The following is a 227,174-nucleotide window of genomic DNA, read 5'->3' as shown; positions in this document are numbered from 1 at the left end:
TGTGGTTGTTGGTGATGATGAAGTACGAAACCGACAGGCCAAGCCCTGTGCCCTGGCCGATCTCCTTGGTGGTGAAGAATGGTTCGAAGGTGCGTTTGCGCACCGACTCCGGCATCCCGACGCCGTTGTCTTCGACCTGGATTTCCGCCCAAGGCGGGTTGAGCCGGGTACGCAGGACGATACGCCCAGGTTCGGCTGGTTGTGGCCGTTGATGGATGGCCTGGGCTGCATTCTTGAGCAGGTTCAGCAGCACTTGCTCCAGCTCGTTGGCGGTGCAGGGCACCGGCCCCAATGCGGGGTCGAACTGGCGCACGATGTTTTGCCCTTTGAAGTCGAAACCGACCGTCAGGTCGAAGTCGTTGCCCGCGATTTCCACCGCCTGGTCGATCAGGGCCGGCAAGTCGCAGGGCACCAGTTGTCGGTTGCTGCGGCGGCTGAAGCTGAGCATGTGGGTAACGATTTTCGCCGCCCGTGCACCGGCCTGCTGGATGCCGTCGAGCAACTGCGGTACGTCGCGGCTTTCGAGGTAGCGGTTGACGGTCGCCAGGTCGATGTCCAGCTCCGCGGCCTGCTCCTGGTTGCGTGGCAGTTCAGGCGATAGCCGTCGGCGAATGTTCTGTACGTTGTGCAGGATGGCCCCGAGCGGGTTGTTGATCTCATGGGCCATGCCGGCGGCCAGCCCCCCCACCGACAGCATTTTTTCCGATTGCACCATCATCTCTTCGAGCGACAGACGCTGGGTGATGTCGTCGATTCGAATCACCACCCCCCGGCCTCCGCCGCCGGTCAAGGGGTAGAAGGTCAGGGCATAGTGGCGCAGGTCCTCGCCCTTGGGCCAGGTGACCCGTTCGATTTTCGCCACCCGGTGTTTCTCGACGCTTTCCTTGAGCTGCGGGAGGAACGGCTTGAGCGGTTCGAAGGCAATGAAGATCGGCTGGTTCAACGCCTCATCCAGGGGCGTGCCCGAGAGCACGGTCGCTTCGTGGTTCCATTGGGTCACGTAGAGCTGCTCGTCCAGGGCGATCAGGGCCGAGGGCATGGAGTCGATGATGCTGTTGAGGTAGTTCTGGAAGCCTGTGAGTTTTTTCTCGATCTTGCTGCGCACCTGGACTTCCAGCTCCAGCTTGCGGTTGGTATGGCGGGTTTCCTCGGCCAACCCCTGGGCTTGGTCATAGGCCATCTGGAACTCGTCACGCGTGCGCTTGAGCTGCTGCTCGCGCGCCTCGATGCGCGAAAGCATGGTATTGAACGCCTCGGCCAGGCTGCCGATCTCGTCGTCGTTGCCACGCTGGGCGCGCAAGGCGTAGCTCTCCTCGCGGGTGACCTGACGGCTGAGCTCCTCCAGCTGGTTGATCGGTTGGGTGATGAGGCGCTTGATTTGCCGGGCAATGACCATCCACAGCAGGATGCTGAACACCAGGATCGCCAGGCTGGCGGTCAGAGTGCCGGTGTAGAAGGCCACGGGCAATTCGCTGCTGGCCACCAGCAGCAGGTGCGCTGGCGGGCCGCCGTCGCGAGGCAGGCGGATCAGCTGGGTGCTGCGAAACTCCATCAGGCGCCAGCCATCGATGTTGCGAAAGCGTTTGGGCAGCGCCAGCGGCTCGCCGTGTTGCAGTTGGGCCAGCATGCGTCCGTCACTGCCGTACAAGGCCGCCGCACGCAACGGGGTGTAGCTGTCGAGCTCCTTGAGCAGTGCCGTGGCCGTTTGCGGTGAGTCGCCGGCGCGGGCCGACAACTGCGGGTTGGACACCAGCCGGCCGATAGTCTGCAGGGCTTGGGGCGCCATGCTTTCCTGGGTGATCCAGTAGGCGGCGCTGATGAACGTGAGGTTGGCCACCAGCAGGATGGTGACCAGCAATACCAGCAGGGCCGCCAGCAGTTTCTGCCCGACCGGGAGATTTTCCAGGCGTTGGCGCAAGGTCATGGGCGAGGGTGCGTCCTCTGTGCGGTTGAAGGGCCAGCGTCAGTCGCTGGGCAGGCCACGGGCCTTCAAGTTATCGACCAGGCGCTGGTGCAACTGTTCCAGGTGCGGCAGCTCCAGGCCATGGCGGGCAGCGGCCCGGCAGGCGTGGCCAAGCAGGTAGTGCACTTCGGTGCGACGGCCATGGCGAACATCCTGGTACATGGAAGAATAGTTGGCCGCGGTGGCCAGAATCACCCGTTGCACCTGTTCATCCAGGCCCTCGGCGGCTTCTGGCTGGCCGCAACGACGCAGCAGATCGGCCAGTTCGACGCACAGGGTGGAGACTTGCTCCAGGTGTGCCAGCAGACCACCGTTGTGGCAGTCGTGAAGTACAGTCAGCGGGTTGATTGCGCAATTGAGCGCCAGTTTGCGCCACAGGCGGGTGAGGATATCCACCGTCCATTCGGCGGGGATGGCGGCATCGTGCAGATCGTCGAACCATTGCGGCACGGACGGGTTCACGGGATCGCCCAGCCAGTTGAAGCCTTGCCCGGCAAAGCGTACGCGCCAGTCGTCCTCGCGGAAGGCGCCTTCGGTACTGGAGGCGAAGATGCACCGGGCGTGAGGCACCTGATCGGCCACTTCATCCTGGCTGCCCAGGCCGTTTTGCAGCAGCACCAATTCGGCGCCCGCGGCCAGGCGAGGCGCCAGACGGGCGATGGCAGGCGCGGCGTCATACGCCTTGCAGGCCACCAGTAGGCGGTGGATAGGCGCGTGGGCCTGGTCGGTTTCGGCGGGAATCGCGTAGTGGCTGGTCAGGTCCTGCTCCAGCAAGGTCAGGCCGCCGGCGGCCTGGTACGCGGCCAGGCGCTGCTCGTCACGCAGGATCAGGCGGACCGCCTTGCCCGCGCGGGCCAGGCGACAGGCCCAGAGGCTGCCGAGGCTACCGGCGCCGAGAATATGCCAGGTGCTGCTCATCTGCGTTTCGCAACCCGTTATAATGAGCCCGCATTTTAACCGTCAAACCTGGCGCGCTCCATCCGACCGAGCGCGCTTTTATTTTTGGAGAACAACCATGCCTTCGTTCGACGTGGTATCGGAACTGGACAAGCACGAAGTCACCAACGCCGTGGACAACGCGGTGAAGGAACTGGACCGTCGCTACGACCTCAAGGGCAAGGGCAGCTTCGAGTTCAAGGACAAGGAGCAGACCGTGCTTCTGACCGCCGAGGCGGAATTCCAGCTCGAGGCGATGATCGAGATCCTTCGCCTGGCACTGGTCAAGCGCAAGATCGACGTCAAGTGCCTGGAAGTCAAGGACGCCTACCCTTCGGGTAAGGAAATGAAGCAGGAAGCCAAGTTCCGCGAGGGCATCGACAAGGATCTGGCCAAGAAGATCGTTGCCACCATCAAGGACGGCAAGCTGAAGGTCCAGGCCGCCATCCAGGGCGAGCAAGTGCGCGTCACCGGGAAAAAGCGTGACGACCTGCAGGAAGCCATCGCCCTGCTGCGCACCAAGGAGTTCGACATGCCGCTGCAGTTCAACAACTTCCGCGACTGATCAGGTATCGCAGGAACCTTGATGGCGTATTGATGTCCATGAGGCCCTGAGGCCGCGGAATTTCCGCGGCCTGTTTTTTCGTGTATGTGTCATCCGGCATCAGGAGATGAATATGGATTTGAACGCTGAAGTCGATCAGCTGGTCCGCCAATCGCAGACCTGGATCCCTTTGATCATGGAATACGGCAGCCGTGTGGCGCTCGCGCTGGTGACCCTGGCCATTGGTTGGTGGGTCACCAACAAGCTCAGCGCTCGCTTGGGCAAGCTGGTTGGGATGCGCAACCCTGATCCGGCGCTGCAAAGCTTCATCAGTACCATCGCCAATATCGTGCTGAAGATTCTGCTGGCGATCAGTGTGGCTTCGATGATCGGCATCGAGACCACCTCGTTCGTGGCGGCCATCGGTGGTTCTGCCCTGGCCATCGGCCTGGCCCTGCAGGGTAGTCTGGCGAACTTCGCGGGCGGCGTGCTGATCTTGCTGTTCCGCCCGTTCCGTATCGGCGACTGGATCGAAGCCCAGGGCGTCAGCGGCACCGTCGACAGTATCCAGATCTTCCACACCGTGCTGCGCACCGGTGACAACAAGACCGTGATCATGCCCAACGGCAGCTTGTCCAACGGTATCGTCACCAACTTCAACCGCCAGCCCACCCGCAAGGTCGTGTTCGATGTGGGCGTCGATTATGACGCCGACCTGCAGAAAGCCCGCAATGTCCTGCTGGACCTGGCCAAGGATCCACGGGTCCTGCAGGATCCCGCCCCGCAGGCGGTGATCTCCACCTTGGGCGACAGTGCGATCACCGTGTCCCTGCGTGTGTGGGTCAAGACCGCCGATTACTGGGACGTGATGTTCATGCTCAACGAGCATGCTCGCGATCGCCTCAAGGCCGAAGGTATCGACATTCCCTTCCCGCAGCGGGTCATCCGCGTGGTGCAGGAGCCGGCTGTGCAGTAAGCTGCACCGCACGACGTACTGTCGCGGGGCAAGCCCGCTCCTACCGATGCAGCGCAAGTGGTCAGCGCGCATACGATCGGTGGAGTGGGGCTTGCCCCGCGATGCGTTTTCTCTCCATTACACTTGTTCACAGCCTGATCCTGTCATTTCTGGCATATAGGCTGATCCCTCCTGTTTCCAGCTGTTTTTCATCATGAAGCCATTGCTGCATATCACGCCCCTGCGAGCCTTGCTGTTCGCACTTACCCTGGCCCTGTTCGAATTGCTGACGTATCTCGCCAGCGATGCGGTCATGCCCGCCATGCCCGTGGTGGTCGACGACCTCAAGGCCAGCCCCGAGTACATTCCCCACGCCCTGAACCTGTACCTGCTCGGCGGTGTACTGTTGCAATGGCTGATCGGTCCGCTGGCCGATCGCTACGGTCGTCGCCCGCTGTTGCTGGCTGGTTGCGCGTTCTTTGGCGTGGCTTGCCTGGCCACGTACTGGGTACACGACATTGGCCTGTTCAATCTGCTGCGCTTGTTGCAGGGCGTAGGTCTGGGCTTCGTCGTCACGGTCAGCTACCCGGCGCTGAACGAGGCCTTCAGCGAAGCCGATGCGGTACGCATGATGGCCTTGTTGGCCAACATCGCCCTGCTATCGCCGCTATTGGGCCCATTGGTGGGCACCTTGCTGTTGCAATGGCTGGACTGGCGCTGGTTGTTCCTGGCGTTCGCCGCTGGCGCGGTGCTGACCTGGCTGCTGCTGTACCGGTTGATGCCGGAGACTCTGGGCGTAGAGCGGCGCGATGGCTCGCGGTTGCCCTTCACGCCGATTCACCTGTTGCCGCTGCTGGCGGGTTATGGCCAGTTGCTGGCCAACCGCCGCTTCGTCGCGGGCAGCGCGGCGCTGGGTTTGGTGGGCTTGCCACTGATCGGTTGGATCGGCCTGTCGCCTGTGCTGTTGATCAGTGACGAGGGCCTGAGCACGATGGAGTATGCGCTGTGGCAATTGCCAGTGTTTGGCGGGCTGATTCTGGGCAACTTGATCATCAACCGCATCGCCGACCGCTATCCGTTGCCCAGCCTGGTACGCGGTGCGCTGTGGCCCTACCTGGCGGGGCTGTGCCTGATGGTCGTGGCCACCTGGACCTGGCCGACGGTGACCAGCCTGGTCGCGGGGATGTCCCTGTATGCCTTGGGCCTGGGGGTGGCCAATGCGGTCCTGTACCGCATGACCCTGTTCTCCAGCGAGCAGAGCAAGGGGCTGGTATCGGCCATGCTGGGCATGATCACCATTGCCCTGTTGGGGCTCGGTGGCGCGTTGCTGGCGATGTTGGGGGCGGGGGCGAGCCTGCTGCACTTCGCGTTGGCGGCAGGTATTGCCGGGGCGCTGGCGCTGTGGCCGTTGTGGTACGTGGTGGGTGGGCGCCGGGACGAAGGAGCCGTGGCCTAGGCGCTGTACGAAATATTTCCGTACTCACTCACTGGAAAGCAAACCCTGGGTTTGGGGGGCCGCAAGGCGGCCCCTGTTCCTCAAGGGCGCTCGGCCGCGGAGTCTTCCACCGGCGCCTGTTTGCCTCGACCGGCTTCCTGATGCCAGTGCAAGGCGATCAGGATCAGGGTCGGCACGCCGAGCAGGGCGGTGATCAGGAAGAAGTCATGGTAGCCGAACTTCTCTACCAGCACGCCCGAATAGCCACCGATCAAACGTGGCAGCAAGAGCATGATCGAGCTCAGCAGGGCGTACTGGGTCGCCGAGAACTTCAGGTTGGTCAGGCTCGACAGATAGGCGACGAAGGCCGAGGTGGCAAGGCCCGAGCTGAAGTTGTCCAGCGAGATGGTGACCACCAGCATCTCCAGGTTCGGACCCATATCGGCCAGCATCAGGAACAGGATGTTGGTCGCCGCCGATGCCGCACCGCCGATGAACAGGATCGGCAGGATGCCGAAGCGTACGATCAACAGGCCGCCGATACCCGCGCCGACCAAGGTCATGATCAAGCCGAAGATCTTGCTGACGCTGGCGATCTGGTCCTTGGTAAAGCCTTGGTCGATGTAGAACACGTTGGCCATCACACCCATCACGGTATCCGACATGCGATAGGTGGCGATCAGGCCCAGCAGCAGCAGCGCCTGCCAGCGATAGCGCAGGATGAAGTCGTTGACCGGTGTCAGCACAGGCGCCAGGCCCCGCCGGCCCAGGGACGACAGGCAGGCCCAGGTCAGCAGCACATAGAGAATCAGGCGCAGGAAGGCACGGTCCTCGATCAGCAGGTCCAGAACCGTCGCGTCGCCGGAAATCACGCTCGACCATCCGGTATTGAACATCTGGGTGAAACTCGCCGGTACCGATACCAGCAGGATGATCAGCACGAACACCGACGCCAGCTGGTGTACCAGACCATAGCGCGCCGCCGACAGCTGGGTGCGCATGGGCACCGGCGGTTCGCGCATCACCAGCGTGGTGAACACAGCTGGCAGCATCAGCACGCCGAACAGTACGTAGGTGCCGGTCCAGGCCTGATGCAGGTAGCTAAAGCCGGTGGAACCGAACCATTCGGCGAAGAACAGGGCGCCGGCGGTGGCGAGCAGGGCGGCGACCCGGTAACCGGCCATGTAACTGGCGGCGAGGGCGGCCTGGCGCTGGTCATCGGCGATTTCCAGGCGGTAGGCGTCGACGGCGATGTCTTGGGTGGCCGAGGCAAACGCCACCAGCACGGCCAGGGCAATCAGCCAGGAAAGGTGCTTTTGCGGGTCGCACAGCCCCATGCCGACCAGGCCGATCATCACCAGCATCTGTGAAAGCAGCAGCCAAGAGCGGCGACGGCCCAGAGCGCCGAGCACTGGCAGGCGCCATTGGTCGAGCAACGGTGACCAGACCCACTTGAAGGCGTAGGCCAGGCCAATCAGGCTGGCATAGCCGATGGTTTCGCGGGCAACGCCGGCTTCCCGGAGCCAGACCGACAATGTCGAAAACACCAGCATGTAGGGCAGGCCGGCGGCGAAGCCGAGCAACAAAAGCACCAAGGTCGACGGGCTGGCATAGGCAGCGAGCGCAGCGCGCCAGGTTTTACGGGGCATGGGCCAACATCTGCCTCAAGTTTGCGAAAACAAAACGCGCACTCTAACCGCTGTGCTCCATTGGACGCCAGCCGTGACGCGACATATCCACGCGATTGTTCCTGACTGTCACGCCTTCTGCACGCAATCGTGCGCGCTGTTCGTCTCCTGACGGGGTGCCCAACGCCAGGCTCAGGCGACCGCCGGCTCCGAGCACCCGATGCCAGGGCAAGCGGGTGTCTGCAGGCAGTTGTCCGAGAGTGCGACCCACCCAACGCGCCGCGCGGCCGAGCCCTGCGAGCTCGGCCAGCTCACCGTAGCTGACCACCTTGCCGGGTGGAATCTCGCCGAGCACCGAGTACAGCGCCATTCGTCGGGCCTGGGCCTCGTCGGTGGAGGCGTGTGATGAACCGGACATCAAAGGCCCCCAGGCCTGCAGATGAAAGCGGACCAACGGTCGGGATAAATGAGAGTGGAACTCAACGGCATGGTCTGGGTCTGTCCTTGCTCTGGTCGTGGCGATCTGGATAATGCCCGGCTTTTTTCGTCAAATCGAACCTGTAGTCAGCTTATGTATTCTAGAACCCTGCTTTTCATTCTCGCTGTCTTGTCCTGCGTGCCGGCGTTTGCCGACACGGTATGGATGAAAAACGGCGACAGGCTCAGTGGCACGATCAAGGTCTTCGATGGTGGCAAGCTGTTGTTGCAAACCACTTACGGCGGTGCCATCGCCTTGGACTGGAAGCAAGTGCAGACCCTGGAAAGCGACCAGGAACTGCTGGTCAAGCAGGACGCCTATAGCGGTGAAAAGGCCAAGTCGCTCAAGGCCGCCGAGCCCGGCAAGGTCACTCTGGCCAATGGCGATGTCCCCAAGACCGTGGACCTTGCCAGCATCGAGCAGATCATGAAGCCTCAGCCGCTGGTCGAAGACTTCCTGTGGAAAGGCAATGTGGACCTGGCCATGGACTACAAGCGCGCCGAGAACGATACCGACGACTACGACATCAGCTTCAAGACCACCGCCCGCCATGGCCGCTGGCGGCACAACGCCGAAGGCGAGTACAACCGCGAGACCAAGGACGACGTCACCACCACCAATAACTGGAGCGCCGAATACGCACTGGACCGCTTCATCACCGACAAGTGGTTCTGGCAGGGGCGTATGGAATACAAGCGTGACCATGTCGAGGACCTGGCTCGCCAGCGCACCGTGGGTACTGGCCCGGGCTACCAGTTCTGGGACGACGAGTTGGGGGCTTTCTCCCTTGGCTCGCTGATCAACCGCACGGATTTCGAATACCGCGATGGCGGCAAGGACAATTTCTATTCCGCTGCCGTGAAGTGGGACTACAACCGCTATCTGATCGGCAAGAGTGTCGAGCTGTTCACCCGCGGCGAGGTGGGTAAACCGCTGGGCGGTGTGGCGAACTATGCGCTGGATGCCGAGGCAGGCCTGCGCTACAAAGTCACCGAATGGGCCTCGCTCAACCTCAAGGCAGAGAAAGACATCATCAGCGGCACGCGTGACAGCGACCTGGACAAAACCCGCTACACCGCAGGCTTTGGCGTGACCTGGTAAGCGCCTGGGCTGCCACGCAGCCCTTCGCTAAGAGAGCGCCAGGGAGCAAGGCAGTGCGCCCTGGCGCGTGGGGAATCTATGGCACCCGACAGGGATAATGCTTATCTTGTCAGCCAACCAGTCCGCCACCAGGAGCGCCTTTCGTGAGTGACAACGCCCTGCGCCCCGCCCGAGAACTCCTGCTCAAGGAATACCGCGGCGTGCTTTCGACCCATTCCAAATCCATGCCCGGCTATCCGTTCGGCTCCGTGGTGCCGTACTGCCTTGACGCCGAGGGGCACCCGCTGATCCTCATCAGCCGCATCGCCCAGCACACGCATAACCTGCAGAAAGATGCCAAGTGCTCTCTGCTGGTGGGCGAGCGCGATGCCGAGGATGTCCAGGCGGTAGGGCGCCTGACGGTGATGGCCGAGGCGCACAAGCTCACCGACGAGGCCGCCATCGAAGCGGCGGCCGAGCGTTATTATCGTTACTTTCCCGAAGCGGCCAACTACCACAAGGCCCATGATTTCGATTTCTGGGTCCTGCAGCCAGTGCGCCACCGCTACATCGGTGGTTTCGGCGCAATCCATTGGCTCGACCAGGTCACCTTGGCCAACCCCTTCGCCGGCAAGGTCGAGGCGAGCATGATCGAGCACATGAATAGTGATCACGCCAATGCCATTGCGCATTACGTAGCGCTGACCGACCTGCCGCGCACCGCACCTGCCGAGCTGGTCGGCATCGACAGCGAGGGCATGCACCTTCGCATCGGCCAGGGTATCCACTGGTTGGCTTTCCCTCAGATTTGCAATACGCCGATACAGGTTCGCGAAGCCTTGGTCTTGCTAGCCCGCGCCGACCAATGGCCGGTTACGGCGAAAGTCGAGGGTTGAAATGCCGAGTCCACGCATCCATCTGGTGGTCGTAATGGAAGGTTTTCTTCCGCCGAGGATCCTTTGATGCGTGCTTTTCTATTGCTGTTTCTGATTTTTCCGGTGCTGGAGCTGTTCGTCTTCGTCAAGGTCAGTGCCGCCATCGGTTTCTTCCCGGCGCTGCTGCTGATCATCGCCGGTTCCGCTTTGGGTGTGCTGGTCATGCGGGTGGCCGGGCTGGCCACCGCCCTGCGCGCCCGTGAGAGTCTGCAGCGCGGCGAACTGCCCGCCGAGGACATGTTCCAAGGCATGATGCTGGCGCTGGGCGGTGGCCTGCTGTTGCTGCCGGGCTTCATCAGCGACGTGTTGGGCCTGCTGTGCCTGTTGCCTTTCACCCGTCATCTCGCCGCACGCAAGATGCGTCAGCGCGCCGAAGCCCAGGCCATGCGCCAGCGGGCCTTCCAGGATGACCCGTTCCAGCCTCGTCCCAACGATGCCGGCCATCGCCCCAATGTGATCGAGGGTGAGTACGAGCGGCACGACAAGTAACGTTCCAGGGGCCGCATCGCCTTCGATCGCAGGTAAAGCTGCGATGGAAGGCGATGCGGCCCTCGCTTTTTTCAAGTCGATGAAAAATTTTCCGAGCCAAGCCTTGTAATTGATTTTGCCGACCACATGTATGGGTCACCGCAAGGTTTCTGGTGGCGACACCAGACATATATACGGGGCTCGTCCCGTGCGAGCCCTGACCGGCAACGCCGGACCGTATCAACCCGCCGGTATCGACACCGGCCGATGAAAACCACAATTTGGGAGAGATCGACAATGAAGCTTCGTCCTCTGCATGACCGCGTCGTCATCCGTCGCAGCGAAGAAGAATCGAAAACCGCTGGCGGTATCGTCCTGCCGGGTTCGGCCGCTGAAAAACCAAACCGCGGCGAAGTCGTCGCCGTCGGCACCGGTCGCATCCTGGACAACGGCGAAGTTCGTGCCCTGGCCGTCAAAGTGGGCGACAAAGTGGTCTTCGGCCCTTATTCGGGCAGCAACACCGTCAAAGTCGACGGCGAAGACCTGCTGGTGATGAGCGAGAACGAAATCCTCGCTGTCGTCGAAGGCTGATTCCCCTCCCGGTTTCCAGAAGCATTCTAGAATTCAAGGATTAAACGATCATGGCTGCTAAAGACGTAAAATTCGGCGATTCCGCCCGTAAAAAAATGCTGGTTGGCGTTAACGTTCTGGCTGACGCAGTAAAAGCGACCTTGGGCCCGAAAGGCCGTAACGTTGTCCTGGCCAAGAGCTTCGGCGCTCCGACCATCACCAAGGACGGCGTTTCCGTTGCCAAGGAAATCGAGCTGAAAGACGCCTTCGAGAACATGGGCGCCCAGCTGGTCAAGGAAGTCGCTTCCAAGGCCAACGACGCTGCCGGTGACGGCACCACCACCGCTACCGTTCTGGCTCAGGCCATCGTCAACGAAGGCCTCAAGGCCGTTGCCGCCGGCATGAACCCGATGGACCTCAAGCGCGGCATCGACAAGGCCACTGCTGCCATCGTCGCCGAGCTGAAGAACCTGTCCAAGCCTTGCGCCGACTCCAAGGCCATCGCCCAGGTAGGTACCATCTCCGCCAACTCCGACAGCTCCATCGGTGAAATCATCGCCGAAGCCATGGAAAAAGTCGGTAAAGAAGGCGTCATCACCGTCGAAGAAGGCTCGGGCCTGGAAAACGAACTGTCCGTCGTAGAAGGCATGCAGTTCGACCGCGGCTACCTGTCGCCTTACTTCGTCAACAAGCCGGACACCATGGTTGCCGAGCTGGAAGGCCCGCTGCTGCTGCTGGTCGACAAGAAGATCTCCAACATCCGCGAACTGCTGCCAGTGCTGGAAGCCGTTGCCAAGGCCGGCCGTCCGCTGCTGATCGTTGCTGAAGACGTCGAAGGCGAAGCCCTGGCTACCCTGGTCGTCAACAACATGCGCGGCATCGTCAAGGTCGCGGCTGTCAAGGCACCTGGCTTCGGCGACCGCCGCAAGGCCATGCTGCAGGACATCGCCACCCTGACTGGTGGCCAGGTCATCTCCGAAGAAATCGGCCTGACCCTGGAAACCACCACCCTGGAGCACCTGGGTAACGCCAAGCGCGTCATCCTGTCCAAGGAAAACACCACCATCATCGACGGCGCAGGTTCCGACGCTGACATCGAAGCACGCGTCAAGCAGATCCGTGCCCAGATCGAAGAAACCTCTTCGGACTACGACCGTGAGAAGCTGCAAGAGCGTCTGGCCAAGCTGGCTGGCGGTGTTGCCGTGATCAAGGTCGGTGCTGGCACCGAAGTCGAGATGAAAGAGAAGAAAGCCCGCGTTGAAGACGCCCTGCACGCTACCCGCGCAGCCGTCGAAGAAGGCGTGGTGCCTGGCGGTGGTGTTGCCCTGGTTCGCGCTCTGCAGGCCGTTGCCGAACTCAAAGGCGACAACGAAGACCAGAACGTCGGTATCGCTCTGCTGCGTCGCTCGGTCGAAGCACCGCTGCGCCAGATCACTGCCAACGCCGGCGACGAGCCAAGCGTTGTCGCTGACAAGGTCAAGCAAGGTTCGGGCAACTACGGCTACAACGCTGCTACCGGCGAATACGGCGACATGATCGAGATGGGTATCCTGGACCCAGCCAAGGTCACCCGTTCGGCTCTGCAAGCCGCAGCTTCGATCGGTGGTCTGATGATCACCACCGAAGCCATGGTTGCCGACCTGCCGGAAGACAAGCCAGCTGCAGGCGGCATGCCTGACATGGGCGGCATGGGTGGCATGGGCGGCATGATGTAAGCCAGCCTCACCCGCTGCATGAAAAAGCCCCGCCTAGTGCGGGGCTTTTTCTTGGGCGTGTGTTTTGCTCAGGTGGCGCAGCTTCTCGCGGGTAAACCCGCTCCCACAGATCGATGTGGCAGCTGGCGACAGCTTGCGATGGGGCGCACAGTGCTCCTTCAGGCCACGCTGCGTTGAGGCACTGCCTCCAGCGCAATGCCTCGGCGATACAAGACCAGGTAATAGCAGCCCAGCCCGATCAACCAGCAGAAAACCGCCGTCCATACGTTGTGCGACAGGAAGTGTGCCCCTTGCAGCATACGGCCGATGGACAGCACGGTACCGGTCACGAACGCTACGGTGAAGGCTGCACGGGCCAGACGTGGTCTGCGATCGCGCAGCATGAAGAACAGCGCAAACAGGCTGAAACCCGTTGCCGCGTGGCCGCCTGGCCAGCAGCGGCCAGGCTTGTCGGTTTGCGGACGATGCTCCATCAATTTGCTATAGGTTTCCTTGCCGCCGAACTGGCTCAGGCTCCAGGGGCACTGGACTTCGGTCACCGCCTTGAGTGGGGTGACGAAGGAGGTGGAGAGCGCCAGCGCCAGTACCAGGCAACCCAGTTCGCGACGCCAGCCGAACAGGCGCGACCAGAAGAAGCTGGCGATGAAGGCGACAATGGACAGCAAACCCATGACGATCACGATCTGCTTGACCCGGTCATGCAGGATGTTTTCCAGAAAATAGCTATGACGGCCGATGAATGCCCCAGCCACTGGGTCGAAGGCCAGATTGGCCACGTCCATGTCCAAAGAGGTCCACTCACTCAGGAGCAGGGCCACCACGGTGGCCAGCGGAATACCCAGGTACAACCAGAGGTTGATCGGGCGGGGGCGGGTGGTTTCTTGCATGACGACTCCAGGGACGATAAATGCCGGGCATTGTCGGCCTGCGGCTATCCTGGGTTCGTGAAGGATCAGTGAAAAATACGTCAGCAACGGCCAAATGCCCTAAGGCTGGCGCGGCGCGGGCGATGGCCTTAAGCTGCGCCTGCCGCGCAGAGCGAAAGCGTCGTACAGGAGAAACCGATGCGCATTCTACTGGTTGAAGACAACCGCGATATCCTCGCCAACCTGGCCGATTACCTTGGGATGAAAGGCTATACCGTCGACTGCGCTCAGGATGGCCTGTCAGGGCTGCATCTTGCCGCGACCGAACACTACGACCTGATCGTGCTCGATATCATGCTGCCTGGGATCGACGGTTACACCCTGTGCAAACGCCTGCGCGAAGATGCCCGCCGTGATACCCCGGTGATCATGCTCACCGCCCGCGATCAGCTCGATGATCGCCTGCAGGGCTTCCGTTCCGGTGCCGACGATTATCTGCTCAAGCCTTTTGCCCTGTCGGAGCTGGCAGCGCGTATCGAGGCAGTGCTGCGACGCTCTCAGGGGGGCGGCCGACGCACGTTGCAGGTCGCTGATCTGAGCTATGACCTCGACACCCTGGAGGTCACTCGCCAGGGCCGCCTGCTCAAGCTCAACCCGGTCGGCCTCAAGCTGCTGGCCGTGCTGATGCAGAAGAGTCCGCACGTGCTGCGCCGCGAGGTGCTGGAAGAAGCCCTCTGGGGGGACGACTGCCCCGACAGCGACAGCTTGCGCAGCCATGTACACCAGTTGCGTCAGGTCATCGACAAACCCTTCGAGAAACCGTTGCTGCATACCGTCCATGGCGTCGGCTATCGCCTCGCCGAGGGCCGTGATGGAGTTTAAGCAAAGTCTTGCCCAGCGCATCATCATCGCCTTTGCGTTGATGAGCGCCCTGGTGGCCGGAGCCTTCGCTTTCGGCATCGTCGCCACGGTCCACCTGGTCGAGGAGCGTTTGATCTCCGCCGTGCTCGGTGGCGATCTGCAGCGCTTGTTGCGCATGGACAGCATCAGCGACTGGAGCCATCGGCCCCGTCCTGACCAGCTGTTCTACTTCAGTGGCGGGCGTGACGATTTCGAACTGCCCAAGGACTTGCGGCACCTGACGCCGGGCTTTCATGAGGTGTTCCGCGACCAGCTTTCCTATCACGCGATGGTCGAGATCGTCGATGGCCGGCGCTACGTGCTGCTGCAGGACCAGAGCGATTTCGAAGAGCGCGAGCGGGTGCTGTTCGCGGTCGTGGTGGTGGGCTTCGTGCTCAGCCTGGTATTGGCGGTGACCCTGGGCTGGCTGTTGGCAAGGCGAGTGATGGCCCCGGTGATCCGCCTGGCCCGGCAGGTCCGCCACCGGGATCAGTTGCTGGGCCTGGCACCCCCGCTGGCCCCGGACTATGCCGCGGACGAGGTCGGGCAGTTGGCCGTGGCCTTCGACGATACGCTCGGCCGCTTGCGCGATGCACTGACCCGCGAGCGGTTGTTCACCAGCGATGTCAGCCATGAGCTGCGCACGCCGCTGATGGTGCTCGCCACCTCCTGCGAACTGCTGATGGAGAATCCCAACCTGGACAGCCGTTCACGCAGCCAGGTGGAGCGCATCGCGCGGGCGACCGAGGAGATGCGTGAGCTGGTCAAGACCTTCCTGATGCTGGCCCGTGCCCAGCGCGATGAAGGCGCCGTCGCTTCGCAGGCGACCTTGAGCGAAGTGGCCGACGACCTGGTAGGGGTTTGGCGCGATACCATCGAACAGAAGGGCCTGACCCTTTATTACGACGGCCGGGTCAGTGCGAGCCCGGTGTTGTACAACGCGACGTTCCTGCAATCGGTGATGGGCAATCTCCTGCGCAATGCCGCCCACTACACCGACAGTGGCTACATTCGTCTGAGCCTGGAACCGAACGGTTTCAGCGTCGAGGACAGCGGTGTGGGCATCCCTGAGGAGCAGCGCGAAGCGATGTTCCGCCCCTTCGTGCGCGGTGACGAACGCCGTGGCGAGGGCCTGGGTCTGGGCTTGTCGCTGGTGCAGCGGATCTGCGACGACCAGGGCTGGCGCGTCACCCTGACGGCGACGTTGCCTCATGGCTGTCGCTTCCAGGTGGACCTGAGCAGGGGCAAGGCGATTACAGCGGACAGCGAGGCCGGCGACCAAGCCCCACTGTTGGGGTGATACCTGAAATATGCTGTTGCAGGCATGACGGATTTTTCACATGGGCATAACCTGATTCCAACGCTTCGCTCCGTAGAGTGGGTGGAATTGAATCAGGAGATGCCCAATGCGGAGCCCGATCAAACTCCCATTTTCCGAGAAGTATGACCGTCAGCATGCCCAGGAGTACTTCCTCAAGCATCAAGATGGTCTGGCACGCCGCCTTTCCCATTACCGTGACGAACAACTGGCCCGCCGCGCCCTGGCGCTTGCAGGGGAGCCTGGCCTGGTACTCGACCTGCCGTGTGGTGCAGGGCGTTTCTGGCCGCTATTGGCGGAAAAGCCCAATCGGGTGATCATCGGCGCCGACAATTCCGCCGACATGATCGAGACCGCCTGTACTTCCCAGCCGCCAGAGGTGGTTGCCCGGGTGCGACCCTTGCAGACTTCCGCATTCGCTATCGATTTGCCGGACAACGCGGTTGACAGCATTTTCTGCATGCGCCTGTTCCACCACATCGGCGATGCCGACCACCGCAAGACGATCCTCTCGGAGTTTCATCGGGTCAGCCGCGACAGCGTGATCCTGTCGCTGTGGGTCGATGGCAACTTCAAGGCCTGGCGACGCAAGAAGCTCGAGCATCGGCGCAGTGCGAAGGCCGCGCAGGGCAGTTATCAAAATCGCTTTGTGTTGCCGGTCGATACCATCGAAAATGAGTTTGTTACAGCCGGTTTCAGAATTCAGGACCGTCTGGATTTCCTGCCGTTGTATGCGATGTGGCGGGTATACGTATTACGCAAGGGGTAGGTGTTCATGGCAGTGGCCGGCAATGCGATGTCCGATTTCGAGTACTACTGGCAGCAACAGGGTGAATGGGTGGAGGAGCCCAACCAGCGGCGCGGTGGGGAGAGTGGTGTGCAGCGTCTGAGCGACGCGAAGGGCAAGGTCCTGTATGCCAAGCGTCAGGTCGGTCACATCTATCGCAGCCTGCGCCATCCGTTCGGCCGCCCGACGGTACTGCGTGAGCTGGATGCCCTGAACAGTTTCGAGCAGCTTGGCGTGCGTGTGCCGCGGTTGGTGTTCGCTGGCGCCGAGCGCGGCGCCGATCACCAATGGCGAGCCCTGCTGGTGAGCGAGGCGCTCGACGGGTTCGTCGACCTGGACACCTGGCATGCCGAAGGCGCCCGCGAGCGTTACCCGCAAGTGCTGCACGAACGCATGCTCAAGGAGCTGGCCGACAATCTGGCGCGCATGCACTTGGGCCATTGGCAGCACGGCTGCCTGTATGGCAAGCATGTGTTCGTCAAGGTCATCGGCGAGGGCGAGAAGGCCCGGGCCGAAGTCGCGCTGCTGGACCTGGAAAAGTGCCGCCGGCGCATCAGTTGCCAGCGCGCAGCCGCCAAGGACCTGCGCCAATTGCGGCGCCATTCGTCACTCAACGATGCACAGTGGCAGAGCCTGCTCTATTTTTACCAGATGGCGTTTGGCAGCGCTGTCAAAGGGTTAGAGCAATGAAACTAGAAATCGCTCGAGCTTTGTTCCTGGTCGCGGCACTGGCAGTGACCACCGCTGCTGTGGCGGCGTGGGAAGAGCCTAGACCGGCGGTGTTCAGCAAGGCCGAAATCGGTGGCCTGTGCGCGGTGCCCCGCGAAGTGAAGCAGCAGAATACGGCCCAGCCGGATCATGACCTGTTGCTGTTCCTGTTCGGTATGCGCCAAGGGCTGCGACCGTTCGGTTGATCGAGCGCGTGATGGTGAAGCGCCAGGGGCCCAATGAAGGGTCCCTGGCGTTTTTTATTGCCCGCCAATTTTGTTTGTGTCGACCGCATCGCGGGTAAAACCCGTTCCCACAGGGATCAGGGCGGACCTGGTGGCACCGGGGTTACCCGTGAAGACGTCGCCACGGTCCGGTGCGCCAAAAGCGTGTAGATGCTGGGCAACACGAACAGGGTAAACAGCGTGCCGATCGACATGCCGGTGGCGATGACCATGCCGATGTCGAAGCGGCTGACCGCACCGGCCCCGGTCGCCAGGATCAACGGCACCATGCCGAATACCATAGCTGCGGTGGTCATCAGCACCGGCCGCAGGCGTATGGCTGCGGCGACTTCTATGGCCTCGCGGGCATCCACGCCCATCCGCTCGCGCAACTGGTTGGCGAACTCGACGATCAGAATGCCGTGCTTGCTGATCAGGCCGATCAGCGTCACCAGCCCCACCTGGGTGTAGATGTTCATGCTCGAAACGCCGAGGAACAGCGGCAACAGGGCGCCGCAGATGGAGAGCGGCACCGTGACCAGAATCACCAGCGGATCCCTGAAACTTTCGAACTGCGCCGCCAGCACCAGGAAGATGATCGCCAGCGCCAGACCAAAGGTGACCCACAAGGCGCTGCCTTCCTGGACGAACTGCCGTGCGGTGCCAGCGTAATCGAACGAGAACCCTTCCGGAGCCTCCTCTTTGGCGATCGCCTGCACGGTCTGCAGCGCCTCGCCGACACTGACCAGTGGAAAGCCCTGGATGATCGCCGAGTTCAGTTGCTGGAACTGGTTGAGCTGGCGGGGCCTTGCGCGGTCGCTGACGGTGATCAGGGTCGACAAGGGCAGTAACTGGTCCTGATCGTTCTTCACGTAGTAGTTGTTCAGCCAGCCGGCGTTGTCCCGGTAGGGCCGTTCGACCTGGGCGATGACTTTGTAGCTACGCCCCTCAAGGGTGAAACGGTTGATTTCGCCCTCGCCCAGCAACGTTGCCAGGGTGCCGCCCAGATCATCCATGGACACGCCCATCTGCGCTGCCTTGTCCCGGTCGATGTCCACTACTACCTCGGGCTTGTCGAAGGCCAGGTCGATGTCGAGGAAGGCGAACTTGCCTGATGCCTGGGCGCGGGCCTTGATCCGTTCGGCCACCTCCAGCAGGGCAGGGTAGTCGCCTGCGGTATTGATCACGAACTGGAACGGCAGGCCTTCGCCTGTGCCCGGGAGCGACGGCAAGTTGAAGCCGAAGATCTGCAGTCCGCCGATTTCTTCCAGTTTGGCTTGCACCAGCGGCAACAACTCCATCTGGGTGCGCTCGCGTTCGTTCCAAGGCTTGAGCAGAAAGCCCCCGATACCGCTCTGCACCCCATTGAAGCCGTTGATCTGGAACGATGAGTAGTACTCGGGGAAGGTCTTGAACACCGGTGTGAACTGATCGGTGTAGGCGTTGAGGTAGTCCAGGTTGGCCGTTTGCGGGGCATTGCTCATCATGAAGATCACCCCCTGGTCCTCGTCCGGCGCCAGTTCGTTATGGGTGAACATCAAGAGCACCGGGATCAGGCACAACACGATCACGGCGAACACCAGCACCACCGGCCGGCTGTTCAGGGTGCCGTGCAGCAGGCGTTGGTAGCGGACCTTGAGGCCGTCGAACAGCACGTCCAGGCGATGGGCAAGACCGCTGGGGTTCTGTTCGTGGCGCAGCAGCAGGGCGCACATCATCGGCGACAGGGTCAGGGCGACGATGCCGGAGATGACCACCGCCCCGGCCAACGTCAGCGCGAACTCCTTGAACAGCGCGCCGGTCAGGCCTGTGAGAAAGCCGATGGGGGCATAGACCGCCGCCAGGGTGATGGTCATCGACACCACCGGCATGGCGATCTCCCGAGCGCCTTCCAGGGCGGCCTCGAAGGGCGTCTTGCCTTCTTCCATGTGCCGGTGGATGTTCTCCACCACGACAATGGCGTCATCCACCACCAGGCCGATGGCCAGCACCATGGCCAGCAAGGTCAAAAGGTTCAGCGAGTAACCCATCATCTGCATGAAGAACAATACGCCGATCATCGACAGCGGAATGGTCACCACCGGGATGAGCACCGAGCGCAGGGCACCCAGGAACAGGAACACCACGACAATGACGATCAGCACGGCCTCGCCGAGGGTCTTGATCACCTCATCGATGGAAGCCTGGATGAACAAGGTCGCGTCGTAGGCGATGGAGACCTTGAGATTCGACGGCAACTGCGCTTCCAGCGTCGGCATGATCCGCCGGACTTCCTTGATCACCTCCAGCGGGTTGGCGGCGGGGGTGGCCTTGATGCCGATGTACACCGAAGGCGTACCGTCGAAGGAGCTGACCGTGTCGTAGTTCTCCGCGCCCATTTCCACCCGCGCTACATCGCCCAGCAGCACACGCCTGTCGCCGACGGTCTTGACCGGCAGCTTGGCAAAGGCCTCGGCGGATTTGAGCTCGGTGGTGGCATTGATGCTGGTGACCACGTACTCGCCTTTGACTTCGCCGGCAGCGGAGAGAAAGTTGTAGCGGCGGACCGCGTTGGTCACGTCGGTGGCCGCCAGGCCAAAGCCTGCCAGCTTCACAGGGTCCAGCCAGATGCGCATGGCGAACACCTGGTTGCCGAGGATTTCCGCCTCGGCCATGCCAGGCAGTGTGGCCAGCTTGGGCTGGATCACACGCGAAAGGTAATCGGTGATCTGTGGGTTGCTCATCTGCTGGCTGTAGAAGCTGATGTACATCAGGGCCGAGGCGTCGGCGGCCTCTTTGCTCAGCACCGGGTCTTCGGAGTCCTGGGGCAGCTTGTTACGTACCTCGTTGGCCTTGGCCAGCAGTTGCGTGAACAGGCGGTCAGTGTCAGCGCCGATGCGTGCATAGACCGAGATCACCGAGAAGTTCTGGCGGCTCACCGAGGTCATGTAGTCGATGCCGTCGGCGCTGGCCAGGCTCTGTTGCAAAGGTTGGGTGATATAGCCCTGAATGGTCTCGGCATTGGCCCCGGGATAGGCGGTGGTCACCGTGATCAGGGCGTTTTCCATCTGCGGGTACTGGCGGATCTGCAGCTTGCTCCAGGCCTGGAAGCCCAGCAGCAGGATCAACAGGCTGACCACGCTGGCCAGGACCGGGCGGCGGATGAACGGGTCGGTGAACGCCATGCCAGCCTCCTGATCAGTTGGCGCCGGAGGCGCGCTGGCCATCCAGCTGGAGGGCTTCGTCGTGGCTGATGCGGATGGCCGTGCCAGGCGTGAGCTTCAGCTGGCCGGCGGTCACCACCTGTTCACCCGCCTTGAGGCCTTCGCCCACCACCACTAGACCATCACGACGTTCTCCGGTCTTGACGGTGCGCTGTTCGGCGACCAGTTGCGGCTGGCCGTCGGCGGCCTTTTCCACCTGGCCGTTCTTGTCCTTCTTCTGGGCGACCACGTACACCGAGTTGCCATAGAGCGTGTAGGTAATGGCGCTTTCCGGTACCACCACTTGAGGACGCGGGTCGGGCAACAGCACCAGCAAACTGGCGAACATGCCAGGCAGCAGCTTGCCGTCGGGGTTGGCCAGGGTGGCGCGCAGCAACAGGTTGCGGGTGCTTTCCTCGACCTTGGGGTTGATGGCGCTCAGGCTGGCAGGGAAGGTCTGGCCCGGGTAGGCCGCCACTTGCACCAGCACCTGCTGGCCGAGGCTCAGTTGGGGCAGGGTTTGCTCGGGCACGTTGAAGTCGACATACAGGCTGGAGAGATCCTGCAGGGTGGCGATCACTGTGCCGCTGGCGAGGTAGTCGCCCACGTCCACCTGGCGAATACCGATGGTGCCGCTGAAGGGCGCGCTGATGCTTTTCTTGGCCAGGGAGGCCTTGAGCTGGTCGACGACGGCCTGGTTGCGTCGGTACTGGGCGGTGAGGCGGTCGAACTCGCCGCGGGAAATCGCCGAATCGCCAACCAACTGGCTGCCCCGGCCGAAGTCCACCTTGGCCAGGCCCAGGTCTGCCTGGGCTGTGCCGAGCAGTGCGGTCTCCTGGTCGTGGTCCAGTTGCAACAGAAGCTGGCCGGCCTTGACCTTCTGGCCCGACTCGAAATGCAGCGATTTGACTGTGCCGGCCACTTCCAGGCTCAACTCGACGCCCTGGAACGCCTTGAGACTGCCGATCGCAGGCAGACGCTCCTGCCACTGGCGCTCTTCGGCCACTGCCGCAGCGACGCTGACCGGCGGTTTCGGTGCGGAGAACATCTGGATCTGCTTGTAGATCGAGAACGCCTTGATGCCACCTAAGGTCAATACGATCAGCAGGACCACGGCCAACATGATCAGCATGCGGCGGCGCAGCATAGTCCGGTTCCTTGGATAGTTGTTGTTCGTCTGGCACGACAACGGGCGATCCTGCCCACGTGCGGATGGGAGAAGTATTGCCTGTTTTTCAGGGATGGGGGAAGGCGGGGATGGACAGGTGGTCGCCGATGGGCGAACACGCAGGTTTGCAGCCCTTTCGCGGGGTGGCCGCGAAAGGGCCGTGCGGTCCCCTAGGCCAGGTGCAGGTGGTTGTCCCAGAACCCAGACGGCAGGTTCAGCGGCTGGGCGACCAGCTCTGCTTTGCGGCAGTCATAGAACCGGCAGCGCCCTTGGCCTGAGGTGACCACGAAACCGTCCTTCACCGCGCCCACGCCCGCACAGTCGGGCATCGGCGCGTCGAGCTTGACCGCACCGCTGTCCAGGTCCCAGATGAACAAGCGGTTGGCCCGTGGTGCGGTCAACGCCACCAGGCGCAGGTCGCTGTGGATGGCGACGCTGGCGGTGTACTGGGCCATCGACTGCAACTGTCGCTCGGGCACCGGGAAGGCCTTGAACGGTTCGCCTGGACGCTTGATCGCGAGCAATTCGGCGGTCTCGTGGGCATCGCCCATGAACTGCTGGCAGGCGGCGATGGTGCCGTCGCTGCCGACGGCCAGATGGCGCACGCTGTTCATCTGCTGGGCGAGGGTTTCCTTGCTCAGCAGGGTACCGTCGCGCCGCATCAGCACCAGGCTGGGCTCCATGGCGTCGAGGTTCATTTCCACCCGGCTTTCGGCCTCGGTGCGGATACCGCCGTTGGCCACCACCAGGGTTTCGCCGTCCGGCAGCCAGGATACCTGGTGCGGGCCGATGCCGTGAGTAGGGATCTCACCGCTGTGGACCAGGCGATCACCTTCGAAGCGGTAGATGCCCAGCACGCCACGCCCCGGATCGGTGGTGTCGTTCTCGGTGGCGTACAGCCACTCACCGCTTTTATGAATCACCGCGTGGCCGTAGAAGTGCCGGTCCGGTTGCGAGGTGACGGTCTGCAGCAGGCGCCCGTCGCGCAGGTCGATCAGGTAGCTTTCGGTGCCTGGTCGACGTGCCACGAACAGGGCGATCGGCCGCTCGGGGTGGTTGATGATGTCATGGCAACGCTGGGCCACCTGGGTGGCGAACACCTGGGTGCCGTCCAGACGGTAACCGACGGCATAGTGCCTGCCGTCGCCATCGTCGCGCGCCGAGAGCAGCAGGGGTTCGCTGGCGCTGTTGCGAAACAGGCTCCAGCCGCCCAGGGTGAGGGCGCTGAGCACGACGCTACCGAGTTTGAGGGCCTGGCGTCGCAGCATGATCAGTCACCGTCGTTGGCATTGAAGCCCAGCTGGATGTTGAGTGCCTTGGCCAGGTCACCTTCGTGCAGGCGGTGGACGGCGTTGAGGCTGTCGTAGATCTGGTCGAGGGTCTGTTTGCCAGCGTCGTCGGCCAACAGTTCGCCCAACGGCTTGTCGTTGGCCTCCAGCAGCTTGAGCGAGGCGGCGTAGGCGTCGTCGATCTTCTGCGCCAGGGCAGCCTGGTCCTTGCCCAGCAAGGCGCGCAGGCCCTGGTTGTCGACGCCGACCCAAACCGCCTGGGCGGCCTTGAGGCTGGCTTCCAGGCTCTTGAGCGAGGACTGGCTGCGCCAGGCTTCGGCCTGCAGCGGCTGGGCGATGCCCTTGCTCTGGCGGCCCATCGGAGCGCCAAGCTTCTTCTTCAGGGTGTCCAGGGCGGTGACCTGGGCACGCAGCAGGTCGGCGATCGCCTCGTGGGAATCGGCGTAGCGCTGGTTGGGGAACTTGGTCATCTGCGAGAGCATGCCATCGGTGCTGTTCCAGCCTTTGAGGATCTCCTCGGCCAGGGCCTTCTGGTGCTCGCCGATGGCCACCAGCAATGGGCAATAGCGGGCCTTCTGCTCAGGCGTGGCGACGTCCGGCTTGCTGTCGAACAGGATGTATTCGTAGGCGGACAGGCCGCGCACCACGACGCTGGACTTGCCCAGTGTCTCGGCGTCGATCGGCTTGTCGCCGGCGACCAGTTGCTCGACCTGACGGCCGACCAGGTTTTTCTTGTCGGGCCAGAACTGCACTTGCCAGGCGCGGTTACCTTCGGCCAGCGGGCCGACCAGCAGCGGTTGCAGCTCGGCCCAGGCCTTTTGGGCGTTGAGGAAATCGGCGCGCGCGGTCTCGAGCGACTCCTTGCCTTCGCAATAAGCCAGGGCGCTGGCGGCCAGCTGGCGGTCGGCTTCGACCCAACGGCTGTAGGTCGGCAGGATCACCTGCTTGGCGATGGCGGCGGAGGTCACAGCCTGCGGGTCCTGGGGCGAGCAGGCACCGAGGGCGAGTGCGGCGAGGCTGGTGAACAACAGTTTGGGTCGGAACATTGCCCGGCTCCTTGCGCGTTAAAGTGAGTTCAAAAAGGCCAGCAGCGCAGCGCGTTGCTCGGCATTGAAGGTCAGTACATGGTTGCGCGCCGCTTCGGCTTCGCCGCCGTGCCAGAGCACGGCCTCCAGCAGATTGCGGGCGCGGCCGTCATGCAGGAACTGGGTGTGGCCGCTGACCGTTTCGGTCAGGCCGATACCCCACAGTGGAGGGGTACGCCAATCCTGCCCGGAGGCTTTGAATTCGCTGCGGTTGTCGGCCAGGCCTGGCCCCATGTCGTGCAGCAGCAGGTCGCTGTACGGCCGGATCACCTGGTTGGCCAGTTCGGGTTCGTGGGTGTCGGGGCCGGTGGTGAACTGCGGGGTATGACAGCCTTGGCAGCCGGCCTGGAAGAACAGGTTCTTGCCGGCCAATACCTGGGGCGCGCCGACGTCGCGGCGCGCCGGCACGCCTAGATTACGGGTGTAGAAGGTGACCAGGCGCAGGATATTGTCGCTGACTTCTTTCTCGCCGCCTGTGCCGTCGCCGTTGGGGGCGGCCAGGCAATCGACCTGGGCAGGCGTGCAGTCATCGACCGGCTGCAAGGTGCTGGTCAGGCCCATGTCGCCGGCAAAGGCATGGACGTTCTGCTGGTTCACGTTGGGCTGCCCGGCTTTCCAGCCGAAGCGGCCGAGCACGGTCTTGTTCGTCGTCTGGTCCCAGACCTGGTTGGGGCGTCCACGGATGCCATCGCCGTTGCGATCGTCCGGATCGGCATTGGCAAGGATTGCGGCCTCCGGGATCGCCTCCAGCAGGCCCAGGCCGATCATCGGCGGGGCCACACGGGCGGAGAAACGGGTATCGGGGTGCATCGGTCCGTAGCCGAGCTGGGTGATCTGCAGCGCCGGACGACGCAGCTCCACCACATGGCCGTCCTCGAAGGTGACGGTCTCGCTGGTGTAATCCACCCGCACCTTGCCCTCCGGTGCCACGCCGGGGACGGCCATGTCTTGCAGTTGCGTGCCATACACCGGCTCCGGCACCACGCCCAGGCGTTCGATTTCCTTGGCGTATTGCGCCTGATCGGGAATCGACAGGCGCACCAGCATCGAGACCGCGTTGCTGGCGTTGGGCTCAGGTGGATGGCCACGCCCATCGCGCACATGGCAGTTCTGGCAAGCGTTGGTATTGAACAGCGGGCCTAAGCCATCACGGGCGGTGGTGGTGGAGGGGGCGATCACCCAGGGGTTGCGAAAGAAACTGTTGCCGACACTGAAGTCCAGGCGCCGCTCTGGCGAGAGATTGGCCGAGGGCAGGGAAAAGGCGTTGCGGTCGCTGCGCTGCACGGTGGCCTTGCCGGCGGAAAGGGCTTCGCCGGGCTCGGCCTGGGTGAAACGCGGGGCGTCATCACAGGCGGCCAGGGCGGCGACCAGCAGCAAGGGAGAGAGTCGGAGCAGCGACGCGGGCATCGAGGATCCTGGGTGAGTGCTAAAAAACCGGCGTGCAAGCTTAGCAGGGTGACGGAATTTGAATAAGAGCAATTTGCAATTGCCTTGATGAAATCGATGTCAGGTTGTCGTTGGCTCGCGTCTGCGGCAGTAGATTTTCCGGCCATGAAAAAGGCGGCCCGAAGGCCGCCCCTGTCGAACCACTGGATCCGGATCAGAATTCGTGATCGGCGGTGTCCGGGTTCAGGTTGGCGATGCCCAGCTTGCCGGCGGCTTGCTCGATCGAGCCGGTCTGTTTGACCAGGGATGCGATGGCGTCACGCACGATCTGGTTGCCAGCAGCGTTGTCAGCCGCGATCAGCTGGTCGTAGTGTTCGCCTTTGAGGGCGTGGTCGACCATGACCTGGATCTTCGCCTCGGTGGCTTCCAAGTCCGCCTTGAGGGTGGCGTCGGTGGCCGGATCGACCTTGGCGACCAACTCCGACAAGCTCGGGCCGCTCAGCTTGGAGCCGTCGGCGCGGGTGTACTCGCCCAGGTAGACGTTGCGGATACCCTTGGCGTCGTAGAAGTGCGAGTAGTGGGTGTTGTCGCTGAAGCAGTCCTGCTCGTCTTCTGGCGAGTTGGCCTCCAGGGAGACCTTCATGCGCTCACCGGCCAGTTCGCCCAGCGACAGGCTGCCCATACCGAACAGCATTTTGCGCAGACCATCGGCCACAGGCTCGGCCTCCAGCTTGGCGCGGTAGTTGTCGCTGACGTTCGGCGCCCAGTTGGCGACCATTTCTTCCAGATCCTGGACCAGCAGTTGGGTCACGGCCTTCAGGTAGGCGCGACGGCGCTCGTTGTGACCGCCAGTGGCGCCTTGGCCTTCCAGGTAGTCCGAAGCCGGGCGGTTGCCGGCGCCTGGGCCGGTGCCGTTGAGGTCCTGGCCCCACAGCAGGAATTCGATGGCGTGATAGCCGGTGGCGACGTTGGCCTCGGAACCGCCCAGCTCGTTCAGGCTGGCCAGTTTCTCAGGGGTGATGTCCTTGACGTCGACCTTTTCTTCGCCGACCTGGACTTCGGTGTTGGCAATGATGTTGGCGCTGGCCGCCGGGTTGCCCAGGGCGTGCTCGTAGCTCTTGTCGACGTAATCGATCAGGCCTTCGTCCAGAGGCCATGCGTTCACCTGGCCTTCCCAGTCGTCGATGATGGTATTGCCGAAGCGGAACACTTCGCTCTGCAGGTACGGCACACGAGCCGCTGCCCAGGCTTGCTTGGCAGCCATCAGGGTCTGGTCGTTGGGCTTGGCCAGGAAGGCGTCGATGGCGGTCTGCAGGGTCTTGGCGGTGCTCAGCGAGTCGCTGTAGACGGCGTGGACCATCTCGGCATAGTGCTTGACCACGGCCTTGCCGGCCGCTTCGTCGACAGCCCCGGGCGCTGCGGTGGCGCTTGCGGCAGCCGGTGCCTGGGCTTGCGGCGCGGCAGCCTTGTCATCCTTGCTCTCACCGCAACCGGCGAGGGCGATGGCGATGGCCAGCAGACTGGCGGAGGCCAGAGGCATTCGAATCATTGTAGGTATCCTGCGTCGTGAGGTTGGACAGTGTGGCCTGCGAAACCGCAACATAATGCGAAAGATTTGCATTTTGTGTAAAGGGGCAGGTGCGCAATTCATGCGCAAGGGTCGCTTTCGCGATCAAGCGGTCGCTGGGGTCAGAACGCGGTGACTTGGTTGCGCTGCGCGTGCTTGAGGAAGGCCGTCAGTTCGCGAGCCGACAGCGGCTTGCTGTAGTGGTAGCCCTGACCCTCATGGCAGCCCTGGGCGATGATGTAGGCTTCCTGCTCGGCGGTTTCCACGCCTTCGGCGATCACCTGCATGCCCAGGCTCTTGCCCAGCTGGATGACAGCCCGGACGATGGTGGCGTCGTCATCGTCATCCAGCAGGTCCTGGACGAAGCTCTTGTCGATCTTGATCTTGTCCAGCGGCAACGACTTCAGGTAGCTGAGCGAGGAGTAACCGGTCCCGAAGTCATCGATGGCGATCAGCGCCCCGGAGCGGCGCAGGCTCAGCAAGTGCTGGGCGGCGGTGCTGATGTCCTCCATCAGGCCGGTCTCGGTCACCTCCAGCTCCAGGCTGCGCGGGGGCAGGCGGTAGATCTGCAACAGGTTGTTCACCACCCGGGGCAGCTCGCTGTGGTGCAGCTGCACGGTGGACAGGTTGACGGCCATGCGCAGGTCGCTGAAGCCCAGGTCGTGCCATTCACGCAACTGTCGGCAGGCCTGGTCGAGCACCCACTCGCCGATGCCGATGATGCTGCCGTTCTGTTCGGCCAGAGGGATGAACTGGTCGGGCGGAACCATGCCCAGCTCTGGGTGCTGCCAGCGCAACAGGGCTTCGACGCCGACCACACGGTGATCGCGGTAGCTGATCTGGGGTTGGTACACCAGGTACAACTGGTTGCGCGGCAGGGCTTCGCGCAGGTCTTTTTCCAGCTCGCGGCGCCGACGCATCTCGCTGTCGACGCTGGCGATATAGAACTGGTAGCGGTTACGGGATCGGGCCTTGGCCAAGGTCATGGTCTGCTCGGCTTTTTGCAGCAGTTTCTCGGTGCTGTCGCCATCTTCGGGGAACAAGGTGATGCCGATGGTAGCGCGCAGCCGGATGTTCTGGTGATCCAGGGGGAAGGGCATTTCCAGGTCGTCGAGGATGCTCTGGGCGAGCTCGGCGGCCTCGTACGGTTGTTCGATGTCGGCCTGGACCAGGGCGAACTGGTCCCCACCGAGCCGCGCCAGGGCGCCGAGGCGGCCGCTGTGGGCACGCAGGCGGTCGGCCAAGGCCAGCAACAATTGATCGCCGACTTGATAGCTGAATTGCTCGTTGATGCCCTTGAAATCGTCCAGCCCCACGCACAACACCGCGACCCGGCGCTGCAGGCGGCCACCATCGACGAGAATCTTGTCCAACTGCTGCTGGAACTGCTGGCGGTTTGGCAGCCCGGTGAGGAAGTCGTACTGGGCCATGCGTTGTAGGCTGTTCTCGGCTTCGTGGCGCAGGTGGGTGTTGCGTTCGATGGAGGCCAGCAACTGGTTGGCGGTGTTGACCCACAGCCCCAGCTCGTTCTTTTCGTGGCCCTTGAGCAGCGGGATCTCATGCTGGCTGGGGCGGTCGGGATTGATCTGGGTGAGGTGCTCGATGAGCTTGGACAATGGCTTGGTCAGCAGCCAGTGATAGACCAGATACAGCACCAGGCCCATGGCGAGCGCGCGCAGCACCCCGGAAATGAAGATGATCACTGCATTGATCAGAAAGCCTTCGCCATAGGTGGCGGTGTCCAGGGTGATGCTCAGGTCGCCGTAATACTCGCTGTACGGCCCACGGCCGACCAGTTGGGTGGTGAAGGTCCTTTGCTGACCGAGGATCAGGTCGGTCAGCCAGCGTGCGGGCGTGTCCTGAAGCGGACGGGATTTTTCCGCGAGCATGGTTTCGTTGGGGTGGCCGATGGAGGCCGCGCGCACTGAAGCGTCCTGGAACAGGCCTTCCATGACCTGCATGCCCATCTCCCGGTCAAGGCTGTAGACCGCTTGGGTAGACGGGTCGCGGAACATGTCGAGGATGCGTTGGGCATCGTTGTTGACGGACTGGCGGGTCTTGTAGGCGTCATAGACGATCTGCGCGCAGCTGAGGACAACGCCGACAGCCAGCGCCGAGAGCAGCACGACCCTGAGCAACTTGACCGACAAGCTGTCCCGAAATTCCAGCTTCAATGGGGTTTCCTTAATCCATGCGCATGCCATTATTTTGCCATTACCCTTGGCAATACACTATCGACCGATTGTCGCGACAGGTGACGGCCGTCGTTCATCCTCTCATGGGCAATATATCGGTTGTGGGGACTGGCGACTTGAGTGCGCTGTATCAACTTTCCAGAAGATTCATGTTAGCGCGCTATCGGGTGTGGGCAAGCGCTGGCGAAGCGTGTGCGTGTGCGAGGGCCTCATTGGCGAAACCTGCACAAAAAAAATCCGACGCATGAGCGTCGGATTTCTTGGATCGAAGGTTACCCCAGGCATCAGGCCTTGAAGGTTTTGCCTTCGAACTGCTCGGCCACGAAGGCCCAGTTGACCAGGTTCCAGAACGCCTCGACGTACTTAGGACGCAGGTTGCGGTAGTCGATGTAGTAGGCGTGTTCCCAGACGTCGCAGGTCAGCAGCGGGGTGTCGCCGCTGGTCAGCGGGTTGCCGGCGCCGATGGTGCTGGCCAGGGCCAGGGAACCGTCGGCCTTCTTCACCAGCCAGCCCCAGCCGGAACCGAAGGTGCCGACGGAAGTCTTGGTGAACTCTTCCTTGAACTTGTCGAAGGAACCGAAAGCCTTGGTGATGGCATCGGCCAGGGCGCCGGTTGGCTGGCCGCCGCCGTTTGGCGACAGGCAGTTCCAGTAGAAGGTGTGGTTCCAGACTTGAGCGGCGTTGTTGAAGATGCCACCCGAGGAGGTCTTGACGATGTCTTCCAGGGACTTGCCCTCGAATTCGGTGCCTGGGACCAGGTTGTTCAGGTTCACGACATAGGTGTTGTGGTGCTTGTCGTGGTGATACTCCAGGGTTTCCTTGGAGATGTGCGGCTGCAGGGCATCGTGGGCGTACGGCAGCGGCGGCAATTCAAAAGCCATGGTGGATCTCCTGATTCAGGTCTGTTCGCGGTTTGCGCAAGGCCGATCACGGGCGGCCCGAGGTGCGTCAGCGCGTTTGACACGCTTTGCGACGCAAGGGCTGGATCATAGCACCGGCCCTTGCGCATAACCACGCAACAAACATAGGGAATAGTGGGCGCTGCGAGCTTCACGCAAGCGTCAAGCTTCAAGCTTCAAGCTGGAAGAGGGCGCCGTGTCTGCCTTTGGCTTGCAGCTTGCAGCTTAGAACTCACCCTTCAAGAAAAGATCAATTGCGCGGCGACGGCGAACATCATCACAGCCACCATCAGGTCCAGCAGGCGCCAGGTGGCTGGACGGGCGAGCCATGGCGCAAGCCAGGCCGCGCCCAGCGCAAGGGTCGAGAACCACACCAGCGAGGCACTGGCGGCGCCGGCCACATAGGCCCCAGGTACGGTCTGTTGGGCGCCCAGCGAGCCGATCAGCAGCACGGTGTCGAGGTAGACATGAGGGTTGAGCAGGGTCACTGCCAGGGCGCTGAGCAACACCGCGCGACGCGAGCGCATGCCTTGGCCTTGCTGGTGTTGCAGGCTCTGCTTGGAGCACGCGCTACGCAGTGCCTTGGCCCCGTACCAAATGAGGAACACCGCACCGCCCCAGCGTGCGACCGCCAGCAAGGTCGGGTTGTGAGCCAGGACCGTGGCCAGGCCGAACACCCCGGCGGCCACCAGGATGGCATCGCAGATGATGCACAGCGCGGCCACCGGCAAGTGATGCTCGCGGCGCAGGCTCTGGGCCAGGACGAAGGCGTTCTGTGCGCCGATGGCCATGATCAGGCCGAATGCCACCAGCATGCCGTTCAGATAGCTTTGCCACATAACAGGAACACTCCACTGACGCCGAACAAGCGCCGGCGTTGATTACCCAAGAAGATGCTGGCCATTGTGAGGAAATGCCCTGTATAAGAAAAACAAATAAAGCTGATCTGGCATTAGAGAAATAGATGTTCGACTACAAGCTGCTTGCCGCCCTCGCTGCCGTCATCGAACAAGGCGGTTTCGAACGTGCTGCTCAAGTTCTGGGCCTGTCGCAATCGGCCATTTCCCAGCGCATCAAGCTGCTCGAGGCGCGGGTCGGCCAGCCGGTGCTGGTGCGGGCCACGCCACCGAGCCCCACCGAGGTGGGGCGACAGTTGCTCAACCATGTGCAGCAGGTGCGTCTGCTTGAGCGTGACCTGCAGCGCCAGGTCCCGGCGCTGGACGAGGAAGGCCTGCCCGAGCGCCTGCGTATCGCCCTCAACGCCGACAGCCTGGCGACCTGGTGGGCGGGTGCGGTGGGGGATTTCTGCGCGGGGCAGCAGGTGTTGCTCGATCTGGTAGTCGAAGACCAGGAGGTCGGCCTCAAGCGCATGCGTGCCGGCGAAGTGGCGGCGTGCCTGTGTGGCAGCGAGCGGCCGGTGGCCGGCGCGCGCAGCGTGTTGCTGGGGGCCATGCGTTACCGGGCATTGGCCAGCCCCGCGTTCATGGCCCGGCACTTTGCCCAGGGGTTCGAGGCCCGGCGCCTGGCGCGGATCCCGGCAGTGGTGTACGGCCCGGATGATTTCCTGCAACACCGCTACCTGGCTTCGTTGGGCATCGAGGGCAGTTTCCTGTATCACCTGTGCCCTTCGTCCGAAGGGTTTCTGCGCATGACCGAGGCCGGTGTGGGGTGGGGGTTGGTGCCGGAATTGCAGGCCCGCGAACAACTGGCCAGCGGCCAATTGGTGGAAATCTGCACCGATACCCCCATCGACGTGCCGTTGTACTGGCATCATTGGCGCAATGGCGGGCAGTTGCTCGCTCAGCTGACCGAGCACCTGCGCCATACGGCGTCGAGCTGGCTGGTGCCCTTGTAGGCGCGGACGGCGTCAGCTGCATCTGTAATTTGGCAAGGCGGAGTGTTACATGCGAATTCTGGTCACCGGTGCGAGCGGCTTCATCGGCGGGCGCTTTGCGCGCTTTGCCTTGGAGCAGGGCCTGGAGGTGCGGGTCAATGGCCGGCGCGCCGAGGGCGTTGAGCATCTGGTCAAGCGCGGCGCCCAGTTCATTTCTGGCGACCTAGGCGATGCCGAGCTGGCCCGGCGGCTCTGTCAGGGTGTCGACGCGGTGGTCCATTGCGCTGGCGCCACCGGCCACTGGGGTCGCTATCAGGATTTTCACCAGGGTAACGTGGTGGTCACCGAGAACGTGGTGGAAGGCTGCTTGAAGGAGCACGTGCGGCGCCTGGTGTACCTGTCGTCGCCGTCGCTGTACTTCAATGGCTCCTCGCGTCTTGATATCCGCGAGGAGCCATTACCTCGGCGATTTCATGACCTTCAGGCGTCGACCAAGCGCCTGGCCGAACAGAAGGTCTTCGGCGCCCAGGAGTTCGGCCTGGAAGTGCTGGCCCTGCGACCGCAACGGGTCACCGGCGCGGGCGATGCCGGTTTCTTCCCAAGGCTCATGCAGCTGCAGCGCAAGCGCCGCCTGGCCATCATCGGCAATGGCCTTAACAAGGCCGATTTCACCAGTGTGCACAACCTTAACGAAGCCCTGCTCAGCGCTCTGTTCGCCGATGAGCAGGCGCTTGGCCAGGCCTACAACATCAGCAACGGCCAACCGTTGCCGCTGTGGGATGTGATCAATTACGTGATGCGCCAGATGCAGCTGCCCCAGGTTACCCGCTACCGTGGCTATGGCCTGGCCTACAGCCTGGGCGCGTTGAACGAGGCCGCCTGCCTGCTGTGGCCAGGCCGTCCACAACCGACCCTGTCGCGCCTCGGGGCGCAGATGATGAGCAGGGATTTCACTTTGGATATCAGCCGCGCGCGGCAACATCTGGACTACCGGCCCAAGGTCAGCCTGTGGACCGCGCTGGATGAATTCTGCGCCTGGTGGAAGAACGTGCCCGGCCAACAATGAACCCCGGCCGAGGATAATGGTCATCAGTGCGCCGCTCTGGCGGTTTATACTCATGCCTCTTTGCTATTACTGTGGTTGAAAGCCTCCATGCGTAACGACCCCCTCGACGATTTCGACGATGTGCCGACCCTGCGTGCCGGTACTCCGGATGATGATGAACTGCTCCCGGCGCACGTGGCACGGAGCCGGCGCAAGGCCGCGCGTCCGGCCAGCACGGGCCCGCTGTGGGCGCTGCTGGGGGCCTCGGTCATCGCCCTGGCGGGCCTGGGATGGTGGAGCTTCCAACAGATCTCGCTGATGGAGCAGCAGTTGGTAGCGACCCAGGAGAGCTTCGCCCGGATCAGCGAAGAAGCCGCGGGGCGACTTCAGGCGATCAGCGGCAAAGTCGAGGCCAGCGAGTCCAGTGTCAACACCGGTAGCGAGGCCTTGAAGCTGCAGATCCGCCAGTTGAAGGCGAGCTTGGCCGAGCAGAGCAAGCAGCAGCAGGGTGTGGCGGGCCAGGCGGGGGATCTGGGCAAGCGTCTGGAGCAGGTCTTGGCCGATACCCGTGCACAGCAAAAAGCGGTGACAGAATTGCAGAGCCAGTTGCAGGCGCAGCTCAAGGCGGTCAATGGTGAGTTGGCCGCGCTCAAGTCCGGCCAGCTCGATGGCGGCAAGCTCGACGGCCAGATCAAGAGCCTGAGCAGCGAAGTGGCGAGCCTGAAGAAACAGGGTAATCCCAGTGCGGCGATCGAGAGCCTGGAGCAGGATGTGCTGGTGCTCAAGAGTCAGATCGACAACCGCCCGGCACCTAGCGCTGGTGGGGCTTCGGTGCAGGAGTTCGATGCCTTCCGCAGCCAGGTGACCCGCAACCTCAATACCTTGCAGAGCCAGATCCAGAACCTGCAACAGCAGATCAACGCCCGGCCTTGAATCTACTGAGCTGTGTTCGCGGGTGAACCCGCTCCCACAAGGCTTGTAGGAGCGGATTTACGATCACATCCGCGGATAGTCGATGTAGCCCACCGGCCCTTTGGCGTAGAAGGTCTCCGGGCGCGGCTCGTTCAGCGGCGCATCGGCGGCCAGACGGGCGGGCAGGTCGGGGTTGGCGATGAATGGGATGCCAAAGGCCACCGCGTCGGCTTTGCCGCTGGCCAGCGCCGCGTTGGCACTGGCTTTGTCGAAGCGCTCATTGACGATGTACGGGCCACCGAAGGCTTCCTTGATCAGCGGGCCGATGCTGTCGTCGGCTTCTTTCTCCCGCGAGCAGATGAATGCGATGCCGCGCTTGCCCAGCTCCCGAGCGACATAGCTGAAGGTCTCGGCACGGTCGGCATCGCCCATGTCATGGGCGTCGGCCCGTGGTGCCAAGTGCACGCCTACACGATTGGCGCCCCACACCTCGATCGCCGCGTCGGTCACCTCCAGCAGCAGACGAGCACGGTTTTCCAGGGAGCCGCCGTAACGGTCGGTGCGCTGGTTGGTGCTGCTTTGCAGGAATTGATCGAGCAGGTAGCCGTTGGCCCCGTGGATCTCTACGCCATCGAAGCCGGCCGCCTTGGCATTTTCGGCACCGGTGCGGTAGGCCTCGACGATGTCGGCGATTTCTTCGGTCTCAAGGGCTCGTGGCGTCGGGTACTCGGTGATCGGACGGATCAAGCTGACGTGGCCCTTGGGCTGGATCGCGCTCGGGGCCACCGGCAGTTCGCCGTTGAGGTACTGGGTGTGGGAGATGCGCCCGACGTGCCACAGCTGCAGGAAGATGCGCCCACCAGCCCCGTGCACGGCCTTGGTGACGTTGGTCCAGCCGCGCACCTGTTCGTCCGACCAGATGCCGGGAGTGTCAGGGTAGCCAACGCCCATGGGGGTCACCGAGGTGGCCTCGCTGAGGATCAGTCCGGCGCTGGCGCGTTGCACGTAGTACTCGGCCATCAATGCGTTGGGCACTCGGCCTTCGTCGGCGCGGCAACGGGTCAATGGGGCCATGATGATGCGGTTGGGCAGTTGCAGGTCGCCCAGTGTGATCGGATCGAAGAGCGTGGTCATTGGCGTAGCCTCGCGAGGGTCAGTTGGAAGCGGTGGCCAGTTCGGCGTTGCCGCCGCGCTGGTGGAAGGTAATCAAGGTGACGATCAGCGCCAGGATCGCCAGGGCAGCCGCGGCCAAGGGCACGCGGGTCAGGCCGAAGCCGTGGGCGATGACACTGCCGCCGACCCAGGCGCCCAGGGCATTGCCCAGGTTGAAGGCACCGATGTTCAGGGTCGACACCAGGTTGGGTGCGGCCTTGCCGTAAGTCACCACGTTGACCTGCAGGGCAGGCACGGCGGCAAAGGCGGCGGTGGCCCAGAGGAACAAAGTGATCTCGGCAGGTACCAGGGCCGTGCTGGTCCAGCTCAACGCCGTGGACACCACTGCCATGGCGGCGAACACACCCACCAGAGTCGCCCCCAGGCGGCGGTCGGCGAGCTTGCCGCCGAGGATGTTGCCCACGGTCAGGCCCAGGCCGATCAACAGCAAGGTCCAGGTGACGCCACGTGGCGATACGCCGGTGACGTCGCCGAGCAGGGGGGCGACGTAGGTGAACAGGGCGAACATCGAGGCCGAGAACAGCACGGTCATGCTTAGCGACAGCCAGATGCCGGCCCCCTTGAGGGCGCCCAGTTCGGCGCGCATGTCGACTTTCTCTTCCTGGCGCTGCAGCGGCAGGTAGCGCACCAGGCCGATCAGTGCGATCACGCCGATGGCGGTCACCGCCCAGAAGGTCGAGCGCCAGCCAGCGGCCTGGCCCAGCGCAGTCCCCAAGGGCACGCCGAGCACGTTGGCCAGGGTCAAGCCGGTGAACATCAGGGCCACGGCCGAGGCGCGGCGGTTGGCCGGTACCAGGCTTGCCGCCACCACCGAGCCGATGCCGAAGAAGGCGCCATGGCACAGGGCGGTCACCACGCGGGCGAACATCAAAAGGTCATAGTCCGCGGCCACCGCGCAGAGCAGGTTGCCGACGATGAACACGCCCATCAGCGTCACCAGCGCGGCCTTGCGCGGCAGACGCGCAGTGGCCAGGGCCATGAACGGTGCGCCGATGGCCACCCCCAGGGCGTAGCCGGTCACCAGCCAGCCGGCACCGGGGATGGTCACCCCCAGGTCCTGCGCCACATCGGGCAGCAGGCCCATGATGACGAATTCGGTGGTGCCGATGGCGAAGGCGCTGAGCGCCAGGATCATCAGGGAAAGAGGCATTGCAAGGTCCTTGTCAGAGCTCTTGGCTCATCTGCTGGAGGAACGCCTGGATGGTGTCCTCGTTGCGTTTGAAGAAGTGCCACTGGCCGATCTTCTGGCTGCTGATGAGGCCCGCGCGCTGCAAGGTGGCCAGGTGGGCGGAGACGGTCGACTGCGACAGGCCGCAGCGTTGGTCGATTTGCCCGGCACAGACGCCGTATTCGGTGCTGTGCTGCTGGTCGGGGAACTGCGCAGCCGGGTCCTTGAGCCAGGTGAGGATTTCTCGCCTTACCGGGTGGGAGAGGGCTTTTATTATTTCGTCGAGATCAAGAGGCATGGTGGGACTCATGGTGTGTAGCGTTATATCGCGATGAGGCGAAATATAAATCGGTATTTCGCGATATACAAATATGAAGAGGTTCTTAGCTGAGCGCGAATCGCTATATCGCGTTATAACGATATGGTTCCCGTGAGTGCTAGACTGGGCGCCATGAACTACCTCGCACACCTGCATCTGGGCGGCCGAGAGCCGCAACAACTGCTCGGCAGCCTGTATGGCGATTTCGTCAAAGGTTCGCTGCAAGGGCGCTTCCCGCCGGCCCTCGAGGCTTCGATTCGTCTGCACCGCCATATCGACAGCTACACCGACAGCCACCCGCTGGTACTGGCGGCGCTGGCGCGCTTTCCCCGTGAGCGGCGGCGTTTTGCCGGGATCGTCCTGGATGTGTTTTTCGACCACTGCCTGGCGCGGCACTGGGACGATTACGCCGCACAGCCGCTGAGCGCCTTCACCGGAGACTTCTACCGCGTACTGCTCGCCGAGCCGGCACTGCCCGGGCGGCTGGCGCATATCGCCCCGTTCATGGCCGCAGACGACTGGCTGGGCGCCTATGGCGATTTCGACACGCTGGAGCAGGTGTTTCGCGGTATCGCCCGGCGGTTGTCACGGCCGGAAGGCATGGACGGGGTGATGGGGGAGTTGGAGGTGTTGTACGAGCCGTTGTTGGCGGATTTTCGCGAGTTCTATCCGCAGTTGCAGGCTTTTGCGCTGGCGAGTCGATGAACCTTCATACGACCGTACGGGCCTTTTCGCGGGTAAACCCGCTCCCACAAGGCACCGCCACCCTTATCGGAGCGGGTTTACCCGCGAAAGGGCCGATTGGACCGCCACACGACTCAGGCCGCCTTCGCTTGCCGTCGCGGCACCGCTTCCCACCCGTCGGCGCCATACAAGGCCAGCTGCACCGCCTGCTGCGCCTGGAACGCCAGCACCGCCCGCTCCTTGCCTAGGCTGGGGATCGGCTCCAGCAGCTGGATGATCACTTCCCCGTGCGGCTGGCGGAACAAACGCATCAGGTGAGACACCAGGTCGTCATCGCCAATAAACGGCGCGATCGGGTCCGCTTGACCGTTGCGCAGGTACTGGATCGCCACCGGCTGCACCGGGGTGCCTTGGTCGATGGCGCCGGCCAGCAGCCGGCCATGGAAGGTACGCAGGGCGCGGCCGTTGGTGGTGGTGCCTTCCGGAAAGATCAGCAGCGGCCGTTGCTGGGCCAACTGCTCACCGATCTGCTGAGACAGGCGCTGGCCGTCACCACCGCCACGGCGGATGAACAGGGTGCCGGCTTTTTCCGCCAGCCAACCGGCCAGCGGCCAGTGGCGCACTTCGGCCTTGGACAGGAACGACAGCGGCGTGAGCATGCCAAGCAGGGGGATGTCGGTCCAGGACACATGGTTGCTGACCCACAGCATCGGCTGTAACGGTAAAGGGCCAATCACTCGGACCTCGAAGGGCAGGGCGGCGACCAGATACCGCATGAACAGGCATGTCCAGCGCTGGCGCCGTTGGCAGGAAGGCTTCAGGCCCAGGCGTTCTCCCAGGGTGATCGCGCTGGCCATGACGATGCCCAGTGCCAGCACCAGCAGCAGACGCGACAGGCGGGCGAATGCCCGCAATCCAGGCATCACACCGCCGCCTTGAAGTGGCGGGCGTAGCGCGGGCAGAGGTCGTCGCGCTTGAGCAGGATGAACACATCGGCGACCTGGAAATCCTCGTCCCAGCACGGTTCGCCGCAGATCTTCGCGCCCAGGCGCATGTAAGCCTTGAGCAAGGGCGGCATTTCGGCGATGACGTTGTTCGGCAGGGCCAGGGTCGGCAGTGGTTTTTTCGGCTCGGCCCGCAGGTGCTCGGTGCACAGGTAGCGTTCGCGCAGGCGCTGCATGATGGCGTGGGCCTGCACGCCGCCGTCCTGCATGGGAATGCTGGCGCACCCCATCAAGTAGTTGTAGCGGCCTTCGTTGAGCACTTCGGCGAGCTCGCCCCAGAGCACGGCAATGGTGCCGCCATTGCGATAGGCCGGGTCGACGCAGGTACGGCCCAGCTCCAGGATCGGCCCCTGCAGTTCCAGCAGGCCGTGCAGGCTGAACTCTTCTTCGCTGTAGAAGCGTCCCAGGCTGCTGGCGGCCTGGTGGTCGAGCAGACGGGTAGTGGCGACCAGTTGGCCGGTGGCCAGGTCACGCACGCCGATGTGGCGACAATGGATGTCGTAGTCGTCCATGTCCAGGCCCAGTTCCGCGCCCTTGAGCTTGGCCTGGAATTCGGCGCTGAACACTTTGAAGCGCAGGGCCTGTGCTTCCTGAAGCGCCGTGGCGCCGACCAGGCGTTCGGCTTGCAGACGGCGTTCAGTGCTGGTGTCGCCAGAGCGTGCGGTCCGAGTCATTGCGAGTCTCCATGAGCCAGCCAAGGGTTGCGGCCGGTCGACTTTGTTGTGCAAAGTCAGCCTAGGTACGCGCGGTGTCACCCCCGTGAAGCTTTGGTGATGCTTGCGTGACAACCCCTGACGAGGAGCCTGAGATGCCCTGGTTGCAACGAGTCAACGACCCCTACCGCCAGCCCGAGGCCCAAAGCCTGGGTGAAGGCTACGCCGCCCTGCTCGAGCGTCTCGGGCCAGTCTCGCCCTTCGAGCTGGCGGTGCTCGGTGGGCGGGCGATGGCGACGCCGGGGCTGGCTTTTCTAGTCGGTTACCAAGCGGCCCTGCGTGTGCTCTGGCCCAGTGCCCCAGCCAGCCTGGGTGCCTTGTGTGCCACCGAGCGGCGCAGCGTGCGGCCGGCGGACATGCAGACCCGCCTGGAGAACCTGCGCCTGACCGGCAGCAAGGATTTCGTCACCGCCGGGCTGGACGCCGAATGGCTGCTGGTGGCGGCGCGCAGCGAGGCTGATGGCGAGAAGCCTCGACTGCAACTGGCGGTGGTCTACCCGGGTGAGGCAGGGGTGACGCTGGAGGCCTTGCCCACCTTGCCGTTGATGCCCGAAGTCGGCCATGCGCGCCTGCAGTTGCACCAGGCCGCCTGCGAACGGCTCGCCGGTGATGGTTGGGATGCCTACGTCAAACCCTTCCGCTCGTTGGAAGACCTCTACGTGCTCGCCGCGCTGGTGGCCTGGCTGTATGGCGTCGGTCAGGAAAGTGCCTGGCCCCAGGACCTGCGGCTGCGTTTACTGGGCCTGCTGGGTGGATGCGCCGAGGGCAGCCGACAGTGCGCCGACAGCGCCGCCTGCCACTTGCTGCTGGGCGGTCTGTTCGCCCAGTTCCATGCGCTGCGCGAGACGATCGACAAAGCCCTGGCGGGCGGGCCGCCTCACTGGATGCAGTTGTGGCAGCGCGATCAGGGCGTGCTGGCGCTGGCCACGGCGGCGCGGGAGAAGCGCCTGCACAAGGCCTGGGCCGCTGTCGGATTGTCATGAAACCCTGGCAGGCTCGCCCGTTCAGCCACGTGAGGGGCGGCCATGGGCAGGTTGGGGAAATTGCTGGGCATTCTGGCAGGGGTGAGCGTTTCGGCGTGGGCCGAGTCGTGGCCGGATCCGCAGTGGCAGCGCGAACCTGCGGCCATCGACTGGCAGGCGGTCGAGGCCTATGCCTTTCCCGACCGCGACGAGACCGGGCGCACGGGTGTGCGCAGCGATGCGCTGCTGGTCATCCGTGACGGGCGTATCCTGTATGAGCGCTACGTCGCGCCCACCCGTGCCGACACCACGCACCTGACCTGGTCGATCAGCAAGAGTGTGCTGGCCACTGTGCTGGGGGTGGCTTACGGCGAAGGGCGCTTTACCCTCGATGCGCCGGCATGGCACTACTATCCGCCGCTCAAGGTGCATTCGGAACTGCGCATCGTCGACCTGCTGCATTGGGCCAGCGGCCTGGCCTGGCAGGAGGACTACGAATACGCACCGCTCAAGTCCTCGGTGGTGGCCATGCTGTATACCCGTGGCCGTAAGGACATGGCTGCCTTCACCGCAGCGCAGCCGGCCGAGGTGGCACCGGGCGAGCGCTTTCGCTACTCCAGTGGCGACAGCAACCTGCTGGCGGCGGCCTTGCGCGGCATGCTGCCCCCCGACAGCCGTGATGCCTACCCATGGCAGGCGTTGTTCGAGCCCTTGGGTATTCGCCGCGCAGTCTGGGAGCGCGATAGCGCCGGCACCTACGTGGGCTCCTCCTATCTTTATTTGAGTGCGCGAGACCTGGCCCGCATCGGCCTGCTGATGCTGCGTGATGGGCGTTGGCAAGGGCGGCAACTGTTGCCCAGGGACTGGGTGGCGTTCAATCGGCAGCTGTTCGAGCGGGCCGAGGCGATCCCGGACGAGGCCAATCCTGGCGGGCACTGGTGGCTCAACCAGCCGTTGCCGGGCCAGCCGGCGCCATGGCCGGACGCTGCCCAAGACGTCTATGCCGCACTGGGTCATTGGGGCCAGGCACTTTATGTGGTGCCTTCGCAGAAATTGGTGATCGTGCGTTACGCCGATGACCGCGATGGCACCTACCAGCACAACGAACTGCTCAAGCGGGTGTTGGCGGCCGTTGCGGGGGAGGGCAGATGAAGCGCGTCCTGCTGTTGTTGATGGTGGCGTTGCTGGTGTGGGCGTGGCACGAGCGCCAGGCGTTGGCGGATTTTCCGAGCATCCTGTCGGCCTACTCGGCCAAGGAGTACTGCTCGTGCCGCTTCGTCATGGGCTTCGATGAGGTCTACTGCCGGGGTTATGTACAGCAGTACCTGCCCTTGGGCAGGTTGGAAGAGGACCACGCGCGACGTCGGGTGCTCGCTGAAGGCTTGGGACGGCGCAATCAGGCAGCCTGGGTGAACGCGCGGGAGGGCTGCCGCTTGCTGCCGTGAAGGCGGGCGGGTAAGGTTGACGGCCTTGTTACACGAGATTTCAAATGTTCAAACTGCCCCGTCTACTGCCTGCTCTGCTCATGGCCTTGTGCCTGCCTGCCCATGCCAGCTGGCACCTGGATGGCGAGTCCTCACGTTTGTCTTTTGTCACCAGCAAGAATGGTGACACCTCCGAGGTGCATCGCTTCCTGGTGTTCCATGGCAAGGTCGACGGCAAAGGCAATGCCCAGGTCAGCATCGAAATGGATTCGGTCAGCGGTGGCATACCGCTACGTGACGAGCGCATGCGCAACGAGCTGTTCCAGGTCGCCAAGTTTCCCGAGGCCCTTGTGCAGACGAAGATCGACCTGCGCCCCATCAACGACCTGGCCAATGGCGCCCAGGTCGAACTGCGTCTACCGGTGACTGTGACCCTGCACGGGCAATCGCACCGCTACGATACCTTGCTGCTGGCCACCCGTCTGGATGAACGTCGTTTCCAGGTGGTAACCCTGGAGCCGTTGATCCTGCGTGCCGAGGAGTTCGATCTGTTGCCGGGGCTGGCGTCCCTGCGCAAGCTTTCCGGTGTTGCGTCCATCAGCCCATCGGTGCCGGTGAGTGCGGTGCTGATCTTCTCCGCCCGCTGACATGCCGGGGCCGGTCTTCCCCTGGCGGGATGGCAACGAGTTCGAACTGCTGATCGACGGCCCCGAATTCTTTCCGCGCATGCTCCTGGCGATCGTGCGCGCCGAATTCCAGGTCGATCTGGAGCTCTATCTGGTCGAAGCCGGTCGCTGTGCAGATGCGGTGGTCGAGGCCTTGGAGCAGGCCGCCAGCCGTGGCGTGCGGGTTCGCTGCCTGTTCGACGACTATGGCTCGCTGGCCTTCCCCTCAGCGTTGCGCCAACGCCTGGAGGCGGCGGGCGTACAGGTGCGCTACTACAACCGCCTGCGTTGGCGGCGTGGGGTTCGCAACCTGTACCGGGACCACCGCAAGCTGCTGCTGGTCGATGAATGCTGGGCAGTGGTGGGCGGGACGGGCGTTACCGATGAATTCTGGACCCCAGGCGTCGACACCAGCGAATGGCATGAAGTGATGGTGCGAATGGAAGGCCCCATCGTCACCGACTGGCAACTGTTGTTCGATCGCCAGTGGCACGCCAACAATCGGCGCACCGCCTGGCGGCCAGCCGAGGGCTTTGGCCTGCCCCGCCTGCCGCGGGTGCCCGCCCAAGGCCAGGGCATGGGCCGGGTGGCCTACGCCGACGCCCGTCAGCATCAGGACATCTTGCACTCGCTGGTGCGTGCCCTCAACAGCGGCCAACGGCGCATCTGGCTGGCCACACCGTACTTCCTCCCGACCTTCAGTGTGCGTCGCTCCCTGCGACGAGCGGCGCAGAAGGGCATCGACGTGCGCCTACTGCTCACCGGCCCGCGCACCGACCACCCGGCGGTCCGTTACGCCGGGCACCGCTATTACCCCCGTCTACTGCGCGCCGGCGTTCGGATCTTCGAGTATCAGCCGTGCTTCCTGCACCTGAAGATGGTGCTGGTGGACGAGTGGGTCAGTGTGGGGTCCTGCAACTTCGATCATTGGAACCTGCACTTCAACCTCGAGGCCAATGTAGAAGCCCTCGACCCGCCCCTGACGGCGGCGGTGGCCGCCAGCTTCGAGCGAGACTTCGCCCTCAGCCAGGAAGTCGACCTGGCACGCTGGCATGCCCGGCCCTTCTGGCGTCGGCTGCAGCAGCGGCTGTGGGGGTGGCTCGACCGGCTGGTGGTCAATCTGCTCAATCGTCGCGACTAGACCTGTGGTGAGTACCCGTACACGCTGAAGCGGACTATCGTGCAGGGATTGTTCCCATGCAACGGAAGGGGTGGATGCGATGACGGCCAAGAAAATTCTCATGCTGGTGGGTGACTTCGTCGAGGACTACGAAGTGATGGTGCCGTTCCAGGCACTGAAGATGGTCGGGCATACGGTGCATGCGGTGTGTCCGGAGAAGTTGGCCGGGCAGACGGTGCGCACGGCGATCCATGACTTCGAGGGCGACCAGACCTACAGCGAGAAGCCTGGGCACAACTTTGCCTTGAACTTCGATTTCGTGCAGGTTCGGGCCGAGGGGTACGACGCGTTGTTGATCCCCGGTGGCCGGGCGCCTGAGTACCTGCGCCTGGATGAGCGGGTGCTGGCGCTGGTCAAGGCCTTCGACCAGGCGGGCAAGCCGATCGCGGCGGTGTGTCACGGGGCGCAGTTGCTGGCGGCGGCAGGTGTGCTGGAGGGGCGTGAGTGCAGTGCGTATCCTGCGTGTGCACCTGAGGTACGGTTGGCGGGGGGGCGGTTTGTGGATATCGCTCTGGACCAGGCGCATGTGGATGGGAATCTGGTGACGGCGCCTGCCTGGCCGGCGCATCCTGCCTGGTTGGCGGCGTTTCTGCGGGTGCTTGGGTAGTTTCTTGGGCTAGGTCGGTGTCGGTGTCGGTGGGTTCATTCATTTGAGTTGTCGACGCTGACTCACCGTTTCGCCCTTACGGCGGGTCACTTTTGCCCAAGAGCAAAAGTAGGTCGCCGTAAGGGCGAGAAGCGCCATCAGCGCCCCCACCAACATTGGATATTCACACGCTCCTCAAAAAGCTCAACCTACCTGCTCAACCCAATCATTCAAGTTGTAGTAATTGGTCACCCGAGCAATCTTCCCACAATGGATATAGAAGAACGCCCCCGCCGGCAGCACATACGTCTGTCCGTTGGCCGGTGGCAGCCCTTCGTCGTCGGCCAGGTACTCCCCATGTACGGTGAACTCCGCCGCCGCACGGCTCCCATCGGCATTCTGCATCACCACGATGTCCGCCAGACGCTCCCGGTAGCAGCGGTTCATCTTGTCCATGAACGCTGCAAACGCCGCTTTGCCCATCTGCCGCTCACCCTGGTTGATGTCGTGAATCACATCTTCGCTGAGCAATCCGAGGAAGGCGGGCATGTTGCCAGCATTGAAGGCTGCGTAATAAGCGTTCACAAGTTCGGTAGCGGTCATGGCAATGTTCCTGTCGTGTACGGGAAAGGGGATGGCTTGGGCCGGATGATAGGGTTTCCCCTCAAGCCCGGCTTAGCCGAGCGCGTCATCCACATCGACAAAACGACCGCTAAGCATGGAAATCCGCCTGTTGCACGGCGCCGCGATTGCGCCTTACATCGATGACCTCGCTCGCCTGCGCCTTTCGGTGTTTCGCGAGTTTCCCTACCTTTACGACGGTACGCCGCAGTACGAGGCCGACTACTTGTCCACCTACGCCCGCTCCGGGCGCAGCCTGGCGGTGCTGGCCATCGACCAAGGGCAGGTGGTGGGGGCCTCCACGGGCCTGCCTCTGGTCGACGAGACGCCTGAATTCCAACAGCCGTTCCTGGCCCAAGGGCGCGATCCTGCGAGCGTCTACTACTTCGGCGAGTCGGTGCTATTGCCGGCTTACCGGGGCCAGGGCTTGGGTGTGCGCTTTTTCATCGAGCGCGAGTCTTACGCTCACAAGCTCGCCGAATTCGACTACTGCGCGTTCTGCTCGGTCGAGCGGCCGGCCGGGCATCCCCGGCGTCCTGCCGACTACAAGCCCTTGCACGGCTTCTGGCGCAATCGGGGCTTCCTGCATGAGCCGTCGCTGCGCACGACCTATGCCTGGCGCGACCTCGACGAGGAGCAGGCATCGGCGAAGATCATGTCCTTCTGGCTCAAGGAACTACCCTTGTGATCCGTCTGGCCGCTTGCCAGTACGCCATCGAGCTGCACACGACCTGGGCGGCCTATGCCGAGCACCTCCAGAGCTTGTGCGCCGAGGCTGTCGAGGGCGGCGCGCAGTTGTTGCTGCTGCCTGAGTATGCGGGGTTGGTCCTAAGTGGCCAGTTGCCCTCTGAGCAACGGAGCGACCTGAAGGGATCGATCGCTGGGATCCAGCCGCTGATCGAGCCCTGGCTTGCCTTGTGCGAGGGAATCGCTCGGCGCTGGGGAATCTATCTGCAGCCAGGCAGCCTGCCGGTGCTCGAGACGGACGGGCGCTACCGCAACCGTGCCTGGTTGTTCGGACCGGACGGCGTGCTGGGTTATCAGGACAAACTGATCATGACCCGCTTCGAGCGTGAGCAATGGAACATCGCTGCTGGTGAAGGGCTCAAGGTGTTCGATACGGCGCTGGGACAATTGGGCATCCTGATCTGTTACGACAACGAATTCCCCCTGCTCGCCCGATACTTGGCCGAACGAGGCGCCGACTTGATCCTGGCCCCAAGCTGTACTGACACCGAGGCTGGTTATCACCGGGTGCGCATCGGTGCCCAGGCCCGAGCACTGGAGAATCAGATCGCGGTGCTGCAAAGCCCGACGGTGGGTATGGCGCCTTGGTCGCCGGCGCTTGACGAGAATATCGGACGGGCAGGGCTGTTCGTGCCGCCGGATTACGGCATGCCGAGTAATGGGGTGATTGCCGAGAGCGCCGAGCTTTGCCCTGATGGCAGTCGCTGGCTGCTGGGTAAAGTCGATCTGGAGGAAGTACGTCGGGTTCGACGCGAAGGACAGGTGTTCATCCGGCGGGACTGGCCGGAGCAGTTCGACAGAATTGGATAGGACAGTTGCGGCCCCTTCGCGGGTGAACCGGCTCCTACGAACGCTCCACTGTTTTGGAGTTCAGTGGATGCCCTGTGGGAGCGGGTCCATCCGCGAAGAAGGCGCCGCTGCTACATCAGGCTTACTTCACTTCAACCGCAAGGCTCTGCGCGATCTTGCTCTGCCACAGGGCGGGACCGGTGATGTGCACCGACTCACCGTTGCTGTCCACCGCGACGGTGACCGGCATGTCCTTGACCTCGAACTCGTAGATCGCTTCCATGCCCAGCTCGGCGAAGGCCAGGACCTGGGACTTGCGGATTGCCTGGGCCACCAGGTAGGCGGCGCCGCCAACGGCCATCAGGTACACCGCTTTGTTGTCCTTGATCGCCTCGATGGCGGTCGGGCCACGCTCGGACTTGCCGATCATGCCCAGCAGGCCGGTCTGCTCGAGGATCTGGCGGGTGAACTTGTCCATGCGGGTGGCGGTGGTCGGGCCGGCAGGGCCTACCACTTCGTCACCGACCGGATCGACTGGGCCGACGTAATAGATGAAGCGGCCTTTGAGGTCGACCGGCAGCTCTTCGCCGCGGTTGAGCATCTCGACCATGCGCTTGTGCGCGGCGTCACGACCGGTGAGCATCTTGCCGTTGAGCAGCAGGGTCTCGCCCGGCTTCCAGCTGGCGACTTCTTCCGGGGTGATCGCGTCGAGGTTGACGCGGCGGGCACTCGGGCCGGCTTCCCAGACGATTTCCGGGTAGGCGTCCAGCGACGGCGCTTCCAGCTCGGCCGGGCCGGAGCCGTCCAGCACGAAATGGGCGTGGCGGGTGGCGGCGCAGTTCGGGATCATGCAGACCGGCAGCGAGGCGGCGTGGGTCGGGTAGTCCATGATCTTGACGTCGAGCACGGTGGTCAGACCGCCCAGGCCCTGGGCACCGATACCCAGCTGGTTGACCTTCTCGAACAGCTCCAGGCGCAGTTCTTCGATGCGGTTCTGCGGGCCACGGGCCTTGAGCTCATGGATGTCGATGGACTCCATCAACACTTCCTTGGCCATGACCGCAGCTTTCTCTGCAGTGCCGCCGATGCCGATACCCAGCATGCCAGGCGGGCACCAGCCGGCGCCCATGGTCGGGACAGTCTTCAGGACCCAGTCGACGATCGAGTCGGATGGGTTGAGCATGGCCATCTTCGACTTGTTCTCCGAGCCACCGCCCTTGGCTGCGACGTCGACCTCGACCTTGTCGCCGGGCACGATGGAGTAGTGGATGACGGCCGGGGTGTTGTCCTTGGTGTTCTTGCGGGCACCGGCGGGGTCAGCCAGGATCGAGGCGCGCAGGACGTTTTCAGGCAGGTTGTAGGCGCGACGCACACCCTCGTTGATCATGTCGTCGACGCTCATGGTGGCGCCATCCCAGCGCACGTCCATGCCCACGCGCACGAACACGGTGACGATACCGGTGTCCTGGCAAATCGGGCGGTGGCCGGTGGCGCACATGCGCGAGTTGATCAGGATCTGGGCGATGGAGTCGCGCGCAGCGGGCGACTCTTCACGCAGATAAGCCTCGTGCATCGCCTGGATGAAATCGACGGGGTGGTAGTACGAGATGAATTGCAGGGCGTCGGCAACGCTCTGAATCAGGTCGTCTTGCTTGATCACGGTCATGCAGCGCGCTCCTCTTAAAGACGGGAACATTCAAAAAGGCTCTTCCGACACAGCCGACCAGCGCGTCGAAACACCTTGCAAGGCGCGCCGGCAGGCAGTGGCCGACGCAAAAGGGCGCGGCAGTATAGCGCGCATCGATGCCCGGCACACCTGCGCGTGGTCTGGACCAAGGTCGGCATGCTGTGGGCATCCTTTTTGCTCAATTGCCGGGCAAGCCCTAGAGTGGGCGCAGTGATGTGTGGAGATGTTTCGATCATGCCCGAACTTCGCGTCGGCGAGCACCGCTGGAGCGTGCCGGCCGCCAGCAACCTGCTCGACGCCCTCAACGAGGCCGGCTATGCCGTGCCCTACAGCTGCCGCGCCGGCAATTGCCACGCCTGCCTGGTGCATTGCCTGGAAGGCCAGCCCGAGGATGCCATGCCCGAGGCCTTGAGCAGTGAGCAGCGCGAGCAGGGCTGGCGCCTGGCCTGCCAGTGCCGGGTGAACGGCGATCTGCAGGTCGCCGTCTTCGACCCGCTGACCGACGGCTTGCCTGCGCGGGTCTGCGAGCTGGACTGGTTCGGTGACGTATTGCGTTTGCGTCTGCAACCCGAGCGGCCTCTGCGCTATCAGGCAGGCCAACATCTAGTGCTGTGGCAGCAGGGCGTTGCACGGCCTTATTCGCTGGCCAGCCTGCCAGGCGAGGACAGGTTTCTGGAGTTTCATCTGGACTGCCGCCTGCCGGGTGCCTTTTGCGATAAAGCCAGGCATTTGGTCGTCGGCGACGGACTGCGCCTGGGTGAGCTCAGGGGCGGTGCCCTGCACTACGACGCCGGGTGGCAGGATCGGCCGCTATGGCTGCTGGCGGCAGGGACAGGGCTTGGGCCGTTGTGGGGGATTCTGCGCGAGGCGCTGCGACAGGGGCATCAGGGGGAGATCAAGGTGATGCACGTGGCGCGGGATCGCCAGGGACATTATCTGGCTGGCCCCTTGAATGAGCTGGCGAGCCGTTATCCACAGGTGAATGTGTGCTGCGTGACCGCAGAGGCGTTGGAGGAAGCGTTGGCGGGGCTGTGCCCTTCGTCGCGACAGACGGTGGCGCTTGCGTGCGGAGCGCCGGGCAGTGTGGAGCAGTTCGCGCGGCGGCTGTTCATTGCCGGTGTGCCGAGGAACCAGGTGTTTGCCGATGTGTTCACCGAACATGCCTGAGTGAACAGAGGAGGGCGTTGCCCTCCTTTCGCGATGCAAGGCCGCCCCCACAGGTAAAGCGGTGGGCGCTGGCCAAGCCTGCGATGGGCCGCGAAGCGGCCCCAGGGTCCGACAACATCAGACCAGCGGATCACCCACGTGCAGGATCTTCATGCCGTTGGTGCCACCGATGGTGTGGTAGCTGTCGCCTTTGGTCAGGATCACCCAGTCACCCTGTTGCACCAAGCCGCGCTTGAGCAGTTCGTCGACGGCCGCCTGGCTGACCTTTTCGGCTGGCAGCGAGGCTGGGTCGAAGGCGATCGGGTAGACGCCGCGGAACAGCGATGCACGCGCCTGGGTGGCACGGTGCGGCGACATGGCGTAGATCGGCACGTGCGAACGCAGGCGCGACATGATCAGCGGGGTGTAGCCGCTCTCGGTGAGGGCGATGATCGCCTTGACGCCCGGGAAGTGGTTGGCGGTGTACATCGCGGCCAGGGCGATGCTTTCGTCGCAACGTTCGAACGTCGTGTGCAGGCGGTGGCTGGATTTCTGGCTGGTCGGGTGCTTCTCGGCACCTTGGCAGACGCGGGCCATGGCCTTGACCGCTTCGATCGGGTAGGCACCGGCGGCGCTTTCGGCGGAGAGCATGACCGCGTCGGTGTTGTCCAGCACGGCGTTGGCCACGTCGGACACTTCGGCGCGGGTCGGCATCGGGTTCTGGATCATCGACTCCATCATCTGGGTCGCGACGATCACCGCTTTGTTGTTGCGGCGGGCATGCTGGATGATCTTCTTCTGGATGGCGATCAGCTCGGCGTCGCCGATTTCCACGCCCAGGTCACCACGGGCGACCATTACCGCGTCGGAGGCTGCGATCAGGTTGTCCAGAGTCTCGTCGTCGGCGACGGCCTCGGCGCGTTCGATCTTGGCCACCAGCCAGGCGGTGCCACCGGCTTCGTCGCGCAGCTTGCGGGCATATTCCATGTCGCTGGCGTCACGCGGGAAGGAAACGGCCAGGTAGTCCAGGTCCATCTCTGCAGCCAGCTTGATGTCGGCCTTGTCCTTCTCGGTCAAGGCCGGCGCGGTCAGGCCGCCACCTTTGCGGTTGATGCCTTTATGGTCGGACAGCGGACCGCCGATGATCACCACGCAGTGCAGGGCGTCGGCGGTCGCGGTTTCGACGCGCATGACCACGCGGCCGTCGTCGAGCAGCAGCTCGTCGCCGACACCGCAGTCCTTGACCAGATCGGGATAGTCGATACCGACGATTTCCTGGTTGCCTTCGGTCAGCGGATGGGCGGTGGAGAAGGTGAATTTGTCACCGATCTTCAATTCGATGCGCTTGTTGCTGAATTTGGCGATGCGGATCTTCGGACCCTGCAGATCGCCCAGCAGCGCGACGTGGCGGCCATTCTTGGCGGCGATGTCGCGGATCAGGCGGGCGCGGGCCTTGTGCTCGTCTGGAGTGCCGTGGGAGAAGTTCAGGCGCGCCACGTCCAGGCCGGCGAGGATCAGTTGTTCGATCACTTCCGGTGAATTGCTGGCGGGGCCCAGGGTGGCGACGATTTTGGTACGGCGGATGGTCATGCACAGATTCCTATAGTGAAGCGCAGCGAAAGGCTACTCCTGAATATCGCTGTAGTCATTGTTCCGTTGCACTACCTCACCAGTTGGCAGGGTGGCGTTTGAACGGGCGGGGTATGCTTGCAGATGCATGTGAAGATTTGCCGCGCCAGGCCGATACACTGTCCATCAAAGGAGATCCCCCATGCGAGCCCTGATCGTTTTAGCCGTCGCGGCCAGTGTCGTCGGCTGCACCCGCTGGTCGATGGACCATCACCTGAACAATGCCTACCGAGCCTATGACCGGGGCGACTGCCAGCGTGTGATGCTGGAGCTCTCGCAGGTGGACCGCACCAGCCGGGCACGGCCGTTCATCCATCCGGAAGTTTCGATGCTGCGTGGCCAGTGCCTTGAGCGTCAGAAGCTCTACATGGACGCGGCCCAGACCTATCAGTACCTGATGCAGCGTTATCCACAGAACGAGTATGCCTACCGCGCCAAGGCGCGCCTGCAGACCCTCGAACAGCTCGGGCACCTGCGTGGCGAGTCGGCGGTGGCGACGCCTGCGACCGGTACACCTTGGCGTTAACACCAAGGTGTTCTTGATTTCATGGAAATGCCGAGTCGCGCTGAGCTAATCTGTTAACCAGATGTAACGCTCACCGCCAGTACCTTGTCTTCCTGGCATCAGGTACGGATCGCGCCACGCCATGTTTATTCAACGCCATATAGAACGCCACCAGTTGCCTTGTGTCCTCAAGGTCTACAACCGGTTCACCGACCAGCAGATCGGCTACTTGGGCAATGCTTCGGAAGACGGCCTGATGTTGATCAGCCATCTGCCGGTACTGGTGGGGCCGGATTTCGAGTTGCAACTGCGCCTGCCGGTGGTTGGTGGCGGGGTGCAATGCATCAATCTTACCGCCAGTTGCCTGTGGTGCCGTGAGGATCAGACCCCCGGCCACTACGACGCCGGTTTCATGCTGTTGCAGCCCCCGCGCGAATACGACGACTTCGTCCGGGCTCTGCGCAACTACTTCAGCTTCCGCCCCATCAACGCCTCCGCCTGAGTCTTCGGCAACGCGCTGCAGCGAATTCGTGGGTGCGGACCGGCCTGTCAGGTCGCTAGACTCTGGTCGACCTTGTTACAGGAAGACCCCGTGAGCTCCAGCATCTTCTGGCACGACTACGAAACCACCGGCATCAATCCACGCTGCGACCGTCCGCTGCAGGTCGCAGGCGTGCGAACGGACTTTGAACTCAACGAGATCGAAGCGCCTATCAGCCTCTATTGTCGTCCCAGCGACGATATCCTGCCGCACCCGGCCGCCTGCCTGGTCACCGGCATCACGCCCGCGCAACTGGCCCGTGAGGGGCTATGCGAAGCCGAATTCATGACCCGGGTCCATGCGCAACTGGCCCGCCCCGGCACTTGTGGCGCGGGCTACAACACCCTGCGTTTCGATGACGAGGTCACCCGCTACAGCCTCTACCGAAACTTCTTCGACCCCTACGCCCGAGAATGGCAGGGCGGCAACAGCCGCTGGGACTTGATCGACGTGGTGCGCACCGCCTATGCCTTGCGCCCGGAAGGCATCGTCTGGCCGCAGCAGGACGGTCGCACCAGTCTGCGCCTTGAACTGCTGAGCAAGGCCAACGGCATCGACCATGGCCACGCCCACGAAGCGCTTTCCGACGTACGGGCAACGATCGCCTTGGCTCGCCTGATTCGCCAGAAGCAACCCAAGTTATATGACTGGTTGTTCCAATTGCGCAGCAAGCACAAGGTGATGGAGCAGATCCGTCTTTTGCAGCCGCTGGTACATGTATCTGGCCGCTTCTCTGCAGAGCGTAATTATCTGGGGGTGGTATTGCCATTGGCCTGGCATCCACGTAATCGGAATGCACTGATTGTGTGCGACCTGCACCTGGATACCTTGCCGTTATTGCAAGAGACCACAGAAACATTACGACAATGTTTGTATACCCGGCGTGACGAATTGCCTGATGGACAATTACCCGTTCCGCTGAAGTTGGTGCACATCAATCGTTGCCCGGTCGTGGCCCCGTTGACGGTATTGCGCCCTGTCGATCAGCAGCGGCTGGGTCTGGATATGTCGCAGTTGCAACGTCGTGGGGAACAATTGGCCGAGCAACAGCATATTTGGCAGGACAAGCTCGAAGGCATTTACAGCGGCGATGAGTTCGCGGCTAGCGAGGACCCTGAGCAACAGTTGTATGATGGTTTTCTGGGAGACCGAGATCGTCGCCTCTGTGATCAAGTGCGCGCCCTTGACCCTGTGCAATTGGGACAGGGGCACTGGATGTTCGATGACTCGAGGATGTCAGAGCTGTTATTCCGTTATCGGGCAAGAAACTTCCCCGATACCTTGAGTGCCGAGGAGCGGCAGCGTTGGTTCTCGTTCTGTCAGCAGCGTTTGAGCGACCCGCGACTGGGCGCGCCGAACACGCTGGGTGACTTCGAGCAGGCTTGCCAGAGCGCCCTGGCAACGGCAGATGCTGCCGGAAGGGGAGTATTGGAGGCGTGGCAGGCACATGTTCAGCAGTTGAAGGCGCAATATCAACGCTAAGGTGCACGCCCAATAAAAACGCCGGCAATTGCCGGCGTTTTTATTGGGCGTGTGAGAGGCAGCCAGCTGTCAGTCCAGCAGTGTTGCCCAGCCTTCAACCACATCGCCACCCCATTTGGCTTTCCATTCTTTCAGGGTCTTGTGGTTGCCGCCTTTGGTTTCGATCACTTCGCCATTGTGCGGGTTTTTGTACTGCTTGACCTTGCGAGCACGCTTGGTGCCAGTGGTCTTGACCGCACCGCGCGGAGCTTTGCTCAGTTTGGATTCTGGATCCAGCAGGGCAATCACGTCACGCAGGGACTTGGAATATTCGCCCATCAGTGCGCGCAGTTTGCCTTCGAACTCGAGTTCTTTCTTCAGTTTGTCATCTTGCGACAGGTTGGCCAGACGGGCCTGAAGTTCCTTGATGGCTTCTTCGGTAGCGCGGTATTCGTTGATCAGGGACATGGAGTGGTCCTTAGTGCAATGTTCAAAGAGAAACAGTTCGGGCCAATAATAGACAGGCGATACTCTCAAGTAAACAATTAAAAAGGCAATAAACTGTTAATTGTCGTGGGGCAATGCAGGCATTTGGTTAAGAAAATTTTACATATCGCCCGACAAATTCATCATTTCCTACGTGGTCGGCTCAATTGGCAGCTTTGCCCCTCGCGGGCCGAGCGTGTGTGCTGTAGCGGGCAATCATTACTGCGTTTTTTCTGGCGGGCCGCTAGAATGTGCGCCTTTGCGAAGTTTCCGGAGTCTCCTTCATGCGCACCTATCGACTGGTGATTGCCTGCCCCGACCGTGTCGGCATCGTGGCAAAAGTCAGTAATTTCCTGGCCCTGTACAACGGCTGGATCAACGAAGCCAGCCACCACTCCGATGAGCAGAGCGGTTGGTTCTTCATGCGCCATGAGATCCGCGCCGAATCCCTGCCATTTGGCATCGAAGCGTTTCGCGAGGCGTTCGCGCCGATCGCCGAAGAGTTCTCCATGACCTGGCGGATCACCGACTCGGCCCAAAAGAAACGCGTGGTGCTGATGGCCAGCCGCGAATCCCACTGCCTGGCCGATCTGCTGCATCGCTGGCACACCGACGAGCTCGATTGCGAAATTCCCTGCGTGATCTCCAACCACAACGACCTGCGCAGCATGGTCGAGTGGCACGGCATCCCGTTCTTCCATGTCCCGGTCGATCCCAAGGACAAGCAACCGGCGTTCGCCGAGGTCTCGCGTCTGGTCCAGGAGCATGGGGCCGATGTCGTGGTGCTGGCGCGCTACATGCAGATCCTGCCGCCGCAGCTGTGCCAGGAATACGCCGAAAAAGTCATCAACATCCACCACAGCTTCCTGCCATCGTTCGTCGGCGCCAAGCCGTACCACCAGGCGGCGCTGCGTGGCGTGAAACTGATCGGTGCGACCTGCCACTACGTCACCGAAGAGCTGGACGCCGGTCCGATCATCGAGCAGGACGTGGTGCGTGTCACCCACGCCGACAGCATTGAAGACATGGTGCGTTTCGGTCGTGACGTGGAGAAGATGGTGCTGGCCCGCGGCCTGCGCTACCACCTGGAAGACCGTGTCTTGGTGCATGGCAACAAAACCGTGGTGTTCGACTAAGCGCCGATGGCCGATCCCCGCGACAAGGCTGCGGCGGCGTCGCCGCCCACTCTGGGCGAGGGGTGCCTCGCTCGCTTCGATCTCGAGCGCTTGAGCGAAGAGGCTGGCACCCACTTCCCGGATGCCGCCGCGCTCTGGCGCCAGCTCAACTCGCCTGACGACGCCAGCGCTCCAGCAACGGACGCGCCAACAGGCAAACGAATACCGGGCCCCCGGCGATCAGATAGAAGTAATAAGTGACCGCGCGCCAGATCAGGATCGCCGCCGCCGCCGTAGAGCTGCCCACCAAGGGCGTCAGCAGGCTCGCCGAGGTCAATTCGGCGGCTCCGGCTCCGCCTGGCAGCAGGCTGAACTGCCCGGCGCTGAGTGACAGGATCTGCACCAGAAAGCTTGGAATCCACGAAAGCTCCACACCCAGCCCTCGCAGAACCAGGTACAGCACGCTGTAGCGCAGGCTCCAGTGCACACAAGTCAAACTGAAAACCAGAATCAGGATGCGCTTGGGCAGGCGCCAGGTGTCCGTCAGTGCATGGACGAAACGCAACAGCTTGCGCGCCCATTGCCGTCTGCGCCGCGCCGACATGCCCAAGCGGCGTAGTAACCGGCCGTTCAGGCGCATCACCGTGCGCCGGTAGCGCAGCAACGCGAGAATCCCAAGCAGCGCCGAACACAGCAACAGGGCGCTGCCCAACAGCATGCTCTGCTGGGTATGTCCCAGGCTGTGGAACAGGGCATAGCCTGCAATCGCCAGCATCGCGCAGAAGAAGAACACCAGATCGTTCAACTGATCCATGGCGAACACCGCACCGCTGCGCGCCGGGCCGATACGCTCGCGCGCCAGCAGGGCCATGAGGGTCAATGGTCCGCCGCTGCCGCCAGGGGTGGTACAGATGGCGAATTCGGTGGCCATGACCACACCCAGGCTGCGTACCCGGCCGAGGCGTGCCCCTTGTTGGCCGAGCAGCAGCCGCAGGCGCACGGCATTGATCACCCAGCACAGCAGGATCATGCCCAGTAGCACAGCCATCAGGCTCGGGGCAAAGGCGCGTAGGCGCGCCAGCAAATCGCTGCCACCGAGCAAGGTGGGTACCAGCAACGCCAGCAGCAGTGCCAGGCCCAGCCAGCCCAGGCGGTTCATGCCTGGACCTGACGCGCCAGCCAGGCGGATTTGGTCAGGGGTTGACGTCCCTGCGCTAGCAACGTTTGCAATGTCTGCAACCAGTAGTCGCGAGAGGCCGGATGACGCATATCCACGGGATGCAGGCCGAGGCGCAGCGTGGCTGCATTGCGCCAGCGTCGCCCTTGCCAGTCGCAGATCATCCGCGAAAGCCCCCGTCGCCAAGCACTGCGGGCGCTCCACACCAAGCCGGGGGCCTGGATGGCGGTGAACTCCGGGAGGCGATAGAGGTGCTGGGGCGTGCTGGTGTAGCGCAGCGGCAACCGACGTAGGGCCTGGCGTGTGCCTTCGCTCATCAACCAGGCCGGGGCGACGAAACCGGCCACCGGCCAGCCGTGGCGGTCGAACACTTCCAAGCCGGCTTCCAGGCGCAGCAGGGCCTCGGCCTCATCTAGCCCATAGAATTCGCCTTCATGGGTGTAGATTCGGCGCATGAAGAACTCGCGGGCGCTGCGCGGCGGGGGCCCATCATCAGCATGGAAATAGCCGTGCAGGGCCAGCTCGTCGCCCTGTGCCAAGCGTCGTTCGAGCAAGCGGCAGAAGGTCGGCGAGCGGGACAGGGGATTGCGATGATGGAAGTCCGGCACCACCAGCCATGTCATGGGCACGTTGCCCAGGCGTTCCACGGCCTGGACGAACGGCTGGTAGTCCGGCCAGGTTTCGGGCGCGACATCGTGCAGCACCAGCATCAGGCTACGCGGCGCGGCGTCTGTCTCAACCATGGGCGCGTACCTGCGGCTGGTGACCGAGCACGGCCTGGTAGTGCTCCAGCAGGCCATCGACCACATGGTCCCAGGCGTAGTGCAGTTCGACATGACGACGGGCCTGGGCTCCCAGCCGACGGACACCGGCCTCGAAGGTTTCGCGCACAGCGTTAGCCATGGCCTGGGCGTCATTGGGGGTGCACAGGCGTCCGCAGCGTTCATCGACGATTTCACTGAAGGCGCCGGCACGTACCGCGACCACGGGCAGGGCACTGGCCATGGCCTCGAGGATAACCAGGCCGAAGGTTTCCTGATCGCCTGCATGTACCAGCAGGTCCGCACTGGCGAACAGCCGGGCGACCTCTTGAGGTGGGCAGAAATGGTCGATGACACTGACATTGTCCGGCACATTGGCGGGCATGTTCGAGCCGACCAACAATAAATGATAGTGGCGGCCCAATCGCCTCATGCAGTCGAGCAGCACCGGCAGGTTCTTCTCCCGCGAGCCACGCCCGGCGAACACCAGCAGGCGCGTGGTGTCGGGGATTCCCAGTTCGGCCCGAAGGCCCGGATCGCGGTGTTCGGGGTTGAAGGTGCACAGGTCGACGCCCAGGTGTTGCACATGCACGTCCTTGACGCCTAGCCGACACAGCTTGTCAGCCATCACTTGGCTGGGCGCCAGCACGCGGTCGAAGTTGCCGTACAGTTTGCTGACATAGGCCTCGACGTTGGGGGTGAACCAGTTGCCCATGCGGTTGCTCACCAGCAGCGGCAAGTCGGAGTGGTAGAAGCCGATTACCGGTACGTCGAGCTTGCGCCGCGCTTCCAGGGCGGCCCAGGCCGTGAGGTAGGGGTCACCGACTTCGATCAGGTCAGGCTGCAGGCGCCGCAACACGTTGCACCAAGGGGCCAGGCGGACGGGAAAGCGGTAGCCGTTGCCAAAGGGCAGGGGCGGCGCCGGCACCTGGTAGATGCCATCGGCATCGGTGGCGCTGGCGCCAGGAATCAAAAGGCTGTGACGCACGCCGGGCCTGGCGTCGAGTCGGCGATGTTTGGCATCAAGATAGGTACGTACGCCGCCACTGGCCGGGGCGTAGAACATGGTGATGTCAGCGATGTGCACGATCAGCATCCCTCCGGGATCGTCTTCGGGTCTGTCATCGGGCTGCGATGAGCAGGCGATGACGCGCCTAAAGGTTGACCTTACTGAAGGATAGTTTGTTCGATCGGAGGGAGGCAGCGGTCAGCGTCAAGCTGCAGGGTGCGAGCTGCACGCTTCAAGCTGCAAGAGCCAGCGGCGCCCTGCCTGCTGTTCTTGCGGCTTGAAGCTCGAAGCTTGCGGCTTGAAGCTCTTAGATCCGGAAACTGCCGACCAGATGCTTGAGGCGGGTGGCTTGCTGTTCCAGGTCCGTGCAGGCGCGCAGGGTAGCCTGCAGGTTCTCGACGCCCTCCTGGTTGAGCATGTTGATTTCGTTGATGTCCATGTTGATCGAGTCGACCACGGCGGTTTGCTCCTCGGTGGCCGTAGCCACCGACTGGTTCATGCCGTCGATTTCGCCGATACGCACGGTCACGCTGTCCAGGCGCTCGCCGGCCTGGTTGGCGATCTCCACGCTGTCCTGGCTGTGGCGCTGGCTCTGACCCATGGTTTCGACCGACTCACGGGCACCGACCTGCAGCTCCTCGATCATGTTCTGCACTTGCTGTGCCGATTCCTGGGTGCGGTGGGCGAGGTTGCGTACTTCGTCGGCGACCACGGCGAAACCGCGGCCAGCCTCGCCTGCACGGGCGGCCTCGATCGCCGCGTTGAGCGCCAGCAGGTTCGTCTGTTGGGAAATGCTGGTGATCACCTCGAGAATCTGGCCGATGTTGACGGTCTTGTTGTTGAGCGTCTCGATGTGGGCGCTGGAGGTGACGATCAGGTCGGACAGGCGATTCATCGCCTCGATGTTGCGCTCCACCACCTGCTGGCCTTCTTCGGCCAGCAGGCGCGCCGAGGTGGCGTGCTGAGAGGCCTGGGCCGCGTTGCCGGCGATCTCCTGGGCAGCGGCGCCGAGCTCGTTGATGGCGGCGGCGACGCTGTTGGTGCGGTTGGCCTGCTCGTCGGAGTTTGCCATCGACGAGTTGGAGGCACTGATCACCCGCAAGGCCACTTCGTTGACTTGTTCGGTGGCCGAGGACACTTCGCGGATCGAGGCGTGGATACGCTCGACGAAGCGGTTGAACGCCGTGCCGAGGATGCCGAACTCATCGTGTTGATGGATCTGCAGGCGCTTGGTCAGGTCGCCTTCACCCTCGGCGATGTCTTCCATGGCACGGGTCATGGTGTGCAAGGGCTGCATCAGCACGCGGATCAGTAAACCCAGCAGGGCAATGATGATGACCACCGCCACGATCGTCGCGATCACCGCCGAGGTGCGGAAGGTGCTGAGCATGGCGAAGGCTTTGTCTTTATCTACCGACAGGCCGATGTACCAGTTGGCCGAAGGCAGCCCCTTGATCGGGGTGAAGGTCAGCAAGCGAGCCTGGCCGTCGGACTCGACTTCGGTCAGCTCGCCGGACAGCTTGGGTGTTTGCTGTGGGAACAGGTCCGACAGCGACTTCATCACCAAGTCTTTGTTCGGATGTACCAGGATCTTGCCTTGGTCGTTGACCAGGAAGGCGTAGCCCATGCCGCCGAAGTCCAGCGAATTGATGATGTCCACAAGGCCGTCGAGGGCCAGGTCCCCACCGACCACACCGACAGTGCTCGAGACCTTGCTGAGGATACCGATGACCATCTTGTTGGTGGTCAAGTCGATGTAGGGTTCGGTCAGCATGGCGCCACTGGCGTTCATGCCGTCCTTGTACCAGGGGCGCACGCGAGGGTCGTAGCCGTCGGGCATCTTGGAATCGGGACGCACGCTGAAGCCGCCGTCCACCTTGCCCAGGTAGACGGTGAGAAAGCTCGACAGTAGGGCTTGCTGACTCATGAAGGTTTCGGCATTGGCCGGATTCTGTGCGATGTTCTGCGACAGGTTTTCCACTAACTTGATTCGGCCATCGAACAGGTTGCGAATGTTGGTCGAGGTGGATTCGCCCATTTCAGCCAGATAACTCTCCAGGTCGGCGCGAATGGCATTACGCTGGAGATAATCGTTGTAGAGGGTGAACAGGCTGAAGGCGAGTATCACGATCAAAGACGCCGCCAAGAGAATCTTGTGGCTGAAACGTAGGCTTTTGTTCATGGCGTGGTCCGCTAAGGTTTTTATCGGGTCGTTCGCACGAAGGCAGCTTGAAAACAGTGCAACAATCACCGGAGGTCCTTTTCGGGATGTTCCTGTCTTTCAGAATGAGTAGCACCACGGGGTATCGGCCGTTATGCGGCAAAGCTTGAATAGAGGATGAAAGAAGATGTCGGATACTTCGCAAATAGTTGTGGGGGCGGGGCCTGACGGCCAGCCAGTGAGCCAAGCCATGCGCCTGGCCAACCGTCATGGGCTGGTTGCCGGTGCCACAGGGACGGGCAAGACCGTGACCCTGCAACGCCTGGCCGAGGTCTTCAGCGATGCGGGAGTTGCGGTGTTCGCCGCCGACGTGAAGGGCGACCTGTGCGGCCTGGGGGCAGCCGGAGCCCCGCAGGGCAAAGTGGCCGAGCGTATCGCCGCAATGCCGTGGTTGGGCCACCGCCCTCAGGCCTATCCCGTGACCTTGTGGGATATTGCAGGGGAGTCGGGTCATCCCTTGCGAACGACACTCAGTGAAATGGGGCCTCTGTTGTTGGGCAACTTGCTGGAACTGACCGACAGCCAGCAGGCAGCACTATACGCAGCCTTCAAGGTGGCTGACCGCGAAGGGCTATTGCTCCTGGACCTCAAGGACCTCAAGGCGCTGCTCGGGCACTTGAAGGACAACCCGCAATTGCTGGGTGAGGACAGCGCATTGATGACCACGGGCTCCACCCAGGCCCTGCTACGTCGCCTGGCGACTCTGGAGCAACAGGGGGCCGAGGCCCTGTTCGGAGAGCCGGCCCTGCAACTGGAGGATCTACTGCGCCCGGACCGCGATGGGCGAGGGCGCATCCACTTGCTCGATGCCAGCCGGTTGGTGCATGAGGCGCCGAAGGTCTACGCCACCTTCCTTTTATGGTTGTTGGCCGAGCTGTTCGAACAGTTGCCCGAGCGTGGTGATGCCGACAAACCGGTGTTGGCGTTGTTCTTCGACGAGGCGCATCTGCTGTTCAACGGCACCCCCAAGGCCCTGCAGGATCGCCTCGAGCAAGTGGTTCGACTGATCCGCTCCAAAGGCGTAGGGGTTTATTTCGTGACCCAGTCGCCAGGGGACTTGCCCGATGCCGTGCTGGCGCAGTTGGGGCTGCGTATCCAGCATGGGCTTCGTGCGTTCACCGCCAAGGAGCAGAAGTCGCTCAGGGCCGTGGCCGACGGATTCCGTCCTAACCCGGCATTCGATGCACTCGCCGTGTTGACCGAACTGGGTATCGGTGAGGCATTGGTAGGGACCCTGCAGGAGAAAGGCACGCCGGAAATGGTCCAGCGGGTACTGGTAGCGCCACCGCAGTCGCGTATCGGGCCGTTGACCGAGACCGAGCGCAAAGCGCTGGTTGCAGCCTCGCCACTGGCGGGACGTTATGACAAACCAGTCGACCGTGAATCGGCTTATGAGATGCTGACCGCTCGCAAGGGCGAGCCGGTGGAGCCCGTGCCGCAGCCCAAGGCCGATGAGGAGAGCTTCGCCGACAAGGCTGGAGAGTTTTTGCAGAGTGCTGCGGGGCAGGCGATCAAGTCGGCAGTGCGCCAGGCGGCCAATCAGTTGGGGCGCCAATTGGTGCGTGGCCTGATGGGCTCGCTGCTGGGCGGCAAACGGCGGTAGTGGCCAGTGGCGCCAGCACTCACAGGTGCTAGGCATCGTGAACCCATGAAAAAGGCGCCCGAAGGCGCCTTTTTCATGACAGCGGTATCGATCAGCCGATCGCCTTGGAGGCCAGCCAGAACAGGCCGGCGGCCAGGCCCATCGAAGCCGGCAGGGTCAGGACCCAGGCCAGCAGGATGGTCTTCACGGTGCCGCCTTGCAGGCCGCTCTTGTTGGCGACCATGGTGCCGGCGACACCCGACGACAATACGTGGGTGGTCGAGACCGGCAGGCTGAAAACGTTGGCCAAGCCGATGGCGCAGGCTGCGGTGATCTGCGCCGACATGCCCTGGGCGTAGGTCATGCCTTGCTTGCCGATCTTCTCGCCGACGGTCAGCACCACGCGCTTCCAGCCGACCATGGTGCCCAGGCCCAGGGCCAGGGCGACAGCCACGATCACCCAGAACGGTGCGTATTCGGTGGTGGCGGTCAGGTCTTTGCGCAGCTTCTCGAGGTCGGCCTTTTCACGGCTTTCCAGTCCTGGGAGCTTGCCGACCTTCTTGGCGGTGTCATCCAGGCAGAGCAGATAGCGACGGACTTCGACGCGCTTCTCCGCGCTCAGGTCGCGGTAGTCGGTGACACCGTGCAGCGACGATTGCAGGGCGGCGATGGTCGGTTCGGTCTGCTGCGGATTGCAGCTGAACTGCTCCGGCAGGTCGGTCGACTTGGCCTTGCCCAGTGCCAGGAACTCGCCCAGGGTGGCGGCGTTGCGCTGGTAGAACTGGCTCATGTGCAGGGTGGCGTCGCGGGTACGCTCGATCTGGTAGGTGGTGCTATTCAGGTCGAGGACGAACTTGGCAGGAACGATACCGATCAGGACCAGCATGATCAGGCCGATGCCTTTCTGGCCGTCGTTGGAGCCGTGCACGAAGCTGACGCCCATCGCGGAAATCACCAGCACCAGGCGATTCCAGAATGGCGGATGCTTCTTGTCGTCCAGCTTGCGGCGTTGTTCCGGTGTCTTGTGCATCTTCGACAGCGGGCGCCACCATTTGAGGCCGATCAATACCAGGGCCGCGACGGCGAAGCCGGCCATGGGCGAGATCACCAGCGACATGGCGATGTCGATCGCTTTCTGCCAGTTGACGCCATCGCCGAGGGGGATGTCGTTGAGCAGGGCATTGGCCAGGCCCACGCCCAGGATCGAGCCGATCAGGGTATGAGAGCTGGATGCGGGGATGCCGAAGTACCAGGTGCCGAGGTTCCAGGTGATGGCCGCGGCCAGCAACGAGAAGACCATGGCCAGCCCGTGTCCGGTGTTCACATTGATCAGCAGTTCGACTGGCAGCAGGTGGACGATGGCATAGGCCACCCCGACGCCGCCGAGCAGAACCCCGAGGAAGTTGAACACACCGGAGAAGAACACGGCCAGGTGCGGTGGCATGGCTTTGGTATAGATGACGGTGGCTACCGCGTTGGCGGTGTCATGAAAGCCATTGATGAACTCGAATGCGAGCACGAAGGTCAGAGCGAGCAGCAAGCTCACCAGCACCCACGCATCCAGTCCGCTGAATAAATCGATCATGAAGGTTGTCTGGCGGTCATAGGGGGGCGCGATTATGCCAGAAAACCTTGGCAATCGATGCCCCTGCAACCGATCGACGAGATGGGAAGCATCCCAGGGAAGCGGCGATTCGATGCAAGATGGGTGGGGTTTTTCACGACTAAAATCGCTAAAAAACCACAAAAAAGCAGGTAAAACCCGCAATCATGAATATGGTGGTTATTTCAAACGATCGTATGAAATTTGTGTAATTCCATTTCATCATGGCGCATCGATAAAAGGACCGCTGCGCACCACCGCGTTGAAGGCGGTGGTGCGCCGCTTCGCAAGGCACACCGGGTCAGGTGTTCTCGCTGCGCAGTTCCTTTTCCATTTTTTCCAGCTCTTGGGCGAAGACCTGGTCCTGGACAGTGGCGCGCTTGCGCCAAGGTTTGCGCTCTGGTTCCAATTGCGCGGCGTAAGTGGTCACTTCACCACCGTATACTTCCTTGTAACGTTCAGCCTGGCGCTCGAGTTCCGCGCGCAGTTCTTCTTTCGTCACAGTCATACCCGAATAGGTTGAAATTTTGCCTTGGCCTTCATCATGCAAAGTTATGCAGACGGCTACGTCGCCAAGGCGAACATGCTGTCGCAGCGACAGGATCCATGAGGTACATGGCACTTGGATTAACGGGGTAGGCCCTGAGCCCTGCACCTGACTGGCGGCGTCTCCGTGGGAACGTCGACGAATATCGTTCTGAATGAACGATCCGGCCAGCGCATTCGATTATAGCAATCGATAAGTCAATGGCCATCATTCTTTAGCGGCACGTGCCAAACATTCAAAGTTATGTAGTGGGCACAATGGCGATAATCAGACTGGCCGTGAAAGTTTGAGGTGTGCTCGTCCATGAAAGTTCGGGCGAACAACAAGAAAAACAAAAACGGCCTCGTGGGAAACGAGGCCGTTGCCTGGGACTTCTACGGTGGGTACCTGACCAGTCTCTCCAAAGAAGCCACATGTGGCAGGAGAAAGGTATAAGTAAAAGTGTCAGCGGTCAATTGCGATTATCGGCCGTTGGTTCGATAATCGCACAAGCGACCGTTTTTTTTGAGGTTCACCATGAGCGAAGAAACCCAGGACAAGGCTTCCGCCAATCCGGAGCCGGGACGTACCGCAGCGCCTGCACTGGCCCCGCCGATCGTGGCCTCGCCCGCCAAACGTATCCAGGCCTTTACCGGCGACCCGGATTTCATGACTTCGCTGGCCCGTGGGCTGGCGGTCATCCAGGCCTTCCAGGAGCGCAAGCGCCACCTGACCATCGCACAGATCAGCCATCGCACCGAGATTCCCCGGGCGGCGGTGCGCCGCTGTCTGCATACCCTGATCAAACTGGGTTACGCGACCACCGATGGGCGCACCTATTCGTTGTTGCCCAAGGTCCTGACCCTGGGGCATGCGTATCTGTCCTCGACACCTCTTGCGGTCTCCGCGCAGCCTTACCTGGATCGGATCAGCGATCAGTTGCACGAAGCGGCCAACATGGCGACGCTCGAAGGTGACGACATTTTGTATATCGCCCGTTCGGCAACGGTGGAGCGGTTGATCTCGGTCGACCTTTCGGTGGGCGGCCGCTTGCCGGCCTACTGCACCTCGATGGGGCGTATCCTGCTGGCAGCACTGGACGATGCCAGTCTCTGGGAATACCTCGAACGCGCCGACCTCAAAGCCCGCACCAGTCGAACCCTGCACGATCCGGACTCACTGTTCGCCTGCATACAGCAGGTGCGCGCCCAAGGCTGGTGCGTGGTGGACCAGGAGCTGGAACAGGGCCTGCGCTCGATCGCGGTGCCGATCTACGACGCCTCGGGGCAGGTACTGGCCGCGCTCAACGTCAGTACTCACGTGGGTCGGGTGACGCGCAGCGAGTTGGAGCAGCGCTTCCTGCCGATCCTGCTGGCGGCCAGCCGCGACCTCTGCCACCAGCTATTTGGATAGCAATGCCCAGGGCCGCTTCGCGGCCCATTCACGGTCTGCATTTATCCACAGGCCGAACGGCGCCACGCGTTTCTTGTTCGATTAACGCACAGTCTCGTTTTCCATGAATTGCGCACCTGGGATGCGCTGATTAATGTCTTGCGCAACGGTCGGTTTGCCGACCGGACAATAACAACATTCGAGACGCACCCCATGAGCATTGTCCTTTCGCTGTCGCGGCCGCACCCGCCTGCAGCGTCGCCGCTTTCCGGCTGATCCACCGACGCATTCGCTTATCCTGCTCCCTGCACATCCTCCGTGTGCAGTGGCCTGTCTGCGCCTCATTTTCCGGACAACAACAATGAATAAACCGCAAACCGCTGTCGGAAACTGCCTCGACGTCCAGTCCTTCATCAACGACCAGCCACTGTCCCGCTGTCAGTGGCGGGTGGTGATCCTGTGTTTTCTGATCGTCTTCCTCGATGGCCTGGATACCGCGGCCATGGGTTTCATCGCGCCGGCCCTGTCCCAGGAGTGGGGCATCGATCGCGCAAGCCTTGGCCCGGTGATGAGCGCTGCGCTGATTGGCATGGTGTTCGGTGCCCTGGGGTCGGGGCCTTTGGCTGACCGCTTCGGGCGCAAGGGCGTGCTGGTCGGGGCGGTGCTGGTGTTCGGCGGCTTCAGCCTGGCCTCGGCCTATGCCACCGACGTCGATCAACTGCTGGTGCTGCGTTTTCTCACTGGCCTGGGGCTGGGCGCTGGTATGCCCAATGCCACCACGCTGCTCTCCGAGTACACCCCCGAGCGGCTCAAGTCATTGCTGGTCACCAGCATGTTCTGTGGCTTCAATCTGGGCATGGCAGGCGGTGGTTTCATTTCCGCCAAGCTGATCCCCGCCTACGGCTGGCATAGCCTGCTGGTGCTCGGTGGCGTGCTGCCGCTGCTGTTGGCGGTGGTGCTGCTGGTGTGGTTGCCGGAGTCCGCGCGGTTTCTGGTGGTGCGCAATCGCGGGATCGACAAGGTTCGCAAGGCCTTGGCTCCGATCGCTCCTGCCAAGGTAGCTGAGGCGGCGAGCTTCAGTGTGCCGGAACAGAAGGCGGTGGCCGCCGGCAACGTGTTCACGGTGATCTTCTCCGGCACCTATGGTCTGGGCACCGTTTTGCTCTGGCTGACCTACTTCATGGGGCTGGTCATCGTCTACCTGCTGACCAGCTGGCTGCCGACCCTGATGCGTGACAGTGGTGCCAGCATGGAGCAGGCCGCGTTCATTGGCGCCTTGTTCCAGTTCGGTGGCGTACTCAGCGCGGTTGGCGTGGGCTGGGCGATGGACCGCTTCAACCCGCACAAGGTCATTGGTCTGTTCTATCTATTGGCGGGTGTGTTCGCCTACGCAGTCGGGCAGAGCCTGGGCAACATGACTCTGCTGGCCACCCTGGTGCTGGTGGCGGGCATGTGCATTAACGGCGCGCAATCGGCCATGCCCTCGTTGGCAGCGCGGTTCTACCCCACTCAAGGGCGTGCCACCGGGGTGTCTTGGATGCTCGGCATCGGCCGGTTCGGCGCAATCCTCGGGGCCTGGAGCGGCGCGACGTTGCTGGGACTTGGCTGGAACTTCGAACAGGTGCTGACCGCGCTGCTGGTGCCAGCGGCGCTGGCCACCGTGGGTGTGGTGGTCAAAGGGCTGGTGAGCCACGCCGACGCGACCTGATCGCTCAGGGTGGAGGAGCGATTTACCCGCAGATGGGAGGGTGCACCTCACCGATGTTTCGCGGTTAAACCCGGCTCCACGCAGGTGTGCCCTGGGTCTGGGACGAATGGATAGCAGAACAACAAATGGTTCGATAATCGCACAAAAGTGCGATTATCGGATTGTAAGCACCCCGGCGTCCTCCTTAATCTGAGCCCATCGCAGCGATGCATCGGCCCGCTGCTCCCTGACCCGACTCGTCCTGACCAGGAGTCTCCAATGGCAGCAATCCTCTCGCTTCATGATGCCGTGAAGCAATTCATCCAGGATGGCGACACCGTCGCCCTCGAAGGTTTCACCCACCTGATCCCGACCGCCGCCGGCCATGAGATCATCCGTCAGAACAAGCGGGACCTGACCTTGGTGCGCATGACCCCGGACCTGATCTACGACCAATTGATCGGTGCCGGTTGCGCGCGCAAGTTGATCTTCTCCTGGGGCGGGAACCCCGGTGTGGGCTCGCTGCACCGCCTGCGCGATGCGGTGGAAAAACACTGGCCTCACGCCATCGAAATCGAAGAGCACAGCCACGCCGACCTGGCCAATGCCTACGTCGCCGGTGCTTCGGGCTTGCCCTTTGCCGTGCTGCGCGCCTACGCAGGTTCCGACCTGCCGAAGGTCAACCCGCTGATCAAGAGCGTGACCTGCCCGTTCACCGGCGAAGTACTCGCCGCCGTGCCTTCGGTGCGCCCGGATGTCACCGTGATCCACGCACAAAAAGCCGACCGCAAGGGCAACGTACTGCTCTGGGGCATCCTGGGCGTGCAGAAGGAAGCGGCCCTGGCGGCCAAGCGCTGCATCGTCACGGTCGAGGAAATCGTCGATGACCTGCAGGCCCCGATGAACGCCTGTGTACTGCCGACCTGGGCGCTCAGCGCCGTATGTCTGGTGCCCGGCGGCGCCCATCCGTCCTACGCCCATGGTTACTACGAGCGCGACAACCGCTTCTACCAAGCCTGGGACCCGATTGCGCGCAACCGTGAGTCGTTCACTGCCTGGATCGACACCTACATCCGTGGCACCGCTGACTTCAATGAATTCAAGGCCAAGCTGGCCAGCACCGCGGAGGCTGCGCAATGAACTATTCCACTTCCGAGATGATGACTGTCGCCGCAGCCCGTCGCCTGCGTAACGGCGCGGTCTGCTTCGTGGGGATCGGCCTGCCGTCCAAGGCCGCCAACCTGGCACGCCTGACGTCCTCCCCGGACGTGGTGCTGATCTACGAATCCGGCCCGATCGGTGCCAAGCCCAGCGTGTTGCCGCTGTCGATCGGCGACGGCGAGCTGGCTGAAACCGCCGATACCGTAGTGCCAACCGCCGAGATCTTCCGCTATTGGCTGCAAGGCGGGCGCATTGACGTGGGCTTCCTTGGCGCTGCCCAGGTCGACCGCTTCGGCAACATCAACACCACCGTTGTCGGTGACTACCACGCGCCCAAGACGCGCCTGCCGGGTGCTGGCGGCGCACCGGAGATCGCCGGTTCCGCCAAGCAGGTGCTGATCATCCTCAAGCAGTCGCCTCGTGCGTTCGTCGAGAAACTGGACTTCATCACGTCGGTCGGTCACGGCGAGGGCGGCGATTCGCGCAAACGCCTGGGCCTGCCGGGCGAGGGCCCGGTCGGGATCATCACCGACCTGTGCATCATGGAACCGGAAGCCGGCACCCATGAGTTCGTGGTCACCTCGATTCATCCAGGCGTGACCCGCGAGCAGATCATTGCCGCCACCGGTTGGCCGATCCGCTTTGCCGACAGCGTGCAGACCACCGATGCCCCCACCGAGGTCGAGCTGGGCGCGCTGCGCGACCTTGAGGCCCGTACCGCCGCCGCCCATGGCCAGACGGCAGGAGAAGCCTGATGCGTGACGTATTCATCTGCGACGCCATCCGCACCCCCATCGGCCGCTTCGGCGGCGCCTTGGCCGGCGTGCGTGCCGATGACCTGGCGGCGGTGCCGCTCAAGGCATTGATCGAGCGCAACCCGCAGGTCGACTGGACGCAGCTCGACGAAGTGTTCCTGGGCTGTGCCAACCAGGCCGGCGAGGATAACCGTAACGTGGCGCGCATGGCGCTGCTGCTGGCCGGCCTGCCACAAAGCGTTCCGGGCGTGACCCTCAACCGCCTGTGTGCCTCGGGAATGGATGCTGTCGGCACCGCGTTCCGCGCCATCGCCAGCGGCGAGATGGAGCTGGCCATCGCTGGCGGGGTGGAGTCCATGTCCCGTGCTCCTTTCGTCATGGGCAAGGCCGAGAGCGGCTACTCGCGCAACATGAAGCTTGAGGACACCACCATCGGCTGGCGCTTCATTAACCCGCTGATGAAGGCCCAGTACGGCGTGGATGCCATGCCCGAGACGGCCGACAACGTGGCGGACGACTATCAGGTTTCGCGCGCCGACCAGGACGCTTTCGCCCTGCGCAGCCAGCAGAAGGCTGCGGCAGCCCAGGCGGCTGGGTTCTTCGCCGAAGAGATCGTACCGGTGCGTATCGTTCACAAGAAGGGCGAGACCCTGGTCGAGCAGGACGAGCACCTGCGCCCGGAGACCACTCTGGAGGCTCTGGCCAAGCTCAAACCGGTCAATGGCCCGGACAAGACGGTCACTGCCGGCAACGCTTCGGGCGTCAACGACGGTGCGGCCGCGTTGATCCTGGCGTCGGCTGAAGCGGTGAAAAAGCACGGCCTCACCCCGCGTGCACGGGTGCTGGGCATGGCCAGCGCCGGTGTGGCGCCTCGGGTGATGGGAATCGGTCCGGTGCCTGCGGTGCGCAAGTTGACGGAGCGGCTGGGCATTGCGGTGACAGATTTCGATGTCATCGAGCTGAACGAAGCCTTCGCCAGCCAGGGCCTGGCCGTACTGCGCGAGCTGGGTGTCGCCGATGACGCCCCTCAGGTCAACCCCAACGGCGGGGCCATTGCCTTGGGCCATCCGCTGGGCATGAGCGGGGCCCGCCTGGTGCTGACCGCACTGCATCAGTTGGAGAAGCGCGGCGGGCGCAAAGGCCTGGCGACCATGTGCGTGGGCGTTGGGCAGGGGCTGGCATTGGCGATCGAGCGCGTTTGATCGGGTGTTTGGACCCATCGCGGGGAAATCGGAGCGGCGGTTTAGCGCTCCGATTTACCCGCGAATAGGGACTGCCGGAACCTCGCTCCACGTAAGGTGCAGGCCGGGCTGCGGAACGAGACTGTTACTGGGTGTGTCTAGACTTAGCAATGGCCTTCCAGGAGTAAGCACGTCATGACCTCTAGCTATTACACAGGCGAAGAACGCAGTAAGCGCATCTTCGCGATCGTCGGTGCCTCCTCGGGCAACCTGGTGGAATGGTTCGACTTCTACGTCTATGCCTTCTGCGCGATCTACTTCGCCCCGGCGTTCTTCCCTTCGGACGATCCCACCGTGCAGTTGCTCAATACTGCTGGGGTGTTCGCCGCAGGCTTCCTGATGCGTCCGATCGGAGGTTGGATCTTCGGCCGTCTGGCTGACCGCCATGGGCGCAAGAATTCCCTGATGATCTCGGTGCTGATGATGTGCGGCGGCTCGCTGATCATCGCTTGTCTGCCTACCTATGCGAGCATCGGCACCTGGGCGCCGGCCCTCCTGTTGCTGGCGCGGCTGATCCAGGGCCTGTCGGTGGGCGGTGAATACGGCACTACCGCGACCTACATGAGTGAAGTGGCACTGCGCGGGCAGCGCGGCTTCTTTGCCTCTTTCCAGTACGTCACGCTGATCGGTGGGCAGTTGCTGGCGGTGCTGGTGGTGGTGATCCTGCAGCAGTTGCTGACCGAGGATGAGCTGCGTGCCTATGGCTGGCGTATCCCGTTCGTGGTGGGCGCCATCGCCGCGCTGATCTCGCTGATGCTGCGCCGTTCGCTGAAAGAGACCAGCAGCGCCGAAACCCGCCAGGACAAAGAGGCCGGCACCATCAGCGGGCTGTTCCGTAACCACGCCGCGGCGTTCATCACCGTGCTGGGCTATACCGCCGGCGGTTCGCTGATCTTCTACACCTTCACCACGTACATGCAGAAGTTCCTGGTCAACACCGCCGGGATGAACGCCAAGAGCGCCAGCTTCGTGATGACCGGGGCGCTGTTCCTATTCATGATCCTGCAGCCGCTGTTCGGCATGTTGTCCGACCGCATTGGCCGGCGTAACTCGATGATGTTGTTCGGCGCCTTGGGGACGCTGTTCACCGTGCCACTGCTGATGGCGCTCAAGACCGTGACCAGCCCATTGCTGGCCTTCGTCCTGGTGACGCTGGCGCTGTGCATCGTCAGTTTCTACACCTCGATCAGCGGCCTGGTGAAAGCCGAGATGTTCCCCACGCAAGTGCGTGCCTTGGGCGTCGGCCTGGCTTATGCGGTGGCCAACGCGGTATTCGGCGGTTCAGCCGAATACGTGGCCCTGGGCTTGAAAACCCTGGGAATGGAGAACACCTTCTACTGGTACGTGACCGCCATGATGGCGGTGGCCTTCCTGTTCAGTCTGCGCCTGCCGAAGCAGGCTGCGTACCTGCACCATGATCATTAAGGACGTTGCATGACCCACCAGCTCTTCGACGTTTACTTCACAGCGCCCGCCATGCGCGAGATCTTCTGCGATCGCGGTCGCCTGCAGGGCATGCTCGATTTCGAGGCTGCCCTGGCGCGCGCCGAAGCGGCCGTCGGGCTGGTACCGCACAGTGCCGTGGCGGCCATCGAGACCGCCTGCCATGCCGAGCGCTATGACATCCGCGCCCTAGCCGAGGCCATCGCCACGGCGGGCAACTCGGCGATTCCCTTGGTGAAGGCCTTGGGCAAAGTGATCGCCAGCGGCGTACCGGAGGCCGAGCGTTACGTTCACCTGGGCGCGACCAGCCAGGACGCGATGGATACCGGTCTGGTGCTGCAACTGCGCGATGCCCTGGCGCTGATCGAGGCCGATCTTGCCAAGCTGGCCGAGACCCTGGCGCGCCAGGCCCTGCTACATGCCGATACCCCTTTGGTAGGGCGCACTTGGTTGCAACACGCCACGCCCGTCACCCTGGGCATGAAGCTGGCCGGTGTGCTGGGCGCGTTGACCCGCCATCGTCAGCGTCTTGCAGAACTGCGTCCACGGCTGCTGTGCCTGCAGTTCGGCGGTGCTTCCGGCAGTCTTGCGGCCTTGGGCAGCAAGGCTCTGCCGGTCGCTGAAGGGCTTGCTGCGGACCTGGGCCTGAGCCTGCCCGAGCAACCTTGGCATACCCAGCGCGATAGGCTGGTGGAGTTCGCCTCGGTACTGGGGCTGGTGGCCGGCACGTTGGGCAAATTCGGGCGCGATGTGAGCTTGCTGATGCAGACCGAGGCGGGGGAGGTGTTCGAGCCCTCCGCGCCGGGCAAGGGCGGCTCTTCGACCATGCCGCACAAACGCAACCCGGTAGGCGCCGCGGTGCTGATCGGCGCCGCCACGCGAGTGCCGGGCTTGGTATCGACGATGTACGCCGCCATGCCTCAGGAACACGAGCGTAGCCTGGGCCTGTGGCACGCCGAATGGGAAACCCTGCCGGAAATCTGCTGCCTGGTGTCCGGCGCCCTGCGCCAGGCCCAGGTGATCGCCGAGGGCATGGAGGTCAATGCTACGCGCATGCGCCGCAATCTGGATTTGACCCAAGGCCTGGTGCTGGCCGAGGCGGTGAGCATCGTCCTGGCCCAGCGCCTGGGGCGTGATCGCGCCCACCATCTGCTAGAGGACTGTTGCCAACGTGCGGTGGCCGAGCAGCGCCATCTGCGCGCGGTGCTGGGCGAGGACGCGCAAGTCAGCGCCGAGCTGAGCGCCGAAGAACTCGACCGTCTGCTCGACCCTGCCCACTACCTGGGCCAGGCCCGCGTCTGGGTGGCGCGGGCCGTGGCCGAACATCAACGTTTCACTGCCTGAAGGAGACCGCTGTGGCGCAACTGCAACTGGCCGATGGCGTTTTGAACTACCAACTCGACGGCCCAGAGCACGCCCCGGTGCTGGTGTTGTCCAACTCGCTGGGTACCGACCTGCACATGTGGGACACCCAGATTCCGGCGTGGTCCGAGCATTTTCGCGTGTTGCGCTACGACACTCGTGGTCATGGCGGCTCGCAGGTCACCGAAGGCCCTTACCGCATCGAACAGCTAGGCCGCGATGTGCTGGCGCTGCTCGATGCGCTGGATATCCCGCAGGCCCACTTCGTCGGCCTGTCCATGGGCGGCCTGATCGGCCAGTGGCTGGGCATCAATGCCGGCCACCGCCTACTCAGCCTGACCCTGTGCAACACTGCGGCCAAGATCGCCAACGACGAAGTGTGGAACACCCGTATCGACACGGTGCTCAAGGGCGGTCAGCAGGCGATGGTCGATTTGCGTGATGCCTCTATCGCGCGCTGGTTCACCCCAGGATTTGCCCAGGCCCAACCCGATCAGGCTCAACGTATCTGCCAGATGCTCGCGCAGACTTCCCCTCAGGGGTACGCGGCCAATTGCGCCGCGGTGCGTGATGCGGATTTTCGTGAGCAACTGGTCAGCGTCAAGGTGCCGACCCTGATCGTCGCGGGGACCGAGGATGTGGTGACCACCCCGGAACACGGTCGCTTCATGCAGGCGCAGATCCAGGGGGCAGCCTATGTGGAGTTTGCTGCGGCGCACCTGTCCAATGTCGAGATCGGCGCACCGTTCACCCGCCGGGTGCTCGATTTTCTGCTGACCTGCTGAGGAATTGGCGATGGATGAGAAACAACGCTACGAGGCAGGCATGCAGGTGCGCCGCGCCGTACTTGGCGATGCCCATGTGGACCGCAGCCTGGAAAAGCTCAACGACTTCAATGGCGAGTTCCAGGAGATGATCACCCGGCATGCCTGGGGCGATATCTGGACGCGCCCGGGTTTGCCCCGGCATACCCGCAGCCTGATCACCATCGCGATGCTGATCGGCATGAACCGCAACGAGGAGCTCAAGCTGCACCTGCGTGCGGCCGCCAATAACGGCGTGACGCGAGAGCAGATCAAGGAAGTGATCATGCAGAGTGCGATCTATTGCGGGATCCCGGCGGCCAATGCCACCTTCCACCTGGCTGAGTCGGTGTGGGATGAGCTTGGGGTCGAGTCGCGGCAGTGAAACCTGGCGGGGTCGCATTGCGGCCCCTCGCAGGTGTGTGACGTCAGGCTGTCGCTTTCTTCTGGCGCACCGCCACCGGACCTGCCTTGGTTTCCACGGCGCGCTTGAGCGCCGGACACAGCCCCAGCATGAACGCCAGCTCCGCCACCACGAACAGCGGCCCGATGATCAGCCCGCTGATATCGTCCACGAACGCCGGCTTGCGGCCTTCGTAATAATGGCCGACGAACTGGATGATCCAGCCCACCACGAAGGCGCCGAGCCCGGCGCTCAGCCACAGCCCGGTGGCCTGCACCGCAAGTGTCTGGCCAACCCACAGGCACCCGCCCAGTAACGCGCCCATCACCAGCCCGAAGCGCACATCCAGACGCAGGTAGAACCACACCGAGGCGGCGGCGACCAGCAGCGCCGGGGAAAGCCACACCCCCAGCATTGAGCCGCCGGGGCGTGACAGCAGGATGGTCACCGCCAGCACGATCAGCGGAATACCGACGAAATGGGTGGCGATATTGCGTGGGTCACGGTGGTAGCTGGCGTACTGGCTCAGGTGGTCGACGAGGGTTTTCATTGTTGTTTCTCCCTGGGGGCCTGATTGGCTGATGCCTGTCCCGGCGTTTTCGCAGGTTTACCTGCGAAAGGGCTTGTCTGAGCATAGCGCCCGGACATCATGGCCGGAACCTGGTGCAGGTGATGGCCTGTTATCACCGCAGCGAATGGCGTTACCCCAGGCTGCGGGCGGAGGGCTGTGCGGGCGTGTCGAGTCTCACCAGGGTCTCGATCATGGCCCGCGCCGCAGGCGACAGCCGGTAGCCACTGCGGCTGATCACCCCACATCGCAGGCTCAGCACCTCCAGCCCTGGCGGCAGGTTGCGCCAGTGCAGCCGAACCAGGCGGCCGGCTGCCAGGTCCTCGGCGATCGCCTCTTCGCTGGCGTTGCCGATGGCGTCGCTGGCCAGCACGACACTGCGCAGCACGGCCAAGTGTTCGGTTTGCAGGTGAGGCGTGAAGTCGCTGCGCCCGCTCAAGTTGGCCAGTCGTTTGCGCACACCGGAAACGAGCAGGGCGCTGGCCAGTGGATAGGCGAACAGGTCGTTGGTCGACAGGCTGTCCTTGGCCAGCAAGGGGTGCCCGGGGCGGCAGAAGAACAGGCCAGGGCGTGGCGTCAGCGGTTCGGTATGAAAGTACGGGTCGGCCTCGAAGGGGCGGATGTCATCGACGAAGAACTCTATTTGCTCACGGCGAAGTGCCTGGCCCAGCTGCTCTGCATTGTTCACTTGCAAGCGGGTGAGGATCCCTGGGTGGGTCTGGATGAAATGGCTCAGAGCCTCGGGCACCAGACGCGCAGCCAGGGCCGGCCCGCTGCCGAAATGCAGCTCGCCGGCGTCGAGCTTGGTCATCTGGAGCACATCGTTGCTCAACTGCGCGGCACCCTGGACCAGTCGCCTGGCATGTTGCAGTACCACCTGCCCTTCAGGGGTGGGCTGCAGCGCCTTGCTGGCGCGGTCGACAAGCGGGCAACCCAAGGTCTGCTCCAGGCCCTGGATGGCGCGGCTGAAGGCCGGCTGGGTAATGCCCATGGCTTCGGCGGCGCGAACGAAACTGCGATATTCGGTCAGGGCAATGAAGTAGCGCAGTTGGCGAAGGTCCATGTTCGGGCTCTGGTGCGGGGATCAGGGCTCGGTTTTAGCGGGTCGTTACATATAGCGTCAAAGAATTTTATTTGATTTGGTTATTCTTTTTGGTTATTTGCCGGTGATCAGACGATGCGCGGTGTGAACCCGCTCCCACAAAGTCGACGGTGATCTTTGTTGGAGCGGGTTTACCCGCGAAGTGTCCTGGCTAGAGCAGGTTCAGCGGGTAGCTGATGATCAGTCGATTCTCGTCGAACGCGTTGGTGCTGAAATCCCGGCGCATGGTGGAGTTGCGCCATTTAAGCGACAGGTCCTTGAAGGAACCGGCCTGGATCACGTAGGCAAGCTCGGTTTCCCGCGCCCACTCCTTGCCGTCGGTGACGCCGCCGGCCTGCACATTGTCGCCTTTGATGTAGCGGTTCATCAGGGTCAGCCCGGGCACGCCGAGGGCGACGAAGTTGAAGTCGTGTCGCACCTGCCAGGAGCGCTCTTTGGCGTTGTCGAAGCTTGAGTTGTAGCTGTCGTTGGCCAGGGTGCCGCCGCTGGTCCCGTTGACCCGCATCCAGGCGTCGTCACCGCTGACCTTCTGCAGGCCCAGGTAGAACGTATGACCCTGGTAGCGTGCCGAGAGCATGGCCGAGGCGGTGCGGTTGTCCAATTTGCCAGCGCGCTCGGCACCGTCCTCGCCGCCGACGAAATAACCGAGGTTGGCGCCCAGGGTCCAGTCGCCCAGAGGCTGGCTGTGCACCAGGTTGACGTACTGTTGGCGGTAGATGTCCTTGAGCTGGGCATTCCACAGGCCAACCAGCGTGCGCTTGTCGTTGAAGGTGTATTCGCCGCCGGCGAAGTTGAACCGGTCGGAGGTGAAGGCGGCGCGGCCATTGAGCGACATGTCTTCCATGCTGGCGTCGTTGCGCGGGCTGTTGCCACGGAACTGGCCGGCATACAGGGTCAGCCCGGCGATCTCCTGGGAGGTGAGCTGGCCGCCGCGGAAGGTCTGTGGCAGTGAGCGGCCATCGTCCGAGCGCAGGATCGGTAGCACAGGCATCCATTCACCGACCTTCAGTTCGGTCTGCGACGCCTTGGCTTTGAGCGCGATGCCAAGGCGGCCGAAATCATCGGCGGGGCGGCCGTCGTCGTGCACGGGCAGCAGGTGAGTGCCGGCTGTGCCTTTGCCGCCATCGAGCTTGATCGAATACAGCCCGAGCACGTCCACGCCGAAACCGACGGTGCCTTGGGTGAAGCCGGAGCGGGCATCGAGGATGAAGCTCTGGGTCCATTCCTCGGCTTTGCTCTGGCGATTGACCGGGTCGACGAAGTTGCGGTTGATGTAGAAGTTGCGCAGGTTGAGGGTGGCCTTGGCGCCTTCCACGAAACCGCTTTCAGCGGCCAGGGAGGGCAGGGCGCAGAACAGGGCCAACAGGCCGGGCAGCAGTTGGCGTGCGGGTTGCAAAGTGCTCATCGGTTGCGGATCTCTTGTTTTTATTCGGGCGAGCCGGTGCGCTGCGGGTGCGGGCCGCAGGGTGTGGCGTCTTTTGTGAGAGCGTGTGCAACGTTGCGTGGGCGATGGTGCGGTGCAAGGTGAGGGCGAGGCAATTCGCCCAGTGCGGAACGGGGCGATTATCGAACGGAATGTCGACGTGGTTAATTCGGGGGCGCGGTGGGGCTGTCCCATAAAAAAAGCCCACCGCGAGGGTGGGCTTGATGCTGCTAGCGGGTCGCTCAGCCTTTCGGTGTTTCCACCGAAGCCTGCTGGTTGGCCTGCCCGGTCTGCTCGTACCAGCCGCCACCGAGGGCCTTGTACAGGTTGACCTCGCTGACCAGCTGCGAGAGCCGGTCGTTGATCAGCGACTGCTGCGAACTGAACAGGTTGCGCTGGGCATCGAGGAAGGTCAGGTTGCTGTCGATCCCGATGCGGTAGCGGCGCTCGGCCAGGCGGTAGTAGTCCTGGTTGGCGGCCACCAGGTCGCGCTGGGCCTGCAGCTGCTCCTCGAAGGTCTTGCGTGCGGCCAGGCCATCGGAGACTTCCTGGAAGGCGGTCTGGATGGTCTTTTCGTACTTGGCGACGTTGATGTCCTTCTGGATCTTCGAGTAGTCCAGGCTCGCTTTCAGGCTGCCGGCGTTGAAGATCGGCAGGTTGATCTGCGGCTGGAACAGCCAAGTGCCCGACCCGCCCTTGAACAGCCCGCCCATGTCCGGGCTCAGGGTGCCGGCGTTGGCGGTCAGGCTGATGCTCGGGAAGAACGCAGCGCGGGCCGCGCCGATATTGGCGTTGGCGGCTTTGAGCAGGTGCTCGGCTTCCTGGATGTCCGGACGCCGTTGCAGCAGATCCGATGGCAGGCCGGCCGGGACCTCGGCCAGTTGATCGGCGTCGAGCTGAAGCGGTGCCGGCAGGTCAGCCGGCACGCCAGTGCCCAGCAGCACGGTCAGGCTGTTCAGGTCCTGGGCGACCAGGCGCTGGTACTGCGCGAGTTTGACCCGCGCGCCTTCAACGGCGGTGCGGGCCTGGCTCACATCGAGCGCTGAGGCAACACCCACCTCATTGCTACGGCGGGTGAGGTTGTAGCTTTCGACGTAGGTCTTGAGGGTCTCTTCGGTCAGCTTGAGCTGCGCTTGGTCGGCCTGCCAGGTGTAGTAGGCATTGGCCACGCTGGCGACCAGGCTGATTTGCGTGGAGCGGCGGGCCTGCTCGCTGGAGAGGTAGGTCTCCAAGGCCTGCTCGGTGAGGCTGCGCACACGGCCGAACAAGTCCAGCTCATAGGCGCTGACACCCAGGGTGGCCGAGTACTGGCTGGTGATGCCCGCTTCGCCGGTCTGCGACATGTTCGCCGGTACCCGCTGGCGGCTGCCACTGCCATTGGCCGATACCGCCGGGAACAGGTCGGCCCGCTGGATGCGGTACTGGGCCCGGTAGGCATCGATGTTCAGGGCGGCGACGCGCAGGTCGCGGTTGTTGACCAGCGCGGTCTGGATCAGTTGCTGCAGCGCAGGATCATGGAAGAACTGACGCCAGCCCTGCTCGGCCGCGGCTACGTCGGCCGACTGGGTCGGCGAGTACGCAGGGCCTTGCGGCCACTGCGCCGCCACTGGCGATTCAGGGGTCTGGTAGTCAGGGATCAGCGAGCAGCCGCCAAGGATGAAAGCGGTTGCCGCCAGGGATAACAAAGACTTGGTCATTGCCCAGCCTCATAACGAGTAGTTTCAGGGGTGGCGTCGGATTCAGGCTTCTTGCTGCCGAACAGCGACGACACTGCAACGAAGAACAGCGGTACCCAGAAGATGGCCAGCACGGTCGCACTGATCATACCGCCGATCACCCCGGTGCCGATGGCGTGCTGGCTGCCCGAGCCTGCGCCGCTGGCGATGGTCAACGGTACCACGCCGAGGATGAACGCCAGCGAGGTCATGATGATTGGGCGCAGACGCATGCGGCAGGCCTCGATGGCTGCGTCATACAGGCTGCGGCCCTGCTCGTGCAGTTCCTTGGCGAATTCGACGATCAGGATCGCGTTCTTCGCCGCCAGGCCGATAGTGGTCAGCAGGCCGACCAGGAAGTACACGTCGTTGGACAACCCGCGCAGGCTGGCGGCGATCAGCGCACCGATGATACCCAGCGGTACGACAAGCACGACGGCGATCGGAATCGACCAGCTTTCGTACAGCGCTGCCAGGCACAGGAACACGAACAGGACCGAGAGGGCGAACAGCGCCGGCATCTGCGAGCCGGAGAGTTTCTCCTCGTAGGACATGCCGGTCCAGGAATAGCCGATGCCAGCTGGCAGTTCGCCCGCGATGCGCTCGACCTCGGCCATGGCTTCGCCGGTACTGTAGCCCGGTGCCGGGGCACCGAGGATTTCGACCGCTTCCACACCGTTGTAGCGCGAGAGCTTCGGCGAGCCATAGCTCCATTCGCCCTTGGCGAAGGAGGAGAACGGCACCATCTCGCCCGCGCCATTGCGCACGTACCACTTCTGCAGGTCTTCCGGGCTCATCCGGGCGCTTGGTTCGCCCTGGATGTACACCTTCTTGACCCGACCGCGGTCGATGAAGTCGTTGACGTAGTTGCCGCCCAAGGCGATCGACAGGGTGGCGTTGATGTCGGCGATGGTCACGCCCAAGGCGCTGGCACGTTCGTCATCGATGATCAGCTGGTACTGCGGCTCGTCGTTCAGGCCGTTCGGACGCACCGCGGTGAGCACCTTGCTCTGGGCGGCCTTGGCCAGGAACTGGTTGCGTGCTTCCATCAGTTTTGCGTGGCCGACACCGGCGCGGTCCTGGAGGAACACGTCGAAGCCGGTGGCGTTACCCAGTTCGAGTACCGCAGGTGGCGCGAAGGCGAACACCATGGCGTCACGGAAGCTGAAGAAGTGCTGCTGGGCGCGGGCCGCGAGGTTGAACACGCTGTTTTCCGCCGAGCGTTCGTCCCATGGCTTGAGCATGATGAAGGCCATGCCCGAGCTCTGGCCGCGGCCAGCGAAGTTGAAGCCGTTCACGGTGAAGACCGAGGAGACGGTGTCAGCTTCGTCCTTGAGCAGGTACTCGCGCATCTGGTCGACGACCACCTGGGTACGTTGGGCACTGGAGCCGGCCGGGGTCTGAACCTGGGCAAACAACACGCCTTGGTCTTCCTCGGGCAGGAACGCTGTGGGAATGCGCATGAACAGCCAGACCATGCCGACCACGATCAGGGCGTAGGCCAACAGGAACGGGAACTTGTTGCGCAGGATGCCGCCGACGCTGCGCTCATAGCCTTGCACGCTGCGGTCGAAGTTGCGGTTGAACCAGCCGAAGAAGCCGCGCTTGGCCACATGATGCTCGCCCTTTTTCAGGGGTTTGAGCATGGTGGCGCACAGTGCCGGGGTGAAGATCAGCGCCACCAGCACCGACAGGCCCATGGCCGAAACGATGGTGATGGAGAACTGACGGTAGATCACACCGGTGGAGCCGCCGAAGAAAGCCATCGGCAGCAGTACCGCCGACAGCACCAGGGCGATACCCACCAGGGCACCCTGGATCTGTTCCATGGAGCGCTTGGTGGCCTCCTTGGGCGGCAAGCCCTCTTCGGACATGACCCGCTCGACGTTCTCCACCACGACGATGGCGTCGTCCACCAGCAAGCCGATGGCCAGGACCATGGCGAACATGGTCAGGGTGTTGATGCTAAAGCCCGCGGCGGCAAGGATGCCGAAGGTACCCAGCAACACCACCGGTACGGTCATGGTGGTGATGATGGTGGCGCGGAAGTTCTGCAGGAACAGGTACATCACCAGGAACACCAGGACCACCGCCTCGATCAGCGTGTGGATCACGCCGCTGATGGATTCAGTGACCACCGGAGTGGTGTCGTAAGGGAACACGGCCTTCACGCCCGGCGGGAAGAACGGCTCCAGGTCGCTGATGGTCTTGCGCAGCGCCTTGGCGGTATCCAGGGCGTTGGCCCCGGTGGCCAGCTTGATCGCCAGGCCCGAGGCCGGGAAACCGTTGTACTGGGCGCTGATGGCGTAGTTCTCACCGCCCAGGCCGACCTTGGCGACATCGCTCAGACGCACCTGGGAGCCGTCGCTGTTGACCTTGAGCAGGATCTTTTCGAACTGCTCGGCGGTCTGCAGGCGGGTCTTGCCGATGATGGTGGCGTTGAGCTGGGTACCGGGCATGGCAGGTAGACCGCCGAGCTGACCGGAGGATACCTGCACGTTCTGCGCGCTGACCGCGTTGCGCACGTCGACCGGAGTCAGCTGGAACTTGTTCAGCTTGGCCGGATCGAGCCAGATACGCATGGCGTACTGGGCACCGAACACCTGGAAGTCACCCACGCCGGCAGTCCGCGAGATCGGATCCTGCATGTTGGAGACGATGTAGTTGGACAGGTCGTCCTTGGTCATGCTGCCGTCTTCGGACACCAGGCCGATCACCAACAGGAAGTTCTTCACTGCCTTGGTGACGCGGATACCTTGCTGCTGCACTTCCTGCGGCAGCAGCGGGGTAGCCAGGTTCAGCTTGTTTTGCACCTGGACCTGCGCGGTATCAGGGTTGGTGCCCTGCTCGAAGGTGGCGGTGATGGTCATGCTGCCATCGGAGTTGCTCTCCGAGGAGACATAACGCAGGTTGTCGATACCGTTGAGCTGCTGCTCGATGACCTGTACCACGGTGTCCTGCACCGTTTGCGCCGAGGCGCCCGGATAGGTCACGGCGATCGCGATGGCCGGCGGTGCGATGCTCGGATACTGGTTGATCGGCAGCTTCAGGATGGAGAGCGCGCCGACCAGCATGATGACCAAGGCGATCACCCAGGCGAAGATCGGGCGATCGATAAAGAACTTCGACATGGTTTACTCCGCTTTGGCGTCTACTTTCGCAGTGCTGGCCTGGTCTGGGCTGCCTGGCTTCTTGACGTTGGTGGCTTCGCTGACCTTGACCTCGACACCAGGGCGCACGAACTGCAGCCCTTCGGTGATGAGGCGGTCGCCTGGGTTCAGGCCTTCCTCGATCAGCCAGTCGCTGCCCAGGGTACGACTGGCCTTGAGCTGGCGCAGTTCGACCTTGTTTTCCTGGTTGACCACCAGCGCGGTGGGGGTGCCCTTCAGGTCACGGGTCACGCCCTGTTGTGGTGCCAGGATGGCGTTGGCATTGACCCCGGCCTTCAGGCGGGCGTGAACGAACATGCCCGGCAGCAGGGTGTGGTCAGGGTTGGGGAAGATGGCGCGCAAGGTCACGGAACCGGTGGTTTCGTCGACCGCGACTTCGGAGAACTCCAGCCGACCTTGCTGTTTGAACAGGCTGCCATCCTCAAGTACCAGCTGGACGGAGGCGGCGTTCTCGCCGGCCTTCTGCAACTGGCCGCTTTCCAGGTCGCGTCGCAGCTTGAGCAGCTCGGCGGTGGACTGGGTGACATCGACGTAGATCGGGTCGAGCTGCTGGATGGTGGCCAACGCGTTGGCTTGGCCATTGCTCACCAGGGCACCTTCGGTGACGGACGAGCGCCCGACACGACCGCTGATCGGCGCCAGAACCTTGGTGTAGCGCAGATCGATCTGGGCGCTTTTGAGCGAAGCCTCGGCCTGCAATCGTTTGGCATTGGCGTCGTCGTATTCCTGCTTGGAGACAGCCTGCTCGTCGATCAGTTGCTTGTAGCGCTCGGCCAGCGAACGGGTAGCTTGCAGGTTGGCCTGGGCATTGGCCAGGTTGGCTTCGTAGACGGCCGGGTCGATCTGATACAGCTGCTGACCTTCCTTGACGTCACTGCCTTCCTTGAACAGGCGCTTGAGAATGATGCCATTGACCTGTGGGCGGACCTCGGCGACGCGGAAGGCGGTGGTACGCCCCGGTAGCTCGGACGTCAGGGTATAGGCCTGAGGCTGGAGAGTGACAACGCCGACCAGAGGAGCCTGCGCCGCAGGCGCTGCTTCTTCTTTCTTACAGCCACTTAGCAGGGTTGCCAGGGCGACGGCGGAAACCAGGGCGGTGACGGCTGGCTTGAATTGCATAGGATCCTCGGGTCGCTAGAGCAGGGAGACGCTCAAGAATAATTGAAGTGTTTTCAGAAAAGGTGCTATCCGGTGGATAAATAGCTTACTAACGAATATACTTACATTCATGCTTGTTTGTAAATACCGCAGTCAGCCTTGAACGGGCGCTGCGGATCCGTCGAATACTCCCCGGGAGACGCCCTTAAAGAGGCGACCCCGGCCTGAACCCCGCGCGCCGGTCGAGCCTGCGGGTCGTGATGAGGTTGAGCTGCCATGGTCCGTCGAACCAAAGAGGAAGCCCAGGAAACCCGTGCCCAGATCATCGAGGCAGCGGAAAAGGCCTTCTACAAGCGCGGGGTTGCGCGAACCACCCTGGCCGACATCGCTGAACTGGCGGGTGTGACCCGTGGGGCGATCTATTGGCATTTCAACAACAAGGCCGAGCTGGTGCAGGCGCTGCTGGACAGCCTGCATGAAACCCATGACCACCTGGCCCGCGCCAGCGAGAGCGAGGACGAACTCGACCCGCTTGGCTGCATTCGCACCCTGTTGCTGCAGGTGCTCAATGACCTGGTGCTCGATGCCAGGACCCGACGCATCAATGAAATCCTGCACCACAAATGTGAATTCACCGACGACATGTGCGAGATCCGCCAGCAGCGCCAAGGCGCTGTGCTGGACTGCCACGAAGGCATCGCCTTGGCCATGGCCAATGCCGTGCGCCGTGGGCAGTTGCCCGAGGATCTGGATGTGCAACGTGCCGCTGTTGCGTTGTTCGCCTATGTCGATGGCCTGATCGGGCGCTGGCTGTTGCTGCCGGACAGCTTCGACCTGCTGCGCGATGTGGAGCGTTGGGTCGACACAGGGTTGGATATGCTGCGCTTGAGCCCTTCCTTGCGCAAATGACACTTTGTGAATGATTGTGATGAAGTGTTTCCCCCTTTCATTAAGGGGGAGTTAATGGTTATGCGCAGCCCAATGCAGTGTGGCAGATGACATCAACGTCCTCGTAGTTGCCGGTCGGGCATGACCAGCGCGGCGGCTAGGCCCAGAAGCGACAGGGCGGCACTGGTCATCAGCAAGTGACGGAAGGTTCGCAACAGCCGCGCTTGGGTCAATGGGTCCGGTTCGCCTGCCTGCAGGCTACCCAGCAGCGGATTGCCCAACGCCTCGAAACCGTCCTGATGCAGCAGCGCCAACAGCAAACTGGACATGCAGGCCACCCCCATGGCGCCGCCCAGGGCGCGGAACAGGTTGGTGGTACTGGTGGCAACGCCGATGTCCTTGTGCTCCACCGCGCTCTGGGTCCCCACCAAGGAGGTCGGGAACTGCAAGCCGCAGGCAATACCGGTCAACAGCATGAACACCGCGCCGAGCAGCGCCGATTGCGGTGGCGTGAGGGCCATGCCGAGGATAGCCAAGGGCATCAGTACGAAACCGATAACGATTTGCGGGCGATAGCGACCTGTGCGACTGGTCAGGCGTCCACCGGTGAAGGCGCCCAGGGGCAGCCCCATCGCCAGCGGCAACAGATAAAGCGCGGCGCTGTCGGCGCCTGCGCCGGTGATGCTCTGGTAGCGCAGAGGCATCAGCATGGTCAGCGAGATCGATTGGAAGCTGGCGAAGAAGATCGCGCACCAGCACAGCATTGCAGTGCGGTTGCCGAACAACTTGAGCGGCAACAGCGGCTCTGGGCAGCGCCGCTCATGGCCGATGAACACCACAAGGCCCAGCAGGGCACCGCCCAGCAGTGCCAGCACCGGCGGCGATAGCCAGGCGTGGCCCTGACCGACCAAGGTGATACCCAGCAGTAGGCTGCCCAGGCCCAGGATCAGCAGCAGCGCACCGAGGTAATCCACCTGGGCCTCTCGGCGCTGTACCGGCATGCCGGCCAGGGCACGGCGGATCGCCCACAGGGCGAACAGACCCAGGGGCAGGTTGATCCAGAACACCCAGCGCCAGGACAGGTATTCGGTCAACCAGCCACCGAGCACCGGTCCGGCGACGCTGGCCAGGGCGTACATGCTGCTGAAATAGCCTTGGTAGCGGCCGCGCTCGCGAGGCGGCACGAAATCGCCAATGATCGCCTGGCTCACCGAAACCATGCCCCCTGCGCCAATCCCCTGGACCACCCGCGCCAGTACCAACTGCTGCATGTCCTGGGCCAGGGCGCAGGCCACCGAAGCCAGGGTGAACAAGGCCGTGCCCGTGAGGATCATGCGCCGCCGGCCATACAGGTCGCCGAGCTTGCCGTAGATCGGCACGGCGATGGTCATGGCTACCATGTAACCGGAGATGACCCAGGCCAGCAGACCGACATCGTTGAACTGTGCGGAAATCGCTGGCATGGACACGGCGACAATGGTCTGGTCCAACGCACCGAGAAAAATCGCCAGCATCAGGGCGGTGAGGACTGTGCGCAGGACAGTAGGGGGCAGGGCGGCAGTCACGGAAAATACCTTGTCGTGGTCGCTGTCTGGGGAGGTTGGCCGCGCCTCAGCCAAGCGCGGAGCAAGGCCGCATTGTAGCTGAGTTACGTAGCTTCCTATGTACTATGCGCATCCCCTATGCAAGATCGGCATTGGCGCATCCATCCAGTAGCGCATGGCTGCGTGATATCGTGATCTGACCGCAACGGCTGAAATCCGGGCTTTGCACCAGCATGGTGCAGCCATTTACGTGCGGATTTCATGCTGTTGTACCCCACACCTTCTATTCCTCTGCCTGCATGTCGAGCATGACCGCCCTGATGGCGACGGTTGGAACAGGTCAGGTAGACCCGATTCAAGGGTCAGTAGTCAGCCCGTTCAAATTTCCTGTTATTGCGGAGTGATCATGCCCAAGGCTTCCCACCACGATCTGCGTTTTGCCTTCCGTGAACTGCTTGCGTCCGGTTCGTGCTATCACACCGCATCGGTGTTCGACCCCATGTCGGCCCGCATCGCCGCTGACCTGGGTTTTGAGGTCGGTATCCTCGGTGGTTCGGTTGCCTCGCTGCAGGTACTGGCCGCGCCGGACTTTGCCTTGATCACCCTGAGCGAGTTCGTCGAGCAGGCCACCCGCATTGGCCGTGTCGCACAGTTGCCGGTGATCGCCGACGCCGACCATGGCTATGGCAATGCGCTCAATGTCATGCGCACGGTGATCGAGCTGGAGCGCGCCGGTGTCGCCGCGCTGACCATTGAGGACACCCTGCTGCCGGCCCAGTTCGGTCGCAAATCCACGGACCTGATCTCAGTGGAGGAGGGTGTCGGCAAGATCCGTGCGGCCATCGAGGCGCGGGTCGACTCGGCGCTGTCGATCATCGCCCGGACCAACGCCGGTGTGCTGTCGACCGAGCAAATCATCCATCGCACCCAGAGCTACCAGAAGGCTGGTGCCGACGGTATCTGCATGGTAGGCGTCAAGGATTTCGATCAACTGGAGCAGATCGCCGAGCACCTGACGGTGCCCCTGATGCTGGTGAGCTACGGCAACCCCAACCTGCGTGACGATGCGCGGCTGGCGAGCCTGGGGGTGCGGATCGTGGTCGATGGCCATGCCGCCTATTTCGCCGCCATCAAAGCCACCTATGACTGTCTGCGCCTTCAGCGTGGGCAGCAGAACAAATCCGACAACCTCAACGCGACCGAGCTTTCCCACACCTATACCCAACCTGAGGATTACATCCGTTGGGCCAAGGAGTACATGAGCGTCGAGGAGTGACCGGCGACTGACTCGGCGCAGCCGCTTGCAGGTCAGAGGTCTTCATCCCACTGCGGCTCATCGGTGAACCGCTGCGCGAGAAAATCCAGCATGCTGCGCAGGGTTGCCGGCATGTGCTTACGTGAGGTGTACACGGCATTCAGGTTCAGCTCGCGCGGGCGCGCCTCGGGCAGCAGACGGACCAGTTCTCCACTGCGTAGCGCTCCTGCCGCCTGGTAGGTCGGCAGCATGGCGATGCCGGCACCGGCCAGCGCGGCCTTCTGCAAGGTCATGGCCTCGTTGGCGCTGATGTTGCCTTGCACCGGCACGGCCACATGCCGCCCCCCGACTTCGAACTGCCACAGGCTATGCCCGAAGTAGGCGTGGGTCAGGCAATTGTGCTGGCTCAGTTCTTCGACCTGCTGCGGCATGCCATGTTCGGCCAGGTACTTCGGCGCGGCGCATACCACTGAGCGACACACTGTCAGGCGCCGGGCGATCAGGTTCGGGTCCAGGTCGTTGCTGGTGCGGATCGCCAGGTCGATGCGTTCGTCCACCAGGTTGACCGTACGATCGAGCATCTGCAGTTCCACCCTCACTCCCGGGTAACGCCGTACGTAGTCGGCCACCGCATCCACCAACTGGGCCTGGCCGAACGAGGTGCTGACGCTGATGCGCAGCTCACCGCGTGGCGCGTCGTCCGGCTGGCGTACAGCGGCCTGTAGATCACCGGCCAGCTCCAGCAATTGGCGACAGCGCGGCAGGGTTTGCTGGCCGGCGGCGGTGAGGCTGAGCTTGCGTGTGGTGCGCTGCATCAGACGCGCACCGACCCAGTCCTCCAGTTCCGCCAGATAGCGCGACACCACAGGCCGAGAGAGTTGCAGATGGTCGGCCGCGGCTGACTGGCTGCCCAGGTCGACCACGGTGACGAAGACGCGCATGGCGTTTAGACGGTCCATGATTTGTCCGCTTTCAGAAACAAACTATGTCTGAGCATCGCATTTTTTGTGATGGATTGGGCAACTATGCTGTTGCTCACTCTCCCGTTCACAGGAATGTCCGATGTCGCTCATCTCCACCCTGCGCAGTCTGGTACTGGCCAGCCTCGCCCTGGCCGGCCAGGCGTTGGCCGCCGAACCCCTTCAGCTCGAGGTGTACAACCCAGGCCATGAGGCGATCTTCCCGGTCAGCTCGGTGATCGTCAGTGGCAAGCACGATGCCATCCTGGTTGACGCCCAGTTCGGCAAGGCCCAGGCCGAGCAACTGGTACAGCGCCTCAAGGCTGGTGGCAAGCGATTGACCACCATTTATGTCAGCCATGGCGATCCGGACTATTACTTTGGGCTGGACACCCTGACGCGTGCGTTTCCCCAGGCCCGAGTGGTCGCCTCGGCCGCCACTGTGGAGCATATCCGCAAGACCATGGACGCCAAGCTGGACTACTGGGGCCCGCAAATGGGCAGCGACAGGCCCGCGAAACTGGTCGTGCCGCAGGTGCTGGTGGGGGATCGCCTGGCGCTGGAAGGGCAGACGCTGGAAGTCGTCGGTCTCGATGGGCCACAGCCAGACCGTAGTTTCGTGTGGATTCCCTCGATCAAGGCTGTGGTCGGTGGCGTGGTCGTGGCCGAGCACATTCATGTCTGGATGGCCGACACCCAGACCGCCCAGTCCCATGCCGATTGGCTTGCCACCCTCGAGCGCATCGAGCGGCTCGCTCCGCGCACAGTGATCCCCGGCCACTACCTCGGGCAGAGCAGCCGCTCGCTGGACGCAGTACGTTTCACCGCCGGTTACATCCGCGCCTTCGACGCCGAAGCAGCCAAGGCCGCCGATGCCGATGCGCTGATCAAGGCGATGGAGCAGCGGTATCCAAAGCTGGGCGACGCCAGTTCGCTGGAACTCAGCGCCAAGGTCGCCAAGGGCGAAATGCAGTGGTAGTTCTTTTCAACTGATGGAGTGTGTCCCCATGAGCAAGATCGCAATCATCGGTGCCACCGGTCGTGCCGGTAGCCAGTTGCTGGAAGAGGCTCTGCGCCGCGGCCATCAGGTCGTGGCCATCGCCCGTGACCCGTCGAAGCTGGACGGGCGTGAAGGCGTTACCGCCAAGGCGCTGGACGCCAAGGACAGTGCAGCCCTGCAGGCCGCCGTGGCCGGGACGGACGCCGTGCTGAGCGCGGCGCATTTCGCGACGATCGAGCCCCAGGCAATCATCGAGCCGGTCAAGCGTGCGGGCGTGGCCCGCTTGCTGGTGGTGGGCGGTGCCGGCAGCCTGCTGCTACCCTCCGGGCAACGGGTCATCGACAGCCCGGACTTCCCCGAGGCCTACAAAGCCGAAGCCAGCGCCGGCGTGCGTTTTCTCGACGCATTGCGTCAGACGTCGGGCCTGGATTGGACCTTCCTCTCGCCCTCGGCGGAGTTCGTCGAAGGTGCGCGAAGCGGGCACTACCGTCTGGGCAAGGATCAGTTGCTGATCGGTGCCGATGGCCGGAGCTGGATCACCTTCGCTGACTACGCTATCGCAATGATCGACGAATTGGAGAAACCAGCCCATTCACGGGAGCGGTTCACGGTGGGGTACTGAGTCGTCTGGTCTGGCCTGTGCCTGGAGCCAGTCCAGCAATTCGACCAACCCCGGCGGCAGGCTCCGGGCAGGGCTGACCAGGTAGTAGCCTTTGCCCGTGAGCACCTTCAGCCCGAACGGCATGCACAGCCTGCCACTGCGCAGGTCATCGCCGACCAATGCCCAATCGCCGATCGCGACTCCCGTACCCTGGGACGCCATGGCCATCGCCATGTCCAGCGTCTCGAAATGCTGGCGCGGCCCATTGAGCTCGATACTGGCGCCTGCAGCCTGCAGCCATAGGCGCCAGTCGTGCTCGTCCCGTGACGGATGCAGCAGCATGTGACGGGACAGGTCTTCGAGCCGCGTTAGCGGCAACTGCCCTTCGAGCAGCGAGGGCGCGCACATCGGCGTCAGTTGCTCATCGAACAGCTTGCGTACTTGCAGTCCCCCGTTGGGCAGTGCGCCATACACCACGGCGGCGTCGAAGCCCTCGCGACGGAAATCCACGCCATGCTGCACCGTGGTGGTCAGCTCCACCGGCACGTCCGGACGCAATGCCTGCCATTCCATCAGCCGCGGCAGCAACCAGCGCATGACACAGGTGGGCGCCTTGAGCTGCAGCGTGGCACTGTGGCGGCCGACCTCGCGCACACCCTGTTCGATCAGGGCGAAAATCTGCTGTACCCGCGGCAGCCAGTCCTGACCCTCCCGGGTCAGGCTCAGGCCACGCGCCTGACGCTGGAACAGCGCATAGCCCAGGTGCTCTTCCAGCCCGGCGATCTGCCGGCTGACTGCACCTTGAGTGATGTGCAACTGCTGGGCTGCCCGGGTGAAGTTGCAGTGCTGGGCGGTGATCAGGAAGGTGTGCAGGGCGGGGAGGGGCGGGAGGCGTTTCATCGATGTGAGCCATGATCCTGAGACATGGCTAGTATGTGTTTTTTTGCATTGTGGCGATAGCTGCGCCTTGGTTCCATAAACACAGATTTTCAACAAGAACCAGGGTGAATCCGATGGCAACCTGCGGCGAAGTATTGGTCAATCTCCTCGAAGGCTATGGCGTGGACCATGTCTTCGGGATTCCGGGCGTGCATACCGTGGAGCTCTACCGGGGCCTCGCGGGTTCCTCCATCCGCCACATCACCCCTCGTCATGAACAGGGCGCTGGGTTCATGGCCGACGGCTATGCCCGTACCCGCGGCAAGCCCGGGGTCTGCTTCATCATCACCGGCCCGGGCATGACCAACATCACCACCGCCATGGGTCAGGCCTACGCCGACTCGATTCCGATGCTGGTGATTTCCAGCGTGCAGTCCCGGGACCAGCTTGGTGGTGGTCGCGGCAAACTGCATGAACTGCCCAACCAAGGTGCGTTGGTTGCCGGCGTGGCGGCGTTTTCCCACACCCTGATGAGCGCTGACGACCTGCCGCAAGTGCTGGCGCGCGCCTTCGCGGTGTTCGAGGGCGCACGTCCTCGGCCTGTGCATATCGAGATCCCCCTGGACGTGCTGGTCGAGCCCGCCGACCACCTGTTGCCGGCGCGGCCTGTACGCACCGCTCGTGCGGGGGCAGCGCCCCGGACTGTGGCGCTGATGGCCGAGCGCCTGGCCAAGGCCCAGCGTCCGCTGATCCTGGCCGGTGGCGGTGCGCTGGCGGCAGGCCCTGCACTGGCGGCGCTTGCCGAGCACCTGCAGGCACCGGTGGCCCTGACCATCAATGCCAAGGGCCTGTTGCCGGCCAGCCATCCATTGCAGATCGGCTCGACCCAATCGCTGGTCGCGACGCGCGTGTTGGTGGCGGAGGCCGATGTGGTGCTGGCGATCGGCACCGAGCTGGCCGAAACCGACTATGACGTTACCTTCAAGGGCGGTTTCGAAATCCCGGGTAGTTTGCTGCGCATCGACATCGATCCCGACCAGACCGTGCGCAACTACCTGCCGGAGCTGGCACTCGTCGCTGACGCCGAACAAGCCGCCGAGGCGCTGCTGGCTGCCTTGCAAGCGCTGCCTACACCCGCGCTGAACGCCGCCTGGGGTAGTGCCCGTGCCGCACGCCTGCGCAGGGACCTGGCCAGCACCTGGGACCAGCCGACCCTGAGCCAGACCCGTCTACTCACCGGCATTCTCGAGGCCCTGCCTACGGCAATCCTGGTGGGCGACTCGACCCAACCGGTGTACACCGGCAATCTCACGCTGGACATGTCCCAGCCACGGCGCTGGTTCAACGCCTCGACCGGCTACGGCACCCTGGGCTACGCCTTGCCGGCCGCCATGGGCGCCTGGCTCGGCAGCGCCGAAGACGCAGCGGACCGATCGCCCGCGGTTTGCCTGATCGGCGATGGTGGCTTGCAGTTCACCCTGCCGGAGCTCGCCAGCGCGGTGGAGGCCCAGGTGCCGTTGATCGTGCTGCTGTGGAACAACCAGGGGTACGAGGAAATCAAGAAGTACATGGTCAACCGAGCCATTGAGCCGGTGGGTGTGGACATCCATACCCCTGACTTCATCGGCGTGGCCCAGGCGCTGGGCGCGGCGGCATGCAATGTGGGCGATGTCGCGCAGTTGCAGGCGGCGCTGCACAAAGCGGTCGAGCGCAAGGGACCGACCTTGATCCAGGTCGACCAGACGCAGTGGCAAGCTGCGGTGGCAGGTTGAGGGCGAACACCAGCCCTGAGGTCATGTTCGCGGATAAAGCCGCTTCCACTGGGTCTCCTTAGGCAGGCCTTGCTGGAAGCGGCCTTGCCTCAACTGGCGTTGGCCCGCAGCCGCGCCACGTCCCGAATCGGCGGCGCCCCATACAACCGGCTGTATTCACGGCTGAACTGCGAGGGGCTTTCATACCCCACCCGATAGCCCGCCACGGCGGCTTCCAGTCCGTCATTGAGCATCAGCCGACGGGCTTCCTGCAGGCGCAGCTGTTTCTGGTACTGCAAGGGGCTCATCGAGGTCACGGCCTTGAACCTGTGGTGCAAGGTCGAGGTGCTGAGGTTCACTTCCCGGGCCAGGTCTTCGATGCGCAGCGGCTGCTGATAGTGGCGGTTGAGCCAGGTGATGGCTTGGCAGACGCGGTGGGTCTGGCTGTTGGCCAGGGCGATTTCATACAGGCGATGGCCCTGCGGGCCGCGCAGTAACCGGTAGAGAATCTCGCGGCGAATCAGTGGCGCCAACACCGGGATGTCCCTTGGAGAATCGAGCAACCGGAGCAGGCGCAGCAAGGCGTCGAGCAACTGCGGATCGGTCCTTTCCACATACAGGCCCCGGCCAGACGGTAGGTTGGGCACCATCATCGGGCTGCTTTCGGCGATCAGCTGGCTGATCTGCGCCGGATCGATGTCCATGCGAAGGCCAAGGCTCGGGTTCTCGGGGCTGGCTTCGAGCAGCGCACCGCTGATCGGCAAGGTCACCGACACCACCATGTAATGCAGCGGATCATAGGCGTAGCGCTCATCGCCCAGGAACAAGGTCTTGCTGCCCTGGGCCAGGACGCACAACGCCGGCTGCGCCAGAGCCGGCATCGAGCGCACGCTTTCGCGGTAGCGGACCAGGTACAGATCCTCGATGGCCGATGCCGGACCATAAGGCTCGCCGGCATGGCGGCCAATCAGGTCGGCCAGCTCCTGGCGCTGGGCCTCGAGGGTGGGTTCCAAGGGTGTTGCGGGCATGGCGGTTTCCTCTGCTGACCGACGCAGCATAGGTTTGGGCAATGACAGGCGCTAGTCGAAAGCTGCCGCTCGATTGCCTGATCCTGCCGCGCGGCAGGATCAGGCAATCGAGCGGCAGTAATGACCTAACGTCGCGCGAGGGCGGGGCACTAACCTTGGCAGCCTGGTTTTTCCGTCCGCATGCTTCAAGGAGATCGTTCATGACCCAGCCACAACCGGTCACTCACCTGGCTTTCATCCGTGCCAGCAGCGGTCGTTCGGCGGAACTGGGCGCGCGTCTGCGCGACCTGCTGGAGCCTTCGCTGCGTACCCCGGGTTGCCTGAGTTTTACCGTACAGCGGTCCCAGGCCGACGACGACCTGTGGTTGCTCAGCGGCAGCTGGAGCGATCAGCAAGCCATGAGCGGCTACTTCGCTTCGCCGACCCTCGAGGTGTTTGGCGAGCTGGTGCAGGCCCAGGTGGTGAGCAGCCTGGACCTGCATACGTTTGCCTGATGTCTATGCATGGACTTTTTGCGGGCAAACCTGCTCCTACAGAGGCGTGAAACTTCATCCGTGATTGAGGGGTAGAATGGCGGCCCTCGTTTTTCGGATGCGGATTTGCAGCATGGCACGTAGAGAGTTTTCCCACTTCGAAGCCGTTTCGGCGATGGTCCCTGTACAAGGCGGTGGTTACAACGCGGCCATCGCCGTAAAAGCCCTGGGCATGGGCGGCGCGCCGCGCTTTCACAAGGTGCTCGATGGCCAGGTGTTTCAGAGTGCAGTGGCGGCCGACGAGGCCGCCTGTACCGAACTCGCACGCCTGCAAGGCGTGGGCGAGGAAGGCGAACTGATTTTCTGATCAGACCTGCGGGCGGGCCATCTTGAACAGATTGCCCAGCTCGAAGTAGTCCGCTGGGCCTCCTCCCCGCAGGATCGGCTCGGCGGCGGCGGTGTCGTAGATGCCATCTTTGAGCAGATGCTCGGCGATGTGCACGGCCACGACTTCCCCCAGGATCAGCCAACTGGGCACCAGCGCCTGGTCGGCCCGCTTGAGCTGCACGATCTGGCTCACCTTGCATTCGAAGGCCACCGGGCTTTCGCCTACTCGAGGTACACCGACGATGCGCGATGCCGTCGGCGTCAGACCGCTCAATTCGAACTCATCGACATCCGCGGCTACCGCCGCGCAGCTTTGGTTCATCGGCTCGGCCAGTGTTCGGGTCGCCAGGTTCCAAACGAATTCGCCGGTCTGCTCGATATTGTTCAGGCTGTCTTTGCGCCCAACGCTGCAGAAACCGATGATCGGTGGAATGTAGTTGAAGGCGTTGAAGAAACTGTAAGGCGCCAAATTGAGGCGGCCTTGCTGGTCCTGGGAAGAGATCCAGCCGATAGGGCGGGGGCCAACGATGGCATTGAACGGGTCGTGGGGCAGGCCATGGCCTTTGGCGGGTTCGTAGTAGTACATCTGCGCAAGGCCCGTAGGCCCTTTCCTTGTTGTGAACGAGGTGCCTAGTGTGCCAAGGCTCCAGCCCGCTGGAAATGATCAAGCCCGGCCGAAGCCGGGCTGGGCGCTCGCATCGGATCAGCTGATGCGGTGGGCATTGGTGCGGTCGAAGCCGTCTTCGGCGAAGCGCTGTGCGCCGGTGCGGTCGTAGCCATCTTCGGCGAAGCGCTGTGCGCCGGTTCGGTTGAAGCCGTCTTCGGCGAAGCGCTGTGCGCCGGTGCGGTTGAAGCCGTCTTCGGCGAAGCGCTGTGCGCCGGTGCGGTCGTAGCCGTCTTCAGCGAAGCGCTGTGCGCCGGTGCGGTCGTAGCCGTCTTCAGCGAAGCGCTGTGCACCGGTGCGGTCGTAGCCGTCTTCAGCGAAGCGTTGTGCGCCGGTGCGGTCGTAGCCATCTTCGGCGTAAGTTGCCGATTGGGTCTGGGCGGCGGCGAAGCTGTGGGCGCTGGTACGGTCGAAACCGTCTTCGGCGAATGCACCGGTAGCCAGTGCCGACAGAGCCAGGGTCAGGATCAGTTTGCTTTTCATGGTCGTTGCTCCAGTGAGATTCGCGGGTTGTTTGTTTCTATGGGTTTAATGCTACGCCGATTAATTTGATTAAAAAGCGCAAAAAATCACGCATAAAAATCGATTTAATCGATGTGTTTGGGCGCGCTTTCGTCTTTTAAACGACAGAGGTGCTGCGAGACAGGCGCTTTGCGCCCTCGTCTCTCCACGGTTCAAGGATGCGGGAGGGGAATTAATCCCGAGTTAAATGAAACCTTCGATGAACGAACGCTTTTTTCATGCTCCACCAACCGTTTTTTCAAACCCGCCCGCTCAGCATCGCGCCCACTCAACCCAGGAGCGGCAAACAATGAATAAACTTCCGCAAATCACCTTGGCCTTCTGGGTCATGAAGATCTGCGCCACCACTTTGGGCGAGACGGCGGGCGACCTGCTGTCGATGACCCTCGATATTGGCTATGCCATGAGCTCGCTGCTGTTGATCAGCGTGTTTCTGGTGACATTGCTCACCCAGCTTTACTCTCGTTCATACAATCCCTGGCTCTACTGGCTGGTCATCCTATCCACCAGTACTGCGGGCACCACGATGTCCGATTTCATGGACCGTACCCTGGGCCTGGGCTATGCCGCGGGTTCGGCCATCCTGATCGGCATCTTGCTGCTGACGTTCGCCCTTTGGCGCCTGAGCGGAAATCCGCTGGACGTCACCCGCATCAAGAACCGAGGCGGCGAGCTGTTCTACTGGGTGGCAATCCTGTTTTCCAACACCCTTGGCACCGCGCTGGGCGACTTCCTGGCGGACGACTCAGGCCTCGGTTTCGCCGGTGGCGCACTGCTGATCGGCAGCACCATCGGCCTGGTGGTGCTGGCCCGCTACTGGACCCGTATCCCAGGCGTGGCGCTGTTCTGGATCGCATTCGTCCTGACCCGCCCATTCGGTGCGACCTTGGGCGACTTCCTGACAAAACCGCACGAAAAAGGCGGGATGGACTTCGGTACGGTGGGCTCTTCAGCGGTGCTCGGCGGCATCTTGTTGGTGCTGATTCTGATGGCGTCGTTCTATAACCGCGAAGCGCGTCGGGAGTTAAAAGCTTCCTGACGGCCGTCACTGTCTGGGGCGTAATTGGCTCACTGCTCGCCGAACCATGAAAAAGGGGCGCTCCGTCAGCCGGAGCGCCCCTTTTCGATTACCGCGTGAGCAGGATCAGTCAGTCGTGATCCGCGAATGCTTGGCGGTGTCTTTCATGGTCGCGTAGACCAGCAGCGAGCAAGCGATGCAGCCGGTGACGTACCAGTAGAAGCCGGTTTCCATGCCGTTGCTCTTGAACCACAGGGCCACGTACTCGGCGGTGCCGCCGAAGATCGAGACGGTCAGGGCGTAGGGCAGGCCGACGCCCAGGGCGCGGATCTCGGTGGGGAACAGCTCGGCTTTGACCACGGCGTTAATGGAGGTGTAGCCACTGACGATGATCAGCGCCGCCATGATCAGGAAGAAGGCGCCCCACCAGGTCTGCACGGTGTGCAGGGTGCTGAGGATCGGTACGGTGAACAAGGTTCCGAGCACGCCGAAGGCGATCAGGATCGGACGACGACCGATCTTGTCGGAGAGTCCACCGATCACCGGTTGCAGGCACATGAACAGGAACAAAGTGGCCGCCGAGATGGTGGTCGAGTCGCTGATGCTCATGCCTACGGTGTTCACCAGGTATTTCTGCATGTAGGTGGTGTAGGTGTAGAAGGCCAGGGTGCCGCCCATGGTCAGGCCGACCACGGTGAGCAGTTCCTTGGGATGGCGCAGCAGGGTGCGCATCAGGCTTTCCTTGGACTTTTCCTTCTTGGTGAAGGAGCTGGTCTCCTCCATGCCGCGACGCAGGTACAAGGCGACCACCGCGCACAGCGCGCCGATCACGAAGGGTACGCGCCAGCCCCAGGCATACAGCTGCTCGGTGGTGAGCGTCTGTTGCAGGATGATCAGCACCGCCAGGGCGATCAGCTGACCGGAGATCAGGGTCACGTATTGGAAGCTTGAGAAGAAGCCGCGGCGATCCTTGCTGGCCATCTCGCTGAGGTACGTGGCCGAGGTGCCGTACTCACCGCCGACCGACAGGCCTTGCATCAGGCGCGCCAGGACCAGCAGGATCGGCGCGGCGACGCCGATGGTCTCGTAGCCAGGGGTCAGGGCGATGACCAGGGAGCCTGCGCACATCAGCAGGACCGAGGCCATCAGCGCGGCTTTGCGGCCCTTGCGGTCGGCATACAGGCCCATCAGCCAGCCACCGATCGGGCGCATCAGAAAGCCCACGGCGAAGATGGCGGCGGTGTTGAGCAGTTGTGCGGTGGTATCGCCGGCCGGGAAGAAGGCCTTGGCGAAGTACAGTGAAAACGCCGCATAGACGTACCAGTCGTACCATTCGACCATGTTGCCGATGGAGCCACTGAAAATCGACTTGAGACGGCTTGCGGTGGTTTTTTCCGCGGCGGGCGCAATGGCCGCCCCGGTGGGCAGGGTGCTGGCGTTATCCATCAGGGGATACCTTCTCGTTGTTTTTGTGGAGCGCGCAGGTCAGCGCTTGAGAAGGGTTTTGCAGAAGCTATGCCAAAGGCGTGCACTGGCGGGCCTGAATGCCCCATCTCGGCGCACGACCATTCCATAACCCGCGAATCCAAAGGCCCTGCAGGCGCAACGTCGCCACGCGATGGGCTGCGTAGCCGCGCCCTTCAATACTTTCGATAAGCGGTTTTTTGCTCATCGGCCATGATGGCTAGGCAAAAAACCGCTCATTCGCGCTCGAGAAAATCGTCCCGCACCAGCCCATGACGCTGCATCTTTTCGTTGAGTGTCCGCCGAGGCAGTTGCAAGGCCTCCATCACGGCCTTGATCTCACCCTTGTACTGTCGCAGCGCGGCGCGCAGGCACTGTGCCTCGAACGCCTCCATCTGGCCGGCGAGCGATTGCCCTGCGGCGCTGGCCTCGACGCTCGGCGCGCCCAGCCCCAGGGCGTGGCGCTCGGCGGCATTGGCCAGCTCGCGCACATTGCCTGGCCAATCATGGGCCAGCAGTTGCGCCAACTGCCCACCGCTCACCGGCGGGGCCGTGCGGCCCAGGCGCTCGGCGGCAGCGCGGGCAAAGTGTTCGAACAACAGGGGGATGTCCTCGCGCCGTTCGCGCAGTGGTGCCAGGCGCAGTTCGGCGACGTTCAGACGGTACGCCAGGTCTTCGCGAAAGCGTCCGGCGCGGGCTTCTTCGAGCAGGTCCGGTTTGGTGGCGGCGATAATGCGCAGGTCGACACTGATGCTCTGGTTGGCGCCCAGGCGCTCCAGCTTCTGCTCCTGAATCACCCGCAGCAGTTTGGCCTGCTGGGCCAGCGGCATGCTCTCGATCTCATCGAGAAACACGGTTCCCCCGTTGGCATATTCCAGCTTGCCGATGCGCTTGCCCTGGGCGCCGGTGAAGGCGCCACTCTCGTGTCCGAACAGCTCGGCCTCGAACAGCGTTTCAGGAATCGCCGCGCAGTTGAGGGCGACGAAGGGCTTGTCGGCGCGCGGACCGAAGTCGTGCAGGCAACGGGCCACACGTTCCTTGCCGCTGCCGGTTTCGCCGCGGATCAACACGTTGACCGGCAGGCTGGCCAGGTCCAGCACCTGCCGGCGCAGGCTCTGCAAGCCTTGGGACATGCCCAGCAGGGTGTTTTCCAGGCGCGCCTTGAGATCGGCCTGCTGGTGCAGGCGACGGTTCTCCAGCACCAACTGGCGTTTCTCCAGGGCGCGGCGCAGGCTGCCGAGCAGGGTCTGCGGCGTAAAGGGTTTTTCCAGAAAGTCATAGGCGCCGTTGCGCATGGCCTCGACGGCCATGGGCACGTCGCCATGGCCGGTGAGCAGGATCACCGGAAGGTCCGGGTCCAGTGCCTGCAGCCGTTCGAGCAGTTGCAGGCCATCGATGCCGGGCATGCGCACATCGCTGACGATCACGCCTGGGAAGTGTTCCGGCAATTGGGCCAGGCACTCTTCGGCGCGGGCGAACAGTTGCACGCTGAAGCCCGAAAGGCTCAGCCACTGCTGCACCGCGGTGCGGATGCTGGCTTCATCATCGACGACGATCACCGAATTCAACATACAGGCTCCAGGTCGCGGGGCAAGGTAAGGCTCAGGCGGGCGCCACCGGGCAGGTTTTCGGCCTGCAACTGGCCGCCGGCCTCATGGACGATGCCATAAGAGATCGCCAGACCCAGGCCGAGCCCTTCGCCGACCGGTTTGGTGGTGAAGAACGGATCGAAGATTCGGGCCAGATCCGCCTGGGGGATACCGCCGCCGGAGTCCAGCACGCTCAGGCGCCACTGACCATCATCGGCTTCGATTCGGATCTCCAGGCGTTTGTAACGCTTGTCGGCCATGGCGTCGAGGGCATTGCGCAACAGGTTGATCAACACTTGCTCGAGGCGGATCGCATCGCCCCTGACCCACGCGGGGCGCGCCAGGTACAGCGCCACTTCGACGCCCTCGCCACGGATGCGGGCATCGAGCAGGTGCAACGCCTGGTCGACCACGGTGGCCAGGTCCAGGCGCTCGCGTAGCCCGCCGGGGCTGTTGCGGGCAAAGGTCTTGAGATGGCCGGTCAGTGCCGCCATGCGCGTGAGCATCTGCTCCAGCGGCTCCAGGGCCTGCCGGGCCTCGTCGTAGCGACCGTGGTCGAGCAGCAGGCGCAGGGTCTCGAGCTGCATGCGCTGGGTGGTCAGGGGCTGGTTGATTTCATGGGCCAGAGCCGCCGACATTTGCCCCAGGGCCGCAAGCTTGGCTGACTGCACCAGGCCCTCTTGGGCGGTGCGCAGTTCGCGGGTGCGCTCTTCGACCAGGCGCTTGAGTTCGTTGCGGCTGCGCTGGCGCAGGCGTGCCAGGCGCAGGCGCTGGCTGACGAACAGTGCGGCGAACACCAGGCTCAGCCAGATCGCCGCCGCAGTCAGGGCGGCGTTGCGTCCGTCGGCGCTGACCTGGGGCTTACGCAGCAGATGCAAGGTCCAGCCTTCTGCCTCCAGCGGCAGGCTTTCCCACAGGTAGTCGACGCTGCCATCCGGGCCTTGCACGCGGCTCAAATGGCTGTTGGCGCCGAAGTCGGTCAGCACCTGATGCTGCAGGGGGACCAAGGGTTGCTTGTCGTACTGGCGGGTCTCGGCAAGCTCGGCGCGGTCGGCTGGGGAAATTGGCTGTAGCTCACGGTAGCGCCAGCCGTCCTGGTTGGCGATGAAGGTGATGCCTCGGGCATCGCTGACCAACAGGATGTCGCTGCCTTGGCGCCATTCGCGCTCAAGTTCGGGGAACTCCAGTTTGACCACCATGGCGCCGAGGAAGCGTCCCTGTTCGTCGGTGACCGCGTTGGCCAGGAAGTAGCCTGGTACGCCACTGGTGACACCGACCGCGTAGAAGCGGCCGCTGCCGTGGCTGCGGGTCTGCTTGAAATAGGGGCGAAAGCCGTAGTTGGAGCCGACATAGGTCGTCGGCAGCCGCCAGTTGCTGGCCGCGATGGCCAAGCCCGTGCGATCGAGCAACTCCAGGGTGGAGGAGTTGGCGGCGCCGTTGATGCGTTCGAGCTTGCGGTTCAGGGCGTCCTGCACCTGTTCGGTGACCGGGCCGCGCAAGGCCGCGATCAGCTCCGGGTCCAGCGCCAGTACGGCGGGCAGGGCACGGTAGCGCTCGATCAGGGTGTGCAGGGCATTGGCGTAGAGGGTCAGTTGCTGGCTGGCCCGACGTGCGTCGGTCTCCATCGACTGGCGCTTGGCCTGGTGCATCGCCCAGCCAGCGCTGAGCGCGGTGCCGATGACAATCACCAGGACGATCAGGGCCAGACGCAAGGTTCGGAAGGAAAATAGCATGCGGCTGATCCTTGGCCTGTGCTGGGTGTGTTTAAGGTTTTTCACGCAGACTGTGGGCGCGGGTAAACCCACGCCCACAGGGCTGTGCTTAGGGCGCAACCCTGCGGGCGGAAGTTGTCACAGCAACTCGAAGCTCTGCTGCTGCACAGCCTCGGAGTCGAGGCCGACCTGGACATTGAACTGCCCCGGCTCTGCGACCCGTTGCAGCTGGCCATTGTAGAACTTCAGATCATCCTCGCTGATGCGGAAGGTCAAGGTGCGCGACTCGCCAGCCTTGAGCATCAGTTTCTGGAAGTTTTTCAGTTCTTTGACCGGGCGGCTCATGGAAGCGCTGACATCCTGAACGTAGAGCTGGACCACGGTTTCGCCGTCGCGCTTGCCGGTGTTCTTCACCGTCACCTTGGCCTCCAGCGTGCCGCCACGCTTGAGCTGCTGGCTACCCAACGACAGGCCGGACAGTTCGAAGCTGCTGTAGCTCAGGCCATAGCCGAACGGGTAGAGCGGGCCGTTGGGCTCCTCGAAGTACTGCGAGGTGTAGTTGCCTGGCTTGCCCGGAGTGTATGGCCGGCCGATGCGCATGTGGTTGTAGTACATCGGGATTTGCCCGACCGAACGCGGGAAGGTGATCGCCAGCTTGCCGGACGGGTTGTAGTCGCCGAACAGTACATCGGCGATCGCGTTGCCGCCTTCGGTGCCGCTGAACCAGGTTTCCAGCAATGCGTCGGCCTGCTCACGCTCCCAGGCCAGCGACAGCGGGCGGCCGTTCATCAACACCAGTACCAAAGGCTTGCCGGTAGCCTTCAGCGCCTTGATCAAGTCACGCTGCACTGCCGGGATTTCCAGCGTGGTACGGCTGGAGGATTCGTGGGACATGCCGCGAGACTCGCCGACCACCGCCACCACCACATCCGATTGTTTGGCGGCCTTGACCGCTTCGTCGATCAGCACGGCGGCTGGACGCGGGTCGTCGACGATCTCGGGCGCGGCGAAGTTGAGGAAGTTCAGGTAGTCGAAGATGGCCTTGTCGCCGGTGACGTTCGAGCCTTTGGCGTAAAGCAGCTTGGCCTTGCCCTCCAAGGCGCGGCGCAGGCCTTCGCGTACGGTCACAGAGTGTTCCGGTTTGCCGTCGGCGGCCCAACTGCCCATCATGTCGATTGGTGCATCGGCCAGAGGGCCGACCAAGGCGATGGTGCCGGCCTTCTTCAGAGGCAGGGTCTGGTCGCGGTTTTCCAGCAGGACCAGGCTGCGGCGTGCCACGTCACGGGCGGCTTCGCGGTGCAGGCGGCTTTCAGCGTAGTAATCCTTGACGTCGTTTTCGGCCTTGCCGATGCGCACGTACGGGTCCTTGAACAGGCCCATGTCGTACTTGGCGCCCAGCACTTCGCGCACGGCCTGGTTCAGTTCGGCCTGGGTCACTTCACCGGACTTGAGCAGGCCGGGCAGTTCCTCGCCGTAGAGCGTGTCGTTCATGCTCATGTCGATACCGGCCTTGATGGCCAGCTTGGCGGCTTCGCGACCGTCCTGGGCCACGCCATGGCGGATCAGTTCCTGGATGGCGCCGTGGTCGCTGATGGTCACACCCTTGAAGCCCCACTCCTTGCGCAGCAGGTCGTTCATCAGCCAGGTGTTGGAGGTGGCCGGCACGCCATTGATCGAGTTCAGTGCGACCATCACGCCACCGGCGCCGGCCTCCAGGCTGGCGCGGTAGGGCGGCAGGTAGTCGTTGTACATCTTCGGCAGGCTCATATCGACTGTGTTGTAGTCGCGCCCGCCTTCCACCGCGCCGTACAGGGCGAAGTGCTTGACGATGGCCATGATGCTGTCGGGTTCGGCCGGGCTGGTGCCCTGGAATGCCTTGACCATTACCTGGCCGATTTTCGAAGTGAGATAGGTGTCCTCACCGAAGCCCTCGCTGGTGCGGCCCCAGCGTGGGTCGCGGGCGATATCGACCATCGGGCCGAAGGTCATGTCCAGGGAGTCGGCGGCCGCCTCGATCGCCGAGGTGCGGCCGACCTTGGCAATGGCGTCCATGTCCCAAGTCGCCGCCAGGCCCAGGCCGATCGGGAAAATGGTGCGCTCGCCATGGATGGTGTCGTAGGCGAAGAACATCGGGATCTTCAGGCGGCTGCGCATAGCAGCGTCCTGCATCGGCCGGTTCTCGGGGGCAGTGCGCGAGTTGAAGGTGCCGCCGATGCGTCCGGCCGCGATTTCTTCACGGATCTTCTCGCGGGGCATTTCCGGGCCGATGCTGATCAGGCGCAACTGGCCGATCTTCTCGGCCTCGGTCATCTGGCCGATCAGGTGTTCGATGAACGCCTGCTTGTCCTGCAGCGGCGGTGCGGAGGTGGCGGCCAGGGCCGCCTGACTGGCAAGGCCCATGGCCAGGCCCAGCAAAGACAGTTTCATCATGAATTCCATTGTCGTGGCCCCTTGCCGTATCCAGGGGGATACGTGCACGGCCGGAGTTTTTCTTGGCGGCTATTGTTGTACAGTTCGCCGGGCTTCACTTGGCTGATCGGCCCTGCCTGGTCCAATGCAGCGGCGGATTATGCCTTATATGGCGGGCATCATGAGATACACTTCCCGCCGACCGGCTGTCGGGACAACAACAATAAGAACGATCGAGAGACCCATGGCATGACTGTCTTCAACGAATACGAGCAGCGCCAGATTGCCGAGGCCATCGCTCGGGCCGAGCAACGCACCGATGCGGAACTGGTGACCGTGCTGGCGCGCCGCGCGGACGATTACGCCTACTTGCCCCTGCTATGGGCCGCGCTGCTGGCTTTGGCCATACCGGGCCTGGCGCACATGGCCTTGGGGTGGCCTGATTTGCGCAGCCTGTTGGTGGTCCAGGTAGTGACGTTCGTCGGCCTGTGCCTGCTGCTGCGCAATCCACGTTTGGCCAGCCGCCTGGTCCCGCGCCTGTTGCGTCAGCGCCGCGCCTCGGGCCTGGCTCGGCAACAGTTTCTCGAGCTCAACTTGCAACACACCGCCGGTGCTACCGGGGTGCTGATCTTCGTCAGCGAGGCCGAGCGACATGTGGAGATCCTGGTCGACGAGGGCATTGCCCGGCATCTGCCCGAGCAGCCGTGGGATGCCATCATCGCCCGCTTTACCGAGCAGGTGTGCCAGGGCCAGACCCTGCAGGGCTTCGTCGATTGCATCGAAGCCTGTGGCGAGCTGCTAAGCGAACACGTACCGCCGACCTTCGCGCGCAACGAGCTACCCAACCGCCTGGTGATCCTGGACTGAGCCGCGTCCATCGATTAAAGCTTCGCGCTGGCCGGGCATCGACGTAAAATGCCGGCCATTGCGCGCTGCGCGCCCCCCCCCCGCGATTCGAGGCACCCACTTTCCATGTCCGCCACTCCCTCCGCTACCACCGCGCCGGATGCGCGTGCCCAGTTCCTGGCTTTGCTGGCCGATGCCTTGCAGGCCGGTACCCTGGTCAAGCTGGTGCTGGCGCGCCATGTCGGCGTTGACCAGACCCTTCAGCGGATCATCGCCAAGCCTTTACAGGTCAAGGGCCAGGACTGCCTGTCGCTGGTCTACCGCCACCAGACCCGTGACATTACCCGCAACCTGCCGCTGGAGCAGGCCCAGACGCTGGTGGCCGAGCTGTTGCCCGAGTGTTTTCGCAATGCCCATCTGTTCACCGCCGAGGGCGAGGTGCAGCTGGGTTTCAGCAAAAAGGGCAAGCCGATGCTCCAGCGCCACATCGCCCAACCTGCCCGTGAACAGGCTGCCACTACCCATGATCGGGAGAAGAAGCGCTACCTGGAGCTGTCGCGGCCGTTCTTGCGCGATTTAGGAGTGACCGATGCCCAGGGCGCGTTGATTCCGTCCATGTCGCGCAAGTGGAAGCAGATCAACAAGTTCATCGAGGTCTTCGACCACGCCCTGGCCAGCGCACCCCTGACCATGGACCAGCCGCTACGGGTGGCGGATTTTGGTTCGGGCAAGGGCTACCTGACCTTCGCCATGCACGACTACCTGCGCAACAGCCTGGTGCGTGAAGCCCTGGTGACCGGTGTCGAGCTGCGTCAGGACATGGTCGACCTGTGCAACGCCGCTGCCGCGCGGCTGGAGCACCCTGGCCTTGAGTTCCAGTGCGGCGACGTGCGCAGCGTGGTGCCCGAAGCCATCGAGGTGATGATCGCGTTGCACGCCTGCGACATTGCCACCGACTACGCCATCCATACCGGCATCCGTTGCAACGCCGCGATCATCATGTGCTCGCCGTGTTGCCACAAGCAGATCCGCCCGCAACTGCACAGCCCAGGCCTGCTCCAGCCGATGTTGCAGTACGGCCTGCACCTCGGCCAGCAGGCCGAGATGCTCACCGACAGCCTACGCGCCCTTTACCTCGAGGCCTGCGGCTACGAGACCAAGGTGTTCGAGTTCATCTCCCTGGAGCACACCAACAAGAACAAGATGATTCTGGCGGTCAAGCGCCGGCAGGCGGGGGACAACACCGCATTGCTGGCCAAGATCGAGCAGCTGAAGGCGTTCTATGGCGTGAAGGAGCATTGCCTGGAGACGTTGTTGCGTCAGGATGGGTTGCTCGCCGCTTGACCTGTCTTGGGGTGTACAGCAGCCCATGACAGGTGGAGCATTCATCTGGGTCGGGCGTGTTCTGCCGGCCCCACGATTGCCAACGCCGGGTTGCCCAGCGGGTGGCTGGCGGCGTCGAAGAAGTGCACGGCCGTTCCTGGCAGGTCGGCGAAGCGCTGCATGAAATGCTGCTTCTGGTTGATGATCGACGCCTCGCTCAAGGGGCGGATGGCGATCGACAGGTGCGTGGGCCGGGCTTGGCGAATGGCCTCGAGCAGGTGCTGATCGCTGGCGTCCAGATGCTGGCCGAACAGGCATAGGCCCTCGCGTTCCCCGGACAGTTGGCCCAACCCCCACGACAGGTAGTCCGAGGCGCGGATGGCGCGCAGTTTTTCTTCGCTGCGGCTCTCGTTGACGAACAGCGGCACTTCCCCCGGAATGTTCACGGCAAAGCCTTCGAGCAGCTCGGCGCATTCGGCGCTGCGCTGGCGGGTGGTGCCGTCGGGGAGTTTGAGCAGGTGCAGCCCGCCGTGCAGATGAACGATGCGGATGCCTTCGGTCGCGGTGCGGCGCACATCGAAGAAGCCCTGCTCGTCGAACAGCGTGGCGAAGCCTTCCGGCGCCTGATTGACAGCCCAAGGCAGGAGCAGGTCGTAGTTACTGGTGTAGACGTTGCGGTAGCTGCGCAGAGCCTGGTTGATCGTCGCCAAGGTGTCGCTCGGCACGCGCGTCCAGGGCAGGTGCACGGCGCGCGTGGCGTGGATCAGGGCTTCCTTGATCGAGTAGTAGCGGTTCAGTGGCGCGGTGGAGTTGATGGCCAGCGCGGCATTGGCGCGTACGGTGGTGTTCAGGGTGCTGAGCACCGGCTCGAACAGCTCGGTACCCAGGGACTTGAACAGCGCCTGGTCGCTTACGCCCAAGGCCTTGTGACGGACCCGCTGGGCCTCCTCGAACAGCGAGAAGTAGCCGAACGGCTTCCACACGGCACGGCTGGCGCCGTTGCCCACCAGCAGGGCAGTGCAGGGATGGCGGTCATTGAGCGCCTGCCAGGAGGGCAGGTGGGCATCGAGAGAAGGCATGGCAGGTCCATTGGGCAAGGCGAGGAACGCGGGGACTTTAGCATGCCGCAGCCTTGATGCGGGACGCGCACCGCGCTTGCCTAGGCCAGGCCTCCCCAGCGCGTGCCTGCTCGTGACCGGGCCACGGACTGCTTACGGTTCGAGTACCGGATGTCGGCGTGTGCGGTTGCGCCACACCCGATACGCCCGAATTCCTGCACGCACCGAGCCGAACAGCAGCTTTTCTTCCATTTCCCGCGCCATGCCTGAGCGCACCAGCATGCGCAGGAAGTTGCCACGGGCGCGGGCGATGGCGAAGTAGATACCTTGGGCGGCGAGGGTGTCGCGCACTTCGCGCAGGGCGGCGACGCCGCTGACGTCGATGCTGGTCACCGCCTCGGCGTCGAACAGTACGGCCTGGGGCTTGCTCTCACCTTGGACGGCATCGAGCAGGCGCATCTTGAAGTAGTCGGCGTTGAAAAACAGGATCGCGTCGTCGAAGCGATACACCACAAGGCCCGGCACCGTCCGCGCTTCGGGGTGATGGCGAACGTCGACCTGGCCCTCGACGCCGGGCAGCCAGCCAAGGACGGCGTCGGTGGGCTGATAGATGCTGTACAGCAGGCGCAGGATCGCCAGGGTCACGGCGAAGATGATCCCAGGCAGCACACCCAGACTGAGGACGCCGGCGGTGGTGAGCAGGCACAGCCAGAATTCGAAGCGGCTGAGCTTGTGGATCTTGCTCAGGGACTTCACATCGATCAGCCCCCAGCCGGCCATCAACAAGACGGCGCCCAGCGCCGCCTGGGGAATCCACGCCATGGGGGCGGTGAAGAACAGCAGAATCAAGGCGATCACCAGCGCGGCGATGATGCCGACCAGTTGGCTCTTGCCTCCGACCATGTCGTTGACCGCCGTGCGCGAGTCGGCGCCGCTGATGGCAAAGCCCTGGGACATCCCCGCCGCCAGGTTGCTCACGCCGAGGGCAACGAACTCGTGGTTGGCATTGATCGCATAGCCGTGGCGGGCGGCGAAGCTGCGAGCGGTGAGCATCGCGCTGCAGAAACTGACGGTGGCGATGCCCAGGGCATCGCGCAACAGGCTTTTGGTTTCCGCCAGGGTGCTTTGCGGCCATGCCAGCTCCGGAATGCCCGCTGGCACCGGGCCGAGAATGGCGACGCCGAAGCGGTCGAGGCCGAACAGGCCGGCCAGCAACGTGAATACCGCCACGGTCACCAGCGCTGCCGGCAAGCGGGGGTAGCGTCGCGGCAGCCAGACCAGCAGGCCCAGGCCGACCAGGCCGATGGCCAGGGTCAGCCAGTGGATCTCGCCCAGGCGCTGGAGAAAGTTGATCAGGCTAAGGATGAAACCGTCGCCTTCGATCTTGAACCCCACCACCTTGCTCATCTGCCCGGCGATCAGACTCAGGCCGATACCGTTGAGATAGCCGATCAGGATGGGACGCGAGAAGAAGCTGGCGATGAAGCCCGCCCGCGCGACGCCGGCGGCGATCAGCATCATGCCGACCAGCACCGTGACGATCACCGAAAGCTCGGCGATGCGGTGCGGATCGCCCATCGCCAGTGGGGCGACGGCGCCTGCGATCATGGCGCAAGTAGCGGCGTCCGGGCCGACCATGAGTTGGCGGGAGCTGCCGACCAGGGCATAGACGATCATCGGCAGCACGCAGGCGTATAGCCCGTACTGGGGTGGCAGGCCGACGATCTGGGCGTAGGCGATGGCAATGGGGATCTGGATCGCGGCCACCGAAAGGCCGGCCTGAAGGTCAGCGTGGAACCACTCGCGGCGGTAGTGCAGCAGATTGGCCAGGCCCGGTAGCCAGCGGGAGAGAAACATGCACGCATCCTGGGAAATGTTTCGGGGTGCTGATCAGCATAAGTGTCCTGAGGCCGCTTCGCTTGCGAGCCCACGGACAGCATTCAAGCTGATCGGGTCGATGATGGCTATGGGCTAGGTCAAGAACAGCGGAGATTGGGCAGCGAAAGGGAGGTTCACAATCCCGGAAGCTGTCGGAGCCTGCGATGGATAGCGGCCTTTGGATTGTCCAGGACTACGTAGATACGAACAGGCGCGCCTCGCGATAGGCGATGGGGGCTTGTATTGATTAAGGCTGGATCGGCGCGGGCTGCGCCTGGAGGAAAGTGGAGCGGGTAGAGGGAATCGAACCCTCACCGATAGCTTGGGAAGCTATAGTTGTACCATTCAACTATACCCGCTTCAGAAGCCGACATTTTTACCAGAACACGCCAGTCATGAGAAGCCCGGCCGTGCAAAAAGGCCTGTCGGCGACGTGTAGCCCGGGGCACTACAAGGGCTAGACGTCGCCGAACCACTCAGATAGCCAGTGCATGCTGCCCCTGTACGTAGTGACTGCGTTGACGGGGTTGGCGCAGCGTCGGGTTGAGGAAGCCAAGCATCGCGGCGCGGGTGTCCTCGCACGCGCTCTTGTGCTCGATATCCAGGAAGTGACCGGCATCGCGGATGACGCTGAAATGGCTTTGGACCACGTGCTGGCTGAAATGCCGCGCATCCTCGACGGTGGTGTACTCGTCACGGTCGCCATTGATGAACAGCACCGGGATGTCGATGTTGCGCGCCGATTTCAGGGCTCGCTCCAGATCATGATCCAGCACCTGGTTGATGTGGAAGTGCATTTGCGCGTACTCATGGCTGTCCAGGCTGCTCACATGGCGGTAGTTGAAGCGCTTGAACAGCGACGGCAGGTACTTGCCGATGGTGTCGTTGACCAGGTTGCCCACCTGGTAGCGGTCGCAGGCGGCCAGGTACTGGCAACCGCGCGCCAGGTAGTCGCGCATTGGCTCGTTGATGATCGGCGAGAACGAACTGACCACGGCCTTCTTCACCCGGCTCGGCTGGTGCGCCAGCGCCAGCAGGGCACAGGCACCGCCCCAGGAGAACGACATCACATGGTCGGCCTGGAAGTGCTCGATCATCTCCAGGAGAATGTGCGCCTCGGTCTCCTTGGTGATCAGCCGTTCCTGATGGTTGTGCGGCTTGGACTTGCCAGCATAGGGCTGGTCGTACAACACAACGTTGAAATGCGGGTGCAGGCTGCGCACCGTCTGGGCGAAAGAGGCCGTTGTGGCCAGCGATCCGTTGATCAGGATGATCGTCTTCTCTGCTGCTTCCGCGCGATAGAACTCCGTGTAAACCCGATACTGACCTTGGATATCAAGCACAGCGATTTCTGGCCTCATGTCATCGACTCCTGGCGCAAAAAGGGTATTCGCGTGACCTAGGGTGCACGTTGTTTATGACAGGTAGGCATACGCCTGGAAGAGAAACCGGGGGCCCTTGTGTCGATCCATGGCACGGTCGTCGACGGTATTTGTTCTAGGTGGGCGGTTTGCCGTGCCCCAGGGCATCGAGACCCTGGGTGACCGGCAAAAGGCGTCTTGGACTGCAATCGTGACCGATAAGTCACATGCGGACCGACGAGTTTGATTCAAGCAGCAGGGTGGCGATCTCGCAAGTGCCGTTCAGGGGGATGGCACGAGAAAAACAACGGGATGAACCTGTCTATACCGCTCTATGCAGGGGCCCACCTGCGCAGAGGCTTCGAGGTTCAGACCGAGGCGATCTCTTCGGCCGTCAGTTCACGATACTCACCCGGAGCCAAAGCAGGATCCAGGCCAATGTAGCCCATCCGCTCCCGGTGCAGCCCCACCACCTTGTTGTCGAAGTGCCCGAACATGCGCTTTACCTGGTGATAGCGGCCTTCGACGATTGCCAGCCGCGCCTGGCGCGGTCCGAGAATGTCCAGTTGCGCGGGGAGGGTGGTGAGATCCTCGAAGGCGAAGTAGAAGCCTTCGCGGAACTTGGCCACGTAGTGCTCGCCGATCTCGTCTTCGGTCTGGACGTGATAGATCTTCGGCAGCTTGGTCTTGGGCTGGGTCAGGCGCCGCGACCATTGACCGTCGTTGGTCAGGATCATCAACCCGGTGGTGTTGTAGTCCAGGCGGCCAGCGATGTGCAGGTCTTCGCGCAGTTCGGCCGGCAGCAGGTCTAGCACGGTAGGGTGCTGTGGATCCTGGGTGGCGCTGACGCAGCCGCTGGGCTTGTGCAGCATGAGGTAGCGCGCCGGGCGACCGGCTTGGAGTACTTGCTCGTCCACTTCGACCCGGCTGAATTCGCGTACTTCCTGGCGCGGGTCGGTGGCAACCATGCCATCGACGCGCACGCGCTGTTGCACCAGCAGCAGGCGGACCTGCTGGCGGTTGTAGCAGGGCAAGTTGGCGAGAAAACGATCAAGACGCATGGCACTGAGCGGTTCGAAAAAAGGGCTAGCGGTTGGACGCTGATTGCGCCGCCTTGAGCTGGTCATCGACCTCGGCGCATCGAGGACACAGGCAAGCCTTGTTGCGCAATTCGTCGGGCAGCGCCCTGAGCGCGGCCGGATCGATGGTGACGGTGAAACACCAGCAGGGCTGCGGGGCGAGGCGTGGGTCGGCCAGGCTGCACTGATTCAGGGCGCCACAGGCCGGGCAGCGCTGTTTGTCGTTCATGTCGGATCCAGACGTCTAGGTAGCAGGCATTCTACCGGTTATGGCGACAGGGTGTTTCCGGCTGTCGGCAACCTGTTTCAATTCATTGCGAAAATGGCACTGCACCCGGGCGCAACGGTCTTATTCGGTGTCGATGTACGTATTGCCATCGATGCTCGCCAGCGCCGCTGTGCCGGGCACTCCCGCGGTCCAGGAGGCCGCCATGTACCTACGAATTCTGCTGATCGCCTTGTTGGCACTCCTCACCAGCGCCTGCGTCCCTTACTACGAGGACGGAGGTTACTACCGCTCGGGTTACTACCGCTCGGACTACTACTCAAGCGACCGCGACTATTATCCGGGCTATTATCGTCAGGATCGTTACTACATCAGCCAGCCGCGCTACTACCAGAGCGCGCCTCGCTACTATCAACCCGCACCTCGTTATTACCGCCCGGCGCCCACGCCCCACTATCGGCCTTACCCGGGGCATCAGGTGAATCAATGGCATGGCAATCCGCGCAACGACTATGGCAACCGTCATCGCTATGACTATGGGCGGGACCGGGACCGTCATGACTATCGCAACGACAATCGCCGGCCGCAGAACGACCGTTGGCATTCCAATGGTCGAGGCGACAACAATCGTCGTCATGATGGCAGGCACGGGGACGACGGTCGTAACTGGCGGCGTTGATCACCGGGCTTGAGCCCGGTCTGCCTGCCGGAGCGGCGCTCATTCCAGATCAGCCAGGGGATGGCGCCCCTCCCAGACTTTGGTGAAATGCGCCTCGACCACCGCCGCTGGCACCTGGGCGATGTCCGGCCAGTGCCAGCGTGGCTGGTTGTCCTTGTCCAGCAAACGGGCACGCACGCCCTCGCTGAACTCCGGGTGACGGCAGCAGTTCAGGCTCATGGTGAATTCCATCTGGAACACTTGGGCCAGCGACAGGTATTTGGCCCGGCGGATCTGCTCCCACACCAAGTGCGCGGTCAGCGGACAGCCCTCGTGCAAGCGTCGGCCGGCCTCGGCCAGCAGTGGGTCGGCATGACGGCTCAGGTCGGATAACGCCCGCCAGGCGGCAACAGGGTCGGCTACGTCGAGCAGCTCGTCGATCAATGCCCGGCGCGGCAACCACTGGGCTTCGGGCAGGTCGGCGCAGGCCCGGTGCTGTTCGGCCTTGAGCAGGCTGTTCAGCTGTAGGGCGGTCTGCTCCTGCCAATTCAGTTGCAGCAGTTCCTCGATCAGGGCTTCTTGCTGATGCTCGCCCAGCAGGCGATCAGCCAGGCCAAGGTCCAGGGCGTCGCGGGCGTTGATCGGCGCGCCAGTCAGCCCAAGGAACAGGCCGAGCTTGCCGGGCAGGCGGGAAAGGAACCAGCTGGCGCCGACGTCCGGATACAGCCCGATGCTGATTTCCGGCATGGCCAGCCGGCAGCTGGGAGTGACGATGCGGATGCCCGCGGCCTGCAGAAGGCCCATCCCCCCGCCGAGCACGTGGCCATGCCCCCAGCACAGCAAGGGCTTGGGATAGGTGTGCAGGCGATAATCGAGCCGGTACTCGGCGGCGAAGAAGGTGGCGGCCAGGGGCGGGACGCTACCGGGGTGGTCGCGGCAGGCCTGGACCAGCGCACGTACATCGCCGCCTGCACAGAACGCCTTGGGCCCGCTGCCGCGCAGCAGCACGCAGACGATGCCCGGATCGTTGGCCCAGGCGCGCAGGCGCTCATCGAGGACCTCGATCATAGGCAGGTTCAGGGCATTGAGCGCCTTGGGCGCATCCAGGGTGGCGATGCCGATGCGCGCGCCATCGGCGCCTGTGAGTACCTCGCATTGAATGGACATGGGCGACCTCGTGTAGTCATCGCACAAGTATGGACCCCACAGACGATCATGGCGGTCGTCGGTCGGATCGATTGACAAGGCCGGGCGGCTTACCTAGTGTCGCGCCATTGTTTACGGATGGCCCCATGACTGACGACGATCGCATCAAACTCGAACCCGGCTGGAAGGCCGCGTTGCGCGCCGAGTTCGACCAACCCTACATGCACAAGCTGCGCGAGTTCCTGCGCGAGGAATATGCGGCGGGCAAGGAGATCTACCCGCCGGGGCCGCTGATCTTCAACGCGCTCAATTCCACGCCGCTGGACAAGGTGAAGGTGGTGATCCTCGGCCAGGACCCGTACCACGGGCCAGGCCAGGCCCATGGCCTGTGCTTCTCGGTGCAGCCTGGCGTGCCGACGCCGCCGTCGCTGGTGAACATCTACAAAGAGCTGCACCGCGACCTCAACTTGCCGATTCCCAACCATGGTTACCTGCAAAGCTGGGCGGAGCAGGGGGTGTTGCTGCTCAACACCACCATGACCGTGCAACGCGGCAACGCGGCCTCCCACGCCAACGCGGGCTGGCAGCCATTCACCGATCGGGTCATCCAGGTGGTCAGCGAGCAGTGCGAAAACGTGGTGTTCCTGCTGTGGGGCTCGCATGCCCAGAGCAAGCAGAAGCTGATCGACGGCACTCGGCACCTGGTACTCAAGTCGGTGCACCCGTCGCCGCTGTCGGCGTATCGGGGCTTCTTCGGATGCGGGCATTTCAGCCGCACCAACAGCTTCCTCGAGCAGCGTGGGCTGGCGCCGATCAACTGGTCGTTGCCGCCGCTCTGAAAAAACGTGTGGCCTTCTTCGCGGGAACGCTCCCACAGGGGCGGCGATAAGCCTTGTGGGAGCGGGTTTACCCGCGAAGAAAACTGCACGCCGTCACGGTCGGTTCGTGTTCCAGCGCCGGAACAACGGCTCGGCCAGAAACAGCACGAACAGCAACCTCATCACCTGCAGTGCCGTCACCAACGGTACCGACAGCTGCAAGGTCTCGGCCGTCAGGCTCATTTCGGCGATACCGCCAGGCATCATTCCCAGGGTCAGCGAGCGCAGGTCCAGTTGGGTCATCACACTCAACACCCAGGCCGCGCTGGCGGCGATCAACATGCACAGGAAGGTCGCCAGCAAGGTCCGCCCCAGGAAGGACGGCGCCCGGCGAAAGAACGCCCGGTTGAAGTGGCAGGCCAGGCCACTGCCGATCAGCCACTGTCCGATCTGGCTGGCGCCGGGCGGCAGGGCGATCTGCAGGTTCCCCGCCAGGCTCACGCAGGCGGCAATCAACAGCGGACCGAACAGCCACGGGTTGGGCTGGCGCAGGCGCTGCCAGATCAACGCGGCCAACACACCAAACGGCGCGATCAGGGTCAGCCAGCCCCAACTGACGCTGCCTGCGTGGGTCAGCGGCACGCCATCGCCGAGCAAGAACTTGAACAGCGCCGGCACGCACAGCACCACTGCCAACACCCGCAGGCTCTGGGCTGCGGCCACCTGGCTGAGCACCGCACCGTTGCGTGCGCCCAGGTTGACCATCTCACCCGAGCCCCCCGGCATGCTGGCGAAGAACGCCGTGGCGCGGTCTTCACCGGTACGCCTGAGCAGCCAGACGCTGATCACTGCTGACAACGTGGTGAACAGTGCCCCGAAGAAGATCAGACCAAAGTGGCTGGCCACTTGCTCGATGACCGCTGGGGTGAAGTGCAGGCCGATACCGATGCCGATGATCCACTGCCCGCACTTGCGGCCATTGGGGATTTCCGACAGCTGCCAGGGTGTCAGGCAGCGCACCAGGATGATTGCCAACAACGAGCCGACCATCCACGGCAAAGGCCAGCCGACCTTGCTGGCGAGAAACCCGCCAGCAAGACCGACCAGCCCGGTAGCCCAGAACGGCGGTGACCGATCAGGCATCGGCCATCGCCCGACGCTGCAGGCTACGTTTACGCCAGCTGCGCAGCAACGGCAGGGTCAGCATGCAGAAGGTCAGCACCCACACCGACATGCTGATCGGGCTCGACCAGAGGATGCCCAGCTCGCCGTTGGAGATCGATAGTGCGCGGCGCAGGTTCTGCTCCATCAGCCCGCCCAGGATGAAGCCGAGCAGAATCGGCGACAGCGGGAAGTCCAGCTTGCGCAGGATGTAGCCCATGATGCCGATGCCGACCATCAGGAACAGATCGAAGGTGGTCGCATGCACGGCGTACACGCCGATCCCGGTGATGATCGCGATCACCGGCACCAGCGCCCAATTCGGCACGGCGAGGATGCGGGTGAAGATGCGGATCATCGGAATGTTCAGGATCACCAGCATGATGTTGGCGATGAACAGCGAGGCGATCAGCCCCCAGACAATGTCAGGTTGCTGTTCGAACAGCAGCGGGCCTGGGGTGATGTTGTACAGGGTCAGTGCACCGATCATCACCGCGGTGGTGCCGGAACCCGGCACGCCCAGGGTCAGCATCGGCACCAGGGCGCCGCAGCAGGAGGCGCCGATGGCGGTTTCCGGAGCGGCCAGGCCGCGCGCGTCGCCCTTGCCGAACTTGCCCTTGTCGCCAGCGATGCGTTTCTCGGTCATGTAGGCCACGGCACTGGCCAGGGTCGCGCCGGCGCCGGGCAGTACGCCCATGACGAAGCCCAGCAGGCCGCAGCGCAGGTTGACGATGAACACCGAAGCGGCTTCCTTGAGGTTGAACAGCATGCGCCCAGTGGCCTTCACCGCTTCGTGGCCATGGTGGGTCTTTTCCAGCAACAGCAAGATCTCGCTGATGGAGAACAGACCCAGTACCAGCACCACGAACTGGATGCCATCGGCCAGGTGCACGCTGTCGCCGGTAAAGCGGTACACGCCGCTGTTGGCGTCGATGCCGACGCTGGACAGGAACAGGCCGATCAGCGCGGCGATGAAAGTCTTAAGTGGTTTGTCGCCGGCCATGCCGCCCAGGGCGACGATGGCGAACACCATCAACACGAAGTATTCGGCGGGCCCGAAGGCGATCGCCCATTTCGCCAGCAGCGGAGCGAATAGCACCATGCCGCAGGTGGCGATGAAGGCGCCGATGAACGAGCTCCACGCCGACAGCGACAGAGCGACGCCGGCCAGGCCTTGGCGGGCCATGGGGTAGCCGTCAAGGGTGGTCATCACGGTGGAGGCTTCGCCGGGAATGTTCAGCAGGATCGAGCTGATCCTTCCGCCATACTCGCAGCCGAGGTAGACCGCGGCCAGCAGGATCAGCGCCGATTCAGGTGGCAGGCCCAGGGCAAAGGCGATGGGGATCAGCAGTGCCACACCATTGATCGGCCCAAGGCCCGGCAGCAGGCCGACCACGGTGCCGATGAGGGTGCCGGTCAGGGCGGTGACCAGGTTGTACGGGCTCAGGGCGACGCCGAAGCCCTGGCCCAGATAGCTCAAGGTATCCATGTGTCAGTTCTCCAGTACATCCAGCAGGCCGAGGGGCAGAGGTACATCCATCACGCGGTCGAACAGCCAGTAGAGCAGCAGGCTCATGGCGCCCACCACGATCAGACTGTGCAGCCAGCGCCCGCCATACAGGCGTGCCATGGGTACGCCGACGAGTACGGCGCTGAGGATGAAACCGAGCGACTCGAAGGTGCTCGCGAAGACGATCAGCAGGCCCACACAGCCGCTGATCTTGACCAGGGTTTCACGGTCCAGTGGCGGTTCGTCGTCCTTGCGCACGATGGGCGTTGGGCGAACGGCCAGGTAGAGCAGAGCCACGCCCATCAGGCCGAGCATCAGCAAGGGATAGGCCCGTGGACCTACAGGCTCGTAGGAAAACGCAGCCTGGTACGGCCAGGCCATCACGGCCAGGGCGGCGCATACCGCCAGCAGAGCCAGGGCAAAAATGCGTTGCAGGATCATGAGGGAATCCTCGGAATTGTTCGGTACGGCGCCGACCCTTTGGGAGCGGGTTTACCTTCGACCCAGGGCGCAGCCCAGGCCACGCGTCGGCGGTGTCCGTTTCGCGGGTAAACCCGCCCCCTAAAGGGGAGCGGCGTTGCAGCTCGATCTACTGGACCAGGCCGAATTCCCGGGCCAGGGCCTTGTAGTCGGCGACCTGCTTCTTCACGTAGGTGTCCAGCTCCTGCCCGGTCATGGCGAACGGGAATAGCTCACGCTGGTCACGCAGCTTGGCGAAGTCCTCGGAGGCCAGCAGCTTGTCGAAGGAGGCTTTCCACCAGGCGTAGTCCTCGTCGCTGACCTTTGGCCCTAGGTAGAAGCCGCGTACTACTGGCCAGACGATGTCGTAGCCTTGTTCCTTGGCGGTGGGGATGTCTTTCATTTCCGGCTCGTCCAGGCGGGTTTCGGAGAACACCGCGAGGATGCGCATGTCACCGCTCTGGATGTGCGGCATGGAGTCCGAGATGTCGGTGGAGCCCACCTGAATATGCCCGCCGAGCAGCGCTGTGGCGATTTCACCGCCGCCTTCCAGGGCCACGTAGCGAAGGTCGCGAGGATTGATGCCGGCGGCCTTGGCGATCAGGGCGGTCTGCATCCAGTCCTGGCTGCCGACGGTGCCGCCGGAGCCGATGACGACTTTGCTCGGGTCTTTCTTCAAGGCCGCGACCAGATCATCGAGGGTCTTGTAGGGCGAGTCGCTCTTCACGGCGATGGCACCATAGCTGGTGCCGACAGCTGCCAGCCATTTCACGGCGTTCTCGTCGAAGCGCCCGAACTTGCCCTGGGCCAGGTTGAGCAGGGAGCCGCTGGACCAGGCCACCAGAGTGCCGGCATCGGCCGGGCGCTGGGCGACCACGGCGTTGTAGGCCACCGCGCCGACGCCGCCGGGCATGTAGGTCACGCGCATGGGCTTGGAGAGGATCTTCTCGTTGACCAAGGCGCTTTGCACCAGTTTGCAGGTCAGGTCGAAGCCGCCACCGGGCGAGGCGGGGGCGATGCATTCGGGGCGTTTCGGTTCAGCGGCCAGGGCGTTGCCAGCCAGCAGCAGGCAACCGGTAGCCAGGACGAGGCGGCGCATTGAAAAGGTCATCGTCTATCTCCGTGAGCGTTGTTGTTATGGGTTACCACAGAGCCACGCTGTAGCTCACCAGCAGCCTGACTTCGTCGGCGTCGCGGGCGAAGTTGGAGCGGAAGGTGGCGTTGCGCAGGCGAACGGCGACGTCCTTCAACGGGCCGCTTTGTACCACGTACTTGAACTCGGTGTTGCGCTCCCACTCCTTGCCCTCGCCACCGTCGGCGCGGCTGACGTTGTCGCCGCTGATATAGCGGGTCATGAAGGTCAGCCCGGGGATGCCCAGGGCAGCGAAGTTGTAGTCGTAGCGTGCTTGCCAGGAGCGCTCGTCGGCGCCGGCGAAGTCGTTGATCTGGACGAAGTTGACCAGGTACGGGTCGGCGCCATCGACGTAGGGGAAGGCGCTGTCGCCCGACAGGTGCTGGTAGGCGGCGCTGACCTTGTGACCGCCAAGGGCATAGCTGAGCATGCCGTTGACGGTGGTGTTGTCGATGTTGCCGGCCTTGGCCTGACCTGCATCGTCGCTCACTGCCAGGCGCAGGTCGGCACCGAAGGTGCCCGGGCCCCAGGGCTGGGTAGCGACCATGCCGATGAAATGCTGACGGTAGATGTCGTCGAGTTCGGCGAAGTGGTAGCTGCCGGTGATGCGATCGGTGAACTGGTAATCCAGCCCGGCCAGGTCGAAGTTGTCGGCGCTGAAAGTGCCGCCGAAACGGCCATTCTTGTTGTTGAGGGCGAGGTCTTCCCAGTTGGTGTCGTTGCGGTCCTTGGCTTTTTCCAGGCGCCCGCCGGTGAACGTCAGGCCCTTGAGCTCCTTGGAGGTGAGCAGGCCGCCCTCGAAGGTCTGCGGCAGGATGCGCCCGTCGTTGGGCTGCAGGGTCGGCAGTTCTGGGATGAGTGTGCCGACCTTGAGCTCGGTGTTGGAGACCTTGATCTTGCCGGTCAGGCCGAGCTTGGAGTATTCGTCGGCGGCCTTACCGTCATCATGGGTCGGCAGCAGGCCTGTGTCGGTGCGGTCTGGGCTGGAGTCGAGCTTGATGCCGAGCATGCCCAGCGCGTCCAGGCCGAACCCTACGGTGCCGTCGGTGTAGCCGGACTCGAAATTGAGCATGAAGCCCTGGGCCCATTCGTCGCGCTTGGATTGCTGGCTGCTGGTGCCATCGCGAAAGTCACGGTTGAAGTACATGTTGCGGGTTTCGAAGGTGGCCGTGCTGTCTTCGAAAAAAGCGGCCTGGCTCAGCGGGGCGACACCGGCTAGCGCAAGGGCGCTGGCGATGGCGGACGGGCGTGCGGACAGGGAACGGGTAGGCGCGAACGCCTGCGGCTGCATGGACAGCATCGTCGGGAGACTCCGTTTATTGTTCTTATCGGGCGCACCTTGCTGGTGCTTTTTTTCGGCGCGCGGGGCGACCGTGGTGCGATGCTAGGTAATGAACCTTTCGCTAACCTTTCAGAGTGAAAGGTTTGCCGGGAGGGCTTCACAGGCCCCCCGACGGCGGTACACTCCGCGCCAAAGCCCCACCCGAGCAGGGAGAATCCGATGCGAGTGTTGCTGGTCGAAGACCACCTGCAACTGGCCGAAAGCGTGGCCCTGGCCCTTAAAAGCCAAGGTCTGACCGTGGATGTGCTGCACGATGGCGTGGCCGCCGACCTGGCCCTGGCCAGCGAGGACTATGCGGTGGCAGTCCTCGATGTCGGCCTGCCGCGCATGGACGGCTTCGAAGTGCTGGCGCGCCTGCGTGGCCGTGGCAAGACGCTGCCGGTGCTGATGCTCACCGCGCGCAGCGATGTCAAGGATCGGGTACATGGCCTGAACCTGGGCGCCGATGACTACCTGGCCAAACCCTTCGAACTGACCGAACTGGAAGCGCGAGTCAAGGCACTGCTGCGCCGTAGCGTGCTCGGTGGCGAGCGTCAGCAGCGCTGCGGGCCGCTGGTCTACGATTTGGATACCCGCCGCTTCACCCTGGGTGAAGAAGCTCTGACCCTGACCCAGCGCGAACAAAGCGTGCTCGAAGCCCTGATCGCCCGCCCGGGCCGAGTGATGAGCAAGGAGCAACTGGCGGCCCAGGTATTTGGCCTGGACGAAGAGGCCAGCCCCGATGCCATCGAGATCTACATCCATCGGCTACGCAAGAAGCTCGATGGCCATCCAGTGGCTATCGTCACGTTCCGCGGCCTGGGTTATTTGCTCGAGCACCGCGATGCGTGACAACGGCAGCCTGCGTGGGCGTTTGCTGGGCAATTTGGCGCTGCTGTTGGTGGTGCTGATGCTCGCCAGCGGCCTGAGCGCCTACTGGAACGGCCGCGAGGCCGCCGACACCGCTTACGATCGCACGTTGCTGGCTTCGGCACGGACCATTGCCGCAGGCCTGTCGCAGCGCGACGGGACCCTGAGCGCGGATGTGCCCTACGTGGCCCTGGACACCTTTGCCTACGACAGCGCCGGACGTATCTACTACCAAGTGCTGGATATTCATCAGCGGCTGATTTCCGGCTACGAGAACCTCCCGCCTCCGCCGCCGGGCACCCCGCGTACCGACGACTATCCGGCCTTGGCGCGTTTCTACAACGCCACCTACCAGGGCCAGGATGTACGCGTGGTCAGCTTGCTCAAGCCAGTCAGCGAACCGAACATGAACGGCATGGCCGAGATCCGCGTGGCCGAGACCGAGGAGGCACGGGTGCGCATGGCCCGGGGCCTGATGGCCGATACCTTGCTGCGTCTGGGCATGCTGGCGCTGGGGGCGCTCATGATGGTCTGGTTCGCCGTGAGCGCAGCACTGCGGCCGCTGGAGCGGCTGCGTACGGCGGTCGAAGAGCGCCAACCTGATGACTTGCGGTCCTTGCCGGTGGTTCAGGTGCAGCGAGAGCTCGGGCCCTTGGTGCACGCCTTGAACCATTTCACCGAGCGGCTGCGTGGTCAGTTCGAGCGTCAGGCACAATTCATCGCCGACGCCGCCCATGAGTTGCGCACGCCGTTGGCCGCCCTCAAGGCGCGGCTTGAGCTGGGCTTGCGCTCCCAGGAGCCGGAGCAGTGGCGACAAACCCTCGAAGCCGCCACCCAGGGTACTGACCGTCTGACTCACCTGGCCAATCAGTTGTTGTCCCTGGCGCGGGTGGAAAATGGGGCCCGGGCGATTGCCGAAGGGGGTGCCCAGCGTCTGGACCTGTGCCAATTGACGCGTGAGCTCGGCATGGCCATGGCGCCTCTGGCCCATGCCCGGGGCGTGGCCCTGGCGCTGGAAGCCGAGGCGCCGGTATGGCTCAAAGGCGAGCCGACTTTGCTCAATGAGCTGCTCAGCAACCTGGTGGACAATGCCCTGGCCCATACGCCCAAGGGTGGCAACGTGATCCTGCGCGTGATGGCCCCGGCCATGCTGGAAGTGGAGGATGACGGGCCGGGTATTCCCGAGTCTGACCGCGAGCGCGTGTTCGAGCGCTTCTATCGACGCAGCGCCCAGGGCACAGGCCTGGGGCTGGCGATCGTCGGCGAAATCTGCCGCGCGCACCTGGCGCAGATCAGCCTGCATGATGGCGAAAAGGGCGGGTTGCGCGTGCGGGTGAGTTTTATCGCCGATTGAGCGGCTTCCCGGGGCTTGGAGAGCAACTGTCCTGGGTTATCTGCGCTGGCCTATTCTCGGGTAAACCCGCTACCACGGGGTTGGCGGTGATCCTTGTGGAGCGGATGTCTTGCTTAGCGCAGCATGCTGCGGGCATCGAGCAGGTCGGCGACATCCAACTCGGTCCCGTAAGGGAGTCCGAGATGCTGGTAGGCAGGCAAGGCCGCCAGGGGCCGGCTGCGGGTCCGATGGCTGAGGTGACGGGCGATCTGCACGATGTCGATGTAGTCGATGCTCTCGGTGCGTCGATCCAGGTCCTGCACTTGGCTGGGCAGGTTGACCAACTGCTCGGGAAACTCCCAGGCCTTGAGAATTTTGTCGCCCAGCACCGGCTGGATCTGCTCGATCACATAGTGCAGGCACACAGGGTCCGAAAGCAGCTCGTTGTGCTCCTCGGCGTAGATCAGAACTGGCAGGGCGCCGATTTGGTAGACCAAGCCCCCTAGGGTGGCCTGGTCAGGCTTGAGCTGGGTGTAGCGGCGGCAGAGTTCATAGCTGATACCCGCGACTTCAAGGCTGTTGGCCCAAATATCGCGCAGTTTTTGTTCGACGGCCGGTGAGCGGGCGTGGAAGATCTGCTCGATTACCAGGCCGATCGCCAAGTTGCAGCTGTAGTTGATACCCAGGCGAGTGATGGCGGTGTGCAGGTCGGTGACCTCCACTGCCGCACGCAGCAGCGGGCTGTTGACCACCTTGATCAGGCGCGCCGAGAGGGCGGCGTCGCGGCCGATCACCTTGCTCAAGGCGGCGACGCTGATCTCGCTGTCCTCCGCCGCCTCGCGGATGCTCAAGGCAACCTCCGGAAGGGTCGGCAGGACCAGGTCGTCCTTGTCGATGGCTGCGAGCAATTGTGCTTGAACCGTCTCGGCCAGCTTGTTCATCTAACTTCTCTACCGCAGTGGTGGTGCGACCCCGCAGGGCAGCGGGGCAGGCTGGTCAGCGAAGGATTTCCCGGTCGCGGTCCAGTTCATAGGGCAGGTCCAGCAGTGTCAGGCGCGGGCCTTCGAGGCTAGCCAGGTGCAGGTTGTCGTCTGCCACGGCTTCGGCACTGAGCACGGCGAGCAGTTCGCAGCCGTCACCGGTACTGGCGGCGATGACCACTTCGCCCACCGACGAACCGTGGGTGGGCGAGAAGATCTCGGCACCAGGGGCGGGCACGTCCCGCTGGGCCAGGGCCAAGCGGTACTGTCGGCGCTTGAGCTTACCCAGGTACTGCATACGCGCGACGATCTCTTGGCCGGTGTAGCAGCCTTTCTTGAAGCTCACCCCATCGACCGCCTGCAGATTGATCATCTGCGGGATGAACAGTTCACGGGTGGGGCCCATGACCTGGCCGATGCCGGCACGGATCTGGCCCAACAGCCAGTCGTTGAGGCTGCCTTCGGTCAGGTGAGTGGCGAGGGTCTGGCGCACGGTGTCTGCTTGCGCGGCGGGCGCCCAGAGCTCCACACGGCCGGTGCTGACGCCAATGGCGATCAGGCCGTCGTGGCGTACCGTGGCGCCAGCTTCGGTCGGCGTGGCCAAGCCCAGCGCGTTTAGCGCGGCATCGCCTTGCGTCAGGCCGAAGCGGACCCACGCGGCGCTCTCATCGGTCAAGGTAGCCTTGGAGAAGACAGCGTACTTCTTGAGGTCGGCCAGTTGCGCGTCGAGCAGCTCGCTGGCCATGGCCAGCAAGTAACCGTTGCCCTCGGGGAGAATGCGGAAGCTCGACTGCATGCGGCCCTTGACCATGCACCGGGCGCCGAGGCTCGCGTGCTCTTGGCTCAGGTAGTTGATGTTGCAGGTCAGCTGGCCTTGCAGGAACTTGCCGGCATCGGAGCCGCGGACGGCGAGGATGCCCTCGTGGGACAGGGGACAGAAGAAAGCGGAATCGGCCATGGGTCATCGCGGTTGCTTGAGACTGGCGGCCATCATAGAACGCCGGTAACAAAATAGGTAGGTGACTAGACCAACGCCTTGTGCCCCCGCGAGCGCCCCGCTGTATACTGGCGACCCATTCGAGGAGGGCCCCATGGTCGAACAAACTGAACTCAACCGGCTTTTCTGGCACAGCCGCCGCGGCATGCTGGAACTGGACGTACTGCTGGTGCCATTCACCCAGGAGGTCTACCCCACCCTGAGCGAAGCGGACCGCGAGCTGTACCGTCGCCTGCTGACCTGCGAAGACCAGGACATGTTCGGCTGGTTCATGGAGCGCACCGAGTCCGACGACCCTGAGCTGCAACGCATGGTTCGCATCATCCTGGACCGTGTCCAGCCCAAGTGAGCATTTCGAGTGCCGCTGGCAAGGCTCGCGCCTGCTGCTGGCGGCCTACCTGACCTGCCAGGTGCTCGCACTCTGGGCCATGGTCCTGAGCGCGCAGCCCTGGTGGTTGAGCGTTCCCCTCGTCCTTGCTTGCCTTGCCCACGCCTGCTGGGCCATCCCCCGTCGTATCTTGCTGACCCATCCCGAGGCCATCACTGGCCTGCGCCGTGATCGAACCGGCTGGCGGCTGTTCAGCCGTGCCAGAGGATGGCAGCAGGTGAGGTTGTGTCGGGATAGCGTGGCGATGCCAGGTCTGGTTGTGCTGCGCTTTGTCAGATCGGGACGCTGGTTTGGCGAGAGCCAGTGCGTACCGCGCGATGCCCTGGATGCGGATCAGCATCGGCGTTTGCGCGTGAGGTTGAAGTTCAGCCGCAGGCGCTGGGCCGAGGTTTCAGTGCAATAACCCGCTCCCACAGGGCTCGCAGGGTTCTGTGGGAGCGGGTCGAACCGCGAACGCGTCAGTTCAGACCGGACTGAGGATGGTGTCCTTGGCCTCGGGCAGCATTCCCGGATAGTCCAGTGTGTAATGCAGCCCGCGGCTTTCCTTACGCTGCATGGCTGAGCGGATCATCAGCTCGGCGACCTGGGCCAGGTTACGCAGTTCGATCAGGTCGCGGCTGACCTTGTAGTTGCTGTAGAACTCGTCGATCTCGTCGAGCAGCAGGCGCACCCGATGCTCGGCTCGTTGCAGGCGTTTGCTGGTGCGCACGATACCTACGTAGTCCCACATGAAGCGCCGCAGTTCGTCCCAGTTGTGCGCAATGATCACGTCCTCGTCCGAGTCGGTAACCTGGCTTGCGTCCCAGCAGGGTAGGGCGGTCGGAGCCTGCACTTCATCAAGGTGCGCCTCGATGTCGGCGGCAGCGGCACGGCCATAGACGAAGCATTCGAGCAACGAATTGCTGGCCATGCGGTTGGCCCCGTGCAGGCCAGTGAAGCTGGTTTCGCCAATGGCGTACAGGCCGGGGACATCGGTATGGCCGCGATCATCGACCATCACGCCGCCGCAGGTGTAATGGGCGGCCGGGACCACCGGAATCGCCTGGCGGGTGATGTCGATACCGAAGGCCAGGCAGCGTTCATAGACCGTAGGGAAGTGATTCTTGATGAAGTCGGCTGGCTTGTGGCTGATGTCCAGATAGACACAATCAACGCCCAAACGCTTCATTTCGTGGTCGATGGCGCGGGCGACGATATCTCGGGGCGCGAGCTCCTCGCGGGGGTCGAAGCGCGGCATGAAGCGTTCGCCATTGGGCAGGCGCAGCAGGGCGCCTTCGCCGCGCAGGGCCTCTGTGATCAGGAAGCTCTTGGCCTGCGGGTGGTACAGGCAGGTGGGGTGGAACTGGTTGAATTCCAGGTTGGCCACCCGACAGCCGGCGCGCCAGGCCATGGCGATGCCATCTCCGCAGGCACCGTCGGGATTGCTGGTATAGAGGTAGACCTTGGCCGCACCGCCGGTGGCCAGCACGGTGAAGCGCGCACCGAAGGTGTCGACTTCGCCGGTATTGCGGTCCAGTACATAGGCGCCCAGGCAACGTTCGCCTGGCAGGCCCAGACGACGCTCGGTGATCAGGTCGACCGCGACGCGCTGTTCCAGCAGCTCGATGTTCGGCCGTTGGCGTGCTTGGTTCAGCAAAGTGGTGAAAATCGCGGCGCCCGTTGCGTCGGCGGCATGAATGATGCGTCGGTGGCTGTGACCTCCTTCACGGGTCAGATGGAACTCGAAGCCGCCGTCATCGACGCTGTAATGCTCGTCGCGAGTGAAGGGCACCCCTTGTTCGATCAACCACTCGATGGCTTCGCGGCTGTGCTCGACGGTGAAGCGCACGGCATCTTCATGGCAGAGGCCGCCGCCGGCATTGAGCGTGTCCTCGACATGGGACTGGACGGTATCGGTGTTGTCCAGGACCGCGGCTACGCCGCCCTGGGCCCAGAAGGTCGAACCATTGGCCAGGTCGCCCTTGCTCAGCACGGCGATGCGCAAGCGGCTGGGAAGGTTCAGTGCCAGGCTGAGGCCAGCGGCGCCGCTGCCGATCACCAGGACATCGTGTTGGAATTGTTGGCTCATGTCTTGACACTAGTAATCTTGGGAAGGGGAGCGGCACAATAGTCATGCGCAGATGGCATTGTGAAACTATCGTTAAGCCTGTCCGGCTGCCTTTATAGCAGTCACAGGTGTCTGATTTCCAATGGCATCTGCACCGGCGTCGCGATCTTTATGGGAACTTTCCGATACCGGTGGAAATCCTAAGAAGGCTGCCCGCACGCCACCAAATGCCACGGCGACGCATGGCGGTAGCTCTTTCGGGGCTGACACCTGCGTATTCGAAATCAGATTATCGACGCAGCCGGCCGTGACCGCGCTGCGTCTTTCGTGCGAGCCGACCAAGGGCCGCAGGAAACTTGCTTGGAGGGGAGAACTTTTGCGCAAAGGCCGAGTCTATGGTTGCAAGCCTGAACGATGGCTGTTGCAACGCTCCTTCGAGACCACTGAGGAGTGTTCATGCTAACCCAGGAAGAGGATCAGCAGCTTGTCGAGCGCGTGCAGCGCGGCGACAGGCGAGCGTTCGATCTGTTGGTGCTGAAGTATCAGCACAAGATTCTCGGGTTGATCGTGCGGTTCGTACACGACACCCACGAGGCCCAGGATGTGGCGCAGGAGGCTTTCATCAAGGCCTACCGGGCGCTAGGAAATTTTCGCGGTGACAGCGCTTTCTATACCTGGCTGTACCGCATCGCCATTAACACGGCGAAGAACTACCTGGTGTCCCGCGGAAGACGGCCACCAGACAGTGATGTGAGCTCCGAGGATGCGGAGTTTTACGACGGCGATCATGGCCTCAAGGATCTCGAGTCTCCAGAGCGCGCGTTGTTGAGGGATGAAATCGAAGGCACCGTCCATCGCACCATCCAGCAACTGCCCGAGGACCTGCGCACGGCATTGACCCTACGTGAGTTCGACGGACTGAGTTACGAAGACATTGCCAGTGTCATGCAATGTCCGGTAGGTACCGTGCGCTCTCGAATTTTCCGCGCTCGGGAGGCCATTGATAAAGCCCTGCAGCCTTTGTTGCAGGAAACCTGAGACAGCGGCGACAGCCAAGAGAGGAACCGCCATGAGTCGTGAAGCTTTGCAGGAATCGCTGTCCGCGGTGATGGATAACGAAGCGGACGAACTTGAACTGCGTCGCGTGTTGAACGCGGTCGACGATCCTGAAACCCGTGCCACCTGGTCCCGCTACCAAGTGGCGCGCGCAGCGATGCACAACGAGCTGGTACTGCCCAAGCTCGATATCGCCTCGGCGGTATCCGCAGCGCTGGCCGACGAAGCCGTGCCTGCCAAGGTCAAGCAAGGCCCATGGCGCACCATTGGTCGCCTGGCTGTAGCCGCCTCGGTGACCGTTGCCGTGCTGGCTGGCGTGCGCCTGTACAACCAGGACGAAATCACCGGTGCCGAGCTCGCTGCCCAGCAGCCTGTCCAGCAAGGGCTGAGCGTGCCACAAGCACAGGGCCCCGCCGTTTTGGCAGGCTATAGTGAGAGCAGTGAGCAACCGACCGGGCCGATGGCCAACGGCGTGCTGCAGAACCAGGCCGGCTGGGATCAGCGTCTGCCAGGGTATCTGCGCCAGCATGCCCAGGAATCTGCGCTCAAGGGTACTGAGACCGCTCTGCCCTATGCACGCGCCGCCAGCCTGGAAAACCGTTAAGTAAGGAGGATCATGCGCGCGCTACCTCTCCTGACGCTTCTGCTTGGCAGTTGCATGATGGTGCCGGCCTTGGCGGCCAACTCCTCGCCCGAGGCGAGCGAGTGGCTGAACAAGCTGGCACAGGCCGAGCGAGAACAGAGTTACCAGGGTTCCTTCGTCTACGAACGTAATGGCAGCTTCTCCTCACACGATATCTGGCACCGCGTCCAGGACGGCAAGGTCAGCGAGCGTTTGTTGCAGCTCGATGGGGCGACCCAGGAAATCGTGCGGGTCGATGGCAAGGTCCAGTGCGTCAGCGGCTCCCTGGTTAGCCGCGTAGGAACCCCGCCGGACTCCGCGCCCCGTGTGCTCGATCCTCTGAAACTGATGAGCTGGTACGACCTGAGCGTCGCAGGCAAGTCCCGGGTTGCCGGGCGCGATGCCGTGATCGTGACGCTCACGCCGCGAGACCAGCATCGCTACGCTTTCGAACTGCATTTGGATCGCCGCACTGGACTGCCCTTGCGCTCGTTGATGATCAACGACAAGGGCCAGCTGCTCGAGCGCTTCCAGATGACCCGCCTGGATACCGACGATCTACCCAGCGATGACGACCTGCGCGCCAGTTCTTCGTGCAAGCCGGTCGAGCACGTCGCAGCCGCGCATTCCGACGCTGCCTCTGCCTGGCGTTCGGACTGGTTGCCGCCGGGCTTCGAATTGATCAACAGCTCCGTGCGCCGGGACCCGGTGCGTGACAGCATGGTCAGCAGCCTCATGTATGACGATGGCTTGGCACGCTTCTCGGTGTTCCTGGAGCCGGTGAGCGATGATGCCGGACCGGATACCCGTGCGCAGTTAGGGCCTACCGTCGCCGTGTCGCGTCGTCTCAACACGCCCAAGGGCAAGGTCATGGTCACTGTGGTTGGCGAGATTCCCTTGGGAACCGCCGAGCGTGTCGCCCTGTCCATGCGGGCCCAGGATGCCCAGGCGCGTCAGTGATAGCGCGCCTTCCTACATCTCGTAGGGCATGCTTCTGACATGAAATTAAAGCATTGTCATTTGCAATCCCTTCGTAAATTTTCTATAGGTCAGGCTTCTCGGGGTCTGGCCTTTCTTGCTTGTGCAAAGGCCTCACTTTGTTAACTACGCTCGTTGTGACGGGAGCCGTATGTCAATACCACGCTTGAAATCCTACCTATCGATGTTCGCCGCCGTGCTGATGCTTGGCCAGGTGCTCACCGCCCAGGCCGAGGAAGCCCTGCCGGACTTCACCACCCTGGTCGAGCAGGCCTCGCCTGCTGTGGTGAACATCAGTACCAAGCAGAAGCTGCCGGACCGCCGTGTCGCCGCCGGGCAGATGCCGGACCTGGAAGGCCTGCCGCCGATGTTCCGCGAGTTCTTCGAGCGCAACATGCCGCAAGTGCCGCGCTCGCCCCGTGGTGACCGTCAACGAGAAGCCCAGTCGCTCGGTTCGGGCTTCATCATCTCCAGCGATGGCTATGTGCTGACCAACAACCATGTGGTCGCCGATGCCGATGAGATCATCGTGCGTCTGTCCGACCGCAGCGAGCTGCAGGCCAAGCTGGTCGGTACCGATCCGCGCACAGACGTGGCCTTGCTCAAGGTCGAAGGCAAGAACCTGCCGACCGTCAAGCTCGGCGACTCCGAAAAGCTCAAGGTCGGTGAGTGGGTGCTGGCGATCGGCTCGCCGTTCGGCTTCGACCATTCGGTGACCAAGGGCATCGTGAGCGCCAAGGGGCGGACCCTGCCCAACGACACTTATGTCCCGTTCATCCAGACCGACGTGGCGATCAACCCGGGTAACTCCGGTGGCCCGCTATTCAACATGAATGGCGAGGTGGTGGGCATCAACTCGCAGATTTTCACCCGTTCCGGTGGCTTCATGGGGCTGTCGTTCGCTATCCCGATCGATGTGGCGCTGGATGTTTCCAATCAGCTGAAGAAGGACGGCAAGGTCAGTCGTGGCTGGCTTGGCGTGGTGATCCAGGAGGTCAACAAGGACCTGGCTGAATCCTTCGGTCTGGACAAGCCAGCCGGTGCCTTGGTCGCCCAAGTGCTAGAGGACGGTCCGGCAGCCAAGGGTGGCTTGCAGGTAGGGGACGTGATTCTGAGCATGAATGGCCAGCCGATCATCATGTCGGCCGACCTGCCGCACTTGGTCGGCAGCCTCAAGGACGGCGCCAAGGCTCGTTTGGAGATCATCCGCAACGGCAAGCGCCAGAATCTGGATATCACCATCGGCGCGCTGCCCGAGGACGATGCGGACATCGGTACCGGCGCTGGAGCCGGCGCAGAACGCAACAGCAACCGTCTGGGCGTTTCCGTGGCCGACCTGACCGCCGAGCAGAAAAAGTCCCTGGAACTCAAGGGCGGCGTGGTCATCAAGGAGGTCCAGGATGGTCCGGCGGCGTTGATTGGCCTGCGTCCTGGCGATGTCATCAGTCACCTGAACAACCAGGCGATCGCTTCGGCCAAGCAGTTCACCGAAATTGCCAAGGATCTGCCGAAGAATCGTTCGGTGTCGATGCGCGTGCTGCGTCAGGGCCGAGCCAGCTTCATTACCTTCAAGTTGGCGGAATAATCTGCGCACTGCATAGGAAAGGGCAGCTTCGGCTGCCCTTTTTCATGAAATATTCCGTTGTCGCCCCTCATCCAAGGGCTGCGGGTAGCTCGGGCGCGCGCAATTCGGGGCTCCTACAGGGCAGCGCTCGTTACCATGTCGCTTGATCTGGAATCTCCCATATCCCTGCCGCTTAAGGTACAATTCCCGGCTATTTTTCGGCGGGCGTCCGGCTCGCAGCCTTTTCGAGTGTTGACCCGTGAGTGATTTGAGTCATATCCGCAATTTCTCCATCATCGCCCACATCGACCATGGCAAGTCGACGCTGGCCGACCGTTTCATCCAGATGTGCGGTGGCCTGTCGGCACGCGAAATGGAAGCCCAGGTCCTCGATTCCATGGATCTGGAGCGTGAGCGCGGGATCACCATCAAGGCCCACAGCGTCACGCTGAGCTATAAGGCCCAGGACGGCAAGGTCTACCAGCTGAACTTCATCGATACTCCCGGCCACGTCGACTTCACCTATGAAGTCAGCCGTTCCCTGGCCGCGTGCGAAGGCGCGCTGCTGGTCGTGGACGCCGGTCAGGGTGTCGAGGCCCAGTCCGTGGCCAACTGCTACACCGCTATCGAGCAGGGCCTGGAGGTCATGCCGGTGCTTAACAAGATGGACCTGCCCCAGGCCGACCCAGACCGCGTCAAGGACGAGATCGAGAAGATCATCGGCATCGACGCCACCGATGCCGTGGCATGCAGCGCCAAGAGCGGCATGGGCGTCGATGAGGTCCTCGAGCGTCTGGTGCAGACCATTCCCGCCCCGGAAGGCGAAATCGATGCTCCTCTGCAGGCACTGATCATCGATTCCTGGTTCGACAATTACTTGGGCGTCGTCTCCCTGGTCCGCGTGCGTCATGGCCGGGTCAAGAAAGGGGACAAGATCTTGGTCAAGTCCACCGGCAAGGTGCATCTGGTGGACAGCGTCGGTGTCTTCACCCCGAAACACACGCAGACCGCCCACCTCAAGGCGGGCGAGGTGGGCTTCATCATCGCCAGCATCAAAGACATTCACGGGGCACCGGTCGGTGACACCCTGACCCTGTCCTCGACCCCAGAGGTCGAAGTGCTGCCAGGCTTCAAAAAGATCCAGCCGCAGGTTTATGCCGGCCTGTTCCCGGTCAGCTCCGACGATTTTGAAGATTTCCGCGACGCACTGTCGAAGCTGACCTTGAACGACTCCTCGCTGCAATACCTGCCGGAAAGCTCCGACGCACTGGGCTTCGGCTTCCGTTGCGGCTTCCTCGGCATGTTGCACATGGAGATCATTCAGGAGCGCCTGGAGCGCGAATACGACCTGGACCTGATCACCACCGCGCCGAGCGTGATCTACGAGCTGGTGCTCAAGACCGGTGAGACCATCTACGTCGACAACCCATCCAAGCTACCGGATGTTTCTGCGGTCCAGGACTTCCGTGAGCCAATCGTCACCGCCACCATCCTCGTGCCTCAGGAGCACCTGGGTAACGTCATCACCCTGTGCATCGAGAAGCGTGGCGTGCAGCGCGACATGCAGTTCCTCGGCAGCCAGGTACAGGTGCGCTACGACCTGCCGATGAACGAAGTGGTGCTGGACTTCTTCGATAAACTCAAGTCCACCAGCCGCGGTTACGCTTCGCTGGACTATCATTTCGATCGCTACCAGTCGGCCAACCTGGTCAAGCTGGACGTGCTGATCAACGGCGACAAGGTAGACGCCCTGGCGCTGATCGTTCACCGCGACAATGCCCACTACAAGGGCCGTGCGCTGACTGAGAAGATGAAGGAGCTGATCCCTCGGCAGATGTTCGATGTGGCGATCCAGGCAGCCATCGGTGGCCAGATCGTCGCCCGTACGACCGTCAAGGCGCTCAGAAAGAACGTACTGGCTAAGTGCTACGGCGGTGACGTCAGCCGTAAGAAGAAGCTGCTGGAGAAGCAGAAGGCCGGTAAGAAACGCATGAAGCAGGTCGGCAACGTGGAGATCCCGCAGGAAGCCTTCCTCGCCGTGCTCAGGTTGGATAGCTAGGTCCTATGTCGCTAAATTTCCCGCTGTTGCTAGTCATCGCCGTAGCTGTCTGCGGCCTGTTGGGCTTGATCGACCTGCTGTTCCTGGCTCCGCGCCGGCGAGCGGCGGTCGCCAACTACCAGGGCAGCGTCAGCCAGCCCGAGATGGCAGTGCTCGAGCGCCTGAACAAGGAGCCGTTGCTCGTCGAGTACGGCAAGTCGTTCTTCCCGGTGCTGTTCATCGTGCTGGTGTTGCGTTCGTTCCTGGTCGAGCCGTTCCAGATCCCATCGGGATCGATGAAACCGACTCTGGAAGTGGGCGATTTCATCTTGGTGAACAAGTTCTCCTACGGTATTCGCCTGCCGGTGATCGACAAGAAAGTCATCGAGGTGGGAGACCCGCAGCGCGGCGACGTGATGGTGTTCCGCTACCCGAGCGACCCGAATGTCAACTACATCAAGCGTGTGGTCGGGCTGCCGGGCGATCAGGTGCGCTACACCAGCGACAAGCGTCTGTACGTCAATGGCCAGCCGGTCGCCGAGCAATTGGTCGGTACCGAGCCAGGCACCCTGGGCAGTGCCCAGCTGTACAAGGAAAAACTCGGCGAGGCCGAGCACCTGATCCGCAAGGAAATGAGCCGCTACCGCATGCCGCCGGACCAGCAATGGACCGTTCCGGCTGGCCATTACTTCATGATGGGTGACAACCGCGACAACTCCAACGACAGCCGCTACTGGGACGATCCGAACATTCCCAAGGAACTGCACGGCATGGTTCCGGATCGCAACATTGTCGGCAAGGCCTTCGCGGTCTGGATGAGCTGGCCGGAGCCCAAGCTCAGCCACTTCCCCAACCTGTCGCGGGTAGGCCTGATCCATTGATACCCAACGGCGCTGTCTGACAGACAGCGCCGAATGCATTTCTGACATAGGCTGTGTTCTCAGGGATCGAGAGATTCCGCCGCCCACAAGGTGGTGGGCCACAGCCAAACAGTCTTTCAGGATGTTGATTTGAACAACGCGTTGAACAATCCACGGGTGGCCCCATGAGTGCTTCCCTCGCGCGCCTGGAGCGCAAGCTCGGCTATACCTTCAAGAACCAGGACCAGATGCTCCTGGCCCTGACTCATCGCAGCTATGCCGGGCGCAACAACGAGCGCCTGGAGTTTCTGGGCGATGCCATCCTCAACTTCGTGGCCGGCGAAGCGCTGTTCGAGCGTTTTCCGCAGGCCCGCGAAGGCCAGCTCTCGCGCCTGCGCGCCCGTCTGGTCAAAGGTGAGACCCTGGCCCGTCTGGCCCGGGGCTTCGATCTGGGCGAATACCTGCGCTTGGGCTCGGGTGAGCTCAAGAGCGGTGGTTTCCGGCGGGAGTCGATCCTGGCCGATGCCCTCGAAGCGCTGATCGGGGCGATCTACCTGGACGCCGACATGGAGACCGCACGCGAACGCATCCTGGCCTGGCTGGCCGGTGAGTTCGATGGGTTGACTCTGGTCGACACCAACAAAGACCCCAAGACTCGTCTGCAGGAGTTCCTGCAGTCGCGTGCCTGCGAACTGCCACGCTATGAAGTGGTGGACATCCAGGGCGAACCGCACTGCCGTACCTTCTTCGTCGAATGCGAGGTGGTGCTGCTGAACAACAAGAGCCGTGGCCAGGGCGTGAGCCGGCGTATCGCCGAGCAGGTCGCCGCCGCTGCTGCATTGATCGCCCTTGGCGTGGAGAATGGCAATGACTGAGAACACTTCGACCCGTTGCGGCTATGTCGCGATCGTCGGTCGCCCCAACGTGGGCAAGTCCACGCTGCTCAACCACATCCTCGGCCAGAAGCTGGCGATCACCTCGCGCAAGCCGCAGACCACCCGGCACAACATGCTCGGTATCAAGACCGAGGGCGACGTGCAGGCGATCTACGTCGATACGCCCGGTATGCACAAGGCCAACGACAAGGCCTTGAACCGCTACATGAACCGCAACGCATCGGCTGCCTTGAAGGATGTCGACGTAGTCATCTTCGTGGTCGACCGGACCCGCTGGACCGACGAGGACCAACTGGTGCTCGAGCGTGTGCAGTACGTGAGTGGCCCGGTGATCCTGGCGGTCAACAAGACCGACCGCATGGATGAGAAAGCCGAGCTGATCCCGCACTTGCAGTGGCTGCAGCAGCAGTTGCCCAATGCCGAGATCGTGCCGATTTCCGCCCAGCAAGGCCACAACCTCGAAGCCTTGGAAGCGTTGATCGCCAAGCATCTGCCCGAGAACGAGCATTTCTTCCCGGAAGATCAGATCACCGACCGCAGTAGCCGCTTCCTGGCTGCGGAACTGGTGCGCGAAAAGATCATGCGCCAGCTCGGTGCTGAGCTTCCGTACCAGATCACCGTGGAGATCGAGGAATTCAAGCAGCAGGGCCATGTGCTGCATATCCATGCGTTGATCCTGGTCGAGCGTGACGGTCAGAAGAAGATCATCATTGGTGACAAGGGCGAGCGCATCAAGCGCATCGGCTCGGACGCGCGCAAGGATATGGAAGTGCTGTTCGACGCCAAGGTCATGCTCAACCTGTGGGTCAAGGTCAAAGGCGGCTGGTCCGACGATGAGCGCGCCCTGCGCTCGCTGGGCTACGGCGACCTGTAACCGCTCGAGCCAACAGACAGCTGGCTCGTACCCTGTGGGAGCGGGTTCACCTTCGAGTGACAGTGGTTTCACTGATGCGTTCGAAGGTGGCCCCGCTCCCACAGGCACATTCAAACCCCAGAGATCGCTGATGGAACAACCCGCCGGCCAGCCGGCCTACGTGCTTCACAGCCGTGCCTACAAGGAAACCAGCGCGCTGGTGGATTTCCTCACGCCCCAAGGCCGTGTACGTGCGGTGCTGCGCCGTGCCCGGGGCAAGGGGGGCAGCCTGGTCCGGCCGTTCGTGGAGCTGGAGGTGGAGTTGCGTGGGCGAGGGGAGCTGAAGAACGTCGGTCGCCTGGACAGTGTCGGCATCGGCGGCTGGTTGCATGGCGATGCCTTGTTCAGCGGGCTGTACCTCAATGAACTGTTGATGCGCCTGCTGCCTGCGGAGGCGCCGCATCCTGCGTTGTTCGAGCACTACACCTTGACGCTGCAGGCCCTGGCCGCCGGTCGGCCCCTGGAGCCGCTGTTGCGTGCCTTCGAGTGGCGCCTGTTGGATGAGTTAGGTTATGCCTTTGCCCTGACCCACGATATCAACGACGACCCCATCGACACCCAAGGACTGTATCGCCTGCAGGTCGATGCGGGCCTGGAGCGGGTTTACCTGGCGCAGCCTGGGTTGTTCACCGGGGCAGAGCTGCTGGCACTGGCCGAGGCCGATTGGCAAGCCCCGGGTGCGTTGCTCGCTGCCAAGCGCCTGATGCGCCAGGCCTTGGCGGTACACCTGGGGCCGAAGCCGCTGGTGAGCCGGGAACTGTTTCGCAAGCGTTGAGCACATCGTATGCTGTGGGGCTCAACTTTCAGGAGAGCCCTTTCGTGACTCACAGCAACCGCATGCTTCTTGGCGTCAACATCGACCACGTGGCGACCCTTCGCCAGGCCCGGGGCACCCGTTACCCAGATCCGGTCAAGGCCGCGCTGGATGCCGAGGAAGCGGGCGCCGATGGTATCACCGTGCACCTGCGCGAAGACCGCCGGCATATCCAGGAGCGCGACGTGCTGCTGCTCAAGGACGTGCTGCAGACCCGCATGAACTTCGAAATGGGCATCACCGAAGAAATGATGGCCTTCGCCGAGAAGATCCGTCCGGCGCATATCTGCCTGGTGCCTGAAACCCGCCAGGAACTGACGACCGAGGGTGGCCTGGACGTCGCCGGCCAGGAGGCTCGGATCAAGGCTGCGGTGGAGCGTCTGTCGCGCACAGGGGCTGAAGTTTCGCTGTTCATCGATCCGGACGCGCGTCAGATCGAAGCTTCGCGCCGTGTCGGTGCACCGGCGATCGAACTGCACACCGGCCGCTATGCCGATGCCGAAACCCCGACCGAGGTGGCCGAAGAGCTGCAGCGGATCATTGACGGCGTGGCCGTGGGGGTAGGGCAGGGGCTGATCGTCAATGCCGGCCATGGCCTTCACTACCACAACGTCGAGGCGGTGGCGGCGATCAAGGGCATCAATGAACTGAACATCGGCCATGCGCTGGTGGCCCATGCGCTGTTCGTCGGTTTCAAGGCGGCTGTGGCCGAGATGAAGGCGCTGATCGTAGCGGCTTCTCGCTAATTGCCGTTCGGCTGTACTGGCCCCTTCGCCGGTACAGCCCCCGTCATTGCGCTCGGAATACCAAGGTGAAGCGGGTAGGGCCAGCAGGCGTGCTGCTGGCCTCGACTCGTCCGCCATGCAACTGCATGATCGACTTCACGATCGCCAGTCCCAATCCTGTCCCACCCTCCAGCCGCGAGCGTCCGCATCCTGCGCGGTAAAAGCGTTCGAACAGGTGCGGCAGATGACACCCGGCTATGCCTGGCCCCTGGTTGCGCACCCCTAGGTGTATCTCATCGCCCTGACGTTCGATCAGGACCGTCACCACCTGGTTCTCCGGGCTGTGGCGGATGGCATTGCTCAACAGGTTGGACAGTGCCCGCTGGAACATCAAGCGATCGGCCATGGCCGTCCCCCAACCCTGCAGATGCAGTTCGATCCCCTTGAGCTCGGCGCTGACGGCGAACAGCTCGCAGACACGCTCCGCTTCCTGAGCCAGGGCCAGTGGTCCGAACAGTACCTGGGCCTGGGGTTGGCTGACTTGGGCGAGAAACAACATGTCGTTGATGATGCGGTTGAGGCGGGTCAATTCCTCGACACTGTCCTCCAGTGCTTCCCGGTAATAGGTGCCATCGCGGTCCCGGGCCAGGGTGACCTGGGCCTTGCCCATGAGATTACCGATGGGCGTGCGAAGCTCATGGGCCAGATCATCGGAGAATTGCGAGAGCTGGCGTACACCTTGATCCAGGCGATCGAGCATGACATTGATGGCCTTGGCCAGTTCGGCCAGTTCCACCGGCAAGCCTGTGTCGGGAAGGCGATGCCCCAGGTCCTGGGCCGAGACGCGCCCGGCAATCCGGCGAAAGTGACGCAAAGGGCGCAATCCCATTTGCATCAGTTTCCAGGCACTGAGGCCGATCAGTACCAGCAACAAGGGCAGGGCCAACAATGTCGAGTTCAGGTAGGCCTGGAGCAGGGTGTTATCGTCGGCGCGATTGAGCGACATCATCACCCGAACGGTGGTGTCGTCGCGCAGGCGCATCAGGCGGGTGGCGGTGAGGATCTGGGCATCGGCACTGTCGCGCCACTCGTGGAAGCTCAGCCGGTCGCCGACCGGCAGCTCGTTCAGGCGTGCTTCCAGCGCAGGTCCCAGGCTCAGCAGCAAGGGGTGACGACCGTCGAGCGCCAGGATGCTCAGGCTCAGGTTGTCATGGCCCATGATCACATCGAGCAAGGGATGGGCGCGGCGGGCCAGATCCTCGTTGCGTAGATCGACGCGCAGATTGTGTTCGATCTGCAGCATCTTACGGTCCAGGTCTTTGCGGGCGCGGCTGTCCAGTTCGTGTTGCAGAGCGAACACGGCCAGGCAAGCCAGCAATAGCACCAGCGTGGCGCCCATCAGGGTCACCGACAACCCCAGGCGCAAGGACAGGCTGGCAGGTTTCATGGCCTGGCCTCGAGCACGTAGCCCACGCCGCGCAGAGTGTGGATCAGTTTGTCGTCGAACGGGTCGTCGATCTTGGCCCGCAGGCGACGGATCGACACCTCCACCACGTTGGTGTCGCAGTCGAAATTCATGTCCCAGACCAGCGAGATGATCTGCGTGCGCGACAACACTTCGCCGCTCTGGCGCATCAATAGGTGCAGCAGAGCGAACTCCTTGGCGGTCAGGTCGATGCGCCGCCCTGCGCGGTAGGCGCGGTGGCGGCCAGGGTCCAGTTCCAGGTCAGCGACGCGCAGGGTGCTCGGTTGCAGATGCTGGTCGTTGCGCCGCAGAAGGCTGCGGATTCGAGCCAGCAATTCCGGGAATTCGAAGGGTTTGAGCAGATAATCGTCGGCGCCCAGGTCCAGGCCTTTGACCCGGTCATCCAGGCGGCCATGGGCCGTAAGCATCATGATCCGCGTGGCCGATTCGCTGCGCAGGCGTTGCAGTACGCTCCAGCCGTCCAGGCCGGGCAGGTTGACGTCGAGAATCACCAGGTCATAGGGCTGCTGGCGGGCCAAATGCAGCCCGTCGATACCGGTATGGGCGCAGTCGACCACGTAGCCGTTCTCGCGCAGACCCTGTTGCAGGTAATCAGCGGTACGCAGTTCGTCTTCGATGATCAGTAGGCGCATGGGAAGCTCGGTGTAATGAAAGGTGGCGATTCTCGACCCTGTAGCGAGATCAGGGTCAAGGTTGCCGATGTTACGGGATGCAACCGAGCGGAAAGCTTGAATAACGGATTTGTAATGGGCCGGACATGTGGCTGAAAGGCGTTGCGCAAGTCTGTGCCGAAACGCCGCTCAAGTCTTGCAACACTGTAATGTCCGCCTCACCTTGGCGTTAGCTGCGCCTCGCTACGATGGCCTCGAACGACTGGTTATCACGAGGCAAACACGATGAACCTGACCCAATACTTGTTGTTGGCTGTACTCGCCCTGGGCAGTTCTGGGGCAATGGCCGAAGGCGGCGCCGAGCGTTCCAGGCAGTTCTGGGAGGCGTTCCGGCAAGACCAGCAGCGCCTGCATGGCGACAAAGAGCAAGCCGTGGTGGCGCGTGAGCGCAAGGCGAACGAGAAGGCCCGTGAATTGGCCAAGGATTGACGTGTAGCCGCCTTCGCAGTCGCTCCTCTGACGAAGGCGAGTCTGGCGCCCCTACGGGGGCGCCTTTTTTATTTGCGTGCCAGCAAGGTGGCGCGACGTGGGGCCGGGAGGCCCTCGATGGTGCGGCTGTGATCGTTCGGGTCGAGGAAGTCGGCGAGCGACTGATAGCGCATCCAGTCGGTACTGCGCTGCTCGTCCACGCTGGTGACGCTGACATCGACACAGCGCACGTCGCTGAACCCGGCACGGCGCAGCCAGCGCTCCAGGGCCGGCACCGACGGCAGGAACCAAACGTTGCGCATCTGCGCGTAGCGGTCCTCGGGCACCAGCACCTGGTGTTCGTCGCCCTCGACGACCAGGGTTTCCAGCACCAGCTCGCCACCTTTGATCAGGCAGTCCTTGAGCGCCAGCAGGTGCTCGATGGGCGAGCGTCGGTGATAGAACACGCCCATGGAGAACACGGTGTCGAAGCCTTCTAGGTTCGCTGGCAGCTCTTCCAGAGCGAAGGGCAGGTGCCAGGCGGGAAGCTCCGGCAGGTACTTTTGCACGGCCTGGAACTGGCAGAAGAACAGCCAGTTGGGGTCCACGCCGATCACCATGTCGGCGCCGGCACCTAGCATGCGCCACTGGTAGTAGCCATTGCCGCAGCCGACGTCGAGCACGCGTTTGCCTTTCAGATCCAGATGCGGGCTTACCCGCGACCACTTCCAGTCAGAGCGCCATTCGGTGTCCACGTGGACGCCGAACAGGTCGAACGGCCCCTTGCGCCAGGGCGAGAGCCCCATCAACGCTTGGTGCATCCGGGCTCGGGTGGCATCGTCACAGTCGCTGTCCAGACGCAGGCCGTTTTGCAAGTCGACCTCGCTGGGCAGCAGATCCGGCAGGGCATCCAGCGCGCCGCGCCAACGATCGAGATCGCCATGGCCTTTCTCCAGCTTGGTGTGCAGTTGTGCTTGCAGGCCTTGGGACCACGTGGCAAGGGGCGTGCCCGCCAGGCGGCGGACGAGGGGGGAGAGGTCGATCATGGCAGGGCAATCAGTGAGGCGAAATTGAGGCATTGGAACCAAGGCACGACCTTGGAGAAGCCGGCGGCATGCAGGCGGTCTTTGTGGGTCTGCAGGGTGTCGGGTTTCATCACGTTCTCGATGGCGCTGCGCTTCTGGGCGATTTCCAGTTCGCTGTAGCCATTGGCACGCTTGAAGTCCAGGTGCAACTCGTTGAGCAGGTCCTGCTCCTGGTCATCGGCAAAACGCAGCTTCTCGGAGAGGACGAGCGCGCCGCCGGGCAGCAGCGCCTGGCGGATGCGACCTAGCAGTGCCAGGCGTTGGTCCGGGGCGATGAACTGCAAGGTGAAGTTCATCGCCACCACCGAGGCCGGCTCGAAGGGCAGGGCCAGGATATCGGCCTCCAGCACCTGTACTGGCAGCAGTTCCTGGAACATCGAGTCCTGGGCGGTGAGGTACTGACGGCAGCGCTCGACCATGGCTGCGGAATTGTCCACCGCAATCACCCGGCAGCCGTCGGCACGCACGTGCCGGCGCAGGGACTGGGTCACCGCGCCCAGTGATGCGCCCAGGTCGTACAGCGCAGTGTGCGGCTGGGCGAAGCGGGCGGCGAGCACGCCGAGGTTCTCGACAATGGTCGGGTAACCTGGCACCGAACGCTTGATCATGTCCGGGAACACCCGCACCACGTCCTCGTTGAAGGCAAAGTCGGGCACCTGCTCCAAGGGCTGGGCGAAGAGGCGGTCGGGTTGTTGGCTCACGGAAGTACCAGGTGGGGGTGGTAAAGAGCGTGCATTTTAGCCAACCCTGACCGTTTGCGCATCGCCTCTGGGCAGGTTCAGTCGACCGTCACGGCGCAGTCGAAGGTCTGTGCAGGGCGCACTTCGGGTGCCCAGGGTTGCTGATACACCAGAATGAGATGGCTCACGCCTTGGCCCTGGGCCTGGAAGCGCCACAAGGACTGGCCTGCACTGCCCACCACACCTGTGTCTTCTGGATCGCTATACACCTCAGGGCCCAGGCTGCGCAGGATGTTGGCCGCCGGGTGTTGAACCAGCCAGCGGTAACCGGTGCTGGGATTGCTGGGCAAACGCAAGGTCAATGTTTGTCCGGGCACCAGGGTGATTGGGCATTCACTGGCTTTTTCCAGAACGATAGGTTCAGGGGAGGACGGGGTTTGGCTGCAGGCGCTCAACAGCCCGAAGGCCAGGGGAAACAGTGCAAGGCGAGATCTCATGAAGTCTCCTGTCTGAATATACCAATAGATCTTGTAGGAGGAACGATTGCCATCTGATGACTCATCGGGGCGAGTCATAACTTTGTACCACCAAACCAGCCCGGTTTGGGTACAAGGAGAAATGTATGAGTTTCCAAAGAGCCAGCTATGAAACGCTGGCAAATGAGGCGGCCAGCCAACCTGTAGCAATGGTTACAGCAATGGCCGAGCGCGACGGTAGTAATGAGGGCGGCCTGACACTCAGCCGCGAGCACATCGTCACCATCAACCAATATGCCAATTTTGTTTTTGGTTTGCCCAAGACCCCACAAACCGTTGAGCAATGGCTGGGCTACAAGACCATCGATGAGCCTGAGCTGAAGCCCTCGGCCATGTCCAGCCTGTTTGAGGGGCTGCGTCGTCATGCCAACGCCTGGACAACACTGTCAGATCGCAGCAAGCGGCTCTCGAGCGAACTGGCAACCACCGCCAACTTGATCGATGTCGTTGGCGAGGAAATTGTTGCAGAGTGCAGTCGCCTGAGATTTCTGAAACCGCAAATGACCTGGGAGCAAGTGGCGCTCGCGAGGCCGGTCAAACTGGGCGCCGAGGACCAGAAAGCCGTCACGCAACTGGTCGAGTACATGCAAATCCTCAACGACGATGTCAGGAACTATGCCAAGCGTGTAGACGGTGTAAAGAAAGACAGCGAAGCCTTCAGGGACACCGTTAAAAAGGAGTTGCTGCCTGCAGTCGGCAACAAGGACAAGGCGCTAAAACGCAAGAAACAAGACGGGCTGGTTGAAGCGTTGCGCACTGAACTCAAAGCCCTCGACGTCGAGATCGGCGAACTTAAAAAAGAATACGACAGGTACCTTTCCAACGGACTGAGCAGCCTCGCTGGGGGGCCGCTTGGGGCTATTGTCGGCGGTGCGATCTATGGCGCCAAAGCAGAATCTGCGCGTAAGCAACGTAAAAAGTTAGAACAACAGCGCAGGGGGGTCGCAGCGAAACTGAAGGCCCGTGTGAATCTGGAAGGCCGGCTCAAGGAAATGACCCAGTTTGTGGATGATCTGGACGTGCGTCTTAACGATGTCCTGACCTCAGCCTCCCATTTGCAGACGGTCTGGGAGCGTGTCGAGGTCTACATCACCAGCTCCATCGAAGAGCTCGGAAAGATCACAGATGGCCAGCGGCTGGCGATCTTTCTGATCTTTTTCAAACGATTCCTCCGGCAGTGGAAGGAAATCGAGCGCACTTCGCTGCAACTGACAGCGGTTTTCGACAATGCCGCATCGGCACGCTAATTCATTAAAGGACTATTACCATGAATGCCAAGGTTTCTTATCTGTCGCCTGCCAGCCAGCAACCCGTACTGGACGACATTCTCTCGACGACCCGTGTTTTCCTGCTTGAGTGGCAGCAGGGCAACCTGAAGCCCTTGCCGACGTTGTATGAATCGATTGAGCGACATGCCAAGTTTCTGGACAGCATTACCAAGCGAATGGCAACTCAAGCCCTGCGGATGGAGGCAGAGCTGCATGCAAGCGGGTTAGAGGATATCGTCGATGCGCTTGAGGACATCGGCGAAGACCCTGAGCTTCTGTTCATTGCCCAGGAAACTATCAATAAAGTGCTGTCGAATCTGACGATTCAAATCAGTGGCGTAAAGAATGCCTCTACGGAGTTGTCGGCTTTGTCTGCCCCCAACGCCTCCCGCGACGAAGCCCGTTTATTCAGGCAGCAGATGGAACTGGAAACGACCAGTGTCGCCTTGAAAGCCGAAATAGACGCCGAGTCGTCCAAGATCGAGGCACTGCATACCGCCCTCAAAGCGCTGGAAGCTATCGATATCGAGGTCAAGTTCGACGGCCTGATTCCCACGCCCGAGCAATTGGCTGCGCTGGCAGTGCCCGGTGGGCAGATCGCCTTACTGAGTGAGGCCGCAGCCCAGGCCCTGAAAAACCTGGAGAAAACGCTTGGACAGTTGTCTGCCGACCTCAATTACAGCCGACTGCAGGCACAGCGTCGGCAATTGACACTCGGACTCAGAACGCTGCAGCGGGACCTTGCCGCCAATAGCCGAACCCTGGCGACATGCCGTCAACAGCTCAAGGCGCTGGAAAATGTGCCTAGGCTCGTCGCGCAACGTAAGGCCTGCCTGATTGCCTTGAATGCGCTGAGCATGGCGTTGGGGAGTTTCTACAACCTGCTGAAGAACGCCAAGTACAAGGGAATCGAAGACCTGCGTGCTATCGATGCGTTTTTGAAGACGCTCCTGGCTTATCAGCGCAGCATGATCAAGCAGATCAGCAATGCATTTTGATTCGTGATCGATAGCCTGACTGCCATTCATCAGAGCGGCGGTCAGGCTTACGGAGTTAATGCTCATGGAACAAAGGATGCTGATGCCGATGGGGAGCGCTGCACGGGCGATGGAAGTGCGAGTGGCAGCGCTCTTCAAACAGGCGCGAAGCGGCGTGGGTGATCTAAAAGCCTCTGTTGCGCAGCTGGATGCCTATGTCCGCAGGGTTCACGATTTACCTCAAGGACGATTGGCGCGTTGGGTGAGCTATTCGTATGTCTCTGAGCCAGTCCTGACTATTGGTAATTTGGAACGGCTGATCGCTAGGCTGTCCTACAGGAGTGGTTTTTGGTGGTCCTTGCGTGAGCGTGGAAGTGCGCTGAGTCAGGCATTGGTCGGGCATACCCAAACGGTCACGCAGCGGAGTGCAGAAATACAGAACATTGCGTCTCGGCTCGAGATGGCGAACGGTCATGCAGATAGATGGGAGGCGTTGTCTCGCGAAAAGGATTTGGCACTCAGTCCCAGGGATTTGACGCGTGTGGAAACAATGGTTGCATACGTGGTCAGTCTTCGGAGGGAGGTCGAGGCCTTTGACATCCATCTCACTGAATACATGTCAGGTATCGAGGACTTTCGCGAAACGCACCGGCGTGAATTACAACCCGACCTGGATAGGGTGATCAAAGCGCTTGATACGGTTGAGGTGCGCAAGTGCACGCTGAGATTCGAGCCGTTTTGGACAAACTGTCGGAAAGCGACTTTTGAAGAAGAAGATCGCGAGCAGCTTAGGGCTTTGTTTGGCGTGCGTGATCTACAGCTGGCTGGCGTGCATGGCAATATTGAAAAACTTCATACGGCTTGGCAAGCGATAGGCACGTATGTCGAAAGTGCACACAATCATTTGAGCAAAGTGAAACGCCAGCGAGAGCTGGCGCTTTTCATGGTGTACTTCAAAATATTCTTGGGACAGTGGAAACAGGTTGCCGTGCACGCGCAGCGATTGCGTGAGGCTTTTGCCTGAAAAACAGAGGGGCCGTGGCCCCTCTGTTCAATCAAGCGAACAACACTTTCGCCACGTCGGCATAGCGCTTGGCGAAATGCACAGTCAGCCCTTCACGTAGATAGTCCGGCAGCTCTTCGAAGTCGCCGCGGTTGGCCTCTGGCAGGATCAGTTCGAAGATCTTCTGTCGCCGTGCGGCGATTACCTTCTCACGGACCCCACCAATCGGTAGCACCTGCCCGGTGAGTGTCAGTTCACCGGTCATGGCCACGCCTTTTTTCGGCGCCTGGTCCCGGGCGAGCGACAACAGGGCGCTTGCCATGGTGATGCCGGCGCTCGGCCCATCCTTGGGCGTGGCGCCCTCGGGTACGTGCAAGTGAATGAAGGCTTCGTTGAAAAAGCTCGGGTCGCCACCGTACTGCTTCAGGTTCGAGCTTACATAGCTGTAAGCGATCTCGGCCGATTCCTTCATCACATCGCCCAGCTTGCCGGTGAGCTTGAAGCCACGGTTGAGGGTATGGATACGGGTGGCTTCGATCGGCAAGGTGGCCCCGCCCATGCTGGTCCAGGCAAGGCCGGTGATCACGCCCTTGCCAGCGAGCACCTGCTCGCTGCGGAACACCGGCATACCGAGTGCCGCTTCCAAGTCCTTGGTGCCGATCTTGAGCTTGGCCTGCGGCGTCTCGAGCAGCTTGACCACTGCCTTGCGCACCAGTTTGCCCAGCTGTTTTTCCAGTTGGCGCACACCGGCCTCGCGTGCATACCCCTCGATCACCATGCGCAGAGCGCTGTCGCTGATGCTCAGGCTGGATTTGGCGACTCCGGCTTTGGCCAGTTGCTTGGGCCATAGATGGCGCTTGGCGATCGCCAGTTTCTCTTCGGTGATGTAGCCGGAGAGGCGGATCACTTCCATGCGGTCGAGCAGTGGGCCGGGGATCGAGTCCAAGGTGTTGGCGGTGCAAACGAACAGCACTTTGGACAAGTCCAGGCGCAGGTCCAGGTAATGGTCGAGGAAGTCGACGTTCTGTTCGGGGTCGAGTGTTTCGAGCAGCGCCGAGGCCGGGTCGCCTTGGTAGCTCTGGCCCATCTTGTCGATCTCGTCGAGCATGATCACCGGGTTCATCACCTCGACGTCCTTCAGGGCCTGCACCAGCTTGCCCGGCTGGGCGCCGATATAGGTGCGTCGGTGGCCCTTGATCTCCGCCTCGTCGCGCATGCCGCCGACGCTGAAGCGGAAGAACGGCCGGCCGAGGCTTTCGGCGATGGACTTGCCGATACTGGTCTTGCCCACCCCGGGCGGGCCGACCAGCAGGACAATGGAGCCGCTGATTTCGCCTTTCCAGGCCCCAACGGCAAGGAACTCCAGGATCCGATCCTTGATGTCGTCCAGCCCGGCGTGATGCTGGTCGAGGACTTTGCGCGCATGGGTGAGGTCAAGCTTGTCTTGGCCGTAAACGCCCCAGGGCAGTGCGGTGGCCCAGTCCAGATAGTTGCGGGTGACGGCGTATTCCGGCGAACCGGTCTCGAGGATCGACAGCTTGTTCATTTCCTCGTCGATGCGCTTTTTCGCCTGCTCCGGCAGGGTCTTGCCTTCCAGGCGCTGCTGGAACTGCTCCAGGTCGGCGCTACGGTCGTCTTTGGTCAGGCCCAACTCCTGCTGGATGACTTTGAGCTGTTCCTTGAGGAAGAACTCGCGCTGGTGTTCGCCAATCTGCCGGTTGACCTCGGCGGAGATCTCGTTTTGCAGACGCGCAACCTCGACCTCCTTGCGCAGCATCGGCAGGACTTTTTCCATGCGCTTGAGCATTGGCACACAGTCGAGCACTTCCTGCAGCTGCGCGCCGGTAGCCGAGGTCAGCGCGGCGGCGAAATCGGTCAAGGGCGATGGGTCGTTTGGGCTGAAGCGGTTGAGGTAGTTCTTCAGCTCTTCGCTGTACAACGGATTGAGCGGCAACAGCTCCTTGATCGCATTGATCAGGGCCATGCCATAGGCCTTCACCTCGTCGGTGGGTTCGGCGGGTTGATGCGGGTAGTCCACTTCCACCAAGTAGGGCGGGCGATGGTGCTTGAGCCAGGTCCGGATGCGCACCCGGGTCAGGCCCTGGGCGACGAACTGCAGCTTGCCGTTCTCGCGGCTGGCGTGGTGGACCTTGACCAAGGTGCCGTACTGCGGCAGGGACGAGGTGTCGAAATGACGATGGTCTTCTGGCGGCTCGTCCAGGAAGAACAGGGCCAGGGAGTGGTGCGGGGTCTTGGCGACCAGATCCAGGGTTTCTGCCCAAGGTTCTTCATTGACGATCACCGGCAGGACCTGGGCCGGGAAGAACGGGCGGTTGTGGATCGGGATCACATAGACCTTGTCCGGCAGTTGTTGGCCGGGCAGGGCAAGGTGGTGGCCGGGGGTGGCCTTGGCGTGGAGATGTTCGACTGTCTCGTGTTCGTCTGGATGGTCCGGTAGATCTTGCTGGTCGCTCATGGGGCACCTGCGCAAATGACTATGGTGCTTAGATGGGGCGGGGGGGGATGGGTTTCAAGCTTTGAGCTTCGAGCTGCAAGCTGCAAGAAAAAAGCGGGGCCTCGTAGGCCCCGCTTTCTTTTGTCGCTTGCCGCTTAGTCGGCGAGCTTGTAGGCGATGATGTAGTCGCCCATCTTGGTGCCCAGCGAGCCGTGGCCGCCGGCGGTGACCAGCACGTACTGCTTGCCATCCTTGCCGGTGTAGGTCATTGGCGTGGCTTGGCCACCCGCTGGCAGGCGGGCTTTCCACAGCTCCTTGCCGTTGTGCACGTCATAAGCGCGCAGGTACTGGTCCAGGGTGCCGCTGAGGAAGCCTACGCCACCTGCGGTGACGATCGAGCCACCCATGCTCGGTACGCCGACCGGCAGGCCGATCGGTATTGGAGTGCTGTCGCGGGTGGTGCCGTTCTTGTGCTTCCAGATCACTTTGTTGGTGAACAGGTCGATCGCCGCGACGTAACCCCAGGCCGGCGCCTGGCACGGTACGCCCAAAGGCGACATGAACGGATGCATGATCACCGCGTAGGGCGCACCGGTGTTCGGTTGCACGCCGCTGGTCTCGCTCTCGCGCTTGCTGCCGGCGGCAACTTGCTCGCGGGGCACCATCTTCGAGACGAACGCCATGTAGTTTGGCGAGGTGAACAGCACCTGGCGAACTGGGTCGACCGACACGCTACCCCAGTTGAACACGCCAACGTTGCCTGGGTAGACCAGCGAGCCCTGCTCGGACGGCGGGGTGTACTGGCCCTCGTAGCGCAGGCTGCGGAACTGGATACGGCAGAGCATCTGATCGAACGGCGTTGCGCCCCACATGGCCTTTTCGGTCAGCTCGGGGCCGAGCAGGTTGAGGTCCGAACGTGCCTGGGTCGGTGCGGTGTGATCGCCTTTGACGGCGCCTTGGGGGACTGGAATCTCACGGATCGGCACGATCGGCGTGCCGTCGCGACGGTCTAGCACATACAGGCTGCCTTGCTTGGTCGGCACGATGACCGCGGGCTTGATGCCATCGTCGGTTTTCAGGTGCACCAGGGTCGGCTGGCTGCCCACGTCCATATCCCACAGGTCGTGGTGGGTGAACTGGTAGTTCCAGCGCACTTTACCGGTGGCCAGGTCCAGGGCGACGATACCGGCGCTGTACTTCTCGGCGCCTGGGGTACGGTCGGCGCCCCACTGGTCGGGGGTCTGGTTGCCCAGCGGCAGGTAGATCATCCCCAGGTCTTCGTCGACGCTGGCGATCGACCACATGTTGGCCGAGTTGCGGCTGTAGGTCTGGCCGGCGGCGAGTGGCTTGGTGTCCTCTGGGTTGTTGCTGTCCCAGTTCCACACCAGGTGGCCGTCGTGCACGTCGTACGCGCGGATCACGCCGGACGGCTCATTGGTCGACTCGTTGTCGGTGACGTGACCGCCAATGATCACCAGCTCGCGGGTGACCGCCGCTGGCGAGGTGGAGTAGTACCCGCCGGCGGTGAAGGGCCCAAGGCCGGTGGTCAGGTCGATCACGCCCTGGTTGGCGAAGCCTTCGCAGACCTTGCCATTGTCGGCGTTGATGGCGATCAGGCGGGCGTCGGCGGTCGGCAGGTACAGGCGGCGCGGGCAGGTCTGGGCCACGATCTGGCCTGCGTCGGAGATCTTTGGCGCAGGCTTGCCGTCGCGGCTGACGTAGCGGTTTTCGTCATAGTACGAAACGCCGCGGCAGGTCATGTGGGCAAAGCCCTTGAGCGAGCCGGTAGGGCTCTTGATCTGCGGGTCGAAGCGCCAGATCTCGGCACCGGTGTCCGGATCCAAGGCCAGCAGCTTGCTGTGAGCGGTGCACGCATAGAGCATGCCGTTGACCTTCAGCGGCGTGTTCTGGTTGGTCAGCTCTACCGGATCGTCATCGGTCGGTAGGTCACCGGTGCGGATGCGCCAGGCTTCTTCCAGTCGGTAGGCATTCTGCGGGGTGATCTGGCGCAGCGGCGAGTAGCGGTCGCCGTGTTCTGTACGGCCGTAGGCCTGCCATTCGCCGTCCGGCATGTCGGGGGCTGCGCTGCCCATTTCGCTGTTGTCGCGATTGAGCGTGCCGAAGGTCTCGCCCGGGTGTGTGAACTGGCTGCCCAGGGCGCTGGCGCCGGCGGCGACCACCGCGACGCTGAGCAGCGCGGTGTTGATTTTCGATGACGGGCCGATCAGGGGACGACGTGCCCACGGCAGCAGCAGGACGACCCCGACGGCGAACCAGATCGCCAGACGTGGCACCAGTTGCCACCAGTCCAGGCCGACTTCCCACAGTGCCCAGATCGTGCTGCCCAACAGCACCAAGCCATACAGGCCCAAAGCGATACGGCGCATGGCCAGCAGGAGGATGCCGGACAGGGCAAAGCCAATGCCGGCGATAAGGTAGTACAGGGATCCTCCCAGCTGGCTCAGCTTGATGCCGCCTGCCAGCAGGGCCAGGCCCATCAGCAACAGCAGCACGCCCAGAAGGCGCGGTAGCCAGCGGGTTCCATTCTTGGCACCGTCAGTGCTCATCGTATGTTCTCCGTAGGTCGAAGGGGTGGGTTAGAAACTGCTCTGAATTTTCAGGCCGCCGATCAGGGCGGCGTCGACCTGCGACACACCGCCTGGATGGCGGATGTATTGCAGGTTGGGTCGTACGGTGAGCCAATCGGCCAGGTGAATGCCGTAGTAGAGCTCGGCGCTGTATTCGGTGTCTTGGACGGGCAGGTAGCCAGGGTTGTCGTAATCGTCCAGGCCGGCGGCCTGGTTGATGAGGCGGGCATTCTTGCGATAGCCGGGATTGACGTGCACGCGGGCGAGGGCGAAACCGATGTCGTCCTTGGCGCGGGCATCGAAGGGCCCTTTGTACACCACACCTGCCTGAACATAGTTGTCGATGGCATTGGTCTTCTTGTCGTGCATCGTGGCATTGGCGAACAGGCTCAAGCCGCGGGAGTGGTCCGAGGCCAGCGACGTCACTTGCTGCTGGGCTCCGAGCCAGAAGCCATGCTTGCTCGAGCTGCTGCGATAGGCCTGGCCGCTCAAGGCAGCCGGCTGGCCGTTGCTGTCCTTCAGAACATCCTGTGCCTTGGCATTACTGTAGTAGTAGCCAGCGCGATATTCCCCTTCAAAGCCATTGACCCGCGGGCTCCACACCAGTTCGATCGGCATGACCGCGCCCTGGGTACCGCTGCCGCTGAGCTTGAAGCCGTTACCGCTTTCAAGGTTCGAGGGGTTCTGTTCGAAGACGCCGACCTGGGCGTACAGCGAGTCGTTGAGGTTGTAGCGAACGCGCAGGGCCCACTGGCTGACGGGCCAGTTGTACCAGATGCCACCCACCCAGTTGCCCACCTGGGAGCCGCAGAAGGCCAGGTTCTGGAAGTCGCAAGGGAAGCTGTTGAAGTCCTCGCCTTCACCGAAGCGCCCGAATTTCACATCCAGGGCGCCATCGAAGTACTTCTGCTTGATCCACATCTGCGTCAGCCGCCAGGACTGGCCGCGGCCCCAGACTTCCTGGGCCGAGGTGAAGCCGCCGACCCGGGGGTCGTTGATCCGGTCGTTGCTGATGTTCTGGCCATGGCGTTCGGTGATCGCCAGCTTGAACTCGGCATCCTGCCAGCCAAGGATCTTTTCCAGATCAAGGTGGCTGGCGAAGGTGAACTGGTCGCTGTAGCGCGCGGTACGGTCGTGGTCATAGCCGCCGTGCAGGTTGCTGCCCATCTCGCCGGTGTAGCCGAGGGTGAAGTCGTAGCCTTTTTCCAGCAATTCGGTGCGGGTGCCACCCCAGTCGCCAAGCATCCACGGGGAGTCGCTGGCGAACAGCTCATGGGCTGCGCTGGTGGACGACAACCCGCCCAGAACAGTGGCGAGGGCGAAGCTGGAAAAACGGGTTTTGGGCAGTTGGAGCATGAGATAGCGCTATCTTTTGATTATTGAAAAAACGGCAAGCGCATCGAAGGGCGGGCCCTTCAATGGAGATGGCTGCAAGGTTCGTGGATGAAGCGTTTCAGCGTGCGGCGTGGAGGATATAGGGGAAGTTGTAAGAAAAAAAGACAAATTGTCGCAGCGGATTGTTGCTCAGAGAGTAATAGTTGGGGCAGTTGGGCAGCCTTTTGTAGGCTTCGCCAGCTCCCGCGCCACTGAGGGAACTGGCTTGTCCTGGCTCCGGACCATCGCGATTGGGCCCATGGCGCCGCCAGAATGCTTAGAACGAGGTGCGCAATCCCACCTGTACACTGCGTCCAGGCGCTGGTGCGATGTCTCGCAGGATCGAACTGGCATAGCGCACGGTCTGGTCGGTCAGGTTTTCTCCGCGCACGAATACCAGCCAGTCGCTCTGACCGATATCGAAGCGGTAGCCCAGACTGGCGCCGAGGGTGGTGTAGCCGTCGGTACTGGTCTCGTTGGCGGGTTTGCGGTGCTGCGAGGCCGCGTGCTGCACGTCGACCCGCGCTTGCCAGCGATCCCGTTCCCAGAGCAAACCGCTGTTCAGGCGTAGCGGCGCGATACGCGGCAGAGGCTCACCGCTGTCAAGATTCTTGGCGCGGGTGTAATCGCCTGAGAGCTCCAGTGCGAAGCTGCCGTAGCGGTTTTCGGCCAACTGCCAGCGGTCTTGGGCTTCGATGCCATAGAACCGGGCGCGCACGCCTTGGTACAGGTATTCGGGCAGTTCGCCATGGTCGTGATCGTGATCGTGATCATCATGATCGTGGTGGTGGCCTTCGCGCAGGTTGCCGGTGCCGATCAGGCCGATGTAGTTGCGAAAATGGCTGTAGAACACGCCCACGCTGCCCTTGTGGGTGCCATTGTCGAAGCGCAGGGCCAGGTCGGTGGAAACGGCTTTTTCCTTGTTCAGGTTCGGGTCGCCCACTTCGAAGGCGCCCGTGGCTACGTGTGCGCCGTTGGCGTACAACTCGTAGAAGGTCGGGGCGCGCTCGGTGTAGGCGAGGTTCGCGGCCAGCGACCAGACCGGGTCGAGTTGGTACACCGCGCCGGACGAGAGACTTGCGGAAGTGAAGCTTTCCGAGTTGTCGGCACTGGCAAAGGTGGCGTTGCCCTTGGCATCCGGATCGATGCGGGTGTGTTCCAGACGCGCGCCGAGGCTCAGGTTCAAGCGCTCGCTGGTCTGCCATTGTTCGAGCATGAACAGCGCCAGGCTGTCGGTGTCGGTGTGGGGGACGAACGCTTCCTCGCCCAGGGCGGAGAATTCGTTGCGGCTGATTTGCGCGCCCAGGACGCCCTCGACGGGGCCGAAGGGCTGGTGGCGTGCTTCGACCCGCGCCTCGTAGCCTTTGTTCTTGAACGTGGTGTGAACTTCGCCGCTTTCGATCTCGCGGTGCTGGTAATCGGTGTAGCCCGCATCGACTTTGATCGAGCTGAACGGGCCTTCGAGGTCGCGCAGCTCGCTGGCAAAACCATAGTGATCTTGCTGCATGTCCAGGCGGACCCCGGGCTCTGCGACCGAGCCGTAGTTACTGTCGTAGCGACTGTAAGAAAGGCCGGTGTAGCCCCGGTCCCAATGGTACGCACCGCCGATGGCGCCGCCATCCTGGCGTCCGTCGCTATTTTCCAGTCGATGACGGCTGCCGGGCTCATCGCTGTCGCGCACTTTCGAACTGCGGGCATAGCCTGGGATACGCAGGTCGTTGAACTGGCGGCTGTTGGCGTCCAGGTGCAAGGCGAAAGCCCCATTGCCGGCCTCCAGCTTGCCGGCGCTGCTGCGGGTGGTGTCGGCGCCGCCGTAGCGCAGCTCGCCGGCGCCGTGGATCCCCTCGATGGGCGAGTCGGGAATGCGGTTGTCGAAGGTGTTGACCACACCGCCGATGGCATTGCCGCCATAGAGCAGGGCGGCCGGGCCGCGGACGATTTCGATGCGTTCGACGTTGACCGGATCCAGCGGGACGGCGTGGTCATAGGACAGCGATGAAGCATCCAGTGCGCCCACGCCGTTGCGCAGGATGCGGATCCGGTCGCCATCCAGGCCGCGGATCACCGGGCGACTAGCGCCGGGGCCGAACCAGGTCGAAGCGACGCCGGGCTGTTTGTTGAGGGTCTCGCCCAGGCTGCCTTGCTGTTGATGCAGCAGGTCGTCGCCTTGTAGCACCGTGTTGGGCGCGGCGAATTGGCGATTGCCCAAGGGGTTGGCTGTGATGACCTGAGGTTCTAGTTCCACGGCCTGGCTGGGCATGGAGGCCAGCCAGAGGGCGACAGCGAGGGGGGAGAGGCGCAGAGACATGTGACGCATGGGGGTGTGACGTTCCTTGGCAGAGAGCTTTATTGTTACAATATAACATCTCTATTGCAGCACAAGGGTTCACGCTTTGGCCAGTGCTTCGTGCAAATGCGACTCGCAACGCCGAATCAGCGCCGCCTGTCACTACACTCGTGTAAGGTGCGCATCTTTACCCGCGGGAGCACAGGCATGAGCACGGCCCAACACAACGCGCTGCACGGCAAGACGCTGGAGCAGATCCTCACCGAGCTGGTGGCCCACTACCAATGGCAAGGCCTGGCCGAGCGCATCGACATTCGTTGCTTCAAGAGCAACCCGACCATCAAGTCGAGCCTGACCTTCCTGCGCAAGACGCCCTGGGCGCGGGAGAAGGTCGAGCAGCTCTACGTGAAACTCCAGCGGGCTGGCTGATGCCGCGTCATCCCTGGCTGACTTTCGCCGCGTGGCTCGGCTGGACGGGCCTGGCGATACAGGTCTACCTGGTGCTGTGGGCCCGCTGGGAGGAGCAGGCTAGCCTGATCGGCGGTCTGGTGAATGTGTTTGGTTACTTCACGGTGCTGACCAATACCCTGGTCGCGACAGTGCTTAGCTATGCGGCGTTTGGCCGGGCGTCGAGTGCGCAGCGGTTCTTCCTTTCGCCCGTGGTGGGTTCCGGCATCACCGCGAGCATCGTGCTGGTCGCGCTCGCCTATAGCGTGCTGCTGCGCCATCTGTGGCAACCCCAGGGCTGGCAATGGGTGGCCGATGAATTGCTGCACGATGTGATGCCGCTGGTATGCGTGCTGTATTGGTGGCGTGAGGTGCCCAAGGGCAGCTTGCGGCTGTGGCACTTGGCGGCGTGGACCCTGTACCCAGCAATGTATTTTGCCTATGCCTTGTGGCGGGGGCGGGAAATCGGCGTTTATGCGTACCCGTTCATCGATGTCGCGACTCTTGGCTATGGGCAGGTGCTGCTCAATGCCTTGGGCGTGCTTGTGGGATTCTGGGGGATCGGGTTGGTGTTGGTCGGGGTGGATCGCTGGCGGGGGCGTCGGTTGACGCAGGCCTATTGAGGCAGTGTCGGCCCGTTCGCGCGTAACCCTGCTCCCACAGGTACAGCGGTGTTCCCTATAGCACCGAAGTACCTGCGCAACCGGGTTTACCTGCGAAGAGGACGCTACAGAGCAAGCCAGTTGTACCTGCAATGCATGAGCTGCAGAACATCATTCGTCATCGACACTGCCGTCCTGGCGCCAGTAGGCCGCAGCTTTCAGCGCATCGTCCTTCACACCTTTTTCCAGCAGCAATGCCTTGGCCTGGCGGGTCAGGGTCTTTTCCAACGCAACCCAGGCGTACAGCGCACCGGGCGGCAGCGCCAGTTGCTCGAGCATGGCCAACAGGTCGTCCTGGTGGCGATGCACCCAGATCACCTCGACGTGCGCCTTGCTCGGCAATGGCTGCTGCTCCTGCTCGTCTTCGATCTGGATCAGCGCCAGCACCCGGCGGCCAGCAGGCAATTCTTCGAGACGTCGACCGATGGCGGGGATCGCGGTTTCGTCGCCAATCAGCAGGTAGCTGTCGAATAGGTCCGGCACCACCATCGAGGCGCGTGGGCCGGCGATGTCCAGGGTTTGGCCCGGTGCAGCCTGCGCCGCCCAGGTGGACGCCGGGCCATCGCCGTGCAGCACGAAATCGATATCCAATTCATTGGCCACCAGGTCGATGCGTCGGGGCGTGTACTCGCGCATGGTCGGACGAGCGCCACCATCGCGACCGAGATTGCGGGCGTCGATGGCCTGTTGCTCTTCGGGGGAGAGGGCGAACAGCAGCTTGATGTGATCATCGCTGCCCATGCTGGTGAAGCCTTGCAGTTCTGGGCCGCCCAAGGTGATGCGGCGCATGCGCGGGGTCAGGTCGGTGACCCGCAGCACCTGCAGGCGGCGTTGGCGGATTTCATGGTTGACGCGATGGATGGTATCGCTCATGGGGAGTTCTCCGTAACAGCCTCGGTGGGGCCTGAGGCGATGGCCTTGGCAGTGTCGTTGAGCAGGGTGCGTACCCGCTCGATCTCCTCGAGCGTCCAGCGACCGCTATGCATGTGCAGGGCGTGACGCAGGTTACCGACTGCTTCGTGGATCTCTGGCGGGCGATCGTGCCCACGCAGGGCGCGTTTGCTGACTTCGATGCGCATACGCACGCCATCGAGCGCCACCGCCTGCTCGGCCAAGGCCTCACGCCCCGCTTCGGTGATGACGTAGAGGCGCTTGCTGCCCTGGACCTGGCCGGTGATCAGCTCGGCTTCTTCGAGAAAATTCAGGGTCGGGTAGATGACCCCCGGGCTTGGGGTATAGCTGCCGTCGAACAGGCTTTCGATCTGGCGGATCAGGTCATAACCGTGACCGGGCTGCTCGGCCAGCATCGACAGCATCAACAGCTTCAGATCGCCAGGGGCGAAGACCCGCGGGCCACGCTCGCCCCGGGCGGGGCGGCGTTCGAAGGGGTCGTGTGGGACGTGGTCGCGCATGGAGAGACGGCTCCGTGTGTTTCGATATATCGAAAGATATTACTCAAGATATATCTAAACACAAGCGCCAAAATGCGGATGATTCTTATCTGTATTTTCGATGAGTCGTTGCATCACGGCGTATGCATCGCCACCTCCGGGGCCTTGCATTCGGTGGCGCTGCCCGGCTCCAGATACGGCATGAGAATCGGCGCCATCCCCTTGAGCACCTGCACCGGCAAGGCCGAGGTAAATGTGAACGCCTCGGCCGAACGCCCCGGGACGAAGGCGGTCAGGGTGCCGAAGTGGTTCTCGCCGAGGAAGAACACGAACGTGGCGGTACGGTTGAGCGAGCGCGAACCGATCAGGCGGCCCCCAGCACCGAAGCTTTCGATGCGGTTGTCGCCGGTGCCGGTCTTGCCGCCCATCACCAGCGACGTGCCGTCATGCAGCTTGAAGCTGCCGGAGATCCGCCGCGCTGTGCCGGCATCCACCACCTGCGACATCGCGCCCTTCAGGGCCCTGGCCACTTCCACGGGAAGGATCCGCTGGCCGCGGTCCGGGTCGCTGATCAGCTTGGTTTCGTAGGGGGTGTTGGCGGCAAAGTGCAGGGTGTCGATGCGCAAGGTCGGCAGGCGAACGCCGTCGTTCTGGATGATCCCGACCAGCTCGGAGAGTGCGGCCGGGCGATCACCGGAACTGCCAATGGCGGTGGCCAGCGACGGCACCAGATGATCGAACGGATAGCCCACGCGCTTCCAGCGTTGGTGAATATCCAGGAAGGCTTCGATCTCGACCATGGTCCGGATGCGGCTGTCGCGGGCGCCCTGATGGCGGCTCTTGAACAGCCAGCTGTAGACCTCCTGGCGCTCGAATCGGCTGGCGTTGACCATCTCGGTGAGCGAGGCACCGGGGTTCTTGAGCAGATAGCCCAGCAGCCACAGGTCCAACGGGTGCACTTTGGCGATGTAGCCCTGATCGGGCAGGTCGTACTTGCCGGGCCCATAGGCCTCGTACATCTCCGACAGACGACCATCGGTGAGCTTGGCCAGGGCCTTCTTGTCGTTGGCGCTATGGGCGCGGACGAAGGCGTTGAAGGTTTCCTGTCCGGCCTCCGGGAACAGGTAGCGGTGCACGGCGGCCAGGCGCTGCGGGGTGACGCGCATGCTGTCGAGGAAGGTGTCCAGGCGCTGCTGGGAGGTCTTGCGCTGGTACTTTTTCCAGAACCGCATCAGGTAGTTGGTGCCTTCTTTGTCGGCAAAACGCGCCAGGTATTCCTGGCGCCGTGGGTCGGAATCGTCCTTGAGCAGCGGCTCGCGGTTGAACGGCTGCTGATAGGTGACATAGCGCACCAAGTCGCGCATCAGGCGGATGAACGGCAGGTTGATCGACTCGCGCAGGGCGATCTTGAGGGTCGGGTTTCGGCTGTTGTCTTCCTTGCGGAAGTTGTTGAACACGTGCATGCCGCCGCCGGTGAAGAAGGCTTCGCCGGTGTTGGCCGAGTACTTGCGCTCCAGTGCTGCGTCGAGCATGGCATCCAGGCTCTGGTCCTTGGGGTTCTGCATCAGCCATTCGAGCGACCATTGAGTGATGCGGTCGAGCTCGGCCACCGGGACCTTCTTGAGCTCCGCGGCAGGCTTGCCGGCGTACTTGTCGTGGAGTTCGGCGATGATTTCCAGGTAGGTGGTCAGTACCCGCAGCTTGGCTGTGGAGCCCAACTCCAGCTTGCTGCCTTCGTTGATATCGAAGGGCTGGTCGGTGCTGTCGGTCTGCACCCGTACCCGCGAGCCATCGGCGGTGCGCTCGAACAAGGTGAAGCTGTAGCGCACCTGGTCGGTGGTTTTGGTCGTGAGCAGGCGTTCGCCAATCAGGCCCATCTGGGCAGCGAACTCAGGGTCGGAAAGGTTTTTCAGGTACTGGCTGACCTGCATCTGCAAGTCGGCCTGCAAGGTGCTGGTGGCCGAGACGTCGAGACGGTCGAGGTCGTAAAGCGGCCGGTTGAGCATGGCTGCCAGGCGGTTGCGGGCCAGGCTGATACCCTTGTTGGTAATGATCGGCACGATGGTCGGCTGGGCCACCCAGTCGCGGTACACCGCCTTGCTGGCCAAGGCGGCATCGGCCAGGGGACGGTCGATCACACCATTGGCGGCGAGCACGCGAATGTGCGCGTCAGTGAGCTCGGCCAGCTCCACCCGGCCCTTGGTCAGGTAATGGGAGGGCCGGCGCTGGGCGATCATCAACGACAGTACCTGGCGCAAGGCCAGGCCGCGCGCTGCCATGGAGTCCGGGTCGGTGGCGGTACCGGCCAGCGCCTGGTTGACCTGGTCGAAATCGGCGCCATACCAGACCCGCAGCCCTTCGGCCATGCCGTGAACCTCACCGTGGCCCGGCACCGCCGACAGCGGCACGCTGTTGAGGTAGTCGCGCACGATGCGTTCACGCGCCACCGTGGTATCCGGCCCGCCTTGGTAGGCGCGCACGCTGGCGGAAATCATCTGGCGGATCTTCTCGGAGCCGGACACGGTCAAGCCGTCGGGGGAGTGGCGATACTTTTCCAACTGCGTGGCCAAGGTACTGCCGCCAGCCGACTGGCCGGGCAGGGCAAGGTACTTGGCCACCTGGCTGTAGGCGGCCTTGGCAAAGCGCGGCCAGTCCACCGCCGGGTTATTGCGTGGGTCTTGCGGGTCGAGCAGGTCGCGGTTTTCGATGAACAGCAGGCTTTTGACGATGATCGGCGGGATCGAGGCGAAATCCGGGTACAGGTGCTGCGGGTAGTTGTAGTGGTACAGATCCTGGCCGCGGCAGTCGGTAATCGACAGGCCGGCCTGGATCTTCTCCACGTAGGGAACGAACAGGCCGTGCTCAACGTAGTTCATCAGCGCCGGCGAGAAGCGCACTTGCTGGCTGATCAGGTAGTCGCGCTTGAGCAGTCGTGGCAGGAACTCGCCCAGTGCGCTGTAGCCCAGACGCTTGTCGAACGGGCCGTCGCCCGGGTAGATGATCGCATCGCTCGGGCCAGGCTCCAGGGAGTAGGTGAGGGTGCCGGCCAGACGGCTGAATTCCCTGGATTGCAGCTTGGAGGTGCGCATTTCGTCGTAGGCGGCGAAGCCGATGACGATGGCAGCGAGCAGCACGATGAGCCGCCACCATAGGCGACGCTGGCGGGGAGTCTTTGGTAGTGGCGCTTCAGCCGGAGAGGTTTCGGGTGCTTCCGTTCTGGTTGGTTCCGATTGCCACAGTGCGCCCATAGTCTTCAATCCGGCCAGGTACTTTTCGTCTTGCTTGTCTGAAGCTTAGACGTTAGGCGGGGTTGGTGAAAAAATTGTAAGAAGCCTCGCAAGCTGGAGTCGGAATATCCGCCTTTGGTGCAGCTTCCATTCTGCGGCAATGTTGCTATGGTAGCCGCCCCATTCTCCTCGAGAGGGGGGCGAGAGGGATTTCTCTCTTCCGCGAAAGGGATTTTGGTCCAGAACTCTCTCCAAATTTCCCTGTTTATATAGTGAAAAGCCCTGCGGGCGGATTCCTATACTGCTCGACCCCTTCGTCCGCCGGATTCGGTGGACAGGCGGGCCCACAAGGCTCACTTGGCAAGACGACGCCACGCCCATCGGCTTGGCCGGCGCTGCACGAAGGTCATATCCAATAACAAAATGAGGTTGTATTGCTATGCCAGTCGGCAACCACCCTGCCCATGGTGAGACCGCCCAGGGCGGCCCACTCAAGCGCGAGCTGGGCGAACGGCACATCCGTCTGATGGCGCTGGGCGCCTGTATCGGTGTAGGCCTGTTCCTCGGTTCGGCCAAGGCCATCGAAATGGCCGGTCCTGCGATCATGCTTTCCTACATCATCGGTGGCCTGGCCATCCTGGTGATCATGCGCGCGCTCGGCGAAATGGCCGTTCACAACCCTGTCGCCGGCTCCTTCAGTCGCTATGCCCAGGATTACCTCGGCCCGCTGGCGGGCTTCTTGACCGGCTGGAACTACTGGTTCCTGTGGCTGGTAACCTGCGTGGCGGAAATCACGGCCGTGGCCATTTACATGGGCATCTGGTTCCCTGACGTACCCCGCTGGATCTGGGCCTTGGCAGCACTGGGCAGCATGGGGGCGATCAACCTGATCGCGGTCAAGGCGTTCGGCGAGTTCGAGTTCTGGTTTGCCCTGATCAAGATCGTCACGATCGTTGCCATGGTCCTGGGCGGCATCGGCATCATCGCCTTCGGCTTCGGCAACGATGGCGTGGCGATGGGCATCTCCAACCTGTGGAGCAACGGCGGCTTCATGCCCAACGGTGTGACCGGCGTGCTGATGTCGCTGCAGATGGTCATGTTCGCCTACCTGGGCGTCGAGATGATCGGCCTGACTGCCGGTGAAGCACGCAACCCGCAAAAGACCATTCCCCAAGCCATCGGCTCGGTGTTCTGGCGCATCCTGCTGTTCTATGTGGGCGCATTGTTCGTGATCCTGTCGATCTACCCGTGGAACGAAATCGGCAGCCAAGGCAGCCCGTTCGTGATGACCTTCGAGCGTCTGGGCATCAAGACTGCCGCTGGCATCATCAACTTCGTGGTGATCACTGCGGCGTTGTCCTCCTGTAACGGCGGCATCTTCAGCACTGGGCGCATGCTCTACAGCCTGGCGCAAAATGGTCAGGCTCCTGCGGCTTTCGCCCGTACCTCCAAGAGCGGCGTGCCGCGTAATGCGCTGCTGTTGTCGATCGGCGCGTTGCTGCTGGGCGTGCTGGCCAACTACCTGGTACCTGAGAAGGTGTTCGTCTGGGTGACTTCGATCGCCACCTTCGGTGCGATCTGGACCTGGGTGATGATCCTGCTGGCCCAGCTCAAGTTCCGCGCCGGTCTCTCCACCGCTGAGCGTCAGGGTCTGAAGTACCGCATGTGGCTGTGGCCGCTGAGCTCCTACCTGGCCTTGGCCTTCCTGGTGCTGGTGGTCGGCCTGATGGCCTACTTCGAGGACACTCGCGTGGCCCTGTACATCGGCCCGGCGTTCCTGGTGTTGCTGACAGTGCTGTACTACGCGTTCCGCCTGGCTCCGAAAGAGACGCAGGGCGTGACAAGTACCGCCTCCTGACGAACGAAGCCCCGGCCAGCGCCGGGGCTTTGTTTTTCGACTGTGCTGAGCGTCAATGACCTGTGGAACTGACCGTTGCCCTGTTGCTGGCTGGCAAACGCGCACGCCGCTGACGGCGAAGCAGACCTTCTGCCAATACCATCAGGCTCACGCCCAGCAGCGCCAGATCCTTGATCAGAAAGCTGCCGGCGCGGTTGAGCCAAGGGAAACCACCTGACGCGACCTCCCAGATCGGCACGGCAAGCATGATCGACAGCGTCGTGGCGAAGGTGAGCGCGCAAAGCCCTCCACCGGCAATGGCGGCTTTGGTCGACCATCGGCTGGCCAAGACCAGCACGGCGGCCAATATTTCCACTACCCCCAGCACGTAGGATGTCCCTGCCACGCCAAACACGGCATACAACCAGCTCAGCCAAGGTGTCTGGCTGATGAGCGGTTTGAGGGCTTGTACTTCGATCGATGTGAATTTGAGCAGGCCGATCATCAACATCGGCATGACAACGCCCAGCACGGCGATCTGCCTGGCGAGCGCCAGCAGGCGCTGAGACCTGGAGACCGAGCAGGTTTCTGGAAAGTTTGGATTGTTGGTCGACGACATGATGTGCACTCCTGAATGAGAGGCATCGAGCATGTCGGGCATTGATTAACGACTATTTAATGGGTGGGTAGGAGGCGGCTCGGCGCATTGTAGGACATTGCTCTAAATCACCCGATGTGCCTGGCCCAGCGCAGGCACATCAAATGGCAAGGCCTTCAGGCGGCGACCTCGGTGTGCGGCTCGAAACTGTCTGCCCGGGCCATCTGCCACATGCGCGAATAGAACTGCCCGTTCACCTCGCCGGTGAGCAATTCGCCCGGCTTGAGGAACACATGCATCTGCGAGAACAGTTTGATTTCGGTGGCGGAGATGCGCCGAACCAAGTGCTTGGCCTCCAGTTGCGCCGGATGCTCCAGGCCTGCCGCAGCCAGCATTTCGGCCAACGCGCGCAGCGTGTTGTGGTGGAAGTTGAGTACCCGCTGGGCTTTGTCCGGCACTACCAGGGCACGCTGACGCAGGGCATCCTGGGTGGCCACACCGGTGGGGCATTTGTTGGTGTGGCAGCTCTGGGACTGGATGCAGCCAATGGCGAACATGAAACCTCGGGCCGCATTGGCCCAGTCGGCGCCAATGGCCAGCACGCTGGCGATGTCGAAGGCGCTGACAATCTTGCCGCTGGCGCCGAGCTTGATCTTGTCGCGCAGGTTCAGCCCCACCAACGTGTTGTGCACGAACAGCAAGCCCTCGCGCAGCGGCACGCCCATATGGTCGGTGAACTCCACAGGTGCAGCACCTGTGCCGCCTTCCTTGCCGTCGACGACGATGAAGTCCGGCAGGATGCCGGTCTCGAGCATGGCCTTGGCGATGCCCATGAACTCCCAAGGGTGGCCTAGGCAGAACTTGAAGCCCACCGGCTTGCCGCCGGACAGCTCACGTAAGCGGGCGATGAACTGCATCATCTCGATGGGCGTGGAGAAGGCGCTGTGGCGTGAAGGCGAGATGCAGTCCTCACCCATCAGGACGCCGCGGGTCGCAGCAATCTCTTCGGTGACCTTGTGCTTGGGCAGGATGCCGCCATGGCCGGGCTTGGCGCCCTGGCTCATCTTGATCTCGATCATGCGCACTTGCGGGTTGCGCGCCTGCTCGGCGAAACGTTCGGGGTCGAATCGTCCGTCCGGGGTGCGGCAACCGAAGTAGCCTGAGCCCAGCTCCCAGACCAGGTCGCCGCCATTTTCGCGGTGGTAAGGGCTGATGCTGCCTTCGCCGGTGTCGTGGGCGAAGTTGCCCAGCTTGGCGCCCTGGTTCAGGGCGCGGATGGCGTTGGCGCTGAGCGAGCCGAAGCTCATGGCCGAGATATTGAAGATGGATGCCGAGTACGGCTGGCTGCACTGCGGGCCGCCGACCACCACGCGAAAGCTCGATGGGTCCGCCAAGGGCGCCGGGCGCATGGAATGGCCAATGAATTCGAAGCCCGATTCATAGACGTCGATCAGCGTACCGAAGGGTTTGTCGGACGCTTCGTTCTTGGCGCGGGCGTAGACCAGCGAGCGCTGGGCCCGGGAGAAGGGCAGGGCATCGCTGTCGGCTTCTAGCAGGTACTGGCGGATTTCCGGGCGAATGGCCTCGACCAAGTAGCGGATGTTGCCAAGGATCGGGTAGTTGCGCCGCACCGCGTGGCGCTGCTGCAGCAGGTCGAACAGGCCGATCAGGCTGAGCACGCCGGTGGTCAGGGTGAAGGGCCACAACCATTCGTGGTGCAGGAAGGGCAGGCTGGCCAAGGTGAACAGCACACAGGCGGCGAAAAAGGCATAGCGGCTGAGAAGTGACAGGCTCATACGGGGTCCTTGCGATGGCTCGGTCAGGCTCAGGGGCCTGGGTCAAACCCCGACCTTAGCCCCATTGCGTGGCGTATTGCCAGTCGATGGCCCGCTGTACACATGAAAGATTGGTCATGCTCAAGGGCCACTGCACGACCCTGCGCAGGCTTGGCCAGTTCTCACAAGGCTTTGTGGCATGCAATCGGCAGATGCCTGCGAAAGGGTGCGAAGCGGCTTCAGGGCCTGTCACGCAACAACTGCTGTCGCCAGCTCTCATGTTCTGTGGTCGGCGCTTCCAGCAGGAACTCATAACGCCCCGCCACCCGGGTCGCCACCGGCACGCCATCGCGGTACAGCAGCCGATTGCCACCCGCCGCGGCCACTTTGTTTCCTGGCAGCAACGTTCCCAGCAGGTTCAGCGGGTCGCAGGCGCTGACCATCACCCGCTCGCCTTGTGGCGTGCGCTTTCGTACCTGGCGCAGCAAACCGACCGCCTCGGGCAGGGCGAATTGCTCTCCGGCCAGCCCGGCGATGAAGCGTCCACCGCGGATCTCCCCGCGTGCCTCCAGGCGATGATAGCAACGCAGCAAATCACGCCAGGGCGGTAGCACGTCGCTTTCACGTTCCAGCAATCGCCAACAGATCACCCCGTATCGGCGCAGTAGCGTACGGGCGATGTGTTCCAGGCGCTGCTCTGGTTCCTGCGTCTGGCTGCTTCGGCGCAGCAGTGCCCAGCGCCCGGCGTGGGCCATGCTGCTCGAAAGCGGCGGATGGCCGCGGCGAATGTTGCGTGAACTGCGCTTGGCTGCGGGAGCGATCAGGCTGCGCAGGCCGGTGAAGCTGTCCGCACTGATCAGGCCTGCGCCCACCAATTGCTGCAGGGCTGTTTCGAGTTCGCTGGGTAGCAGATGCGTTTCTTGAGCCAGCTCATCGAAGAACAAAGCACCTTGTTCTTGGAGTGTCTGATACACACGTTGTGCCCTGGGGCTGAGTGTGTCGGGCGCCGGAGCGGGGGCCAGGCTGCGCCACAGACCGAGGTGCTCGCGGGGCAACAGTACCAGCGGTGTGCTCGACAGCGTGCTGGCGGAGACGGTCGATGCCAGTCGGCTCCAGGCCCACTGGCCGCTGCGACAGGCATCGTCTAGCCAGTGCGGGCTGTAGTCCTTGATGCGGGCAGGCAGCAGCTCCGCCTCCCAGGCTCCGGCCGCACTCGGAAAACCTTGCAATTGATCGAGCACCAGGGCCACTGCCTGCGGGCCTTGCACGCGCTCGCTGGTCGTCACGTGCTGCCAGTCGAACAGAAAGCGCATGAAGTCTTGCAGGGTGACCGGCTCGATCTCCCGGCGCAGGCGCTTGACCGTGTAGCGATGGATACGCGCGAGCAGATGCCGCTCGCACCACTGCTGGGTGTGCTGGCCAGGGCTGAAATGCCCGCGCAGTACGTAGCCTTCGACCTCCAGGCGGGCAAGGGCCTGTTCGATATCGCTGCTGGGCAGGCCCAGGGGCGCGGCGATTTGCGCCACGGTCAATGGGCCAAAACCGCTCAGACGCGAGCGCAGCAGTTCGGTCAGCGCGGTGTCTGGCTCGATCGGGTGGTCGAAGCCTGGCAACAGCTCGAATGCAGGCGCCAGGTGGGCGTGCGGATAACACGCAAGCACCAGGTTCTGGCGTTCGCGGGCAAGCCACAGGTTGTGCTCGCCGTGGTGCAGTCGGCAGGCGCGACCGGCGTCTGCCAATTGTCCAAGAAGGTCAGCCCACGATGCGTTGGCCTGCACCTCGGCCTGGCTGATGGCACCCAGGCTCATCAAGGCTTCGTGCATTTCATCGGCATTGCTTGGTTGCGGCCAGGCTTCGGCCTGCACGGCGGCGATGGCGTCGATGTCCAGCGCGCCCAGATCGTCGCTGCCCTGGACTTCGTTCCAGCGGCGGTTGAGCACCGCCTGGGTGCGGCGCTCCTCCAGAGGCGCATCGTCCAAGAAGGTGTAAGGCCGGGCATTGAGGATGGCCGAGGCCAGCGGTGATGGCGCGGGCAGATCGCGGGCAAGCAGGCGTATCTGCCCGCTTTCCATGCGCCGCAGCAGGGCCAGCCAGCCCTCGCTGTCCATGGCTTCGTGCAGGCAGTCGTCCAAGGTCTGCTGCACCAGCGGGTGATCGGGGATCTGCCGCTCGCCCGCGATGTTTTCGAGGCATGCAATCTGGTCGGGGAACACGGCGGCGATCAGGTCTTCGCTTTTCATCCGCTGGATCTGCGGCGCCACCTTGCGTCCACCGACATAGCGTGGCAAGGCCAGGGCCACGCCAGCGTTCCAGCGCCAGCGCACGCCGAACAGCGGTGCGTCGAGCAAGGCCTGGATCAGGATCGGCTCGGCGCTTGTGCTGGACAGATACCGCCAGACATCGTCCAGCGCGAAGCTATGGCTGGTCGACAGCGACAGCACGATGGCGTCTTCACTGGCCGCGGCCTGCAGTTCGAAGTTGAACGTGCGGCAGAAGCGCTTGCGCAGGGCCAGGCCCCATGCCCGGTTGATACGGCTGCCGTAGGGCGAATGGATGATCAGTTGGGTGCCGCCGGATTCGTCGAAGAAACGCTCCATGACTAGGGTTTGCTGGGAGGGCAGGGCGCCAAACACCTGCCAGGTGCGGCCGAGGTAGTCGAGCAGTTGGCTTGCGCAGGCTTCGTCCAGCGCTAAGGCGTCCTGGAGCCAGGCCAACACCGGGGCAAAGTCGCCGCCGCTGGCCTGCAGGCGTTCATCGATTCGCGCCTGCAGACGGGCAACGGCAGCGGACAGCTCATCGCTGCGCCCCGGTGCTTCACCGAGCCAGAATGGAATGGTCGGGGGCAGGCCGTGGGCGTCTTCGACCCGTACCCGACCAGGCTCGACCCGCAAGATGCGATAGGACGCGTTGCCTAGCTGGAAGATGTCGCCGGCGATGCTTTCCACCGCGAAGTCTTCATTGACGCTGCCGATGTTAAGCGACTGCGGCTCGAGCAACACCGCGTAGTCGGCGGTGTCCGGAATGGTCCCGCCACTGGTCAGGGCGGTCAGCTGGCTGCCCCGGCGTCCGCGCAAGGTGGCGCTGACCGCATCGCGGTGCAGGTAGGCACTGCGTATACCCTGGCGTCCGTTGTAGCCCTCGGCGAGCATGCGCAGCAATGCCTGGTAATGGTCCTGGTCCAGGGCGCTGTAAGGCGTGGCCTGGCGCAGGCAGTCGTAAAGCGCCAGTTCCGACCAGGGCTGGTTGGCCACTTCAGCGACGATCTGCTGGGCCAATACGTCCAGCGGCGCCTTGGGAATGTGCAGCTCATCGAGCTCGCCGTGATGAATGCTGTCGAGCAAGGCCACGCATTCGATCAGATCGTCTCGCGAGGTCGGGAACAGCCGCCCCTTGGGCACCCCTTCCACCTGGTGGCCGGAGCGCCCGACCCGTTGCAGGAAGGCTGAAATCGAGCCGGGCGAGGCGATCTGGCATACCAGCTCAACCTCGCCGATGTCGATGCCCAGCTCCAGCGAGGCGGTGGCCACCAGCACCTGCAGCTCGCCCGCCTTCAGACGCTGTTCGGCGGCGAGGCGGTACTCCTTGGCCAGGCTACCGTGGTGCGCGGCCACTGCAGTCTGACCCAGGCGTTCGCCCAGGTGACGGGTCAAGCGTTCGGCCAGGCGCCGGGTGTTGACGAAGACCAACGTGGTGCGGTGTTCGCGGGCGAGCGTGGCGATGCGGTCATAGACCAAATCCCACACATCGGTGGCCATCACTGCCCCCAGCGGGACCGGTGGCACTTCTATGGCAAGGTCGCGGCGGCGGGCATGGCCGACGTCGACGATAGCGCACGGGCGCTGGTGACCGACCAGAAACTGCGCCACCCGCTCCACGGGACGCTGCGTAGCGGATAGGCCGATGCGCCGCAGGGGGCGTCCACACAGCGCTTGCAGGCGCTCCAGGGTCAAGGCCAGATGGCAGCCGCGCTTGTTGCCGGCCAAGGCGTGGATCTCGTCGACGATGACCGTGTGCACGCTGGCCAGGCCCTCGCGGCCAGAGGCCGAGCCCAGCAGCACGTAGAGTGACTCGGGGGTGGTCACCAGGATGTGCGGCGCCTGCTTGCGCATGGCGGCGCGTTCCTTTTGCGGGGTGTCGCCGGTACGCACTTGGGTGGTGATGCGTGGCGCCTGTAGGCCTTGGTCCTGCAATGCCTGGCTGATGCCCGCCAGCGGTACGTCCAGGTTGAGACGGATGTCGTTGGACAGCGCCTTGAGCGGCGATACATAGACCACCTGGGTCTGCGCGGGCAGTTCACCGCCCTGCGCCAGGCCCTGGCAAAACAGCTCATCGAGCACGGCAAGGAAGGCGCTCAACGTCTTGCCCGAGCCGGTAGGGGCGGCGAGCAGCATCGACTGGCCGCCGTGGATCAGCGGCCAGGCCCGGGCCTGGGCGTCGGTCACGGTGGCGAAGTGTTGCCGGAACCAAGTGCCGACGGCGGGGTGGAACAGGTCGAGCACCGGATGGTGCTGGGCGGGAAGGTTCATGTGTCGTTTATGGAGGGTGAGGCGGCCATTGGCAAGGGGCCGTTCGTCATGAACTTAGCGGTTCCTTGTCCATACCCTGCGCCCGTGGGATCCTTGCTGCCTTTTTACCTGTAAGCGAGTTCCCATGTCCCAGATCATCCGCATCGCCGCCGCCCTGCTGATCGACCCGCAAAGTCGTACCCTGCTCGTACGCAAGCGCGGCACCCAGGCCTTCATGCAGCCTGGTGGCAAGATCGATGCCGGTGAGTCGCCCCAAGCGGCGCTGGTGCGTGAGCTGCATGAGGAGTTGGGGCTGCGGCTGGACCCCGCACAAGCGGTCTATCTGGGTCAGTTCAGCGCACCGGCTGCCAACGAGCCAGGCTTCGAAGTCCTGGCCGAGCTGTTTCGGGTCGACAGCGCCGAGGACGTCGCCCCGGCGGCAGAAATAGAAGAAGTGGTCTGGCTGGCCGCTGACCAGATCACGGATCTAGAGTTGGCGCCCCTGACCCGCGACCTGATCCTGCCGCTCTACCGCCAGGCGGTCAGCGCACCGCGCTGACACCATCGAGGGTAGAGAAGGACGTGTCCTTGGCCGTCAGCAGGAAGTCGCGCATGTAAGGCGCATCGAGCATGTCGGTGCGCACTGCCGCGTGCAAGGTGGCGAACAGGCCCTTCTCACCCAGGCGTTTGCCTTTCACATAGCCGCGCGAGCTGTATTCGTGCAGTGCCCAGTGCGGGATACCGCACACACCACGGCCACTGGCCACCAATTGCATCATCATCACCGTCAGCTCCGAGGTGCGCACCGCGGCGGGCTCGATGTCGGCCGGTTCCAGAAAACGGGTGAAGATGTCCAGGCGATCGCGCTCCACGGGATAGGTGATCAAGGTCTGGTCGAGCAAGTCCTGGGGCACGATGTAGGGCTTGTTGGCCAACGGATGCTGGTTGGCGACCGCGAGCATGGCTTCGTAGGTAAACAGCGGCACGTAGGTGATCCCTGGCAGATCCACAGGGTCGGAAGTCACCACCAGGTCCAGGTCGCCGCGGGCCAAGGCTGGCAGTGGGGCGAAGGCAAAGCCTGAAGCCAGGTCCAGCTCCACCTCAGGCCACGCATCGCGGAACTGGTCGATGGTCGGCATCAGCCATTGAAAACAGCTGTGGCACTCGATGGCCATGTGCAGGCGGCCTGCGGTACCACCGGCCAGCCGGGCGATGTCTCGTTCGGCGCCGCGCAGCAGGGGCAGGGTGGCATCGGCCAGTTGCAGCAGGCGAAGGCCCGCGCTGGTGAAGCGGATCGGTTTGGTCTTGCGCACGAACAGTGCCATTCCCAAGCGTTCTTCCAGCTCCTTGAATTGGTGTGATAGGGCCGACTGGGTCAGGTGCAGGCGTTCGGCGGCCTCTACCAGGCTGTCGGCTTCGCGCAGGGCATGAAGGGTTTTCAGGTGACGGATTTCCAGCACGGCGGCTCCGAGGGCATTCATGGGGGTAACAACGAGTGTTGTTGAGTTTCCCTCATGTTGAGCGCGTTGTCGACGCGGGAAAAAGAAGGGCACCTGAACAGGTGCCCACAATAGCTAGAAGTGCGGTGAGAGGTGTTTCTGAGCCTGGGCACGACTCAGGTCGCCGCGCCAGATGGCCTCTACATGGCTGATTTGCCATTCCCGGCCCAGATAGCGTTGGGCCGGTGTCTTCAGGTGCGCCTTGACGAAGTCGTCGAACGCAGGTGTTGGCTTGTTGAAATGCACATGGGCGTACCACAGAACCTTGGTCAGGTCCTGGCGCTTATCGATCACTTTGAATTCCTGCAGGAAGTCTCGACGTCCATCGGGGAGCCGCTTGAGCTCGACCAAGGCGCCCACTTTCTCGATCTTCACGACATCCTGCTCAACCAGGTAGTCGAGCTGCGCACCCTTGGGCTCCTGAGTCTTCACGATCTGTTCGATACGCAGGGTCCGGCCGCGTTCGACAAGACGCTCGGAAGCCTCGCGTAGGCGGGGCAACGAAGGGTCGTTGGAATCGAGCTGGGTGATCCGGCTGACAATATCATCAAGGTCTGCTGCCTTGAACTGCATCAGGTCTTGCAGGCTTGCCCCATCCATGTCCTGTGCTGCGTACTGCTCGATCTGACGCTTGAAGGCCTCTAGCGCGCCGAGCTGGCGATTCGCTTCAGCCTGCAGTTCCTTGAGGGTTGCCTTGCGTAAGTGCCTCAGGTCGGTGGGGGCCGGGTTGGTGAGGACGAACTTGCCGGAGGCGTCCTGTCGATAGGTTTCTGTGCGGCCGTTCGCGCCTGTGACGTGGTAGGTGTTGGCCTGTTGCCGGTCACGGGTGCCGATCAGGTAATCGTCCTGCACGGTTTCGAATACCCGTGGTTGGTTGGGTCCCTGAGCGGGGCGTTGTGGTTGCTGGTGGGGATCTGGCTGCTTGGCGGCCTCCTGCAGCTTTCTGGCATAGGGCATATAGGCATCGAGCTTGGCTTCCAGGCGTTTGACTCGGGAAAGGTCCAAGTAGTCGGTGTAGCTGAGCTTCCAGTACCTCAAACTGCTTTTGAATTGCCCTATCAGGTCGATCGATCTGGTGACGATGACGCGGCGTTGACGGTTGCTGGCCTGCACATTAGGCAGTTCATGCAGAAGATAGAGGGCACGATCCAGATCCGCTTGTGGCGCTGCCATCAGAACGCGGAGATTGAACCAGCCGCCATCGGGGGAATGTACGGGTTTGAGCAACAGGTCTTGCAGTTGGGAGATCTCCATGTAGTCCAGAACAGGGTCTGTCAGCCTCTGCATACCGGCATCTATGGTGGCGATATTCTTATGACGCGGCTGGGTGTTCGTGATTGCATTACGCCATGTGCGTAGCGTTTGTATGTGTTGGCGAAACTCGTCCAGTTCTGCCAGCGCCTTGACACGCTGGGTGCTCATTTGTTGGCGAATGGCCAAGTACTCCTGGAGTTTGACCTGGAACAGCGAGCTCTCCATTTCAGGACGCAGCTCAAACGCTTTTGCGTGGCTCGCCTGCCTGAGATTGCCCAGTTCGTCCAGTATTTCCAGGTAGCGCAACTGACTGACCTGTATCAGTCGGTAGTGGCCGTCAACGATCATTATTGCCGCCTCATTCGCGTCAGCCGTGCTATTGGCTCTGACGCGCCCGGACGATACTTCTTCCAGACTCAGGCAGTCCGCATGGAGGCGTTTGGCCTCCTTGATGCACGCTTTGAGCTCGGCGATCAGATCGGTATCGCGGAAATGTACCGATAGCGAAGGCTCCATACGATGCTTGAGCGCTTCAGCCCTAGCTTGCAACAAGTTCCACTCGCGCGGAATGCTCTCACGAAGGCGGTTATGCAGCCGGTAGGCCCGGTCGCGCCACCAGCGAGGCAGTTGTTCTTTGATGAAGGCGGGCCATATGGGGTCCAGTGTGTCGGCAAGAAGGCCCAATGCCTGACCACCGCCTGCGCCTCCACCCAGGCGGTGGACGCCGTACAGGGCAAAGTGCGTGTTCCAGTTATCCGTGTCATCAAGCGCGATTGCCCGTTTGAATGCGCTGCCGGTGTCGCCGGTCAGTTCCCAGGTATGACTGGTCTCGTCCCACCGTACCTTGTACTGGTGGCCCTGCACCACGATGTAGTTGCCTTGGGAATGACGGTAAATGCCTCGGTAACGGCCCTCATTGGCCGGAGAGAGTCCTACCAGGGAGACGGGTTCGCTGACCCGATAAGCGGCCAGTCCGGCAAACGGTTCCGGCCTGGGGGTTGGCAGGTGGGGCGATGTTGCGCCTGCTGTCGACAATCGTCCTAGTTGGTATCGCCTGGCTGAACGGCGCAGCGCGGGGGCGCGGATGTCCACGCCACTGCCCAGCACATCCATGGCGACATCGATCAGGCTGGCCAGTACATTCTCGATGGCATCGAGCACATTGCCTGTCTGGCCATCGGCCAGGGCTCTAACCAGTTCCGCAGAAGCGTCGTACAGATCATAAAGACTTACCGGTAAGCCCAGGACGGGGATCAAGCCCAATGCGATCTTGAAGCCCAGCAGCAGTTTTCCAGCTTGCGCGGCGAGGTTTTCGATATGCAGGTCAAGGTTGCTTCGTGAGGTATCGCGATGTGCCTGGAGCAGTTGCCCCATATGGGTATCGAGCTGCAACTGAGCAAGCGATTGGGTTGCGGGCCACTCGGCGCCAATGCCGATAATGCCGTTGAAACGATGTTGATGGGCCTGATTCAGCCGCGAATGGTGAGCTCTTGAATTTCCCCCCAGGGCCCGGCTGACCAGATAGTCGCGCTCGCGTGCGTCCACGCTGCCCTCGAACAGGCTGATCGTTTCTTGGCCCGTAGAGGCCAGATGGGTCTCAAGCGCTTCACGCGTGGCGTAGCCCGTGAAGGCCGTTGTCTGGTCCGGCGAGTAGAGCACCTGGGGCGCTTCGCCTTCGAGGCTGATGACCAAGGCGCCGGGTTGGCTCGAGGGCACTTCGAGCTGCACCTTTTTCTGGTTGTGGATCAACCACTCTGGATTTTCCAGCAGGCCGATCACCGGCGCTCGATACTCGACGTCCAAGGTGCCTTGATCCAGCACGATATCCAGCGTGGCCAGGAAATGTGCTCGGTATTGCTGGCGGGCGAACTCACGCCGGCTCAAGGTCGTCCCTTCGGCGCGCGCGTCCCAATACGCCTGCCAGCGCTTGCTCACCGCCGTTGACAGGTCAAACACGGCGAGGCGGGCATACAGTTCGTTCGGGCGTAGCTGGGTCAGCTGGCGATTGGCGTCGGATTTGCCCTTCACCTTGGCCTTGGTGTTCAGGTCCTGGGGTGGTGTCCGATGTTGATCGGCGAACACGCACAGTTGGGTCAGGTTGACGAACTGGCTATCGGACTCCAGCACCAGGCCGGTATGTTCCGGATCGCTGGCGAGTGCGCTTTGCAGCACGTCATTGACCGATTGGCGAACGCCAGGCGCAAGGCTCAGCAGACGGTTGAAGGTCTGGCGTGCCTGGCGCCACTGTGCAAGGGCACGGCGAGTCGACGGGGTATCGGCTAACAGGGCACGCGAGTCATCGTGAGGGGGCAGGTAAAATGTCGTCGTAACGGTCATGAGGATTCCATCAAACGTTCGGCCGGATTGGCCGGAATCATTGAAGGGCAACCGCGTAGGAGGGATGAGGTACTCAGATATGGCAGGACCGCCCGGCAGGGTTCACGAAACTGTCATGCTTTTGTGGCAGCGCGCCCGAACGGTTTTCATCAGACTCGCGTTCTACTGGGGATCTGCATTCTGGTGTTTCATTCATGCGGGCTTTTTTGGTTTTCTTGTTTTTGTCACTCAGCACGCCGGCGAGCTTCGCCGAAGGACGCTGCGACACGCGTGCGCCGGTACAACGGGCCGAACTGGGCGAGTTGAGCCTGGTTTACCAAAGCGTGGGAGCACCGTCGGACCCTGTGTTGCTGTTGGTCATGGGGCTGGGTGGGCAATTGATCCACTGGCCCGACGATGTGGTCGAGGCCCTGTGTCGCCAAGGTTTCCGTGTCGTTCGTTATGACAACCGCGATGCCGGGCTGTCGCGTTGGAACAAGCTGCCAGCCTCGGCCAACCTGACCGTCGAGTTGTTGCGTTACAAGCTGGGGCTGCCCGTTTCGGCCCCGTATACCTTGACCGACATGGCCACCGATGGCTTGCGCCTGATGGATGAGCTGAAGGTCGAGCAATTCCATGTGCTGGGGGTGAGCATGGGCGGCATGATTGCCCAACACCTGGCGGCGATGGCGCCGGAGCGTGTGCGCAGCCTGACGCTGGTGATGTCGAGCTCTGGCGCCGAGGGCCTGCCGGCGCCAAGCGCTGCATTGGTGCAACTGCTGGCCCGGCGTGATGCGCCGAATCGTGAAATGGCCATCGAGCACCAGGCGGACCTGCTGGCTGCGCTGGGTAGCCCGACGATCACCGACGAGCGCACGGTGCTGTTGGACCAGGCGGCTGTGGCTTATGACCGGGCGTTCAATCCAGAAGGGGCTCAGCGGCAGATCATGGCCATTCTGGCCGAGCCCAGCCGGGTGGCGCTGCTCAATCAGTTGCGTGTCCCCACGCTGGTCGTGCATGGCACGGCCGATCCGCTGTTGCCGGTGATGCATGGGGTGCACCTGGCCGCGCATATCCAGGGCAGCCAGTTACGGCTGATCCCGGGGCTGGCGCACCGTTTCCAGGAGCCGTTCAAGGCGCCGCTGTTGGCGGCGGTGCTGCCTTACTTGAGCTCGCACCGCGAAGATCCGAGGCATGTGGCCGGCCTTTGACCTGTGATGCCCTTCTGGTGAGGAAGCCGTACCCACAAGGATCACGAGGCGCGGCTGCTCAGTGAAAGCGCATCCACAGCGTGACCAGCACTGTCGCTGCCGCCAGCCAGGCCACCGTGGCCAGGGCCAGCGAGGCTTCCAGGCGCAGCCGGTCGACCAGAACGTACAAGGTGGCCAGGTAGACGAAGTACGGGATGATCGACCACATGCCGAACAGGATGGTGGCCTTCAGGTCCACCAGCGACCGGCTCTTGCCCACGATGTAGTGGGCGATCAGCGCAAAGGTCGGAAACAACGGCACCAGCCCCGCGATGTAGTAGTTGCGGGTCTTGGAAAGGATCGCCAGGAGCACCACGACGGCGGCGCCCAGGCTGGCTTTGAGTATGAGGTCCACGGGCTTCCCTTGGCCTCAGCTGAGGCCGTACTTCTTCACTTTGTCGAACAGCGTGGTCTTGGCCATGCCCAGCTCCTGGCTGGCCTGGCTGAGGTTGCCGCCGGTGCGCTGTAGAGCGTCGCTGAGCAGGTTGCGCTCGAAGGCTTCCACGGCCTCGGCAAAGCCCAGGCCTTGACTGGCGCCGCTGGCGTTCTTCTTGAAGGCTGGCAGGCCAAGGGCATAGCGCTCGGCCACGTTGCGCAACTCACGCACATTGCCTGGCCAATCGTGGGCCATCAGCCGTGACAGGGTCTGGCTGTCCAGCTCCGGCACCTCACGGTCGAAGCGCAGCGCCGATTGCTCGAGAAAGTGCTCGAACAATTGCAGGATGTCCTCGCGGCGTTCGCGCAGAGGCGGCAGCTCCAGGGTGACGACGTTCAGGCGGTAGTACAAATCGCTGCGAAACTGCCCGTTCTGGCCCATGGCGTCCAGGTCCGACTTGGTCGCGGCGATCACCCGGCAGTCCACCGGAATGCTCTGGTTCGAGCCCAGGCGCTCCAGCGTGCGCTCCTGCAACACGCGCAGCAGCTTGATCTGCAGATTGATCGGCATGCTCTCGACTTCATCGAGGAACAACGTCCCGCCATTGGCATGTTCGATCTTGCCGATGCGCCGTTTGCCGGCGCCCGTGAAGGCATTGGCCTCATGACCGAAGATCTCGCTCTCGAACAGGTTCTCCGGCAGGCCGCCGCAGTTGAGCGCCACGAAGGGCTGCCCCTGGCGACGACTGAAATCGTGCAGGCAACGGGCGACCAGTTCCTTGCCGGTGCCGGTCTCGCCTTCGATGAGCACGTTGGCTGAGGTGTCGGCCACGTTGGCGATCAGTTCGCGCAGGTTCTGCATCGCTGGCGAGCGGCCGATGATGCGGCCTTCCAGCGTGCTGTGGCCGGCCAGCTGGCGACGCAGCGCATGGACCTCGCGGGACAGGCCGCGTTGCTCCAGGGCGCGGCGGACCACATCCACCAAGCGCTCGGGGGAGAAGGGTTTCTCCATGAAGTCATAGGCGCCGTTGCGCATGGCGCCGACCGCCATGTCGATGTCGCCGTGGCCGGTGATCAGCACCACCGGCAGGCTACGGTCGCGGGCCTTGAGCCGGCCGAGCAGCTCCAGGCCATCCATGCCGGGCAGGCGGATATCGCTGACGACGATACCGGCGAAATCATCGCCGATGCGTTCCAGCGCTTGCTCGGCGCTGCCCACGCCTTCGCAGGCGATGTCTTCCAGGGCCAGAGCCTGCTGGCAGCCCAGCAGCACATGGGGGTCGTCTTCGACGATCAGGACAGTCAAGGGCACTTGGTTCATACGGACCCTGCGTTCATAGAGGTTCTACCGAATTGCCGGTGGGCGTGACCAAGGGCAGGGCGAGCACGAAGGCTGTCCCGCCACTGGCAGGATGCTCGACGCTCAGCGAGCCCTTGGCAGCGGCGGCGAGGCTCGCCGAAAGGGTCAGGCCCAGGCCCAGGCCATGCTCGCCCGGTTTGGTGGTGAAGAAAGGTTCGAACAGGTGCTTGCGCGCCTCGGCATCGATGCCGTGACCATTATCGCGCACCCGCAGGCGGTATTTGTCGCCCTGCAGCTCGCCCTCGAGCCAAAGCTGCGGTGTGGGCTGGTGGGTCATGGCGTCCAGGGCGTTGCCGACCAGGTTGACCAGGATCTGCTCCAGGCGTGTCTGGTCGATGGCCAGTTGCTGGTCCTCGAATTGGCTGTGCAGCTGTAGCTTGCAGCCGGCGATGCGGTTGGCCAGCACCTGCAAGGAGGCATCGACGGCCTTGCTCAACGAGGCCTGGCCACTGTCATCGCCACGCCTTGCGAAGGAGCGCAGGCTAGCGGTGATACGGCCCATGCGGTCGATCAAGTCGTTCATGGTGCGCAGATTGGTGCTGGCCGTTTCCAGGGCACCGCGTTCCAGGAAGCGCACAGTATTGCCAGACAACGTGCGCAGCGCCGCCAGAGGCTGGTTCAACTCGTGGGCGATGCTGGTGGACATTTGCCCGATGGCCGCCAGTTTGCCGGCCTGGACCAGTTCGTCTTGAGCGTGGCGCAGGGTCTGCTCGGCGTGCCGACGTTCGCGGATCTGCCCCTTGAGCCGCTCGTTGCTGGCGCGCAGATCAGCGGTACGCTCGGTGATGCGTCGCTCCAGTTGGCTGTTGGCCTCTTCGAGGGCTTCGCGGGCGGCCAGGCGGGTGGCGATCACCTTGCGGCGCTCGTTCCAGGCGATCGCCAGGATGGTCAGCAGGGCGAAGGCCACACCCACCAGGATGCCCTGGACCATGGACTCACGGTGCAGGTCCTGCAGGGGCGTGAGCAAGGTGAAGTGCCAGGGGGTGTCCACCAGGCGCCGGGTCTGGGCCAGGTAGGCCATTTCACGGGGCTTGCCCTGGCCGATTTCGCTGTTGGCAGGGAAGGTGAGTTTTTCCACGCCCTCGGACAGGGTTTCCCGGGCCAGTGGTTGCAATTCGTTGAGCGGCCACCAGTAGTACTGCAGGCTGCGCGCCAGGCGTTCCTTGATCTGCGGGGTCAGCGGGCGCACCGACTTGAGCCGGCGGGCCGGGTCGCTGGAAAGAATGATGATGCCATTCTCATCGCTGACGAAGGCTTCCAGGCGGGCGCGTTGCCAGCGTTCTTCTAGGGTGTCCAGGCGCACCTTGATCACCGCCACGCCGATGATCTTGCCGTGCTCTTCCAGCCCATGGGCCAGGTAGTAGCCTGCTTCGCCAGTGGTGCTGCCGATGCCGTAGAAGCGGCCAGGCTCGCCGCGCACGGCATCCTGGAAGTAGGCGCGGAACGACAAGTCCTCGCCAAGGAAGGAGTCGGCGTCGCGCCAGTTGCTGGTGGCCTGGACGCGACCGGTGGTGTCCAGGACGAAGATGGCCCGGCTACGGCTGCGCCGGTTCAGGCCTTCGAGGTATTCGTTGACGGTCTGGCGGTAGCCGCCATCGGGGTCGGTGAGCAGTTTCGAGACGCTGTCTTCGAGTTCCAGCAGGCTCGGCAGGTAGGTGTATTTGCTGATCTCGCTCTCGACGGTGCGTGCGTGGAGCTCGAGCTGGCGTTCGCCGTTCTCGCTCAAGGCGCGAATGCCGTTGCTCTCGCTGATCAGGTAGCCAGCCATCCCCAGGCCGACCATCAGCAAAATGATCAGGGGTGGTAGCAGCAATTGACGGATCAGGCGGGATTTCACGGCAGGCTGGGCAGGGCGAAGGAGCGAGGGGTCGCATTTCATCACAGTGGCCTTGTCACGACCAGCGTCCGCTGCCCGGATCGCCGGGCAGCGGCATGGCCGACTCAGTGCTGCAGGATCTTGCTGAGGAAGTGCTGGGTGCGCTCGTGGCGGCCTTCGGGGTTGCCGAAGAAGTCTTCCTTCTGGCAGTCCTCGATGATGCTGCCCTTGTCCATGAAGATCACCCGGTTGGCCACCTTGCGAGCGAAGCCCATCTCGTGGGTCACGCACATCATGGTCATGCCTTCATGGGCCAGTTCGACCATCACGTCCAGCACCTCGTTGACCATTTCCGGATCCAGCGCCGAGGTCGGTTCGTCGAACAGCATGACGATCGGGTCCATCGACAGCGCACGGGCGATCGCCACACGCTGCTGCTGGCCGCCGGAGAGCTGGCCAGGATGCTTCTTGGCGTGCGCGCCCAGGCCTACGCGGTCGAGCAGGGCCAGACCTTTCTTGGTGGCTTCGGCCTCGCTGCGGCCCAGAACCTTGCGCTGGGCGATGGTCAGGTTCTCGGTGATCGACAGGTGCGGGAACAGCTCGAAGTGCTGGAACACCATGCCGACGCGCGAACGCAGCTTGGGCAGGTTGGTCTTCGGGTCGGCGATGGAGGTGCCGTCGACCACGATGTCACCCTTCTGGAAGGGCTCCAGGGCATTGACGCACTTGATCAGCGTGGACTTGCCCGAGCCGGATGGCCCGCAGACCACCACCACTTCACCTTTCTTGACCTCGGTGCTGCAGTCGGTCAGCACCTGGAAGTCCCCGTACCACTTGTTGACGTTCTTGATGGAAATCATACGGTGATCCTTTTTTGCAGGCGCTTGACCAGCCACGAAGCGGAGAAGCTGATGAGGAAGTACACGACCCCGGCGAAGATCAGGAACTCATGGGAGCGCCCGATGATGTCGCCGTTGGAGCGTGCCGAGTTGAGGAAATCCACCAGGCCCACGGTGTAGACCAGCGAGGTGTCCTGGAACAGGATGATGCTCTGCTGCAGCAGCAGGGGGGTCATCTTGCGAAACGCCTGGGGCAGGATGATCAGGCGCATGGTCTGGCCGTAGGTCATGCCCAGTGCCTGCGCGGCGCCCATCTGGCCCTTGGAGATCGACTGCACGCCGGCCCGCACGATCTCGCAGAAGTAGGCGGCCTCGAACATCATGAACGCCACCACACAGGAGGTGAAGGCGCCGACCGGGGTGTCCTCGCCGGTGATCCAGCGCAGCACGAACGGGACTGCCAGGTAGAACCAGGTGATCACCAGCAGCAGCGGGATGGAGCGGAAGTAGTTGACGTAGGCGCCGGCCAGATTCGACAGCAGCTTGCTCGATGACAGGCGCATCAGCGCCAGGATCGTACCCAGCACGATACCGCCGACCACGCCCATGACCATCAGTTGCAGGGTCATCACCATGCCTTCCCAGAGGGCCGGCAGGGCGGGGATGATTTCGCTGAAATCCATGTCCATTTACTTGCCCCCCACGGAGATCAGGCCAGGTACCGAGACTTTCTTCTCGATGAAACGCATGAACAGCATCAGCCCCATGTTCAGGGTGAAGTAGATCAAGGTGGCCAGCGTGAATGCTTCGAACAGGTTCGCGGAGAACTCGGCGGTCTGCTTGGTCTGGGCCAGCAGTTCCATCAGGCCGATCAGCGACGCCACGGAGGAGTTCTTGAACACGTTCAAAAATTCCGAGGTGAGCGGCGGGATGATGATCCGGTAGGCCTGGGGCAGCAGCACGTTCATGTAGATCTGCGGCAGGCTGAAGCCCAGCGCCCGGCCAGCCGATTCCTGACCGCGAGGCAGGGCCTGGATGCCGGTGCGTACCTGCTCGCAGACCCGCGCGGCGGTGAACAGGCCCAGGCAGATGACCACGCTGATGAGGGCGGAGGTGGTCGGGTTGAGGTCTTGCTTGAACCACTCCTGCAGCCCTTCAGGCAGCAGGTCCGGCACCAGGAAGTACCAGATGAACAGCTGCACCAACAGCGGCACGTTGCGGAACAGTTCCACATAGGCGGTGGCGATCCCCGATACCACACGGTTCGGCACGGTGCGCATCACGCCGAGCAGCGAGCCCAGCAGCAAGGCGATGATCCAGGCGGTCACGGCAATGGCGATGGTCCAGCCCAGACCGGTGATATACCAGTCCAGGTAGGTTTCGCTGCCCACGCCGGTGGACTTGAAGAATACGCCCCAGTCCCAGTTGTAATTCATCGGGATTTCCCCTCAGACGGTTGTTTCACGGGCACCTTCGAGCAACCGAGGGCGGCGAGCGCCCTCGGTTGAAAGGTTAGACACTAATGAGTGGCCTGTCGGGTTGATTGCTGCTCGGGTCGAGCAGTAGGCCACTGGCTGGGGATCAGGACTTCTTCTCGTCCGCCGCCTTGTCGGTCGGCTCGGCGATCAGCTTTTTCAGCTCTTCGCTCATCGGGAAGTTCAGGTTCAGGCCTTTTGGCGGAATCGGCTGCTGGAACCACTTCTCGTAGCTCTTGTTGACCGCGCCAGACTTGAAGTACGCCACGATGGCGTCATCGACCGCTTTCTTGAAGGCGTCGTCACCCTTGCGCACCATGCAGCCGTAGATCTCGTAGGACTGCGGGGTGCCGGTGATGACCCAGTCGGCAGGTTTGCGCGCCTTGGCCATTTCGCCGGCGAGCAGGGCGTCGTCCATCATGAAGGCCACGGCGCGGCCGCTTTCGAGCATGTTGAAGGCTTCGCCGTGGTCTTTTGCGGAGATCACGTTCATCTTCATCTGCTTGTCGGCGTTCATCGCCTTGAGGATGCGTTCGGAGGTGGTACCGGCGGTGGTCACCACGTTCTTGCCGGCCAGGTCCGGGAAGTCCTTGTAGGCTGGCTGACCGTCCTTGACCTTGGTCAGCAGGCGGGTGCCGACTTCGAAGATGCCGACCGAGAAGCCGACCTGCTGCTGGCGCTCGACGTTGTTGGTGGTGGAGCCGCATTCAAGGTCCACGGTGCCGTTCTGCACCAGCGGGATGCGGGTCTGGGAGGTGACCAGGTTGTAGCGGACCTTGATGTCCGTACCCAGTTGCTTTTTCAGCGCATCGACGACGGCCAGCTGGATGTCGTGGGAATAGCCCACAGGCTCTGGCTTGCCGGCCAGGTAGGAAAATGGAATGGAGGAGTCGCGGTGGCCCAGGGTGATGGTGCCCGAATCCTTGATCTTCTTCAGGGTGCCGGTCAGTTCTTCGGCCATGACAGGCGATGCGATGACAGCGGCCGCGATGGCGGCGCCCAGCAATTGACGAACGATGCGCATCAAATTTTCCTCGACGTGTTTGTTTTTTTTATGGAGCCGTTGGCGGACTCTTCGTTCCACGAATACAGCAGCAAACGTGGTGCATTCGGCTACCAAGTGTAGAGCATGAGTCGTGCCAAGCCCTGCTGTCGATCATATCGCCGCGAAATTACTGGTTTTGAGGCTTTTTTTTACCGTTTTTTGCCAGAGCAGATGTGCGGATTTCCGAATGAATACCCTCTGCGTGTTCGGAAATCCGAATGAGGGGCCTGGGTAGTACCCCGGTACTGCGCCACCGGGGCAAGCAATTGATGAGATCGAGCTTTTCAACTGCTCGAGATTGCACATGCCTGATTCCGCTCCATCTGACGACTCCATCGACACCTTGTTCGCGCAACAGATGCCAAGCTGGTTGCGCCGTGAGGACGGCCACCTGCACTGTATCGATCGCCTGCGTGCGTTTCACAAGGCATTGCTCAGGCAAGAGCGTGCGGTAGCCGCCTTGCGCCCGGTGCTGGCGCAGATTCCTTCGATCGAGGCGTTCGCCGAGCCGCTTTTACGTGAAAAGCTGGTGCAACTGGGTGAAGCGGCTCCTGACGTCAGGCACAGCCAGGTGTGTATCTGGCGGCGTCCGGTCATGCCGTCCTTTGCTTTAATACTTTCGACGCGCCAGTTCGTTCCATCATCGACACAAAGCCTATTGGCCGCTGCGCTGCACAACTTTCATCTGGTCGAGACCCGGCCTTCCGACACTCGCAAAGGGTATCTGCGCACGCGTTCGGGTAAGCGGATGGCCTTGGGGTTTCATGCCTTTGCCGGGCGCTGCCGAGAGCTGGACATCGGCGCGAAGTACCAGGAAAAACTCAAGGCGGTTCTCAAACCCAAAGACGGCGCTGAGGCCGTGTATCGCCTGTTCCAGGAGAACCAGCAGGCGCACCTTGAGGTCGCCGTGCGCTCGGCGCAGCTCAAGGGCGAGCTGGATGAGGACAGCTTCCAGTGCATGCTGGCCTTGATGGCGTTTCCGTCAATCGTGCCGGCAACCTCGTCCAACGTGGAGCTTCGGCACCTGTATATATTGGGCGTACCCGTTCATGGCGTGGTCTGCGCAGCGGCCAGTGCGGCTGATGGTGGGGCGTTGCAAGGTGTGATCGTCTGGGTGCCCAATGATCCGGATTGTCCGGTGAAGCGTTTTGATTCCTGGCAGGCAGTCTACGACGGGCTGGCCAGGCGTTTGGTCAGCCGTCGTTATCGGCAGTTTTTTGCCCGATTCGTCAGCGAGGCCGACCGCGTCAAGTTCTTCACCCGTCTGGCCGAGCAGTCCAAGGGCTGGACGCACGAACGGTTGGCGACATTGACCGGCGGACATAAGCCGATCATTGCAAAAAAGGACAAATCGATAGGAGAGCGGTTGAGAGTCTTTCTGGCTGACTCGCAGATAGACAAGATTTTCGACGATGCACGTGTGCTCGCTGTGCCGACAGGTCAGGAAGACGAAAACGATCGTAACGAACGGCTAAGCGGTTACGAGTCCTTGGGCCTGAATGTACTCAATATCGCTTCGCTGTTCGTTCCGGTATTGGGGGAGGCATTGCTGCCTGTGGCCCTGGTGCAGATCGCCAGCGAGTTCTTTGAAGGTTACGAGGATTGGAACCTGGGCGATCGTCAGGGAGCTATCGCCCATGTGTTTGGGGTGGCCGAGAGCATGGTCGCTGGAGCGCTGCTGGCTAAAGGGGTATCGGTGGCGGTAAAGGCGCTCAAGCCAGTGGCATTCATCGATAAGCTCAGCCTGGTTCGCACCCGTCAGGGCAAGGTGAAGCTGTTCGACGGCTCGCTCGAGGGTTACCGGCTAGACCCCGCCAGCCACAATGCTCAAACCCCGCAAGAACAATGGTTGCTGCATGACGACAATCAGCTCTACCGGCTGCAGACCGAGCGTGGCGGGCGCCTGCGTCATCCCACGCGTGCTGATATGTACACGCCGCGTATAGAAGACAACGGAGCAGGGGGCTGGCGCCACGAATTCGAGCAGCCGCGGACCTGGAGCGGTGCCGGTACCTTGGTTCGGCGGCTGAGCGGGCGCTTGTCTGACCTTTCCGATGAAACGGCAAAGCATTTGTTGCAGGCGACCGGTTACAGCGAGGCGCAGATACGCCGATTGCACCTCGAAAACCAGGGGGCGCCTGCGCGATTGCTCGATGCGCTGGAGCGTCATCAACTGCATCAGCAGCATGCTCATCTGGGGGGCGCTGAGCTCGAGGCGCTGTTCAAGGAGCGCGAACCCATGGCCGGTCCAGCGCAAAGCAAATTGCTGCGGGATTTTCCGGGGTTGTCGCTTCGTTGTGCGCGGGAAATCTGTGCCCAGGCCACTGGCGCCGAAATCACCCGCCTGGAGAGCAGCGAGCGAGTGCCGTTGGCATTGGCCGAACGTGCTCGATGGTATCTGCGCGAGAGCCGTCTCGACCGCGCCTGCGCCGGGCTGCGCCTGTTCAGGGCGACCAATGCCGACACCCAGCGTCTGGCGCTTGAGTTGATCGAGTTGCTGGCGCCCTGGCCTGCGGATTTGCGGATCGAGATTCGCGAAGGCTCGATCGAGGGACCGCTGCTGGCCAAACAGGGCAAGGCGCAGGCTGCCAGGCGGAGGTCGATCATCCGTTCAGGTAATCGATACGCGCTCCAGGGGCACAAAGGCGAGCAGGATTTGATGTCGTTGTTGTTCGGCCTGTTGAGCGACGGGCAAAAACGTACGTTGGGTATTGCGGGAAAGCAGGTCGACGCCCTGGAAAATCGCTTGGCAGCGTATGCCAGCGAGTCGCGTGATCGGGTTGCCAAGTGCCTTGGTATGGGCGATGCGAAGGCCCTACGTGCCCCGCTGCGCTTCGGCGATGGGCAGGCGGGGTATGCGCTCAGCGGAAGAGGGGCTGTCGATGGATCGGCCATCGTGCGAGGCATCCATCGGATTTTCCCGACGTTGAGCGCCCTGCAGCTCGATGCCTACATTCGTGAGCTGCGCACCCGTCATTTGGGGTTGTACGAGCACTTTTCGATGTTGTCGCTGCATCTGGAGCAGTTGCGCACGGGGCTGGAGGCTTGGCGCAACGAGGCCAGCGGGCTGTTCACTCGTCTGCGTCGTCGTCGGGTCGCCGACCAGATCAGGCGTAGCTGGCGACGCAAGATCGTCAATGAAGATGGCTCCTACGTCCTGGTGATCGACGGAGAGCGGGTCGGCGGGCTACCGACCTTGCCTGAAGGGGTGAGGTTCGATCACGTCGAGCGGCTGGTTCTGCGCAACATGGAACTGTCCGACATCGAGGCGGATTTTCTGCACCGCTTCGCCAATGTGCGTGAGCTCGATCTGAGGGGTAACCGCCTTGGCCGCGTGCCTCAGGGCCTGGAATACCTTGGGCAGCTCAGGTGGCTCGATCTGTCGCGTAATCACATCGTCATGGATGAAGCCGGGGAACACTGTCTGCGCGGCCTGGCGCGCCTTCAGCATCTCAACCTCAGCCATAATGGCGAACTCGGCCGCGCGCCGGACCTGAGCCACCTGCGCCACCTGCGCGAGATGCGCTTGCGGGCGACGGGGTTGATGGCGTTGCCGGAGCGACTCCCACTGGCTGCACTGGTGGATTTGCGCAGCAATCGTATTCAGTTGCTGCAGCGTGACAACCACAGGCTTCGCCACCGACTCGAGCGGGTGCTGCTGCACGATAATCCGCCCTCGCACAGCGGCAGCGAAGGGTCCTCCAGCTCGGGCGATGTGTCGTTGGCGCCGGTGAGGGCGATCGCGGGCGAGGATGTCCAGGAGAATCCCGGTTACCAGCATGCTGTCGTCGACGCTTCGCTGCGCGCGCGGTGGCTGGATGAGGGAGCGGATGAACAGAGCCTGCGCAGGCAGGCACTCTGGGAGACGTTGCAGGAGGAGCCTGGTTCGGCATCGTTGTTCCAGTTTCTGGCTGACTTTGCCAGCTCGCGGGATTTCACGAGGAATCCGCAGCGCTTTCGCGCCCGCATCTGGTCATTGCTGCAAGCGTGTGCCGAGCGTGAGCCCTTGCGCCAGCGGCTGTTCATGATGATGGATGGCCCCCGCGGCTGTGATGACAGATTGTTGCTGACGCTGCGTCACGCCGAAGAGGCCGTGCTTGCCGAACAGGCCATTCTCGGCGTTGCGAAGGATCAGGTGGAAAGCACCTTGCTTGGCCTGGCACGTCCATTTTTCCGACTGGATGAGATCGACCAGATCGCCACGGAACACGTCGCCCGGCTGGAGTCTGAACGGGAAATGCAACTTGCCCTGGGGCAAGAGACGGGTGTGGTGGATCCGGTTGAGACGGAGCTGGCTTACCGGGTCGCGCTCTATGAATGGATCGGTCTGCCGCTGCAGAAGGACTGGATGCATTTCGGGCGTTTTTCCAGGCTTACCAAGCACGACGTGGAAATCGCTCAAGCGCGGGTGCTCTCGCTGGAAAATGATGACGCCTTAATCGACTCGCTCGCTCAACGCCCGTTCTGGGCGCACTACGTCAGGGAACACTACGCGCAGCGCTTCGAGGCGGTGCATCAGGCGTCTTGGGGAGAGCTGGATTCGCTCGACGATAAGCTGGCTGCGGACCAGATCACAGAAGGGGAATACGCAAGACGGCTGAAGGAGATGGCTGATGAGTTCAACCGGGCCGAACGTGAGCTGGTGAAGGCGCTGGCCCGGGAGGTCTACATGCGCGCCAAGCCATAGGCTGGCTGTCAGCCCCCTGGCTGCGCGGGCGCCATGCCAGGGGGCTTGATTGAGGGTCAGGCTGCCTGCTCGGCGGCTCGGTTGGAGTGGGCGCGGTGCAGGTAATCGGCCAGTGCCTGCTTTTCAGCCGGGCTGGTGAACAGCCCCAGCTTGGTCCGGCGCCAGAGGATGTCATCGGCTTGCACCGCCCATTCCTGGGCGATCAAATAGTCCACTTCACGGCTGAACAAGCCGCCACCGATTGGTTGGCCCAGGTCCTCGGGCCCACTCACGCCTTCGATCAGGCGCCATACCCGGCTGCCATAGGTCACTGCCCAACGCTTGGCGATATCCACCGGCAGCCAGCCGTGGCGGGCCAATACCGCATCGACCAGCGCCTGAACCGTCGTCATGTTTTCACCGCCTGGGAGTGGGGCGGTGGCCGTCCAGCTATCACGCATCTGGGTGAAGAATGGCTTGAGTTCGCCCATGGCCGATTCGGCCAGCTTACGGTACGTGGTGAGCTTGCCGCCAAAGACCGACAGCAGAGGTGCCTGGCCGTCGCTGGCCGACAGCGCCAAGGTGTAGTCGCGGGTGACGGCCGACGGATTGTCGGATTCGTCGTTGCACAGCGGGCGTACCCCGGAATAGGTGTGCAGGATATCGGCGCGGCTGAGCTGATGGTTGAAATGCTCGTTGACGATCTTGAGCAAGTAGTCGGTTTCCATCTCGGTGATGGCTACCTTGGCTGGGTCGGCGCTGTACTCACGGTCGGTGGTGCCGATCAGGGTGAAGCGATCCAGGTACGGGATGGCGAAGACGATGCGTTGGTCTTCGTTCTGCAGGATGTAGGCGTGTTCGCCTTCGTACAGACGCGGAACGATGATGTGGCTGCCCTGGATCAGGCGGATGCCGTAAGGCGCGTCGAGCTTGAGATCGTCCTTGATGAAGCTGGCTACCCAAGGCCCGGCGGCGTTGACCAAGGCGCGGGCGCGGATGGTGCGCTGGCTGCCGTCGGCCTGTTGCAGTGCCACCTCCCACACCCCATCGACGCGCTCTGCGCGCAGGCAGCGGGTATGGGTATGAATGTGCGCGCCTTTTTCACGGGCAGCCATGGCATTGAGCACCACCAGACGCGCGTCGTCCACGGCGCAATCGGCGTACTCGAAACCTCGGGTAATGACGGGCTTGAGCGGATTGCCAGCGCCGAAGCGCAGGCTGCGAGAGGCCCCCAGGCGCTTGCGCTTGCCCAGGTGATCGTAGAGGAACAGGCCCGCGCGGATCATCCAGGCTGGGCGCAGGTGTGGGCGGTGGGGCAGGACGAAACGCATGGGTTTGACGATATGCGGTGCCTTGGCCAGCAACACCTCGCGCTCTGCCAGGGCCTCACGGACCAGACGGAACTCATAGTGCTCCAAGTAGCGCAGGCCGCCATGAATCAACTTGCTACTGGCCGAGGACGTATGGCTGGCCAGGTCGTCTTTTTCGCAAAGGAACACCTTCAGGCCGCGTCCCGCTGCGTCGGCGGCGATGCCCACGCCATTGATGCCTCCCCCGATCACAGCGAGGTCGTAACAATCGGCGAGGGGCGGCTGGGACGAAGCGGGCTGGGACACGGCAAGGCCTCCTGGGGGCGCAGTTCACATCGAAAGTGAACATTGATGTTCATTTTCGAAAATACTAGCGCAACGAATAGCCGTTATCCAGTCAGTCTCTATAGAAAAAACTGATCAGAGAACAAGAAAATGAACGATAGCGAACATAGAACGCGCCGTATTCGGCGCATGCGAGCACTGGGGGTGGGCCGGTGAGGACCTGACCTGTAATGGGCTGCAAGGCAGCCCAGGATCTGCTGGATTCCGACGCCCGGATCAGACGACTTCTAGGCGAATCTTGTGCTGGTTGAGCAATTGGGTGAGGGCGGGGGTTGGGGGCTGGTCGGTCACCAGGCAGTCGACCAGGCTGATCGAACCCAGGCGAACCATGGCATTGCGGCCGAACTTGCTCGAGTCGGCAGCCAGGATGACCTGACGGGCATTGTTGATGATCGCCTGGGAAACCCGTACTTCCTGATAGTCGAAATCGAGCAGGCTGCCATCTTCGTCGATGCCACTGATGCCGACCAGGGCGAAGTCGACCTTGAACTGGTTGATGAAGTCGACGCTTGCCTGGCCCACGACCCCGCCGTCGCGGCGCACGGTGCCGCCAGCCACCAGGACTTCGAAATCGTCCTTGGCGCCGAGTATCGCGGCCACATGCAGGTTGTTGGTGATGACCTTGAGATGGTTGTGATTGAGCAGGGCGCGGGCGATCGACTCGGTGGTCGTGCCGATATTGATGAACAGTGAGGCATGATCGGGAATCTGCCGGGCCACGGCTTCGGCGATGCGTTGCTTCTCATCGCGCATCTGGTCTGCACGCATGGCGTAGGCGGTGTTCTCGATGCTCGAATCGTAGGCTGCGCCGCCGTGGTAGCGTCGCAGCAGGTTGCCCTCGGCGAGCTGGTTGATGTCACGGCGGATGGTTTGTGGGGTGACGACGAACAGCTGCGCCATTTCTTCGATGCTGACGTAACCGCGCTCGCGCACCAGTTCGAGGATTTGTTGTTGGCGGGGAGGCAGATTCATGGGCGGTCCTTTGGGGCTGCCGGACAAATTCTGCAATGAAACCAAAGGCGGCTATAAGCTACAAGCTACAAGTTACAAGCCATAAGAAAAAGCAGCGTTCGGTTGGCCGACGTGCCTATGCTTGGCTTGCAGCTTGCAGCTTGCAGCTTGCAGCTTGCAGCTTGCAGCTTGCAGCTTGCAGCCTACTCTTCCCAGTCGCGGGTGCGCTCCACAGCCTTTTGCCAGCCTTTGTAGAGCTTTTCTTTCTGCGCTTCTTCCAGTTGTGGGCTGAACTCGCGCTCGATGATGGCCTTGTCCCGCAGTTCGTCCAGTCCGCTCCAGAAACCACAGGCCAGGCCTGCCAGGTAGGCTGCGCCCAGGGCTGTGGTTTCGCGCATTTTCGGTCGTTCGACGCAGGTGCCGAGGATATCGGCCTGGAACTGCATGAGGAAGTTATTAGCCACTGCGCCCCCATCGACGCGCAGTTCGCTCAGGCGCTGGCCGCAATCTTGCTGCATGGCATCGAGCACGTCGCGGGTCTGGAAGGCGATCGATTCCAGGGCTGCCCGGATGATGTGATCGACCTTGACACCGCGGGTCAGCCCGAACAGCGCGCCACGGGCATAGGGGTCCCAATAGGGGGCGCCGAGGCCGGTGAAGGCGGGTACCAGATAGACGCCATTGCTGTCCTTGACCTTGCTGGCGAAGTATTCGGTGTCATAGGCATCGTTGACGATCTTCAGCTCGTCGCGCAGCCACTGCACGGTGGAGCCGCCGTTGAACACCGCGCCTTCCAGGGCATAGGCCACTTCCCCCCGCGGGCCGCAGGCGATGGTGGTGAGTAGGCCGTGGGACGACTTCACCGCCTGCTTGCCGGTATTCATCAGCAGGAAGCAGCCCGTGCCGTAGGTGTTCTTGGCCTGACCGGGCTCGACGCACATCTGGCCGAACAGCGCCGATTGCTGGTCGCCGGCGATACCGGCAATGGCGATGCCGCTTTTGGTGTGACCATAGACCTCGGACGATGGGCGTACCTGGGGCAGCATCTGGCGAGGAATACCCAGGATCTGCAGCAGTTGGTCGTCCCATTGCAGGGTATGGATGTTGAACATCAGGGTGCGCGAGGCGTTGGTGTAATCGGTGACATGGACCTTGCCGCCCGAGAATTTCCAGATCAGCCAGGTATCGATGGTGCCGAACAGCAGTTCGCCCCGTTCGGCACGCTCACGGACACCTTCGACGTTGTCGAGGATCCATTTGAGCTTGGTGCCGGAGAAATAGGGGTCGGTGACCAGCCCGGTGGTTTCGCGGATGTACGCCTCATGGCCTTCGCGTTTGAGCTGCTCGCAGATCTCGGTGCTGCGCCGGCACTGCCAGACGATGGCGTTGTACACGGGGCGGCCGGTTTCCTTGTCCCAGACCACAGTGGTTTCACGCTGGTTGGTGATGCCCAGCGCGGCCACCTGGGCATGGCTGATGCCAGCCTGGGCCAGCGCCTCGACCATGGTCGCGCTCTGGGTGGCGAAGATTTCCATCGGGTCGTGCTCGACCCAGCCAGCCTGGGGGTAGTGCTGGGCGAACTCGCGCTGCGAGGTGCCGACCACGTTAGCGTCGCGGTCGAAGATGATGGCCCGCGAACTGGTGGTGCCCTGGTCCAGGGCGATGATGTAGTTCTTGTCCTGGGTATCTGTCATGTCGGTGGCCTTGCACAAAATTGGGGGAAGTCAGGGCTGGTCGGGCAATTGGCCCGGCGGCGGCATCAGGAGACCTGGGTCTTGCCCTGAGGATTATCGTCTGTTTGTAGGTTCGCGGGTTGCACCGTCGGCAAATTGCGGGCGATCAGGCCCCGGTACAGGGCGGCGCCCAGGCAGGCGCCTAGGATCGGTGCGAACACCGGAACCAAAAAGTAGGGGATGTCACGCCCGCCGGTGAAGGCGATTTCGCCCCAGCCAGCCAGGAAGGCCATCAGCTTGGGCCCGAAATCCCGAGCCGGATTCATGGCAAAGCCGGTGAGCGGGCCCATGGCGCTGCCGATCACTGCGATCAGCAAGCCAATCAAGAGCGGTGCCATGGCGCCTCGGGGCAAGCCGTTGTTGTCGTCGGTCAGCGCCATGATCACGGCCATGAGAATGGCGGTAATCACTACTTCGACCACTACGGCCTGGGCAATGGACAGAGACGGGTGTGGATAGGTGGAGAACACCGAGGCCAGCTCCAGACTGGCCTGGCTGCCACGAACCATCGCGTGGGTCTGTTCGAAATCGAAGAACAGGTTGCTGTACAGCGTGTAGACCAGCGCTGCGGCACAGAAGGCGCCACAGACTTGGGCGAGGATGTAGAAGGGCAGTTTGCGCTTGTCGAAATCGGCGAACAGGCTCAAGGCAATGCTCACGGCGGGGTTCAAGTGAGCCCCTGAAATGCCGGCGGTGAGGTAGATCGCCATGCTGACGCCAATGCCCCAGATGATGCTGATCTCCCAGAGGCCGAAACTGGCACCCGCGACCTTGAGAGCGGCGACGCAACCGGTACCGAAGAAGATGAGCAAGGCGGTGCCGAGGAACTCGGCCAAGCATTGGCTTGAAAGGGTGGGTTGTCGTAGAGCAGTCGTCATGTGAAACCTCGTTTCTTGTTGTTGTGAGGCACTGGGCGCTCGACAAAAGGCTCGGTGTCTATCCCCATAAACCCCGGGCGAATGTAGGAAACGCACCTTTAAAGGGCGCCATTTATTCAAAAACGAAAAAATATAGACAAGAAACGCTGATGTCAAAGGTCGAAAGTGAACCGTCATTCACAATCTGACTGCCTGTATCAAGCGTGAATCCGCGAGCCAGACACGGTGGAGCTCGGTTCGCTGGTCGCTCTGTGGGATTTGCCCTAAAGTAGCCGGCGACTTGCCATCGACTGGAGCCGTACATGACCCCCGCCCTCGATCTTTTGAAGAAGGCGCGTGCCGAACACCGCGTGCACAGCTACGAACATGACCCCAAGGCGGCCTCCTACGGCTTGGAGGCCGCAGAGAAGCTAGGGCTCGACCCGCAGCGGGTGTTCAAGACCCTGTTGGCCAGCAGTGAAAAAGGTGAATTGCTGGTGGCAGTGGTGCCCGTGGGAGGCACGCTGGATTTGAAGGCGTTGGCCCATGCGGCAGGGGTGAAGAAGTGTGAGATGGCCGACCCGGTGGCGGCGCAGCGTGTCACGGGCTACCTGGTGGGTGGGATCAGCCCGCTGGGCCAGAAGAAGCGCCTGCGTACCTTCATCGACGATTCTGCGCAGCAGTTCGAGAGCATCCATGTGAGCGCCGGGCGACGCGGGCTTGAGGTGGAGCTGGCGGCGGCGGTGCTGGCCGAGCACACCCAAGGGAAGTTCGCCGGGATCGGGCGAGGCTGAACCCTAGCGGATTGGATGGAGGGAAGCAGGTGCTCCGGACAATCAGGAATGGGCCGCCCAGCGGCCCTTGTCGGGTGGCTCAGGTTGCCGAGCTGTAGCGGCGAACCCCGTTCTCCTGACGTGGCAACTGCGCCGCCACGCTGCCTGGTACCGGGAAAAGTACCAGGTGATCTGCTGCCACGCTGATGCCGACATCCTGACCGACCTGATGGTCGATATGGCTCGGGAAGATCGCCTCGAGCTGGCTACCGGTGGGCAGCTGCAGGCGATACAGCGTCGACGCGCCGAGGAAGCTTTTGCCGATGATGGTTGCCCGCAAATCGCTGTCCGGCGCGTGGATGATGTCATCCGGACGCAACAGCACGTCCACCGAGCTGCCCAGCGCCATGGTGTAGGCACGATTGCCGCGCAACTCACCCAGTTCGGTATTGACCGCATCATGGCTGCTCATCTGGCCACGGATGAAGTAGCCCTGGCCGATGAAGCTGGCGACGAACGGCGTCTGCGGTTCGTGATAGAGGTTGTAAGGGGTATCCCACTGCTCCAGGCGGCCTTCTTTGAACACGCCCACGTGATCGCTCACGGCGAAGGCTTCCTCCTGATCGTGGGTAACCAGGATGGCGCTGGTGCCGCGGCTCTTGAGGATATCGCGCACCTCATGGCTCAGACGCCGGCGCAGCTCCACGTCCAGGTTGGAGAAGGGCTCGTCAAGCAGCAACAACTGGGGTTCCGGCGCCAAAGCCCGGGCCAGGGCGACCCGTTGCTGCTGGCCGCCGGACAGCTCGTGGGGGTAACGACTACCCAGGCCGCTGAGCTTGACCAGCTCCAGCATTTCGTCGACCACCTCGCCCTGACGGGGATGCTTCCCGATACCGAAGGCGATGTTCTGCGCGACGGTCAAATGGGGGAACAGTGCATAGTCCTGAAACACCATGCCAATGCGGCGTTTCTCCGGCGCCAGGGTGAAGCCTGCGCGGGAGATGACCTCGCCGGCCAGCTGGATCTCGCCCTCATGCACCGGCTCGAAACCGGCGATGGCGCGCAGTGTGGTGGTCTTGCCGCAGCCTGAAGACCCCAGCAGGCAACCGATGTCGCCTGCATTGAGGTGCAGATTTAGGTTCTGGACGATGCGCTGGTCGCCATAGCCACAGGCCAGGTTGCGCAGGTTAAGCAGTAGCGGATGACTCATGCGTGGTGGTAAGCCGGTTCTACAAGGAATTCCAGAAGGGCCTTCTGCGCATGCAGGCGGTTTTCAGCCTGGTCCCAGGCGACCGAACGTGGGTCGTCGAGCAGGTCCTGGCTGATTTCCTCGCCACGGTGGGCGGGCAGGCAATGCATGAACAGGGCGTCGGGTGCCGCCAGGTCGAGCAGTTCGCGGGTGACCTGGTAGGGCGCGAAATGCGCCAGGCGCCGTGCAGTTTCCTCCTCCTGGCCCATGGAAGTCCAGACATCGGTGGTCACAAGGTGTGCACCGCGCACGGCTTCTTTGGGGTCGCGGACGATGGTCACGCGATCGCCACCCAGTTGGAGGAAGCGCGGATCGGGCTCATAGCCTTCCGGGCAGGCGATGCGCAGTTGGAAGTCGAATTGGTGGGCGGCTTCGATATAGGAGTTGCACATGTTGAAGCCATCGCCGATCCAGGCCACGGTCTTGCCCTGGATCGAGCCGCGGTGCTCGAGGAAGGTCTGCATGTCGGCCAGCAACTGGCACGGGTGCGACTCGTCGGACAGGGCGTTGATCACCGGGACGCGCGAATAGGCGGCGAATTCGGTCAGGGTGCTGTGGGCGTGGGTGCGGATCATCACCACGTCAAGCATGCTCGACAGGACGATGGCGCTGTCGCTGATCGGCTCGCCACGACCCAGTTGGGTGTCACGCGGCGAAAGGAAGATCGCCTGGCCGCCCAGTTGGATCATGCCAGCCTCGAAGGAGACACGGGTACGGGTCGAGGATTTTTCGAAGATCATCCCCAGTACGCGATTCTTCAGTGGCTCGAACAGCACGCCTCGTTTGCGCAGATCCTTCAGCTCGATGCCTCGGCGGATCACACCGAGCAATTCGTCGGTGGTGAAATCCAGCAGGGAGAGAAAGTGCCTAGCGCTCATGATTGACTACCTTATCTGCAACGGTTTGCAGGTCGACCGTATGGTTTTGTTGACAACGGGAGTGACCTGCGGCGTAAGCCGCACGAGGCGGACGGAATAGGGGAAGGCGCAATACTATAATTAAATGTCGCCTCAAACCAAGAGGGGAAACAGCTGCTCTATTACTGCGGGTGTCATAACCCTTTGTAGGGCTGCTGTTTTTTATTTTCTACAGGGGTTGTACACGGCTTGCCGGCGGTTTGGCAAACCCCTTGTCGCGAATCGCGTGCCACAGGTCGGAGGATGTTCAAAGCATTGCGCGGCGTCGATACCTATGTGAAGGCCGCTGTGGTGCCGGCAAGGCCGAGCATGCTGCTCGGCTTTCCGTTACAATGCGTCACCGTGCCGACGATTGCGTCGGAAAGTTCAGCCGAGGTGCTTCATGGATATCATCGAAACAATCAAAGAGCAGATCGCCAACAACACCATTCTGCTTTACATGAAAGGCTCGCCGAATGCCCCGCAGTGCGGCTTCTCGGCGCGCGCTGCGCAGGCCGTGATGGGTTGTGGCGAGAAGTTTGCCTACGTCGACATCCTGCAGAACCCGGAAATCCGCGCCAACCTGCCCAAGTACGCCAACTGGCCAACCTTCCCGCAACTGTGGGTCGGTGGTGAGCTGGTCGGCGGCAGCGACATCATGCTCGAAATGTTCGAGAAGGGTGAGCTGCAAACCTTGATCAAGGAAGCCGCCGCCAAGGCCAAGGCCTCCGAAGCCTGATCTTGCCGCCAGCCCCGCGATAGAGCAATCCGGCGGGGCTGACAAGGTTTGACAGGTATGAAAAAGCCCCGCATATGGCGGGGCTTTTTCGTTGCTGGCGAAACTTATTCTTCGCCCATCTGCGATTGCAGGTAGTTCTCGATACCAATTTTTTCGATCAGGCCCAATTGGGTTTCCAGCCAATCGATGTGTTCTTCCTCGGACTCGAGGATATCCTCGAGCAGGTCGCGAGAGCCGAAGTCGCCTGCGGTCTCGCAGTGGGCGATCGCAGCCTTAAGGTCGGCCAAGCCCTTCTGCTCGATCTTCAGATCGCATTCGAGCATTTCCTTGGTGTGTTCGCCGATCAGCAACTTGCCCAGGTCCTGAACGTTGGGGATGCCTTCGAGGAAGAGAATACGCTTGATCAGTTTATCAGCGTGCTTCATCTCATCGATGGACTCCTTGTACTCGTGCTTGCCGAGTTTGTTCAGGCCCCAGTCTTCATACATACGTGCGTGCAGGAAGTACTGGTTGATTGCGACCAGCTCGTTTCCGAGGATCTTGTTGAGATGCTGGATGACGCTTACGTCGCCTTTCATGTCGGGTTCCTGCCCTTGTTGAAGTGTGTCAATACAAGAAGTCTGATCCCGCCAACGGCCTCTGTCAAACCTAAGTAATTGAATAGTAAGTGAAAATTAATAGAAATAAGAATGTTTGTGAACCGCGTTAGGACGCTAACTTCTTGAATTCTGGGCATAAAAAAACCGGACACTGGGTCCGGTTCTTCTTGATTGGGTGTGTTCAGGCCGCGTTGAATTCAACAGGGTATGGCAGGGCAGCGTGCTGGGTGGCCTGAAGTTCAGTCAACGTCTCGCGAACGACCTGCTTGGCAAGGCAGGCGCATTTGCCGCACTGGCTGGCCACGTTGGTGGCGGCTCGGACTTCCTTGTAGCTGCAGCATCCTTCATAGATCGCATCGCGGATCTGTCCGTCGGTGACGCCGACACAAAGACACACATACATAGGGGAGACCATCGCTGGTTAGGCTCGATGGGTTGGAGCTTAATGGTAATGAGAATGCGTGTCAAAGAACTTTCGGTAAGCGTCCGTCTAGAGCGACCGGTGGTTGGATTCGGCCTGTCACCAGAAGCCGTGTATGATGGGCGACCTTTGCTGGATGCCGGGCGGCCCGCCCACCCAGGCATCGGTATTTCACCACCCTCAGGAGATCACGAATGAGCGTACTCGTTGGTAAACAAGCCCCTGACTTCACCGTTCCAGCTGTGCTGGGCAACGGCGAGATCGTCGACAGCTTCAACCTGGCTTCGGCCATCAAAGGCAAGTACGGCCTGGTATTCTTCTACCCGCTGGACTTCACCTTTGTCTGCCCGTCCGAGCTGATCGCCCTGGACCACCGCATCCCTGACTTCCAGGCGCGCGGCGTGGAAGTGATCGGCGTGTCGATCGACTCGCACTTCACCCACAACGCCTGGCGTAACACCCCAGTCGACAAAGGCGGCATCGGCCAGGTCAAGTACACCCTGGCAGCTGACATCGCCCACGACATCTGCAAGGCTTACGACGTCGAATCCGAAGGCGGCGTGGCCTTCCGTGGCGCCTTCCTGATCGACAAGAACGGCGTTGTCCGTTCGCAGATCGTCAACGACCTGCCTCTGGGCCGTAACATGGACGAATTGCTGCGCCTGGTCGATGCTCTGCAGTTCCACGAAGAGCACGGCGAAGTGTGCCCGGCCAACTGGAAGAAAGGCGACAAAGGCATGACCGCTTCGCCAGAGGGCGTTGCTGCTTACCTGAGCGAGAACGCTGGCAAGCTGTAATTGCCAAGCGCATAAAAAAACCGGCCTTCGTGGCCGGTTTTTTTATGCGTCGGATTTGAGCTCAATCGTTGAAGTCGCGCCAGCCGCCCATTTCCTTCCAGCGGTTGACGATGCCGCAGAACAGCTCGGCGGTCTTCTCCGTATCGTAGCGGGCCGAGTGGGCCTCGCGGCCGTCGAAGTCGATGTCGGCGCTCTGGCAGGCCCGTGCGAGTACGGTCTGGCCGTAGGCCAGGCCCGCCAGAGTGGCCGTGTCGAAGCTGGAGAATGGGTGGAACGGATTGCGCTTGAGGTCGGTGCGCGCCACCGCGGCATTAAGGAAGTTCAGGTCGAAGCTGCTGTTGTGCCCGACCAGGATAGCCCGTTTGCAGCCATTGGCCTTCAACGCCTTGCGCACGCCGCGGAAGATGTCGGTGAGCGCCGTTTCCTCGCTCACCGCCATGCGCAGCGGATGGTCCAGCTTGATGCCAGTGAATTCCAGGGCTGCCGGCTCGATGTTGGCCCCTTCGAAAGGCTCGACCCGATAGAAGTAGGTGTGCTCCGGGAACAGGAAGCCCTTTTCGTCCATGCCGATGGTGACTGCGGCGATTTCCAGCAAGGCATCGGTCGCACTATTGAAACCGCCGGTTTCAACGTCCACCACGACGGGCAGGTAACCGCGGAAACGCTCGGCCATCGGATGGCGAGCGCCGCTGCCTTGACCTTCCTGGTCTTCTTCGTAGAACGCTTCGCTCACGCCTGACCCTCCAGCAGACGCCAGCGCAGCTTCTCGCCTGCGCGCAGGGGGATCACGGTATTGTCGCCCAGTGGCAGGCTGTCCGGGGCAGTCCACTCCTCGCGTACCAGGGTAATGGTGTCGGTGTTCGCCGGCAGGCCATAGAAGGCCGGGCCGTGGAGGCTGGCGAAGCCTTCGAGCTTGTCCAGCGCATTACGTTGCTCGAACGCCTCGGCATACAGCTCGATGGCGGCATAGGCGGTGTAGCAGCCGGCGCAACCGCAGGCGGCTTCCTTGGCATGACGGGCGTGCGGTGCCGAGTCGGTCCCCAGGAAGAACTTGCTGTTGCCGCTGGTGGCCGCATCCAGCAAGGCCACCTGGTGGGTGTTGCGCTTGAGGATCGGCAGGCAATAGAAGTGCGGACGGATACCGCCCACCAGCATGTGGTTGCGGTTGTACAGCAAATGCTGGGCAGTGATGGTCGCGCCGACGTTGGCCGGGGCCTGCAGGACGAACTGCGCGGCATCGGCGGTGGTGATGTGCTCGAACACCACTTTCAGAGTCGGGAAACGCTCGACCAGGCGAACCAGGTGCTCGTCGATGAAGCGCTTCTCACGGTCGAACACATCGACCTCGGGGCGGGTCACCTCTCCGTGCACCAGCAGCGGCATGCCGGTCTCGGCCAGGGCTTCGAGCGCTGGTGTGATGTTGTCCAGGCTGGTCACCCCCGAGTCGGAGTTGGTCGTGGCGCCGGCCGGGTACATTTTGGCGGCATACACGAATCCGCTGGCCTTGGCCGCGCGGATGTCCTCGGCGCTGGTTCGGTCGGTGAGGTACAGCACCATCAAAGGCTCGAATCGGCTGCCGGCCGGACGTGCGGCCAGGATGCGCTCACGATACGCTCCGGCCTCGGTGGCAGTGCGGACCGGTGGGACGAGATTGGGCATGATGATGGCGCGGGCGAAGGTGCGCGCCACGTCGCCAACGGTGTGGGGCAGGACGGCACCATCGCGCAGATGGATGTGCCAGTCGTCGGGGCGCAGGAGGGTCAGGCGATCGGACATTGGGGATTCCAGGCGGGTCGAACTCGTGTGCCAATGCTACCGGAAAACCCTCGTTCGAGCACGGCTATCAAGTTTTCCTGCCAGCGTCCGATAGCTTGCAGGTAAGCCGTCAGAATCAATGGAGCCGCCCGTGCGCCAGCGTTACCTAGCCCTGTTCATCCTGTTTGCCAGCCTGCCGGCCGGGGCATTGACCTTCCAGACTCGCGTGGAGAACGTTACCTGGAACGTCGAAGGGGATCAGTTCGAGTGCCGCCTTGTCCAGCCGATCGACGGTTTCGGTAGTGGCGAGTTCGTGCGTCGGGCCGGTGAGCAGCCGATCTTCCAATTGCGTTCGGACACCAACGCACTGGGAGCCGGCGGTGCGACTTTGCTGGCGGCAGCGGCGCCTTGGCAACCAGGTCGCGGTGATATCAATCTCGGCTCAGTGCGCATGGGCCGCACGGGGGTGTTGTTCACCTCGTCCCAGGGCCAGGCCAGCCGACTGATCAATGGCCTGCTCGATGGTCGCAGCACGGTGGTGCGCAACTACACGGGCGAAGCTGGCAGGCCCATGGAAGTGCGTGTGCTGCCTGTGAGTTTCGCCAAGGCTTACAGCGACTACCAGGTGTGCGCCAGCAAATTGCTGCCGATGAACTTCGACCAGATTCGCCAGACGCAGGTGAGCTTCCCCCGTGGGATCGAGCTGGACAGTGCTGCCAGGGCGCGACTGGATGTGATCCTCGATTACCTCAAGGCCGACCCTTCGGTGAATCACATCGAGCTCGATGGCCATTCCGACAACAGCGGCAATCGGCTGACCAACCGCGACACGTCGAGGCGCCGGGCCCTGGCGGTCGCCGATTACCTCAAGGCCCATGGTGTGCCACAGGAGCAGATCAGCGTGCGCTTCCACGGCGAGCGATACCCGCTCGCGCGCAACAACAGTGCCGCCAACCGGGCGCGCAACCGCCGGGTGAGCATCCAGCTGGATCGCGTCGCGCCGGTGGAAAAACCCGTGGAAGCCCCCACCGACAAGCCCGCTGGCCAACCGCCAGCGACGCCTCCCGCCACCGCCCCAGCGACCCCGGCTGCTGCCGTGGCTGGCCCGCGCACGGGTAAAGCTGTCTGAATGCGACCGCTGGTCGCGGTCTTGACTGTTCCTGTCGCTTTGTCGTCACAAGCTGTCGCCCCATTGTAAATATTTCAATGGGGCCGGTAGAATCAACCGCTTTCCGTACAACCCCGTGGAGTGATGGCATGGCGGACGTAAAAAAGGTCGTACTGGCGTATTCCGGCGGCCTTGATACTTCGGTGATTCTCAAGTGGCTGCAGGATACCTACAACTGCGAAGTGGTGACTTTCACCGCTGACCTGGGGCAGGGCGAAGAGGTCGAACCGGCCCGCGCCAAGGCTCAGGCGATGGGCGTGAAAGAAATCTACATCGATGACCTGCGCGAAGAATTCGTGCGTGATTTCGTTTTCCCGATGTTCCGCGCCAACACCGTCTACGAAGGCGAGTACCTGCTGGGTACGTCCATCGCCCGTCCGCTGATCGCCAAGCGTCTGATCGAAATCGCCAACGAAACCGGCGCCGATGCCATTTCCCACGGTGCCACCGGCAAGGGTAACGACCAGGTGCGCTTCGAGCTGGGCGCCTATGCGCTCAAACCAGGCGTAAAGGTGATTGCACCCTGGCGTGAGTGGGATCTGCTGTCCCGCGAGAAGCTGATGGACTACGCCGAAAAGCACGGCATTCCGATCGAGCGCCACGGCAAGAAGAAATCGCCGTACTCGATGGACGCCAACCTGCTGCATATCTCCTACGAAGGCGGTGTCCTGGAAGATACCTGGACCGAGCACGAGGAAGACATGTGGCGCTGGAGCGTGTCTCCGGAAAACGCCCCGGATCAGCCCACCTACATCGAGCTGACCTACCGCAATGGTGACATCGTCGCCATCGATGGCGTCGAAATGACCCCCGCCACCGTACTGGCCGAGCTTAACCGTATCGGCGGTGCCAACGGCATCGGTCGCCTGGACATCGTCGAGAACCGCTACGTGGGCATGAAGTCCCGCGGTTGCTACGAAACCCCTGGCGGCACCATCATGCTCAAGGCTCACCGTGCCATCGAGTCGATCACCCTGGACCGCGAAGTCGCTCACCTGAAAGATGAGCTGATGCCGAAGTATGCCAGCCTGATCTACACCGGCTATTGGTGGAGCCCGGAGCGTCTGATGCTGCAGCAGATGATCGACGCTTCCCAGGTCAACGTTAACGGTGTCGTTCGCCTGAAACTGTACAAGGGCAACGTGATTGTCGTAGGGCGCAAGTCGGACGATTCGTTGTTCGATGCCAACATCGCGACCTTCGAGGAAGATGGCGGTGCCTACAACCAGGCCGATGCCGCGGGCTTCATCAAGCTCAACGCCCTGCGTATGCGCATTGCAGCCAACAAGGGCCGTTCGCTGCTCTGATCTTTGCGAGCGCCTCGAAAACCCCGGCCGTGTGCCGGGGTTTTTTTTGCCTGGATTTCAGGGCTGCTCACGTTTTTCGTTTGTGCCCTCGACATTGATCGAGAGATGGATGCGAACACCGGTCTCGAGGTTTTCGAGAACCCAACTGCGAGGGAGCGTATGAGGTTGGTTGAGAGCACGCAGAATGTGGGGTTCGACGATCTTGCGTGTGTCTGGGCCGGAAAGGGTGATGCTCAGGGGCTGTTCTGGCGAGACGTATTCAGGAGGGGATGAAAGGGAGCTCTGAGGGTCGGTCTTTTCTGCCGTCTCCGGCAGGGGAGGTTGATACAAAGATTGATTGTTGAAGTTCAAGGTCAGGAAAAACAGCATAGTCAGGAAGAAGGGAAAGCCTACCAGGAACCACGTGTAGATTTCCTGACTGTTCTCACTGAGAAAAGGCAACGTCGCCAGCGCAGAAGCTTCGATGATGCCTGCAAAGATGGCGATGATAGCCAAGGGGCTGATGGAGTCTGTTTGCATGGTGCTTGCCCACGAATGTTTGCCTATCTCTCGCCTGTTTTGGGCCTGATGAAAAGATAGAGCTGTTTCCCGTGGAAGCGACATGACGCTTCATGTCATCTGCATTTTTCTAAAGTTACCCCGCCTGAATCGAGAATTCCTTCAAGTTAGAAGCGTTATGGAAGTGGGGTTTTATATTGCTTATTGTTAGTTTTATAGGCGGCGCCTGGGTGCAAAAGTTTTAAGTAACTAGGCTTGTAGGAAAATTCTTTAATTTATGTAGGGGCTCTCTCTGCTTGGTGATGAGCGGCAATTCGCTGCGCCATAAGGCAGTCAGCTCGGTTATCGTAATGCTTTGGAGTTGTAATAGTGAACCAATGGATGCCGCATGAATAAAGTGCTTATCGTGGATGATCATCCGGTAATTCGTCTGGCCGTACGCATGCTGATGGAACGGCACGGGTACGACGTGGTGGCGGAAACCGACAATGGTGTGGATGCCTTGCAATTGATCCGGGAGCACCTTCCGGACATCGTGATACTCGATATAGGTATTCCGAAGCTGGATGGGCTGGAAGTCATCGGCCGTATGGCATGCATCAGTCCAGGCAGCAAAGTGTTGGTACTGACCTCGCAGGCGGCGGGACATTTTTCGATGCGTTGCATGCAGGCCGGTGCTGCCGGGTATGTGTGCAAGCAGCAAGACCTGACGGAGTTGCTCAGTGCGATCAAGGCCGTGTTGTCTGGATACAGCTATTTCCCCAATCAGGCGCTACACAAAGCTCGTGGATGCGTGAAGGGCGGCAGCGAGGAGGAAATGGTCCAGCGCCTCTCCGGCAGAGAGGTGATGGTGTTGAAGGAGCTGGCCAGCGGCAAGAGCAACAAAGAAATCGCCGACAGCATGTTCCTCAGCAACAAGACGGTGAGCACTTACAAGACGCGTCTATTACTCAAGCTCAATGCCCATTCGCTGGTCGACCTCATCGAGCTCGCCCAGCGCCATGGCTTATCCCGTCCCTGAAACACGAAGCCTCCGCAAGGGAGGCTATCTAGGATATCCGACCCGTCATAGGTCGTAATCAAAATCGGCGAGTTGCTTTTGCAAACGCCGCTCCTCGAGAAGGTTGTCGATGGTGCGGCGCTTGCTCAAATTGGTCTTTGCAGGTTCCACCTGAGGCTCTGCGTCGTCTTCCGAGGTGGAAAATTCATCGTCGATTGACAGCTCGTCTTTATCGGTACTCATGAGTCACTCCAAGCCAAGGGGCCGTTGGCCGTCCTTATAGCGAGAAACCCGATTCCGGTAAAAAAGATTTTTTCAATCGTGTAGAACCCTTTCTTTCTATTGCATCAATCGTCAGAAGTCTTGTGTTTGTACTCGCACAAGTCTTCGATTCGACAGCTGCCACAGCGAGGCTTGCGCGCCTGGCATACATAGCGACCATGAAGGATCAACCAGTGATTAGCGTCGAGCAGGTAGTCTCGGGGCACGAACTTCATGAGTTTCTTTTCTACCTCCAGCACCGTCTTGCCAGGGGCGATGCCGGTGCGGTTGCTGACCCGGAAAATATGCGTATCAACCGCCATGGCGGGCTGACGGAAAGCGGTATTGAGCACTACGTTCGCGGTTTTGCGACCCACGCCCGGCAGTGCTTCCAAAGCTTCACGAGTTTGTGGCACTTCGCTGCCGTGGTGCTCAATCAGTAAACGACAGGTTTCGATGACATTCTTGGCTTTGCTGTTGTAGAGGCCGATGGTCTTGATGTATTCGCTAAGCCCTTCGACACCCAGTGCGTAGATCGCCTCGGGGGTATTGGCCACCGGATACAGGCGAGCGGTGGCCTTGTTGACGCTGACGTCCGTTGCCTGGGCGGACAGGATTACGGCGATCAGCAATTCGAAGGGCGTAGTGTAGGCCAGTTCGGTTTTCGGATCGGGATTGTCTTCGTGCAGCCTGCGAAAAATCTCCAGGCGTTTGGCAGCATTCATGGGCTCAACGGCTTCCTTGACAACGTGAGGGGGCAGCCCCCGGATGCAGGCGATTGTACAGGGCCAGCAGCAGGCCAAGCAGCATCAACCCCCCAGGCACAAGGCCCGCCAAATGAAGACCTGGCCCTGTTGCCAGCCATTGACGACAGGCGCCAAGCAGTACGCATAGCATTGACAGAGCGCTCACGTGAACCGCGAGATAGCGCCACCGCCCCGTGGTGGGGAGCAGGTAATCTACCGCGAGGCTCTGCACGCTCAGCAAGACCGGGTAATGGCCGAGCGCCAGGGCCAGGGGTAGCGCCCAAGCGTTCAAACCTAATTGCAGGCAACTGGCCAAACCGGCGAGCAGCAGCAGGCTGGCCAGCAAACGGGGGAGGCCAGTCAGAGTTTTGCGCAGAGGGAGCATCAAGACCTGATGAGTGATGATCATCCCGGCCGCGCAAAGGCCGATCATTATCCCTTGCGCCAGGGTCGAGGTCGCACCGACCAACGTCACCACGCTCACCCCCAGCAATCCGAACCTATTCATGTGCACTTTCCTCCAGCAATGCGGTTCGATGGGTGTCGAAATAGCGCAATGCGTCCTGCAGGGCGTCGATTACCGCGCGTGAGGTGACGGTAGCGCCTGCCAGCTGGTCGAAGTCCCCTTGATCACGTTTCAATGCCCATCGGCTGGTCTGGGCGTGGCCTGAAAATTGCTCCAACCAGTGCACCGCAGGATCGATCAGCCGCGCCCCCAGTCCAGGGCTTTCCTTTTGTTCCAGTACTCGGATGCCCAGCAGACGCCCATCGGGAGCGATCGCGATTGCCAAGATTATCGGGCCGGCATAACCCTGGACCTGACTGCGCAGCAAGATGGCGCTTGGGCTTGCGCCCAATGTGGCACGGTAGCCGGCGAGTAACTCGCTATGGGGCAGACGGGTATCGCGCAGGGCGAGGGGCGCTTGCAGGGGCTGGTTGTCATAGCTGCTGTCAGGAAGCACCGAAAGCCATTGACGGCTTTGCAGCTGTTGCTCGGCTTGCTGGATGGCCGAGAGCGTCCAATGCCTCCAGATCAATGTCATGCCCAGTGACAAGGCGCCGACCACGACAACCAACAGGACACCACGCGCTGTACGGTTCATGGGGCGGCCTGCGTGAGACGTGCGGCGTATCGTTCCAGAGCCGGCACGGCAAGGTTCATCAGCAAGATGGCGAACGCGGTACCGTCGGGGTAGCTACCCCAGGTTCGGATCAAGTAGATGAGCAGCCCAGTGCCGAAACCGAACAGTAGCCGCGCCGGAGGACTCTTGGGGCCAGACACAGGCTCAGTGGCGATGAAGAATGCGGCCAGCATGGTCGAGCCGGAAAACCAGTGCAGCAGCGGCGAGCCATTGGAGTCGGAACCTGATCCGTTCCAGCACAGCAGGCTGAACAGGAACAATCCGCCGAGCAAGCCTGCCGGCGTGTGCCAGCTGATGACCTTGCGCTGAAGCAGAAACAGCCCGCCCACCAAAAAACCGACATTCACCCATTCGCTGCTTCGACCTCCAATCGCGCCGAATCCAGGGTGCTGGGCGAACAGTTCATCGATGGTCAGGCTGCGATTGTGGCGCAGGCCATCGAGCACTGTCGGGGTAGCCCAGGCGTCGATGTGTCCGGTGCTGGCCCAAAGGCTGTGCAGGCTTTCCATGAGCCCGGGCGAGTGGCCCGGCCATTGGTTCATCTGTAGGGGGAAGCTCAGGAGCACGAAGGCATAACCGACCATCGCGGGGTTGAAGGGGTTGCGGCCGACCCCGCCAAAAGCGTGCTTGCCAACGCCGATGGCGACGCTTGTGGCGATGACCGGCAACCACCAAGGCGCATGGGGGGGGAGTGAGGCGGCCAGCAGTACGGCGGTTACCAATGCGCTTGCATCGGCCAACGCCGGTTGCGCAGGTTGGCTGCGCAGGGCCAGGAGTAACGCTTCGCAGGCCAGCGCAGTGCTTGCGCAAAATAGCAAGTTGAACAGTACGCCCCAGCCGTGCAGCCAAAGCAGCCCTAGCAAGCCTGGCACACAGGCCAGCAGCACTTGGCCCATGGCGCTGCGCAAGCGCGGCTCAGGCGCGGGCATGATCCGCCCCGGCCTGAAGGGCGTCGAGGTGCTGTTGGGCGTCTTTGGCGGCTTTTTCCAGGAGGTTTAACTGGGCGTGCTGCGCCTCGTTCGGTGCGGCGCCGAATGCGCTGCGGGCTTTGTTCAGTTGCGCGCGGCTCATGGCCGCTGCGATCTTGGCTTGCTTGAGGGCGGCATCGTTGTGGGCGGCCTTTTGTGCCTTGACCCGTTCGATAGCGGCTTTGATCGGGTCGGATGCGTCGCCACTGGCGGTCGGATTGCTCGCAGCACGCTGGCTGCGTGCCATACGTTCGGCCTGGCGACGTGCTTCCTCGCGCTGCAGTCGGGCATTGCGTTGTTCGTGGCGATGACGGGCGTGGTCACGACGTTTGGCGCGGGCATCGAGTTGTTCGGCAGTGTGAGCCAGGCCGCCGACGATAGGTACGATCTTGTCGGGCAGGGGCAGCAGGTCGATACAATCGACCGGGCAAGGCGCCAGGCAGAGGTCACAGCCGGTGCACTCGCTGGCGATGACCGTGTGCATCAGCTTGGCAGCGCCGACGATGGCATCCACTGGGCACGCCTGGATGCATTTGGTGCAACCGATACATTCGGCCTCGCGAATAAAGGCGACTTGGGGCGGTGCGTTACCACGCTCGGTGTCCAGTGCAATGACCTGTACCTTGAGCAGGTTGGCAAGGGCGGCGATGGTTTCGTCGCCGCCGGGTGGGCATTTGTTGATCGCTTCGCCCGCGGCCAGCCCTTCGGCATAGGGCCGGCAACCGGCATGGCCGCACTTGCCGCATTGGGTTTGCGGCAGCAGGGCATCGATGCGTTGAATCAGACTCATTGTGTAAATAATCCGTTGAAACCGGAAAATGCCATGGTCATCACTCCGGCGCCGATCAGGTCGATGGGAAGGCCACGCAAAGCACTGGGGAGGTCTGAATGATCGCTGCGTTGGCGCAGGTCATCGAACAATGCCAGGGCAAGCCAGAAGCCCAATCCACCGAATACGCCCCATCCCCACACCGCCAACCATCGATCATTCGCATGGATGACCTGTAGCAGCAAGCCTAGCACCAGGGCGTTGCAGAGCAGCCAGGGCAGCAGGTCCTGCAATGGCCAGGTCGGCTGTATCCGCTGGAGCGCATTGGCGATGCCCCAGCCCAGTAACAGCAACAGCGGTAGGAACAGGAACAATTGCAGGTCCTGCAGGCCCAACGCATTCAACACTTGATCATGCAAAAGCTTTCCAAGCGGCAGGCCCAAAAGCATGAGTAAGGCTATGGATGCGCCGAGCAAGTGAATCCGCAGGCGAGAGACCGGCGTCCTATGCAAGATCAGGTGATTGATCAACGCAGCGCTGACCAGAACCAAGACGTAGTCGTTCATGGGGATGCCGATGGCCGGGGCTGCCGTCATTATCCGGTAGGCGGCCGGGGATGGAAATGCCCCGGCACTGGGCCGGGGCAGAAACGCGGACGCTTACTTGATGCGCTGGCCAGGCTTGGCGCCGCTGTCAGGGCTGAGCAGGTAGATATCTTCGCCACCCGGGCCGGCCGCCATGACCATGCCTTCGGACACGCCAAAGCGCATTTTCCGTGGCTTGAGGTTGGCGATCATCATGGTCAGACGGCCTTCGAGCTTGGCTGGGTCAGGATAGGCCGATTTGATACCGGAGAACACGTTGCGACGCTCGTCGCCAATGTCCAGGGTCAGGCGCAGGAGCTTGTCGGCCCCTTCAACGGCCTCAGCTTTGACGATCAGCGCCACGCGCAGATCGACCGCGGCAAAAGTGTCGAACTCGATTTCTGGCGACAGCGGGTCTTTGGTCAGCTCACCGTTGCCTGCCGGGACCGGGGATTGAGTGGCAGCCAGGTCTTCCTTGCTGGCGGCGACCATGGCTTCGACCTTAGCAGGCTCGATGCGATTCATCAGTGCCTTGAATGGGTTGAGCTTGTGGTTTTCCAGGCGCGACAGGTGGTCATTCCAGGTCAGCGGCGCGACGTTGAGGAAGGCCTCGGCATCGGCAGCCAGCAGCGGCAGCACAGGCTTGAGGAAGATCACCAGTTGGCGGAACAGGTTGATCCCCTGGGCGCAGATGGCCTGGACCTCGTCCTGCTTGCCTTCCTGCTTGGCCAGGGACCAGGGGGCCTTGTCGGCAATCCAAGCGTTGGCGCGGTCGGCCAGTGCCATGATTTCACGCATGGCGCGGGAGAAATCACGGTTCTCGTAAGCTTCGGCGATCGACGGCGCAGCCGCGAGGAAGGCCTCGCTCAGTTCGGGTGCGGCATCGCCGGCGACCAGGACGCCCTCGTTGCCCTTGTGCACGAAGCCTGCGCAGCGGCTGGCGATGTTGACCACTTTGCCGACCAGGTCGGAGTTGACCTTCTGCACGAAGTCGTCGAGGTTCAAGTCCAGGTCGTCGACGCCACGGCCCAGCTTGGAGGCGTAGTAGTAGCGCAGGTACTCGGGGGCCAGGTGGTCCAGGTAGGTACGCGCCTTGATGAAGGTGCCGCGCGACTTGGACATCTTCGCGCCGTTGACGGTCAGGTAACCGTGCACGTTGATGCCGGTTGGCTTGCGGAAGCCCGCGCCTTCGAGCATGGCCGGCCAGAACAGGGCGTGGAAGTTGACGATGTCCTTGCCGATGAAGTGGTACAGCTCGGCCTTGGAGTCTTCTTTCCAGAACGCGTCGAAGTCCAGTTCCGGACGACGCGCGCAGAGGTTCTTGAAACTGGCCATGTAGCCGATCGGCGCATCCAGCCAGACGTAGAAGTACTTGCCGGGTTCGCCTGGAATCTCGAAGCCGAAGTACGGCGCATCACGGGAGATGTCCCACTCCTGAAGGCCCGAATCCAACCACTCGGCGAGTTTGTTCGAGACCGCTTCCTGCAGGGTGCCGCTGCGGGTCCACTGCTGCAGCATGGCCTGGAAATCCGGGAGCTTGAAGAAGAAGTGCTGGGAGTCGCGCAGCTCCGGCGTGGCGCCGGAGATTGCCGATTTTGGGTTCTTCAGCTCGGTGGGTGCGTAGGTGGCGCCGCATTTTTCGCAGTTGTCGCCGTACTGGTCTTCGGCCGCGCACTTGGGGCAGGTGCCCTTGATGAAGCGGTCGGCCAGGAACATGCCTTTCTCGGGGTCGTAATACTGGGTGACCGAACGGGTGGCGATGTGGCCGGCGTCGCGCAGGCGGGTGTAGATCAGGCTCGACAGCTCGCGGTTTTCTTCGCAGTGGGTCGAGTGGAAGTTGTCGAAGTCGACCAGGAAGTCGGCGAAGTCGCTGCTGTGCTCGGCCTGGACATTGGCGATCAGTTGTTCGGGTGTGATGCCTTCCTTTTCGGCGCGCAGCATGATGGCCGAGCCGTGGGCGTCGTCGGCGCAGACATAGATGCACTGGTTGCCGCGCAGCTTCTGGAAGCGCACCCACATGTCCGTCTGGATGTACTCGAGCATATGGCCAAGGTGGATTGAACCGTTGGCATAGGGCAGGGCGCTGGTGACGAGAATCTGGCGTGGCTCGGACATGGTGGCTCGGCTACTTAATCTGGCGACAGGATGGAAAAATAAAGATGATCGGCAACTATAAAGGGCTGACGAATATATTTCACCCCAAGGACGCATCTGCTGACGATTGACGGGTTAGCATAGGCATCTGTTCGATCTAAAGCCTGCCAATGGGAGCCTCCATGAGTGCCGTCACACGTGCCGCCGTCGAAGGCGTGCTTCGCCAGTACACCGACCCCTATCTGAACCAGGATCCGGTCAGCGCCGGTTGCGTGCGCGCTATCGATATCCAGGGCGGCCAGGTCAATGTGCAGTTGCAGTTGGGCTATGCGGCCGGGCTGTTCAAGAATGGCTGGGCGCAGGTGCTGGGCACGGCCATCGAGAACCTGGACGGCGTCACGGCCGCACAAGTGTCCGTCGAGTGCGTGGTCGTGGCGCACAAGGCCCAGGCTCAGGTCCCGGCCATGGCCAACGTCAAAAACATCATCGCCGTGGCCTCGGGCAAGGGCGGGGTGGGCAAGTCCACCACCGCTGCCAACTTGGCCCTGGCCCTGGCCCGCGAAGGCGCCCGGGTCGGCATCCTGGACGCCGATATCTATGGCCCGAGCCAAGGTGTCATGTTCGGTATCGCGGAGGGCACCCGCCCTCAGATCCGCGAGCAGAAGTGGTTCGTGCCGATCAAGGCGCACGGCGTGGAAGTCATGTCGATGGCCTTCCTCACCGATGACAATACCCCAATGGTCTGGCGCGGCCCGATGGTCTCCGGCGCGCTGCTGCAACTGGTGACCCAGACTGCCTGGGATAACCTGGACTATCTGGTGATCGACATGCCGCCTGGCACCGGCGACATCCAGTTGACTCTGGCGCAGAAAGTGCCGGTGGCAGGTTCCGTGATCGTCACCACCCCGCAGGATCTGGCGCTGCTGGATGCGAAGAAAGGCGTGGAGATGTTCCGCAAGGTGAACATTCCGGTGCTGGGTGTGGTGGAAAACATGGCCGTGCACATCTGCTCGAATTGCGGTCATGCCGAGCATTTGTTCGGCGAGGGGGGCGGGGAGAAGCTCGCCGCTCAGTATGGCGTCGACCTGCTGGCCTCGCTGCCCCTGTCGATGTTGATCCGCGAGCAGGCCGACAACGGCAAGCCGACCGCCATTGCCGAGCCGGAAAGCCAGATCGCCATGGTCTACCAGGAACTGGCCCGCCAGGTAGGGGCGCGGATCGTGCTGCAGGAAGCTGCGGCGCCTGCGATGCCGAACATCACCATCAGCGAGGACTGAATCCGCAGGACCGACAGGTTTGCTTCACGGGTAAACCCGCTCCCGCCGCTGTGGTAGCGGGTTCAATCCGCGAAGAAGCCTGCAAATTTCTGCGTCAGGCATAAAAAAACCCGCCATATGGCGGGTTTTTTTGAAGCGCGAAAGAAGGATTAACCTTCGATGCGAACTTCTTCAGCCTGCATACCTTTCTGGCCGCGGGTAGCGACGAAAGTAACAGCCTGGCCTTCTTTCAGGGTTTTGAAGCCGTCAGCCTGGATGGCCTTGAAGTGTACGAACAGATCGTCACCCGACTGAGGGGTGATGAAGCCGTAGCCCTTCTCATCGTTGAACCACTTGACGGTACCGGATTGGCGGTTGGACATGGTATGTCTCCTTGGACAAAGTAGATTTCGGCACAGGAACACCCTGGCCGGGACTGAGTGCAAAGAGAGCGGAAAATTCAGCGATGGGCCGATAGGAATCGTGCATCAAACAGAGATTCTCGGTGTCACGTGCAGCACAGTGGCGCCACCTTAACCCACTTTCCCCGACCTGCCAATGGTCAATGACGGCTTTGTCGAAAATCGGATCGGCGGCGGCTGCAGCTCCCGTCCGGCGCGGGATTACGGGATGGAACTTTGCCGTAGCCGCCGGGACCGGTAAGATGCGCGTCTCGTTTTTCACCTAGCACTTTCAGGACACTCCCGCCATGAGCATCAAATCGGACAAGTGGATTCGCCGCATGGCGCAGGAACACGGCATGATCGAACCGTTCGTCGAGCGCCAGGTGCGCGGCGGCGAGGACAGCCGAGTCATTTCCTTCGGCGTGTCCAGCTACGGCTACGACGTGCGCTGCGCCGATGAATTCAAGGTCTTCACCAACATCAATTCGGCCACTGTCGACCCGAAAAACTTCGACGCCGGCAGCTTCGTCGACGTCAAGAGCGACGTGTGCATCATTCCTCCGAACTCCTTCGCCCTGGCCCGCACCGTCGAGTACTTCCGCATTCCGCGCAATGTGCTGACCATCTGCCTGGGCAAGAGCACCTACGCGCGTTGCGGCATCATCGTCAACGTCACGCCGCTGGAACCGGAGTGGGAGGGTCACGTGACCCTGGAGTTCTCCAATACCACCACCTTGCCGGCGAAGATCTATGCCAATGAAGGCGTGGCGCAGATGCTCTTCCTCGAATCCGATGAGGAGTGCGAAGTGTCCTACAAGGATCGCGGTGGTAAATACCAAGGGCAGCGCGGCGTCACCCTGCCACGCACCTGAGGCGACGAGCGCGGGGAATTCCTCGTCCGCCAGGCACTCCAATGGCTAGAACGATCCGGTGCGCATGACGCGCATCGGGCATCGCCGGGAGCCGCCAATGAAACTTCACCCCGCAATCAGTGCGAAGCTCGCCGTCCTGCAGCCCAACCAGATAGGGCTGCTGGCTTGGTCATTGCTGGCGCACCCTTCAACGCCCGTACAAGCCGGTGGCGTACCCCATCAGCCCGACCCCGACACACCTCAGCCCCCGGATCCTGGCGAGTCGCCACCCATGGAGCCGGGAGAGCCGACCTTGCCTGACGAACCACCTCCTTCGCCGGTGGCCTGAGGGCCAGCCAGCACGACGGGCTCAGTTGGCCAGCAGGTAACCGCTGCGACAGACCTGCTCGCCCGCCACGTGGGCGACGACCATGCCCGCTGTGGCCATGCGCCTGACGCTGCGTGCATAAAGGAGGCCAGGCTGGGTATTGCGCACCGCGGTCACCCGGTCGTTCAGCGGATCGATGACTTCCGCGATCAGCTCGCCCGCCTCCAGGTATTGGCCGGGTGTCGCGTGGAAGACCAACAGCCCGCCCAACGGCGCCACCACAGGCTCCACGGCGGCCAGCGGCGTTGCCGGGTACGCCAATGGCGGCAGGGCGGGCGCTTCTCCTGAAATCACCCCAGCATGGGTCAGGAAATTGAGTATCCCTTGGCAATCCTGAGTGGCCAGGTCGTGGCTGACATCTGCCTGCCCGCGTAGCTCGACAGTCACAGAGAAACTGCCCAGAGGGATGGGGAACTGCTTGCCAAAACGTTGCTGCAACTGCCACCACACCAGGCTGAAGCATTCATCGAAAGACTGGCCGCCGGAGTCCGTGGCCAGCAGGCTGGCCTGCACGCCCAGATAGCGGGCCAGCGGCTCTACCTGATCCCAGGCCTCCGGTGTGGTGTACAGATGCTCCACGGCCTCGAAGTCGCAATGCAGGTCCAAAACCATATCGGCATCGCACGCCAGGCGTTGCAGGGTCAGGCGCTGGGATTGCAGTGGGGTGCGCGCGGGATGCGCATCCAGGCCCCGGCGCAGGTACTCGCGGATCAGGGCCAGGTTGTGCGAAGGATCATGGGTCAGATGGCCCTCGATCTGATCGCCGATACTGTCGGACAAATCAACGAAGTTGCGGTTGAAGTTTTCGCCACTTTGCAGCTCGAAGCGCCCCAAGGGCGCGTCCAGGAGCACCTGTTCCAGGCCCACGGGGTTGGCCACCGGAACGAGGATGATCTCGCGTTGCAGCCGCCCGTCCTGTTCCAGCTCCAGCAAACGGCGCTTCAGGTGCCAGGCCACCAGCATGCCGGGTAGCTCGTCGGCATGCAGTGACGCCTGGATGTACACCTTGCCACCGCCGCGAGGGCCGAAGTGGAAGCTATGAAGCTGGCGGGCAATGCCCGGGACAGGGGACAGCAGGTCGTGGGTCGAATGATGCATGGTGGTCCTGGCTGAAGTGGCGAATACGGTCTGCGATGACAGTCGGCAGAAAGATAGAAGCATAACTTCTGCCGTTGCGCAGCTTCCTTGCGCGGGTTTGCCCGCACTCAGGCAAGCAAGGCCTGCAAGGTGGCCAGGTCGTCGGCTTCTTGCACAGGTTTGTCATGGCGCCAGCGCAGCATGCGCGGAAAGCGCACCGCGATGCCGCTCTTGTGGCGTTTGGACAAGGCAATACCCTCGAAGCCCAGCTCGAACACCAGTGTCGGGGTCACACTGCGCACCGGGCCGAAGGTTTCCACCGTAGTCTTGCGGATGATGGCGTCGACTTGGCGCATTTCTGCATCGCTCAGTCCGGAATACGCCTTGGCGAAAGGCACCAGGGTGCGTCCGGGAGTCCCCGGTGGCCCGTCCCAGACGGCAAAGGTGTAATCGCTGTACAGGCTGGCACGACGGCCATGACCGCGCTGGGCGTAGATCAACACGGCATCGACGCTGAAAGGATCGATCTTCCACTTCCACCACAGGCCCATGTCTTTGGTGCGGCCCACGCCATAGAGGGCATCGCGCTGCTTGAGCATCAGACCTTCGACGCCCAGACTGCGTGACTGCTCGCGCTGGCGGGCGAGGTCATGCCAGTCGCTGCCCTGTAGCAACGGTGACAGCAGCACCGGGGCCAGTGGGTACTGCTGCGTCAGGTGTTGCAGTTGGGCCCGACGTTCATGTTGAGGCCGGTTGCGCCAATCTTCACCCTGCCATTCGAGCAGGTCATAGGCTTGCAGCACCACCGGCGCCTCGGTGAGCAACTTCTTGCCCAGCGTCTTGCGGCCCAAGCGCTGTTGCAGCAGGGCGAAAGGTTGCACGGCGACATCGCCGGCTTGGCTGCCCGGTTTCCACACCAGGATTTCACCATCGAGCACTACACCGTCAGGCAAAGTGGTGGCCAGGCTGTGCAGTTCCGGAAAGCGCTCGGTGACCAGTTCCTCTCCCCGCGACCATATCCACAGCTGGCCATCGCGCTTGACCACCTGTGCGCGAATGCCATCCCACTTCCACTCCGCCTGCCAGGCAGACACCGGGCCGAGCAACGTCTCGAACTGCTCGACGGGAGCCTGCAGCGCGTGGGCGAGGAAGAACGGGTAGGGCTGGCCGCCGCGTTGGCGATGTTCGTCGGCAGATTCGGCGGCGATCAGCTGCAGGTAGTCTTGCGCCGTCGGGCGGTGGCTGAGATCGGTATAGCCCACCAGGCGCTGCGCCACGCGTTTGGCATCCAGACCGGCGAGCTGGGCCAGGGCGCGGGTCACCAGCAGTTTGGACACCCCGACGCGGAAGCTGCCGGTGATAAGTTTCAGGCATAGCATCAAACCGGGCCGATCCAGCTGCGACCACAAGCCTGGCAGGCGTTGACGGATGGTTTCCGGCGGTAGGCCGCGCAGGGACAGCAGGTGCTCCTCGACCCAAAAGGCCAGTCCCTCGTCATTGCCATGCGGGTTGTCCGGGAGCACCAGGGAAATAGTCTCTGCCAGATCGCCCACAGCCTGGTAGCTTTCTTCGAACAGCCAGTCGGGCAAGTGCGAAAGTTCAAGGGTGAGCTCGCGCAGCAGACGGGTAGGGACCATTTGCCGCGGACGGCCGCCGGCCAGGAAGTACACGGCCCAGGCTGCATCCTCGGCAGGTGCGTCTGCGAAGTAGTCGCGCAGGGCCTCGAGCTTGGCATTGCTGGATGTGGTCGCGTCCAGGCGCAGATAGAGCTCGGCGAAGGTCTTCATGTGCCAGCCTCGGTGTCGGTCTCGTCCTCGTCGCCGTATTCGGTAGCGAAGGCGCGGGCATCGAGGCCCTGTTCGTTGAGGTAGCGCACCAACACATCGACCGAGCCGTGAGTGACCATCACCCGCTCGGCGCCGGTCTGCTCGATCGCCCATAGCAGCCCCGGCCAATCGGCATGATCGGAGAGCACGAATCCGCGGTCCACGCCGCGGCGTCGTCGGGTGCCGCGCAGGCGCATCCAACCGCTGGCCAAGGCGTCACTGTAATCGCCGAAGCGCTTCATCCAACTGCTACCGGCCGCCGAAGGCGGAGCCAGCACCAGGGCCTGGCGCAACATCGGATCGTTGCGGGGGATGTCGCCTGCATAGTGCGTCGGGGCCAGGTGCACGCCCGCTTCCCGATAGACGCGGTTCAGAGGTTCCATCGCGCCATGGACCAGAATTGGGCCGGCGTGCGGGTCCAAGCCGTGGAGGATCCGCTGGGCCTTTCCGAAGGCATAGCAGAACAGCACGCTGGTTTTGCCCTGTTCACGATTGGCCCGCCACCAGGCATCGATCTGCGCCATCACCTCGGCCTGAGGTTGCCAGCGGTAGATCGGCAGGCCGAAAGTCGACTCACTGATGAAGGTATGGCAGCGCACCGGCTCGAACGCAGCGCAGGTGCCGTCCGGCTCGATCTTGTAATCTCCCGAGGCGACCCAGACCTCGCCTCGGTATTCCAGGCGCACCTGGCCCGAGCCGAGCACGTGGCCAGCGGGGTGAAAACTCAAGGTCACGCCCCGGTGTTCGAGGCGTTCGCCATAGGCAAGCGTCTGCAGCTGGATGTCCGGCCCCAATCGGCTGCGCAGGATGCCTGCACCGGGGGCGGCAGTCAGGTAATGGTGATTGCCGGGCCGGGCGTGATCGCCGTGGCCGTGGGTAATCACTGCGCGGTCCACCGGGCGCCACGGGTCGATGTAGAAATCACCGGGCGGGCAATAGAGGCCTTCGGGGCGGGCGATGACGAGATCCATAGGCGTGCCGGTTGGCTAAGGGCTTGTAACCTCAGAGCACGACAGGGTCACGGAAGTTCTTGGTGAAGGAACCGCGAGCGTCCAACGGCGGACGTCGCGGTTCAAAGGGGGCTTGCGATCAGCGGCCAGGGACCAGGGTGAGTCGCTGCGAGCCATAGGCGCGGGAGAAGTTCTGCTGTTGCAGCGGCAGGTTCATGAAACGGCCCTGGAACCAGGCGTCCAGGCCATCGCTGTAATGCCGGCTCGCCGGGTTGCCGGACTGGCCATTGCTCGTCAGCACCTGCAGCGGTTCGGCCTGCCCGAAATCGACGATCATGCGCGCCGATGCCGGCAGGTAGGTATCGAAGCTGCCGCCCCAGGCATAAGGCGTCAGCGCCAGAGTGCTGAAATCGCCGCCTGCGGCCATGGGGTTGCGGCTGATGGCGTCACCCAGGCCATGGTAGGTCGGTGCTGGCCAGCGATACTGGTGCAGCTTGCCCCATTGCCAGGCGCGACGGTCGCTGCCCAGCTGGGCGACGCCAGCATCCACGGCCCCCGCCAGGCTACGGGCGAGAATGGCAGGCTTGTCTTCTTTTTGCGGCGTGTTGCGGTCATCCCAGAACGGGCTGTCCTCGCGGCCCAGCAAGTGGTCGGCCTGGGCCGAGTAGGAAAGCTGCGCATTGCCGATGAACGCTTGCCAGGCCGGGCTGGACTCCGGGCCCAGATCGTCGAGGAAGGTCTGGCGAGCGACCTCCTGCAGGAACAATGCATACAGCGCGGCATCGGCCGATACCGGGCTCAGGCGGCCATCGAAAGCCTTTAGCCGGGTCAGTGCTTCACGCGCTTTGTCCCGCTGGGCGGCCGGTAATGCGTCGATCGCTTGAGTGAGCGACTGGGCCATGCCGGGGGCGTCGAACATCTGCTTGAGTTTGTCTGCCAGCAGAGCGACCTGGTCGTTCTGCAGGGCCATCAGGCTACGGCTGTCGTGGCGGCCGTTGCCGGCCAGCTGGGCCAGGCGCTCGGCGCGCTCGGGGTAGTACCAGGTGTTGGACAGCTGCATCCCGTAGCCACGTGGCAGGCTGCGTTGGTTGGCATGGCCGACCCAGCCGGCGACCGGGTCCTGGTCGTAAGGGTGCAGCATTGGATCGGCGTAGCCATCCCAGTCGTAACGGCTATCCCAGCCGGGCGAGGGCAGCAGGCCCTGGCCTTCGCGGCGATTGGGGTAGCGGCCGCTGACCTGCCAGCCGATGTGCTGCGGTTCGGCGAAGACGAAGTTCAGGGCAGCGGCGCCGACTTCACGGGTATTGTCGAAGGCCCGCTCCACCGACGATGCGCGGGTCAGGTCGAACAGCGCGTCAAGGCTGCGATCGCCTTTGAGTTGTGGCAGGTTCAGGGCCAGGCCGAGGCTGGCATTGGCCGGTTGGCTGAGCAGAGTGCCGTGGCGGGTGTCGTACATGACTTCACGCAGGGGACGTTGACCGCGGACGAAGAAGGTTTCGCTGCGTGCGCGGGCAGGTTGCCACTTGCCATCGGCCAAGTAGCTCACCTGGCTGCCCTGGTGACGCAATTGCTCCAGATACAGGTCCTGGTTGTCGGCCATCACCGCGCTGCTGCTCCAGGCCAGCTTGCCGTTGTAGCCGGCGAGGATGATGGGCAGGCCCGGCAGTGCCAGGCCTGCGACTTGATACTTGCCGGTGTGGATCTGTACCGGGGCGAGGGCCCACGTGGCGCGGCTATCGCTGGCCAACAGGCTCTTGCCGCTGCGGCTGCGTTGCGGCGACAGTGCCAGGTTGGCCGAGCCGGGGCTGCCCAGCAGGCCCAGGTCGGCGAGCTTCTGCCCTGCAGCGCCCAAGCGCTCCAGGCCTGGCAGTTGGCTCTTGAGGTTCAAACCCTTGAGCTTGTCCAGTTCGGCTTCGGCCAGTGGCTCGTCGGGAGCACCTGGCAGCAGCCAGGCGAGCTTGTCGCTGCCGACTTTCTGCGCCAGGGTCAGGGCGGTCAGTTCTTCCTGCAGGTTCACCGACTGGCTGAAGGCATACAGGCTGAAGATCAGCGCCGAGTCCTCAGGCTTCCAATATTCCGGGCGATAGCCGCTGCGGGCCAGGTCCGCAGGCAACTTGTCGCGGTAACGGAACAGATAGGCGTTGACGCCGCGGGCATAGACCTCGAAGAACCGCTTCAGGCGTGGCGAGGCGTCGGCGTAAAGCTGTCCAGCGCTTTGCTTGAGGTTGGCAGCGCGCATCAGACGATCGATGTCCAAGGCGTCAGGGCCGGCCAGTTCAGCCAGGCGCCCTTGGGCCAGCAGGCGCATGGCGACCATCTGCTCGATGCGATCGCCGGCCTGCACGTAGCCCAGGCTGAACAGGGCATCATGGAAACTGCTGCTTTCGATCAGCGGTGCGCCCATGGCGTTGCGGCGTACCGAGACATTCTGTGCCAGGCCTTTGAGCGGTTGCACACCAGTGGTCGGAGGCACGCTGTCCTGGTAGCCGCCCACCTGACAGCCGGCAAGGCCGAACATGCCGAGCACGACGGCAGCGGGGCCGAACCGAAGGCGGAAGGGGGGAAGGACGGGGGCTGCCATGACAAGGCTCCTGCAGGGCGTGGCGGGATTCGGAAAGGCGCTACGTTAGTGAGCGCGCGGTCGCCATGCAAGGTGCCTGTAGGCTTTATTTTCAGGGGGCTGCCCAGTGGTTGGCCGGACCTGAAGTTTCAAGCTTCAAGTCAAAGCAGGTCGAGGGCGAGTCTGCTTTTTCTTGTCGCTTGAAACGTGCCGCTGCCGCGGGGTCAGGCCCCGTGGCACTTCTTGAATTTCTTCTGGCTACCGCACGGGCACGGGTCGTTGCGGCCAACGTCTTTCAGAGCGTTGCGCACCGGCTCCTGATGGCCATGGTTGCAGTGCGGGCCGTGCACGTGGCCGTGGTCGTGATCATGGTGATGGTCGTGACCGTGGTTGCAGTCCGGGCCATGAACATGGGGTTGCTGGGTCATTGCAGGGTTACTCCGGTTGAAGATCGCCGGGGATTATCTCACCACTGCGCGACAAGTGCAGGTCCCGATGGATGATCAGTCCCGTGTGCAGTTCGGCTTGCAGGCGGTAGTGCAGAGGCTGCTCGCGCTTGAGCATCTTGGCCAAGGGCTTGAGCTTTTGCCACAAGTTGGTTCGGGCCGTGATCTTGAACGTGCGCTGGGCGTGGCCGCCGACGCTTCGCCACAGGCTGGCTTCATCCTGCACCAGCAACAGGTCGTTCAGGCGTACCGAGTAGTCCAGGCTGCGGATGAACAAGCGGCTGTCGTTGGGGTTTTCGACCCGCACGTGGAGAATGAACTCCTGTTGCAGCAACCGGGCCTTGACCGTCTCGACCCGGACCAGGTGCACCTGCGGTTCGCGCCATTCGTCGTCACCCCAGCTCGCACAGCCCGCCAGGAGCGTCATCAGCAATGACAGGGCAAGCAGGCGGGCCAGGGTGCTCATGGTCAGCTACCAATGTAACTGGCGCAGCATTTCTTGAACTTCTGTCCGCTGGCGCAGGGGCAAGGGTCGTTGCGTCCGGCCTTGAGTGAAACTGTCGGGTCGATGAAGTACCAACGACCACTGTTCTGAACGAAGGCAGAGCGCTCGCGGTGCTGGTGATCGCCGTGCTGGTCATGCCAGCGTGCGGTAAAGCTGACGAAGGCGTGCTCAGGCTGTCCGCCCAATACCTCGGCGTTCTCGACCTCTAGGCCAAGCCAGGTGCTCTGGGCGCTCCAGGCAGCGATCGCGGCGCGGTCCAGGCCGGCCTGCTGGGCCGGCAGGGTGGTGTCCACCAGATAGTCGACCAAGCCCAGCACATAGGCGCTGTAGCGCGAGCGCATCAGGGCCTGGGCGTCGGGCGCCGGGGTGCCGGCATGGTATCGCCCGCAACAGGCATCGAGCAGGTTGCCACTGCCGCATGGACAGACCGAGACACTCATTGAATCACCACCAGTACTTGCCGAAGTTTTCAGGGTTTGCCCAGAACTTGGCGTTGAGCCAGTCCGGGACCTGCTTGTAGTCATGTAGATCATAGGTGAACAGGCTCAATACCTGCTCGTCTCGCCGGAACTTCTCGCTGGCCGACAGCGCCAGGGCGAAGAAGTCCGTGTCCTGCCAGCCGCAGGCTTGCAGGTCGGCGAGCACTGCGACCCGGCTGGCATTGAGGTTGCGGATGCCGCCGAGCAACTGAAGGCCGGTGCGCTTGGGCAGGTGCTCCAGACAATCCACCAGTACCGCCAGGTCGAAGCGCTGGGCGGCGGCCGGTGCGGGCAGCGGGCCTGGCGGGACCACTTCGATATGCACTTGCGGATGCGCCTGGGCGAAGGCTTCCAAGGCCGGGAAGCGCGTGCCCACCAGCAGCAGACGCTGGGGTGTGAAGCGCTCGAGCAAGGCTGCCAGGGCCTGCTGTGGGGTGCGCTGGGAGAAACTGTCGGTCATTGCCAATCCTCGTTCAGGTCGTCCTAGCCTATCGGGCCGGGCGCGCTCGGCAAAGAGGCGTGGTGCCCTGTGTGGCTTATTGCTGGCAGAGAGGAAGCGGGCGGTCTTTACTCCGAAGGATCGGTCTTATGCCGATTCCCCCTAGGAGATGCGACAAAATGAGCATAGTACGCACAGCGATACCCCTGGTCCTGCTCACCAGCGTGTTGACTGGTTGTGCAGGTTTGCAAAAAACCGACTGGCCGAAGTGTGCTGCCGTCGGGGGTGTAAGTGGCGCAGCCCTCGGCGCCATCGAGAGTTCCACTTGGGCGGGTTGGGGCGCGCTGCTTGGCGGTGGCCTGGCGGCGGGCTACTGCTGGGCCCACGGCGATGGCGACGAAGATGGCGATGGCGTACCGGACAGCCGGGACAAGTGCCCTGGCACGCCACGCGGTGTACAGGTCGATGCCAACGGCTGCCCACCGGCACCGGCGCCGGTCGAGGAGGTGGTGGTACAGAAGGAAGAGGTCATCGTCATCCGCGACGTGCACTTCGAATTCGATTCCGCCCGCCTGACTGCCACCGACAAGGAGCGACTGAACACCATTGCCACCCGACTGAAGCAGGAAGCGCCCAGCGCCCGCCTGACCGTCACCGGACATACCGACAGTGTGGGTTCTGATACCTACAACCAGAAACTGTCCGAGCGCCGTGCGCATTCGGTCACCGACTATCTGGTCGAAAGCGGTGTGCCACGTAGCAGCTTCGTTGCGGTGGTAGGGGCCGGGGAGTCCCAGCCGGTTGCCGACAACGCGACGGCTGATGGCCGTGCCATGAACCGCCGCACCGAGATCAAGATCCAGCGCTGACGGCATGCGCCCATGCCTTGAGCAGTGGCATGGGCGCGTCTTTACTCGGGTGACCGGTAGAGACCGGTGACACAGGAGCATTGATCATGGGTGTTATGTCGAAGGCGGCGTTGCCGCTGGTGCTGGTTACAGGCCTGCTCGCCGGTTGTGCCACCCACAGCGATGGCAGCGCGCCCCTCAATCAAAGGACCTGGCCCCTGTGCAGCCTGCTAGGCGGGCTGGTCGGCGGCGGCCTGGGTGCCATCGAGAATTCCAGTTGGGCTGCCGGTGCCGGAGCGCTCGGCGCCATCGCCGGTGGCTTGATCTGCTACGCCCAGGACGGTGACGGGGATGGTGATGGCGTGTTCGACCGTCGCGACCGCTGCCCTGATACCCCGGCCGGGACGTCGGTCAATCACATGGGCTGCCCGTTGCCGCAGTATCCGACAACGCCACCGGCAGGCGAAGCGCCGGTGCCTGAGGTCATTACCCTGGATGACCAGGGGCAGGTGCTGTTCGCCTTCGACTCGGCACAGTTGACCGTCGAGGCCCAGCAACGCCTGCGCGCCTTGCTCCCTCAGCTGAGCGATCCGCAGGTGACCCGTATCAAGGTCATTGGCTTTACCGACAGCGTCGGCACCGATGCCTACAACCAGGGCCTGTCTGAACAGCGTGCCGGCAGTGTCGCGGAGTTCCTGATCGCTCAGGGTCTGGCCGCGGACAAGGTGACCAGCCAAGGCCGCGGCGAAAGTGAGCCTGTGGCCGACAACGACACAGAAGAAGGTCGGGCTCGTAATCGACGGGTAGAACTGCACCTGAATTGACACCTCTAGCGCCTACCCTGGCATAGGTTTACTGTTGGCTGCACGGCCTGCTCGCTCGGGCCTTGCAGCCATAACAACAAATTCAGGGGGCGGGTATGAAATTCATCCTGGGCCTGGGCAAGGCTCTGACGGTGGTGTTCTGGTGGGTGGTGCTGGTGAACCTGTTCATGCCGCAACCGCTGCCGTTCAATCTGTTACTCAATGCCGTGGGGATTTTCCTGCTGAGCCTGCACTGCCTGGAAGTGCTGTTCTTCAATGCCAGCTTGCGCGGGCGTAGCCACCGTTGGTTCGATCGGCTGCAGATCCTGCTGACGGGCATTTTTCATGTCATGTCCATTCCCAAGCCCTTGGAGACGCCACGCCATGCGTAAGGTGATGTTGATGCTGGCGTTGACCAGTCCCATGGTCCAGGCCGAAAGCCTGGACGTTGCGGCCCATTCGGTGCTGCGCCTACCGAACAAAGCGAGCAGCGTGCACCTTGAGCAATTGCAGATCGCCGATTCGGCGACACTGTTGCTGCCCGCGACGCTGACGGAACTGAAGGTGGATCGTCTGGTGCTGGGGCGCGATGCGCGCATAGCCATTACCCCCGCCGAGGCCCCTTTGCGTATCGAGACCGGTGTTGCCGAGCTGGGTGACGGCAGCGAAATCAGTGCCACCGGCGCTGCCGGCACTTATGAACGCGCCGCTCGGCCTGGGCGGGATCTGGAACTCAGGCTGAACGGGTTGCAGGCGCAGCGGCTGTCGATCGATGCCCGAGGCGGCGCCGGTGCGCCAGGCTATGTCGGGCTCGATGGTGCCAACGGCAAAGCCGGCGGTTGTACCTGGGGCCAGGCTAGCCGCGGCGCTAATGGAGACGACGGTGGAAACGGGCATGATGGCGCTTCCGGTGGGCGCATTCGCCTGGCTGTGCCGGAGGGGTTCCCGCCGGAGCGTATCCAGGTTCGGCTCGATGGCGGTGCGCCGGGCAAGCCGGGTGCGGCGGGCAAGGCTGGCTTGGGCGGCGCCAGCAAGGGATGCCTTGTTTATCGAACCGACGCCGGTGCGGATGGGCGGCCAGGCGTGGAGGGGCAGCCCGGGTTGGCAGGAGCGGCTGGGGAGTTGGTCCTGGAGCGCTTATGAGTTGATTCTTGGGGCGAAGCTGGTTCAGTTCGTCCCAAGCACCTCCACTCGGCGCGCTGATGGTGGCCCGTTTGGGACGGTGGAGCGACCCTCAACCATTCAAGCTGGTGCCGCTGCGCGGCCCATCGCAGGCTTCGCCAGCGCCAGGTTCTGTGCTGTTTCGCCTTTGATGCGCGATAGTCCAGGCGCTATCAATGGCGACCTCAAGGCCGCGTGGAGGTTTATGTAGAGCTGGCGCGCAGTGCCCTTCGGCGTGAGCCGAAGTCGCGAGATGGAGGCTTGCACCGCTAGCCGGAGAAGCCCAAGCACAACCTCAAACCAAAACCCGCGAACTGGCCACCACCACAACCAAAATCCCCAACAGCAAATTAACCCCGACCATTCGACGAATCTGCCCAAGCACGCCAGCCCCCGTCGCCCAGTCCTCAGCCGTCACTGCCGCCCGCAGCTGTGGCAGCAACAGCGCCTGAACCCGCATGAACAACGCAAACATGGCAATCCCACCCCCAATCATCACCTGGATGTAACGCGGTGCGGTCTCGAAGCCATTGAAGCGCAGGTGCAACATCCCGATACCGCTTATCGCAAGAATGACCACTGCCAGCCAGACCCATCGGAAGAACCGTCGGAAAACTTCCACCCACAACTTCAGTCGTGCAGGCCCTTCGAGGGCTGAAACCGCCGCTGGCCGCAGTACCAGCCAGGCGAAGAACATACCGCCGACCCAAACCAGGGCCGCGAGGACATGCAATGTGTAGGGCAGGGCAAAGGCAAGCATCCGGATCTCCATGCGGCATAAAGGGCAATAGCGGGGTATGATAGCCGGCCCATGCGAAACACTGAAAATTTATCCAGCCCTCCGGGCGCCTGCAGACCATGATCAGCAACGAACTCAAAGCCACCATCCAGGGCGCCTACTCGCGTTTTCTCGAAGCCAAGAGCCTAAAGCCCCGCTACGGCCAGCGCCTGATGATCGCCGAAGTGGCCAAGGTGCTCGGCGACATCGCCTGTGACGATGAAGGACGCCGTGCAGGCGAGCCCGCCGTGGTCGCGGTCGAGGCCGGTACCGGTACCGGCAAGACGGTCGCCTACAGCCTGGCCGCCATTCCCGCCGCCAAGGCTGCCGGCAAGCGGTTGGTGATCGCCACAGCAACCGTCGCCCTGCAAGAGCAGATCGTCTTCAAGGATCTGCCCGACCTGATGCGCAGCAGCGGGCTCAACTTCAGTTTCGCCCTGGCCAAGGGCCGTGGCCGCTATCTGTGCCTGTCCAAGCTCGACATCCTGTTGCAGGAGGGGCATGCCCAATCGGCCACCGCGCAGCTGTTCGAGGAAGAGGGCTTCCGCATCGAGGTCGATGAAAAGAGCCAGAAGCTGTTCAACAGCATGATCGAGCGGCTCGCCGGCAACCGCTGGGACGGCGACCGCGACAGCTGGCCCGAGGCACTCGAGGACCAGGACTGGGCCCGTCTGACCACCGACCACAGCCAATGCACGGGGCGCCACTGCCCGAACTTCCAGCAGTGCGTGTTCTACAAGGCCCGTGAGGGTATGGGCAAGGTCGATGTGATCGTCACCAACCATGACATGGTCCTGGCCGATCTGGCCCTGGGCGGCGGTGCCGTATTGCCCGATCCGCGCGATACCATTTACGTCTTTGACGAAGGCCATCACCTGCCGGACAAGGCCATTGGCCACTTCGCCCATTACTCGCGGCTGCGCTCGACCGCGGATTGGCTGGAGCAGACCGCCAAGAACCTCACCAAGCTCTTGGCTCAGCATCCTTTGCCGGGTGACCTGGGCAAGCTGATCGAACAAGTGCCGGAACTGGCGCGGGAAGTGCGTACCCAGCAACAGTTCATGTTCACCCTGTGCGAGCAGGTCGCGGATTTCCGTCCCGGTGAAGACATGGAAGGCCGGGAGCGTCCACGCTACCGCTTCGAGGGCGGTGTGGTGCCGGAGCAGATTCGCGAGGTTGGGATCGAGCTGAAGAAAGGCTTCGCCCGTCTCAATGATGTGTTCACCCGGCTGGCCGACCTGCTCAAGGAAGGCATGGACGGTGAGGTCAACATCGGTATCGCCAGTCATCAGGCCGAGGAATGGTACCCGCTGTTCGGCAGCCTGGTGACCCGTGCCCAGGGCAACTGGGAGCTATGGACCGCCTTTACCACCGAGGACCCCGAAGACAGCCCGCCCATGGCGCGTTGGCTCACACTTGCCGAAAGTGGTGCGCTGTTCGACATCGAGGTCAACGCCAGCCCCATTCTGGCTGCTGAAATGCTGCGTCGCAGCCTGTGGAACGTCGCTCATGGCGCCTTGGTGACCTCCGCGACCCTCACTGCCTTGGGTAAATTCGATCGATTCCGCATGCGCTCGGGCCTGCCACGCGATGCGATCACCTGTGTCGTACCCAGTCCGTTCGTGCACGGCGATGCAGGCCTGTTGCGGGTCCCTGACCTGGGAGCCGACCCGCGCGACGTGCCGGGACACACTGCAGCCATCATCCGCGAACTGCCGGGCATGCTCGAGGAGGCCCGTGGCGCGTTGGTGCTGTTCTCGTCGCGCAAGCAAATGCAAGACGTGTTCGATGGCCTGGATCGAGACTGGCGCAAGCTGGTGCTCATCCAGGGCAATCTGTCCAAGCAGGAAACCCTGAACAAGCACAAGGCGCGCGTAGATGACGGCCAGCACAGTGTGCTTTTCGGCCTGGCGAGCTTTGCCGAGGGTGTCGACCTGCCCGGCGCTTACTGCGAACACGTGGTCATCGCCAAGATCCCCTTCGCCGTACCGGACGATCCGGTCGAAGCGGCCCTGGCCGAGTGGATCGAAGCCCGTGGCGGCAACCCGTTCATGGAGATCGCCGTCCCCGACGCCTCGTTGCGCTTGATCCAGGCCTGCGGTCGCCTGCTGCGTACCGAGCAGGACCGCGGGGTGATCACGTTGCTCGATCGTCGCCTGGTCACCCAGCGCTATGGCAAGGCTATCCTCAATGCGCTGCCGCCGTTCCGGCGGGAAATTTCCTGACGGTCGCGGCTCGGCTACGACCTGCTGTTCATTACCTGTCACGGACCCATGGTCCTGAAGGAGAGCTTCAACCCTATGATCCGCCGCACCCTGCCTGCCGTTCTCGCCCTGTTGTTCAGCTCGCCCTTGCTGGCCGGGCAGCAGACGTTGTTCAGTTTCGTGCGTCCGGCAGCGGTGGTCAATGTGACTACAGCCGATGCCCATATGCCGCAATACAACGCCGAGCAGACCACTGAAGGCGAGGTGCTGCGGCGCGTGGTGTTCAACCCAGTGCAGCAGCCGACCTTGCGCCTGAGCCCGCAGAATGGCGCCTGGGATTGGTCAGCCGGCCAGGCCCTGACCCTACGATTGCAAAGCGCCATGGACTGGGCATTGACTGTGGACGTAACGGTGCAGAGTAGCGACGGTCGCACCCTGAGCAGCCGTATCGACCTACCTGCGGGCCCTGCTCAGACGGTGCTGGTGCCTTTGCGGGCCCGTTCGCCATTGAGCCAGGGCATGCGCGCCGGGCCGCCAATGCCCTGGATGTATGAGGGGCAGCGCGTATTGCTCGCCAGCAGTGCAGGGGAGGTGGATCTTGCGCAGGTGGTTGGCGTCAGCCTGAGCATCCCCAATCCGAAGGTGGCCCAGAGCCTGCTGATCGAGAGGGTCGGTATCCAGGACGATGACCAGGTCTTCACGGCCGCCTACGAAGGGCTGCTCGACGCCTACGGCCAGTCTACGCGCGGGCGATGGCCTGAAAAAATCACCAGTGATGAGCAGTTGAAAGCCGCCCGAGGACGTGAGCAGCAGCAGCTCAAGGGCTGGCTTGATGCCCGCGGCAAACAGCAGCTCGATGCCTACGGGGGGCTGCTGGCCGGGCCTGCATTCGAAGCCAAAGGGTTCTTTCGAACCGAGAAGCGCGACGGACGCTGGTACCTGGTGACGCCGGATGGGCACGCGTTCTATTCCCTGGGCGTCAATGCAGTGGCCGCCGATGGCGGGCGTACATATGTGGCGGGCCGCGAAAGCATGTTCAAGGCTTTGCCTGGCGAGGGTGAACCGCTGGCAGCCTTCTATGGGCAGGGTAACAACGACGATGGCAATGCCTCATCCCAGGGGCGCAATTTCAAGCAAGGTCGCTGGTTCGACTTCTATGCAGCCAATCTATACCGCACCTATGGCGAGCCTTGTCCGGCAAGCCCAGCGGTGCCGTGCCCACCAGCCTCCCTGGATGCTGCACGCTGGCAGGCCCATACCTTGGACCGGCTGCAGGCCTGGGGCTTCAACACCCTGGGCAACTGGAGCGATCCGGCGCTGGGGCAGGCTCGGCGGATGCCCTATACCCTGCCGTTGTCAATCGTCGGCGACTACACCAGCATCAGCACCGGCATGGATTGGTGGGGCCGCATGCCCGATCCGTTCGACCCGCGCTTTGCCATGGCGACCGAGCGTGCGGTCGCCATCGCGGCTCGGGATCACCGTGATGACCCATGGCTGATCGGCTACTTCGCTGACAACGAACTGGCCTGGGCGGCCCCTGGCGAAGACCCTAAGGCCCGCTATGGCCTGGCTTACGGCACCTTGCGCCTGACGACCGATGTGCCGGCCAAGCGCGCCTTCCTCAAACAGTTGCGCGACAAGTACCGCAACCAGCAAGGTTTGTCCAAGGCTTGGGGCATCGACCTGCAGGCCTGGGAGCTGATGGAAGACCCTGGTTTCGAAGCGCCTTTGCCGAACCCCGAGCATCCCGAGATTGAGCGCGACTACCAGTACTTCCAGCAGGTATTTGCCGAGACGTATTTCAAGACCATCTCCGACGCGCTCAAATGGCATGCACCCAACCACCTGTTGCTGGGCGGTCGATATGCAGTGAGCACCCCGGAAGCGGTCAAGGCCTGCGCCGAGTTCTGCGACGTGCTCAGCTTCAATTTCTATACCCTCAAGCCTGAGGACGGCTATGACTTCGCTCGCTTGGCTGAACTGGACAGGCCCGTACTGGT

Annotated in this window: 202 protein-coding genes, 1 tRNA gene and 1 pseudogene (2 of these 204 running past the window's edge); 91 read left to right on the top strand and 113 right to left on the bottom strand. The window is 62.7% G+C overall.

From position 1 onward, the window contains the following. Both AB1N67_RS20165 and AB1N67_RS20160 read right to left on the bottom strand, forming a co-directional pair. Positions 1-1,924, bottom strand: the 5' portion of a protein-coding gene (locus AB1N67_RS20165) for an ATP-binding protein (protein WP_043207541.1). Its footprint begins 107 nt before the window's first position; only the first 1,924 of its 2,031 coding nucleotides appear in the window; its start codon is at positions 1,922-1,924; the stop codon falls past the left edge of the window. Between the two features lie 39 nt (positions 1,925-1,963). Continuing rightward, a complete protein-coding gene (locus AB1N67_RS20160; protein WP_090344903.1) occupies positions 1,964-2,881 on the bottom strand; it encodes a putative 2-dehydropantoate 2-reductase in 918 nt (305 codons plus the stop codon). Positions 2,882-2,978: 97 nt separating this feature from the next. On the opposite strand from AB1N67_RS20160, the gene AB1N67_RS20155 reads away from it, so the two are divergent. The 3 genes from AB1N67_RS20155 to AB1N67_RS20145 all read left to right on the top strand — a co-directional run bounded on the left by AB1N67_RS20155 (position 2,979) and on the right by AB1N67_RS20145 (position 5,854). After that, positions 2,979-3,464, top strand: a complete 486-nt coding sequence (locus AB1N67_RS20155; RefSeq protein WP_043213519.1) for a YajQ family cyclic di-GMP-binding protein — start codon at positions 2,979-2,981, stop codon at positions 3,462-3,464. Positions 3,465-3,576: 112 nt separating this feature from the next. Continuing rightward, entirely contained in the window at positions 3,577-4,419 is an 843-nt protein-coding gene (locus AB1N67_RS20150; protein ID WP_043213521.1) for a mechanosensitive ion channel family protein, read from the top strand. A 193-nt stretch (positions 4,420-4,612) separates the two neighbouring features. After that, on the top strand, positions 4,613-5,854 hold the full coding sequence (locus tag AB1N67_RS20145; RefSeq protein ID WP_070576162.1) for an MFS transporter: 1,242 nt from the start codon (positions 4,613-4,615) through the stop codon (positions 5,852-5,854). Positions 5,855-5,934: 80 nt separating this feature from the next. On the opposite strand, the gene AB1N67_RS20140 is transcribed toward AB1N67_RS20145, so the two are convergent. Both AB1N67_RS20140 and AB1N67_RS20135 read right to left on the bottom strand, forming a co-directional pair. Then, complete coding sequence (locus tag AB1N67_RS20140; protein WP_043213525.1) at positions 5,935-7,482, bottom strand: AmpG family muropeptide MFS transporter; 1,548 nt, start codon at positions 7,480-7,482, stop codon at positions 5,935-5,937. A gap of 43 nt (positions 7,483-7,525) precedes the next feature. After that, complete coding sequence (locus tag AB1N67_RS20135) at positions 7,526-7,879, bottom strand: MGMT family protein (RefSeq protein ID WP_070576155.1); 354 nt, start codon at positions 7,877-7,879, stop codon at positions 7,526-7,528. Between the two features lie 153 nt (positions 7,880-8,032). Between AB1N67_RS20135 and AB1N67_RS20130 the strand changes: the two genes are divergently transcribed. From AB1N67_RS20130 to groL, 5 genes are all read left to right on the top strand, one after another. Continuing rightward, on the top strand, positions 8,033-9,040 hold the full coding sequence (locus tag AB1N67_RS20130) for a DUF481 domain-containing protein (RefSeq protein WP_043213529.1): 1,008 nt from the start codon (positions 8,033-8,035) through the stop codon (positions 9,038-9,040). 143 nt (positions 9,041-9,183) lie between these two features. Beyond that, complete coding sequence (locus AB1N67_RS20125) at positions 9,184-9,915, top strand: DUF2470 domain-containing protein (protein WP_197852776.1); 732 nt, start codon at positions 9,184-9,186, stop codon at positions 9,913-9,915. A gap of 66 nt (positions 9,916-9,981) precedes the next feature. After that, positions 9,982-10,443 (top strand): FxsA family protein, encoded by a 462-nt coding sequence (locus AB1N67_RS20120; protein WP_043213533.1) that lies wholly within the window; start codon positions 9,982-9,984, stop codon positions 10,441-10,443. A gap of 276 nt (positions 10,444-10,719) precedes the next feature. Further along, positions 10,720-11,013, top strand: coding sequence for a co-chaperone GroES (locus AB1N67_RS20115; RefSeq protein WP_009395550.1), 294 nt, complete (start codon positions 10,720-10,722; stop codon positions 11,011-11,013). Positions 11,014-11,063: 50 nt separating this feature from the next. Beyond that, a complete protein-coding gene (gene groL, locus AB1N67_RS20110; RefSeq protein ID WP_043213539.1) occupies positions 11,064-12,707 on the top strand; it encodes a chaperonin GroEL in 1,644 nt (547 codons plus the stop codon). A gap of 158 nt (positions 12,708-12,865) precedes the next feature. On the opposite strand, the gene AB1N67_RS20105 is transcribed toward groL, so the two are convergent. Further along, positions 12,866-13,594, bottom strand: a complete 729-nt coding sequence (locus tag AB1N67_RS20105; protein WP_043213542.1) for a phosphatase PAP2 family protein — start codon at positions 13,592-13,594, stop codon at positions 12,866-12,868. Positions 13,595-13,771: 177 nt separating this feature from the next. Here AB1N67_RS20105 and colR point away from each other — a divergent pair, with 177 nt between their 5' ends. The 5 genes from colR to AB1N67_RS20080 all read left to right on the top strand — a co-directional run bounded on the left by colR (position 13,772) and on the right by AB1N67_RS20080 (position 17,492). Next, the gene (gene colR / locus AB1N67_RS20100) at positions 13,772-14,455 is read left to right on the top strand and encodes a two-component system response regulator ColR (protein WP_043213544.1); all 684 of its coding nucleotides are present in this window, start codon (positions 13,772-13,774) and stop codon (positions 14,453-14,455) included. Further along, on the top strand, positions 14,445-15,773 hold the full coding sequence (locus AB1N67_RS20095; protein WP_043213545.1) for a HAMP domain-containing sensor histidine kinase: 1,329 nt from the start codon (positions 14,445-14,447) through the stop codon (positions 15,771-15,773). The genes colR and AB1N67_RS20095 overlap by 11 nt, the downstream gene beginning before the upstream one ends. Positions 15,774-15,879: 106 nt before the next feature. Further along, positions 15,880-16,560 carry a class I SAM-dependent methyltransferase gene (locus AB1N67_RS20090; RefSeq protein WP_182816332.1) on the top strand — a complete coding sequence of 227 codons (681 nt, stop codon included), beginning with the start codon at positions 15,880-15,882 and terminating at the stop codon, positions 16,558-16,560. 6 nt (positions 16,561-16,566) lie between these two features. Further along, a complete protein-coding gene (locus AB1N67_RS20085; RefSeq protein ID WP_043213550.1) occupies positions 16,567-17,268 on the top strand; it encodes a lipopolysaccharide kinase InaA family protein in 702 nt (233 codons plus the stop codon). Beyond that, complete coding sequence (locus tag AB1N67_RS20080) at positions 17,265-17,492, top strand: hypothetical protein (protein ID WP_070576137.1); 228 nt, start codon at positions 17,265-17,267, stop codon at positions 17,490-17,492. The genes AB1N67_RS20085 and AB1N67_RS20080 overlap by 4 nt, the downstream gene beginning before the upstream one ends. Positions 17,493-17,608: 116 nt before the next feature. Here AB1N67_RS20080 and AB1N67_RS20075 read toward each other — a convergent pair whose 3' ends face one another. The 9 genes from AB1N67_RS20075 to AB1N67_RS20035 all read right to left on the bottom strand — a co-directional run bounded on the left by AB1N67_RS20075 (position 17,609) and on the right by AB1N67_RS20035 (position 31,120). Continuing rightward, a complete protein-coding gene (locus AB1N67_RS20075; RefSeq protein WP_250033969.1) occupies positions 17,609-20,674 on the bottom strand; it encodes a multidrug efflux RND transporter permease subunit in 3,066 nt (1,021 codons plus the stop codon). 13 nt (positions 20,675-20,687) lie between these two features. Beyond that, entirely contained in the window at positions 20,688-21,839 is a 1,152-nt protein-coding gene (locus AB1N67_RS20070; protein WP_043213557.1) for an efflux RND transporter periplasmic adaptor subunit, read from the bottom strand. Positions 21,840-22,030: 191 nt separating this feature from the next. Continuing rightward, positions 22,031-23,128 carry a DUF1513 domain-containing protein gene (locus AB1N67_RS20065; protein WP_043213559.1) on the bottom strand — a complete coding sequence of 366 codons (1,098 nt, stop codon included), beginning with the start codon at positions 23,126-23,128 and terminating at the stop codon, positions 22,031-22,033. A gap of 2 nt (positions 23,129-23,130) precedes the next feature. Beyond that, positions 23,131-24,195 (bottom strand): imelysin family protein, encoded by a 1,065-nt coding sequence (locus tag AB1N67_RS20060; protein ID WP_043213561.1) that lies wholly within the window; start codon positions 24,193-24,195, stop codon positions 23,131-23,133. A gap of 18 nt (positions 24,196-24,213) precedes the next feature. Beyond that, the gene (locus tag AB1N67_RS20055) at positions 24,214-25,641 is read right to left on the bottom strand and encodes a di-heme oxidoredictase family protein (RefSeq protein WP_090344917.1); all 1,428 of its coding nucleotides are present in this window, start codon (positions 25,639-25,641) and stop codon (positions 24,214-24,216) included. Between the two features lie 193 nt (positions 25,642-25,834). After that, entirely contained in the window at positions 25,835-27,169 is a 1,335-nt protein-coding gene (locus AB1N67_RS20050) for an imelysin family protein (RefSeq protein WP_102081634.1), read from the bottom strand. A gap of 140 nt (positions 27,170-27,309) precedes the next feature. Further along, entirely contained in the window at positions 27,310-29,361 is a 2,052-nt protein-coding gene (locus tag AB1N67_RS20045) for a bifunctional diguanylate cyclase/phosphodiesterase (protein ID WP_090344922.1), read from the bottom strand. 305 nt (positions 29,362-29,666) lie between these two features. Next, positions 29,667-30,263 (bottom strand): superoxide dismutase, encoded by a 597-nt coding sequence (locus tag AB1N67_RS20040; RefSeq protein WP_043213571.1) that lies wholly within the window; start codon positions 30,261-30,263, stop codon positions 29,667-29,669. Between the two features lie 257 nt (positions 30,264-30,520). Beyond that, positions 30,521-31,120, bottom strand: a complete 600-nt coding sequence (locus AB1N67_RS20035; RefSeq protein ID WP_043213572.1) for a LysE/ArgO family amino acid transporter — start codon at positions 31,118-31,120, stop codon at positions 30,521-30,523. Positions 31,121-31,245: 125 nt separating this feature from the next. On the opposite strand from AB1N67_RS20035, the gene AB1N67_RS20030 reads away from it, so the two are divergent. From AB1N67_RS20030 to AB1N67_RS20020, 3 genes are all read left to right on the top strand, one after another. Then, positions 31,246-32,136 (top strand): LysR family transcriptional regulator ArgP, encoded by an 891-nt coding sequence (locus AB1N67_RS20030; RefSeq protein ID WP_070576115.1) that lies wholly within the window; start codon positions 31,246-31,248, stop codon positions 32,134-32,136. Positions 32,137-32,185: 49 nt separating this feature from the next. Continuing rightward, positions 32,186-33,181 (top strand): NAD(P)-dependent oxidoreductase, encoded by a 996-nt coding sequence (locus AB1N67_RS20025; protein ID WP_090344926.1) that lies wholly within the window; start codon positions 32,186-32,188, stop codon positions 33,179-33,181. A gap of 87 nt (positions 33,182-33,268) precedes the next feature. After that, positions 33,269-34,093: an ATPase gene (locus AB1N67_RS20020; protein ID WP_043213579.1), complete on the top strand. Its 825-nt coding sequence runs from the start codon at positions 33,269-33,271 to the stop codon at positions 34,091-34,093. Between the two features lie 63 nt (positions 34,094-34,156). On the opposite strand, the gene AB1N67_RS20015 is transcribed toward AB1N67_RS20020, so the two are convergent. The 3 genes from AB1N67_RS20015 to AB1N67_RS20005 are packed head-to-tail and all read right to left on the bottom strand — an operon-like array spanning position 34,157 to position 36,711. Next, positions 34,157-35,206 (bottom strand): alkene reductase, encoded by a 1,050-nt coding sequence (locus AB1N67_RS20015; RefSeq protein WP_090344928.1) that lies wholly within the window; start codon positions 35,204-35,206, stop codon positions 34,157-34,159. A 19-nt stretch (positions 35,207-35,225) separates the two neighbouring features. Beyond that, entirely contained in the window at positions 35,226-36,395 is a 1,170-nt protein-coding gene (locus AB1N67_RS20010) for an MFS transporter (protein WP_090344930.1), read from the bottom strand. A 13-nt stretch (positions 36,396-36,408) separates the two neighbouring features. Beyond that, positions 36,409-36,711 carry a helix-turn-helix transcriptional regulator gene (locus AB1N67_RS20005; protein WP_043213583.1) on the bottom strand — a complete coding sequence of 101 codons (303 nt, stop codon included), beginning with the start codon at positions 36,709-36,711 and terminating at the stop codon, positions 36,409-36,411. Positions 36,712-36,864: 153 nt separating this feature from the next. On the opposite strand from AB1N67_RS20005, the gene AB1N67_RS20000 reads away from it, so the two are divergent. Continuing rightward, on the top strand, positions 36,865-37,437 hold the full coding sequence (locus tag AB1N67_RS20000; RefSeq protein ID WP_090344932.1) for an ACP phosphodiesterase: 573 nt from the start codon (positions 36,865-36,867) through the stop codon (positions 37,435-37,437). A gap of 113 nt (positions 37,438-37,550) precedes the next feature. Here AB1N67_RS20000 and AB1N67_RS19995 read toward each other — a convergent pair whose 3' ends face one another. Continuing rightward, positions 37,551-38,339 carry a lysophospholipid acyltransferase family protein gene (locus AB1N67_RS19995; RefSeq protein WP_090344934.1) on the bottom strand — a complete coding sequence of 263 codons (789 nt, stop codon included), beginning with the start codon at positions 38,337-38,339 and terminating at the stop codon, positions 37,551-37,553. Continuing rightward, a complete protein-coding gene (olsB, locus tag AB1N67_RS19990) occupies positions 38,339-39,094 on the bottom strand; it encodes an L-ornithine N(alpha)-acyltransferase (protein ID WP_090344936.1) in 756 nt (251 codons plus the stop codon). The genes AB1N67_RS19995 and olsB overlap by 1 nt, the downstream gene beginning before the upstream one ends. 134 nt (positions 39,095-39,228) lie before the next feature. Here olsB and AB1N67_RS19985 point away from each other — a divergent pair, with 134 nt between their 5' ends. From AB1N67_RS19985 to AB1N67_RS19960, 6 genes are all read left to right on the top strand, one after another. After that, positions 39,229-40,116, top strand: a complete 888-nt coding sequence (locus AB1N67_RS19985) for an acyl-CoA dehydrogenase (protein WP_043214961.1) — start codon at positions 39,229-39,231, stop codon at positions 40,114-40,116. A 51-nt stretch (positions 40,117-40,167) separates the two neighbouring features. Continuing rightward, positions 40,168-41,247 carry a serine hydrolase gene (locus tag AB1N67_RS19980; protein WP_102081642.1) on the top strand — a complete coding sequence of 360 codons (1,080 nt, stop codon included), beginning with the start codon at positions 40,168-40,170 and terminating at the stop codon, positions 41,245-41,247. Continuing rightward, entirely contained in the window at positions 41,244-41,540 is a 297-nt protein-coding gene (locus AB1N67_RS19975) for a hypothetical protein (RefSeq protein WP_043214957.1), read from the top strand. The genes AB1N67_RS19980 and AB1N67_RS19975 overlap by 4 nt, the downstream gene beginning before the upstream one ends. Before the next feature lie 44 nt (positions 41,541-41,584). Continuing rightward, a complete protein-coding gene (locus tag AB1N67_RS19970) occupies positions 41,585-42,166 on the top strand; it encodes a YceI family protein (RefSeq protein ID WP_043214956.1) in 582 nt (193 codons plus the stop codon). A 1-nt stretch (position 42,167) separates the two neighbouring features. After that, positions 42,168-43,325: a phosphatidylserine/phosphatidylglycerophosphate/cardiolipin synthase family protein gene (locus tag AB1N67_RS19965; RefSeq protein WP_070576082.1), complete on the top strand. Its 1,158-nt coding sequence runs from the start codon at positions 42,168-42,170 to the stop codon at positions 43,323-43,325. Between the two features lie 79 nt (positions 43,326-43,404). Further along, positions 43,405-43,971 (top strand): DJ-1/PfpI family protein, encoded by a 567-nt coding sequence (locus tag AB1N67_RS19960; RefSeq protein ID WP_070092394.1) that lies wholly within the window; start codon positions 43,405-43,407, stop codon positions 43,969-43,971. Between the two features lie 183 nt (positions 43,972-44,154). Here AB1N67_RS19960 and AB1N67_RS19955 read toward each other — a convergent pair whose 3' ends face one another. After that, positions 44,155-44,553, bottom strand: a complete 399-nt coding sequence (locus AB1N67_RS19955; protein WP_102081635.1) for a nuclear transport factor 2 family protein — start codon at positions 44,551-44,553, stop codon at positions 44,155-44,157. 115 nt (positions 44,554-44,668) lie between these two features. Here AB1N67_RS19955 and AB1N67_RS19950 point away from each other — a divergent pair, with 115 nt between their 5' ends. Then, positions 44,669-45,259, top strand: a complete 591-nt coding sequence (locus tag AB1N67_RS19950) for a GNAT family acetyltransferase (protein ID WP_043214941.1) — start codon at positions 44,669-44,671, stop codon at positions 45,257-45,259. Next, positions 45,256-46,128: a carbon-nitrogen hydrolase family protein gene (locus AB1N67_RS19945; RefSeq protein WP_102081636.1), complete on the top strand. Its 873-nt coding sequence runs from the start codon at positions 45,256-45,258 to the stop codon at positions 46,126-46,128. Before AB1N67_RS19950 ends, AB1N67_RS19945 begins: the two co-directional genes overlap by 4 nt. A gap of 121 nt (positions 46,129-46,249) precedes the next feature. Here AB1N67_RS19945 and AB1N67_RS19940 read toward each other — a convergent pair whose 3' ends face one another. Continuing rightward, complete coding sequence (locus AB1N67_RS19940; protein ID WP_043214937.1) at positions 46,250-47,773, bottom strand: fumarate hydratase; 1,524 nt, start codon at positions 47,771-47,773, stop codon at positions 46,250-46,252. 255 nt (positions 47,774-48,028) lie between these two features. Between AB1N67_RS19940 and AB1N67_RS19935 the strand changes: the two genes are divergently transcribed. Beyond that, on the top strand, positions 48,029-48,961 hold the full coding sequence (locus tag AB1N67_RS19935) for an iron-sulfur-binding ferredoxin reductase (protein WP_102081637.1): 933 nt from the start codon (positions 48,029-48,031) through the stop codon (positions 48,959-48,961). Between the two features lie 117 nt (positions 48,962-49,078). Here AB1N67_RS19935 and pyk read toward each other — a convergent pair whose 3' ends face one another. Further along, complete coding sequence (gene pyk, locus AB1N67_RS19930) at positions 49,079-50,530, bottom strand: pyruvate kinase (RefSeq protein ID WP_043214932.1); 1,452 nt, start codon at positions 50,528-50,530, stop codon at positions 49,079-49,081. A 181-nt stretch (positions 50,531-50,711) separates the two neighbouring features. Between pyk and AB1N67_RS19925 the strand changes: the two genes are divergently transcribed. From AB1N67_RS19925 to sbcB, 3 genes are all read left to right on the top strand, one after another. Then, on the top strand, positions 50,712-51,095 hold the full coding sequence (locus AB1N67_RS19925) for a tol-pal system YbgF family protein (protein WP_043214930.1): 384 nt from the start codon (positions 50,712-50,714) through the stop codon (positions 51,093-51,095). 121 nt (positions 51,096-51,216) lie between these two features. After that, positions 51,217-51,576, top strand: coding sequence for a PilZ domain-containing protein (locus tag AB1N67_RS19920; protein ID WP_070576060.1), 360 nt, complete (start codon positions 51,217-51,219; stop codon positions 51,574-51,576). A 90-nt stretch (positions 51,577-51,666) separates the two neighbouring features. Next, on the top strand, positions 51,667-53,097 hold the full coding sequence (gene sbcB, locus AB1N67_RS19915) for an exodeoxyribonuclease I (RefSeq protein ID WP_102081638.1): 1,431 nt from the start codon (positions 51,667-51,669) through the stop codon (positions 53,095-53,097). Positions 53,098-53,166: 69 nt separating this feature from the next. On the opposite strand, the gene mvaT is transcribed toward sbcB, so the two are convergent. Next, a complete protein-coding gene (gene mvaT, locus AB1N67_RS19910) occupies positions 53,167-53,544 on the bottom strand; it encodes a histone-like nucleoid-structuring protein MvaT (protein ID WP_043206401.1) in 378 nt (125 codons plus the stop codon). Between the two features lie 302 nt (positions 53,545-53,846). Between mvaT and purU the strand changes: the two genes are divergently transcribed. Further along, a complete protein-coding gene (gene purU, locus AB1N67_RS19905; RefSeq protein ID WP_043206402.1) occupies positions 53,847-54,698 on the top strand; it encodes a formyltetrahydrofolate deformylase in 852 nt (283 codons plus the stop codon). 145 nt (positions 54,699-54,843) lie between these two features. Here the strand turns inward: purU and AB1N67_RS19900 are convergent, their stop codons facing one another. The 4 genes from AB1N67_RS19900 to AB1N67_RS19885 form a co-directional block, all read right to left on the bottom strand. Then, positions 54,844-55,836 (bottom strand): lysylphosphatidylglycerol synthase transmembrane domain-containing protein, encoded by a 993-nt coding sequence (locus tag AB1N67_RS19900; protein ID WP_043206403.1) that lies wholly within the window; start codon positions 55,834-55,836, stop codon positions 54,844-54,846. Further along, the gene (locus AB1N67_RS19895; RefSeq protein WP_090344953.1) at positions 55,833-56,597 is read right to left on the bottom strand and encodes a DUF2334 domain-containing protein; all 765 of its coding nucleotides are present in this window, start codon (positions 56,595-56,597) and stop codon (positions 55,833-55,835) included. Before AB1N67_RS19895 ends, AB1N67_RS19900 begins: the two co-directional genes overlap by 4 nt. Then, positions 56,590-57,711 (bottom strand): glycosyltransferase family 1 protein, encoded by a 1,122-nt coding sequence (locus tag AB1N67_RS19890; protein ID WP_043206405.1) that lies wholly within the window; start codon positions 57,709-57,711, stop codon positions 56,590-56,592. The genes AB1N67_RS19895 and AB1N67_RS19890 overlap by 8 nt, the downstream gene beginning before the upstream one ends. A 220-nt stretch (positions 57,712-57,931) precedes the next feature. Continuing rightward, complete coding sequence (locus AB1N67_RS19885) at positions 57,932-59,806, bottom strand: methyl-accepting chemotaxis protein (RefSeq protein WP_043206406.1); 1,875 nt, start codon at positions 59,804-59,806, stop codon at positions 57,932-57,934. A 166-nt stretch (positions 59,807-59,972) separates the two neighbouring features. On the opposite strand from AB1N67_RS19885, the gene AB1N67_RS19880 reads away from it, so the two are divergent. Beyond that, positions 59,973-61,448: a helicase HerA-like domain-containing protein gene (locus AB1N67_RS19880; protein WP_043206407.1), complete on the top strand. Its 1,476-nt coding sequence runs from the start codon at positions 59,973-59,975 to the stop codon at positions 61,446-61,448. Positions 61,449-61,539: 91 nt separating this feature from the next. Here AB1N67_RS19880 and AB1N67_RS19875 read toward each other — a convergent pair whose 3' ends face one another. Then, on the bottom strand, positions 61,540-63,012 hold the full coding sequence (locus AB1N67_RS19875) for an inorganic phosphate transporter (protein WP_043206408.1): 1,473 nt from the start codon (positions 63,010-63,012) through the stop codon (positions 61,540-61,542). A gap of 319 nt (positions 63,013-63,331) precedes the next feature. Beyond that, positions 63,332-63,532, bottom strand: coding sequence for a hypothetical protein (locus AB1N67_RS19870; RefSeq protein WP_043206523.1), 201 nt, complete (start codon positions 63,530-63,532; stop codon positions 63,332-63,334). A 561-nt stretch (positions 63,533-64,093) separates the two neighbouring features. On the opposite strand from AB1N67_RS19870, the gene pcaR reads away from it, so the two are divergent. The 9 genes from pcaR (at position 64,094) to pcaC (ending at position 73,785) form a co-directional block, all read left to right on the top strand. Further along, entirely contained in the window at positions 64,094-64,969 is an 876-nt protein-coding gene (pcaR, locus tag AB1N67_RS19865) for a pca regulon transcriptional regulator PcaR (protein ID WP_070576040.1), read from the top strand. A 340-nt stretch (positions 64,970-65,309) separates the two neighbouring features. After that, positions 65,310-66,656 carry an MFS transporter gene (locus tag AB1N67_RS19860; RefSeq protein WP_102081794.1) on the top strand — a complete coding sequence of 449 codons (1,347 nt, stop codon included), beginning with the start codon at positions 65,310-65,312 and terminating at the stop codon, positions 66,654-66,656. 258 nt (positions 66,657-66,914) lie between these two features. Then, complete coding sequence (locus AB1N67_RS19855) at positions 66,915-67,775, top strand: CoA transferase subunit A (protein ID WP_043206410.1); 861 nt, start codon at positions 66,915-66,917, stop codon at positions 67,773-67,775. Further along, positions 67,772-68,551 (top strand): CoA-transferase subunit beta, encoded by a 780-nt coding sequence (locus tag AB1N67_RS19850; RefSeq protein WP_043206411.1) that lies wholly within the window; start codon positions 67,772-67,774, stop codon positions 68,549-68,551. The genes AB1N67_RS19855 and AB1N67_RS19850 overlap by 4 nt, the downstream gene beginning before the upstream one ends. Further along, on the top strand, positions 68,548-69,753 hold the full coding sequence (pcaF, locus tag AB1N67_RS19845; protein WP_180962712.1) for a 3-oxoadipyl-CoA thiolase: 1,206 nt from the start codon (positions 68,548-68,550) through the stop codon (positions 69,751-69,753). Before AB1N67_RS19850 ends, pcaF begins: the two co-directional genes overlap by 4 nt. A gap of 174 nt (positions 69,754-69,927) precedes the next feature. Further along, on the top strand, positions 69,928-71,217 hold the full coding sequence (locus tag AB1N67_RS19840) for an MFS family transporter (RefSeq protein ID WP_043206413.1): 1,290 nt from the start codon (positions 69,928-69,930) through the stop codon (positions 71,215-71,217). Between the two features lie 9 nt (positions 71,218-71,226). Then, positions 71,227-72,579: a 3-carboxy-cis,cis-muconate cycloisomerase gene (locus AB1N67_RS19835; RefSeq protein ID WP_102081795.1), complete on the top strand. Its 1,353-nt coding sequence runs from the start codon at positions 71,227-71,229 to the stop codon at positions 72,577-72,579. 11 nt (positions 72,580-72,590) lie between these two features. Then, positions 72,591-73,382 (top strand): 3-oxoadipate enol-lactonase, encoded by a 792-nt coding sequence (gene pcaD, locus AB1N67_RS19830; protein ID WP_102081796.1) that lies wholly within the window; start codon positions 72,591-72,593, stop codon positions 73,380-73,382. 10 nt (positions 73,383-73,392) lie between these two features. Then, positions 73,393-73,785, top strand: a complete 393-nt coding sequence (gene pcaC, locus AB1N67_RS19825) for a 4-carboxymuconolactone decarboxylase (protein WP_043206417.1) — start codon at positions 73,393-73,395, stop codon at positions 73,783-73,785. A 43-nt stretch (positions 73,786-73,828) separates the two neighbouring features. Here pcaC and AB1N67_RS19820 read toward each other — a convergent pair whose 3' ends face one another. The 6 genes from AB1N67_RS19820 to ttgA all read right to left on the bottom strand — a co-directional run bounded on the left by AB1N67_RS19820 (position 73,829) and on the right by ttgA (position 82,900). Continuing rightward, complete coding sequence (locus AB1N67_RS19820; RefSeq protein ID WP_102081797.1) at positions 73,829-74,353, bottom strand: DUF962 domain-containing protein; 525 nt, start codon at positions 74,351-74,353, stop codon at positions 73,829-73,831. Between the two features lie 151 nt (positions 74,354-74,504). Beyond that, positions 74,505-75,434 carry a LysR family transcriptional regulator gene (locus AB1N67_RS19815; protein WP_102081798.1) on the bottom strand — a complete coding sequence of 310 codons (930 nt, stop codon included), beginning with the start codon at positions 75,432-75,434 and terminating at the stop codon, positions 74,505-74,507. Positions 75,435-75,624: 190 nt separating this feature from the next. Continuing rightward, the gene (locus AB1N67_RS19810) at positions 75,625-76,878 is read right to left on the bottom strand and encodes an OprD family porin (protein WP_102081799.1); all 1,254 of its coding nucleotides are present in this window, start codon (positions 76,876-76,878) and stop codon (positions 75,625-75,627) included. Between the two features lie 260 nt (positions 76,879-77,138). Beyond that, positions 77,139-78,593 (bottom strand): AdeC/AdeK/OprM family multidrug efflux complex outer membrane factor, encoded by a 1,455-nt coding sequence (locus AB1N67_RS19805; RefSeq protein WP_367863337.1) that lies wholly within the window; start codon positions 78,591-78,593, stop codon positions 77,139-77,141. Next, entirely contained in the window at positions 78,590-81,742 is a 3,153-nt protein-coding gene (gene ttgB, locus AB1N67_RS19800) for a multidrug efflux RND transporter permease subunit TtgB (RefSeq protein ID WP_043206423.1), read from the bottom strand. Before ttgB ends, AB1N67_RS19805 begins: the two co-directional genes overlap by 4 nt. A 3-nt stretch (positions 81,743-81,745) precedes the next feature. Further along, positions 81,746-82,900 carry a toluene efflux RND transporter periplasmic adaptor subunit TtgA gene (ttgA, locus tag AB1N67_RS19795; protein WP_070576014.1) on the bottom strand — a complete coding sequence of 385 codons (1,155 nt, stop codon included), beginning with the start codon at positions 82,898-82,900 and terminating at the stop codon, positions 81,746-81,748. A gap of 255 nt (positions 82,901-83,155) precedes the next feature. On the opposite strand from ttgA, the gene AB1N67_RS19790 reads away from it, so the two are divergent. Next, on the top strand, positions 83,156-83,788 hold the full coding sequence (locus AB1N67_RS19790; RefSeq protein ID WP_043206425.1) for a TetR family transcriptional regulator: 633 nt from the start codon (positions 83,156-83,158) through the stop codon (positions 83,786-83,788). A 92-nt stretch (positions 83,789-83,880) separates the two neighbouring features. Here AB1N67_RS19790 and AB1N67_RS19785 read toward each other — a convergent pair whose 3' ends face one another. Beyond that, a complete protein-coding gene (locus AB1N67_RS19785) occupies positions 83,881-85,332 on the bottom strand; it encodes an MDR family MFS transporter (RefSeq protein ID WP_102081800.1) in 1,452 nt (483 codons plus the stop codon). Between the two features lie 385 nt (positions 85,333-85,717). Between AB1N67_RS19785 and AB1N67_RS19780 the strand changes: the two genes are divergently transcribed. Next, positions 85,718-86,587 carry an oxaloacetate decarboxylase gene (locus AB1N67_RS19780; protein ID WP_043206426.1) on the top strand — a complete coding sequence of 290 codons (870 nt, stop codon included), beginning with the start codon at positions 85,718-85,720 and terminating at the stop codon, positions 86,585-86,587. A 32-nt stretch (positions 86,588-86,619) separates the two neighbouring features. On the opposite strand, the gene AB1N67_RS19775 is transcribed toward AB1N67_RS19780, so the two are convergent. Then, positions 86,620-87,525 carry a LysR family transcriptional regulator gene (locus AB1N67_RS19775; RefSeq protein WP_102081801.1) on the bottom strand — a complete coding sequence of 302 codons (906 nt, stop codon included), beginning with the start codon at positions 87,523-87,525 and terminating at the stop codon, positions 86,620-86,622. Positions 87,526-87,628: 103 nt separating this feature from the next. Between AB1N67_RS19775 and AB1N67_RS19770 the strand changes: the two genes are divergently transcribed. Together AB1N67_RS19770 and AB1N67_RS19765 are read left to right on the top strand one after the other, a co-directional pair. Continuing rightward, positions 87,629-88,504: an MBL fold metallo-hydrolase gene (locus AB1N67_RS19770; protein WP_090344970.1), complete on the top strand. Its 876-nt coding sequence runs from the start codon at positions 87,629-87,631 to the stop codon at positions 88,502-88,504. A 28-nt stretch (positions 88,505-88,532) separates the two neighbouring features. Continuing rightward, entirely contained in the window at positions 88,533-89,147 is a 615-nt protein-coding gene (locus AB1N67_RS19765; RefSeq protein ID WP_102081802.1) for an NAD(P)-dependent oxidoreductase, read from the top strand. Here AB1N67_RS19765 and AB1N67_RS19760 read toward each other — a convergent pair. Next, positions 89,118-90,026, bottom strand: a complete 909-nt coding sequence (locus AB1N67_RS19760) for a LysR substrate-binding domain-containing protein (protein WP_052352311.1) — start codon at positions 90,024-90,026, stop codon at positions 89,118-89,120. The genes AB1N67_RS19765 and AB1N67_RS19760 overlap by 30 nt on opposite strands. 113 nt (positions 90,027-90,139) lie before the next feature. Here AB1N67_RS19760 and AB1N67_RS19755 point away from each other — a divergent pair, with 113 nt between their 5' ends. Further along, complete coding sequence (locus AB1N67_RS19755) at positions 90,140-91,777, top strand: 5-guanidino-2-oxopentanoate decarboxylase (protein ID WP_367863336.1); 1,638 nt, start codon at positions 90,140-90,142, stop codon at positions 91,775-91,777. Positions 91,778-91,866: 89 nt separating this feature from the next. Here AB1N67_RS19755 and AB1N67_RS19750 read toward each other — a convergent pair whose 3' ends face one another. Further along, positions 91,867-92,784, bottom strand: a complete 918-nt coding sequence (locus AB1N67_RS19750) for an AraC family transcriptional regulator (protein ID WP_090344979.1) — start codon at positions 92,782-92,784, stop codon at positions 91,867-91,869. Positions 92,785-92,984: 200 nt separating this feature from the next. On the opposite strand from AB1N67_RS19750, the gene AB1N67_RS19745 reads away from it, so the two are divergent. Next, complete coding sequence (locus tag AB1N67_RS19745; RefSeq protein WP_043206432.1) at positions 92,985-93,278, top strand: putative quinol monooxygenase; 294 nt, start codon at positions 92,985-92,987, stop codon at positions 93,276-93,278. A 112-nt stretch (positions 93,279-93,390) separates the two neighbouring features. Continuing rightward, a complete protein-coding gene (locus tag AB1N67_RS19740) occupies positions 93,391-93,624 on the top strand; it encodes a hypothetical protein (protein WP_090345107.1) in 234 nt (77 codons plus the stop codon). On the opposite strand, the gene AB1N67_RS19735 is transcribed toward AB1N67_RS19740, so the two are convergent. Further along, entirely contained in the window at positions 93,625-94,230 is a 606-nt protein-coding gene (locus tag AB1N67_RS19735) for a flavin reductase family protein (protein ID WP_043206434.1), read from the bottom strand. Between the two features lie 117 nt (positions 94,231-94,347). Beyond that, positions 94,348-94,791, bottom strand: a complete 444-nt coding sequence (locus tag AB1N67_RS19730) for a heme utilization protein (protein ID WP_102081803.1) — start codon at positions 94,789-94,791, stop codon at positions 94,348-94,350. A 328-nt stretch (positions 94,792-95,119) separates the two neighbouring features. Here AB1N67_RS19730 and AB1N67_RS19725 point away from each other — a divergent pair, with 328 nt between their 5' ends. Further along, the gene (locus AB1N67_RS19725) at positions 95,120-95,869 is read left to right on the top strand and encodes a hypothetical protein (protein WP_102081804.1); all 750 of its coding nucleotides are present in this window, start codon (positions 95,120-95,122) and stop codon (positions 95,867-95,869) included. 105 nt (positions 95,870-95,974) lie between these two features. On the opposite strand, the gene AB1N67_RS19720 is transcribed toward AB1N67_RS19725, so the two are convergent. The 4 genes from AB1N67_RS19720 to bglX all read right to left on the bottom strand — a co-directional run bounded on the left by AB1N67_RS19720 (position 95,975) and on the right by bglX (position 103,043). Next, positions 95,975-97,294: an MFS transporter gene (locus AB1N67_RS19720; protein ID WP_043206437.1), complete on the bottom strand. Its 1,320-nt coding sequence runs from the start codon at positions 97,292-97,294 to the stop codon at positions 95,975-95,977. 254 nt (positions 97,295-97,548) lie between these two features. Then, positions 97,549-98,883 (bottom strand): sigma-54 dependent transcriptional regulator, encoded by a 1,335-nt coding sequence (locus AB1N67_RS19715; RefSeq protein ID WP_043206438.1) that lies wholly within the window; start codon positions 98,881-98,883, stop codon positions 97,549-97,551. After that, on the bottom strand, positions 98,877-100,634 hold the full coding sequence (locus AB1N67_RS19710; protein ID WP_043206439.1) for an ATP-binding protein: 1,758 nt from the start codon (positions 100,632-100,634) through the stop codon (positions 98,877-98,879). Before AB1N67_RS19710 ends, AB1N67_RS19715 begins: the two co-directional genes overlap by 7 nt. A gap of 117 nt (positions 100,635-100,751) precedes the next feature. After that, entirely contained in the window at positions 100,752-103,043 is a 2,292-nt protein-coding gene (gene bglX / locus AB1N67_RS19705; protein ID WP_043206527.1) for a beta-glucosidase BglX, read from the bottom strand. Between the two features lie 228 nt (positions 103,044-103,271). Here bglX and AB1N67_RS19700 point away from each other — a divergent pair, with 228 nt between their 5' ends. Together AB1N67_RS19700 and AB1N67_RS19695 are read left to right on the top strand one after the other, a co-directional pair. Beyond that, positions 103,272-103,889, top strand: coding sequence for a TPM domain-containing protein (locus AB1N67_RS19700; RefSeq protein ID WP_070574840.1), 618 nt, complete (start codon positions 103,272-103,274; stop codon positions 103,887-103,889). Between the two features lie 105 nt (positions 103,890-103,994). Next, entirely contained in the window at positions 103,995-105,212 is a 1,218-nt protein-coding gene (locus tag AB1N67_RS19695; protein ID WP_102081805.1) for an SAM-dependent methyltransferase, read from the top strand. Between the two features lie 41 nt (positions 105,213-105,253). Here AB1N67_RS19695 and AB1N67_RS19690 read toward each other — a convergent pair whose 3' ends face one another. From AB1N67_RS19690 to AB1N67_RS19665, 6 genes are all read right to left on the bottom strand, one after another. Next, complete coding sequence (locus tag AB1N67_RS19690) at positions 105,254-106,270, bottom strand: DUF4917 family protein (protein WP_043206441.1); 1,017 nt, start codon at positions 106,268-106,270, stop codon at positions 105,254-105,256. Positions 106,271-106,402: 132 nt separating this feature from the next. Continuing rightward, a complete protein-coding gene (locus tag AB1N67_RS19685) occupies positions 106,403-108,106 on the bottom strand; it encodes a SulP family inorganic anion transporter (RefSeq protein WP_102081806.1) in 1,704 nt (567 codons plus the stop codon). 306 nt (positions 108,107-108,412) lie between these two features. Continuing rightward, positions 108,413-108,486 (bottom strand) — tRNA-Gly (locus AB1N67_RS19680). Positions 108,487-108,603: 117 nt separating this feature from the next. Next, positions 108,604-109,488: an alpha/beta fold hydrolase gene (locus AB1N67_RS19675; protein ID WP_102081807.1), complete on the bottom strand. Its 885-nt coding sequence runs from the start codon at positions 109,486-109,488 to the stop codon at positions 108,604-108,606. Between the two features lie 368 nt (positions 109,489-109,856). Next, entirely contained in the window at positions 109,857-110,549 is a 693-nt protein-coding gene (locus AB1N67_RS19670) for a pseudouridine synthase (RefSeq protein ID WP_102081808.1), read from the bottom strand. Between the two features lie 25 nt (positions 110,550-110,574). Continuing rightward, entirely contained in the window at positions 110,575-110,796 is a 222-nt protein-coding gene (locus AB1N67_RS19665; RefSeq protein WP_102081809.1) for a cysteine-rich CWC family protein, read from the bottom strand. 202 nt (positions 110,797-110,998) lie between these two features. On the opposite strand from AB1N67_RS19665, the gene AB1N67_RS19660 reads away from it, so the two are divergent. Beyond that, the gene (locus AB1N67_RS19660) at positions 110,999-111,472 is read left to right on the top strand and encodes a hypothetical protein (protein ID WP_090344996.1); all 474 of its coding nucleotides are present in this window, start codon (positions 110,999-111,001) and stop codon (positions 111,470-111,472) included. A 39-nt stretch (positions 111,473-111,511) separates the two neighbouring features. Here the strand turns inward: AB1N67_RS19660 and AB1N67_RS19655 are convergent, their stop codons facing one another. Further along, a complete protein-coding gene (locus AB1N67_RS19655; protein WP_102081810.1) occupies positions 111,512-112,618 on the bottom strand; it encodes an enoyl-CoA hydratase/isomerase family protein in 1,107 nt (368 codons plus the stop codon). 125 nt (positions 112,619-112,743) lie between these two features. On the opposite strand from AB1N67_RS19655, the gene ung reads away from it, so the two are divergent. Further along, entirely contained in the window at positions 112,744-113,436 is a 693-nt protein-coding gene (gene ung / locus AB1N67_RS19650; RefSeq protein WP_043206451.1) for a uracil-DNA glycosylase, read from the top strand. A gap of 93 nt (positions 113,437-113,529) precedes the next feature. On the opposite strand, the gene AB1N67_RS19645 is transcribed toward ung, so the two are convergent. From AB1N67_RS19645 to AB1N67_RS19625, 5 genes are all read right to left on the bottom strand, one after another. Then, positions 113,530-114,558 carry an AbrB family transcriptional regulator gene (locus AB1N67_RS19645; RefSeq protein WP_070574875.1) on the bottom strand — a complete coding sequence of 343 codons (1,029 nt, stop codon included), beginning with the start codon at positions 114,556-114,558 and terminating at the stop codon, positions 113,530-113,532. Further along, entirely contained in the window at positions 114,551-116,065 is a 1,515-nt protein-coding gene (locus tag AB1N67_RS19640; protein ID WP_043206453.1) for a tripartite tricarboxylate transporter permease, read from the bottom strand. The genes AB1N67_RS19645 and AB1N67_RS19640 overlap by 8 nt, the downstream gene beginning before the upstream one ends. 3 nt (positions 116,066-116,068) lie before the next feature. Continuing rightward, positions 116,069-116,527 (bottom strand): tripartite tricarboxylate transporter TctB family protein, encoded by a 459-nt coding sequence (locus AB1N67_RS19635; protein ID WP_043206454.1) that lies wholly within the window; start codon positions 116,525-116,527, stop codon positions 116,069-116,071. A 148-nt stretch (positions 116,528-116,675) separates the two neighbouring features. Next, positions 116,676-117,656: a tripartite tricarboxylate transporter substrate binding protein gene (locus tag AB1N67_RS19630; protein ID WP_070574884.1), complete on the bottom strand. Its 981-nt coding sequence runs from the start codon at positions 117,654-117,656 to the stop codon at positions 116,676-116,678. Positions 117,657-117,687: 31 nt separating this feature from the next. Beyond that, positions 117,688-118,977, bottom strand: a complete 1,290-nt coding sequence (locus AB1N67_RS19625; protein WP_043206457.1) for an OprD family porin — start codon at positions 118,975-118,977, stop codon at positions 117,688-117,690. A 201-nt stretch (positions 118,978-119,178) separates the two neighbouring features. Between AB1N67_RS19625 and AB1N67_RS19620 the strand changes: the two genes are divergently transcribed. Next, positions 119,179-119,850, top strand: coding sequence for a response regulator (locus tag AB1N67_RS19620; protein WP_043206458.1), 672 nt, complete (start codon positions 119,179-119,181; stop codon positions 119,848-119,850). Continuing rightward, on the top strand, positions 119,843-121,222 hold the full coding sequence (locus AB1N67_RS19615; protein ID WP_043206459.1) for a sensor histidine kinase: 1,380 nt from the start codon (positions 119,843-119,845) through the stop codon (positions 121,220-121,222). The genes AB1N67_RS19620 and AB1N67_RS19615 overlap by 8 nt, the downstream gene beginning before the upstream one ends. Before the next feature lie 113 nt (positions 121,223-121,335). On the opposite strand, the gene AB1N67_RS19610 is transcribed toward AB1N67_RS19615, so the two are convergent. After that, positions 121,336-122,142, bottom strand: coding sequence for an HDOD domain-containing protein (locus AB1N67_RS19610; RefSeq protein ID WP_043206460.1), 807 nt, complete (start codon positions 122,140-122,142; stop codon positions 121,336-121,338). Between the two features lie 55 nt (positions 122,143-122,197). Continuing rightward, on the bottom strand, positions 122,198-123,139 hold the full coding sequence (locus AB1N67_RS19605) for a folate-binding protein YgfZ (protein ID WP_043206461.1): 942 nt from the start codon (positions 123,137-123,139) through the stop codon (positions 122,198-122,200). 133 nt (positions 123,140-123,272) lie between these two features. On the opposite strand from AB1N67_RS19605, the gene AB1N67_RS19600 reads away from it, so the two are divergent. Both AB1N67_RS19600 and AB1N67_RS19595 read left to right on the top strand, forming a co-directional pair. After that, positions 123,273-123,527 (top strand): succinate dehydrogenase assembly factor 2, encoded by a 255-nt coding sequence (locus AB1N67_RS19600; RefSeq protein ID WP_043206462.1) that lies wholly within the window; start codon positions 123,273-123,275, stop codon positions 123,525-123,527. Beyond that, positions 123,511-123,969, top strand: a complete 459-nt coding sequence (locus AB1N67_RS19595) for a protein YgfX (RefSeq protein ID WP_102081811.1) — start codon at positions 123,511-123,513, stop codon at positions 123,967-123,969. The genes AB1N67_RS19600 and AB1N67_RS19595 overlap by 17 nt, the downstream gene beginning before the upstream one ends. Positions 123,970-124,029: 60 nt before the next feature. On the opposite strand, the gene nadB is transcribed toward AB1N67_RS19595, so the two are convergent. Next, the gene (nadB, locus tag AB1N67_RS19590) at positions 124,030-125,634 is read right to left on the bottom strand and encodes an L-aspartate oxidase (protein ID WP_102081812.1); all 1,605 of its coding nucleotides are present in this window, start codon (positions 125,632-125,634) and stop codon (positions 124,030-124,032) included. Positions 125,635-126,069: 435 nt separating this feature from the next. On the opposite strand from nadB, the gene rpoE reads away from it, so the two are divergent. The 10 genes from rpoE (at position 126,070) to pdxJ (ending at position 136,100) form a co-directional block, all read left to right on the top strand. Next, the gene (gene rpoE / locus AB1N67_RS19585; RefSeq protein ID WP_010220971.1) at positions 126,070-126,651 is read left to right on the top strand and encodes an RNA polymerase sigma factor RpoE; all 582 of its coding nucleotides are present in this window, start codon (positions 126,070-126,072) and stop codon (positions 126,649-126,651) included. A 31-nt stretch (positions 126,652-126,682) separates the two neighbouring features. Then, on the top strand, positions 126,683-127,273 hold the full coding sequence (locus AB1N67_RS19580; RefSeq protein WP_043206465.1) for a sigma-E factor negative regulatory protein: 591 nt from the start codon (positions 126,683-126,685) through the stop codon (positions 127,271-127,273). A 12-nt stretch (positions 127,274-127,285) separates the two neighbouring features. Then, entirely contained in the window at positions 127,286-128,251 is a 966-nt protein-coding gene (locus AB1N67_RS19575; protein ID WP_043206467.1) for a MucB/RseB C-terminal domain-containing protein, read from the top strand. Positions 128,252-128,420: 169 nt separating this feature from the next. Next, on the top strand, positions 128,421-129,854 hold the full coding sequence (locus tag AB1N67_RS19570) for a DegQ family serine endoprotease (RefSeq protein WP_043206468.1): 1,434 nt from the start codon (positions 128,421-128,423) through the stop codon (positions 129,852-129,854). 238 nt (positions 129,855-130,092) lie between these two features. Then, on the top strand, positions 130,093-131,892 hold the full coding sequence (gene lepA / locus AB1N67_RS19565; RefSeq protein ID WP_367863335.1) for a translation elongation factor 4: 1,800 nt from the start codon (positions 130,093-130,095) through the stop codon (positions 131,890-131,892). A gap of 5 nt (positions 131,893-131,897) precedes the next feature. Next, positions 131,898-132,752: a signal peptidase I gene (gene lepB / locus AB1N67_RS19560; RefSeq protein WP_043206470.1), complete on the top strand. Its 855-nt coding sequence runs from the start codon at positions 131,898-131,900 to the stop codon at positions 132,750-132,752. A 164-nt stretch (positions 132,753-132,916) separates the two neighbouring features. Next, complete coding sequence (rnc, locus tag AB1N67_RS19555; RefSeq protein WP_043206471.1) at positions 132,917-133,606, top strand: ribonuclease III; 690 nt, start codon at positions 132,917-132,919, stop codon at positions 133,604-133,606. Next, positions 133,599-134,501, top strand: a complete 903-nt coding sequence (era, locus tag AB1N67_RS19550; protein WP_043206472.1) for a GTPase Era — start codon at positions 133,599-133,601, stop codon at positions 134,499-134,501. The genes rnc and era overlap by 8 nt, the downstream gene beginning before the upstream one ends. Positions 134,502-134,631: 130 nt before the next feature. Next, positions 134,632-135,315, top strand: coding sequence for a DNA repair protein RecO (gene recO, locus AB1N67_RS19545; RefSeq protein WP_043206473.1), 684 nt, complete (start codon positions 134,632-134,634; stop codon positions 135,313-135,315). 44 nt (positions 135,316-135,359) lie between these two features. After that, positions 135,360-136,100, top strand: a complete 741-nt coding sequence (gene pdxJ / locus AB1N67_RS19540; protein ID WP_043206474.1) for a pyridoxine 5'-phosphate synthase — start codon at positions 135,360-135,362, stop codon at positions 136,098-136,100. A 43-nt stretch (positions 136,101-136,143) separates the two neighbouring features. On the opposite strand, the gene AB1N67_RS19535 is transcribed toward pdxJ, so the two are convergent. Together AB1N67_RS19535 and AB1N67_RS19530 are read right to left on the bottom strand one after the other, a co-directional pair. Beyond that, complete coding sequence (locus AB1N67_RS19535; RefSeq protein ID WP_102081813.1) at positions 136,144-137,526, bottom strand: heavy metal sensor histidine kinase; 1,383 nt, start codon at positions 137,524-137,526, stop codon at positions 136,144-136,146. Beyond that, entirely contained in the window at positions 137,523-138,197 is a 675-nt protein-coding gene (locus tag AB1N67_RS19530; protein ID WP_043206476.1) for a heavy metal response regulator transcription factor, read from the bottom strand. Before AB1N67_RS19530 ends, AB1N67_RS19535 begins: the two co-directional genes overlap by 4 nt. A gap of 264 nt (positions 138,198-138,461) precedes the next feature. Here AB1N67_RS19530 and AB1N67_RS19525 point away from each other — a divergent pair, with 264 nt between their 5' ends. After that, complete coding sequence (locus AB1N67_RS19525) at positions 138,462-138,665, top strand: hypothetical protein (protein WP_043206477.1); 204 nt, start codon at positions 138,462-138,464, stop codon at positions 138,663-138,665. Positions 138,666-138,733: 68 nt separating this feature from the next. Here the strand turns inward: AB1N67_RS19525 and cmoB are convergent, their stop codons facing one another. The 3 genes from cmoB to AB1N67_RS19510 all read right to left on the bottom strand — a co-directional run bounded on the left by cmoB (position 138,734) and on the right by AB1N67_RS19510 (position 140,906). Then, positions 138,734-139,690 carry a tRNA 5-methoxyuridine(34)/uridine 5-oxyacetic acid(34) synthase CmoB gene (cmoB, locus tag AB1N67_RS19520; protein WP_102081814.1) on the bottom strand — a complete coding sequence of 319 codons (957 nt, stop codon included), beginning with the start codon at positions 139,688-139,690 and terminating at the stop codon, positions 138,734-138,736. Beyond that, on the bottom strand, positions 139,687-140,430 hold the full coding sequence (cmoA, locus tag AB1N67_RS19515) for a carboxy-S-adenosyl-L-methionine synthase CmoA (protein WP_070574921.1): 744 nt from the start codon (positions 140,428-140,430) through the stop codon (positions 139,687-139,689). The genes cmoB and cmoA overlap by 4 nt, the downstream gene beginning before the upstream one ends. Positions 140,431-140,507: 77 nt before the next feature. Further along, the gene (locus AB1N67_RS19510) at positions 140,508-140,906 is read right to left on the bottom strand and encodes a protease inhibitor I42 family protein (RefSeq protein ID WP_043206480.1); all 399 of its coding nucleotides are present in this window, start codon (positions 140,904-140,906) and stop codon (positions 140,508-140,510) included. Between the two features lie 125 nt (positions 140,907-141,031). Here AB1N67_RS19510 and AB1N67_RS19505 point away from each other — a divergent pair, with 125 nt between their 5' ends. From AB1N67_RS19505 to AB1N67_RS19495, 3 genes are all read left to right on the top strand, one after another. Further along, positions 141,032-142,192 (top strand): alpha-xenorhabdolysin family binary toxin subunit A, encoded by a 1,161-nt coding sequence (locus AB1N67_RS19505; RefSeq protein WP_043206481.1) that lies wholly within the window; start codon positions 141,032-141,034, stop codon positions 142,190-142,192. Positions 142,193-142,212: 20 nt separating this feature from the next. Beyond that, positions 142,213-143,211 carry an alpha-xenorhabdolysin family binary toxin subunit B gene (locus tag AB1N67_RS19500; protein ID WP_043206482.1) on the top strand — a complete coding sequence of 333 codons (999 nt, stop codon included), beginning with the start codon at positions 142,213-142,215 and terminating at the stop codon, positions 143,209-143,211. Positions 143,212-143,275: 64 nt separating this feature from the next. Continuing rightward, on the top strand, positions 143,276-144,214 hold the full coding sequence (locus AB1N67_RS19495) for a hypothetical protein (protein WP_102081815.1): 939 nt from the start codon (positions 143,276-143,278) through the stop codon (positions 144,212-144,214). A 31-nt stretch (positions 144,215-144,245) separates the two neighbouring features. On the opposite strand, the gene lon is transcribed toward AB1N67_RS19495, so the two are convergent. The 4 genes from lon to AB1N67_RS19475 all read right to left on the bottom strand — a co-directional run bounded on the left by lon (position 144,246) and on the right by AB1N67_RS19475 (position 152,927). After that, positions 144,246-146,669 carry an endopeptidase La gene (lon, locus tag AB1N67_RS19490; protein WP_043206485.1) on the bottom strand — a complete coding sequence of 808 codons (2,424 nt, stop codon included), beginning with the start codon at positions 146,667-146,669 and terminating at the stop codon, positions 144,246-144,248. Between the two features lie 134 nt (positions 146,670-146,803). Further along, positions 146,804-149,215, bottom strand: a complete 2,412-nt coding sequence (locus AB1N67_RS19485; RefSeq protein ID WP_102081816.1) for a glucose/quinate/shikimate family membrane-bound PQQ-dependent dehydrogenase — start codon at positions 149,213-149,215, stop codon at positions 146,804-146,806. A 30-nt stretch (positions 149,216-149,245) separates the two neighbouring features. Further along, the gene (locus tag AB1N67_RS19480; RefSeq protein ID WP_102081817.1) at positions 149,246-150,592 is read right to left on the bottom strand and encodes a carbohydrate porin; all 1,347 of its coding nucleotides are present in this window, start codon (positions 150,590-150,592) and stop codon (positions 149,246-149,248) included. A gap of 295 nt (positions 150,593-150,887) precedes the next feature. Then, positions 150,888-152,927 (bottom strand): TonB-dependent receptor, encoded by a 2,040-nt coding sequence (locus AB1N67_RS19475; RefSeq protein ID WP_102081818.1) that lies wholly within the window; start codon positions 152,925-152,927, stop codon positions 150,888-150,890. 177 nt (positions 152,928-153,104) lie between these two features. Here AB1N67_RS19475 and AB1N67_RS19470 point away from each other — a divergent pair, with 177 nt between their 5' ends. After that, a complete protein-coding gene (locus AB1N67_RS19470; protein ID WP_043206489.1) occupies positions 153,105-153,326 on the top strand; it encodes a VF530 family DNA-binding protein in 222 nt (73 codons plus the stop codon). Further along, positions 153,326-153,967 carry a Pr6Pr family membrane protein gene (locus AB1N67_RS19465; RefSeq protein ID WP_043206490.1) on the top strand — a complete coding sequence of 214 codons (642 nt, stop codon included), beginning with the start codon at positions 153,326-153,328 and terminating at the stop codon, positions 153,965-153,967. The genes AB1N67_RS19470 and AB1N67_RS19465 overlap by 1 nt, the downstream gene beginning before the upstream one ends. Before the next feature lie 150 nt (positions 153,968-154,117). On the opposite strand, the gene AB1N67_RS19460 is transcribed toward AB1N67_RS19465, so the two are convergent. The 3 genes from AB1N67_RS19460 to AB1N67_RS19450 form a co-directional block, all read right to left on the bottom strand. Then, positions 154,118-154,879 (bottom strand): siderophore-interacting protein, encoded by a 762-nt coding sequence (locus tag AB1N67_RS19460; protein ID WP_043206491.1) that lies wholly within the window; start codon positions 154,877-154,879, stop codon positions 154,118-154,120. Next, positions 154,876-155,418: a PadR family transcriptional regulator gene (locus tag AB1N67_RS19455; protein WP_102081819.1), complete on the bottom strand. Its 543-nt coding sequence runs from the start codon at positions 155,416-155,418 to the stop codon at positions 154,876-154,878. The genes AB1N67_RS19460 and AB1N67_RS19455 overlap by 4 nt, the downstream gene beginning before the upstream one ends. Positions 155,419-155,531: 113 nt before the next feature. After that, positions 155,532-158,645: a biosynthetic peptidoglycan transglycosylase gene (locus tag AB1N67_RS19450; protein ID WP_102081820.1), complete on the bottom strand. Its 3,114-nt coding sequence runs from the start codon at positions 158,643-158,645 to the stop codon at positions 155,532-155,534. Between the two features lie 418 nt (positions 158,646-159,063). Here AB1N67_RS19450 and AB1N67_RS19445 point away from each other — a divergent pair, with 418 nt between their 5' ends. Continuing rightward, positions 159,064-160,482, top strand: coding sequence for an amino acid permease (locus tag AB1N67_RS19445; protein ID WP_090345020.1), 1,419 nt, complete (start codon positions 159,064-159,066; stop codon positions 160,480-160,482). Between the two features lie 52 nt (positions 160,483-160,534). Here the strand turns inward: AB1N67_RS19445 and AB1N67_RS19440 are convergent, their stop codons facing one another. The 3 genes from AB1N67_RS19440 to AB1N67_RS19430 form a co-directional block, all read right to left on the bottom strand. After that, a complete protein-coding gene (locus tag AB1N67_RS19440; protein ID WP_206605128.1) occupies positions 160,535-161,122 on the bottom strand; it encodes a YkgB family protein in 588 nt (195 codons plus the stop codon). Positions 161,123-161,235: 113 nt separating this feature from the next. Further along, positions 161,236-162,855 (bottom strand): FMN-binding glutamate synthase family protein, encoded by a 1,620-nt coding sequence (locus tag AB1N67_RS19435; protein WP_043206495.1) that lies wholly within the window; start codon positions 162,853-162,855, stop codon positions 161,236-161,238. Positions 162,856-163,073: 218 nt separating this feature from the next. Further along, entirely contained in the window at positions 163,074-167,360 is a 4,287-nt protein-coding gene (locus AB1N67_RS19430) for a DEAD/DEAH box helicase (protein ID WP_102081821.1), read from the bottom strand. 124 nt (positions 167,361-167,484) lie between these two features. Here AB1N67_RS19430 and AB1N67_RS19425 point away from each other — a divergent pair, with 124 nt between their 5' ends. Continuing rightward, positions 167,485-167,898: an NUDIX domain-containing protein gene (locus AB1N67_RS19425; RefSeq protein WP_102081822.1), complete on the top strand. Its 414-nt coding sequence runs from the start codon at positions 167,485-167,487 to the stop codon at positions 167,896-167,898. Here the strand turns inward: AB1N67_RS19425 and metR are convergent. Continuing rightward, on the bottom strand, positions 167,882-168,799 hold the full coding sequence (metR, locus tag AB1N67_RS19420) for a transcriptional regulator MetR (RefSeq protein WP_043206532.1): 918 nt from the start codon (positions 168,797-168,799) through the stop codon (positions 167,882-167,884). The two genes, AB1N67_RS19425 and metR, sit on opposite strands and share 17 nt — an antisense overlap. Positions 168,800-168,913: 114 nt before the next feature. Then, positions 168,914-172,429 carry a dermonecrotic toxin domain-containing protein gene (locus AB1N67_RS19415; RefSeq protein WP_102081823.1) on the bottom strand — a complete coding sequence of 1,172 codons (3,516 nt, stop codon included), beginning with the start codon at positions 172,427-172,429 and terminating at the stop codon, positions 168,914-168,916. A gap of 194 nt (positions 172,430-172,623) precedes the next feature. Here AB1N67_RS19415 and AB1N67_RS19410 point away from each other — a divergent pair, with 194 nt between their 5' ends. Then, entirely contained in the window at positions 172,624-173,619 is a 996-nt protein-coding gene (locus AB1N67_RS19410) for an alpha/beta fold hydrolase (protein ID WP_102081824.1), read from the top strand. 58 nt (positions 173,620-173,677) lie between these two features. On the opposite strand, the gene AB1N67_RS19405 is transcribed toward AB1N67_RS19410, so the two are convergent. From AB1N67_RS19405 to AB1N67_RS19375, 7 genes are all read right to left on the bottom strand, one after another. Beyond that, the gene (locus tag AB1N67_RS19405; protein WP_180962711.1) at positions 173,678-174,004 is read right to left on the bottom strand and encodes a GlpM family protein; all 327 of its coding nucleotides are present in this window, start codon (positions 174,002-174,004) and stop codon (positions 173,678-173,680) included. 24 nt (positions 174,005-174,028) lie between these two features. Further along, the gene (locus AB1N67_RS19400; protein ID WP_043206502.1) at positions 174,029-175,354 is read right to left on the bottom strand and encodes a sigma-54 dependent transcriptional regulator; all 1,326 of its coding nucleotides are present in this window, start codon (positions 175,352-175,354) and stop codon (positions 174,029-174,031) included. A gap of 13 nt (positions 175,355-175,367) precedes the next feature. After that, positions 175,368-177,272 (bottom strand): ATP-binding protein, encoded by a 1,905-nt coding sequence (locus AB1N67_RS19395; protein WP_102081826.1) that lies wholly within the window; start codon positions 177,270-177,272, stop codon positions 175,368-175,370. Positions 177,273-177,334: 62 nt separating this feature from the next. Next, positions 177,335-178,069: an amino acid ABC transporter ATP-binding protein gene (locus AB1N67_RS19390; protein ID WP_043206506.1), complete on the bottom strand. Its 735-nt coding sequence runs from the start codon at positions 178,067-178,069 to the stop codon at positions 177,335-177,337. Continuing rightward, positions 178,066-178,737 carry an amino acid ABC transporter permease gene (locus AB1N67_RS19385; RefSeq protein ID WP_043206507.1) on the bottom strand — a complete coding sequence of 224 codons (672 nt, stop codon included), beginning with the start codon at positions 178,735-178,737 and terminating at the stop codon, positions 178,066-178,068. Before AB1N67_RS19385 ends, AB1N67_RS19390 begins: the two co-directional genes overlap by 4 nt. Beyond that, on the bottom strand, positions 178,738-179,484 hold the full coding sequence (locus tag AB1N67_RS19380) for an amino acid ABC transporter permease (protein WP_043206508.1): 747 nt from the start codon (positions 179,482-179,484) through the stop codon (positions 178,738-178,740). Between the two features lie 145 nt (positions 179,485-179,629). Then, positions 179,630-180,547: a glutamate/aspartate ABC transporter substrate-binding protein gene (locus AB1N67_RS19375; protein WP_043206509.1), complete on the bottom strand. Its 918-nt coding sequence runs from the start codon at positions 180,545-180,547 to the stop codon at positions 179,630-179,632. Positions 180,548-181,037: 490 nt separating this feature from the next. Between AB1N67_RS19375 and AB1N67_RS19370 the strand changes: the two genes are divergently transcribed. Continuing rightward, the gene (locus AB1N67_RS19370; protein WP_367863877.1) at positions 181,038-185,255 is read left to right on the top strand and encodes an NEL-type E3 ubiquitin ligase domain-containing protein; all 4,218 of its coding nucleotides are present in this window, start codon (positions 181,038-181,040) and stop codon (positions 185,253-185,255) included. Between the two features lie 56 nt (positions 185,256-185,311). Here AB1N67_RS19370 and glpD read toward each other — a convergent pair whose 3' ends face one another. The 4 genes from glpD to AB1N67_RS19350 all read right to left on the bottom strand — a co-directional run bounded on the left by glpD (position 185,312) and on the right by AB1N67_RS19350 (position 190,451). Then, positions 185,312-186,850: a glycerol-3-phosphate dehydrogenase gene (gene glpD, locus AB1N67_RS19365; RefSeq protein WP_102081828.1), complete on the bottom strand. Its 1,539-nt coding sequence runs from the start codon at positions 186,848-186,850 to the stop codon at positions 185,312-185,314. A gap of 255 nt (positions 186,851-187,105) precedes the next feature. Then, positions 187,106-187,861: a DNA-binding transcriptional repressor GlpR gene (glpR, locus tag AB1N67_RS19360; RefSeq protein ID WP_043206512.1), complete on the bottom strand. Its 756-nt coding sequence runs from the start codon at positions 187,859-187,861 to the stop codon at positions 187,106-187,108. A 182-nt stretch (positions 187,862-188,043) separates the two neighbouring features. Further along, positions 188,044-189,534, bottom strand: a complete 1,491-nt coding sequence (gene glpK, locus AB1N67_RS19355) for a glycerol kinase GlpK (protein WP_043206513.1) — start codon at positions 189,532-189,534, stop codon at positions 188,044-188,046. A 65-nt stretch (positions 189,535-189,599) separates the two neighbouring features. Continuing rightward, on the bottom strand, positions 189,600-190,451 hold the full coding sequence (locus tag AB1N67_RS19350; protein WP_102081830.1) for an MIP/aquaporin family protein: 852 nt from the start codon (positions 190,449-190,451) through the stop codon (positions 189,600-189,602). A gap of 302 nt (positions 190,452-190,753) precedes the next feature. Between AB1N67_RS19350 and ybaK the strand changes: the two genes are divergently transcribed. Continuing rightward, on the top strand, positions 190,754-191,224 hold the full coding sequence (ybaK, locus tag AB1N67_RS19345; RefSeq protein WP_043206515.1) for a Cys-tRNA(Pro) deacylase: 471 nt from the start codon (positions 190,754-190,756) through the stop codon (positions 191,222-191,224). Positions 191,225-191,303: 79 nt separating this feature from the next. Here the strand turns inward: ybaK and AB1N67_RS19340 are convergent, their stop codons facing one another. Together AB1N67_RS19340 and argF are read right to left on the bottom strand one after the other, a co-directional pair. Continuing rightward, a complete protein-coding gene (locus AB1N67_RS19340) occupies positions 191,304-192,413 on the bottom strand; it encodes an ABC transporter ATP-binding protein (RefSeq protein ID WP_043206516.1) in 1,110 nt (369 codons plus the stop codon). Further along, on the bottom strand, positions 192,410-193,330 hold the full coding sequence (gene argF / locus AB1N67_RS19335; protein ID WP_043206517.1) for an ornithine carbamoyltransferase: 921 nt from the start codon (positions 193,328-193,330) through the stop codon (positions 192,410-192,412). The genes AB1N67_RS19340 and argF overlap by 4 nt, the downstream gene beginning before the upstream one ends. 421 nt (positions 193,331-193,751) lie before the next feature. On the opposite strand from argF, the gene grxD reads away from it, so the two are divergent. Next, positions 193,752-194,087 carry a Grx4 family monothiol glutaredoxin gene (gene grxD, locus AB1N67_RS19330; protein ID WP_043206518.1) on the top strand — a complete coding sequence of 112 codons (336 nt, stop codon included), beginning with the start codon at positions 193,752-193,754 and terminating at the stop codon, positions 194,085-194,087. A 104-nt stretch (positions 194,088-194,191) separates the two neighbouring features. On the opposite strand, the gene bfr is transcribed toward grxD, so the two are convergent. After that, on the bottom strand, positions 194,192-194,665 hold the full coding sequence (gene bfr / locus AB1N67_RS19325) for a bacterioferritin (RefSeq protein ID WP_043206520.1): 474 nt from the start codon (positions 194,663-194,665) through the stop codon (positions 194,192-194,194). Between the two features lie 202 nt (positions 194,666-194,867). Continuing rightward, positions 194,868-195,089 (bottom strand): bacterioferritin-associated ferredoxin, encoded by a 222-nt coding sequence (locus AB1N67_RS19320; RefSeq protein WP_043206521.1) that lies wholly within the window; start codon positions 195,087-195,089, stop codon positions 194,868-194,870. A 212-nt stretch (positions 195,090-195,301) separates the two neighbouring features. On the opposite strand from AB1N67_RS19320, the gene AB1N67_RS19315 reads away from it, so the two are divergent. Then, entirely contained in the window at positions 195,302-195,904 is a 603-nt protein-coding gene (locus AB1N67_RS19315; RefSeq protein ID WP_043206522.1) for a peroxiredoxin, read from the top strand. Between the two features lie 61 nt (positions 195,905-195,965). Here the strand turns inward: AB1N67_RS19315 and rnt are convergent, their stop codons facing one another. Together rnt and pyrC are read right to left on the bottom strand one after the other, a co-directional pair. Continuing rightward, on the bottom strand, positions 195,966-196,637 hold the full coding sequence (gene rnt, locus AB1N67_RS19310) for a ribonuclease T (protein WP_070575015.1): 672 nt from the start codon (positions 196,635-196,637) through the stop codon (positions 195,966-195,968). Then, positions 196,634-197,680 carry a dihydroorotase gene (pyrC, locus tag AB1N67_RS19305; RefSeq protein WP_043213044.1) on the bottom strand — a complete coding sequence of 349 codons (1,047 nt, stop codon included), beginning with the start codon at positions 197,678-197,680 and terminating at the stop codon, positions 196,634-196,636. Before pyrC ends, rnt begins: the two co-directional genes overlap by 4 nt. Before the next feature lie 130 nt (positions 197,681-197,810). On the opposite strand from pyrC, the gene AB1N67_RS19300 reads away from it, so the two are divergent. Further along, on the top strand, positions 197,811-198,788 hold the full coding sequence (locus AB1N67_RS19300; RefSeq protein ID WP_367863334.1) for an OmpA family protein: 978 nt from the start codon (positions 197,811-197,813) through the stop codon (positions 198,786-198,788). Between the two features lie 128 nt (positions 198,789-198,916). Next, positions 198,917-200,134 carry an argininosuccinate synthase gene (locus AB1N67_RS19295; protein WP_043213048.1) on the top strand — a complete coding sequence of 406 codons (1,218 nt, stop codon included), beginning with the start codon at positions 198,917-198,919 and terminating at the stop codon, positions 200,132-200,134. A gap of 57 nt (positions 200,135-200,191) precedes the next feature. Here the strand turns inward: AB1N67_RS19295 and AB1N67_RS19290 are convergent, their stop codons facing one another. After that, positions 200,192-200,653, bottom strand: coding sequence for a hypothetical protein (locus AB1N67_RS19290; RefSeq protein ID WP_102081831.1), 462 nt, complete (start codon positions 200,651-200,653; stop codon positions 200,192-200,194). Between the two features lie 367 nt (positions 200,654-201,020). Between AB1N67_RS19290 and AB1N67_RS19285 the strand changes: the two genes are divergently transcribed. After that, positions 201,021-201,653, top strand: coding sequence for a response regulator transcription factor (locus AB1N67_RS19285; RefSeq protein WP_043213052.1), 633 nt, complete (start codon positions 201,021-201,023; stop codon positions 201,651-201,653). A 45-nt stretch (positions 201,654-201,698) separates the two neighbouring features. Here the strand turns inward: AB1N67_RS19285 and AB1N67_RS19280 are convergent, their stop codons facing one another. From AB1N67_RS19280 to metG, 8 genes and pseudogenes are all read right to left on the bottom strand, one after another. After that, on the bottom strand, positions 201,699-201,875 hold the full coding sequence (locus AB1N67_RS19280; protein ID WP_043213055.1) for a PA3496 family putative envelope integrity protein: 177 nt from the start codon (positions 201,873-201,875) through the stop codon (positions 201,699-201,701). A 104-nt stretch (positions 201,876-201,979) separates the two neighbouring features. Next, positions 201,980-202,618 carry an endonuclease III gene (gene nth / locus AB1N67_RS19275; RefSeq protein WP_367863333.1) on the bottom strand — a complete coding sequence of 213 codons (639 nt, stop codon included), beginning with the start codon at positions 202,616-202,618 and terminating at the stop codon, positions 201,980-201,982. A gap of 4 nt (positions 202,619-202,622) precedes the next feature. Beyond that, complete coding sequence (locus tag AB1N67_RS19270) at positions 202,623-203,147, bottom strand: NADH:quinone oxidoreductase (protein ID WP_102081832.1); 525 nt, start codon at positions 203,145-203,147, stop codon at positions 202,623-202,625. Further along, complete coding sequence (locus AB1N67_RS19265) at positions 203,140-203,742, bottom strand: RnfABCDGE type electron transport complex subunit G (RefSeq protein ID WP_102081833.1); 603 nt, start codon at positions 203,740-203,742, stop codon at positions 203,140-203,142. Before AB1N67_RS19265 ends, AB1N67_RS19270 begins: the two co-directional genes overlap by 8 nt. Then, on the bottom strand, positions 203,739-204,710 hold the full coding sequence (locus AB1N67_RS19260) for an RnfABCDGE type electron transport complex subunit D (RefSeq protein ID WP_102081834.1): 972 nt from the start codon (positions 204,708-204,710) through the stop codon (positions 203,739-203,741). The genes AB1N67_RS19265 and AB1N67_RS19260 overlap by 4 nt, the downstream gene beginning before the upstream one ends. A 10-nt stretch (positions 204,711-204,720) precedes the next feature. After that, positions 204,721-205,539 (bottom strand): annotated as a pseudogene (gene rsxB, locus AB1N67_RS19255) (electron transport complex subunit RsxB); the annotation flags it as partial. Continuing rightward, positions 205,536-206,084, bottom strand: a complete 549-nt coding sequence (locus tag AB1N67_RS19250) for an Rnf-Nqr domain containing protein (RefSeq protein ID WP_102081854.1) — start codon at positions 206,082-206,084, stop codon at positions 205,536-205,538. The pseudogene rsxB and the gene AB1N67_RS19250, both read right to left, overlap by 4 nt. Positions 206,085-206,177: 93 nt before the next feature. Further along, complete coding sequence (gene metG / locus AB1N67_RS19245) at positions 206,178-208,217, bottom strand: methionine--tRNA ligase (protein ID WP_102081836.1); 2,040 nt, start codon at positions 208,215-208,217, stop codon at positions 206,178-206,180. 161 nt (positions 208,218-208,378) lie between these two features. On the opposite strand from metG, the gene apbC reads away from it, so the two are divergent. Beyond that, positions 208,379-209,473 (top strand): iron-sulfur cluster carrier protein ApbC, encoded by a 1,095-nt coding sequence (gene apbC, locus AB1N67_RS19240; protein ID WP_043213071.1) that lies wholly within the window; start codon positions 208,379-208,381, stop codon positions 209,471-209,473. 149 nt (positions 209,474-209,622) lie between these two features. On the opposite strand, the gene AB1N67_RS19235 is transcribed toward apbC, so the two are convergent. Next, positions 209,623-209,835 carry a cold-shock protein gene (locus AB1N67_RS19235; RefSeq protein WP_043213073.1) on the bottom strand — a complete coding sequence of 71 codons (213 nt, stop codon included), beginning with the start codon at positions 209,833-209,835 and terminating at the stop codon, positions 209,623-209,625. A 326-nt stretch (positions 209,836-210,161) separates the two neighbouring features. Between AB1N67_RS19235 and dcd the strand changes: the two genes are divergently transcribed. Next, positions 210,162-210,728 carry a dCTP deaminase gene (dcd, locus tag AB1N67_RS19230; protein ID WP_043213075.1) on the top strand — a complete coding sequence of 189 codons (567 nt, stop codon included), beginning with the start codon at positions 210,162-210,164 and terminating at the stop codon, positions 210,726-210,728. Positions 210,729-210,825: 97 nt separating this feature from the next. Beyond that, a complete protein-coding gene (locus tag AB1N67_RS19225) occupies positions 210,826-211,056 on the top strand; it encodes a hypothetical protein (RefSeq protein ID WP_080642124.1) in 231 nt (76 codons plus the stop codon). 21 nt (positions 211,057-211,077) lie between these two features. On the opposite strand, the gene AB1N67_RS19220 is transcribed toward AB1N67_RS19225, so the two are convergent. The 8 genes from AB1N67_RS19220 to AB1N67_RS19185 form a co-directional block, all read right to left on the bottom strand. Next, a complete protein-coding gene (locus AB1N67_RS19220; protein ID WP_102081837.1) occupies positions 211,078-212,193 on the bottom strand; it encodes a succinylglutamate desuccinylase/aspartoacylase family protein in 1,116 nt (371 codons plus the stop codon). Positions 212,194-212,300: 107 nt separating this feature from the next. Further along, a complete protein-coding gene (locus tag AB1N67_RS19215; protein ID WP_102081838.1) occupies positions 212,301-213,959 on the bottom strand; it encodes an ATP-dependent DNA ligase in 1,659 nt (552 codons plus the stop codon). Next, complete coding sequence (locus AB1N67_RS19210; RefSeq protein ID WP_043213082.1) at positions 213,956-214,969, bottom strand: ligase-associated DNA damage response exonuclease; 1,014 nt, start codon at positions 214,967-214,969, stop codon at positions 213,956-213,958. Before AB1N67_RS19210 ends, AB1N67_RS19215 begins: the two co-directional genes overlap by 4 nt. A gap of 118 nt (positions 214,970-215,087) precedes the next feature. Next, positions 215,088-217,529: a penicillin acylase family protein gene (locus tag AB1N67_RS19205; RefSeq protein ID WP_102081839.1), complete on the bottom strand. Its 2,442-nt coding sequence runs from the start codon at positions 217,527-217,529 to the stop codon at positions 215,088-215,090. Positions 217,530-217,732: 203 nt separating this feature from the next. Then, entirely contained in the window at positions 217,733-217,936 is a 204-nt protein-coding gene (locus AB1N67_RS19200; RefSeq protein ID WP_011532538.1) for an SEC-C metal-binding domain-containing protein, read from the bottom strand. A 7-nt stretch (positions 217,937-217,943) separates the two neighbouring features. Then, positions 217,944-218,420: an LEA type 2 family protein gene (locus AB1N67_RS19195; RefSeq protein WP_043213087.1), complete on the bottom strand. Its 477-nt coding sequence runs from the start codon at positions 218,418-218,420 to the stop codon at positions 217,944-217,946. A gap of 2 nt (positions 218,421-218,422) precedes the next feature. Next, entirely contained in the window at positions 218,423-218,899 is a 477-nt protein-coding gene (locus tag AB1N67_RS19190; protein ID WP_043213090.1) for a YchJ family protein, read from the bottom strand. Between the two features lie 4 nt (positions 218,900-218,903). Continuing rightward, positions 218,904-219,398, bottom strand: a complete 495-nt coding sequence (locus AB1N67_RS19185; RefSeq protein WP_043213092.1) for a DUF6231 family protein — start codon at positions 219,396-219,398, stop codon at positions 218,904-218,906. Between the two features lie 158 nt (positions 219,399-219,556). On the opposite strand from AB1N67_RS19185, the gene AB1N67_RS19180 reads away from it, so the two are divergent. The 4 genes from AB1N67_RS19180 (at position 219,557) to AB1N67_RS19165 (ending at position 222,171) form a co-directional block, all read left to right on the top strand. Continuing rightward, complete coding sequence (locus tag AB1N67_RS19180; RefSeq protein ID WP_043213095.1) at positions 219,557-220,246, top strand: OmpA family protein; 690 nt, start codon at positions 219,557-219,559, stop codon at positions 220,244-220,246. 86 nt (positions 220,247-220,332) lie between these two features. After that, complete coding sequence (locus AB1N67_RS19175; protein WP_043213096.1) at positions 220,333-221,049, top strand: OmpA family protein; 717 nt, start codon at positions 220,333-220,335, stop codon at positions 221,047-221,049. A 95-nt stretch (positions 221,050-221,144) separates the two neighbouring features. Further along, a complete protein-coding gene (locus tag AB1N67_RS19170; protein ID WP_090345063.1) occupies positions 221,145-221,420 on the top strand; it encodes a DUF1145 domain-containing protein in 276 nt (91 codons plus the stop codon). Continuing rightward, positions 221,413-222,171: a hypothetical protein gene (locus AB1N67_RS19165; RefSeq protein ID WP_102081840.1), complete on the top strand. Its 759-nt coding sequence runs from the start codon at positions 221,413-221,415 to the stop codon at positions 222,169-222,171. Before AB1N67_RS19170 ends, AB1N67_RS19165 begins: the two co-directional genes overlap by 8 nt. Before the next feature lie 313 nt (positions 222,172-222,484). Here the strand turns inward: AB1N67_RS19165 and AB1N67_RS19160 are convergent, their stop codons facing one another. Continuing rightward, positions 222,485-222,949 (bottom strand): CopD family protein, encoded by a 465-nt coding sequence (locus AB1N67_RS19160; protein ID WP_043213103.1) that lies wholly within the window; start codon positions 222,947-222,949, stop codon positions 222,485-222,487. 98 nt (positions 222,950-223,047) lie between these two features. On the opposite strand from AB1N67_RS19160, the gene dinG reads away from it, so the two are divergent. Then, the gene (dinG, locus tag AB1N67_RS19155) at positions 223,048-225,192 is read left to right on the top strand and encodes an ATP-dependent DNA helicase DinG (RefSeq protein WP_102081841.1); all 2,145 of its coding nucleotides are present in this window, start codon (positions 223,048-223,050) and stop codon (positions 225,190-225,192) included. A 75-nt stretch (positions 225,193-225,267) separates the two neighbouring features. After that, positions 225,268-227,174 carry the 5' portion of a beta-galactosidase gene (locus tag AB1N67_RS19150; RefSeq protein ID WP_102081842.1) on the top strand. It continues 319 nt past the right edge of the window, so only the first 1,907 of its 2,226 coding nucleotides appear in the window; its start codon is at positions 225,268-225,270; the stop codon falls past the right edge of the window.

This window comes from Pseudomonas guariconensis (assembly GCF_040822035.1).
Classification (GTDB): Bacteria; Pseudomonadota; Gammaproteobacteria; order Pseudomonadales; family Pseudomonadaceae; genus Aquipseudomonas; species Aquipseudomonas guariconensis.
Note: the sequence above shows the minus strand (reverse complement) of the source record. Positions and strands in the feature narration are given on the sequence as shown.

Coding starts and splice junctions, on each gene's coding strand:
- AB1N67_RS20160 (WP_090344903.1), bottom strand. CDS start 2,881: ATGAGCAGCACCTGGCATATTCTCGGCGCCGGTAGCCTCGGCAGCCTC.
- AB1N67_RS20155 (WP_043213519.1), top strand. CDS start 2,979: ATGCCTTCGTTCGACGTGGTATCGGAACTGGACAAGCACGAAGTCACC.
- AB1N67_RS20150 (WP_043213521.1), top strand. CDS start 3,577: ATGGATTTGAACGCTGAAGTCGATCAGCTGGTCCGCCAATCGCAGACC.
- AB1N67_RS20145 (WP_070576162.1), top strand. CDS start 4,613: ATGAAGCCATTGCTGCATATCACGCCCCTGCGAGCCTTGCTGTTCGCA.
- AB1N67_RS20140 (WP_043213525.1), bottom strand. CDS start 7,482: ATGCCCCGTAAAACCTGGCGCGCTGCGCTCGCTGCCTATGCCAGCCCG.
- AB1N67_RS20135 (WP_070576155.1), bottom strand. CDS start 7,879: ATGTCCGGTTCATCACACGCCTCCACCGACGAGGCCCAGGCCCGACGA.
- AB1N67_RS20130 (WP_043213529.1), top strand. CDS start 8,033: ATGTATTCTAGAACCCTGCTTTTCATTCTCGCTGTCTTGTCCTGCGTG.
- AB1N67_RS20120 (WP_043213533.1), top strand. CDS start 9,982: ATGCGTGCTTTTCTATTGCTGTTTCTGATTTTTCCGGTGCTGGAGCTG.
- AB1N67_RS20115 (WP_009395550.1), top strand. CDS start 10,720: ATGAAGCTTCGTCCTCTGCATGACCGCGTCGTCATCCGTCGCAGCGAA.
- groL (WP_043213539.1), top strand. CDS start 11,064: ATGGCTGCTAAAGACGTAAAATTCGGCGATTCCGCCCGTAAAAAAATG.
- AB1N67_RS20105 (WP_043213542.1), bottom strand. CDS start 13,594: ATGCAAGAAACCACCCGCCCCCGCCCGATCAACCTCTGGTTGTACCTG.
- colR (WP_043213544.1), top strand. CDS start 13,772: ATGCGCATTCTACTGGTTGAAGACAACCGCGATATCCTCGCCAACCTG.
- AB1N67_RS20095 (WP_043213545.1), top strand. CDS start 14,445: ATGGAGTTTAAGCAAAGTCTTGCCCAGCGCATCATCATCGCCTTTGCG.
- AB1N67_RS20090 (WP_182816332.1), top strand. CDS start 15,880: ATGCGGAGCCCGATCAAACTCCCATTTTCCGAGAAGTATGACCGTCAG.
- AB1N67_RS20085 (WP_043213550.1), top strand. CDS start 16,567: ATGGCAGTGGCCGGCAATGCGATGTCCGATTTCGAGTACTACTGGCAG.
- AB1N67_RS20080 (WP_070576137.1), top strand. CDS start 17,265: ATGAAACTAGAAATCGCTCGAGCTTTGTTCCTGGTCGCGGCACTGGCA.
- AB1N67_RS20075 (WP_250033969.1), bottom strand. CDS start 20,674: ATGGCGTTCACCGACCCGTTCATCCGCCGCCCGGTCCTGGCCAGCGTG.
- AB1N67_RS20070 (WP_043213557.1), bottom strand. CDS start 21,839: ATGCTGCGCCGCCGCATGCTGATCATGTTGGCCGTGGTCCTGCTGATC.
- AB1N67_RS20065 (WP_043213559.1), bottom strand. CDS start 23,128: ATGCTGCGACGCCAGGCCCTCAAACTCGGTAGCGTCGTGCTCAGCGCC.
- AB1N67_RS20060 (WP_043213561.1), bottom strand. CDS start 24,195: ATGTTCCGACCCAAACTGTTGTTCACCAGCCTCGCCGCACTCGCCCTC.
- AB1N67_RS20055 (WP_090344917.1), bottom strand. CDS start 25,641: ATGCCCGCGTCGCTGCTCCGACTCTCTCCCTTGCTGCTGGTCGCCGCC.
- AB1N67_RS20050 (WP_102081634.1), bottom strand. CDS start 27,169: ATGATTCGAATGCCTCTGGCCTCCGCCAGTCTGCTGGCCATCGCCATC.
- AB1N67_RS20040 (WP_043213571.1), bottom strand. CDS start 30,263: ATGGCTTTTGAATTGCCGCCGCTGCCGTACGCCCACGATGCCCTGCAG.
- AB1N67_RS20035 (WP_043213572.1), bottom strand. CDS start 31,120: ATGTGGCAAAGCTATCTGAACGGCATGCTGGTGGCATTCGGCCTGATC.
- AB1N67_RS20030 (WP_070576115.1), top strand. CDS start 31,246: ATGTTCGACTACAAGCTGCTTGCCGCCCTCGCTGCCGTCATCGAACAA.
- AB1N67_RS20025 (WP_090344926.1), top strand. CDS start 32,186: ATGCGAATTCTGGTCACCGGTGCGAGCGGCTTCATCGGCGGGCGCTTT.
- AB1N67_RS20020 (WP_043213579.1), top strand. CDS start 33,269: ATGCGTAACGACCCCCTCGACGATTTCGACGATGTGCCGACCCTGCGT.
- AB1N67_RS20015 (WP_090344928.1), bottom strand. CDS start 35,206: ATGACCACGCTCTTCGATCCGATCACACTGGGCGACCTGCAACTGCCC.
- AB1N67_RS20010 (WP_090344930.1), bottom strand. CDS start 36,395: ATGCCTCTTTCCCTGATGATCCTGGCGCTCAGCGCCTTCGCCATCGGC.
- AB1N67_RS20005 (WP_043213583.1), bottom strand. CDS start 36,711: ATGCCTCTTGATCTCGACGAAATAATAAAAGCCCTCTCCCACCCGGTA.
- AB1N67_RS20000 (WP_090344932.1), top strand. CDS start 36,865: ATGAACTACCTCGCACACCTGCATCTGGGCGGCCGAGAGCCGCAACAA.
- AB1N67_RS19995 (WP_090344934.1), bottom strand. CDS start 38,339: ATGCCTGGATTGCGGGCATTCGCCCGCCTGTCGCGTCTGCTGCTGGTG.
- olsB (WP_090344936.1), bottom strand. CDS start 39,094: ATGACTCGGACCGCACGCTCTGGCGACACCAGCACTGAACGCCGTCTG.
- AB1N67_RS19985 (WP_043214961.1), top strand. CDS start 39,229: ATGCCCTGGTTGCAACGAGTCAACGACCCCTACCGCCAGCCCGAGGCC.
- AB1N67_RS19975 (WP_043214957.1), top strand. CDS start 41,244: ATGAAGCGCGTCCTGCTGTTGTTGATGGTGGCGTTGCTGGTGTGGGCG.
- AB1N67_RS19970 (WP_043214956.1), top strand. CDS start 41,585: ATGTTCAAACTGCCCCGTCTACTGCCTGCTCTGCTCATGGCCTTGTGC.
- AB1N67_RS19965 (WP_070576082.1), top strand. CDS start 42,168: ATGCCGGGGCCGGTCTTCCCCTGGCGGGATGGCAACGAGTTCGAACTG.
- AB1N67_RS19960 (WP_070092394.1), top strand. CDS start 43,405: ATGACGGCCAAGAAAATTCTCATGCTGGTGGGTGACTTCGTCGAGGAC.
- AB1N67_RS19955 (WP_102081635.1), bottom strand. CDS start 44,553: ATGACCGCTACCGAACTTGTGAACGCTTATTACGCAGCCTTCAATGCT.
- AB1N67_RS19950 (WP_043214941.1), top strand. CDS start 44,669: ATGGAAATCCGCCTGTTGCACGGCGCCGCGATTGCGCCTTACATCGAT.
- AB1N67_RS19940 (WP_043214937.1), bottom strand. CDS start 47,773: ATGACCGTGATCAAGCAAGACGACCTGATTCAGAGCGTTGCCGACGCC.
- AB1N67_RS19935 (WP_102081637.1), top strand. CDS start 48,029: ATGCCCGAACTTCGCGTCGGCGAGCACCGCTGGAGCGTGCCGGCCGCC.
- pyk (WP_043214932.1), bottom strand. CDS start 50,530: ATGACCATCCGCCGTACCAAAATCGTCGCCACCCTGGGCCCCGCCAGC.
- AB1N67_RS19925 (WP_043214930.1), top strand. CDS start 50,712: ATGCGAGCCCTGATCGTTTTAGCCGTCGCGGCCAGTGTCGTCGGCTGC.
- AB1N67_RS19920 (WP_070576060.1), top strand. CDS start 51,217: ATGTTTATTCAACGCCATATAGAACGCCACCAGTTGCCTTGTGTCCTC.
- mvaT (WP_043206401.1), bottom strand. CDS start 53,544: ATGTCCCTGATCAACGAATACCGCGCTACCGAAGAAGCCATCAAGGAA.
- purU (WP_043206402.1), top strand. CDS start 53,847: ATGCGCACCTATCGACTGGTGATTGCCTGCCCCGACCGTGTCGGCATC.
- AB1N67_RS19900 (WP_043206403.1), bottom strand. CDS start 55,836: ATGAACCGCCTGGGCTGGCTGGGCCTGGCACTGCTGCTGGCGTTGCTG.
- AB1N67_RS19895 (WP_090344953.1), bottom strand. CDS start 56,597: ATGGTTGAGACAGACGCCGCGCCGCGTAGCCTGATGCTGGTGCTGCAC.
- AB1N67_RS19890 (WP_043206405.1), bottom strand. CDS start 57,711: ATGCTGATCGTGCACATCGCTGACATCACCATGTTCTACGCCCCGGCC.
- AB1N67_RS19885 (WP_043206406.1), bottom strand. CDS start 59,806: ATGAACAAAAGCCTACGTTTCAGCCACAAGATTCTCTTGGCGGCGTCT.
- AB1N67_RS19880 (WP_043206407.1), top strand. CDS start 59,973: ATGTCGGATACTTCGCAAATAGTTGTGGGGGCGGGGCCTGACGGCCAG.
- AB1N67_RS19875 (WP_043206408.1), bottom strand. CDS start 63,012: ATGATCGATTTATTCAGCGGACTGGATGCGTGGGTGCTGGTGAGCTTG.
- pcaR (WP_070576040.1), top strand. CDS start 64,094: ATGAGCGAAGAAACCCAGGACAAGGCTTCCGCCAATCCGGAGCCGGGA.
- AB1N67_RS19860 (WP_102081794.1), top strand. CDS start 65,310: ATGAATAAACCGCAAACCGCTGTCGGAAACTGCCTCGACGTCCAGTCC.
- AB1N67_RS19855 (WP_043206410.1), top strand. CDS start 66,915: ATGGCAGCAATCCTCTCGCTTCATGATGCCGTGAAGCAATTCATCCAG.
- AB1N67_RS19850 (WP_043206411.1), top strand. CDS start 67,772: ATGAACTATTCCACTTCCGAGATGATGACTGTCGCCGCAGCCCGTCGC.
- AB1N67_RS19840 (WP_043206413.1), top strand. CDS start 69,928: ATGACCTCTAGCTATTACACAGGCGAAGAACGCAGTAAGCGCATCTTC.
- AB1N67_RS19835 (WP_102081795.1), top strand. CDS start 71,227: ATGACCCACCAGCTCTTCGACGTTTACTTCACAGCGCCCGCCATGCGC.
- pcaC (WP_043206417.1), top strand. CDS start 73,393: ATGGATGAGAAACAACGCTACGAGGCAGGCATGCAGGTGCGCCGCGCC.
- AB1N67_RS19820 (WP_102081797.1), bottom strand. CDS start 74,353: ATGAAAACCCTCGTCGACCACCTGAGCCAGTACGCCAGCTACCACCGT.
- AB1N67_RS19815 (WP_102081798.1), bottom strand. CDS start 75,434: ATGGACCTTCGCCAACTGCGCTACTTCATTGCCCTGACCGAATATCGC.
- AB1N67_RS19810 (WP_102081799.1), bottom strand. CDS start 76,878: ATGAGCACTTTGCAACCCGCACGCCAACTGCTGCCCGGCCTGTTGGCC.
- AB1N67_RS19805 (WP_367863337.1), bottom strand. CDS start 78,593: ATGACCAAGTCTTTGTTATCCCTGGCGGCAACCGCTTTCATCCTTGGC.
- ttgB (WP_043206423.1), bottom strand. CDS start 81,742: ATGTCGAAGTTCTTTATCGATCGCCCGATCTTCGCCTGGGTGATCGCC.
- ttgA (WP_070576014.1), bottom strand. CDS start 82,900: ATGCAATTCAAGCCAGCCGTCACCGCCCTGGTTTCCGCCGTCGCCCTG.
- AB1N67_RS19790 (WP_043206425.1), top strand. CDS start 83,156: ATGGTCCGTCGAACCAAAGAGGAAGCCCAGGAAACCCGTGCCCAGATC.
- AB1N67_RS19780 (WP_043206426.1), top strand. CDS start 85,718: ATGCCCAAGGCTTCCCACCACGATCTGCGTTTTGCCTTCCGTGAACTG.
- AB1N67_RS19775 (WP_102081801.1), bottom strand. CDS start 87,525: ATGGACCGTCTAAACGCCATGCGCGTCTTCGTCACCGTGGTCGACCTG.
- AB1N67_RS19770 (WP_090344970.1), top strand. CDS start 87,629: ATGTCGCTCATCTCCACCCTGCGCAGTCTGGTACTGGCCAGCCTCGCC.
- AB1N67_RS19765 (WP_102081802.1), top strand. CDS start 88,533: ATGAGCAAGATCGCAATCATCGGTGCCACCGGTCGTGCCGGTAGCCAG.
- AB1N67_RS19760 (WP_052352311.1), bottom strand. CDS start 90,026: ATGAAACGCCTCCCGCCCCTCCCCGCCCTGCACACCTTCCTGATCACC.
- AB1N67_RS19755 (WP_367863336.1), top strand. CDS start 90,140: ATGGCAACCTGCGGCGAAGTATTGGTCAATCTCCTCGAAGGCTATGGC.
- AB1N67_RS19750 (WP_090344979.1), bottom strand. CDS start 92,784: ATGCCCGCAACACCCTTGGAACCCACCCTCGAGGCCCAGCGCCAGGAG.
- AB1N67_RS19745 (WP_043206432.1), top strand. CDS start 92,985: ATGACCCAGCCACAACCGGTCACTCACCTGGCTTTCATCCGTGCCAGC.
- AB1N67_RS19740 (WP_090345107.1), top strand. CDS start 93,391: ATGGCACGTAGAGAGTTTTCCCACTTCGAAGCCGTTTCGGCGATGGTC.
- AB1N67_RS19735 (WP_043206434.1), bottom strand. CDS start 94,230: ATGTACTACTACGAACCCGCCAAAGGCCATGGCCTGCCCCACGACCCG.
- AB1N67_RS19730 (WP_102081803.1), bottom strand. CDS start 94,791: ATGAAAAGCAAACTGATCCTGACCCTGGCTCTGTCGGCACTGGCTACC.
- AB1N67_RS19725 (WP_102081804.1), top strand. CDS start 95,120: ATGAATAAACTTCCGCAAATCACCTTGGCCTTCTGGGTCATGAAGATC.
- AB1N67_RS19720 (WP_043206437.1), bottom strand. CDS start 97,294: ATGGATAACGCCAGCACCCTGCCCACCGGGGCGGCCATTGCGCCCGCC.
- AB1N67_RS19715 (WP_043206438.1), bottom strand. CDS start 98,883: ATGTTGAATTCGGTGATCGTCGTCGATGATGAAGCCAGCATCCGCACC.
- AB1N67_RS19710 (WP_043206439.1), bottom strand. CDS start 100,634: ATGCTATTTTCCTTCCGAACCTTGCGTCTGGCCCTGATCGTCCTGGTG.
- bglX (WP_043206527.1), bottom strand. CDS start 103,043: ATGATGAAACTGTCTTTGCTGGGCCTGGCCATGGGCCTTGCCAGTCAG.
- AB1N67_RS19700 (WP_070574840.1), top strand. CDS start 103,272: ATGACTGTCTTCAACGAATACGAGCAGCGCCAGATTGCCGAGGCCATC.
- AB1N67_RS19695 (WP_102081805.1), top strand. CDS start 103,995: ATGTCCGCCACTCCCTCCGCTACCACCGCGCCGGATGCGCGTGCCCAG.
- AB1N67_RS19690 (WP_043206441.1), bottom strand. CDS start 106,270: ATGCCTTCTCTCGATGCCCACCTGCCCTCCTGGCAGGCGCTCAATGAC.
- AB1N67_RS19685 (WP_102081806.1), bottom strand. CDS start 108,106: ATGTTTCTCTCCCGCTGGCTACCGGGCCTGGCCAATCTGCTGCACTAC.
- AB1N67_RS19675 (WP_102081807.1), bottom strand. CDS start 109,488: ATGAGGCCAGAAATCGCTGTGCTTGATATCCAAGGTCAGTATCGGGTT.
- AB1N67_RS19670 (WP_102081808.1), bottom strand. CDS start 110,549: ATGCGTCTTGATCGTTTTCTCGCCAACTTGCCCTGCTACAACCGCCAG.
- AB1N67_RS19665 (WP_102081809.1), bottom strand. CDS start 110,796: ATGAACGACAAACAGCGCTGCCCGGCCTGTGGCGCCCTGAATCAGTGC.
- AB1N67_RS19660 (WP_090344996.1), top strand. CDS start 110,999: ATGTACCTACGAATTCTGCTGATCGCCTTGTTGGCACTCCTCACCAGC.
- AB1N67_RS19655 (WP_102081810.1), bottom strand. CDS start 112,618: ATGTCCATTCAATGCGAGGTACTCACAGGCGCCGATGGCGCGCGCATC.
- ung (WP_043206451.1), top strand. CDS start 112,744: ATGACTGACGACGATCGCATCAAACTCGAACCCGGCTGGAAGGCCGCG.
- AB1N67_RS19645 (WP_070574875.1), bottom strand. CDS start 114,558: ATGCCTGATCGGTCACCGCCGTTCTGGGCTACCGGGCTGGTCGGTCTT.
- AB1N67_RS19640 (WP_043206453.1), bottom strand. CDS start 116,065: ATGGATACCTTGAGCTATCTGGGCCAGGGCTTCGGCGTCGCCCTGAGC.
- AB1N67_RS19635 (WP_043206454.1), bottom strand. CDS start 116,527: ATGATCCTGCAACGCATTTTTGCCCTGGCTCTGCTGGCGGTATGCGCC.
- AB1N67_RS19630 (WP_070574884.1), bottom strand. CDS start 117,656: ATGACCTTTTCAATGCGCCGCCTCGTCCTGGCTACCGGTTGCCTGCTG.
- AB1N67_RS19625 (WP_043206457.1), bottom strand. CDS start 118,977: ATGCTGTCCATGCAGCCGCAGGCGTTCGCGCCTACCCGTTCCCTGTCC.
- AB1N67_RS19620 (WP_043206458.1), top strand. CDS start 119,179: ATGCGAGTGTTGCTGGTCGAAGACCACCTGCAACTGGCCGAAAGCGTG.
- AB1N67_RS19615 (WP_043206459.1), top strand. CDS start 119,843: ATGCGTGACAACGGCAGCCTGCGTGGGCGTTTGCTGGGCAATTTGGCG.
- AB1N67_RS19610 (WP_043206460.1), bottom strand. CDS start 122,142: ATGAACAAGCTGGCCGAGACGGTTCAAGCACAATTGCTCGCAGCCATC.
- AB1N67_RS19605 (WP_043206461.1), bottom strand. CDS start 123,139: ATGGCCGATTCCGCTTTCTTCTGTCCCCTGTCCCACGAGGGCATCCTC.
- AB1N67_RS19600 (WP_043206462.1), top strand. CDS start 123,273: ATGGTCGAACAAACTGAACTCAACCGGCTTTTCTGGCACAGCCGCCGC.
- nadB (WP_102081812.1), bottom strand. CDS start 125,634: ATGAGCCAACAATTCCAACACGATGTCCTGGTGATCGGCAGCGGCGCC.
- rpoE (WP_010220971.1), top strand. CDS start 126,070: ATGCTAACCCAGGAAGAGGATCAGCAGCTTGTCGAGCGCGTGCAGCGC.
- AB1N67_RS19580 (WP_043206465.1), top strand. CDS start 126,683: ATGAGTCGTGAAGCTTTGCAGGAATCGCTGTCCGCGGTGATGGATAAC.
- AB1N67_RS19575 (WP_043206467.1), top strand. CDS start 127,286: ATGCGCGCGCTACCTCTCCTGACGCTTCTGCTTGGCAGTTGCATGATG.
- AB1N67_RS19570 (WP_043206468.1), top strand. CDS start 128,421: ATGTCAATACCACGCTTGAAATCCTACCTATCGATGTTCGCCGCCGTG.
- lepB (WP_043206470.1), top strand. CDS start 131,898: ATGTCGCTAAATTTCCCGCTGTTGCTAGTCATCGCCGTAGCTGTCTGC.
- rnc (WP_043206471.1), top strand. CDS start 132,917: ATGAGTGCTTCCCTCGCGCGCCTGGAGCGCAAGCTCGGCTATACCTTC.
- era (WP_043206472.1), top strand. CDS start 133,599: ATGACTGAGAACACTTCGACCCGTTGCGGCTATGTCGCGATCGTCGGT.
- recO (WP_043206473.1), top strand. CDS start 134,632: ATGGAACAACCCGCCGGCCAGCCGGCCTACGTGCTTCACAGCCGTGCC.
- AB1N67_RS19535 (WP_102081813.1), bottom strand. CDS start 137,526: ATGAAACCTGCCAGCCTGTCCTTGCGCCTGGGGTTGTCGGTGACCCTG.
- AB1N67_RS19530 (WP_043206476.1), bottom strand. CDS start 138,197: ATGCGCCTACTGATCATCGAAGACGAACTGCGTACCGCTGATTACCTG.
- AB1N67_RS19525 (WP_043206477.1), top strand. CDS start 138,462: ATGAACCTGACCCAATACTTGTTGTTGGCTGTACTCGCCCTGGGCAGT.
- cmoB (WP_102081814.1), bottom strand. CDS start 139,690: ATGATCGACCTCTCCCCCCTCGTCCGCCGCCTGGCGGGCACGCCCCTT.
- AB1N67_RS19510 (WP_043206480.1), bottom strand. CDS start 140,906: ATGAGATCTCGCCTTGCACTGTTTCCCCTGGCCTTCGGGCTGTTGAGC.
- AB1N67_RS19505 (WP_043206481.1), top strand. CDS start 141,032: ATGAGTTTCCAAAGAGCCAGCTATGAAACGCTGGCAAATGAGGCGGCC.
- AB1N67_RS19500 (WP_043206482.1), top strand. CDS start 142,213: ATGAATGCCAAGGTTTCTTATCTGTCGCCTGCCAGCCAGCAACCCGTA.
- AB1N67_RS19495 (WP_102081815.1), top strand. CDS start 143,276: ATGGAACAAAGGATGCTGATGCCGATGGGGAGCGCTGCACGGGCGATG.
- lon (WP_043206485.1), bottom strand. CDS start 146,669: ATGAGCGACCAGCAAGATCTACCGGACCATCCAGACGAACACGAGACA.
- AB1N67_RS19485 (WP_102081816.1), bottom strand. CDS start 149,215: ATGAGCACTGACGGTGCCAAGAATGGAACCCGCTGGCTACCGCGCCTT.
- AB1N67_RS19480 (WP_102081817.1), bottom strand. CDS start 150,592: ATGCTCCAACTGCCCAAAACCCGTTTTTCCAGCTTCGCCCTCGCCACT.
- AB1N67_RS19475 (WP_102081818.1), bottom strand. CDS start 152,927: ATGCGTCACATGTCTCTGCGCCTCTCCCCCCTCGCTGTCGCCCTCTGG.
- AB1N67_RS19470 (WP_043206489.1), top strand. CDS start 153,105: ATGAGCACGGCCCAACACAACGCGCTGCACGGCAAGACGCTGGAGCAG.
- AB1N67_RS19465 (WP_043206490.1), top strand. CDS start 153,326: ATGCCGCGTCATCCCTGGCTGACTTTCGCCGCGTGGCTCGGCTGGACG.
- AB1N67_RS19460 (WP_043206491.1), bottom strand. CDS start 154,879: ATGAGCGATACCATCCATCGCGTCAACCATGAAATCCGCCAACGCCGC.
- AB1N67_RS19455 (WP_102081819.1), bottom strand. CDS start 155,418: ATGCGCGACCACGTCCCACACGACCCCTTCGAACGCCGCCCCGCCCGG.
- AB1N67_RS19450 (WP_102081820.1), bottom strand. CDS start 158,645: ATGGGCGCACTGTGGCAATCGGAACCAACCAGAACGGAAGCACCCGAA.
- AB1N67_RS19445 (WP_090345020.1), top strand. CDS start 159,064: ATGCCAGTCGGCAACCACCCTGCCCATGGTGAGACCGCCCAGGGCGGC.
- AB1N67_RS19440 (WP_206605128.1), bottom strand. CDS start 161,122: ATGCCCGACATGCTCGATGCCTCTCATTCAGGAGTGCACATCATGTCG.
- AB1N67_RS19435 (WP_043206495.1), bottom strand. CDS start 162,855: ATGAGCCTGTCACTTCTCAGCCGCTATGCCTTTTTCGCCGCCTGTGTG.
- AB1N67_RS19430 (WP_102081821.1), bottom strand. CDS start 167,360: ATGAACCTTCCCGCCCAGCACCATCCGGTGCTCGACCTGTTCCACCCC.
- AB1N67_RS19425 (WP_102081822.1), top strand. CDS start 167,485: ATGTCCCAGATCATCCGCATCGCCGCCGCCCTGCTGATCGACCCGCAA.
- AB1N67_RS19415 (WP_102081823.1), bottom strand. CDS start 172,429: ATGACCGTTACGACGACATTTTACCTGCCCCCTCACGATGACTCGCGT.
- AB1N67_RS19410 (WP_102081824.1), top strand. CDS start 172,624: ATGCGGGCTTTTTTGGTTTTCTTGTTTTTGTCACTCAGCACGCCGGCG.
- AB1N67_RS19400 (WP_043206502.1), bottom strand. CDS start 175,354: ATGAACCAAGTGCCCTTGACTGTCCTGATCGTCGAAGACGACCCCCAT.
- AB1N67_RS19395 (WP_102081826.1), bottom strand. CDS start 177,272: ATGAAATGCGACCCCTCGCTCCTTCGCCCTGCCCAGCCTGCCGTGAAA.
- AB1N67_RS19390 (WP_043206506.1), bottom strand. CDS start 178,069: ATGATTTCCATCAAGAACGTCAACAAGTGGTACGGGGACTTCCAGGTG.
- AB1N67_RS19385 (WP_043206507.1), bottom strand. CDS start 178,737: ATGGACATGGATTTCAGCGAAATCATCCCCGCCCTGCCGGCCCTCTGG.
- AB1N67_RS19380 (WP_043206508.1), bottom strand. CDS start 179,484: ATGAATTACAACTGGGACTGGGGCGTATTCTTCAAGTCCACCGGCGTG.
- AB1N67_RS19375 (WP_043206509.1), bottom strand. CDS start 180,547: ATGCGCATCGTTCGTCAATTGCTGGGCGCCGCCATCGCGGCCGCTGTC.
- glpR (WP_043206512.1), bottom strand. CDS start 187,861: ATGAATCTGCCTCCCCGCCAACAACAAATCCTCGAACTGGTGCGCGAG.
- glpK (WP_043206513.1), bottom strand. CDS start 189,534: ATGACAGATACCCAGGACAAGAACTACATCATCGCCCTGGACCAGGGC.
- AB1N67_RS19350 (WP_102081830.1), bottom strand. CDS start 190,451: ATGACGACTGCTCTACGACAACCCACCCTTTCAAGCCAATGCTTGGCC.
- ybaK (WP_043206515.1), top strand. CDS start 190,754: ATGACCCCCGCCCTCGATCTTTTGAAGAAGGCGCGTGCCGAACACCGC.
- AB1N67_RS19340 (WP_043206516.1), bottom strand. CDS start 192,413: ATGAGTCATCCGCTACTGCTTAACCTGCGCAACCTGGCCTGTGGCTAT.
- argF (WP_043206517.1), bottom strand. CDS start 193,330: ATGAGCGCTAGGCACTTTCTCTCCCTGCTGGATTTCACCACCGACGAA.
- grxD (WP_043206518.1), top strand. CDS start 193,752: ATGGATATCATCGAAACAATCAAAGAGCAGATCGCCAACAACACCATT.
- bfr (WP_043206520.1), bottom strand. CDS start 194,665: ATGAAAGGCGACGTAAGCGTCATCCAGCATCTCAACAAGATCCTCGGA.
- AB1N67_RS19320 (WP_043206521.1), bottom strand. CDS start 195,089: ATGTATGTGTGTCTTTGTGTCGGCGTCACCGACGGACAGATCCGCGAT.
- AB1N67_RS19315 (WP_043206522.1), top strand. CDS start 195,302: ATGAGCGTACTCGTTGGTAAACAAGCCCCTGACTTCACCGTTCCAGCT.
- pyrC (WP_043213044.1), bottom strand. CDS start 197,680: ATGTCCGATCGCCTGACCCTCCTGCGCCCCGACGACTGGCACATCCAT.
- AB1N67_RS19295 (WP_043213048.1), top strand. CDS start 198,917: ATGGCGGACGTAAAAAAGGTCGTACTGGCGTATTCCGGCGGCCTTGAT.
- AB1N67_RS19290 (WP_102081831.1), bottom strand. CDS start 200,653: ATGCAAACAGACTCCATCAGCCCCTTGGCTATCATCGCCATCTTTGCA.
- AB1N67_RS19285 (WP_043213052.1), top strand. CDS start 201,021: ATGAATAAAGTGCTTATCGTGGATGATCATCCGGTAATTCGTCTGGCC.
- AB1N67_RS19280 (WP_043213055.1), bottom strand. CDS start 201,875: ATGAGTACCGATAAAGACGAGCTGTCAATCGACGATGAATTTTCCACC.
- nth (WP_367863333.1), bottom strand. CDS start 202,618: ATGAATGCTGCCAAACGCCTGGAGATTTTTCGCAGGCTGCACGAAGAC.
- AB1N67_RS19270 (WP_102081832.1), bottom strand. CDS start 203,147: ATGAATAGGTTCGGATTGCTGGGGGTGAGCGTGGTGACGTTGGTCGGT.
- AB1N67_RS19265 (WP_102081833.1), bottom strand. CDS start 203,742: ATGAACCGTACAGCGCGTGGTGTCCTGTTGGTTGTCGTGGTCGGCGCC.
- AB1N67_RS19260 (WP_102081834.1), bottom strand. CDS start 204,710: ATGCCCGCGCCTGAGCCGCGCTTGCGCAGCGCCATGGGCCAAGTGCTG.
- AB1N67_RS19250 (WP_102081854.1), bottom strand. CDS start 206,084: ATGAACGACTACGTCTTGGTTCTGGTCAGCGCTGCGTTGATCAATCAC.
- metG (WP_102081836.1), bottom strand. CDS start 208,217: ATGTCCGAGCCACGCCAGATTCTCGTCACCAGCGCCCTGCCCTATGCC.
- apbC (WP_043213071.1), top strand. CDS start 208,379: ATGAGTGCCGTCACACGTGCCGCCGTCGAAGGCGTGCTTCGCCAGTAC.
- AB1N67_RS19235 (WP_043213073.1), bottom strand. CDS start 209,835: ATGTCCAACCGCCAATCCGGTACCGTCAAGTGGTTCAACGATGAGAAG.
- dcd (WP_043213075.1), top strand. CDS start 210,162: ATGAGCATCAAATCGGACAAGTGGATTCGCCGCATGGCGCAGGAACAC.
- AB1N67_RS19225 (WP_080642124.1), top strand. CDS start 210,826: ATGAAACTTCACCCCGCAATCAGTGCGAAGCTCGCCGTCCTGCAGCCC.
- AB1N67_RS19220 (WP_102081837.1), bottom strand. CDS start 212,193: ATGCATCATTCGACCCACGACCTGCTGTCCCCTGTCCCGGGCATTGCC.
- AB1N67_RS19215 (WP_102081838.1), bottom strand. CDS start 213,959: ATGAAGACCTTCGCCGAGCTCTATCTGCGCCTGGACGCGACCACATCC.
- AB1N67_RS19210 (WP_043213082.1), bottom strand. CDS start 214,969: ATGGATCTCGTCATCGCCCGCCCCGAAGGCCTCTATTGCCCGCCCGGT.
- AB1N67_RS19205 (WP_102081839.1), bottom strand. CDS start 217,529: ATGGCAGCCCCCGTCCTTCCCCCCTTCCGCCTTCGGTTCGGCCCCGCT.
- AB1N67_RS19200 (WP_011532538.1), bottom strand. CDS start 217,936: ATGACCCAGCAACCCCATGTTCATGGCCCGGACTGCAACCACGGTCAC.
- AB1N67_RS19195 (WP_043213087.1), bottom strand. CDS start 218,420: ATGAGCACCCTGGCCCGCCTGCTTGCCCTGTCATTGCTGATGACGCTC.
- AB1N67_RS19190 (WP_043213090.1), bottom strand. CDS start 218,899: ATGAGTGTCTCGGTCTGTCCATGCGGCAGTGGCAACCTGCTCGATGCC.
- AB1N67_RS19185 (WP_043213092.1), bottom strand. CDS start 219,398: ATGACCGACAGTTTCTCCCAGCGCACCCCACAGCAGGCCCTGGCAGCC.
- AB1N67_RS19180 (WP_043213095.1), top strand. CDS start 219,557: ATGAGCATAGTACGCACAGCGATACCCCTGGTCCTGCTCACCAGCGTG.
- AB1N67_RS19175 (WP_043213096.1), top strand. CDS start 220,333: ATGGGTGTTATGTCGAAGGCGGCGTTGCCGCTGGTGCTGGTTACAGGC.
- AB1N67_RS19170 (WP_090345063.1), top strand. CDS start 221,145: ATGAAATTCATCCTGGGCCTGGGCAAGGCTCTGACGGTGGTGTTCTGG.
- AB1N67_RS19165 (WP_102081840.1), top strand. CDS start 221,413: ATGCGTAAGGTGATGTTGATGCTGGCGTTGACCAGTCCCATGGTCCAG.
- AB1N67_RS19160 (WP_043213103.1), bottom strand. CDS start 222,949: ATGCTTGCCTTTGCCCTGCCCTACACATTGCATGTCCTCGCGGCCCTG.
- dinG (WP_102081841.1), top strand. CDS start 223,048: ATGATCAGCAACGAACTCAAAGCCACCATCCAGGGCGCCTACTCGCGT.